Below are 230,686 nucleotides of genomic sequence, written 5' to 3' on the forward strand. Positions count from 1 at the left end.
AATACCTAAGTGTATTCTTCGTCAGTGGAAGTATCTACACCATCAAAAGATGGCTCGAAAATGACATGAACAAAAGCCCAAGCGAAATGGCCGACCTCCTCCACCTCTACATCAACCGCGGCCTCTCGGACATGCGATAGGGTGTACACGGGGACAGGTACATCGCAAAGGAAAAAGATGTAAATAAATACACAAAAAAACTTCACTTAAAGCTTTCTATTTCGTGGAAGAGGGCCTGTCCCTCCATCCACCCAAAAGATTAAGGAGAAAATCAATATGTCCGTTCCCTTAAATAATAAAACAACAGTAAGAAAAAAACGTGCCGTTTCATTAGATCTAGCAAGAGGTGCCATGCTACTACTCATTGCACTCGCACATGCCCCTCTGTATTTGTACGCCTCTGAACCCGGGATTATGCAAAGGGCAGAAAGCATCAACTTCTTTGATCAAGTCGTGAACCTTTTTGGCATATTCATTATTGATAATCGGGCAAGAGCGATGTTTGCCGTATTATTAGGGTATGGTTTCGTACTTGCTTTTCAAAGTCAAATTTCTAAAGGAAAAAGCGAAACAAATGCTTTAAAAATGATACGACGACGCTCTTGGTATTTGATTCTATTCGGGATCGTGTTAGCAGTCTTCATTGGCGGTCAAGACATTCTAATGGCATACGGTTTTGCCGGGCTTCTCGTTAGTTGGCTATTAAAACGTGAAATCAAAGCACTAATACGAACGTTTACGGTTATCACTTTAATCTATTGTCTTTTCACCCCTATATTATGGGGCTTCAACATGCTAGAACTCGGAAGCTATGGTTTTGCTCCAGACGTTTCAGCCACAGACACATATCTAAGCACAACCTTGTTAAACCTGATTATTTTCCCTATCATTCCGATCATGATTCATTTTATGTTCCCTGTCCTTCCTTCCGTTTTACTAGGAATGTGGATTGCGAGATATCAGCTTTTAACAAAACCAGAACAACATTTAAAAACACTTTATTTCATAACCCTTATAGGATTAACTGTCTCCTTACTTGGAGCTTTACCTTTATCCTTTTTAGGGAGCATATGGAACCCTGGTTTCTTTATAGCAGGTTTAATTGGTGGACTCCACATGTTAACAGGAATCGCTGGAGGATTAGCCTATGCAGCAATTTTTGGAATAATCGGTGCAAAGTTGAAAAAGGTCGGGCGCATTAGCAAATCTATAATGGCTTTAGGGAAACGCTCTTTAACATTCTATGTTTGGAATGAGGCCCTGCTCGTTCTATTCCTATCACCAGTAGCACTTGATTTAGGAGGACGTGTGAGTAACGGTATAGCTGCTATGATTGCAGTGGGGATTTGGACCCTTTCTGTCGTTTTCGCGAGTTTAATGGAAAAAAATAATCTCAATGGTCCATTGGAAATAGTATTGAGGCGATTAGTTTATAATAATAAATAACTAAAAGACACCCGAGGAATTCTTGGAGTACCTCGGGTGTCTTTTGATTTTAAAGCATTTATCAATAACAATTCGCCCTAATCTTCTTCATTAATAAATTAATTCGAGGGGTGACAGGGCACCTTTACTATTCACTACTCCACTCTTTTTGCGTAGCGAAGATCTGGGTTTCGCAGTACGTCAAAGCGAATGCCTTCTATTTTTTCACTTACTAGTGCGTTTTGTGCGGAGAAGAGGATTGGGATGATTGGTAGGTCCTCCATGAGCACAGCTTCTGCTTGATGTAGTAATTCGATTCTTTTTGCCGGGTCTTGCTCTAAGTTGGAAACTTCAATCAATTGATCATAGTCCGCGTTACTCCAGTTCGTAAAGTTACTAGAGTTAGTTGTTGTATAATGACTTAACACTCCTAGTGGATCAAGGAATTCGCCTCCCCAGCCCATTCGAGCCGCTTGGAAGTTCTTTTGTTTAAATGTATCGATATACGTTTTCCACTCTTGGTTTTCTAAAGCAACGCTAATACCTAAGTTTTGCTTTAACATCTCTTGAACTGCTTCTGCAATCTTCTTATGATTATCAGCAGTATTGTATTTAAACGTAACCGCTGGCAACTCGCTCCAGCCTTCTTCCTTCAAGCCTTCTTCAAGTAATTGCTTCGCTTCCTCTGGATCAAACCCATAATACTTCTCACTTTGATCACGGAAATCCTTGTCGTCTGGTGTGATTACACCATATGGTACATAGCCAAATGCAGCTGCTTCTCCTGCTTTTGTGATATTATTGACAATTGCTTCACGGTCAATCGCATAAGAAAGTGCTTGTCTAATTTTTTTATTCGTAAATGGTGCTTCCTCTACATTGAAAGAGAAGGTATAAACACTAAACGATGGTTCAGAAACATATTCTTGATTATTTTTTTCTTGCTCAACAGAATCCAATGGTAATGCACGGATTAAATCTAATTCTTTTGTTTTAAACATTTGATAGTAAGTTGTTGCATCTGCTACCATCTCAAAGTTGATTTTCTCCATTGAAACAGCTGCGTTATTCCAGTATTGATCATTTTTCACTAATACAATCTCTTGATCATGCTTCCAGCTATCTAATGTGTAAGCTCCGTTTGTCACGATTGAGTCCGCTTCACCAGACCAATTTTCATTAGCTTCTACTACTGACTGATTAACTGGTAAAAACTCAGCACGAACTAATAGCTGTTTGAAAAAGGCAGTAGGAGACTCTAATTCTACGATTAATGTATGCTCGTCCGGAGCAGTAATCCCAACTTCCTCCACTGGTCCATTACCAGTGTTGTAGTTTTCTGCACCTTTAATATAGTAAAAAGAAGTAGGGCTGTAAGCTGCAGTTTCAGGGTTTAATACTCGTTTCCAAGCATATTCAAAGTCCTTCGCTGTAAGCGCGTCACCGTTTGACCATTTTAATCCTTCTTTAATTGTAATGGTATAGGTTTTTCCATCCTCGGATAGATCGACTTCACTTGCTGCACCTTCTACAAGCTGTCCATCTTTATCGTAATCTAGTATTCCTTCAAATAAATGCTGAATAACCCAGAAAGAAGTAGTATCAGATGCAAAGGCAGGGTCTAACGTATATGGTTCTCCACCTAGATTAGTAGTGATTTCTTGTGGTACAGCTTCCCCATTTTCAGATGAAGATTTGGCATTATCAGATGCGCAGCCAGTCAAGGCAGTCAATACGATTAGTAAAATTACAATTAACGTAAGTTGAAGTTTTTTCATGATTATTCCTCCGTCTCTTTTTTTAAATTGCGTATAAATGACAAGCTACCCAGTGATCCTTCGTAACTTCTTTCCATTTTGGTGGTGTTTCCTCACACTCCGTTGTAGCCATTGGACATCTTGTGCTAAAAGGACATCCTTTCGGTGGATGCAAAGGACTTGGTGGGTCCCCCTTTAACATCGTTTTTTCACGTTTCCCTTTTTGATTTGGATGGGTGACAGGAACAGATGAGAGTAAAGCTTGTGTGTAAGGATGTAATGGTTTGGAGAAAATCGTTTCACTTTCTGCCAACTCCATCAACTTACCTAAATACATCACTCCAATTCGATCGCTTATGTGCTTCACCATTGCAAGGTCATGGGCGATAAATAAATAGGTTAACTCCTCTTCCTTTTGTAAATCCTCCAGAAGATTTACCACCTGCGCTTGAATAGAAACATCCAATGCGGAAATAGGTTCATCCGCTACAATAAAAGAAGGCTTTACTGCCAATGCTCTAGCAATTCCAATTCTTTGTCGTTGTCCTCCACTAAATTCATGAGGAAATCTTCTTGCATGATCACGATGCAAGCCTACCTTTTCTAACAACTCTGCTACTTTTTCGCTTCTTTCTTTTCGAGAAGCTAACCCGTATGCATCCATGCCTTCTGCAATGATATCCTCCACCCGCATTCTTGGATTTAATGAAGCATGAGGATCCTGAAAAATCACCTGCATTTTCCGATTAACTTCTCGCTTTTCTTTGTTTGATAACGTTGACACATTCCTCCCTTCAAAGAAAATTTCTCCCTCGGTTTGCTCGTATAAGCCAACTATCGTACGACCAAGCGTCGATTTACCGCTCCCACTTTCTCCTACTAGTCCAAGCGTTTCTCCTTTTTTTATCGAAAAACTGATCCCATCCACAGATTTCACACTGGCACCTGAACTATGGGAAAAATATTTCCTAACATCCTTTATTATTAAAATCTCATCAGACAACCTGCTCCCTCCCTTCCCCGATCATTGCCTTTGCTCGCTCATCTAAAAGCCAACAGCTAACTTGATGATTCTCCGAAATTTCCGTCCTAGCTGGAAGATGCTGTGCACACACTTCCATCGCGTATTTACACCGTTCTGCAAAAGGGCAGCCACTAATCGGATTAAATAAATCAGGCGGTGAACCCTCAATTGGTGTTAATCGCTCTTGCCTATTTAGCCCGAGGCGAGGAACTGAGTTTAATAGTCCCCATGTATATGGGTGCTTAGGGTTATCAAATATTTCATCTACGGTACCGGTTTCCACAATCATCCCTGCGTACATAACAGCAACTCGTTGCGCGGTTTCAGCTACTACACCTAAATCATGCGTAATTAATAGAATGGCAGTATTTCTTTCCGTCTGTATTTCCCTTAATAAATCTAAAATTTGCGCTTGGATCGTGACATCTAACGCAGTTGTTGGCTCATCAGCAATAATGAGTTCTGGTCTACATGCTAAAGCAATAGCGATGATAACACGCTGCCTCATTCCTCCACTAAACTCATGAGGATATTGATTATATCGCTGCTCAGCATCTGGAATCCCAACCAAACGAATCAGCTCTATTGCCCGTTCCTTTACTTCTTTTTTAGATAAATTCTGATGGAACGCAATTCCCTCTTCTATTTGCTTTCCAATAACCATCGTAGGATTAAGAGAGGTCATAGGATCTTGAAATACAAAGCCAATCTCTGAGCCTCTTATTTTATAAAGCTCTCTTTTTTCCATTTCAAGCACATTTTTCCCTTTAAAATGAATCGCTCCATTAAGCTTCGTTCCGTCTTTTCGCGATACCATGCCAATAATCGATTGAGCGGTCACACTTTTCCCACTGCCACTCTCACCAACTAAAGCTAAGGTTTCTCCTTTATTCACATGAAAAGTAGCCCCTCTTACCGCTTGAACACTACCGCCATAAACGGGAAAATTCACTTCGAGCTCCTTCACTTCCAACAATGTCTCCATATTCAGCCTTCACTCCTTTCTTTATTTTTTCGATCGTGGATCTAACGCATCTTGTAAACCATCTCCTAAAGCATTAAACGCAAACATTGTAAGTGAAATCATAAGTGCAGGAAAAAACAACCTCCACCATTGGCCACTTAATATGACACCTAAAGCATCATTCGCCATCGTGCCCCAGCTCGCAATAGGTGATTGAACTCCTAAACCAAGGAAGCTTAGAAAGGATTCTGCAAAAATTGCCTGTGGGATCGTAAATGTTAACGTCACAATGATGATCCCCATCGCGTTCGGCAAAAGATGTTTCGTAATAATTTTCACATGAGAGGTCCCCAGCTTTTGCGCAGCTAAGACAAATTCCTGTTGTTTAATTTGTAAAAGCTGCCCTCTAACAATCCGGGCCATTCCTACCCAACCAGTGATGGACAAGGCAATAATCATGGTTAATATCCCTGGCTTCATGACGATAAGTAGGAGAATAACCACTAATAGATAAGGAATTCCATATAAAACCTCTACTAATCTCATAAGCCATCTATCTATCAAGTCACCAAATTTCCCTCTTCCGGCCATGTATCCGGAAACTCCACCAACTACTACCCCAATTACTAAATCAATCGCAGCTGCTGCAAATCCAATCAATAAGGAAATTCTTGCACCTGACCAGGTTCTTGCCCAAACATCTCGCCCAAGATCATCCGTTCCAAACCAGTGTGTACTTGATGGAGCAAGGTTCGCATTTGTTAGGGTTTGTTCATTCGGAGTGAACGGGACAAGTTGCGGTCCAACGAGTGCCAATCCCATAATAATCATGAGCAGCAATAAACCAACTAACGCTAATTTATTTTTAGTAATTTTAATAATCGATTCTTTCCAAAGCGGCAAACTCGGCTTCGGCTTTTTGATAAATCTAGTTTGATCTATTGGGCGAAATAGCTCATCAGCAGGAGCAATATTCTTGTCCATCCTTAATCCTCCCTACTTGCTATTTTTATTCGCGGATCGATGAAACGGTAGGACAGATCTATTAAGAACAATGTGATGATGAGAATAATGCTATAAAAAATAGTCGTCCCTAGTATCACTGTATAATCGCGGTTAAAGATACTATCCACAAAATATCGACCAATCCCCGGAATCGCAAAGATTTTCTCTATGACAAATGTTCCTGTAATGAGGGAGGCAAAAAGCGGACCGATGAATGTCATCACTGGAATAAGTCCATTACGTAATCCATGTCTCCAAATCACTTTAAAATCAGGCAATCCTTTTGCCTCCGCAGTACGAATATAATTCTGATTCAACACTTCAATCATGCTCACTCGAACAAAGCGAGCAATAATAGCTACTGGTCCAACTGCTAAAGCAACTGTAGGGAGAATGGTATGTTGCCAAGTTCCCCATGATGCTACCGGTAAAAGCCCCCACTCCACCGCAATATATTTAATAAAAAGTGGCGCAAGTATAAAACTCGGTACAGAAATTCCTATTATCGCAATACACATTGAAAAGAAATCCAAAAATCGATTATGGTGTAAAGCCGCGATAATTCCTAAAGCAATGCCAACTACGATAGCAAGAATCAAGGATTGCAACCCAAGGATCGCTGATGGAACAAAACCATTCGAGATAATCGTATTCACATCGCGGTTAGACTGTATGGATGGTCCAAAATCGAGTAACAATAGATTTTTCATATAGAGTATGTATTGAACTGGTAACGGCTTGTCGAGATTATATTTCTCCCGCATGTTCTGCAATACATCTTCTGGCAGTGCTTTAGCATCCGTTGAAAATGGATCCCCTGGAATAGAATGCATGATAAGAAACGTTAATGTAACTATAATCCAGAGGGTAACGAGCATGGAAAATACCCTTTTGGTAAAAAACATATATTACTCACCTCACTCATTTTATCGAGTAAACTTATTGGTTTACTCGGTTTTATACGTAGTTCATCCCACCAACATCACCATAGACCTCATTTTAGACAATAAAAAAACTTCTCAACAAAGATAAGTTGAGAAGTTAGGAACTCGTCACTCATCTTATCTTTCCAAGCATTAGCTTGGTGGAATTGGCACAGTGCTATTAAAAGCCTGCTGCCGAGGTATCATAGGGCCAGGTCCCTCCACCTCTCTGGATAAGAAAAATCTATCGTAATATTATAAATGTAGTAGTTATAAAAACTATTTCGTAAGCTGAACTATCAAACTACAGTAATGGTAAATCATAACTATAATTCTGTCAAACAAATATTAAAAGAAGTAAAATTTAGAATATTGTATACTATTCCGCCGTATTCGACAAACTTCAAAGGATGACAAGGCACCACAAAAGGTACCTCACCTATACCGATCTTCTAATTTCTTTATTTTCTTCAGCCCTGTTAGTACCCATGTTTGGCGTGGAAGATATTTATATAATAAAATTGTGTAGATGGTTGCTACTGTCGCACCAGTCAGCACATCAAGTGGATAGTGAACTCCTACCCATATTCTTGATATTCCCATCGCACCTGCAATTAAAAGCCAAATGACATTTCTCGGGTTTGCTAACCAAAAAGCTATACAGAAAGAAAAGAACAAAATTGTATGATCACTCGGAAATGAATTGTTCATCTCTTTCTCTATGAGAGCTTGAACGTTAGGAAGCTCCACAAATGGTTGGAAATTCTGATGGAATTGACCTAGAAGCCGAGCAGTAAGATAAGCCAAAATAAAGGATAAGCTACCAGCTAACACAACTAAACGAGTATGCTCCGTTTGTTTTACCCAGGCATAAAGAAGATAGATTGCTAGGAACACAACCGCATACTTCGTAAAGAAAACTACAACCGGATTTATTGCTGAAAAGGTATGACCCCAAGCATAAATATCATAAAATAACGTCTCATTCCAATGTTGCATGAAAAGTTCCACTCTTTCTTATTAATTTACCTATCAGTTCATATACAAAAATCCCAAGATCCCCATTTACAAACAACTTCGCAGAGTCTGCGAACCTACATTCTACCATACATCCATCTCATGAAATAAGAAAAACAGGGAGTGTAACACACTCCCTGTCTGTTAGGGGCAGAGGATTGAAATCACGCCCCTTCTCCCTTTTTCTTATTGAAAGTGCTTGTGAGAGCCGTCACAGTTAGGCGGCTTTTGAGAATGTCCACAAGTGCAATCATTTAATCCCTTTCCATCGAGAATTTTCGGTATACATTTTTCAATCCTCGACACTCGAGTTTTGGATTGCTTGGGTTGAGAAAAATGAAGAATATATGCTCGTTGGCGGCCCGGGGTCAATGCTTCAAAAGCAGTTTTCAACTCCGGGACTTCAGCGAATATAATGTCAAGCTCTTCCGGAATGCTAAATTCTTTATGCTCTTTAGGTTTCACTTGCAATCCGGCTTTCTCCACTTCAATAGCTTCATGAATATAAGCCTTCAAGACAGGTTCCATTTCAATGATTTCTTGAACATTGGTGAAGCGAATCTGGCGCGCCGCCTGTACATTCTCCGTCTGTTGGACTAGAATCCCATTAGCATCCTTTAACAAGGCACCTTTATGAAACAGAAGCGCACAATATTCTTTAAATCCATGTATTAAAACGATATTCTTTTTCTCAAATGTGTAGCAAGGATGCATCCACTTAAAATCTTCCGTCAGCTCACAGTCAAGAACGATACTTCTCAACTGCTCAAATTCTTCCTTCCAATTCTGAGCTTTACTTAAAAATTCCTCAACCTTAGGATTCAATCTACTATTTGTCATTAAGGAACACTCCTTTTCAAAAGAACCTTTGGACATTTAAACAACGTCACTTAAAAGGATTACTTTTACCTTCTATTCGTGAACGAGGTACTGCCCCTTCGTTCACTTCATTATCATTTTCAACTAAATGTTTAAGAATCGCCAACTTATTATTCCAAAATTGCTCGTAATAAGAAAGCCACTGGCTTACTTCTGTTAACGGTTCTGGGTTCAATTGATAGATTTTTTCTCTGCCTACTTTTTTTCCACTGACTAAACTCGCTTCGGAGAGTACAGTGAGATGCTTGGCTATGGCTGTACGACTAATTGGAAATTGAGCTGTTATTTCTGAGATAGCTAACTCATCGTTGGAAAGCAATCGAAGGATCTCTCTTCTGGTTGGGTCGGCAATGGCTTGAAATACATCATGCTTTAATGCTGACACTTATCCTTCAATAACCTTTCGAAGTCCTTCATTAACAATTTTAACCCAACCATGATCCATTCTTTCACGAATAACAGAACTTTTCTCGTTTGCTTTTGGAAGAACCGCATCTGGAGCTTTCCATCCGCCATGTATAAGGGTAAACTCTGTTTTTTCACCTAAGTCTTTTAATAAAAAAGAAACGACCCAACCATCTGTATCCCATGAAAACGAAATTTTATTCGGTTCATCCACTTCTAATACTTTGCATGGAGATGGACCAAATGGAGATTGCACATGAAATTCATGCCCTACTATCGGTTCAAAATCATTTGGCATGAACCATGCTGCAATACCTTCAGAAGTTGATACTGTATCCCAAACTTTTTGTATAGATGCTTCAAATACGACCGTTTGCTTTATATCTTGTAAAGTTTCCATCTTAATTTCTCCTTTATATGTAGATTAAGTAACACCTTTTGGTTTCGTTTTTTGATTATACAACACCATTTGGTTTTACGTCAAATGTCGACCAACTAATTTTAATGGACGGAGTAACATGACCTGTCCCTCCGTCCACCTATGGTTATATTAAACATTTTCTAATTACCGACATTCCCACGAATCAGTTTCCATATTAATTTGATTTGGAGCATTTTTATCACTAGTAATTTCTTACATCCTTTCGAACACATGACTATAAACTGATCCCTATAACAAAATAATGTAAAGCACCCTTGACATTAATCGGAATGTAAAGTAAGCTTTACTTACAACCGATTGTAAAGCTAGCTTTACAAAAGTGATCGGAGGTGTGGAAACGATGAGAAATCGAATCAAAGATCTGCGCAAAGCTAGGAAGATGACGCAAGAGGACCTAGCAATACAAGTAGGCGTCTCGAGACAATCAATCATTGCCATCGAATCTGGAAAATATAATCCATCACTCGAACTGGCATATAACATTTCGAAGGCATTCGATTGCATAATCGAAGAGGTCTTTTTATTGGAAGAAAGGGGAGAGGAATAATGGGAGGACAACAATTACTTGGATTGTTAGCATTATATGGAGGAGCTGTATTAGGTATTTTAGGCTGGTGGTTTGGACGACGGATAGTCAAAAAGCAGCGTGGTTTAGATGAACTACATGAACATATTTGGCAAAAGTCTCGATCAATTTCTTGGTTTTTCACCCTTGCTTCTAGCTATGTATTATTTTCTTTGGTCATATTCGGAATTGAAATAAGTGCCGCAATGGTTCTGAGCGTCATTTTGACTGTTCATTTGGCGAGCTGGGGTATTACTGGTGTGATATTGTCTATCAACATGAATATGACCGAACCTTTAAAACCCTCTAGAGTTAAATTCGGAATTTCCATTGTGGCAGTGTCACTTATTATCTTTACAATCTTATCAATTACTACCGGCAACTGGTGGTTTCTGATTGCTAGCATTCCACCAAACACCATTGGGCTAATAAGTGCATTAACTCCTGAAAGAAACGGTGAGGATTAAACTTGGTACTTGATAAAAAAATAGTGTTGATTTTTACTAATGTTGATTGTGGCGGAAGATGTGAAACACCTGTGGGATGTTATTGCTCCCCTTTGGAAACCCTCCTTCATAGGGTTTCCAAAGGAGGTAGCTAGGAAATCGGTTCCATTTGAAAGGCGGTGATAACCATGGCACACGAAGGGAAAAAGCTTATACCAGGATTAGGCACTTTAGTTAAGATACAACCCGATGAGGTTAGTTTTCAGATAGAGTACCAAGCTGACTCTACTGCAGCTACACTACCTGAGTTAGTAGCAGACTTTAACGAGCTATTAGCTAAACTTCAAGCAGCAGGTATTATGAAAAAGCAATAGTCCATAACCAGGTCAGGGACATAGCCCCTGGCTTATTATTCTTGAATATAACGAACATGCAATAAAATGTTATGAAAAGTATGGTTTTAAGCGGACGCAGGTGCATCTTCCATAGAAAGATTGTAAAACAATACACAAAAGAACTTATTAAACACTTAAACAACATCACTTAAAAGGATTACTATCGCTACACCAAATGGCATTCCGTAATGTTAACTTTTCACTCAGTCAGACCATTGTTCCAAGGCAGTTACATAAACTCTATTCAAACCCATTTCACTCATAAATAAGCTAATGGCATGAATGTAATTTTGACTTCACCTTTTCCTGTATTCACCCCATATTGACAATCTAGTTTCCCACATGCCCCTTCTGCTTATCACTTAAGGTAAATACCCTTGCTTTTCAAATAATCTCCCTAGATTCTCTGCCATATATTGAGGGGAATGAGGCATTTTATTCACAATCCACCACTCCACAGTACCAACGAAAGCGGAAGCCAAAAACTGTGTAAGAAGTTCCGTATCCATCTCGTGTTTGGTTTTCTGTGCATTTATTTTTTCATTGATGTTGGATACAATAAACTGCAGCATACGCTCTCGAAATTCAATGGTTGTTTTACTGGAAAGCATAGAAGAGAAAAACATATAATTTTTTTGAAAATAAGTAAATATTATCTCAAGCATATGGAACATGTTCGAGTTCTCTGGATTCATTCCATTATCTTTACAATAAATGAACATTTTGTTTAAATGCTCATTTATGCATTGATTAAGCAAGTCATATTTATCCGTGTAATGAAGATATACTGTTCCCCGATTTACATTTGCACGTTCAGCTATTTCATTTATGGTGATTTGTTCAATTTCTTTATCGGAAAAGAGTTCTAGAAAAGCCTCGGTAATAGCTTTTTTTGTCTTCAGAATTCTCCTGTCTGTCTTGGTTTCAATATCCATCCTTAATTTCCCTCCTATAGTTAATAAACAAAGTGATTATAAATGTTGAATATGAGACAAATGGACATTTATTAGCCATTGAATTCAAATCTCCTACCTTTATAATAATTAACAAGCGGCGCTTATTCAACACATGTTGATTAAAATAGTTTGAAATATTGAAGGAGGACTAACTGATGGAAGACTTAAAATCGAAGGTAGTTATTGTTACAGGAGCATCTAGTGGAATAGGTGAGGCCACGGCTAAGCTATTAGCTCAAAACGGCGCAAAGGTAGTATTGGCTGCAAGGAGAGAAGATCGTCTGAGAACAATTGCAAATGAAATCGAAGAGAGTGGAGGAGTTTCCGTCTATTTACAGACGGATGTTGCTTCCTCTGAAGACATGCAGAAGCTAGCGCAGTTTGCCAAAAATCAGTTTGGTCGTATCGATGTTCTGGTGAATAATGCTGGTATCATGCCAGCATCACACCTAAATGAACTAAAAATACATGAATGGGATCAAATGATAGATGTTAACATCAAGGGAGTTTTGTACGGCATCGCCGCGGTTTTGCCGACCATGCGGGAACAGCAATCTGGCCATATCATCAATATCGCCTCAGTTGCTGGCTATCAAGTCCATCCAACCTCTGCTGTATATAGCGCAACAAAATTTGCAGTCAGAGCAATTTCAGAAGGACTCCGACAAGAAGAATCACCAGCAAACCGTATCCGTTCCACCATTATCTCTCCGGGAATGACCGATACGGAACTGACAAATACAATTAGTAGTCCGGAAGTCAAAGCAATGGCAAGTCAAGTAAACAGTATGGCCATTTCTCCATACAGCATCGCCAGAGCGATTTCTTATGCAATAAATGAACCCAATGATGTAGCGGTCAATGAGATTGTGATTAGACCGACAATACTGCCATAATATTAACCAAAATATATCGTTCTTCTCATTTCATAATGGGAAGGGCGTTTTTTTACATTTTTGTTAACTGGTTAGTTGATGTTAGAAGCACTTGAACTATCCCTGTTGCTTCCGTTGCTTCTATGATTTCTTATGCTACCAATCACCCATAAAATCAAAGGAATGACTATGTAGACGAGTGGATAAAGGAAGCCAATAAAAAGGATATTTTTAAACTCATATCCAATCCGAATATCGTATGTGGTATAGATCACGAATGCCAGTAAAAAGAAAGTCGTTATGCATGCGATAAGCTTCCAATTCTTGAAACCGGTCCACTCCGCTATCCCATAGCTAAGGATGAACAAGCATACTGATAGTTTAATAAAGGCACCAAGTACCCAAAAGGTAATGTAAAAAGCATCGATGTTCTGAATGAATTCTAGAATAGAAACAAACTTCGTGAGAGAATACACGGGAACTACCATCTCAGCGGTGATGTTTGGTCCGGTCATAAACAAAAGTACCAAGGTGGTTAAGACTCCCCATAGCATAGCAATCGTCGTTCCCCAAAGAATTCCTTTCGAAGCCGTACGTTTGTTTTCGGCAAAAAAGAAGAGCATGAGAATAATCGAAGGATCTATCATATAGTTGAAGGAATATAAAGTGCCCTTCAGAATCTGCAGCCACCCCGAGTCCGCATAGATGGGTAATATCCGTAATCCCCCCTTTAAACACCACATAAACAACGAGAAATAACATACACAGGAAGATGACAATCACCGGCATCTCATGCAGCAACACTAAATTTTGGAACTCCCCAAGGCCTCTTGTGATTGTAGACATTTGTATAAACCAAAGGATGAAGTAAAACGTGACAAATATTTTCCCTAGCACGGTGCCTAGAAGGTCTTTAATGAAAGCAACTAACGTTTTATCCTTATTTTGCATACAAACCTGGAGCATGAGCCAAGTGATGGCCAACATGATTATGCCCCCAAGTAGAATAGAAATCCAACTATCCTGGAGCGATTGCTCAGCAGCAAGCTTTATGGGAACATAGGAAAATATGATGATAGAAGAGATACTAATCAGCCAAAACAATTGATAACCGGTTACCTTCATCCGTCACTTCCCCCTACTCCTTACTATTTGAACCTTTTTCCGCTCGTTCCGAGTGACCTTAGTCGAATATTCGCCTTAACGTTAACGTCGGTTTCCATGAATGTTTCATCCCAATTTTCTTTTTGTGATTTCCACCAATAAGGAAATTCGCGATGAAGATGCTCGCCGATGCCGAATACGTCTGGCCCAAACTCCTGGACTTTATCCACCGATTGCTGTAATTCCTTTTGTATTTGCTCGTTAAGGTATTTCTGGACTTCGACTATGTTATCTACTTCATACATATCTAGTGTGGTCGTGTTTTCAAGAAGATACGCTTGTGCTTTGACGGATAATACAATGCGATTGGGATTATCGCCGCTAACGGAGCGAATCTGACGTTTAAGCCGAGTAAACCTAAATGATAAAGTACCATTGCCATCCTTCCATGGAATCGTTACACCTTGAAACGTTTCTTTCCCCGCCATCCAAGCTACTTCAGATCCTTCTTCTTCATCCAGAATCCCTTTGACTTTAAGGTCTTTATCCAAGATGGCGAAACCTGAAAATAATGCAATCTGCATCGTTTCTTTACTGTTTATTTTTTCTTCTTCTATTTTAAAAACTGGAACCAGAGGTCTATTCCCTTCAGAAAGAATGTCAATGACAAGCTGTTTCGACGAGAAGTTTCTCATCCCGTTAATACGCATCTCCTTACCGGCTGCAATGCTAGATAGATGCTCCATAGGGTGTTCTTGCATGAGGAAATCCTTGGCACGGCCTCCTTTTATCATGATCGAAATATCCCTTAAATTGTTTGCAGGATCCCTGTTCAGTTTATCGAATAACTTGCTTACATCGTTTTTTTCGAAATACTCTTCACTGATCGCAATTAGGATTCGATGATTCTCCATCAATTTGCGGGACATTTTCCTCCGGATTTTTTGATTTGCTTCAAAAATATCTTTACCTTCGGCTGATATGACAACGAAACTTTCCGAATCGCTGGGGCTTGCTCCCATTACACTTCCACTTATCTGAGAGGGAATTACGATTTGATGGCTAACTTCGATACCGCCATTATCAACATGATCGATTGCAGAACCGATGATGAAAGCCAATTGGTTTGGTTCAACAAAATTCTCGCAGCCAGAAACTGGCATTAAAATGATTAAAGTGATACAGACAAGAATGGCGCGTCGGTTCATTTTATACTCTCTTTCTTATTCTGGCCGTTCTTGATCCAGAAAGGATATCGGATTATTCGGTCTTTTATCCGTTTACCGTCAAACGGGGCTACAGGGCTAAAATATGGGGTACCGAAAGATTCCAGTGTCACAAGATGGATTAACAATATAATAATGCCGAATGCAAAACCGTAGAAGCCAAGAGCACCGGTGATAAAGAGCATGAGGTAGCGAATGATACGAAAAGGAAGGCTAGCACTATATCTCGCAATGGTGTAACCGGCAACTCCTGTTAATGAAATAACGATAATAATTGGCGTGGATATGATGCCGGCTTCTACAGCTGCTTGTCCGATGATCAGTGCTCCAATAATGCTCATGACCGGTCCTAGTCGATTAGGAAGATGAATGCCCGCCTCTTGCAATCCGTCGAATATAATCATCATCAGCAATACCTCGATAAAGGTCGGGAATGGTGAGTTTTCTCTCGCGGCAGCGATGCTGAACATCAGATAGCGTGGGACCATCTCCGGATGGAAAGTGGTTATCGCGACGTAGATTGCTGGTAAGGCGAAAGATACGAAGGTCATAATATATCTAATCATCCGAGTCAAAATAATAAATACAAATCTCTCAAAATAGTCGTCCGCCGATTGTAGCCCCTCCCAAAAGGTAAAGGGTAGAATGAGGGCAAATGGTGTTCCGTTTGTAATGAGTGCGACCTTTCCTTCTAATAAACATGCGGTCACGATATCCGGACGTTCAGTGTTCTGGATTTGTGAAAACATAGAAAAGGAATTATTCTCTATCCATTCTTCAATATATGCAGAATCGATTACTCCGTCAGTATCAATTTTTCCAAGCTTGCTTCTTACTTCCGATAATACATTCTCATCCGCCTTCCCTTCCATGTATGTAAGGACAACTTCGGTTTGCGTATATTTCCCTATCGTAAAAGATTCCATTTTCAAATCCTGGTGAATAATTCTTCGTCTGATCATCGAAGTATTCGTGCGGAGATTCTCGACGAAGCCCTCCTTGGAGCCTCGCAAGGTCGATTCCTTCTGCGACTCTTGAATACCTCGCTTCTCGTAGTCTTGGACCTGAGCGATGATAGCGGAGTCTTCACCATCCGCTAAAATAACCAAGCTGCCTTTTAGGATATCTTGAACTAAATCCTCCAATGATTTATCAGTCTTAATATTCGTTAGTGGAACCCATTCGCGTCTGAACATCTCAGAGAGTGATTCTATTAAATCGATTCCCTTTGGCAAACCGCTGAAAATTAGGGGTTTAAGGATATTATCCTCTACACCTTGCAATTTAGTCATACCTTCAATATATATAAGTAAAAGAATGGTTTCATCCTTTAATTTCAATGAGCGTAGTACAACGTCTGAGGAATGATGAAATTGTTCTCTCAGGTATGCTTCATTCACTTCGATAGATTTGCTTATAGCACTCATGACTGACCACTCCGGATGATTAAATTCCTATCACTTGGGTATTATGAGCCATTCCGCTTGCATCTATGCATTATCGGAATGGAAGCATACGAAAGACCATCCGAGCATCGTCAGAGTTGCATAACCCACATAAAAATGATCAAAACAAAATGAGTTCGTGTTTAGGCTTATGAATCTTATAAACTCTTTGTAAGGTAATATACATATTTGGACCTAAACAGGAAATGTTATGTACTAATTTTAGAAGAAGCACTGATTAGTCACAAAAATACTTGTTACCTCGTTTTATTTTTGTAGCCCTTGTTATGAGAATAAGCAATTTATAGAAAGAGAATGGAAGTGAAAATATGCAGGAAATGTACCAGCAATATAAAGGGTTACTATTTAAGCTCGCCTATCAACTGACAGGATCGGTTTCGGACGCGGAGGATGTTGTGCATGACGTTTTTCTAAAATTGTATGACGTACCACTGGAGAAGCTAACTGAACCTAAAGCTTATCTTTGTAAAATGGTAACGAATCGTTGTCGGGATTTACAAAAATCAGCGCGTAATAAACGCGAACAATATTATGGAGAATGGCTTCCAGAACCCCTCTCGAATGATGATTCCATGGAATCGGTCGTGCGTGATGATCTATTGTCATACGCGATGATGGTACTGCTTGAACGGCTGACACCAACGGAGCGAGTCGTTTTTGTCCTTCGTGAGGCTCTCGGCTTTGACTATCATGAAATTGCAGAACTTGTTGAAAAAAGCGAGGTAAATTGCCGCAAACTGTTCAGTCGTGCGAGTGCAAAAATGGGGATTACCTCTGAAGAACTTATTCAACCGGAAACTGCTTCTAAAGAGTTTGTTCAGGATTTTCTGGTAGCACTCAAACAGGGGAACATGAATCAAGTCGTATCTATGCTTGATCAAAATGTTGTAATGGTCTCAGATGGTGGTGGAAAAGTAACCGCCGCTTTCGATCCAATTGAAACACGAGATCTCGTTGCACAGTTCCTGCTTGGTCCGGTACGACAAGCATCAATGATTGACGGAATTTCACATATAGAAATCAGTCAAATTAACGAACAACCCGCTTTTATTCTTCGTTCAAGTGAAGGAATTCATACGGTGGGGATGGTTCATATGGAGAAAAATTTGATCCGCAACATATATATTGTCCGGAACCCCGACAAGCTGAAGCATGTAGGAGTATGATACCTATATTGCTTTCCTATTGAGACCCGAAAGATGGATACTTTAAAAAAGTTACCATCTTTCGGGTCTTTTTTTGAATCAAACTATTAGATCGAGTTGACGATTATTAATGAGCAAAACAATAATCTTCCTCAAGAGCACGTGGCAAGGTGCGCTTATTGTGCTGATAGTCCGGCTTTCGTCAATCCAAACGCTGTGTCTGCAGAACCCGGTACAGTTTTGAAAGCTACGTTAATACGGTTCCAAGCATTGATTGCCATAATGGAAAAAGTAAGGTCTGATATTTCTTTTTCTGACAACTGCTCACGAACACGGTCATAAATGTCGTCAGGTACACCTTGCTCAGGCATCTTAGTCAATATCTCGGTCCATGCCAATGAAGCTCGTTCGCGCGGACTAAATAGCGTTGATTCGCGCCAAATCGAGATATGGTAAAGGCGAAGCTCACTCTCACCATGGATCTTGGCTTGTTTGATATGCATGTCTAGGCAAAACCCACACCCATTCATTTGTGAAGCTCTGATGTGAACGAGATGGAGGATTTTCTCCTCAATTGCACTTTCCTTCTCGGCATTGCTAAGTTCAATCATCTTGTTGAAAAATTCTGGTGATTGTTGCATATAATTAATACGTTGTGTCATGACCGTTGTCCCTCTTTTCTTATTTTATGATTAATAGTTTTCAAGCACTATCTATCCTAATGAATATGCATTCTATTAGGACTACTGGATTCGTCATTGCTGCACTCTTTCTACCTTTAACCTCAACTCCCTCCAATTTAGTACACTCAACTATATAACGACGCTAGTGTTATTTTTGTGACAAGGAGGTGCCTGTCGCTCCCCAAAATAGTCGAAAACTAGACATATAGATTATGCTAAAAAGCCTTGTAGAGAGTAAAAATTCTCTACAAGGCTTTTTTTTTTTGTATTTTCAGAAAGAATAAAATTGCGGCTGCATATTTCTTTCGGAAAAACGTTCTAGAGTTATTCTTGCTTTAAAGGTTTGTTTAAATGGACGCGGGGACAGGTTCATCTTCCCATAGGAAGCACTGAGAACCTTCCCCACTGCTTCATTAACCAATTTTACAATAATTAAACAGTTCTTCTTCTCTTATTAAGGTAGAATAAAACCCCACCAGTCAGAACTAAAATGAATCCGGTTAATAAAATCGTGTAAGTATTTGTTGCTGTATTTGGAAGTTTATTACCTGGTTTGTCACCCGGCTTATTACCTGGTTTGTCACCCGGTTTATTACCTGGTTTCTCGCCCGGTTTATTACCTGGATTCTCGCCCGGTTTATTACCTGGATTCTCGCCTGGTTTATTACCTGGATTCTTGCCTGGTTCTTCGCCTGGCTCTTCACCTGGTTCTTCGCCTGGCTCTTCACCTGGTTCTTCGCCTGGTTCTTCACCTGGCTCTTCGCCTGGTTCTTCACCTGGCTCTAAACTTACATCTACAATTCTGCCTTCCACTGCAGTCGGTATACCTTCGCTTCCAATGCTTACTAAATGATCGCGGAAGTTTTCCCAATCAGATAGACCTAAGTCCGACACACGGCCTTCTGCATATGCATTTGCAAAGACGTCATATCCATCTCCGCCTTTAGCCGTGAATGCATTCGTTGCGATCGTGTAAGTTTCTCCATCTAGAATTTCAACATATTGACCATTTTCATCAAGATATTTTATTGATACTACACGTTCGTTTACTGGTTTCGTAGAATCGAACTCTACTTTAGCTCCGGCTACATGTAAGAAACCCCCATTTTCTCCAGGGTATTGACTGAAACTTTTTTCAAATGCTTCTTTTAGTTCTGCACCAGTCAAATCCATCGTTGCCAAAGTATTGGCAAATGGAAGAACTTCGATAACTTCACCAACAGTGATCGGACCTGCGTTGATTGCTGCACGGATTCCGCCACCGTTTTGCAATGCCATGATGATATTCTTACCTGTGAAATCTTTTGCCTTCGCAAGCATTCCGTCTGTAATTATATTACCTAAGATCGTTTCGTTCTTACGTACACTTGGCTTACTATTGTCGCCATCTGTACGTGGATTTTCTAATGCAATTGGAGTCGATACGCCGATTTCTTCATTAGCAACCGCATCAACATGTGCTTTAAATGGTGCCAATACTTCTACTGCTTCTTGATCAGCTACTTGTTCGCTGATTACAACTAAGTGTCCATCATGTTGGATTACAACACCATTTTCATCGAATTTAACGTCGAGCACACCAAGATAGTTATTGGAATTTCCAGCTTGCACAATTACAGTTGGAGTTGCATCTTTCGCGACAACTATCGGTTTAGACAATGCTGTATGGCTATGTCCACCTACGATAATGTCAATGCCTTCTACCTGTTCTGCAAGGACCAAGTCATTATCGATTGCTGCATTGTCGTCATATCCAATATGAGTTAATGCAATAATCTTATTTACACCTTGTGCTTCTAAGGACGCAACTGCTTTTTCAGCTGCTTCTATATAATTTTTAAAAGTAATGGAGCCTGGACTTGAGATATCAGTTGTTTCCTCTGTTGTTAAACCGAAGATACCAACTTTCTCCCCGTTCACTTCTTTGATGATACCATTATAGATTTCACCATTTTCAAAAGCTGCTTCAATGGAGTCATGGAATAGTCCATCAAACTTCGCATCTTTTGAAAAATCAACGTTTGCACTCACAAATGGGAAGTTCGCTCCCTTAACAAAGTTCACCAATGCTTGATGGCCATCTGGTGAAGCGCCTAAGTCGAATTCATGGTTACCGAACGTCATTGCGTCAATGCCCATTAAGTTCATCATAGCCAGTTCAGCTTCACCTTTGAATTCATTGAAGTATAAGGTTCCAGTAAATGCATCACCTGCGTCTAGAAGTAGTGCATCAGGTTTTACACCTCTAATTTCTTTTATAGCAGTAACTGTCTTCGGCATGCTTTCTAGGGCCGAATGAGTATCATTCATATGCATAACAGTCAAATTAAATTGACCTTTTACATCAGTAATTCGACCTTCCAATTCAGTTGGAATTCCCTCACTGCCAATACTCACTAAGTGATTGCTGAAGTTTTCCCAATCAGACAGACCTAAATCCGTTACACGGCCCTCTGCATATGCTTTCGCAAAGACGTCATATCCATCTCCGCCTTTTGCTGTGAATGCATTCGTTGCAATCGTGTATGTTTTTCCATCTTGAATTTCAACATATTTCCCATTTTCATCTAGATATTTTATTGATACTACACGTTCGTTTACTGGTTTCGTAGAATCGAACTCTATTTTACCCCCGGCTACATGTAAGAATCCGCCATTTTCTCCAGGGTATTGACTGAAACTTTTTTCAAATGCTTCTTTTAGTTCTGCACCAGTCAAATCCATCGTTGCCAAAGTATTGGCAAATGGAAGAACTTCGATAACTTCACCAACAGTGATCGGACCTTCATTGATTGCTGCACGGATTCCACCACCGTTTTGCAATGCCATGATAACGTCCTTACCAGTGAAATCTTTAGCCTTTGCAAGCATTCCGTCGGTAATCAGGTTACCAAGGATTGTTTCGTTCCTACGTACACTTGGCTTTGTATTATCTCCATCTGTACGCGGGTTTTCTAAAGCCTTAGGTGTAGACACGCCGATTTCTGTTTGTGATACTGCATCAACATGTGCTTTGAATGGCGCAAGCACTTCTACTGCATCTGGATCTGCCGCAATACTATTGTTGATTGCTAATAAGCGACCATCATATGTTGTAATCACACCGTCATTGTCAAAATTAACATTCAACACACCAAGATTGTTGTTTGCATTTCCAGTTTGTACGATTAGTGTTGGTGCTCCACCATTATCGATCAATACCGGTTTGGACAATGCTGTATGGCTATGTCCACCTACGATAACGTCAATGCCCTCTACCTCTTCAGCAAGAATCAAGTCATTATCGATTGCTGCATTGTCGTCATACCCTATGTGAGTCAAAGCCACAATTCTATTGACACCTTGAGCTTCTAAATACTCAACAGCTTTCTTAGCCTCGTCAAGATAGTTCTGGAACTCTATGGAACCTGGACTGGAGATGTCAGCTGTTTCCTCCGTTGTTAAACCGAAGATACCAACTTTTTCACCATTTACTTCTTTAATGATCCCATTATAAATCTGACCATTGTCATATGCTGATTCAATGGAGTCATTGAATAGGCCATCGAATTTGTCATCCTTCGAAAAATCAACGTTTGCACTAACAAATGGGAAGTTCGCTCCCTTAACAAAGTCCACCAATGCTTGATGGCCATCTGGTGAAGCACCTAAGTCAAATTCATGGTTACCAAATGTCATTGCGTCAAAGCCCATCAAGTTCATCATGGCAAGGTCAGCTTTACCTTGGAATTCATTGAAATACAATGTTCCAGTGAATGCATCACCTGCATGAAGAAGAAGTGCTTCTGGTGAATTTTCTCTTAAATCTTTTAAAGCTGTGATTGTTCTTGGCATCAAATCCAATGCTGAATGAGTGTCATTCGTATGGAAAAGTGTCAAGTCTGGACCTGCTGGTTCTGCTGCTAAATCGATTTGCACCAACACAGGATCATGGTCAGATGCCCGACCTTGCAATTCCGTAAAATTAGCATTGATATGGATCATATCGACTGATGTGTTTGATACCAGATTGTTTGAAACAAGGATATGATCTAATACTTGGTTGTTTCCTTGGAAAAAATAAGAGAAACGATCTTCTCCAGGAACGTGATCAACCATATTTGTTAAAACATCGCCTTTAAGCGTTTCTAGTGCTGGGGTGAATTCAAAATCATTCATGTCTCCAGCAACAACGATATTCAAATCAGGATTTATTTCAAGACCTGCACTAACGAAATTATTAATTTCTTGTGCTAATTGAATTCGCTGACTTTCCGATCCCAATATCGGTGGTTGATTTGCTCCCCAAAGAGATTGGTCTCCACCTTTAGAATTCAGATGAGTACCGATAACGACGACACGCTCACCTTGGAATTCGAATTCAGCAGCAATCGGTTTACGTGTGTTAGTGAATGCAGCAGGGTTGACTACACCCGGATTAAGCGTTAAGGTACCTTGTTCTGTCCAATCATTTGCTTGAGTTGCTGTACCTTTAGTAGCATCAACTAAATCAACACGTTCAGGGTTGTACAGATAACCAACACGGATATTTGCGCCTGGCGCACCACCGTTCGTGTTATTTACAGGTGCAACGTCCGTCCATTCATAGGTTGGACCGCCGGCAACTTTAATTGCATCAATCAAGCGCTCATAGCTCTCGGATGCATCTGTATTACCAGAATCAGTCTGTCCGTCATTATCCTGAACCTCTACAAGCGTAATGATATCAGGAGATTTCATATTCTCCACAAATGACTTTGCGATTCTTGCCACTTTTGCATCTGGTGTATTTGCTGGGTTGTTTGAGAAGTTTTCAATATTGTAATTTGCTACAGTCAATTTATCCTCTGCAGGTTCAATATGCGTAACTTCAGGTTTGATGGTTGATTTGATAACTTCCGGCAATGTGCTTCTATCTGTCACTAGTCGGTATCCTGAACTTGAATACGAAAGAATACCAACTACATCTCCATCAAATCGATCTCCGGCATTATAAGTAGTGCCGACACCAGATAGCATGATTTTTTCAGGATTATAATCGTCTGCTGCGATATTTAGTCCACCATTTAAATTCAATTCGTTATTTGTTGTGCTTTCCACGATGATTGGAACCTCACCGGAATATGGTGGTCCCAATACAAGAGCATCCGGGAATGATAGACGCATATATTCAACAGCTTCCCAGAAATCAATGCCATCTTCTTCAGGATCAAAAGACTCCATTTTGTCGTTATCAATGATCTTGTTTGGAGGGAAGATATCTTTCCCAACTACAAGAGGTGCAGGAAGAGCAGCTGTTCCTGTCTTTGTTACTGCAGATCCGGTAATTTGAGTTCTGGAAAGGTTAGCGCCTCCACCAGTTTCTGTCACTCTTCCGTCTACAGAAACTGTATCCCCAACAGAAACCCCATGATCGTTAAGGTTTACTTCAATTGCTTCGGATGTTGCATCGTCATCATCTGCATTCTCATGATCTTGCATGACAAAGCCGTTTCGATTAAAGACATGCGTTACCACACCCGTGACATCTTTCACAGAAGAACCATTATATTCTGAGACATGTCCTTTTCCTTGAATCTCATGGATAAAGATACCCTCTGTATTCAGGATTTTGAAAGTGAAGCTGTATACTTCGCTCTCCGTTCCATCGGCAACTGCAATCGCCTTGATGGTAGTTTCTCCGGTTTCTAAAGCAATTGCTTCACTATATTTTGTACTTTCTGTACTTGGGGCTGAACCATCATTAGTGTAATAGATTTCAGCACCTTCAAGATCGGATTTCAATTCAATTTTCGTACCTGCTGCTACAACCCCCTGTGCCTGAGTTGTATAAACGGCTGGCTTGTTAACTAAATCATAGCTTTCTAGACCAATAGTCTTTAAGTGATAGCCAGTTCTATTGACAGAACCAACTCCTGTAAGATGAACTTGATCTCCTTCTTTGTAGTACTTGATCAGGTCATCATAGGTGGAGCCTGTACGATTATCGTGAACGACAGTAACGCTTTCTCCACTTTCAAAGACTGCTTCAAATGTAGCAGTTCCAAAATTGTCTTTTGTCATGTCAGAAATCGTGACATTTTCAAGCTTTAACCATTCACCTTGTGTACTCTCATCTACTTTTGTGACAGCTTGTGCTGCTGGAAGTTCATTTCCAGATGAAAGAATTTCTTGTTTGGTTGGTTTGATCTCCAACTCATTATTATAAGTAATCAATTCACCGGTAATTTTTACTTTGTCTCCCGGTTTAACGTTATGAAGACTATTAAAGACGAGCATTCCTGCTGTTTCGTCTTGCATGTAGAAGGTATCATAACCCCATAGTCCTGTATTTGTTGTTGCAATTCCTTCAAACGTTACCGTGTTGTTCTCACCTAGTTCGCGCGCTTGTGCAATGGAAACGGTTGGAACAACTGGTTCAGGATCGGTAGGTTCTTCTGGATCTTCTGGGTCGGTAGGCTCTTCAGGGATAGTGACTCCAAAGGTATGCTTTCCAAGATCAGAAAAAACATTGTTCCCTAAATTAGTCCATTCCGTGTCTATATTAAACGCATCATTGATGATCGTATCCCCTGTGGTAATATTGCTGTTCCTTACAAGGGTAACATCCATAAGAACATTTTCAACTGAGCCGACTTGGCCAATTGAATCTACGACTTGTCCATCTTTTTTCAGGACAATTTGATCATTCCCATTAAAATTGATGACTTGATTGTTGGTTTTATCAGCTACAGCAAGAATGGCAGAATTTGCACTTGAATGGGAAATAACGTATGTATCACCCTCTGCAAGCTTCCCCTCTAATGTTAACGAACTACTAGGTGTAGTGGTTCCTGTAGTGACACTTGCATTATTATTGTAATGTTCAAGAGTATAGCCACTCAGATCAATTTCTTCGCCTGTTCCATTAAATAGTTCAATAGCTTTATTGAAGCTCGATCCCTCAATATATTCTGAGATAATGAGATCAGTAGCAACAACAGTTTCAGCTTTTACATTAGTATTAGCCACTGGTGAAAATAAACTTGTGATCAAGAAAATCAACGTGACAATACTTATACTTCTCTTATGTCGTCTTTTCATGTTTCTCCTCCACCTATTTATTTAATAATTCGTTTGTTGAATCGTGTTTGTTTAGGGTTTCTTTTTTCAGGGGAATTTGCCTGTAGTAGCATTTTGCGACACGTAACTTCTCGCAAGTAGCAATATTCAGATTTATACATCTAGGAAAATATATATTACCAATTAATCTCCTTCTATTTTTTGTCTGAAAAACTATAATTTTCAACACGGTATGTAAGCGTTAACATAAGGTGTAATCTCAAATAAGTTTAAAAACCCTTCTATTAACGGTTATACCAGTACCATTTTCTTACTTTGTAAATTCAAACAAACTCTTCCCGAATTAAATTGTATTGTCTTAATATGAATCTAGTATTAATCTAATGTAAAAATTGTCGAAATACCGAAAAGTCTGAAAACATTTCAGAAAAAATATATCCAAAAAGTATAAAGACCTTTTGAGCACTTACTTTCAGCGACATTTTGAATCCGCTAAATGACTATGAGCAGCTTGAACACAGTGCAACCCTAAAATCCCCCTAAACCTATTATAATTTAGGGAGAAATTTACGTAAATACAAATATTGGTGAAAATCGACACAGATTCAGTTTCATTGCAAATATTGTAAAAAAAAGCGCAAGCGCCTCGACCAGCCCCGACCCTTTGCTTTGCCTGGCTAAATCGTCATTTTCCAATTTGACAGCGCTAACCAATTTTCCTGCTCTTTATAATCGGGCGATATTTTTCCGACAAGTCGCCAGAACGAACGGTCGTGATTGAGATGAATCATATGACACATTTCGTGTACTACTACGTAATCGATTACTTTAATTGGCGCCATCGCCAGTCTCCAATTAAATGTTAACTGTAATTGGGAATCACAGGTTCCCCATGTAGTTTTACTATTAGATATACGGATCGAACGTGGTTTTACTTTGAAGTTACTCTGATAGGATTTTACACTCTTCTCCACGATAGCTTTGCATTGTTGATAATAAAATCGCTTTAAAGCTTGTTTTATGTTTTTGTCCTCAACCTGTTTCACATAGACATTTATATGTTTTTCATCAAACACGACATAATCTTGCTCAATAGTAGTATCTGGATAAACCTTTACAGGATATGTTTTTCCTAAATAAAGTACCCTCTCATCATGACTATAGTTTTTCTCCTGCTGCCCAAGAAGTCTATCCTTCATCTCCTTTGATTTTTCCTGAATCAGTTCCCACTTGTCCTCTAACAATTGAATCACTTTTTCATTCGGTGTACCTTTAGGAGCCTGGACTTCGATATTTCCATAGGCGTCCATTTGAATGGCCATGGATGTACGATTTTTGTACTTTATCTCAAAATAGATCGTTTCTCCTGAATATGTATGTATCATTTTATCACCTTACATCATGTACTTTAAAAGCACGGGGATGGTTCTCTTGCTTCCGAAGCAGTTAAGAACCATCCCCCGTCTCATCATCATTCTTTTTCAAAGTTATCAAGTAATGCACGCACTTCATCTGTTGATTTCGTGTTCATCAGTTGATTTCTTAATTCACCAGCCCCACGGAACCCTTTAACATAAATTTTGAAAAAGCGATGAAGCTTTGTGATGGAACGTGGCACTAGTTCTGCATAATGATCCTGAAGATCCAACTGCAGTCTTAAGAGATCAAGGTATTCTTTACTGCTATGCTCTTTTGGCTCTTTTTCAAAAGCAAAAGGATTTTTAAAAATACCTCGTCCAATCATAACGCCATCAATCCCATATTGTTCAGCAAGTTGCAGCCCAGTTTGACGGTCAGGAATATCACCATTAATGGTTAGTAGCGTATTTGGTGCGATACGGTCACGTAATTTTTTGATTTCCGGAATGAGCTCCCAATGCGCATCTACTGCGCTCATTTCCTTTCTTGTACGTAAATGAATAGAAAGGTTCGCAATATCCTGTTTTAAAATATGCGTTAACCACTCCTCCCACTCGTTTACTTCCGTAAAGCCAAGTCGTGTTTTCACGCTGACAGGCAGTCCGCCCGCTTTTGCTGCTTGAATAAGTTCTGCCGCAACATCCGGGTGAAGAATAAGGCCGCTACCTTTCCCTCTCGATGCCACATTTGGTACAGGGCAACCCATGTTAATATCAATACCTTTAAATCCCATCTCAGCCATGCCGATACTCATTTGACGAAAATACTCGGGAGTATCTCCCCAAATGTGTGCCACCATTGGCTGTTCATCTTCTGTAAAAAGCAAACGGCCACGCACACTTTCCTTGCCCTCTGGATGACAATAGCTATCTGAGTTTGTAAACTCTGTAAAAAATACATCCGGTCGACCTGCTTTACTTACTACGTGACGAAAAACTACATCTGTTACATCTTCCATCGGTGCTAATACAAAAAATGGCCTTGGTAAATCACGCCAAAAATTATCTATCATTTCAAACTCAAATCCTCTCGCAATAAATACAACTTCTAACACCCGGTCAAAAAATATAAAGCCGAATGTTCCAATTCTTATACACTTATATCTTGCTCCATAACTTATTATCAAACACTAGTAGATTTGGACAGTTCAAGTTGTGAATAACTATATTATCTAGTTATGTCCCAGCCTCTTTCGCTTATTGTGCAGTCGTTTTAAACATTTTCATGTTCCACTCAATTTCCCTCTATTCTCTGTTAAAATAAAGTCTTTCCTTTTCTCCCGCTTTCCCCTCATTTCCGCAAGAAAAAAACCCGATTTTCCGGGCTTTTCTCACGCTTTTTCCACGAATGTTGATAAGTCGGGGATAACAGGCTTTTCTCACACTTTTTGGACAAACTTTATTCCAACTGTGGATGAATTGTGGAAAAAGTTTATTTTATCTGGAAAATCTCTATTTTTTAGTTACGTTTTCTTCACCAACAACGCAACATTCTCCACATGCGCTGTATGAGGAAACATATCCACAGGCTGAATCCACTCTACCTTATACTTCTTACTCACAAACTCAATATCCTTCGCCAAAGTAGACGGATTACAGGAAACATAAACAAAACGCTGTGGCTGTACTTCTAAAACAGTCTTCAAAAGCTTCTCATCACAGCCAGTTCGCGGCGGATCTACTACTATCGTGTCTGGTTTCCAGCCTTCTTTTACCCATTTTGGCAGCCATTTTTCAGCTTGGCCTGTAACGTATTTCATGTTCGAGTAGCCGTGCTTCTCCGCGTTTATTTGTGCATCTTCAATCGATTCTGGAATTGTATCCATTCCACGAACCTCGCCTGCTTTATCCGCAAGCCAAAGTCCAATTGTTCCAACTCCACAGTACGCATCTACAACCTTCTCTTTTCCAGTTAATGCAGCAGCCTTTTTCACTTCGTCATACAGCTTGACGGTTTGGACCGGGTTGAGCTGGAAGAAGGCGCGTGCGCTTAGTTCGAAGGAAAGGTCGCCTAGGGTTTCTTGGATGACTTGTTCTCCGGATAGGTGGATCGTTTGTTCTCCAAAGATGAGCGACGTTTTTTTGCCGTTGATGTTTTGGAGGATGCTTTTGACTTGTGGGAGACGCTTATGGATTTCTTCCACGATTTGTTGTTTTTTCGGCAGCTTTTCTTGGGTCGTGATAAGCACCACTTGGATTTCGCCACTTGCGAATCCAACTCTTGTCATGATCGTTCGGACGATTCCTTGGCCGCCTTTTTCATTGTAGACGGAGACGTTGAAGTCTTGAAGGATTCTTTTAACGATGTTCGTGACTTCGGTTGTCGACCTGTGCTGAACAAGACAGTCGGATATGTTGATCAGCTTGTGTGAGTTTTCTCCATATAGACCTGCGATGACTTTTTCTTTTTGTTTGCCGACTTGGAATTGGCTTTTGTTGCGGTAATGCCATGGATCTTCCATACCGATCGTTGGCTTGATGTTGAGTTTTTCAACATTGAGCTTCGTGTGGCGCTCTAACGCTTGGATGACGATGTCGCGTTTATGTTGGAGCTGTTGCTCGTATTGTAAATGTTGAAGCTGGCAGCCGCCGCATTGCTCGTAAATTGGGCATGGTGGGGCGATGCGATGTGGTGATTTGATTCTGATTTTCTTAATTTTTGCTTCGGCGAATTTGTGTTTGATGTTCGTTACTTCGGCAACAACTTCTTCGCCAGGTAGTGCACCTTGCACAAAGACGACTTGTTTTTTGAAATAGCCGACTCCTTCTCCATTTATGCCTAGACGTTTAATCGTAAGGGGGAAGGTTTGGCCGACTGTCATGGTGACGCCGTTTGTTGGTACTGGTTTTTTCGTTTTCATTTTACTAACTCCTCATGTTGCGGTTCGATGCTTCTCCATAGGTAGAGGGAGGCGTAGCTTAAGTATGGCTCCCAGTCCTTGCTCCATTGTTGCATTTGGAGGATTGTTGGTTTTTCGTCGAGTCCTTTTAGTTTTTTCAAGGCATTTTGGATGCCGATATCTGCGAGTGGAAAAAGGTTCGGTCGTCCAAGCCCGAATAATAATAGGTTCTGGATGGTCCATGGTCCAATTCCACGAATTTTGATTAGTTGCTTTAAAATTTCTTCATCCATTTTTTCCGGTAATTCATATAAAGGGAGCTCTCCCGCGGCAATTAATTTCGATGTATCAATAATGTACTCCGCTTTTCGGCGACTCATTTTTAAGGCAGTGATGTCTTCGTAATCAAGCTTTGCAACGTCCGCTGGCTTTGGATAGAACCATACCCCATCATGCTGAAAGCCAAAAGCGTGCACGAAGCGTTCCGTTAACGTGTGGGCAAATTTCATATTCACCTGCTGATGAATTATGCATTTCATTAGGCAATGATAGAGGTCAAATTCTAGCACAAGTGGTGTTCCACTATGTTCTTGGAAAATTGCTGCAAGCTCGGTGTTGGCAAAATGCTCGTTAATTGGTGACAGTGACTTGTCCCACTGAAAGATACCTTTTATTTTCGCTATTTCTTTTTCGGTAAAAATAGACTCGCTTGTTAACTCAAATTCTGGCTGGTCCGTTGTTCCAATCGCTTTTACCTTGATGACGATTGGTGTTTCTTCAATATATAAAGGAACCTTTACGAAGCGTTCACTTAAATCAAGCGCTATAATTGGATCAATTGATAACCGTTGCAGTACTCTGTCAAAATTATATGGACCTTCTATCTTTATTTTACCCATTATCTCCGCCCGCCTTTCCTTTCAATCCTTCAATTATAACGGCTTTCTAGTTGCTTGCCAAACGAGTAAGACTTGGGAGATTTGGGAAAGAATAAACGGGTGAAAAGGAAAGAGCTCCTCGACAACTGTCAAAGAGCTAATTTGCTTGGATAAGCATTAACGGATCTGGAATATTCTTTTGGGCGGCAACATGATCTAAGCTTTTGAATGTATAGCCATCCTTATGGAGGTCATCAATCACTTTTGCTAGTGCTTCAGCGTTATCCTTTGACACGGAGTGCAGTAGGATAATGGCGCCTGGATGAATTTGTCTCATAATATTATCGTACGAATATCTCCAGCCTTTTTGCTGATCGGTTTTCCAATCGATAAAGGCTAGGGACCAGAATACATGCTGGTAGCCAAGCTGATTTGCAAGCACCAAGGTTCGCTCACTGAACGTTCCTCTTGGTGGGCGTAGGTAAGTCATGTTGTCTAAACCGGTGATTCGTTTATATTCCTCGCGAATCATTTCTAATTCCTTTTTGAAGCGAACGTCGTTTACTTGTGTTAAATCTGGATGGTGCCAGGAGTGATTGCCAACTATATGGCCTTCATCCACCATTCGTTTTATCAGATCTGGTTGATCCTTTAAATAGTAGCCTGTCACGAAGAACGCTGCAGGTACCTTTTTCTCTTTTAGCACATCAAGAACCTGTGGGGTAAACCCGTTTTCATAACCATTATCAAAGGTAAGATAGATCTCTTTTTTATTCGTATCACCCAAATAAAAGGCATTATGCTTGTCAAGAAGCTCATTGTAATTTCTACCTGCATCAGGTGGCAAGTGATCGCGACTCTTTTTAAAGCCCCAATGATGGGTTGTATGGGAATAACCAGAAGCCAAACTCACCTCCGGAAGGTTAAATAGTGCAACAACGATGAGGAAAGTGGTCAAAATAACTACTGCTTTTTTCAACATGTAAATTCCCTCCTTTCAAGTGGTTCCATTACTAGTTATAGGTTTCGTTGGGAGAGGAGGAAAGATACTCTGTATTGTTTTCCAGTTAAGCTGCAGGAATTAGTTGGGTGTGTAGGGAATTGTTAAGAAAAAGAAAGGTGGTTCCTATCATGAGCTTAAATACAAAGGTTAGCTTAATCGTTTCCTTAACTGTTCTAATCGGTTTACCGGTCATTTTTTTGGTGGTTTCCTTGGTGACAAATGAGTGGAGGTTTCTCACCTTTAGCATAATCCCATCCTTTTTTGCTGGATTTACGGGATTAATATTCGCTTTGCAGCAGAGAAAGAAGGATAGAATCACGAATTAATTGGCTCCGATAACGATGAGGATTAAGGTTATTATAGAAGCAACGACAATTCCTAGTCCGAGCGAAGTACCAATTACAGTGAAGAAATACTTTAACTTGTTACTTGTTTTATTTTTATCAATAAAGAGCTTCAATACGATCGCCAATATCGTAAAAATTAAAACGTTGGACAACCACAGTTCCATTGCGATCCCTCCTTATTAAGTAGTGTGTTATCTATTATATGATTTGTCCGGTATTTATTTTACGAATATTCAAATAATTTTTGGCGTGATTTTGAATAATTGAGGCTTTACCTATCTAATAAACAAAAAAAGCAACCCAACAATCAAGCCAGGCTGCTTTCCCATCATAATTTTTAATTAAACACTCTATCTTTAAACTCCGACAACTTCTCCAACGATGACTTCTCGACATCAGCATGTAAGCTGTTGCCGTGGGAGTCCATCGTTACGACAGCTGTAAAGCCTTCCACTTTCAAATGCCACATTGCTTCTGGGATACCGAATTCCATCAAGTCTACACCGTCTACGCCTTTGATACAGTCAGCATAGTATTGCGCCGCTCCACCGATTGCATTTAAGTAAACGCCGCCGTGCTCTTCTAGTGCTTTCAATGTTTTCGCACCCATTCCGCCTTTGCCCATTACCGCACGGATACCGAAGCGTTTCATGATGTCACCTTGGTAAGGCTCCTCACGAATGGAAGTAGTTGGTCCTGCTGCTTTAACTTCCCAGTTTCCTGCTTCGTCTTTTAGCATTACTGGTCCACAGTGGTAGATAACTTGACCATCTAAGTCGACAGGAGAGTCATTTTCAGAAAGGTATTTATGGATTGCATCGCGGCCTGTGAACATACGACCGTTAATACGAACAACATCTCCAACCTTCAATGAGCGAATTTTTTCTTCTGTAATCGGTGCTTCTAACACGATTTCAGTCGAATCAGAAGTAGCTGCTATCTCTGCTTGTTCCGACAGTTCTTTTGAAAAATCGATCATTTCGCCTTCTTGGTACATCCATTCCATTAGGTTACCGGACTCTGCATCGATTTTCACACCGAGGCGGCGGTATGCCCAACAGTTATAGGCAACGGAAACGAAGAAGCTAGCCGGAATACGGTTTGCCACTCCCACTTTACAGCCAAGCAACGTTGTTTCTCCACCAAAGCCCATCGTCCCAATTCCAAGCTTATTGGCATTTTCCATTACGTATTCTTCTAATTCTTTTAGCTCTGGAACCGTGTTTTCATCATCTAAGCTACGGAATAATTGCTCCTTGGCAAGCTCATATCCAGAAGTTCTGTCCCCACCAATTCCTACCCCAATTACTCCGGCACTACAGCCTTGTCCTTGTGCTTGATACACAGAGTGCATCACACATTTACGGATACCGTCTAAATCACGTCCTGCACGGCCAAGCCCTTCTAATTCACATGGTAAGCTATACTGAATGTTTTTGTTCTCACAGCCACCACCCTTTAAAATAAGGCGGGCATCAATATAATCCTTTTCCCACTGCTCGAATTTAATAACCGGCGTCCCCATCCCGAGATTATCGCCGCTGTTTGCTCCCGTTAACGAGTCAACAGAGTTTGGACGAAGCTTGCCGTCCTTTGTTGCCTGCGCTATGGCAGCATAAATTGCATCTTTTATTTTAAGCTGGTTAACCCCAACTGGTGTTTTAATTTTAAACGTCGGAAGTCCTGTATCCTGGCAAATCGGTGACACATTTTCATCCGCCATTGTAATGTTTTCTGTGATCGTAGCAAGTGACATAGCTGATCTCGTACCCGCACTCTCACTTAACTTCGCCTTCGCAATAGCACGACGCACATCTTTTGGAAGCTTTGTAGAAGTTTCTACAATCAGCTGATACATGCTTTCAAATAATTTCTCCATATCTTAATCCCTCTCCTATCCCCAAGTTGAAAAGCTATAATCAAAATACAACATTATCTATTCTTTTTCACAATAATTATTATACTGCTTCTAATGAAGTTGTTAAAGGGATTTGTAATCGATTGCAAGAGATGGTTTGAAAATAAAGGGATTTACAATAACTTTTTAAAAAATGGGAGGAGATTGCTGGTATGAGTAGGAAATGAAGTTTATGTAATAAGCAAATACATGAAAAAGATTATATTATTTTTTTTGCTTATTAATGCGAGAATGCCTTTTATCTGACGCACTTAGAACAAAGATTATTGCAATACCCCAAATCATTGCTTGTACAATCATCATAGTCAAATTACTAAATTCAAATAAAAGTGACATTAAAAAGAGGAATAGTCCACTTGTTAATACAAGAGTTAAGCCTATTGCAAATGCCACTTTTTCAGGTATTTTATTTATTTTATCTATCATTATTCACATCACCATCCCTTAAAAAGTACTCCCAAAAATATAATGAATTAAATCAAACTTTATAACTGCTCCACCAACAATTATTACTAATAGTAAATTCCAAATGTATAAGATGAAATTTTTTGATGGATATTCATATTTCCACTCATAGTAAATTTTAATTGAAAGACCAATGATACAAATTAATACAATTCCTGCTACATACAGGTTTGGTGAAATTAAATTTTTATTTGTTAAATAGGGGAGAAGGAGTATAGCGATAATCACAAAGATTTTAAAAATAAGGTTAATGTTATGATGCGTATCACTATAGTGAATATCTTCATCATCTCCAAAATCCTCGTTCTGAATCTTGAATACTTTTCTTAGGCAAAATTTCACTATAAAATTCAAAACATACAATGCAACAAAAAATATAGCGAGTTTCACTAACCAGCTCAATTGACCCCTCCTCTATTATAGCCGAATCTCTTTTAACTAATTTTACCATAATAATCAGAATTTTTTTCTTTTAATTGGAACTTTTTTTCTTTTATATGTTAAAAATATTTTACATGATGTTATAAATATATTACACTCAATAGATAAGGTGGTGATTCAATCATGCATAAAAATGGGGAGTTACATAATAATTTGATGGTTTTACGAGCGGAGAAGAAGTGGACGCAACAAGATTTAGCTAAACGTGTTGGGGTTACGAGGCAAACAATCGCATCGATTGAATCGAATCGGTATAATCCTTCGTTAATTTTAGCTTTTGAAATTGCGGTAGCTTTTGAGAAGGAGATTTTTGAAGTTTTTCAATATAAGATTCGAGAATAGGAGGCGTAGTGATGTTTTATGTGTTGGGAACTATTTTATCGCTTTCGGCGCTTATTGGATTTGTGTTTGTTTGGCGGTTTATTAAGCGTGAAGGACAGGATGAACGGGGCGATCAAATATTAGGGAAAGCTGGAATGAATGGTTTTTTTGCCTTTTTACTTGGGTATTCCATCATTTTTTTATTAAATACCATCCTTCAGCTTGATGGCCAGCAATATACCTTTGCATTGACATGTTTATTTGCGTTAGTGGTGCTATCATACTCTGGATCTATTTTGGTGTTACGCAGACAGTATTAAAGCTAGAGGGTCTCCCAATTAGTGGAAGACCCTCACTTTTTATTTTTTCACAATAGGAATCCATATTTCTTGCTTCGAATCATCGTTATCGGCCTCACGAACAAGTTCAGGTGCGTCAGCAAGTTCATAGCCTGAGTTCGGAAACCATTCTGTGTAGATACGCTCCCACGTTGTTAACATCGTTTCTGGCATTGGACCGACAGCTTCGAACACTGCCCATGTCTGCTTCTGGATTTCAAGCTTCGTAAATTCTTTTGGGCATTCCACGTTCGTTACTACAGCAATATAATAATCTATCGTATCTTGGGATTTGCTTACTGTCGCATGTAATATTCCAGGAACTTCAGTGTTAGCTAATTTCTCAAGCTGCTTATATCTTGGACCATCGATCTCATCCCAAAGCTTTGGTTGAAAATGATTGCCCGCTGAATGAACGGTTTCTTTCATTCCGACAATCGTAAATGCCTCTTTTTCTACAAATCGATAATTCATCTCGACATCTCCTTTTATTGCAATTTGGAAGGCCATTCGTGGAAATGCTTTTAGCGGAACCTCGTTTTCTTTTGCCAAAGTTGGCGTTACTCCATGAAGTGCTTGGAAAGCTCGGGAAAAAGAATCCGCTGAGTTATAGCCATATTTGACTGCTATATCTAGGACTCTTACATTTCCCCTCTTTATTTCTAAGGCAGCAAGTGTCAACCGACGCCGACGAATATATTCCGACACGGAGATTCCAGCGATAAAAGAAAACACTCTTTTAAAATGATGCTCAGAACAGCAAGCAATTCTAGCTAGCTCCTGATAATCGATTTCCTCCATTAAGTTTTCTTCGATATAGCTAATTGAGTTATTCAACAGATCCAGCATATTCATTGGAATGACCTCCCTTCTCTACTAAGGTTATCAAGAATATAATTTACACCTCCGACAATTGGTGTTCTGTATTGTCGGGTTTTCTATCTTTTGTTATTTTACATTAAAATTAGAATAAACTAATAATTCTTTAAAGGAGATGTAGGAGGATGGAAGTGATTATCAGGATAGCTTAGGGGAGTAATGGGGTTGGTTTATTGTGGCCTAATTTCGTGGGTTTTCTGATTTTGGGGCACGATCCGCTCTCCATCGTTTCCTCTATTCTCGTTTTTCACGTTTTCAGGGCACGATCAGCGCTTCATTGTTTCCTCTATTTTCGTTTTTCACGTTTTCAGGGCACGATCAGCGCTTCATTGTTTCCTCTATTTTCATTTTACGTTTTTTCAGGGCACGATTAGCCCTCCATCGTTTCCTCTATTTTCATTTTACGTTTTTTCAGGGCACGATCCGCTCTCCATCGTTTCCTCTATTTTCATTTTACGTTTTTTCAGGGCACGATCAGCGCTTCATCGTTTCCTCTATTCTCGTTTTTCAAGTTTTCAGGGCACGATTAGCCCTCCATCGTTTCCTCTATTTTCATTTTACGTGTTTTCAGGGCACGATCCGCTCTCCATCGTTTCCTCTATTCTCGTTTTTCAAGTTTTCAGGGCACGATCAACTCTCCATCGTTACCTCTATTCTCGTTTTTCAAGTTTTCAGGGCACGATCAGCCCTCCATCGTTTCCTCTATTTTCGTTTTTCAAATTTTCAGGGCACGATCCGCTCTCCATCGTTACCTCTATTTTCGTTTTTCAAATTTTCAGGGCACGATCCGCTCTCCATCGTTACCTCTATTCTCGTTTTTCGCATTTTCAGGGCACGATCAACACTCATCGTTATCTAAATTTACCTCCCAATAAATCAAACAGAAACCAAGCATCATTTATGACACTTGGTTTCTTTTCGAGCCAATATGCTCCTACCAATCCTTCTTAAATTGATTATATTTTCCCTCTAAATCATCCAGCATTTCAATAAGGCGATCGATATCTTCTAAGTCTGTTGATTCCGGATCTAATGAGTCGACTACCTCGATAAACATATTAAAACGGTTTTTCAGGTAGCTTACTTGGGAATCTTTGTCTTCGGTTGCTTTACCCATTATTTTCTCACCTTTCTATTATTTCTCAAAGTTTTGCTTCTATCGTACCGTACTAGCTGCATAGTATCAACCAATTATAATTTTACACGCCTATCCTACTCTGAACCATGTTACAATGAAGGGTAAGGTTCTAACAGAAAGAGGAGTAAACATGAAAACAACGACACTGTTACCAATTACGCCTTCCTATGATCCTTGGGAAGCTTATTTAGATGTGAAAGAATATGGCCAAATGGACTTAACCAATGTGGAGTTTACTACCACTACAATATGCAATATGCGCTGTGAACACTGTGCAGTTGGCTACACGCTTCAGCCGAAAGATCCGCAAGCACTTCCGCTCGACTTGTTACTGCGTCGATTAGAAGAGATTCCGCGTCTTCGTTCGATTAGTATTACCGGTGGGGAACCAATGCTTTCGTTAAAATCGGTCAATGAATATGTGGTGCCTTTACTTAAGTATGCCCATGAGCGCGGCGTTCGAACGCAAATCAACTCTAATTTAACCTTAGATTTAGCAAGATATGAAAAAATCATTCCTTATTTAGATGTGCTTCATATCTCGCATAACTGGGGAACGATGGATGATTTTGTAGAAGGCGGCTTTGCGATGATGGATCGGAAACCAACTTATGCGCAGCGTGCGAAGTATTTTGAAAAAATGATCGAAAACTCTAAGGCTATTACAAAGGCTGGTGTCATCGTCTCAGCTGAAACGATGTTAAACAAACGTACCCTTCCTCACATTGAGCATATACATAAGCAAATCGTTGAGGAAATGAACTGTCAAAGGCACGAGGTGCACCCGATGTACCCGAGCGATTTTGCTAGTACAATGGAAGTGCTCACACTAGAAGAAATGCGTTCTGCGATCCACCGCTTGCTTGATATGCGTCATGAAGATGTGTGGATGCTGTTTGGTACATTGCCATTTTATCCATGCAGTGACAACCCGGAAGACTTGGAGCTTTTACAACGCGTATACGCCGCGAAAAATGTAACGGTTCGTAATGATCCAGATGGTCGCTCCCGTCTAAATGTAAATATTTTTAATGGAGATATTATTGTAACGGACTTTGGTGATACACCGCCACTTGGCAATATTCAAACGACTGATTTACCAACCGCGTATGCTAGATGGAAAGAGACATCCATTGCAAAAGAATTAGACTGTCATTGTCCAGCGGTTGCGTGCTTAGGACCGAATATCTTAGTGAAAAATGCGTATTATCCGAAGATGGACTTTACAATGAGAGCTACTAAAATCACAAAATAGTTGCTGACTGAGCTTAGAGAAAGTTGCTTTCTCTAAGCTTTTTTGTCAAAATGGTACAAAAAAATGCTCCTCCACTATAAATTGTGGGGAGCATTTTCTCTGTTAAAAAGTATGAGCTAAATCCTTCGCACGCGCAATCGCATTTTCTTTGATTTCTTGTGCTTTGTCTGGCATTGCTGCATGCCCTTCTATAAATAGGCCTTCAAAGGAAGGAACGCCGAAGAATTGCATGATAGCTGTTAAATAGCGATGTCCCATTTCCATTGACGCCGCAGGACCTTCAGAATAGATGCCACCACGTGCTTGGATGTGTAATGCTTTCTTATCTGTTAAAAGACCCACTGGACCTTCTGCAGTATATTTAAATGCTTTACCAGCAACCGCTACAGAATCAATGTAAGCCTTCATTACAGGTGGGAAGGAGAAGTTCCAAAGCGGTGTCACAAAAACATATTTATCTGCTGCAACGAATTGCTCAGAAAGCTCAGAAAGTCTTCCTACTTTCCCTTTTTCCTCAGCTGACAACTCTTCAAAGCCTTTGCCAGTTTGAAGTTTCCCCCAACCACTGAATACATCTACATCAAGCTGTGGAATATCTTCGCGGTAAAGATCAAGGTGAATAACCTCATCATTTGGATTTGCTTCCTTATAAGTATCAATAAATGCCTTTCCAGTAGCCATGCTGAATGATACCTTGTCATCATGTGGATGTGCGGTAATGTATAAAACTTTTGCCATTCTTTTATCTTTCCCTTCACTCTAATCTGTTTTTTGTTAGTATGCATTTATTTACAAATAAATACCAACTATCTCGAATGAATATATTATCAATTCGAGATAATAGTATAATATAGTTTTACTCTTAGCAACTTATCTGCTTACACTTTTTTTATGTTGCTATATGTTGCTTTTCATAATATGCCACCAAAAAATCACTTTATTCCTATAACAAAAGACCCATCACAAAGTGACAGGTCTTCCTGATTACTGTTGGTTTTCCAACACAAACGGATTCCCACTTATATTCTTCCGCATTTCATCTGTTAGGACAAAATCCTCTACCTCTAGGTGTTTTTCTTCGTCTTTCCATTGAATACTCCCGTCATAGTGGTTCGGTTTCCCTTCCATACCACTAACACCCCCAATGTATTATTTACGAATCTTATGCATCTATTTTACTATTTTCTGACTATTATTTATAGTATTTTTTGGAAAAATTTCTTTTTAGTGGAACATGCTGATTTTATAAGATAGGCATATTTACTTAAATAGCTTAAAGTGCCTGATAACTTATTTTAAAGTACCAGGCACTCTTTTAACTCCTCATCCTATCGTGGTCTTTCCGATGCTGCGAAAATAAAGGAAACATGGTCTTGAACTGGAATCCAAGCTCCAATCCCTTGGGACGTAACATTTTTCACGACGATTTTCTTCTCTTTCCCTTTTAATACGAGATACACTTCGCCGTATGTGATTTTTCCTTTTTCATTTACAGCTGGAGAATAGGCATAAAGATAACCTAATCTTTTTATCGGGATATTATAAATTTGATCCTTTTTCGTTCCTGCTCCAACGATGGTTTGGAAGGAAAGTGGCAATTTTGTTTTTTGCATTGCCTTGAGCATCATCATCTGTTTCACTTCTTCAGAGCTCTCTACCTTAGACGTTAAACCGCCCTTTACATGTCTTTGCGCCTCTTGTCTGTAAAAAATTTGATGAGGTGCCTTTCCTCCGCGATTATCTGCGTAATTCGTATTGATCTTTTGATACTCCCAATTTACATTCGTTTCAGCAGACTCGTAATAAAGTGGCCATTCTCCTAAATAAATCGTTGCTCGATACCCAATCGCAACTGGAGATGGAGAGATGTTGGATTCATTTAAAATTTTTATCAAGTTAGGATTTTCCACATTCACATTAGAAGAATCAATTAGTTCTTGCGTCAATTCACTTGGTTGTAGATATGGTACATCTTGAGTAGGGTTTGGATAAGTATTATCTTTGGAAATATCTAACACATAATTTGGTACCTCAATATTCTTTTCTTTCGCCTTACCTTTCGCTTGTTCAGCTTGAACACCAGTACTCAGCCCAAAAGAAAGTACAAGTATAAAAAGTATTCGAAGGATGCGCATGTTGTACTACTCCTTTCACTCACTTTAATAATCTTTGTACTGTTATCTTTTTCGAACTAAATTGAGATTATCCATCTGAGGTAATTATTTTTTCTATATTTTGATTCCAAGCGGAAAAATTGTCACCTTCTCCCCATAATTTAATTATTTAAATAAAATTACGTCTTATCTAATAGGAACTTGCTAATTTTCACTGTTTTAGAGTGGAGATTTTTTGGGGGTTCTCACGTAACTAGTGGGGGTTCTCATGCTTCTCTTCAACGTTCTCATGTAACTCACGGAGGTTCTCACGTTTCTCTTCAACGTTCTCACCTAACTCATGAAGGTTCTCACGCTTCTCTAAGATCACTTTCTCATCAAAAAAACGAGAGCCAACTTAGCTCTCGTTTCGCAAACGTTTATACAATTTTTCCATCCCGGGGAAGAACACTTGAATGAGTGGTCCTATTCCAAAGGTAATAATGATGGTTCCGACACCAATTGGTCCTTTGAAGATTAGGGCAAAAATTAATGCTAGTATTTCGCCAATTGTTTTCGCTGTCATTAATTTGATGTTGAAACGTTCTTGAAGCGATACCATTAGATTATCAATTGGTACAAGTGGAAATTTTGCTTGGAGATAAGTAGCAACCCCAAACGAAAGCCCGGCGATACCACCTACTAACGTTACAAATCTGAAAACCATATTGACTGGCAACCAATGTTTTAAAACAATCATCAACCAAAAATCGATGAACGTTCCTACTAGGAAAATGGTGATCACTGCTAGATAATCCGGTCTTTTTTTTCCGATTAATGAATTAATGGCAATAAGGAGGACCCCAATAATAAATACCCAGCTTCCAACCGTTAAGCCTAACGTTTGCGATAATCCAACGTTTAACGCATCCCATGCCCCCGCACCTAAATTTGATTTAATCGTTAAACTTACACCGAGGGATAATATGAATAACCCTATTAAATAAAATAATGCCCGTATAATCAATTCAGAGAACTCCCTCACAATATACTTGTCCTTACCATTGTAAGCAACAAATCGTGAAATATGAAAAAGAAAAAAAGATGTAACAAATCAGAATATTTATAAGATTTAGATTATATAGTATAGTAAGCCTATAATGAAGGAGGGAGTAAAGGCCAACAACTTAGATTAAAGGAGGGATTCCCCCCCTACTTACAAAGCTTTTTATTCCTTAGTTTGTTATTAGTTTTACCTCCTAACGGGTACTTAATTAGTTTCTGTTTCGTCCTACATGTTTGGGACTCTGTGCGGTATATTCGCACGGAGTCTTTTTTTGTTGGCTACGGTGAAAATATAAATGCTAATTTACACAATAGAATAAGAAGGGCCTGTTAAACACCCTGTTAATTTCCGTTCCAGGTGTTCGCTTTCCGCGGGCGGTCCGGGAGCCTCCTCGGCTGGCGCCTGTGGGGTCTCCCCTGTCCCTCTCCTCCCGCAGGAGTCTCACACCTTGCACTCCAATTAACAGGGGGAGCAACTTTTAATCACAGGTTCCGTTTTTTCATCTCTCACTAGAGTTAGTCACCAAAAGGAGTAGCTCTGTTAATATTGGTTATTGATTGCCTCTTACACATCTCACTTGCCTTGGGCTTCCTAATTTTATAAGAGAAAAAATCCAATTCCCATGATAAAGTAAGCGGCGAGTATTGTGGCGCCTTCGAACCAGTTTGTTTCTCCGTCGTTTGTGATGACAATTGCTAATAATACGGCGGTTACCATCGAGATTAGTTCTGGGATGGTGAAAACTAATGGCATTTTTTCTTGGAAAAACATCGAAGTTAAGACGAGAATTGGTGCGACGAACATAGCAATCTGTAAGGTCGAGCCTACTGCTATTTCTACGGCTATGTCCATTTTATTTTTATAAGCCATAATGATGGCGGACGCATGCTCTGCTGCATTCCCCACGATTGCGACGACAATGACTCCAATGAATAATTCCGACCAGCCGAATGCTTCTCCAACTTCTTCAAACGTATGAACCAAACTTTCCGATACATAGGCTACAGCTAAAGTGGCAAGCAACAGGATAAAAACTGCCTTCCTTCTGCTCCATTCAGCGGTTTCTGTGCCGTGTTCACCTTCATCACCGGTTTGGTACACGCCGCGATGGGTTACCAATTTAAAGAATAATGCCGCTAAGTATAAGAGAATGAGAATAATTGAAATTCCGATGCTAAAAGTAAACGTTTTTACGTCTCCCATTTCCATAGCGAAAATTTCTGGTATGACAAAGGCAACAAGCACTGCGAATACAAGTAAGCCTGAATTATGCCTTGCATCATACACATTAAACTTTTGGCGTTTAAATTTTAACCCCCCTACAAAAAATGATAGTCCCATAACGAGCAAGAGATTGCCTAAAACAGAACCCGTTAAAGAAGCCAGAACTACCGTAATTAAACCAGATTTCAGAGCAAAGAAAGCAATGATTAATTCTACTGCATTTCCAAAGGTAGCATTAATCAAGCCACCAATTCTAGGACCTGTATGGATTGCGATACTTTCTGTGGCGCGGCCCATATAACCTGCTAATGCCACAATAGTTAAGCTATAAACAATGAACATCATCACAACCGGCCAATGTAACAAAGAGCCAAGCACGGACAAAGGTAATCCAATAGCAATCATTATTAAAAAGATTTTATACATATGTTCGCCTTCCTTTATTGTTAGATGATGTTAATATACCCATCTCCTCACTTTTATTGTAAAAATCCTAAGACATTCCTGTTTAAAAAATAAAAAAAGATGACACATTAACCTAGAGTAAATGAAAGTGAAAGGTGCGATTACTATGAGTGAATCATTAAAAAAGAAAATTAACGATATGTTCAATCATCATAAGATCGGAACACTTGCTACAATAAAAGGCAACCGTCCATACTCTCGTTTTATGATATTTTTCAATGAGAATCTAACCCTATACACGGCTACAAATCAGCACACACATAAAACAGAAGACATTAAAGAAAACCCTCATGTCCATATCTTGTTAGGCATGGAGAATGTGAGCTGGAATGAACCTTATGCAGAAATTGAAGCAGAAGCTTCCATCGAGGAAAGCCAGGAGCTGAAAAACAAATTCTGGGATGACAAGCTTTCAGAGTGGATCAAAAGCCCTGACGATCCGGAATACCTGTTACTTAAACTAAGCCCCACTGCGATTCGATACTACGAAAAAGCAGGTAGCGAGGCGGAAGTTTGGTCGGAATAGCTCTAAAAAAAGACTTACAATTCCCAGATGATCTAAGGGAATGTAAGTCTTTATATTTTATAAATCATCAACAACAATATAAGTCGCTTTAATCGGACCATGTACTCCAACTACTAGATTCATCTCGATATCGGCCGAATTGCTCGGACCACTAATAAAGTTGATACAGCTTGGAATCTTCTCTCCGTTGCTTACCTTATTGTGAATTTCGTGCGCCGCTTGTGTAATCCTTGGGACGATTGTACTTTTTTGAATGATGGCGATGTAGGTTGCCGGTAAGAGACTTACTGATCTACCTTTTCCATTTCCGCTGAAAAGAACGACGGTTCCTGATTCAGCCAATGTCTGATCACTGAAAGTTATCCCGACATTAGAACGTTCTGCAATGACGATATTTTCCTCGCCAATGCTTGGATCCCAAATATGAACGTCCATCCCATCTTCCAACCATTCCTCTTGCATCTTTTGTTTCAATCCGTACTGTTCAAAACGTGGGTCATCCCATGTAATTACCTGTCCGGCGCCATATCCAATAACAACAGACTTAACCGTTTCTTCCAAGCATGAAACCGTTGTTTCTACTATATCAGTGTGTATATGGACACATTGCTTTTTCAGCACCCCTACCAGGTCGTCCTGTGTTGCACCCTTTAATACCTCCCATTGAGGTTGATGTTTCCAGACCGGTCTTGATACTCCCTCTTTTCGTACTGGTCTTCCCAGACTTGTAGAAATGGTCGTTAAAAACGCATCTCTGTTATGAATCGTTACGCTCATTTGTCTTCCCTCCCTTGTCTCGCTCATCGAACCAATCTCGGAATCTCTTTTTGTCAGGAGCAGGAAATTCTCGGATAGCCGTCCAGCTTTTCAAAGGGCCAGGTCCTTTAGATATCGACTGATCGACCGTAAAAGGATTCAAGGCAGAGGGAGCAAGTTTGGAGCCTAGTTTATACATTAACGGAGACGCTGCACCTAATCCGAAAGCTTTCATTGCCAGTTTTTCTGAGATTGGAGCTTTCCCTTCCTTCTCGACTATTTTCTGCCGGTGCTTATGCAAGAGATCGTGGAGTGGAATTTTTACCGGGCAGGCTTCGGTACAGGCCGCACATAAGGTAGACGCATAAGGCAACTCTTTATGGTCATCATAACCGTCTAATAAAGGTGTCAAAACAGCTCCTATTGGTCCAGGATAAATGGAACCATATGAATGTCCTCCGATATGACGATATACAGGACATACATTAATACAGGCCGCACAGCGAATGCACTGTAAGACTGACTGAAATTCTGTACCAAGAATTTTCGATCTGCCATTATCAATAATGACTAAGTGAAACTCTTCGGGACCATCGACGTCGCCTTCTTCTTTTGGACCAGTTAAAGTGGTTACATAGCTCGTCAGCTTCTGCCCGACCGCACTTCTAGTCAAAAGACTGACCAACACTTCTAACTCCTCGTAAGTAGGTACGAGTCTTTCCATTCCCATGACAGTAATTTGTGTTTTCGGTAGGGATGTCACTAGTCTTGCGTTACCTTCATTGGTTACAAGACTGATAGAACCAGACTCTGCTACGGCAAAATTACAGCCGGTGATTCCAATGTCTGCAGTTAAAAATTCCTTTCGCAGCATTTCACGGGCATGGAGGGCAAGCTCTTCCGGCTTCTCCGTTTTCTTATAGGCTAGCTTTTCACGAAAAACATCTCTGATTTGATGTTTGTTTTTATGCAAAGCAGGCGCCACAATATGGGAGGGCGGATCATGGTCATCCACTTGAAGGATGTATTCCCCTAGGTCCGTTTCAATTACTTCGCAACCAACCGCTTCCAATGCTTCGTTCATCGATATTTCTTCTGTCACCATCGATTTTGATTTTACGATCTTTTTGGCATTCTTCCGCTTCGCTACGTCCTGAATATAATGGTTTGCCTCTTCTGCAGTCTTTGCAAAAAAAACATGCCCACCGCGTTTCGCGACATTTTCACTTAATTCATGTAAGTAATAGTCTAAATTATCCAGTACATGCTGGCGAATCTCTTCGCCGTGAGATCGCCACTCTTCCCAATCTCCAAGTTCAACGGTCGACTCTATTTTTCTCGTCCGAAGGCGTTCTTGTGCACTTGCAACAGCACCCCTCATAAACTGGTCGTCAATGCCCTTTTTCGTTCTATTGTTAAACGATTCATTTCCTATTTTCAATGCCATTTATCTGCACCCCCTATCGTCTAGCGACTATTTAAAACTTCCGCAATATGCATCACTTTTACCGGCTTTTCTAAGCGCTTAGAACGTCCACCAATATTCATCAGGCAACCACAGTCTGCTCCGATGAGGTAGTCTGCTTGCACTTCCTCAATATGATGAACCTTTTCATCCACCATTTGTTCGGAGATATTACCCATTTTCACGGAAAACGTCCCACCGAATCCACAGCAATTGTGCGCATTTGGAAGTGGCGTAAACTCCAAGCCCTCGACTTTTTCAAGTAGTTTCATCGGTTCGTCTTTAACGCCTAATAATCTCGTCATATGACAGCTTGTATGATAGGTTGCACGTCCTGTTAGCTTGGCACCAACATCCTCCACCTTCAACACCTGGACAATGAATTGCGTTAATTCGTATGTTTTTGCTGCTAATTTATTTGCTTTATCTTTCCAAACAGGATCATCTTTGAACACATGAGGATATTCCTTGAACATCGTGGCACAAGAACCAGAAGGTGTTACGACATATTCAGACCTCTCAAAGGTTTTAATCATCTGTTTCATTGCTTCTTTCGACTCTTTCACATACCCACTATTATATGCAGGCTGTCCACAGCAAATCTGCCCTTCCGGAAAATCCACTTCACAGCCAACTCTCTCTAACACTTCTACCGTCGCTTTTCCAACATTCGTCTGGAACATATCTACTAAACATGTTGCAAATAGGCTTACCTTCATGTTGAATACTCCTCTCTATTATAGAAAGCGGTTACTTATACTATTAATATTATATTCCTACAAACTGGTAAAATAGTCAACTGGTCATCTGATGACTAAGAGAGGATACTGGATTCTACTGGTCGCACTCGGGTAAAAAGAGGGATGTTGGATTCTGGGAAATAAAAAATGTCAAAAGCTCCACGAAGCAAGAAGCGTAGTCCCCAGAATGCCCCCCGAAATCCCACTAAAATGAGCTCTATATTAACAAAAAAGCAACTATTTTATCGAATCCTTTATACTTGGATCCTTTTTTAAAAATACACCTTGAAAGCTCGTGCTTTGAAAGATTTTATTTGTCAAAAACGCTTTTTAGCAAAACATAGGGTTAGAGAATGGCACTAGATCGAGGAAAGAACGATGAAAAGAGTGAGAGAAACTAATTTAATAAGGAAATTCATCAAGCATCCCTAATTCAGCTCACAAAAAACAACCTTTTCTAGAAGCATCTTCCTTCCTAGTAAGGTTGTTTTCTATATTTCCTGTTATTCAGTTGGATGAATAAATTTACTCAATACCTGTTCTACTGCTTCTAGGTGTTCTAGTATCCTTTTCTGAGCTAAGGTTACATCTTGCTTTTCAATTGCTTGATAGATGCCTTCATGATCATGATACAGTCTTTCCACCGTGACTTGCTTGCCATATAGCCATAGACGTCTTGTTTCACGCATCGTTTCAACCATAATTCCAGAGACACTGTTCATTAAGCTTACTAATAAAGGATTTTGGGAAGCTTCTGCGATTGCTAGATGGAAGTCAAAGTCTGCCTGCTCCCCGAGTGCTTCGTTACCAAACGCCTCTTTCATCTCCTCCAAGGCTTTTTTCATGGCGAGTAGGTCTGCCTCTGTTCGACGTTCTGCAGCCGCCGCGGCAGCTCCGACCTCCAAAATTCTTCTGATTTCTAGCAAATGAGCTAAATCGTCCTTTCTCATGAGCACGGCTGTCGAAACAGGAAGGGAAAGCATATCCGCATGAAACTCTTTAATGAACGTACCCTCTCCTTGACGTATATCCAAAATCCCCATCGCTCTTAAGGCAGATAACGCTTCCCGTACGGCAGAGCGGCTAACTTGGAAATTTTCGGATAGCTGTTCCACAGAGCTTAGCTTATCTCCAGGGTGGAACTCTCCTTGCTTTATCATTTCAAGTAGACTGTCCGCTACTTCTTCATATATCTTCTTGGGCTTAATTTTTCGGTATTTCATCCTGCACCTCTTGTCTATCTTCCATTAATGCTATTGTATCAATGATTCCGCATAAAATAAAAGATTCTGTACCATTCACACAAATTAAAATTCGCAAAAATAAAAAAATAGATTGAATATTGTGTGCGCTTACACTAACATATACATATAATCATCAGATGACCGAATGATTAGAATTATTATATTTTTTACATTAAAATGAAAACGCTTTTTTAAAAACATTAATTAGGAGGTACCTGAATGGGTTTAGGATTATTATCCCTTATTGCAATCTTACCAGTGATCACTATTATGATTTTTCTTGTCTTCCTGAACTGGCCTGCCAGTCGAGCTATGCCTATTGCACTTATCATCACTACTTTTTCCGCCATTTTTCTATGGGGTACAAAAGCAAATGTTGTTGCTGGAGCTGCAGTTAATGGAGTTTTTACTGCACTTGAAGTGTTATTTATTGTTTTTGGAGCCGTACTCTTGTTGAATACGGTAAAAGAAAGCGGTGCCATTCATACTATTAGGCAAGGCTTTATCAGTATTTCACCAGACCGCCGTATTCAGGCTATTATTATCGCTTGGTTGTTTGGTGCATTTATCGAAGGAGCAGCTGGTTTCGGAACACCTGCAGCAATTGCCGCACCTCTACTCGTTGCAATTGGGTTTCCTGCCTTAGCGGCTGTTATGGTTACGTTAATTATTCAGAGTACGCCGGTTTCTTTTGGAGCTATTGGAACACCCATCCAAGTTGGTGTAAATACTGGACTTCGAGACCAAGTAACCGTCACTAATGCTTTAGAGGGAGCAGGATTAACTTTTGACCAATACTTATTACAAATAGCATCAAACGTCGGATTCTTCCATATGACCATTGGCGTGCTCATACCGTTATTTATGGTGGCGATGCTAACACGCTATTTTGGAAAAAAACGTTCTTTCCTAGAAGGATTAAAGGTATGGAAGTTTGCACTTTTTGCAGGAGCGGCCTTTACGATTCCTTATTACTTAATCGCCGTATTCTTAGGTCCTGAATTCCCTTCCCTTCTCGGTGCCTTAATTGGTTTACTCATTGTAGTACCAGCTGCTAAAGCAGGCTTCTTAACTCCGAAGGAAGAAGAATGTTTTGATTTTGAAGCAAAAAATCGCTGGGAGCCTGAATGGTTAGGGTCCCTAAATCAACAACCACCTGACGTACTACAGGTAAAAAAGAACATCAGCCTTCCAATGTCTTGGCTTCCTTATGTATTAGTTGCAGGTCTTTTAGTATTAACGAGAACAGTAGATTGGTTAGGCAGTCTATTGAAGAATCCAACAGTGACCGTTAGATTAGAAAATGTTTTCGGGTCTGGAATAAATTCTATATCTACTCCACTTTTCTTACCTGGATTTATTTTTATTGTCGTATCGGTTCTAACCTTCTTCCTTCACTCTATGAAAAAAACAAACTATCTCAATGCCTGGAAGGATTCCTTTAAAACTGTCGTTGCTGCAGGGATGGCACTGATTTTTGCGATACCGATGATTAAAATTTTCTTATTAACCGCCCTGAGTGCAGATAAAGTGTCAGCAGGTTCTGAAGCGTTAATTGGAATGAATATGCCTTTAGTACTTGCCTCGGGAATTGCTAATATCGTAGGTGATTTTTGGCCGCTATTTGCACCAACTGTTGGAGCATTGGGTGCTTTTATTGCCGGTAGTAATACTTTTAGTAATATGATGTTCTCCCTGTTTCAATTTGGTACGGCGGAAAGTGTCGGTCTTAACGTCAATCAAGCGGGAATGGTCGTTGCCCTTCAAGCAATTGGAGGTGCAGCTGGTAATATGATTTGCGTGCATAACATCGTCGCTGCCTCCGCTACTGTTGGACTTGTGGGAAAAGAAGGAACTCTCATTCGTAAAGTATTTATCCCACTCAGCTACTATTTACTCGCTGGTGGAATTCTCGGGATGGCGATCATATCAGGAGGTATCAATTTCTGGTTCCTCATTTATGGTGTGATGGTTATGAGTTTTATCTACTATATGGTAACTTATAAAGGAAAAGGCTCCATCTCTGTAGAACGTAAAATAGGAGCATAAAGTTCAGGAAAACAACTCTGGGTAATAAACATCTAGGTTGTTTTCTTTCTTTGTATATGGAGGAATCACTATGCTACGAACATCTCTTGCTAAAAAAATTATTAGAGAAGTGAAAAATTTTATCGAAGAAAATCTTATTATGGTAGATACAGCGGGGACTATTATTGCAAGCACCGACTCTACAAGAATCGGTAGCTTTCATGAGGGTGCTTTTATTGCAGCAAAAGAACAAAGGATGAAAGTAATTAGCAAAGAAGATGAAGTAACCCTTGCTGGAGTCAAGGCGGGGATTACCTTACCCTTGTTCCATCAGCAAAAGGTCGTTGGAGTGATTGGGATTACTGGTATTCCCGAAAAAGTCTTGCCTTACGGGGAATTAATAAAAAAAATGACCGAGCTTTTGATTCAAGAAAGCTATTATCAAGATCAATTCGAATGGGAAGCAAGATCGCTTGAAACCTTTGTCTTTGATTGGCTTTTAAAGGACGGTCCGTCAACCGCTATCCAAAATCGAGCAACGCTCCTTGGCATCGATATCGAAATAGAGCGTCAGGTGGTACTCCTCGAGTTTCAAGGAGACAGCTCGTTTCTGAAAACAAAAAAGTGGAGCTTTACCGAGCAAGATATCGACCTGAACAAAGACGACATCTTGCTGCAATGGGGGCATAATCGGATGCTTCTTTTACAAGTTAGCAGAGAAAAACGTTCTAAAAGCTCTCATTTATCCTTCTTGCAAAGACTTCGTCAAAACTTAGAAGGCTTGGCTGGAACACCTGTTTATATGGGGATTGGCAATGGTGGCACTAGCTCCACTGTAAAAGAATCTTATTTCGAAGCAGAAAGAGCGCTAGATGTTTGTACCGCGGAATCTCCGATAATGTTTGAAGAGGATCTACGTTTGGATATGATCCTCCACACGGTCCCAGCTTCGATTAAAAAGGACTTTTCTCTTAGATTACTTGCTCATGTATTAGAGGAAAGGGAACTAATGGATACGCTGAAAATCTATTTAGAAAAAAATCTTTCCTTAAAAGAAACCGCAGCAGAATTACATATTCACATAAACACCTTGCACTATCGCTTGAAAAAAATCGAGAACTTGACGAAATTAAATCTCAAGGAAGTCCGAGATCTGACCTCTCTCTATCTTTCCGTTTTGTTTTTAGATGATTATCCAAAAAATAACCGATAATACCCCTATTCCTTTAGATGATTATCCATAGAGCTCCATCCTTTTTTTCATTATGATTAGGGAAAGTAGTAATTATGGAGGAGGTCTTTTCAAATGATAGCAACCAACTTAAAAGATCAATTAATAAAGATTGTAGGTGCGGAAAATTATCGAGACAGTGCGGTGGAGAAGCTCTCTTATTCCTACGATGCAACTCCTAACTTTCAATCGATGCCTGATGCGGTAATCGTACCACGAAACACCGAAGAAGTTGCTCAAATTGTGAAGCTCTGTAATGAGTATAAAGTTCCATTAGTCCCCCGTGGCTCTGGCACAAACCTCTGTGGAGGGACCTGTCCGACAGAGGGTGGAATCGTACTTCTTTTCACTCATATGAATGAGATTCTGGAGATCGATGAAGAAAACTTAACTGTAACGGTGCAACCTGGAGTTGTTACCTTGGATATGATTCATGCTGTGGAAGCAAAGGGACTTTTTTATCCGCCGGATCCGAGCTCAATGAAAATATCCACAATCGGCGGCAACATTAACGAAAATTCTGGTGGCCTTCGTGGATTGAAGTACGGGGTGACGCGTGATTATGTGTTAGCTTTAGAAACAGTGCTCCCAAATGGAGACGTTATTCGAACTGGTGGAAAATTAGCGAAGGATGTAGCCGGGTATGACCTTACTCGTCTCTTTGTCGGGTCAGAGGGCACTCTTTGTATCATCACAGAGGCGACTCTAAAGCTCATTCCTATGCCAGAAACGAAGAAAACGATGCTTGCACTCTACCAAGATATGGAGGCAGCGGCTAACACAGTATCTAAGATTATTTCGAATCAAATTATTCCTACAACTTTAGAATTCCTAGATCAGCCTACGTTAGAAGTGGTTGAGGATTTCGCGAAAATTGGATTACCTACTGATGTGAAGGCAGTCCTTCTCATTGAACAAGACGGTCCAATAGAGCTAGTTGAGCGAGATATGGAGAAAATGACTCAGATTTGTTTGCAGGAACGGGCAGTCTCTGTTCAGTTAGCTAAAACAGAAATAGAAGCAGAAGCACTTCGTACGGCTCGTCGCTCGGCTCTTTCTGCACTTGCCCGCTTAAAACCGACGACCATTTTAGAAGATGCAACTGTCCCTCGCTCTGAAATTGCGAAAATGGTGAATGCTATCAATGAAATAGCTGTGCGCCACAACGTAAAAATCTGTACATTTGGCCATGCAGGTGATGGTAACCTCCACCCAACTGTTCCTACAGATGCGCGAGATCATGAGGAAATGGAACGGGTCGAAGCTGCATTTGAGGAGATTTTTGCTGCTGCCATCGAACTTGGCGGAACGATTACCGGGGAACATGGGGTTGGTGTCATGAAGGCTCCTTATTTAGAGTGGAAGCTTGGTGCTGAAGGGATCGCCGCGATGAAACTCGTAAAGCAAGCTTTTGATCCGAACAACATTATGAATCCTGGAAAAGTGTTTGCCAAAGAGTCCCGGAAACGGGTGGTGATCTCACGATGACCACCACAAAAGAAAAACAAGTAATTCAGTCTGAATTCAAAAAAAGAATGGATGAAGATGAACTATTAAACTGTATGCGTTGTGGTTTTTGCTTACCCTCTTGTCCAACTTATGTGGAGTCTGGCTTTAAAGAATCCCATTCCCCACGTGGAAGGATTGCTCTAATGAAAGCAGTGGTTGACGGAGTAATTGAGCCTGATGAAGATGTCGAGCGTACCTTGGACCTTTGCCTTGGCTGTCGTGCCTGTGAGCCTGTTTGTCCTTCTGGGGTAAAATACGGACATCTGCTGGAAGAAGCACGCGACATCATTAACCAGCATAAAAAGCATTCCCTACCTGTCAGAGTGCTTCGTAAAACGGTATTTGAGGGGCTATTTCCTCATCAGAACCGGATGCGTATGATGACGAATATGCTGGGGATCTATCAAAGATCTGGCGTTCAAAAAATTGTACAGACAACTGGCTTAATGAGGCTTTTCCCAGAAAACCTGGCCACAATGGAGCGTGTCCTGCCGCAAGTTCCCAACATGAAGAAAATGAAGGATCGTCCCTCCTTTTTGCCTTCCGTTGTTGAGAAGCGGAAAAAAGTGGCGTTCTTCTCTGGCTGTCTGATGGATACGATGTTCCTAGAAACCAACAATGCTACAATGAAGCTCCTACAGCATGCGGGCTGTGACATCGTTATTCCCGAAAAGCAAGCCTGTTGTGGTGCTCTTCACGGACATAGTGGTGAGAAGGATGGCGCAAAGGAATTGGCAAAACGGAATATTGCCTCTTTTGAAGATCTCGGTGTCGATTATATAATTACAAATGCCGGGGGCTGTGGTGCGTTTCTCGTAGACTATGATCATCTGCTGAAGGACGATGAGGAGTGGTATGCGCGGGCACTTGCATTTAAAGCGAAAATTAAAGATATGTCTGCCATTTTAGTAGAGTTAGAGTTTCATAATAAGCTTAAATTACAGGTTATTCCTCAAAAAGTGACGTATCAGGATTCCTGTCACTTGCGCAATGTTCAGGGAACTTTTTTACAACCGAGGATACTCCTGCAGGCTGTTCAAGGTGCTGCCTTCCAAGAGATGAAGGATGCCGATCGCTGCTGTGGATCTGCTGGAATCTACAATATCGTCGAGTCGGAAATGTCGATGCAAATTTTAGATTACAAAATGGAAAAAGCAATGGAAAGCCAAGCAACAACCATCGTTACCGCAAACCCAGGATGTCTACTACAAATGAAGCTCGGAATTGAAAGAGAAGGGCTTTCAACATTTGTACGCGCTGTACATTTGGCTGACTTTTTGTTGGAGGCGTTGGAAGGGCAAGAATAGTTTATGATTGAAGGACTTCCCAGTAGTAATTTCTAGATAATCCGTTGGCCTTTATAGTAAATTATTCAGTCATAATAAAACCTTGCATAGCATAAAAGCTATGCAAGGTTTTTTACTATCTTAATCCATGTCTTCTAATTATTACCCTTTATTCACTTCTAAAGTTTCGATTGCCATCTGCTCGTATTCTAACACACCCGAAACGATTGCAAACTCAGCTATCGCAACCGGATATGCCGCATTGAGTTCGATGACGTGCTCCTTCATTCCTGGCCAGTAGATTCCACCTGCTTCTTTGTAATAAGAAATCAGTTTCTCCAAGGCTTCTTCTCCGAACGCACGATATTGGAAGACAAAGTCATTTGCTACATCTGTTACTTTTGCTTCCGTCCAGTCGATTAAACCAGTTACGTTAGTATCTTTATCAATCATCGTGTGACCAGCATGAACATCTCCATGAACCAAGCCTGTTTCTTGTGGCCATAGAGCGTCATTACTAATCCATTCTTGCCAACGGCTCCAAAGATTTTCACCGACACCGAATTTCGCTTTCACCTTTTCCATTCGCTCGACCATCGATTGACGAACCTCTTTTGCTGACTGAACAGACAAACCTGCTTTTAATGCAGCCTCTTGTGGAACAGTATGCAGTGATGCAAGGGTCTTAGCTAATGACTGAGTAAATTGCTCAGGTACATTCTCTACATCCATCTCCCACACATAGTTTTGAATCGCATGATCAATCGTACCAGCCGGCACACCCGTTAGTTTTTTATAGGCAATCAGATCTGCCTCATAAATTGACCAAACGGGAGTCTGAAAGCTGACATACTGATGAACAAGATCTAATGCCTTTTTCTCATCTGCTGTCCTTGGCATTACATCCTCTCGTCTCGGAAGCCTTAACACCCATTCCTCCCCTTTCTCGTCTTCTGCATATGCAACCAAAAAGTCTAAACCAGATTCATTAAATACCAAAGAATCCTCCTTAACCTCCAACCCATACTTCCTTGCTGTTTCTACTACTAACTCTTTATTCAAAATAATCACTTCTCCTTATTGATAAAATTGCCTCCACTGGCACGGAAATCTACATGGCGTTCAAAGCTGTCATCCTATTTTCATGAAAGTAAACAATTTTTTAGTAAAATACAGACTACTACCTATGTCAAAATATTGGAAAGTCCCCATCTAAAAAACAGCCTTTACTGAATCAAATAAAACGATTCCCTAGTATAAAAATGGTGTACAAACTAGCCTTAACTCTTTTTTTGTACAAAAAAGAGGATAGACTAATCCCATCCCCTTTTGCGTACATTCTATAAATAAGGTTACTGAAAAATAGATAGACCAATCCTGTAACTCTGACATATGCAGAGCCATTGAACGTATGAAATTAACGATTCAAAGATTGGTTATCGATCATCAGGAACCCTCCGTTCATTATAAGTGCTTTCACTATAACATAGTCGTTTGTGCCACTCAATATTTATAGTAGATTTTTGTAAATTTACTTAGTCACCGTTTATAAGACCCATTGTCTGAGGGCTTCGTTTTACTTATCACCCATTTTTAGGGAACCAGCCAATCTCTCTCTAAACCGTCAACTTCCCCAGCACTACAGGTTTCCTCGCCCCCGTAGCAGACGGCAGATTGTTAGGTACGCCAAACAGGCTCTCGTTCGCTAACAGTGCAAAGGCCACCGCTTCCTTCGAATCGCTGGACAGACCATAATCCTCTTGGGTCTTCACGTCAAAGTTGCCTTCTTCACGTAAATAGCTAAGCAAAGTAGGATTATAGGCCCCACCACCACTGACAATCAAGGTATCGACCGGACCAGTTAAGAAGCGTTCATATTGATCGATGATTGTTAAAGCAGTAAATTTGGTCACCGTCGCCATAATATCCACGGCTGAAAGCCCCTGCTCGATGAGTCCTGCAACGAGCTTCCTCGTATACATGGTCCCAAACAACTCTCGTCCAGTACTCTTTGGAATAGGTAGATGAAAATAAGGATTCTGTAGCAGCTCGCTCAGCACTCCCTCATTCGCCTTACCCTTCGCCGCCATTTCCCCACCATCGTCATAGTGCGCTCTTCCATTAGTCAAAATCACTATTGCTTCATCCATAATCATATTCCCTGGACCTGTATCAAACGCAATGACTTCACTTGGCGCTCCACCTTTTGGAAGATAGGTGACATTTCCGATTCCGCCAATATTTTGCAAAGCGATACTTTCTGAGTCTGAGCGAAACAGTAGATAGTCCACATATGGGACTAGTGGAGCACCTCCTCCACCTGCGGCCATGTCACGTACGCGGAAATCAGACATAACCGGACAGTTGAAGGCTTCCGCAATGATAGAAGCTTCTCCCAGTTGCAGAGTGGAACGCACCAGACCATCTATCTCAACCGGAATATGATAAAGCGTCTGACCATGTGAACCGATAAAGTCGATATCTTCCTTTTGGAAGCCATGCTTCTTGATTACAGTTTCCGCGGCGTTACTGAACATTTCCCCTAGCTCAAAATTCAGGCTGCACAAGGTATCGACCGAGCTTTTCGCAGGCTCGAACTGTTCAAAAATCCGCTCGCGCAACTCGGCTGAAATAGGGACATTTTCAAATGCCAGCTCCTGATATGCCATGCTTTCTCCAGCACCTTTTACTGATACAATCGCTACATCCACCCCATCAACAGAGGTCCCTGACATAAGTCCGATTCCGATTCTTTCCTCTTTGTTTGCGAGTTGTTGTAAGAGTTCGATCATAGTTTTTTCACCTTCGAATCAAGTAATGTAATTGGTAGTTTTCCTGATGCCTCCAGCTCTCCTAAAAGCACCTTACTTGCTGACTCTAACGCCAGTGCTCTACTTTCATAGGTTACCAGATACGTAGAAACCTCTGGGAACTTGCCAATATCATAGGGACTACGCATTGCAACCACCGCTACCTTATCTTTTATATTTTCGACAAGATTTTGAACAAGTTTCACCTGTAACTGATTAGCTACTGCCTGATAGGTTGCCACTATCACCTTGTCAAAGCTTGCAGCATCAGCAACAATCTTCGTAATCTCTTCCTCAGAAGGAGAAACTGTTATAACCACTTCTTCTACATGCGGCAGGCGTTTCTTTAAATAAGTTCCGAGTGTTATCTTCGTCGCCAAGGTTTCATCTACATCCGTCGCCACTTGCGGATCTACGGTAACGAGCAATACTCTTTCATCAACTGTTAGAGGGAAACATTTTCCACTATTCTTAACAAGCGTCATGCTCTTTTCACTAACGACTCGTGCATACTCCAGATTCTCTTCCTTACTGACAAGCACCGCTGCCTCTGCCCAGGAAACAGTTTCTTCTCCAAGTTTTCTTTTTTCTTTCAGCTTCAGAATACGTTCAACAGAGCGATCCACTTGTTCCGTCGAAATGCGTCCGCTCTCCACCGCTTTCCTCACTGCCTCCATCGCTCTATACTGACGTTCAAATGTGTGGCTGATCAATACAATATCTATGCCAGCCTCCACTGCCATAATTGAAGCTTCCTCTATTCCGTAATAGTCAATAATCGCCTTCATTTCCATGCAGTCTGTCATCGCTACTCCATCATAGCCTAGCTTTTCACGCAATAAGCCGTTTACAATGCGCTTTGAAAGAGTCGAAGGGACATTCTCCGGTTCAATCGCTGGAAAATTAATATGTGCAACCATTACACCGTCCACATCTTGATCAAATGTCTCCTTAAATGGGATGAGCTCCAAACTTTCCAATCTTTCAAGACCGTGTGCAATAACTGGTAAATCAAGATGAGAGTCGACATTGGTATCTCCGTGACCAGGGAAATGCTTGCTGACTGCGGAGACGTTTTCCTCCTGCAACCCCTTTACTGCTTCTACCCCAAACTCTGCAACAATGCGAGGATCCTCTCCGTAAGACCGAACGCCGATCACCGGATTCAATGGGTTATTATTCACATCCACACAAGGTGCAAAATTCATATTCACACCAAGGGTTCGAAGCTCTTTCCCAACTATTTTCCCTAAGCGATACACTGCTTCCTTATCGCCTGTGGCACCGAGCGCCATATTTCCGGGACTCAATGTCACTCCCTCTGTGATGCGCGCAACCATGCCACCCTCCTGATCAATGGAGATGAAAAGTGGTAATTCACCAGCATTCTTTGCTATCTTTTGTAGGCTACGGGAAAGCTCATATACTTGCTTTACCTCTTTTACATTACGGGTAAAATAAATCACGCCACCGATATGGTAGTCTTGGATCAGCTTTGTGATTTCCTCAGATGGCTCTGTTCCATGGAATCCTGCCATAAACAATTGTCCTACTTTTTCTTCAAGCGTCATTTCATGAACCTTTTTCATACACCCTTCTCTCCCTTTTCAAAAAGTCTATTGATCTATGAATAAAGCAAAATCGACTTTGTTCGTGCCTTCCACTCTTCTAACCCTACCTGCCATTCTTTTGATACCTCTGAATAGGAAAGACCTTGGTCGATTCCTTTGCGGACTGAGTCAGTGCCCCATAATAAATCAATAAATGAGTGCATCCCTTTCTTAAATGGCTCAAGCCACTTAGCTTCTTCATGAACGGCAAAAATACTATGTAAGAGCTCAAACCCAGCCCTTGCAACGTTCAAGCCTTCTCTGGCTGTCATCAAAAGCTGAATCCCCTTACAGTTAACACCAGCATGCTTGCTCATATTCGGAGTAAAAAATGCTGGAATAAGCTTTATACCTGGCAGTTCTTTTGCTGAAAAATGTGCGATCATTTCATCCTGTTTGAACCAAGGCGCTCCAATCCATTCAAATGGTTTAGTTGTTCCGCGACCTTCTGACAAATTCGTGCCTTCAATAAAACAACTGATTGGATAATATAAAGTAGTGGAAACATGGGGAATGTTTGGTGAAGGTGGAATCCATGGCTGCTGCCAGTCCTCTCCCCACATTGAACGCTTCCATTTCTTCACTTCATAGACATGAAGTTCGATAGATGGATAGCTCTCTTTTTGTAGCAACCTCGCATATTCTCCAATCGTTAACCCTGAGGTGATTGGCATGTTATATGGACCAACAAAGGAGCTAAAATGTAAGTCTAGTATATTGCCAGAAACGAGTGATGCGATTGGATTTGGCCGGTCTAATACTACAAAAGCTGTCCCTGACACCACACATGCCTCCATCACATTTTTCACGGTTGCGAGATATGTATAAAACCGAACTCCGACATCTTGAATATCAAAAAAAATGGCATCTACATCTTCTAGCAATTCTGTAGATACCTTCTTCGTTGGACCATATAAACTAAAAATGGGAAGAGATGAGTTGGGATCAATAGCATGCTCAACATGCACACCAGCCTGTACATCTCCTCTAATTCCGTGTTCACAGGCGAAAAGTTTTTTTAATTGGATAGAATCTATTTTATTTAATGCATCGATCGTAGATTGAAAATGAGAAGTCCTTCCAGTTTGGTTCGTTACTAAAGCAATACTTTTACCAGACCAGGCATCCACACCAGATTGTAAGAAGTGGTCGATGCCGTATGCTATCTTTATCATGTTCCTCCTCCTCGTTAAAATACTTTGTTACGCGCTTAGCGGATCCCATCCCTCCTGCTCCTCTGTGACAATCACATTACTTGTAACTATATTGCAAAAAAGGGTAGACAAGCTTGGGAATAAGAAAAATAATCCGACAACCGATAGTAGTAATAAGCAAAAGATAGATGCAATTTGCAAGAATGAAAGAATTGTATAGAGTGGGTTCTTGACTAATAATTTAACACTTGTAAAAATACTATCTTTTAATGAATATTGGAATTTCACTAGAAGGGGAATCGTATAGATCTGACTTAAAAAGACCATGCCGCAAAAGTATGTTTGAAAGCACGCCAAGGCAAATCCAAAGGTCCCTCCCACTTGAACATAATGCCACCATGATGCTGCTACGATAATGACAAAGAAGGATAAGAATAGGCTATATCCGATACTAGCAAGGAAATACTTCCTCACTCCAGTAAAAAATTGTAGGAATACAGACTGGCTTTTGTCTAGAAGTAATTGTTGAACTGCCCAAGCAGCTCCAACTAGCAAAGGACCGCTCACTAACATGACATAAATAAGTGCATATGGTAATTGGATGAGAAAGAAGGAAGGACTAAGCACCGTTACGACTAGTAAGCTTATGAACACCATCGCTACTATATGCCTATAATATTCTTTTCCAGTTACGCGTAAAATCTGTGTTAATCCATCCATTCTGTATTCTCTCCTTTATGTTAGAAAATTCGTTTCTCAGTTGTTGGGTCAAACAGGTGCATTTTATCTAAATTGAAGACAAAGTTTTTTTCTTCTAATGGACGAATAAAGCTTTCACCGCTTACTTTTGCTGTGATCATTCGCTCGCCCATTGTAAAGTAAACGAGATTTTCTCCACCTAAGTGTTCAATCGCTTTTACTTTAATCTTTGCTTTATTTTCGGTAGGAACGGTAAAGGCAAACTCTTCATCATATATATCTTCTGGTCTTAGCCCTAACACGACTTTTTTTCCAACGTAATCCTTATATAATCTTACAAGCGCTTCTGGAATGGTAAAGAGTTGATCTCCTAAGCGTAACGTGTTTGCTGATTCTAGTATCGCATCAAAGAAATTCATTGGAGGCGACCCGATAAATCCTGCTACAAACATATTCGCAGGGTTTCGATAAAGGTCTCTCGGAGAAGCAATTTGTTGAATCTCTCCTTTATTCATCACTACGATTCTTTCCCCTAATGTCATCGCTTCTACCTGATCATGCGTTACATATACAATGGTCGCGCCTAAACGTTGGTGAAGCTCTGCCAATTCAATCCGCATCTGTACTCGTAGCTTTGCATCTAAATTGGAAAGTGGTTCATCAAATAGGAACACTTTAGGATTACGGACAATTGCACGACCTACAGCTACCCTTTGACGCTGTCCACCGCTTAATTCTTTTGGTTTACGGTCTAGCATTTCATCTAGCCCTAGAATTTTGGAGGCATAGTCAATTTTCTCTTTTATTTCTTCTTTAGATACCTTCATATTCTTCAAACCGAATGCTAGATTCTGCTCGATCGTCATATGTGGATACAAGGCATAATCCTGGAAAACCATTGCTATATCGCGATCCTTAGGGTGCATATTGTTAACTACTTTATCCCCAATATAGATATTTCCAGATGTTTGCCGCTCGAGTCCTGCAATCATACGAAGCGATGTTGTTTTTCCACACCCTGAAGGCCCAACGAATACAAGAAACTCTTTATCTTTTATTTCAAAACTAGCATCTTTAACAGCGGTGAATGTTCCGCCACGTTTATCGTCTACAAACGTTTTCGTCACATTTTCGATTAGTATACTTGCCATTCCTTCACACCTATCCTTTCACTGCACCGATTGTAATACCTTGCAAGAAGTAACGCTGTAATGCAAAGAATAAAATAAACATTGGTAATGCAGCCAGTACTGACCCCGCCATCATTGCTCCATAATCTGTTGCATCCTGGAACTTAAAGCTCGCGAGTCCTACTTGGATTGTTCTCATCGAACTAGATTGCGTCACAAGGAACGGCCAGAAGAATTCATTCCAAGTTGCGACAAATGTAAAAATGGCTAATACCGCTATACCTGGCTTCGAAATCGGTAGAATCACTTTCCTAAATATCCCAAATTCGCTACACCCATCAATTCTAGCTGCGTGAATAAGGGTCGTTGGTAAGGTGGACATGTATTGCTTCATTAAGAAGATATTCCCCACTACCGTAAACATCGGTAGCATAATAGCTAAATATGTATCTACAAGTCCAAAGACATTCACAACCATGATATAAACTGGAATCAATGTTACTTGGGCCGGTATCATCATCGTACCAAGCAACAACCAGAAGATCGTATTTCTTCCTGGAAAGCGTAATTTTGCAAATGCATAACCCGCTAATGAGGAGAAGATAACATTAGATAAGGTTAGAACACTTGAAACAAATAAACTATTAAACAACCAGCGAACTGCATCTGTTTCTGTTAAAAAACGAATATACGTTGCTAATGTTAATTTGGAAGGAAACCATTCTGGACGAAAAGACACCGATACCGTCGTATCTCGAAAGGAGGAAATAAACATCCAATATAGCGGGATAATCGTAATAACGACCCACAAAAACAAAATACTGTAACTAACAACGCTATACAATTTTTTACGACGATTTCTTGCTTTTTCTTTTTTGATAGCTATTTCTGCATATTGAGCATTATTTGTATTTGTTACTGGTTCCATTTGATGCTCCTCCTTTCTTAAAACTCCACGTCTGAAGACATGACTTTAAATTGTATGACAGATGCTAGAATGATTACTGCACCAAGCACAAAGGATTCCGCTGCCGCTAATCCAAATTGGTAGTACTCAAAAGCATGCGTATAAATCAAATAGGCAATGGTCGTCGTGGAAAAGTTTGGACCACCCCTGGTCATTAAGTAAATACTCATAAATACTTGGAAACTCATAATAATACCGGTAACTAATAAATAAAGAGTAGTAGGTTTTAATAAGGGCCATGTAATATTACGAAATTTCGACCATTCAGAAGCATGGTCAATATCAGCTGCTTCATAGAGAGACTTTGGAATGCCACCCATCGCTGCTAAATATAAAATAACTCCTGCTCCATGTCCTGTTAAATAAGACATTAGCATAATAGAAAATAAGGCTGTTTTACTTTGTCCGAGCCACATCACATTGTCAAAACCTAATAGTTCTAAAAACATATTAAATAGACCAGCTGTAGTCGGATCATAAATCCAGAACCATACTAAGGCAATTGTTACTCCTGATGCTACTGTTGGTAAGTAAAGAGAGGCTTTGAAGAAGGTTTGTGCCTTTTTCGCTCTCGGAAAAATCAAGACTGCTAAGAATAAGGTTATTGCGATATTTACTGGCACTGTACCTACCGTGAAAACGAACGTATTCCACATCGCCTTCCAGAAAATATCATCATTAAACATTGTTTTATAGTTATCTAACCCTACCCAAGTTGAACCTAATACATGATATTTTTGAAAGCTCATGATAAGCGCATAACCAACCGGGAAAAGCGTAAACATTAAAAATAAAATAATAGGAACAGCAATAAACGCATAGCACCAACCATAATCCTTTATAAATTGGGAGAAATTGAACTTATTTGGTTCGGAGACCGTTGATTGGTTTGGCATTGTTTACTCTAACACCTCCACTTTGAAATAAAAGAGGAAGAGCTGTTGCGCCCCCTCCTCTTTCTTATAGCTTACTGCGAGAAAATTGCTTCTCCCTTTTTCTTAAATTCCTCTAAAGCCGCTTCAGGTGTTAACTCCCCACTTAATAAGCCTTGGAAAGTCGGAATAACAACCTCCGTACGGAAACGATCGTCTTTTGCAGCTAGGGCTGCTGCTGCATTAGCTGGTGGCAACACTTTGGATGCTAACACGTCAGCCGCTACTTCATTGTAAGGAGCTAAAGGCATCTCAAACTTACCTTCTGCATCTTTATGAACCTGTGGTAGCGCTAGAGCTGCTGCTGCTTTTCCAGCTTCTGCACTTGTTAAATGCTCTAATACTTTTATACTGTTATTTAAATGGTCTTCTTTAGCATTCTTTTGAGTGAATAGCATGTAACCCTCAGAACCTCCGAAAGAAACTTGCTCTTGACCTTCATTGTGTGGGATTGGTAAAAGGACAAAGTTTACTTCTTCTCCTTCTACTGTTCCAGCTTTAATTTCTTCGTTATGCGCTTCTACAACTGGGTCAAAATAAGGAATTGCACGCCCAAAGAATAACGCTTGGTGGTTGTAGAATAATTCCATACGTTTTGCTGGATCTATAGCCGCCGTTTCACGAGGCATAATCCCAGAATCAATTAAACTACGGATATATTTCATCGTTTCTAGGATGCGGTCATCATTCCAAGTAATTCCGTCTTCTGTGTAACGGTTCGGTAACCCGTTATTCATTGCTAAGTGAACCAATAGCTCCTCATTGTTTCCCTGGAAAACAAAGCCGTATTGATCTTCACCAGAATCTTTCTTTTTCACACCTTTAGCAGCTAAGTCTTGGAATTCTTTCCATGTCCAGCCCTCTTTTTGAATCTTTTCATAGTCGATACCCGCTTCTTCTAAAAGCTGCTTATTTCCACCCCATACATGTAAAAACATATAGATTGGTAGACCGTAAAGGCCCTCTTCAATTTTCATGTAATCTAGCGCTACTTCATTATAATCACTTTCTGAAACATTTAATTTTCCTTTTAAATCTACCGCTAAGCCAGTATCCACATATTTACCTTGAGGTTTACCAAAATAAACATCTGGGGGACTGCCTGAGTTTAAGGCAATATCAAACTTTTGTGGGCCCTCTGCCCAGCTTAGTACTTCATATTCTACTTTAATGTTTTCATTTTCTTTTTCAAAAGAAGCAATTAAATCTTTTAGTTCAGCTTCATACTCACCGTGAACTGGATACGTCCATACTTTTACTACATCCTTTGAACCGGATGAAGAATTGTTCGAGCAACCTAGAATAATAGATGCTACGAGCAATAACACCATGCTTAAGCTTAAACCCCTTTTCATCACCAATTCCCCCTTGATAATTTTTATTTATTATAAGCATTTATAGCCTTATAAACGAACCCCTTTGCGTCTTTCAGAAGCTCCGTAGCTTTTACGGAATCTACTTGACACGTATACATAATAATCGCTACTTTTGGGTTTCCTTCTGCTGCGTCGAATAAGGTACTTGCTTCTTCTGAGGAACATCCTGTTACTTGTTGAATAATACGCTTTGCGCGATCTACAAGTTTTTTGTTTAAGGGTTATACATCGACCATTAAGTTATGAAACACTTTTCCTATCTTCACCATTGAGGTGGTAGTAATCATATTCAACACCAGTTTTTGTGTGGTGCCGGCTTTCATTCTAGTAGACCCTGTGATGACTTCAGGTCCGACCTCTATATTAATCTTGTAATCTGCTACCATGTGTCTTTATTCTGGTCGATACACTTTTTTTACAGCTTCACGTGAACGCTTCAAATATGCTACAGATTGATCAAAATTTCTAGCTGCTACTGCTGTGAAAAGGATATCTATCACATTTAACTGCGAGATCCTTGATGAAGTAGCTGCACTTCTAATGGAAGATTCCATTGAAGAAATGCATAGTGTGACATCAGCAAGCTCTTTCAAAGAATTAGAACCATATTTGGTAATGGCTATTGTTTTTGCTCCTTCTTCCTTCGCTTGCGTGATTGCAGCAATCGTCTGAGTTGTTTCTCCAGAATAAGATATTCCAACTGCTACATCTCTATTAGTAAGGGTTGCGGCAGAGGTTAACTGAATATGTGCGTCCGCATAAGCTGTACAAATCTTATTAATTCTCATAAATTTGAGCTGGGCATCTTGGGCAATTAATTGAGAAGCCGCTACTCCATAGAAGTCAATCCGATTGGAGTTATGTAAATATTGAACTGCTTTTTCCACTTGCGATTTATCTAACAAATGTAAGGTATCCCTTAATGACAACACATTATTCTCCGTGATTGTTTTCATAAAAGTAGGGATATCATCATTGTCTTTAAACTCGTGGTATTCCTCTTGTGCCTTTTCAAAAGAAGTCATGTCACCAGCAATTCGCAACTTTAATTCTTTGTATCCATCTAATCCTATCTTCTTACACAAGCGAATAATCGCCGCCTGACTAGAATCACTTTTATCCGCTAATTCCTTCACCGACAACCTTACTACTTCTTTCGGATTCTCTAAGATAAATGTCGCAGCATTTCGTTCAGCTGGGTTTATCGATGATAGCGCTTGACGTAGTCTTAACAATCCACCATTCATGTATAACCATCCTCTTTACTTATCCTAGTTTGTATCCGCAATTCCTCTTCCAACACTTTCGAAAAGGTTGGTGTTACCTTAAGACCATTCTTACTATTCTTTATTGCTGCATAGATTGTTCCTGCAATTGGAGGCATAGATGGGAGGATAAATTGAAATGGCAATCCACGCTGCTTCGCCTTTTGCTCTAAATAGGCTAGCATCACTGTTGCGTGCTGAATAATTCCCCCAGTAAGTACAATAGGGACGGAATCGTTTTTTCTTTTTCCTTGATTGAGCTTTTCATATAAAGTTGCTATTTCTTTCAACATGCCATTCGCAGCCTCTTCAAGTATGCTCGTGCACAACTTATCCCCTTTATTAGAAAAGGAAACAGCCACACTTCCTAAAGAAGCAATGCGATCTCTTGTTGTTCCAAGTTCATACACATGTGGAACAATATTAGGTATTTCCTTTACCATGAAATGTTTCATCACCGCACTAGATAGCTCACAAGGTTCTTTTCCTTTATCATGCTGCTCGAATACATGATCAAGCACACGTTTTCCAATCGAAAAGCCACTGCTTTCATCTTGAATAAGGTATCCCCAGCCACCCACTCTTGCTCTTTCGTTATCTTCATTTATTCCAAAGCTGATGGAGCCTGTTCCTGAAATACTGACAATACCAGGCTTTCCCTTTGTTTCCGAGTAGAGCGCAGTAATAGCATCATTATCAATAATCACTTCGGGTTCATCACCAATTATTTCTCTTAATAAAGCGGAGAACCACTCTTTCTTACCACCACTTTCTACTCCTGATATACCAGCAAAGACAACATCATCGAATGTAAGCGCTTTCTTTAGGTGAAATGAAGAAAAAAGCGTCTCCAGTTCATTCTTAACTAACTCATAGTTAGAACTATTAGGGTTAGTAGGGCCAACCATTTCTTTTGCTAAAATATTTCCTTGCTCATTTACTACAATTCCTGTTGTTTTCGTGCCTCCGCCATCAATTCCAATAATCAACTGCTTGCGCTCCTTAATTATTCAAATATTCTTAATAATACAAGTATAAAATCACTGATTTTAAATGTCAATATATTTATTATTTTCTGAAATTAAATTTCAAATTAGTCATAAAACTATTATATAGACAGATGAGTGTAGTGCTTCCACTGCTCAAACCCGGATTTCTCTAGTAAAAGGGACACTCAACTATTGAGTGCCCCCTCCTTCTATTCTAGTTACTCGCTAACCTCAAACGTCTCTGTAACTTCAATACTATCCTTCACAGATTGCACCATCGGACAATTTTTGCGCGCAAGCTCGATGGATTGCTCGATTTTCGTTTCAGCTAGATCTTTTCCTTTGATGACGTAATGAATATGTATTTTTTCTATACGATTGGCTTCTTTCTCGTTTCGTGTGACATCTGTTTGGATCGTAATATCTTCCACATCCATACGTCTTTTCTTTAAAATAGTACGGAGCACACCACCACTGCAAACAGCAATAGAAGAAACGAGCAGTTGGTATGGACGGAATCCGTATTGCTCATCCCCTGCAACCTGTAATTCTCCAAACTCTAAATTTGTAGAAAACCCTACTTCTTTCATTTTGAACTCCATTTAAATAGTCATCTCCTTTATAGGTAACCTTAGCAAAATAACGCTGGGTAGCGCTACTAAAAAAGAGTTAATTTGTTGTTTTTAATAACTGAGTATTGACTTTCCTCATTTTTACCGATTCCCTTCCCCACTTAAATTATGTATCATAGGGGATGGCAAAATAATATAAATTGAGGTTTTCGATATGAATCGTTTTCGTTTTTGGATTTTAGTTTCTATAGTTGCTATCTCTGGATTTAGCCAAGGGATGCTCCTACCACTTATTGCAGTTATTTTTGAAAATAGTGGTCTTTCCTCTTCCTTAAATGGATTGAACGCTACCGCCTTATACATTGGGATTTTGCTTGCTTCACCTTTTATGGAGCAGCCCTTACGAAAATATGGGTATAAGCCAGTTATTCTTGTCGGTGGATTTTTGGTTGTTATGTCCCTAGCACTATTTCCGTTATGGCAATCTTTTTGGTTTTGGTTTATTCTTCGTTTATTAATTGGAATCGGAGATCATGCGCTACATTTTGCGACACAAACCTGGATTACTTCTTTTTCACCTGAAAATAAACGTGGAAGAAATATTTCCTTATATGGGGTATTCTTTGGGATTGGCTTTGCAACAGGACCATTGATGACACCACTTGTAAATATCAATCAATCCCTCCCATTTATCGTATCCTCGTTACTATGTTTAGTGGGTTGGTTATTCCTATTTTTCTTAAAAAATGAACATCCTGAACAGGAAATCGGGGTAAATTCCTTTGTGGAGACAATAAAACGTTTTAGAAAAGCATGGAAGTATGGCTGGATCGCTTTCCTACCACCACTTGGCTATGGCTTTTTAGAATCCTCACTAAATGGAAGCTTCCCTATTTACGCATTACGAACAGGATTTGATTTAGGTAGTGTTTCCATCCTACTCGCCTCCTTCGCAATTGGTGGGATCGTGTTTCAAATACCGCTTGGAATTCTAAGTGATAAATGGGGACGGCGGAACGTTTTGCTTGTGATTCTTTTATTCGGTTGCTTGAGTTTTATAACAGCTAGTTTCTTAGAGGGACATATCATTGGCCTTGCAATATGTATTTTCATCGCAGGTATGCTTGTCGGTTCCACTTTCTCCCTTGGGATTAGCTATATGACTGACTTAATGCCGAAAAATTTATTGCCGACTGGAAATTTAATGTGCGGTATCGCCTTTAGCATAGGTAGCTTAGGTGGACCATTCATCGGCGGTTTATTCATTCAATTCTTTCAAGAAATAAGCTTTTTTCATATTATTAGCTTCTTACTGTTTGTGATTTTCATGTTAACGTATTCGTATGGGGACAAGAAGGCTGTAGCGGTGAAGCATTAAGTAATGATTGTTGTAGAACAGGTAGGACTCGTATGATGAGTTCGCCTGTTTTTTATTTTTCTATCAAAAACTTTTCAAAAAGTTGTTCCAATTTTAAATATTCTGTTATATAATAAGACAAACACAATATAAACTGTACTAATACAAAAGGAGGAAGTTAAATATGAGCAGACAAGAGCGGAAGAATATGATTAAGTTTATTGAGGTAATGAAAAAGGTAGATCGTGACTCCCTACTATATATGACAGATGCGGACATTGAGCACCTCTACAACAACGTTTACGAACAAATGATGATACATGAGAGTCTTTAATTAGAAAAGTGGAATCGGCTCGTTCAGCTCCGACAAGCATAAGACAGATTCCATTAGAGGTCATGCACTTGGACCTCTAATGGAAAATGGCTTATGACTCGAGGAGCTAGCCGGTGCAACTAGACAATAGAAAAGTGAAACCGGCTCGTTCAGTTCCGACAAGCAACCTTGTAAAACAAAAAAACTGCAGCCATTACCATTATCCGGTAGGCTGCAGTTTTTCTTCTTTTTTATTTACCTTTTGCCTATTCACAATAATAATCCCGACCGTTACTAGCGCTAAGCCAATCAAAATGGTGTAGTGCATCACTTCATCAAGAAAAGCGGCCGATAACACAACGCCAAACACTGGAACTAAAAACAAATACATTGATACTTTCCCTACTTTATTGTACTTCATCACATTGTTCCACAGTACAAACCCTGCCGCTGATAAAAACGCCAAGTACATAATTAAGCCGACCGTATACCAATCAAACGTAAACGGAAAAAATCCAGCACTCCACCCTCCTGCTATGATTAAACCGATCGATCCAAATAACATCTGATACGCCGTTAAGTAGGAAATATCCATTTTGCTAGAGCGTTCGCGGGCCATGATATTTCCATAGGCGGAGGCCATCATTGCAATAAGTAATAACAATTCTCCAATTCCAAACTGAAAATCCGCTCCAACCTTAGGCAAATTCACCACCAGCACACCGCCAAATCCGAGGGCTATCCCTATCCACTTCCTCAGTGATAATCCGTCATCTGCGTACAAAAAGTGTGCAAAGATAATTTGAAAGAACGACGCAGTACCAGCAATGACTGCTCCTTGCATACCAGTAGAATAGCTCAATCCAATATAAAAAAGTAAATACTGTATAAAAGTTTGCACAAAGCCTAATTGTATAAGAGGAACCAGTGTTGCTCTTCGAAGTTTTAATGATTGGTTAAATAGGGTAAAAAAGATAAAGATGAAAACCCCAGCTAGTAAAAAACGATAACCCGCAAAAAGAAGCTGTTTATCGTATTCATTCGCACCAATACTTAATTCTATATAGCTTAGCTTTATCGCTGGAAAAGCACTCCCCCATAAGAATGTGGCAAATAAAGCTGCTGAGATGACACCCATTTTACTTGTAAAGAATTTCTCTGCTGTCAAGGAGTCATTCACCTTCTTTCCAAGCTACATTATACACAGAAATCTCCTGAGTTACATACTTTGTACTCCACAAAGTAAATAATAGTAGCCAAATGAGAAAAAGTATTCTATAATAAAAACTAGATAATAATTATTATAAATAATAAACATTTATAAATATCCGCTTTAAACAGGGTAAAACCTTGCTGCTATCACACCGATGGCAGCTTTCGTATTTTTATCGCGGTATTGATTCTGATTATTTTTCTCAATTAGGGGGTAAAGTGGAATGACTGAACTAGTACAAAAGCAACCAAAAAACGTAGCTGATCAACATGAGAGTGGCATAGTAGAAAAACTGAAGACCCATATTGAATTGGTATTCGCTATTATATCTGGAATATTTATCTTTGCAGGATGGTTATTATTGAAGCTTGATTTAACCACCATCGCGGTTCCCGTTTTTGTCCTCTCCTACTTAATAGGCGGTTATTTTAAAGCCAAAGAGGGTCTAGAGGATACGATAAAAGAAAAAGAACTTAATGTCGAAATGCTTATGATTCTTGCGGCAATTGGAGCCGCTATTATCGGCTATTGGATGGAAGGAGCAATCTTAATCTTCATCTTTGCTCTTAGTGGTGCACTCGAAACATACACGATGAATCGCAGCCAAAAGGAAATTTCTGCGTTAATGGGCATTCAGCCGGAAGAAGCGGTTCGAATTAAAGGTGATTCGGAAGAGCGTATTCACATTTCCATGGTAGAAATTGGCGATCATTTACTAGTAAAGCCAGGGGAACGAGTTCCTTCCGATGGAAAAATCGTTAGTGGAGAATCTAACATTGACGAGGCAGCTATCACTGGAGAATCTATTCCTTTGGAGAAGCATAAGGGAGATACGGTATATGCTGGAACGATGAATGTCAACGGCTCAATCGTTCTCGAAGTAACAAAACCAGCTAGTGAAACACTTTTTCAAAAAATCATCAATCTTGTTCAAAATGCACAAAGTGAAAAATCACCTTCCCAGCAATACTTGGAACGTTTTGAAGGACCATATGTAAAAATTGTTCTCGTTGTAGTAGCGTTAATGATGTTTCTTCCATATTTCTTACTAGGCTGGGGCTGGAACGAAACTTTCTACCGCGCTATGATTTTATTAGTGGTTGCATCACCATGTGCACTCGTTGCTTCCGTTATGCCAGCAACATTATCTGCCATTTCTAACGGCGCACGAAAAGGAATTCTCTTCAAGGGTGGGGTTCATTTAGAAAACCTTAGCCATCTGCAAGCAATTGCATTTGATAAAACAGGAACACTGACTAGGGGGAAGCCAGAAGTCACGGATGTTCTAGTCAGAGAAGGTACTGATAAGAGTGACTTTCTATTTGCTGTAGGATCTATTGAAAGTTACTCTAACCATCCATTAGCACATGCGATTACGACATATGCGCGTAAAAATAGTAAAAAGGCACTGCAACGACCAGAACAACTAGATGATAAAGCCGGTTGGGGCATCACAGGTACTATTCAGCAGAAAAAATACTATGTCGGAAAAGCAGATTTTGTTGGAAACGACGCAGCTCATGCATTCTCAGAGGGCGCTGCAAATAAGCTTGCTAGTGAAGGGAAAACCGTCGTCTTTGTAAAGGACGAGGAAGGCATTGTTGGAATGATCGCTCTAAAGGATGTTATACGAAAAGAGACGGTAGAAGCCATTAAACGATTACAAACTTTAAATGTCCAATCTATCATGCTGACAGGAGATAGTCGTAGTACTGCTGAAGCTATTGCTGGTGAAGCCTCTATCCAAAATTTCATTGCAGAATGCCTACCCGAGAAAAAAGTAGATTCTGTTAAAGAGTTAAAGAAAGAATATGGTGTGGTCGCGATGGTTGGAGACGGCATCAATGATGCTCCTGCACTTGCTACTGCCAACGTTGGAATTGCCATGGGAGAAGGAACGGATGTTGCACTTGAAACAGCCGATGTCGTTCTCATGAAAAACGATTTATTAAAAATTTCAGAAGCCATCGAGCTTTCCAAACGAATGAATAAGATTATCAAACAAAATGTTATCTTTTCCATTACTGTCATCATGCTTTTAATTTGCTCTAACTTCTTTCAAGTGATTGATTTACCTTTTGGTGTAATTGGACATGAAGGAAGCACGATTTTGGTTATATTAAACGGCTTGCGATTATTACGATAAGAAAAAAGCAGTGGGTTGAGTTCCCACTGCTTTTTTGTATGGGCTCTTGTTAAAAGACAGTGTTAATTTTCATGTCCCTAGCTGTTGATTGGAGCACAAGGCGAAGACTCCTGCGGGAGGTAGCGTTTTGTGGAGACTCCACAGGCAAAGCCGAGGAGGCTCTACAAGCGCCCCGCGGAAAGCGAAGCCTAGTGCGGAAATTTAACATAGACTTTGCATTAAAGGACCCTATTTATTTTCTAGTTAGTGGTATCCGTTTTGCCCATTTGCACTACTAGATGTTTTGTTTTTTGGTTTATGCTTGGAGTTTTGTTTTGTGCCGCCATCTTTTTTTGAGTGTTTGCTCATTATAGTTACCTCCAGAGTGTTTTGAAATGCCTTACCTTTATAGACTCCCCTGTAATTCGCAAAATTCTACTGGAAAAATCAAGTGAGGTAGCTTTTTCTCCATTGAAGGATAATAGCGTTAATTTCACCACCGATAATAATCATTAAACCTGAAAGGTAAAACCAGATAAGCAGAACAATGATTCCCCCTAAGCTTCCATACATGGCCGAATAGTTTCCGAAATTGCTGACATAGTAAGAAAATAAAGTAGAGACACTTATCCAGCCCACTGTTGCAAATAATGAACCAATGAGAATATCCCTTATCCTTAAGCGAACGTTCGGTGCAGCTAAATATAGACAGCTAAACACAAAGAAGAGAATAATAAAGCTTACACCAAAGCGAAAAGTGTTCCAAACATTTAAAAATTCCTTAGACATGCCGTAAGAAGAGAAAATAAATAAACCTATCTCCCTCCCAAATACCGGTAAAAGCAAGGCAATGATAATAACGAAAACCATCGCGAGGGTAAGTAAGATTGCTACACCTCGCGCCATAAAAAATGATCTATTTTCATTCACATCATAGGCTCTGTTAAATGCTCGCACAATAGCATTAATTCCATTAGAGGCAAACCAAATGGTCGCGATAATACCGAAAGACAATAATCCGCCATGTTGTTCACTAAGAATCGCTAATACATTTGTTTCAATGATCCGCATTGTATCCCCAGGCGCATATTGTCTGATAACACCTAGAACATCCTCTTGTTTGATTGGCACATAGGCAATTAAGGTGAGTAAAAAAATAAGAAATGGAAATAAGGACAGTAAGAAAAAATAGGCTAATTCTGCTGCCCTTCCTAATACCTCATCGCGTTCAAATCGATGATATAGATGTTTTACAAACATGATGATTCCCATCTGTTTTCCTCCAAAACTTATCATTTACTCTTATTACTATTGGCGAAACCACAGCTCTAGGACAAGTTTTTATTTATTTTTGTTTGGTTCTAAGTGTTTTGTTATCACTTCTTTTGTATCTTGGACAATTTCCAACACTTGTGGAGTAGTTTCTCTTAACTCATTAATCTTCACTCTTAAATAGTCCATATCTCGTGAAACATCGTCTACCGTCGTTTTAACATTTTGAATTTGTTGACGAACTGCATCTGTAATTTCTTGTGGATGCTGCACGACATACTTTATTTTTCCACCAACCTGCTTCCCATTATGTATGAAATTCGTTCTAGTTTCTTTGTCTAATAAAGAAATTGCCGCTCCTACTAAGGCACCGATTAACATTCCTTCAAACATTTTATTTCTTTTCTCCATGCTCTCCCACTCCTGCTCTATTGTAGTTTTTCTTCTTTTATTTTTTGTAGTAAGTTGTCACAGCCTTCTGCTACAAGCTCATAAACCTCATCAAAGTTTCCAGTAAAATAAGGATCTGGTACATCACTAATTTGACTTTTCGGTACAAAATCCAATAATCGTCCAATAAAACCCGTTTTTTGATACCCAGCCATTTTCCGGAGGTTTCCTAAGTTTTCCGCGTCCATTGCAATAATATAGTCATAATCGGCTAAATCCTGCTTAACTACCTGCCTTGCCACCATTCCTTCATAGCTTATCTTTTTATCATCCAGCAGCTTTCTTGTTCCTTCATGTGGCGGATGCCCAATATGCCAGTCTCCAGTGCCAGCGGAGTCCACTTCAATCTTGTCTGACAGATTTTCTTTTCTCACTAATTGTTTAAAAATCGCCTCTGCCATTGGAGAACGGCATATATTTCCTAGACAAACAAACAATACACGTACCAATAGGTTAACCCCTTTCTTTGCTTTCTTAGTTTCATTATATACATTTTTCCCATTTTCCTCGAATAATCTAAAACGGGCATTTTTCAATTTTGCTATATAAGTGTTATACCCTCTTATTGAAGTTTGGTACTGTTTTTTAGGAATTAATGATAAAATAAGAAAAAGCCTGTTCGAAAGGATTGATGACGATGAACTTAAACGAAAAATCAACAGAAAACGTGGAATACATGATTGAAGAAATAAAAGGAAAGTTAAAAGTATTAAATCTAGGTGCGATCAAACCCTCCCATTTTGACGAAGAAATGTATGAGGAATTAAAAGATATTTATGACCTTGTAATGAGAAAACCATCTTTTAGTCCAAATGAAATGCAAGCCTTAGCTGAAGAGCTTGGGAACTTACGTAAAAATAAAGCCTAGGCATTCAGTAACCTCTGAAACAAAGCACTTAAGAGCGCTTCTTAAATGCTTTGTTTTTATTTTGTTCTGTTTCTGCTATTTTTTTCAACTCATTTGCGCGAGTAATAATAAAATTTTCCATGTAGGCTTCTAAAAATAAGCTATCTGCTATCTTCCCAAAAAGTCCTAGTGGAGACTGATATTCAAATCTGTCTAACATGATTGTTCCACCCTCTACCTCTTGAAAATTGTGAGTATGTGTAAACGAGTGAAATACTCCTTCTACCATGATATCGATGAATTGATACGGTTTAGTCATCTCGGTTATCTGGGCGGTTAATTTTTGTTTAATCCCAAAATGGACCGCCTCCCAAGTTACTACGTCCCCTTTTTCTAGTAATCCCTCCATCACACCAGCAATTGCTCGTTCCTTCGTCTTTGCAGTGGTTTTCGTATGGATCTCGACATTTCTTGCAAGGTCAAAGCACAACTCAATCGGTGCCTTAATATATGTTTGATGTTCAATTACCGGCATCTGATTAACTCCCTCCCAAAACCTTATTATAACAACTCGGACATCTATTTCCTTACTTTAAGTAATGAACATTTCTCTGGGCGCATATATGTGTACAGAGGAGGGATTTTTATGATTGGTTTATATGGTGCTACCATTGGTCTTGCTATACTACTCTTTTTAGTAATGGGCTTGTTTATTTATTTCGTTTCAACTGGCTTGAACAAGAAAGATACAATCAATATTGACCCTATACCTCTAGAAACAACGGACGAAGATGAAACTAAAGATTGAATAGGACAACCTTTTTGTTACTCCCCCCTATTTAAGGTAAAATGGAATGGAATGTTTTAGTCTTACTAGGGGGATTTTTATGGATACAATTACACACACACTGTTTGGAATGACGATTTATGGGGCTGTGGATAAAAGAAAAGATGATAAGAAAACGAAGATAGCTTTATTTGCATCCGCCATTACGGCTAGCCAAATTCCTGATAGCGATATAATTTCACAACTTTGGGATACTGAAGGTATGTACCAAATGTGGCATCGAGGTATCACCCACTCCCTATTCATGGTACCTGTTTGGGCCCTCTTACTCTTTTTGATCAGTATTGTTATTCTAAAAAAGAAGGATTGGCGCTTTTTGTGGGTCCCACTCATCGCGACGTTTATACATAATACAAGTGACTTATTTAATGCATGGGGCACCGGTTATCTTGAACCTTTTTCGTCAATGCGAATAACATTTGGGACCATTCCAATTGTTGATTTCATGATTTGGTTCATTATTGGGGTTGGATTTTTGGCAAGGCGCTTTTGGAAAAAAGAACGTCATCAGCTATATCGAGTTGTGTGGCTTTTGATTATTTTTCATGTGACAATACAAACATATCAAGGCTATCTATTATATAAAAGCTATGAAGATAAATATGATCAAGTGGCATTATCAGCAAGCTTTATCCCATGGCATTATTCCGTTATTGGTAAAATCGATGACACGGTTATGATCTTTGATGATTCCTTATTTACTACTCCTACTCTACAATATTCCCTTGTCTCAGCAGATGAGGCTGACTTAGAGGAGTTATTTGGCGAAATTCCAGAGGCGAAAACGCTTTATGAATGGGCTCCATTTGTGGTAATTGTTGATGATGATGAAAGACTCGGGATTTATGATCCACGATTTTATCGGGATGGTCAATCGTTTTTGTTTGAGTTTTTAGAGAAGCAATAGGTTAGCTAGCGGAATAGTCCAAACTCACATTAAGCTTTGTAATCTGTCGAGAGTTGTACAGATTACATGGCTTTTTTGTTTTCGTCCAAAATCAAACAAAATAATGGTATTTTCGCAAAAATTATGCGATGCTTGGGATATAATACCTATTAAATATCCCGCTTTCGTCCTAATCTCAATGCTCCAGCAGCAGATCCCTAATACTTAATCTAGTAAAAAATAATTTTATTAGAAAAATAGTTTTTTTAGGTATATAAATCTATGAAACTGGGAATTACTATAGAAAATACAAAAAAAAACGAGGTGCTAAATCATGTTAGTAGCAAAAAGGTATTTCTTATCGGATTTAGAACGTGAGAATGTAGAGCAAATGCTGATGGATAATGGTCACCAATGTCAGGATATACTCCATTTAGATGACGAAGAAATTATTCACATATATCAAAAAATCATGGTAGATCAATTAATTACAAAATAAAAAAGCGACGAACCTATCTTCATTGGTGAGAAGAAGGTTCGTCGCTTTTTATTTATATAAAGGGGGGAGAAGCTAAATTATTGTGGACTTAATCCTTTTATTAGATCCAGTCTTGGCTTACATACATCTACTTTAATACCTTTTTTCTTATATTTTTCCACGATTTTACGGACATCGATACCTTTTTTCTCTTTACTACTATTCTTTTGCATGATATGGATCGCCTCTATTCGTCTTATTTTAAGGCTGTTTTCGCATACTGTGTTGCTTATAGTAAATTATAATCTGATCGTCATAATCGTTGCTGTCGTGCTTTTTTCCCGAAGTGAGGGGCTGCATGGTATTTTCAAAGCAACATGACGGTAAAAAGTCCAAATGCCGACTTTTTACCAACTTAAAGCCACAATCTTTACGAAAAGAGCCTATTTAAAACATTTGCTTGACTAAAGTCATTTCAGCTTCCTGTAATTGTCCATTTCGATAGAATGACACTTTCATTTTGTCTCCAATTTGTTTTTCATTGTATAAGAACTTTCGTAATCCTAATGCATTATTAATTTCTTGGCCATCTAGTTTCACGATTACATCATAGTCCTTTAATCCTGCTTTATCCGCTGGTGAAGTTTTTTCAACTCCTGTCACTACGATGCCTCTTTTCACTTCTTCTGGAAGCTTTAATGTTGCTCTTTGTTGTTCTAATGGCACATCCGATAAAGAGGCGAGCGAAACACCCATGAACGGTCGCTGAACTTCTGCATGTTGTTCTAAGTCTTCAATAATTGGAATAACTGCTGTAATCGGAATGGCAAAACCTATTCCTTCCACTCTTGATTGCGCGATTTTCATGGAGTTAATGCCGATGACCTCTCCTCGAAGATTAATTAGTGCTCCACCGCTATTGCCTGGGTTAATGGCAGCATCCGTTTGAATAACATCTGCTTCCCAATCAGGCTGTCCGTCTTGATTTATGTCAACTGGGATAATTCGTTCTTTCCCACTAATGATTCCCTGTGTAACGGAGCCGAAGAATTCTAGCCCAAGTGGATTCCCAATCGCAATTACCGGTTCTCCCAGTGTGATAGTGTCAGAATCTCCAAAAATTGCAATTTGATTAACACTTGACCCATCAACTGTTAGCACTGCTAAATCTGTTAAAACATCACTACCTACCACCGTTGCCTCGACTCTTGAGCCATCCGCTAAGCTCACTTCTACTTTTGAAGCGCCATCGATAACATGTGCGTTTGTCACAATGTAGGCTTTACCGTTTTCTTTTTTATACACAACACCGGAACCAGTCCCAGCTTCGGTGGCCTCTTGAGCCGTCCGAGGTTCAAATAAGGAGCCTCTTCCTTCTTGTATATTAACTACCCCAACTACCGCTTCAGAAACTTTTTCCACTGAATTAGTAACATCGGTATGAATTTGTTTAAAATCTACTTGTTCTGGTTGAATCGTAGAGGTTGTTTCTAGACTCGCAGGAGGCTCATCACTTTGTGAGTTATCTATGTAAAAGCCCCAATCCAAAAGAACCGGTAACATCGAGACCACACCTAGTGCACCAACGATTCCTCCAGAAACAGAAGCAACGATAAGTTTCCCAAATGATTTTTCTTTTTTAGACCGCGTCTGGGTCACATGTTCATCGTAATATCCCATAATTCTTCCACCTCATGATTTATTTTCCGAAAGGATTACCGCAAAAAAGTAAAATAATACTCTATATTTATATTTAACCTTATTGTGATGAAAACTATCTTAAAGATAAATGAGAATTTGATGAGAAATTAAGCGTTAGATGATGTCCCTTCGTCAAAAATCACTTGAATACTTGTCCATTCCCCTTCCACACTTTCAGCCACAATGGAACCGTTATAGTTATGAACTATTCTTTGCGCAATAGATAACCCTAATCCTTGTCCACCTTTTTCACGACTACGTGCTTTGTCTACACGATAAAAACGGTCAAATATTTTTTCTAAATCCTCTTTCGGTATGCCAATTCCATAATCCTTAATTAGAAAAAAGAACTTCCCTTCTTCTTGTCCTGCCGAAACCTCAACATTAGTGGAATCCTTTGAGTATTTCACTGCATTATCTAATAAAATAATCAGTAACTGCTCTAAATGACGATCCGCCATTTGGATGGTCATTTCTTTCTTCAATTTATTATGAAAGGAAAAAGTGAAATTCGGGTGTAATAAGGTAAACTTCTTGATCAACTCTTCGATAACTGGCACAGGATTGATCTGTTCATCTGCAACTTCAAAGCGATCAGACTCAAGTCTTGTAAGCTCTAAAAGTTCTAATACCAGCATTTTAAGACGCTCTACTTCTTGTTGAGATGCTTTTAGTGACTCCTCCAATACTTCAGGATCGTTTTTTCCCCACCTGTTCAGCAAGGAGATATGACCTTCCAAAATAGAAATAGGGGTCCGCAGCTCGTGTGAAGCATCCTCCACAAATTGCTTTTGCTTTTGAAAAGAGGTTTCTACATCATTCATCATTTCATTAAACACATTGGAAATATCCGCAATCTCATCTTTTTGATTACTATCTTGAGGTACCCGTTCCTTAAAGCCGCGCTTTTTAATGCGCTTCATTGTATCGGTTAAGGCAGAGATTGGGGCCAATAACTTTCTCGCAATGAGCATCCCACCAACACCACTCAGTAAAATAGCACCAGCACCTGCTGACCAAGTAACGAGAAAAATCAGTCCTCTAAGCCGTTCATAATTTTTCAGATCCCTAATAACTTCTATGTATCCTACAAAACCATTTGTTATAACCGGTCTTCGGTGAATTAAGTAATGCTTCCCGTTCACCTTTACATGTTCTAAATTCTCACTTTCTACTGGAGTAACAAGCAACTCATGGGGTAAATTAGTCGCTACTGCCAATACCAAATTGCCCTCGCGATCCATGATGCGAATAAGCTCATTAGCTTCATTTACTTTTTCTAAAAAGCCACTACTATATATAATTTCTGTTCGATCCACTATAAATGGCTTATCTGCTAAATAAGCTTGAATTTCTCTCATTTTTTCCTGGATATTTCGTTCCTCTTGATCGATCATCCAAGTTCTCATAACATAGTACTGGATCGAATTATAGGTAACAAATAAAATAAACAGAACCAATGACGACCAAATAGTAATCTTCCATCGTATCGGTAGCTGCGAAAAAAAATTCGTGATTTTCATCATTTTCTCATCACATAACCAGTCCCACGAACCGTCTGAATATAGCTTTCTCCATCTGGTTTATCAATTTTATTTCTTAAATATCGAACATACACATCCACTACATTCGTTTCCGCGTATGTCCCTAGTTCCCACACCTTTTCCAAAAGGAGCTCCCTTGTCAAAACGCGATTTATATTCGTCATAAACACCACTAATAAATCGAACTCTCGTTTCGTTAATTCAATGGGTTCTTCTTCCCGATGAACCGTTCGTGCATCAAGGTCTACCTTTAGTTCTTGGAAGGTGAGAATATTACTAGAGGTGCTAGACTTTTTCCCCTCCAGCCTACGCAAAAGAGCACGTATTCTTGCAAGAAGCTCTTCAATAGCAAACGGCTTTGACATATAATCGTCCGCCCCACTGTCTAAGCCAGACACCTTGTCCATCACACTATCCCTGGCAGTTAACATAATAATAGGCGTATCCTTTGCCGCACGAATCCTTCTGCACACTTCCATCCCACTCAATCCAGGAAGCATTAAATCTAATAAAATAACGTCCCACTCTTCATTTATTGCTAAATCAAGGCCAGCTCTACCATCATAAGCAGTGGCGATCGTGAAGCCTTCATATTGTAATTCCAACTCAATAAAACGAGCTAAATTTTTTTCATCTTCTATAATTAACACCTTACACATATCTCCACCTCCTAGTATAAGTGGCACACTATTAATAGCTTTGACTCTCTCCACCATTCTCAATCCTAAAACCTTACATATTAATAGTACCTAATAATTAGGAGTTATGGCATGAGAATTTGATGAGAATTGAAAAAGTAACATGTTTGTAATGGTGGTGAAAAAAATGTGATTCGTGTTTCTATTATTTATGAGGCGGTTCCTCTTGTTTATGAGCCACTCCCTTCTATTTATGAGCCGATTATCGCGGTTTATGAGCCAGTTCCTCTTGTTTATGAGCCGACCACCTTTTTATGAGCCGATTATCACGGTTTATGAGCCGATCACCACGATTTATGAGCCAGTTCCTCTTGTTTATGAGCCGACCACCTTTTTATGAGCCGATTATCACGGTTTATGAGCCGATCACCACGATTTATGAGCCAGTTCCTCTTGTTTATGAGCCGACCACCTTTTTATGAGCCACGACCTTCTATTTATGAGCCGACCACCTTTTTATGAGCCACGACCTTCTATTTATGAGCCGATCATCACGGTTTATGAGCCAGTTCCTCTTGTTTATGAGCCGACCACCTTTTTATGAGCCACGACCTTCTATTTATGAGCCGATCACCACGGTTTATGAGCCAGTTCCTCTTGTTTATGAGCCGCCCCGCGCTTTTTATAAGCCATGTCCTGTTCCTTAACCAAACCACAACAAAAAAAGCTCAGTATAGCTCTGAGCTTTTCTATATTATAGGGCTTATTTCAATTAAAGCCCCTGGCCCCTACTCTTCACTTCCATTTATCCTCTATTTTATTTTGGTAGTTCTTAAACACTGCTGAGTTGTTTTCCTTCTTTTTCTTTTCCATGATCTGATTGAACCGCAGGAGCTTTTCGTTCAACCGCCTAGTTAAGCGTTCCTCCTCCAACTCATCATGAGCACCCTTGATCAAGTCCTCAAGATACTCAATTTCACTACGAACTTGTTGCTCTTCCATCATTCCTGAGTTTTTCATCATTTTGTAAGCCATTCGCATTTCAGGTGGGACACTTGATAAGTCTTCTAGATCTAGCCGTTTCCCATAGCCTGGTAAGTTCTCAAATTCCCCGTCCTCATAAGCTTTGCGTATTTTCTCATCCGTTAATCGAAAAAAGTCCATCGCTATTCACCCACTTCTTCTACGTTACTATTAGTATACCCGATAGTTTCTATATTGTTTATGAACATTTTCTGAACATTCTGAACAAAAATCACATGCTTTATTTCTTCTCCAGACGATATTTTCCTATTGTTGTTTTTCACATTGAGGATTATAATACTAGTTTGTGGGTCCGTCGAGGCCGGGTGGGAGAGGGAAACTGAATAAGGTGTTTTATATGCTTCAATGGATAAAGTCTACTTTTGATTTACCAGGTCATGAAACGACGTTAAAGCGTGAGTTTATGGCTGGTATGATATCTTTCTTTACCATTGTGTACATTATTGCTGTCAACGGAACGATTCTTGCAGAAGCAGGCATTCCGATAGAAGCTGGGATTATTGCCACAATTCTTACTTGTGTTGTAGGATGCTGGTTAATGGGATTTTGGGCTAATGCCCCGATTATCCTTGTTCCTGGTATGGGAATTAACGCGATGTTTACCTATACGTTAGTTCATTCTATGGGGTTAACCTGGCAAGAAGCGTTGGGCGTCGTGGTAGTATCGGGTGTAATCGTAACGATTATTTCGTTTACGAAGCTATCCCAATTACTACTAGAAGCAATTCCAAACTCGTTAAAGCATGCGATAACTGTTGGATTAGGTCTATTTTTAACCTTAATTGGGTTAGAGAAAGGTGGCCTTGTGACGAAGGGTGAAAACTCACTTTTAGCACTGGGTGACGTATCTAGTCCTTATGTAATAGCAACGATTTTGTCTATTATTCTTACAGTTATTTTATTTATGCGAAATGTGCCAGCAAACTTTTTAATAAGTATTATTGTTGGTACAGGTATCGCTGCAGCTTTAGGAGTGGTGAGTTTTTCCAATATTGGTGGAAATGCTTTGCCATTGGATAGTTATGCTTCCTTATTTGGTGCCGTTTCATTTGCTAAGATTGGAGAGTTTACGTTTTTAGTAGCTGTCTTCTCTTTAACGATGGTCTTGTTGTTTGAGAACATCGGGCTGATAAATGGGCATCTAAGTATGATCAAGCGTCCAGAAAAGTTCAAGCGATCCTTCCAAGCAAACGGGATTTCCAATCTCACGAGTGGACTTTTCGGCACTAGTCCCACTGTTGCTACAGTGGAAACTGCTGCTGGTATTGCTGCTGGAGGACGAACTGGTGTGACAGCCATTGTAACAGGAAGCTTATTTTTGCTTTCCATCTTTGCGATTCCTTTCATTAAGATTATTCCTGGAAGTGCGATTGCACCAATCCTCATTATCATCGGGGTATTGATGCTACAAAGTGTTAAACAAATCGACTTTCAAGACCTATCAGAAGGATTTCCTGCATTCCTTGTAATTGTAATGATCCCATTCTCTTACAGCATAGCAGACGGAATCGCATTCGGATTCATCGCCTACCCGCTAGTCAAACTAGCACTAGGCAAAGCAAAAGAAGTCTCAGCACCGCTCTACATTATAGCGGCACTATTCTTCCTAACCTTCCTAACCAATGTACATTAATGATATTTATTTGAATTAGGGGCCAGTTTGGGGCCAGACCCCAACATAGATTTCCCTCTTCATGACGAATATATACTAGTTTACGAGTTTTCAACTCAAAGCCTCCTTTGCGAATGCAAAGGAGGCTTTCTCTTTCTATCCTTATCGCACAAATGCTTCCCTTTGGTCTGAGAAAGCATCGACTAGCCATCTTGGGTGCATAGGAAGTAAGTCGTGTGGTAATCTATTTGGTGCAAAGTATTCTAGTTCTACCATAGCTTTGTTCTTCGTAGCTGTGGAGCCCCCGATAATTTCCGCCTCAAAGTAAGAGGTCACAAACTGAACTAATCGGCCATCTGGATATTCAAAGGTTTGTGATTCTGGATCAGAGTAAATACCAATAAGTCTTCGAGTTTCCACACGCAGACCCGTATCTTGATAAACCTCGCGGACAGCTGCTTGCTCTACTGTTTCACCTGGTCGAACATGACCTGCAGGAATCGTCCAAAGTCCAACATCTGCTCTTTTTTGTAAGAGAATTCTTTTTTGTTTATCAAAAATGATAACTGCTACCGCAGGATACATATTAACTGTTTTTTGCTGATTCATAGGAATACTCCTAACACTACGTTTTTTCAATAGTCTATCGTGCTCCCTAGAGACTTTCAATGGAAACCCCTAAAAACTAGTCAAAACAGGACTTTCCTCCAACCAAATATCCCAAAACATCCCATTTAGTAGTTAGATACTACTAAACAGCACGGAATATATTATCTTCTCAGCATTCCTGCTTTCGAACAAATAAAAACCAGCGTCACTTAAACACGCTGGTTTAATCCATTCATTTTTCTTATATCTTCCTTTGTCGTTTCTGTTCCTAGTTCATAGATAGAGGTATAAATTTCATTTAAAAGAGGTCGTTGGTCATTGCGTACCTCTCTTCCAAATTTATCTTGAAAAGGGACGTGAGGTTCAGGAGAATACTCCGTATCATCTAGTTCATCAAACAGCCCTTCTAACTCTGTAATTTCTTCTTCGGTAGCTTCTACCTCGAAATATCTTACTTGTTCATCAAATGGTTCACGGTGAATTTTCCCTGTTTCCAATGTGACGTAATACAAGCGTTTTTCCATCTATAGCGCCCCCTTCTACTCTGTCTTAGGTACTTTTTTTCTTTCTTTAAAATGTTTATATCCTTCTCTTATTAAAATTGGCAATACTGCTATAAATACTCTCCTAAATAACTTACTCACGCTATCGCCTCCTCATATTCTTACTATCTATGTACCCTCACTACACAGAAATAAAACAAAGGCTCCCCTAAATATTGGGCTACAACATTGAACACCCTGTAGATTTCCGTTGCAGGTGTTCGCTTTCCACTTCAATCTACACAGTATCATTTTTAGTAAGGAGCTTTAGCATGGTCTAATGGTCTAGTTATAAAAAAACGCACATAACCAATGACGGGTTGTGTGCGCATTTTAATAGGATTTATAAAAGAAACGGATGTTTCCGTCTTCTAATACTTCATAGTTTAAGCCTGCTTCATCAAGAGCAGCTAGTAAACTGGTATTTTCTTTCTCAAGCAATTTTTCTATTTCTGCAAACTTCGTTTCTGCTATTTTTCTAGAACGTTCTCCTAGAAAATAGGTGTAGACAACAGCGTATCTTTCCACAATTATGGCTTTTACTATTTCGTGATGTGCACTAAATTCTTTTGGTGCATTCAATGCTTCTCCATCAGAAATTAATTGACGTAATGTTACGAGCTCTTCTTCGATTGCGATAGTGTTATTTTCCCCACTTGCATACATGGATAATGGTTCTGTAAGTTGTTCTGCTTCTTTTAAAAGCTCGTCAGCACTAGCGATATATGTACTGATTTTTTCCTCTTGTCTTACTGAAAATCCATCTGAAAAGACAAAAAAAGTTAAGACCGCAATGATAAGAGCGCAAGCAATTAAAAAATAAGTAATCATTTTATCTATGGAAAACGATTCTTCTTGCTCGATTAATAGCTCTTCCTCTTTTTTTGTTTTGGAAGACATAGGCACGTTTCCCCTTAGTATTATTAATAGTTTCTAGTAGCAAATTTTTACGAAATGGCTTTCCTAAAATATATCATGAAATTACTTAATTTCCCACCTTCATCTTTTAAAATTAAAGAATTTTTGTAGATTACCATTTTATTCTAGTGATTTCACCCCCACAAAACGACATATTTCTTAGAACGTATATAAGAGACCTAAACTAAAGGTCGTTTTCGCGTAGATTGTTGCTTTCCGTATATTATCTAAAAATCCGTATTTTTGCTAAATAAATAAATGGTTGAAGTAGACAAGAAAAAATCCGAAAACTGATTTTTTCTAGCGTAAAAGCAACAAGGTTTTAAGAAAAGATCCAAACTAAAAGAATGATTGGGTGAGTTAACTATGTTTTCAACAACTGAAATTGGAATTGACTTAGGTACAGCGAATACGCTGGTATACAGTAAAACAAAAGGGATTGTGTTTAATGAACCGTCCGTTGTAGCGATTGATTTAGAAACAAAAGCTGTACTTGCTGTAGGAACAGAAGCAAAAAATATGATTGGTAAAACTCCAGGTAGAATCGTTGCTGTTCGACCTTTAAAAGATGGCGTTATTGCAGATTTCGACATTACAACTAGCATGTTAAAACAGATTATGAAGCAAGCAGGAAAGGCAATGGGCTTTTCAATCCGCAAACCAAGTGTAGTCGTTTGTACTCCTTCTGGTTCAACATCGGTTGAACGTAGAGCGATTCAAGATGCTGTGAAAAATTGTGGAGCAAAACAGGTGCATTTAATCGAAGAACCAGTAGCAGCTGCAATTGGAGCAGATCTTCCTGTAGGAGAGCCTGTAGCGAATGTGGTCGTGGATATTGGTGGAGGAACAACAGAGGTTGCTATTATTTCTTATGGTGGCGTTGTTTCCTGTAATTCAATCCGAGTTGGTGGAGACCAATTGGACGAAGATATTATCCACTATGTACGTAAAAATTATAACCTCCTTATCGGGGAACGTACCGCGGAACAAATCAAAATAGAGATTGGTTATGCATTAGTAGATCATACGGATTTAACAATGGAAATTCGTGGTAGAGACCTTGTATCTGGCCTACCAAAAACAATTGAATTGCACTCTTCAGAAATTCAAAAATCCATTAAAGAATCTCTCTTACACATACTAGAAGCAATCCGAGCAACACTAGAAGATTGCCCACCAGAGTTAAGTGGGGACATTGTAGATAGAGGGGTTGTTCTTACAGGCGGTGGAGCCTTATTGAACGGAATGCAGGAATGGTTAAGCAACGAAATCGTTGTACCAGTTTATCTTGCTCCAAACCCACTAGAATCCGTAGCAATCGGTACTGGAAAATCCTTATCAGTAATTCACAAATTGCAAAAAGCTGCTTTGTAAAAAGTGGAAAGTGCTCCTTTATTTTAGAAAATGAAGGAGCGTTAATGAACAAGAGGTTTGTCTTCCACACCTCTTGTTCATTATTATATTTTAAAGGTCGCTTGGCTTACTCGCTTCTTTTTCTATATTTACCTTCCAAGAAATCATAGTAGTGCTATCTCTTACGTTGTTTTCTTGTATTTTTTCCAATAATGACATCATCGCTTTATCATCTTGGGAATTTGAAAATATTTTAGCAATATCTTGTGGATTAGAAAACGGTTCGTTAGGACATTCAATTAACCCATCAGTTGTAAGAAGAAGATGATTAATACCTTTTCTTAACTCCTTCCTTCCACTACTATAACAAGGGACTGATTGGTCGAACGTATTGACTTGGCCTATCCATTCGAAAAAATGTCTTTGATTTAGTTGGTACTGCCCAAGTGCAGCAAGTTCTTCATGAAATAAATATAAAATACAATCTCCTACTGAAAACCACCATACATACTTATCTTTTCTAGCAACTATTAAACAAGCTGTTTCTCCCTTAATTTTACGACAAGCAGTAAGGAACTCTTCATCCTGAAATATATCCAATACCATTTCTTCCAATTCTCCAAAAACTTGAGTTATTGGTTGAGCAAAAAGATAAATGACTTCAGTTTTTTTCTTAATAAATTCTTCTAATACTATTTCAGCACTCTCTGCAGTATTATGTGCATCCAAAATAATAGCAAACTCCCAGTCTTCTTTCTCATCAAACCATATTAAACAGCCATCTTCGTTTTTGTACTGCCCTGCACTGGAATTGCCTCCGTAACGACCGACTACCATATGATTGAATCGATTGATAATAGGTCTATCAACGAAACTTTCTTGGCTACCAACCCAACTAAACTCTCTATTAGATTTATCCATATTAATTATTCTCTAGATAAGATTTTATTCGCATACAAAGATTCACTACGTCATTATCATCACCAAAAGGAGCATCTTCCCAATCATATACAGCCATTGGTCCCCAATAATTTTTTGGTGTGTTAGGGTATCGAGGCACTATATGCATATGAAGGTGAGGAACAGCATTTCCAGCAACGAGTGAATAAATGTGTTCCGCATTTTCCGTTTCTAATAACGCTTTACTAACCCTCGCCATCATCATACCAAACACTTTTGCTTCCTCCATCGACATGTCTCCCAGTGTGGGGGCATGTCTCTTCAAATCAATCATAATATGACCTAAATAGTTGGGTTCACCATTTTTATCAATATGGCCAATATAGACATATTCATCTTCATAGATCGTTACTCCTGACGTTTGGATCGTGCCAGCATGTTTATTACATATAAAGCAATCTTCCATTGTAATCTATCCCCCTTTTTAAATATTTCTAAAATTATAATATAATACCACACCCATTGGTATATATTTCTATTATTTAAAGGAAACAACCCCATAAAAAATATGCCTCCTCATTTGTAAAAATAAATTTACTAATGAAAAGACATATTATGATAATTAGCGCGCAGTCGCTATGAAATTACTACTACCGCAACGCTGAATTTTACTCCCCTAAATCAACATTGTGGTAGACTCGTTGAACATCCTCTAAATCTTCCAAAGCATCAATTAGCTTTTCGAATTGGGTTTGAGCATCCTCTGGTAGCTCTACTTCGTTCTGCGCAAGCATCGTTAACTCTGCTACAGAAAACTCTGTAATGCCAGCATCCTTTAAAGCAGCTTGTACAGCATGGAATTGGTCGGGCTCGGCATAAATAATGACAACCTCGTCCTCTTCAAAAATATCACGAGCATCAAGGTCCGCTTCCATTAATATTTCTAGTACTTCGTCTTCTGTTTTACCTTCTAAACCAAAAACAGCTGTTGCATCAAACATGTAAGCAACAGAACCACTTACTCCCATGTTTCCGCCATTTTTCCCGAATGCCGCACGTACTTCTGATGCAGTACGATTAACGTTATTCGTTAATGCATCGACAATAATCATCGAGCCATTTGGTCCAAAGCCTTCGTAACGAAGTTCGTCATAACTTTCTTCTCCGCCGCCTTTAGCTTTATCAATCGCACGATCAATAATATTCTTCGGCACATTATATGTTTTCGCACGCTCCAGTACAAATTTCAAGGCCATGTTTGATTCTGGATCTGGTTCCCCAGACTTTGCTGCTACATAAATTTCTAGCGCAAACTTGGAGTATACACGACTTGTATTAGTATCTTTTGCTGCTTTCTTTTCTTTAATGTTGTTCCACTTACGACCCATATATTCCACTCTCTTTCCGACTTTAAATCTACACAAGATAGGATCTTGTAAACGAATAATAAATGCGAGTATTACATATTTAACTGTTACCATTATACATCAATTCTATAGCTTGATACGAGTAGGAATCACATGAATATCATTAAATTCTGTTGTGCACTTCTAATACAACCTATCCTGGTAAAAATAATTAGGAGTGTTTATTTTATCTTCATAGGAATGATGAAAGATATGCGTTGCTGCTGGGGATATTGGTGGAATAAGCCATGCCCATTCACCAGTCACATGTCTGCAGCTCTCTCCTTCTCTTTCTTCAAAGTGCTTAAATTGCATTGCTGCAGTATGGTGGTCGACAATACTAACACCTAATTCTTTAAAAGAGTGCAAAACGGCAATATTTAATTCAATAAGGGCCTTGTCCTTCCAAAGTGTTGCATTCGTACTTGTATCAAGCCCCATGATAGAAGCCACTTTGGGAAGCATGTTATATCTTTCTTGATCTGCAAAATTACGGGCACCTATTTCCGTTTCCATATACCAGCCATTAAAAGGAGCTGCAGTGTACTGAATACCGCCAATTTCTAATCGCATATCAGATATTAATGGTGTCGAATACCATTTTAACTGTAAGTCATTGAACAGACTTAATTCCGGGTGCTTTAATGGGACTTCCAGTACAATTTCTTGCGGAATGGAATACCACTTTGGATTTGCTCCATCGACCTGAACAACTAAGGGAAGGATGTCAAAATGGGTCTGCTCTCCCTCCCAGCCAAGTTCTTTACATACTTTTGTAAAAGCAACGGATGCTGGGTCACCAATTATTCCATGCTCCGTCTCATAGCCAGCATACCGAATCAACTGGTGGTTCCAAATACGTATTTGTTTATTCGCTTCTTTCTCAGAGCGAAAAATCGTAATCGTAGGTTTGATTTTCCCACGATTAGTCGCAAATTCTATATGATGCAGAAGTGCTTTGGCAATATCATCCTCTCGCATTAAATGCCTTTTATCTATCACCTGTAGCGCATTCCAAAATAATCTGCCAATACAGCGGTTGCTATTCCGCCAGGCCATCTTTGCTCCATGTTCTAATTCTTCATATGTATGCTCGTATGTGCCAACTTGCACAATAGCTTCTTTAATTTCTTGCAACCTAATCGATAATTCTTCCTCTGATTTATTCAATTCCATATAGCAAAGACGAATAAATTCCTCTGCTTTCAACAAGAGATTTTCCTGATTCTCTAACAAATTGCCCACCTCAACTAATATTCCTTACTTCTATTGTATACTGTTTTGTTTTGTAAAAGAAACTTTTGAGGTGTGGAAAGATTTTCTCATTCACAATTATATTTTCGCACGATACTTTTTTAAAAAGTTAATTTCCAACAAAGCTCTATAATCCTTGTTATTATTAGATTTCGTTTTCCTCTTAAACAAACGTTTGTTTAAAAAAACCTTTTCTACAATAGGTTTACCGTTGTTTTTGGCTAATTTCCATTATCTTTTCCAGTTATCCAACATTTTTCTACCATACCTTTTAAAAAAGTTAATTTTCCACCACCCCCTTCTATCCCTGATTTAATAGGATTTCGATTCTCCCTTAATCAAACGTTTGTTTAAAAAAACCTTTCCTACAAAAACTTTAGATATTTTGTGCTCTGATTCGCCTCAACCACAATGTAACCTTAATTTTTTGGCAAACAGTTAAATAGTGCATCATTGTTAAGAGCACAACTCCAGCATTCATTCCCAATATAACCCCTGACATTTGAAAAGTTTCCAATGATCCAAGTAAAAAAATCAAGGTAAAAGTAACAATTGTAGCCCAAATAGAATGTAAAAAGGCATCTTTTATTAGTCCTAGTCCAATCATATATGCTTGTAGTGGAATTACGAATAAATGAAATAAAAAGTAGGGCCACAATAGCTGTAAATACGATGATGCCTTGGAGTATTCATAGAAAATATTCGTTAATGGTACAGCATAATGATAAAAAATCATTACCACCGGTATGCCGTACAAAAAGGTTAACGCAATTACTTGCTTTAATAGCTGTTGTAGTTTCGCAAAATCCCCGTTCTCATAAGCCGCTGAAACAGTAGGAATTAATACAATTAACAGGGAGTGTGCAATAAAGCCTGGGAAGAAACCTATCGTCAAGGCTACACCTGCTAATAGGCCAAACTCTTCCAACGCAACTGTTTCACTCACTCCTGCCTTCAGCAACGCTATTTTAATCAAAAACGGTTGAATTGCATGAGTAACTGCATGGAAAATCCTCATACCTGTCGTAGGGATGGAAACCTCTAATAAGCTTTTTCTTACTGTTCTTGCTTTTAAACTTGAGCTTGGCTGATTTTTCAGCTCTCTATATTGATGCCTGTACATATATAAGAGATAGAAACAGACAATTAACTCCGTAAGAACTAACGTACAAATTGCTATAAGTATCGCCAGTTCCATGGAAAAATGAAAAAAATGATACACTGCTACAAGTAAAATTAACTGAACCACTTTTCTCAAAAAGTTAGAAATTGCGATTTTCCCCATATGCTGGAGTCCCATAAAATACCCTCTTGCAATAGAAGAAAAAGAGACAATCGGAATCATCAATATAATCAACCATCTTACTAAAGGGTGATAATGTTCAAAAACCGGTATGAACGGCAATATGATTGCTGCTAAACAGATGACGGTTATCGTAAATACAACGGTTAACCTGGTCGCGTGTGAGAGCATACTTTTATGGTATTTCTCTTCTTTTGCTGCTACAAATTTAGAAATAGAGATAGGTAACTCTAAGCTAGCAATGACCACCACGAGAAAAATCACAGGTAAAACCGACATATAAAGTCCCATCCCGGCTTCCCCAAGCTGCTTTGCCAGTATCATATTTACTATAAATTCTAAGCTTTCTCCTAAGAAAGCAGCGATTGCCAGTAATAGCGTACCTTTAAAAAACTTATTCATGAACGTTCTCCTTTCTAAATGGAAAAGGTCAAACCGTAATAACCCATTTTCCATCATATGAGACAAGTTCATAAAATATTGCAACCCTTTACCAAAACAAGTGTAGGAAAATCTCCTTCACTTGAAAGAATATCTTTACTGTAAACGCATCCATCTTACCTGTTAAAATTTTTTCAGCCTCCTACCCTTTAAGAATATTAAGAGGGTTATCTCTTCTGTTAAAAAGGAATATTAATTAAGAAAGAGTAGAAAGGAGTGGAATATCGATGAGATTATGGCTTCAAGTATTCGCTTTTCTTTTAGTAATCACTGTCAATATTCTAGCGAACGCCCTACCTTTAAACGGTCAAACTACAGGCGAAATTTCTAATAAACTGAATGTCCTATTTACTCCTGCCGGGTATGTATTTTCCATTTGGAGCGTGATTTATCTGCTAATTGGAATTTGGATTGTCCGCCAATTCCCTAAAGAACGTAGAAATCTTCCTATCTACAAATCTACGAATGTTTTATTTATCCTTAGTTGTGTTTTAAATAGTGCGTGGATTGTTCTTTGGCATTATGAGTTTTTCGTTACGACTGTTGTCATAATGGTAAGTTTATTACTCACACTTATAACACTTTATAGAAGAATTAAAACTTCGGATCCTGGATTTTTTGACCGCTTACCTTTTTCCATTTACCTTGGTTGGATTAGTGTCGCCACTATCGCAAATGTAAGTTATGTACTTGTTCATCTGCAATGGATTGGCTTTGGTTTAACTGATGTGACCTGGACTATTATCATGCTAATCATTGCAACCATATTAGCAATTCGGTTTAACATAGTTAACCGTGACCGTGTTTATCCTTTCGTTTTTGTATGGGCATTCATCGGAATAGGCGTTCAAAATATGGGAGCGTACAGTACAATTTCTTATGTGGCCTATAGTTTGGCTGCCGTAATTTTTTTGATAACCATATTTGTTCGCGGGAAAAAATAGACAATGTTCTTCTATACGTAAAAGAGCTAAGGGATGTTTAAACCCTCAGCTCTTTATTTTCCTCTTATCATATATTTCCTTAGCCTGTTTATAGATAGCATAATCCATGCCGAATTTCTGCTCAACCCAGTAACGTATTCCTTCTGCTGATAATTCTTCCTCCAGGTAGTTCTTGTTAGTAAATCTTATAATCTTGTTATCTTTTAGTTGGTAAGGTTTATTATCTATGTAACCAAATATTTTCAAAGCCTTAAAGGCAAAGCCATCCTGCCAGTTATGAGAATGTAGAATGTGTGGATTCATTTTATTCATTGTGACGGTTTTCTTTCCTAGAATTTTCGTTGGGCCAGGTTCTCTAGAAACTAGGATATCATCCTCACGTACTTCGTAAGTGAAGGTTTCCACATCATTTTCCGCCTTAAATGACTCGTGCAACGGATACACCTTATATAGCGGCGCGCAGTAGCCAATGTCTACGTAATATGGTTGGTCTAAAAGAACTTGCAAACATAAATGCCCCGGATCCATATACAAATAATCTACTTGAAACCCTAGGGAATGAAGTAAATAATGAAAACCACGGGCTAAGGTCCAACAAGTCCCTCCTGTCCCTTGATTTACTACTCTATCAATATAGGTATCAATCGAAGGAAGGTAGAGTTTCTCCCTCTCATTGTCTTCAAAATCAATGAACTTCGTAAGTGTCTCCCACCTTACTCTTTTCTGATGTGCTACCACTAATTCATTTAAATACTCCAACGATGGTTGTTTCTGTTCGATCTGTAAATAGTTCAGAAATTTTTCAACGCTAGTCATACCTTTCGCCTCCTATTACTAGAATACTCCGCTAGTTAGTTGATTACCTCTTTTTTTAAATAGATGTTTTTGTCCAAGCAATTCCCTTGTTTTTTCATGTAATAGATAGTAGTAAAGGAACAGAAAGGAGGGACTATATGTCTGCAGAACAAATTATTAAGACTGGAAAAAAACACATTGGTACTCCGTATGTATTTGGCGCACCTTCTGATCGTACAGATATTTTTGACTGTAGCTCCTTCGTTCAATATGTATATGGGCAAAGTGGCATCCTACTTCCCCGGAACTCTCGTCAGCAATATCAAATAGGACGACGAGTTTCTAAATCCTCCATTAGAAAAGGAGATTTACTTTTTTTCACAACGCCGAAGCGGAAAAAGCGAAAAGGGATTGAACGAATCGGGCATGTAGCAATCTATATTGGAAATCATACTATTTTGCACACGTCTCGTAATGATAAGAGGGTAACCATCACGAACCTTAGACCCTATTGGGAAAAAGTAATAATTGGTATTCGACGTGTGATCTCATAAATAAAGATAAAAAAGACGAAAGCTAAGTCGATGGCTTTCGTCTTTTTTGTTCTTACTCCATTGCTTTCCTTTTTTCAGAAAGAATTTTCATTTGATCATTTTCAAGTCCTAATTCAAACGTCACCTTATACTTTTTATAGGAAACGCCTCTATCGGAGCGCTGCTGAACAGTAATGACTGTAACTACCTCCACATTCCTACCAGCTTGTTTCGTTAGGAGATCCTCTGTCTCAATCGTAAGAAAATCTAAATAACCTGCTCTAAAATCTTCATAGGATGTCTCAGATTGCCAGGTGCTCCCAAGGAGAGAATAGGCCGTAACATAATCACGGTAATTTAAGCTTTCATAGAAATAGTTCACTAGATACGTTGCGATATCTTCATTCGTAGTTGCTGTTCCCTCACTGTTCCCTGGCGCGTTTGCTCCAATACGCGGGAGGGACTGCATTGGGGATTCGGACCATCCTTCCAATAAGGCAATGACATTATTTAAAGGAATACTGAATCCAATAACCCCTTTATCCATTGTTGCGGAGTTAATTCCTACTACTTCTCCTGTTTTTGAATCAATTAGTGGCCCTCCACTATTTCCAGGTGCAATCGGAGCAGAAATTTGAAAAACATCTTCATATTTAAAAGAATCAATATCAAAGTTTCTTCCGACACCACTAATGATTCCCGTCGTGACTGTATTTTGAAGCCCAAGCGGACTTCCAAGGGCAATCACGTCATCGCCTAGTTCCGCTTTCCTTGTTTTCGCCAGCCGAAACGGTTCCGTTCCTTCCAAATCTGGTACACGGACAACCGCAACATCCGTATCCATACTAATGCCAATTACTTCTCCAGTTAGTTCCTTCGAATCGGCTGTAATTACCTTTACTTCCTTCACATTGGATACCACATGTGCGTTAGTAACCACATCGCCCTTATTGTTATAAAGGAAACCGGAACCGAATGAACCATCCTGTAACTCGATCTTCACTACTAACTTTTGAGATTCAAAGATTATTTCCTTTAAAACTTGTGGCACTTGTTCCTTTTCTTCCGTTTCCATTTCGATATATAAACTAGACAATACGGTTAATTGTTTTGGAATTGCTTGTTTTATAAAAAAGTATCCATAAATCCCTGCTCCTATTAAAGCAATGGTCACTACGATACTTAGGATCCACCTTCTGTTCATTCACACACCTACTTTATCCTTCTACAAGCCATGTCATATTCTCTATTTCAACAGTTACATCTTCAAAAACTCCATAATAATAGTCTTCAAATTTCCCCTTATCTCCAGGGGCCAATTTATAAGGGTACACGGTTGTGAAACCTGTATCTAATACTGTTTTGTCTTTGCTTAAAATATTATAATAAACCGTGATTGAGGAAACCGTAGTGGAAACAACATTTTTCACTTCTCCTGTTAACGTCATTCCTCCTACCTCATCCTCTTCTACCTTAAATTTCACTACTTCAAGCGCTGCATTTCGATTTTTTAAATCTTCTTTAGCCGCAGCCTCCATGGCCCTTTCAATTCTTTCATACTCCGCTTGTTCAAATTCATCCCTGGTTTGTTCAATCTTCTCTTTTAATGATAACAACCTCTTGTCATTAACAGCATATTGAAGTCCTCTATCTGTTATAGAAACGGCCTTTGTGAATTGTTTTTGTTCAAGCTCTGCTTCTGCATTTTCAGTTGTGATTTGAACAATTCGATTAAGAATTTGCTCTTTTACCGCTTTTCCTTCTTCAGACGGGATAGCAGATAAAACCGAGAGTTTTCTTGCTAACTCTTCTACAGTAGTAAGCTGGTCTAGTTCATTATTTATTTTTCCAACCTTAATCATAGTATCTTTTTCAGAAAGCTCTTTTTTAATGGGCTGAAACAATGGCCCATCTAATCTAGCAACCTTTTCTCTTAGTCTAACAAGCTCGCTTTCTGCTTCATCAAACTTTTTGCTTTTAATAAGAGTATTAGTATTTTCCAGTTCTACTTCTACTTCTTCGGCAATGTTTACTACATCTAGATTATTTCGAAGGACATGATAACGAGGTCTTAATTCTATCGCTAACGCTAATTCCTCTTTTGCTTTACCATAATCCCCTTCAAGTGCAGATTCCTCTGCGGTCGTTTTTAATGCTAATACATGTGCATTCACAGTTCGTTCATGACTATAGTACCAGCCTATACTTCCAAAAAGGAGCAGTAAACTAACAACCGGAGGAATTAAAGGAAAATAACGTTTCTTAGTTTTTTGTCGATTTCGCTCCGATCCTCTGCCTTCTTCTATTGGAGTTTCATTAATTAGATTGTCTTCATTTTTTAAGTTCACTCCACAATGAGAGCAATACTTAGCATCAGACGTCACTTTTAATCCACAATTGTGACAAAACATTCAGCACTAGCCTCCATAACTTCTATTCTTTCACCATTTTACAATAGTTTTAAGAATAAGTGTGAAATCTCTACTTCTTTCTTATTGCCATTAAGGAAGAAACATTTTCCTTGAATGTGTTTCTTTCCCTCATCATACGTCATTTCGCGAAAAATGTTAAATAAAGGGATGGACATTTTTCTACATTTTAAGTTTCGACAAGGAATTCCAAGTAATTTCACGAATTTGTATGATAGATACATATTAAGGAGGAAATATTTTGAGTGTAACTACCGATTTTGCTAAGCAATTTATCGAAAACCCTTATCCTTTTTTCAAACTTGCACGGGAAAAGGCCCCTGTTCAATGGTATCAATTCTTCAATGTAGAAGGATGGCTTATCACGGGATACAAGGAGGTAGAGGCTGTTTTAAAGGATTCTAGATTTATTAAGGAAGCTCGTGAAGTTGCTTCTTCTGAACAGTTAAATTCTATCTCGGAAAACCTTATGCCTGCAGTGAACCTCACAAGAAATATGATGCTATTTCGGGATGCTCCAAATCATACTAGATTAAGAGGGTTAGTTACAAAGGCATTTACTCCTAGAATGGTGGACCGTTTACGTCCTACCATTTATGAGATGGCTAACTACTTAATTGAGGCGCGAAAAGGACAAGAGGAACACGAGCTTATTCGTGACTTTGCGTATTCACTTCCTGTGATGGTGATCACAGAATTGATTGGCGTGCCTAACGAAGATAGAGACCTTTTTCGAAAATGGTCAGATTCCTTCCTTAAGTTTATTGATATTAATACAACGGAAAAGGATTGGGAGGAAGCTGCCCCTGATCTAAAAGATGCAGGTAACTATATGCGAGAACTAATTGCGATTAAGCGTGCAGAACCCGGCAATGATTTATTAAGTGGCTTAATCTCTGTTTCAGATTCTGGGGATACGCTTAGTGAAGATGAGATCGTAGCAACATGTTTGTTGCTCTTAATTGCTGGCCATGAAACGACTGTGAATCTTATTACAAATGGCTATTATTTGCTTCTACAACATCCAGATGCCATGGAAAAGGTAAAAAATGACGCCAACCTTTTATCCAATGTGGTAGAAGAAGTGCTACGCTATGATCCGCCGGTATTAATGACTACGAGATGGATAGCTTGTGACATGGAGCTCAATGGTCAAAGCTTAAAAGAGGGTCAGGTTGCTCTAATTGCATTGGGAGCTGCTAACCGCGATGAGACGATAATGGAACAACCCGAAGTGTTTGATATAGAGCGAAAACAAGTGAAGCACCTCTCCTTCGCTTCTGGCCCGCACTTTTGTTTAGGTGCTCCGTTAGCAAGATTAGAAGCACAAATTGCATTCGAAGTGCTGTTAAAACATTTCCATCATCCAGAATTAATCGAGGAACCTACAAGAAGATCCAATATCATATTCCGAGGATTTGAAGCACTGAAATTCAAAGCCACTGTAGAATAACAGGAATATATTTCGAACTAGACACGATACTTACTCTTAAATAAACCAAGCTCCTTTCAAAGTAGCATATACTTTGGAAGGAGCTTGGTTTTTGTGAATCTCGATGAATTAAATGTAATACCCCCCCTACTGATGTCAGGCCCCTATTGGACTTTTTTGTCATAATTTCTCGGGAAATTGTCAGATGTACTCAGATTATTTGCAGTGAATTAGCGTGAATTTCCCAAGTTCCCGCTTATATGACAAAAAAACCACCTCAGGTGAGGTAGTTTATTTTCTTCCAGATTTAGTTTTAGGTGATTTCTTCTTGAAACTACCTTTTTTCACTGGTTTTATTTCATGTTCTTGCACAAGTTTACCACCGAACATAACTCTTTTGTGAAGAGGAATATTGAGTTCTTTCGCGAATTGCTTTAGCTTGCGCTCTTCTCTTTCTGACAAGATGGAAATAACAGTGCCTTCTGCTCCTTGTCTTCCTGTACGCCCAGAGCGATGTATATAGCTTTCCACTTCTTCTGGCAAGTCATAATGAATAACATGACTAAGCTCTTTTATATCTAGTCCTCTTGCTGCTACATCCGTTGCAAGCAAGACTGGATACTCATCCTTGCGGAAATTCTTTAATGCAGTTTCTCGATCTTGTTTCGTTGATTCAGAGTGCAAAGAACCAACATTGAGCTTTTTAAATAATAATTTCTCCGTTAACACGGCTAGGTTACCGATATCACGGACAAATCCAAGTGCCTTGATATTTTTTTCGCGTAAAATATTTGCTAATACATTAGCCTTTTCACGTTGATCTACCACTACATATAGATGATCTACTTTAGAAGGTGCCAACTCATCTCTCGAAACCTTCATTACAAGTGGGTTTCTCATAAATTGCAAAGCCTGCTTCTCTGTTTCTTCCTTCAAAGTAGCGGAAAATAACAGTAATTGTCTTTCTTGCAGTGTCGATTTAATAATGTTCTGAATGGTTTTACTATGTTCTGGAATAAATAGCTGATCGGCTTCATCCATGACAATTGTTGTCACTTCATGCATCTTAATTTTCTTCATTTGAATGAGTTCCTGTAATCTTCCAGGAGTCCCAACAAGAATTTGCGGACGCTTTTTCAGTTTCTCTAATTGCCTTTTAACATTGGCACCACCGATAAATGACGCACCAGAAATGTCACTGCCAGTTGTCCATTTTTGAATTTCTTGAAGGATCTGCATCGCTAATTCCTTAGACGGTGCTACAATAACGGCTTGTGGGTGCTGTTTTGTGAGATCTATTTTCTCAATGATAGGTAGTAAGTATGCTAGCGTTTTCCCTGTTCCAGTAGGTGACTCTACAAGCACGTCCGCTCCCTCTAAAATCGCAGGAATTGCTTTTTCTTGTACCGGTGTTGGATTGGTGAATTCACTCTTTGTCCAGTTTTCCTGGAGGAATGGTTGTAATGCAGTGATAACAGTTGTTGACATATTTTTCTCCTTTATCACCCTCTGATGGGGTTTTAAACGTTTCTTCACTCATTCTACCTTACTTGACATAAAAAAAGGAATACATACATGAATTTCTTCGTTTTGGAAAAATTATGAACATGTTTCTTTTCAAGGAGGATTTTTATGTTGGAATCAAATTCGTTTAATCAATTACCTAAATCTCCAGAACCCTATTGGAGAGAATCTACTTCGCTGCCTTCCTTCTCCCCTTTACAGGAGGATACAAATGCAGATGTCTGTATTGTGGGGGCCGGCATTACAGGAATCACAGCTGCCTATCAACTAGCACAGGATGGTCATCGTGTTGTATTGGTTGATGCAGATCAAATCCTAAATGGCACAACCGGTCATACTACTGCCAAAATAACTGCCCAGCATGGGTTAATTTATGATGAATTAATAAATCATATTGGCGAGGAAAAAGCGAAGCTCTATTATGAGGCAAACAATGACGCGTTACATTACATAAAAGATATCGTGAATCTCAAAAGAATAGAATGTGATTTTAGCAAACAAGATGCCTATATCTATGCAACAACAGATGAAGAGGAACAAAAGATTTATCAAGAATTAGATGCTTATCAAAAGCTCGGTATTAAGAAAGATCTTATCAATGAAATCCCCTTCTCCATTCCAACAAAAAGTGCGTTGGTTATGAAGGATCAAGCCCAGTTCCATCCTCTTCACTATTTAAAGGTTTTAGTGGAAGGGATTTTAGAAAAAGGTGGAAGAATTTATGAGCAAACAGTTGCTATCGATGTCGAAGAATCACCTGAGCTTCAAGTCATTACAAGATCCGGCGCCAAAATAAAATGTAACTCTATTTTAGCTTGCTCCCATTTTCCATTTTACGATGGAAAAGGCTTCTTTTTTACGAGAATGTATGCAGAACGCTCCTATGTAGTGGCAGCCAAGACAGATAAGGAATTTCCTGGTGGAATGTATCTCAGTGCCGGACAACCAACAAGATCCTTACGTTCCGTCACAGTGAATGGAGAAAAGCTCGTACTTATTGGTGGAGAAGGTCATAAAACTGGGCAAGGAACAGATACATTAAAACACTATGAAGCATTAAAAACTTTTGGAGAGGAATCACTCGGACTAAAGGAAGTTTCCTATCGTTGGTCAGCCCAAGATCTCTATACATTGGATAAAGTCCCATATATCGGGCGTATTACCTCTAATAATCCAAATATTTTCATTGCAACTGGTTTTCGAAAATGGGGCATGACAAATGGAACAGCAGCGGCACTCCTGTTACAAGATCTTGTTAATGGAAAACAGAATAAGTATATGGATTTATTCGCTCCTTCTCGCTTTGTTGCAGATCCTAGCTTAAAGAAATTTATCAGTGCCAATATGGATGTTGCTGGTCATTTAATCGAGGGGAAGTTAGACCGTCCTACTAAAAAACCAGAAGACCTAGGGTTAGATGAAGGTGGTGTCGTTTCGATTGATGGTCGACGTGCCGGCGCCTATAAAGATGATAAAGGGGAAATATATTGTGTAGATACGACCTGTACTCACTTAGGATGTGAAGTAGAATGGAATCATGGGGACAGAAGCTGGGATTGCCCATGTCATGGTTCAAGATTTTCCATCCATGGGGATGTTTTAGAAGGACCCGCAGATAAACCGCTCGAGAAATTATAGGAAAGACGAAGAAATGCACCCACGGTTGTATACGTAGGTGCATCCTTTTACTCTGCTAAATTCTTGTCACATCTTGAAATGTAAGCTTTACCTCCGTACCTTTTCCAAGCTTACTGGCATACTCTACCTTGCCGTTCATTGTCTCAATAATTCTTATTGAAACGGTCGTCCCGAGACCCGTTCCTTTGTCTTTTGTACTATAAAATAACGTCCCTATTCGAGAGAGCTGTTCCTTTGTCATACCGTGTCCATTATCTTTAACAATTATCGTTGTTTGATTATCGTTAAATAATAATTTTGTAAAAACTCGCCCCTCTTGAGGAGTTGCCTCTATCGCATTTTTTATAATATTGACGAGAGCTTGTTTGAATTGGTTTTTATCTGTTTCCATATAAACGTTATTTTCTAGATAACTATCCAATGCTACCCCATTTTTCAATGCTAAGGGGTTTAACAGCATTATCACGTCACTGAGCAGTTCTCCGAGGTTGACCTTTTCAATTTTTTTAAATTCTGGTTTTGCAAAATTTAAATAGTCGTTGATTATGGACTCTGCTCGTCCTAATTCACTTAGGACAAGTGGGATGTATGGAAAGTTCTTTTCTTTTTCTTCTTTTTGCATGAGCTGTAAGAATCCTTTTACAACCGTTAAGGGGTTTCTTACTTCATGTGCGATAGAAGCTGCTAATTCTCCTAGTGTATTTAATTTCTCCGCTCTGGCTATTTCCTGTCTCATTATTTCCCGTTCCAGAGCTGCCTCATGAAGCATGGAAGCAATGCCCACCCCAATTACTTGGATTAATCCAAAAGAAAGAATATACAACATGAGACTAGTCCCTCCAGAGTAGTCTGGTTGTAATAATAAAAAGGTTAAAAGAATACTTAGCATCACTATGTTCGGCCAGAGTCCGACTAATACAGAGAGACCAATCCGTTTCTTCTTTTCCTGTAGCTTATTGAATTTTTTTATCATTAAAAATGGGAACAAGGCAGATAGTAACGCACTAAAGTATCCAAAGAGAAGAGCATCCCCTCCGAGATATGTTCTTGTACCTAATATTGCCGCTAGTACCATAACCCCTGCTTTTGGTCCGCCATATAATATAGCTAAAACAAGTGGGATGTAACGCAGATCCCAATATAGTCCATAATCGTAAAAGGCAAATAACAAACATAAACTTGCCGCAACACCTTGTAATAAACCTATAAAGTACGGAGAACTTCGAAACCTCTTATTCTCTGATACCATATAGTAAATTAAGACCGGAGCAAGGATAATTAATACATGTAAAAGTAATTTTTCAGCTAGCATGTTGAATCCCCAATCTTATCAATAAAGATATCTACTAGCTTTTATTTTCGACAGGATAAACAAAATTCCTTTTGAATTCGATAGATATTTCAACATTTCTTTTTTACTTCGATACACATCCACTTGTTATTGGAAGAATTATCCAATGAAAAAGCGCTACCCTTAAAATAGGAGTACCACATTAAATTCCCTGTAGAACTCAGTGCCAGGCGTTCAGTTTCCGCGGGCAGTCCACTTTTTCATTAGCTATGTTGCGATTTTTTTGCATAGGTGTTTACTCGAAATCTAGAACTGTATCTTTTCATGAGGCTGGGACAAAAGAATATTTGTTAAAGAAAAATCCGAACTATTATGCGAAATTCTAAGTAGAATTTTGCATTAGTTCGGATTTTTTAGTTTGGCTCTGTTAAACACCGCTGTTGATTTCCGCACTAGGCTTCGCTTATCCAGAGGACGTTGGTGGAGCCTCCTTGGCTTTGCCTGCGGGGGTCTCCACCAAACACTATCTCCCGCAGGAGTCTTCGCCTTGTGCTCCAATCAACAGCTAGGTACTCTAAAAATCAAAAGTGTACTTTAAAAGGGCATTTAGATTAAATCGTTCGTAAATAGAGATGGGGATTTAATTAATGTCCCAGCCTCATCTACTTTGTCAAGATGCTTTTTCATCATCTTTTTTCTTATATTCTTCCGTCCAAAATTCTGCGTTTTTAATTCCTAGCTTGTCAGGATTAAATACTGGATCCAACCCTTGTTTCTTTTGTTCGTCATAATCTTTTAATACTTTAAGAGCTGGTTTAGCTAAGATCAAAATAGCGATAAGGTTTATCCACACCATCAGACCTAAACCGATATCCCCAAGATCCCAAGCAATTTGAGAGGTTCTAACTACACCTAAATAAGTTGCAACTAGAAGTACTACCTTTAATATAAACATCGGTATTTTATTACTTCTTCCACGCATAAGGTAGGCTACGTTTGTTTCCGCAATATAATAGTATGCCATAATAGTTGTGAAAGCGAAGAAAAGTAAGGCAATCCCAACAAATCCTGCTCCAAATCCAGGGAAAATTGATTCTACCGCAGCTTGTGTATACTTAGCTCCTGCTTCTACGTTAGCACCTAAGTTATTCACAATAAAGCCACCTTCAGTTGCAGGATCAGCGACATTGTACATTCCCGTAAAAAGAATCATAAATGCAGTTGCAGAACAAACAAGCAATGTATCGATATAGATGGAGAAAGCTTGGACTAAGCCTTGTTTCGCAGGATGTGATACTTCAGCAGCTGCTGCTGCGTGTGGGCCAGTACCTTGTCCAGCTTCATTGGAATAAATTCCACGCTTAACTCCCCATGCAATGGCCATTCCAATAATACCGCCAAATGCAGAATCTACAGCAAATGCACTACGGAAAATTAATCCAAACACGGCAGGTAGCTCTCCGATATTGAGTCCAATAATGATAAAAGCCATTATAATATATGCTATAGCCATAAAAGGTACCACGTATTGGGCAACCGTGGCAATACGTTTTACACCACCAAAAATAATAAGAGCAATAACTACTACAAGACTGATGGCAACAATTTGTTTATTAGCACCGAATGCATTATATAAACCATCACCAATCGCAAATGCTTGAACACCTGGCATCAATATACTCATAGCTAAAATTGCAGAAACAGCAAACAAAATCCCATACCATTTCCAACCGATTCCTTTTTCTATGTAATAAGCTGGTCCTCCTCGATATTCGCCATCTTGCTTTACTTTATAAACTTGTGCGAGTGTAGACTCAATGAACGCGCTAGAAGCACCGATAAACGCAATTGCCCACATCCAAAATACTGCTCCTGGTCCCCCCATTGCAATTGCCGTTGCCGTTCCAACGATATTACCTGTACCAACACGACCCGACAATGAAATTGCCAGCGCTTGGAAAGAGGAAACTCCAGCACTTGATTTTTTTCCTTCGAACATGTGCTTAATCATATCTTTAACAAGTCGTACCTGTACAAATCGAGTTAAAATGGTAAATAGTAACCCTACGCCTAAACATAATACAATCATAGGTGTGCTCCATAAATAACTCACGAGTAATCCAAATGAAGCCTCTAACCATTCTTGAAAATTTTCCAAATAAAAATCCCCCTTTAATCGTAATTTTTAGAATTTTCCTACTATAAGTCAGGATTATATAGTATGTTCACAAATTAGACAATATTTTTATTTTCGAAATGATTATTTAGTTTGTTAGGTTTTTTTACAAAAGGATATCTGAAAAAGAGTGTCACCTTTAAACTCCCAGATGATTTCCGTGCTAGGATTTGATAGAGACGAAATCCAGGTCCTCAGCTTGACTGTCTGAGGTCACCGATTTGGATAGAAACACAATCCAGGCCCTCAAAGTGATTGTTGGAGCCTTCGATATCATAAATAAGGAAAAGGAATGGCTTATAAACTTAATCACTTGCCAAAGTTCCATTTGGAATTCCTTGCAATAAAAAGATGCATCCTCTCGTATGAAGACGAAGATGCATCCTTCTTTTTACCCAACTTCTTTTTTTAATTGACTGGTAAACAACTCATAATAAAAACCTTTTTCTTCGAGAAGCTCGTCATGTGAGCCTTTTTCAATAATCTCGCCTTCTTTCAAGACTAAGATTTGATCAGCTTTTTGAATGGTATTTAATCGATGAGCAATAACAAAGCTTGTTCTACCTTCCATCAAACGGTGTAATGCCTCTTGAATTTTCATTTCCGTAATCGTATCAATACTACTTGTTGCTTCATCTAAAATAAGGATGGTCGGATTAGCTAGAACTGCTCGTGCAATGGAGAGCAGTTGCTTTTGTCCCTGACTTATCCCACTCCCGTCCTGCTTCAATGTGAAATCATATTGGCCAGGTAGCTTTTGGATAAAAGAATGTGCATTAGCAAGTTTAGCTGCTTCCTCCACTTCCTGATCTGTTGCATTCAGTCTTCCGTAGCGTATATTCTCGCGAATGGTTCCTTCAAATAAAAAGGAATCCTGCAGCACAAAAGCCATATGTTTTCGTAGATTAGAGCGCTTTATTTGATTGATAGGATGTCCATCTAACAAGATGCTGCCACTATTCAAGTCGTAAAAACGTGAGATTAAGTTAATGATCGTTGTTTTCCCAGCTCCTGTTGGTCCAACAAAAGCGACTGTTTCCCCAACTGATGCATGGAAGCTTATATTCTTAATCGTGTTATCATCCTCATCATAAGAAAACGTCGCGTCTCGAAATTCAATTTCCCCTTTTACTGTTCCCAACTCGATTGCGTCTTTTTCATCAATTGCCTCTTCTTCTTCATCTAGTACATCAAACACACGCTCTGCACCAGCGACCGCTGAAAGTAACGTGTTAAATTGGTTTGCGAGATCATTTAACGGTCGTGTAAATTGGCGAGAATACTCGGCAAAGATTACAATTACTCCAATGGTAATTCCCATTCCATTTAGGGCCATTATGCCCCCGATTCCTGCGATAATAGCAAAACTTAAATTGTTTAACATATTCATCAACTTAGGAATAAACCCAGAGTAGGTCTGAGCCCAATAAGCACTTTTCTTTAAGCGCTCACTCTTTTCCATAAATTCATTCATTACTTTATCTTCTTGCGAAAAGGTTTTAACGATTCGTTGGCCAGAGATTGTTTCCTCGATATAACCATTCAGTTCCCCTAGATTGCGCTGTGTTTGCTTAAAAAGTGGACCAGTACGATTGGTAATCCACCTTAACCCAAAGAACATGATTGGTACAATGATTAAAGTGATACCCGTTAAAATAGGACTTAAATAAAGCATCACTGAAACAGTTCCAACAAGAGTCAAGATACTCGAGAAAATTTGAATCACAGAGCTATTTAAGGTAGAACTGACATTTTCCATATCATTCGTTACTCTACTCATTAATTCTCCGTGCTGTCTTTTATCAAAATAAGGGATTGGCAGCTTATGCAAATGCTGAAATAGTTGCGTTCGCATTTTAAATACGGTATCTTGAGCAATCCCAACCATCCAATAGTTTTGGAGCCAAGTCGATAACGAATAAAAGATGTAGATGAAAATTAAACCAATTAATACATTTATCAATCCTGCACTATCACGTTCTACAATATAATTATCAATCGCCATTCCTACGATAAACGGACCTAATAAACCGAGTGCGGAGCTCGCTAACACCATTAATAAAACTAATGATAAGAGTCCTTTTCTTTCACCAAGATACATCCATACCCGCCTAATAGTTCCCTTCCAATCCTTAGCTTTTGCCTTTGGATTAGCTTTTTTTTCAATGGCAGCACTACTACTTATACGCTTCGACATGCTCTGCCACCTCCGCTCCAAACTGTGATTGATAGATATGTTGATACAGAGTGGAATGCTTTAATAGCTGAGAATGACTACCCTCTTCAAGCAGCTTTCCATCTTCTAATAGTAGAATCTTATCGGCTTCCATTGCCGTACTTACTTTTTGTGTAATAATAAATGTCGTGCATTCATATTTCTTAAGCGCTGTTAACAGCTTAGCTTCCGTTTTTAAATCTAATGCACTTGTACTATCGTCAAGCATGAGAATCTTCGGCCTTCTCACCAAAGCGCGAGCAATCGACAATCGTTGCTTTTGCCCTCCAGATAAATTTACTCCTTTTTGCCCTAAAATCGTTTCATATTTTTTGGGTAGCCGGTCTATGGTCTCATGAATTTGTGCGTCTTTTGCCGCTTGGATGATTTCTTCAATTGTGGCATTTTCTTTCCCCCAGGCAATGTTATCCTTGACTGTTCCTGAAAAAAGAAGCACTTCTTGTGGCACATAGCCAATTTGGCCACGCAAATTCTTTAATGATAGATCCGTAATGTCTGTGTGATCAATATAAATGGTGCCTTCGTTTACGTCATATAACCGTGGTATTAGCTGAAATAAAGATGATTTCCCTGCTCCTGTTGCACCCATAATTGCCACTGTTGCACCTGCATTAGCATGAAAAGTAATCCCCTCTAAAACAGGTGTCTGCGTGTTAGGATAGTGGAAGGAAACAGAGGAAAACTTCACTTCACCAGTAAACATAGTCGCCTTTTCTGCTATCCCTTCTTTATCTACTAAATCAATTTCTTCTTCCAATACATCCGATATCCGATGAGCAGAAGCTTTCGCTCGTGCAAAGGCCATAATAATGAAAGAAAAGATTGATAATGCCCCTGTAATTCTGGTTGCATAATTAACAATCGCTACTACTTCACCTACTTGCGCATTCCCTGTATTCACACCGGCACTCCCGAACCAAAGAACCGCTAAGATACTTACATTCATAATGAGTAGAAGAATCGGCATTGTTACTTCCATTAATCTTAGAGCGAAGACTGTTTGATCCTTTAACTCATCACTTGCATGTTCGAAGCGTTTGATTTCATGATTTTTGCGAAGAAAGGCTTTTATTAACCGAATACCGCCTAGATTTTCTCGCATTACATTATTTACTCCATCTAACTTTTCTTGAACCGTCTTAAACAACGCACCTCCTCTTTTCATCACCCATACGAGGAAAATAAAAAGAATAGGAACACCTATTACTAAAAATAAAGCAAGCTGGAAGTTCACAATTAAGGCCATCACCACTCCACCAATAATCAAAAGTGGCGCCCGTAGCATAATACGCAAGCTCATAAATACAGTATTTTGAACTTGGGTCACATCGTTCGTCATCCTCGTAATAAGGGAGGAAGTTGGAAATAAATTAAAGTTTGCGAAGGAGAAGGATTGTATTTTTCCAAATAACCCTTTCCGAAGGTCATACCCAAACCCCTGAGATACATGAGCCGCAAAAAAAGAATTAATTACTCCAGCTAAAAATGCGACAAAGGACAGAGCAACCATAATTCCGCCCCATTTCATGACCACTCCCAGATCTTCTTGCAAAATTCCATCATCAATTATTTTTGCCATTAGCAGTGGCTGTAACAGCTCGACCACTAATTCCGTAAGCATTAGCGTTAGTGCAATTCCTACTGCAATTTTATATGGCTTTAAATATGAAAACACTTTCCCCATCTGTCTTAATCCCCCAAACTATTTGCTCTGTTTAGTCTATGTTGATTTATGTAAATCTATTTTTTGTGGAATAAATACTTCGTTTAGCTAAACGAATATCTTGAATTATTTATTTTATATGTAATATCATACCTTTTTTGCTATGTTTTTTAAATAGTTTGAATTATCATTAAGTACAAAAGTTAGTATTTTGAACCTAACTTTACAAAACGAAAGTGAAAAGAGCAAGAAATATCAAGGAGGTCCAAGCATGAACACTTTTCAAACCTATTTACAAAATCAACGTGAGAAACATTTAGGTGAACTACTTGATTTACTTTCCATACCGAGTATTAGTTCCCTAAGTGACCACAAAAAGGATACCCAACGTGCTGCCGAGTGGTTTGCAGACGCATTACGCAATTTGGGAATGGATAATGTCGAACTCTATCCTACTAAAGGCCATCCAGTTGTTTATGGAGAATGGTTAAAAGCAGCAGGAAAGCCAACCATCTTAATTTATGGACATTATGATGTGCAACCTGTTGATCCTCTTCATTTATGGGACACGCCACCGTTTGAACCAGCGCTTAGGGACGATGCCATTTACGCTCGCGGCGCAAGTGACGACAAGGGACAAACCTTTATGCACCTAAAGGCACTTGAAGCCCTTTTACAAACAACAGGCACACTGCCATTCAACTTTAAGTTTTGTATTGAAGGCGAAGAAGAAGTAGGTAGCCCTAATTTACCTGCTTTTATTGGGGAAAATAAAGAACTTCTTGCTGCCGATGTGGTTGTCATATCCGATACTGCCATGTTGGAAGAAGATAAACCAACAATCTGCTACGGACTTCGGGGAATGTGCGGCTTTCAATTAGACGTTAAAGGTCCACGCCGCGATCTTCATTCTGGATTATATGGTGGAGCTGTTCAGAATCCAATACACGCCGTAGTAGAATTACTTCAATCCTTTCACAATAAGGATGGCTTCATAACAGTGGACGGATTCTATGATAAAGTAGTTCCTTTAACCGATGCTGAAAAAGCTGCCTTTAACGCGCTACATGTCACAGAAGAAAGTGTAAAACAGGAAGTCGGCGTGACAGAGCTATACGGAGAAAAAGGCTATAGCTTTTTAGAAAGAACATGGGTCCGTCCTACTCTTGAGGTAAATGGAATTTATGGCGGCTTCCAAGGTGAAGGGATTAAAACCGTTTTACCTGCCGAAGCACATGCTAAAATCACATGCCGTCTTGTTCCAGATCAAGATCCAGATGAAATACTAGAGCTTTTACAAAAGCATGTCAACGACCACACCCCACCAGGTGTAGAAGTAACCGTTACCTTATTTGATAAAGGTGCACCATTTGTGACACCATTTGATCACCCTGCCATCCAAACAGCTAGCCGTGCATTCGAAAAGGTATATGAGGTACCAACTTCCTTTACAAGAGGTGGAGGATCCTTGCCAATCGTATCCACTCTTGATGAAGTGTTGAAGGCTCCGATTGTGTTGATGGGCTTCGGTTTACCAACAGATAATGTCCATGCACCAAATGAGAATTTCAAGCTAAAGAACTTCGATAAAGGTTTGTTGACATTGTGCCATTATTGGGTGGAGCTTGAGGAGACACTTTAATAAATTCTACTTGATGTAAGGTACTTCCAATGCGGTAAGGTTTAACTGCTCAACTCAGTGTGTGAATGCTGAGCTGAGCAGTTTTTTTATGAGTGGACCTTTTTAAAAGATAAAAATAAACAAATTAGTTACCTAAAAGAACTATTTTATGGAAAAACAGCTTCTTTTTAGATAAAAACTGAAGTTTTCTTTCCGTTTTAGCATGATTCATAATCGATTATTAGTTAGTCCTTTACTCTTTCCAAAACAGGAAATTTAATGTTAATAATTATTGACTAAATGTTAAGTATACATTACTATTTGTGTATATTAGTTAACATAAAGGAGGGTACTATGCTTCGGAATCGGGTAAAGGAACTTCGAGCTAGACATGGATTTTCACAGTCGGAACTTGGGAAACGAGTTGGTGTGACAAGGCAGACGATTGGTTTTATTGAAAAAGGGGAGTTTTCGCCATCGATTGCTTTGTCTTTACGTTTAGCAAAGTATCTGCAAACAACGGTAGATGAGTTATTTTGGTTAGAGGGGGAGGATTTAGATGACTAATAAGGATTTTCGAGTACAATTTCCATTATGGAATATTGCCTTATGTATCATTTTATTGATTGTGACATATAGCGTAGTCCGTTTTACAGATATGCTATTCAATGGTTTTGAAGGTGTTTTTAGTAATGTAGGGAATAACGTTATTATCAATTGGAGCATGCTGCCGCTTCTCTCCCTTTTTGCGGGAATCGGATTGTTAATTGCTTTTTTCATTGCCTATTTTATGAAGCTTAAACAGCATAATAAAGAGAATCCAAGAAATAGACTAAATGCGTTCACTTCCTTTCGCCCAAATGAAATTTTAGAAGATGATGAAATGCTTAGCCAGGTCACGCGTAACGCTACGAAAAAAGTGTATGTTTTATACTCCAGCTATCTGCCAATGTTGGTACTCCTTATGTTTTTTCCTTTTGATCGTTATGTATTTGTATGCGGGATATTTCTGTTATTAATCCTTCAAAATGCTTTATTTTATAGAGAAATCCGTCAATATCTTAGCGGAGATTATCGGTTTAATAAGAAAACTTCTGATCATGAACAGGAGAAGTCCGCGTTACATTCTAATAAAATTCTCAAGCGGGTTTTCATCTCAGCCACTATCACCATTTTAGTCATTGGTGTTGGAAGAATTGTTCAAATGGAGAACCATCATGAGGCAAATATGCTGAAACTAGAAGCATGTATGAACTCCGGGGCGACCGCTGTTGTAGAAAAAAATAACCTTTTAAGTCTTTCCACTCTCACCTGCGAAAAGAATTAACTTGTTATTTTACGTTAAATCAAACAAGGAAACTTAGAGTTCAAACAGTTTTCACTCTAAGTTTCCTGTTTATTTTATTTCAATTTTCCTCTCGCATCTACCTTCCAGCTATCCACTACTCGTTCTTGCTCACAAACAGTATATTTTTCAAATTGATTCGCTACTGTACACGCATGATTTGGGATAATCCGGACCTTATCATTTAGTTTTAAGTTTGGTTTTTCTTTAAATACTACAACCCCATGCTCCTCCGAGAGTCGCTCTATTGTTAACTCCGGATGGCCTACGATATAACCATAACCTTTTACTGAATCTAATCCATGTGCCCCTTTATCTAGACAAAGCGTTTTACTTCCGGAATCTAATACGATTCTATCCTCGTAAACTCCTGCTACTGAGGCTAAAATAGTAAGTGCACACGTTTCATGGTCGGTGACTCCTAGTCCTACTTGAATGGCATCATAAAAGACTGCGTTGCCAGGACGAACTTCGGTTATTCCTTCTATTTTTCCAGCGATTTCGAACGTTGGTGTGGATCCGACACTTCTAACTTTTATCGGTATTCCAGCTTTTTCACATTCATCCGCACTGTCAATTACCGCTTTCGCCTCAGCTATACTAATCTCCTTAATCACTTCTTTGGAGGAAGCACCGTATGCATGACCTGCATGTGTGAAAATTCCTCCGACTCTAAGTTTTGATAAAAATAGAATAGCTTGAGCTAGCTTCAACGCGGCTTTTCCCGGCTCCACTCCACATCTGTTCAGCCCACAATTCACTTTGATCCATACCTCCAAAGAGTGGGGCGTATGTTCTAAACCTTTTTGTAAAAGCTTCAATTGTTCGAGACTATCCACGGCGACTTTAAGGTCGACTCCTCTGTTCAACAACCCAACGATCCGTTCGATTTTTTGCGGACTGGATATCGGATAAGCAATGAGGATATCTTGAATACCTGCACTTGCCATTACTTCTGCCTCTTCTATTTTCGCAGTGGTAATCCCTATTGCACCGCTTTCTAGCTGTAACTTGGCAATTTTTATGGATTTATGTGTTTTAATATGCGGACGCAATTGTAAGTGGTTTTCCTTGGCAAACGAACTCACTCTTTTGATATTAGCATTTAATTTGTCTAAATCTAAAAGCAGGGATGGTGTGTCTAATTGTTTAATAGATGAATGAATTTCGCTCATCGAATTCCCCTTTCTATATGTAATAAGCTTTACCCTATTATATTGTTCTTGCCTTCACTATAACATGCTGGACGTTTTGTTGAATTTTATTTTAATCCTGTGGCTTCGAAAACACTGTTACAGAGCCCCTTTTCCACTCTAATTGGAAATTGGACAAAGTAGTACGCATACATTGTATATAGGTAAAATGGGGCAAGGAGTGACTAGAATGGCTGCTAGTACTGGGCAAGAATATATCAATCGTATCAATAGACTACAAGCGAATGTATGGCATAATGGCGAACAGGTAAAAGGTAAGATTTCAGAGCACCCTGCATTTGCTGGTGTGATGAAAAGTCAGGCGGCTTTATATGACCTGCAGCATGAGGAAAACCTTAAGGACATTATGACGTATGTGTCCGATACAACAGGTATGCGGGTCGGAACTTCTTTTTTACGACCTACTACAAAAGAGGATTTAGAAAAACGCAGAAAAATGATTCAAGTCTGGGCAAAGTATTCACATGGTATGATGGGGCGCTCCCCTGACTATAAAAATACTAATATCATGGCATTAGCCGCGTCAGCTGATATTTTGGCAGAACAAGGCACACAATTTCCAGAGAATCTTCGAAGGTTTTATGAGTTTGCAAGAGAAAAGGATCTTTCTTTTACCCATACCTTTATCTCTCCTCAAGTTAACCGCTCTTCTACGCACTATGAATCTGATGATAATATTGTTGCTGCAAGGATTGTTGATAAGACGCCTGATGGAATCGTGATTAAAGGCGCGCGGCTTCTAGCAACTCAAGGTGGAATAACAGATGAAATCATTGTGTCGTCTTCAGGCTTGAAAATGTTTGAGGAGCCTTTTGCTTATGCATTTAGTATTCCTAGTAATACAGAAGGGTTAAAGTTTATCTGCAGGGAGTCTTTTGCCTATGATTCTTCTACATTTAACCATCCTCTTGGTTCACGCTTTGAAGAAATGGATTCCGTGATGGTGTTTGATGATGTATTAGTTCCTTGGGACCGAGTATTTGTTGTGGAGAATGTAGAGGTAGCCAATAATCTGTATTCACAAAGTAGTTTCAAGCCTCTAGTTCTACATCAAGTTGTATCGAGGCAAATTGTGAAAGCGGAATTTATTCTCGGAGTTGCTCAGCTGTTAGTGAATTCCATTGCAATCGGAGAATACCCACATGTGAAAGAGAAAATATGTGAAATCATTATTGCGTTAGAAAATCATAAAGCACTATTGCTCGCTTCTGAAATGGGCGCAAAACTTGATAAATGGGGAACAATGGTACCAGATCTTGCTCCACTTTCTGTTGCTGTTGTACAATTTCCCAAAGTGTATCCGAGATTTACAGAGATTCTTCAACTTCTGGGGGCTAGTGGCTTGGTCACGATCCCAACCGAAGCAGATCTACAATCGCCACTCAAAGGCGATTTAGATCAGTATCTTCAAGCGGCGAACGCGGATGCGGAATCTCGTATCAAACTATTCAGGCTTGCCTGGGACATCAGCATGAGCGCCTTTGGTTCTAGGCAAACACTCTACGAACGCTTCTTCTTCGGCTGCCCAAACCGTCTCAACCAAGCACTCTACTTCGAATACAATCGCCACCATCTAGTAGAAGACGTGAAAAAACAGTTTGGGATATAGTGGAAAACAGTGCCAGACACCGTTTTCCAACTATATACTTTCTATTCAGATTATTCTATAATATATGGTAGAATAATCTGATTTTCTATAGAGAGGACTAAGTAGGATGGCTGAGATTAAGGTTCCTTTAAAGAAGAAGAGTCGTTGGGGTGGGAAGGTTTTGCTGGTTTTTGGAGGCTTGGTATCTATTTTGATTTCCCTCTGTTTGGTATTTACGTTTTCTCCTATTAGCAGATTGGATAAAAAACCATTTTATGAAAACGATCGGCCTTTAGTTATTGCCCATCAAGGTGGAGAGCTACTAGCACCTTCCAATACAATGGTCGCCTTCAAACAAGCTGCTGAAATGGGCGTCGATGTCATTGAAACAGATATACATATTACAAAGGATGGGCATTTAGTCGCAATTCATGATGCAACGGTGGATCGTACCACTGATGGAACAGGCGCAGTTGCTGATCTTACGTTAGAAGAAATTCAAGCTTTAGACGCAGGGTTTCACTTTCAAGACTTAGAAAGGAATTTTAGCTATCGAGGACAAGGGGTCTACATTCCAACCGTGGAGGAAATATTTCAAGAGTTTGGAAACATGCGTATTGAAATCGAGATTAAAGACAGTAATCCTCCAGAACAATATGAAGAAATGGCTCAAAAGCTTTGGGAGTTAACGAAGCAGTATAAGATGGAGGATAAACTATTAGTTGCTGCCTTTGATCAGGAAATCATTAGAACCTTTGATCGTTACGCAAACGACCGCGTCGCCATAGCAGGTGGTAGACAGGAGATTAAGAAATATATGATACTCCATAAGCTTTTTGTTAGAAATCTCTACTACCCTGAAGTTGATTCATTTCAAATTCCTTTAAAAGAAAGCATTTTTGATTTAACGAATAAACGATTTATCCAAGACGCTCAGCGGCGTGGAATACAAATTCACTACTGGACTATCGATGACAAAGAAACAATGCGCACTCTTATCGAAAAAGGTGCTGACGGCATTATCACCAATCGTCCTGATTTAATGATGGAATTACTAGAAGAAATGGGCTATTAATAAGAAAATAAATTAAGCGCCAAAACTCAGATATAACAAAAAACAGTTTTTTCCAAACGGGACCAGACCTCATCTTCCTCGATATGTTATAATAGACAAACTTAAGGAACGATATCCCAAACGAAATGGACTGAATGATTAAATGAGTGGACAGAATAGAACAGATATTACCGTAGGGCAACATGTACAGATTGTGTTAAAGCAGGATCAGCGAAGCGGGAAGTTAACTGCAGGTGTTGTAAAGGATATCTTAACGAAATCGAGTTTTCATCCTCACGGGATTAAGGTCCGCTTGCAAGACGGACAAGTTGGACGTGTGAAGGAAATAGAAAAGGCTTGAGCACTTATGACGTTACCAAGTAACGTCCATAGGGCTCAAGCCTCTTTAAATTCTCTTATGAAGTTAATCGCTGTTTTTCTTCTATTAATAGACGTTTTTTACGACCTTCTGCAAAAGCAAATATCATCGCAAGTAAAAGAAAGAAACTAGAAATCTGGAAAAGTGTTGCTGTTTCTACAAACTGAGCAAGCACTCCAAATATTAAACCACTTAATCCAATTCCTAAGTCAATAGATGAAAAGAACATTCCATTTGCCACACCTCGTCTATTATCAGGTGTAGTAGAAAGTGTCCATGATTGTAACGTCGGAATTAAGGAACCAAACCCAACCCCAAACAGCGCTCCCGCAATGGCTAGCATTAAATTGGAATGAGCAAATGAAAGCACCCACATTCCAATAAAGGAGAGGAACATACATCCTAATACAAGCCCTTTTGGTCCTCGCTGATCAAACCACTTTCCAGCCAATGGTCGTGAAATAGAGGCCATTATTGCATTAAACAGATAGAAAAGAAAAATTTGATCGAGTCCTCTTTCTTCTCCAAAAATAACAATGAACGTTACAATTGCACCATAACCAAATGTAGCTACTAACGTAATAAAAGAAGGATACCAACTCGTTTTTTCTACCAAAGAACCTATATAAGAAAACTTTAATTGCTCTCTTTTCGTATCGCGAACCACGTCTGGTGTACGATAGCTCACAATAGCAAGAAGTCCCAAAGCAATAATACCTAATACACTAGATACATAAATTAAATTGGAAAAGCTAGTAACCTGGTATAGAAAGATTCCTAAACTAGGGGCTATAATCATCCCTAGAGTAATAGAAAGCCCATAGTAGCCCATCCCTTCCCCAAGCCGAGATTTCGGAATAACATCCACAGCAGCAGTTCCATTAACCGTAGTAGACCAGCCCCATGCTAAACCATGGACAAAACGGAACAACAGGAAAATCACAACGATTTGAGAAAGCGGATAAATGATGGTAATCATTAGTAAAGCTACTGCTCCAATTAATACTAATGGCTTCCGTGCTTTATACTCCAATAAAAATCCGATAAAAGGTCTGCTCAAAACAGCTCCTATTGAAAACAAAGCTGTTACTAAACCGATCTCCAAACCAGAGGCTCCTAGTGACTTTATATAAGGTGGCAAAGTCGGGATCAACATTTGAAACGACATGAAAACAAATAGATTTCCTACCATAAGCATAACAAAGGATTTCGTCCATAGTGGTTCCTTAACTTTTTTCTGTTTCATTTTATACACCTTCCTAGACTAGTAAAAACGAAAAATGAATCTCCACAGAAGAAGATCCATTTCAAAGAATAATACCAACTACATCATTATATTTCGTATTACTAAATATTAACACACTAGCCTAAAAAAAGGAATGTAAAAGGAACCGAATTAGCATGGTATATTTCCCCTTACTTCATAATTTTCCTTAATAGATTTACACTTTTATCAGAATATGGGGGATAAATAAAACTTAAGTTAAACTTAGTACTCTTTTTCAAGACACTTTTCTTATGAGAAAAAGTTTCAAAACTATCCTTTCCGTGATAGGAGCCAATTCCAGAAGATCCTACGCCACCAAAGGGCAGATAAGGATTAGTAAGATGGGTAACTGTGTCATTGATACACCCTCCACCATAAGAAACGTTCTGGATCACCTTACCCTCTACATCACTATTTTCCGTAAATAAATACAAAGCTAAAGGTTTGGGATTGCTGTTTATCCTTGCGATCGCTTCGTGTAACTCGTTATATTCCAGTATTGGTAAAATGGGGCCGAAAATCTCTTCTTGCATCACCTTATCTTCCCATCTAACCTCCTTCATCAACGTTGGAGCCATATAGAGCCCTTCCCGGTCAAAATCTCCACCAACCACTACCTTTTCCTCATCTAATAATGAAACTAAACGGTCCAATTGGCGCTTATTTACCACTCTTCCGTAATCTTTACTTTTTTGCGGCTCAGCTCCATAAAATTCGAAAAGGGTGGTTGTTAAGTTCTGGATGAATTTCTCCTTTACTTCACTGTGTACAAGAATATAATCAGGGGCGACACATGTTTGGCCGACATTCATAAATTTGCCCCAAACAATCCTCTTAGCCGCCACTTCCAAATTGGCGTCCTTATCTACGATACAAGGACTTTTCCCACCCAATTCCAAGGTTACTGGCACAAGATTCTCGGCCGCCGCCTTCATGACAATCTTTCCTACTTCGACACTTCCTGTAAAAAATATATAATCAAACGGAGCGTGGATAAGCGCTGATGTTTCCTCTTTTCCACCCTCCACTACACTAATATAGCGCTCCTTGAAATTCTCACTGATTATTTTTACAATCACACGTGACACATTGGGGGTAAACTCTGAAGGCTTGAGAACCACGCAATTCCCCGCTGCTAATGCTCCGATTAACGGCTCTATTACTAATTGAAAGGGGTAGTTGAACGGCCCAACAATCAACACTGTTCCATACGGTTCTGGATAAACAAAACTCTTGGAACCAACATGAACAAGTGGTGTTTTCACCTTTCTTATCTTTGCCCAGCTTTTCACATTTTTTATAAAAAAGCTTATGCTATCAAGCACATAGCCAATTTCGGATGCATAGGCCTCAAATGCTGATTTACCAAGGTCTGCTGCTAACGCCTCATTTAGTTCTTTTTCATTTTCAATAATCGCTTTCTTCAATAACTCAAGTTGTTTAATCCGAAAGGCAACATCCTTTGTTTCACCAGTCTCAAAATATTCCTTATGCACTTTTAATCTATGTACAACTGCCTCATCTAAACTAATCATATTATCCATTTCTCCTTTTCCAATAATTTTGTTTATAAAAAGGAAATTCTATCTTACTCTCCATTATATCTTCTTTTAAAGTAAAAGGCGTGGCATTACCTATTCTATGAGTAGATAGATCAATTCAGACAAGTTACTAGATGAACAAAAAAAAGCTGTCTTCACAATACGAGAATTCTCAGCTTTTTTAAGTCTTCTATTTATTTTTTCAGTTCGATGGTAGCCAAAATAGGATAATGATCGGAAGGATAGCCGCCATCAAAACTGTCTCTAATTATCGTGGTCGAGACAAATTGGACCCTATCATCGCTAAAAATATAATCAATCGGACTTCCAGTTACTCCACCTTCAAAATTATGAAAAGTAAGGGTGTTTTTCTTCTCTTCTACCGAAAACAAGTCATAACAGCTTCTCATGGAGCTCAGCACATCTAAAGGCTCGCTTTCTGGATAATCATTAAAATCCCCTGTTAACATAACTGGTAATGGCTTTTCCTCATTTTTGCTATGTATTGTATCTACTACTAGCTTCAATCCCTCTTTGCGCGCCACTTGACCCATGTGATCTAGGTGCGTATTAAAAAATCTTAGACCAGGTTCTGTTGCATCCTTTGACGTTAGCTCCACCCACGAACAGATTCGTGGACAATGAGCATCCCAGCCCATACTACCTATCAAGTCTGGAGTTTTTGATAGCATAAACGAACCCTTTTCTCCAATGGTGAAAGTCGATTTTTTTACAAAAATGGCACTAAATTCCCCTACCTCTGTAGAAGTGGTACGATTTACCGCATATATGTCATAGGTTGCTTGAAATCTATCCTCAAGCCAACGTAGCATCGGGATACTAGCTTCTTGAGTTCCAATTACATCGGGCTCATATTGGTCAATAGTTTGAGCAATCCAATGTTTCCTATCCTCCCATACAAACGGGTCAGATGGTACAATTACGCGTATATTAAAAGTCATTACTTTATAAATTGGCTTCATTTTCCCTTCCTCCTCTAACAAAGTTTCGTTAATCCTCGTCCTTTATATCAATATCTTCTGGTACTGGCTCATTTCGAATTTCTTCGACAAGCTCTTTGTATTTTTCCATTTGCTTCAAATGAGTCGTAAATTGATCCTTATTAATCAAATAATTTTCACCATCAAACAGGGCGCGAATTTTCTTTTGCTGAATAAGTGTTTCTACATACGCAGTCGTACATGATAAATATTCCGCTGTTTCTTTTATCGATAAATACACATTATCATTCCTCTCTCTAATTGTTTTTGGGTAAAGGAAGCGTAATGACAAACGTCGTACCTGCATCAGTACTCTCAAAAACCTCTATTTTCCCATCATGATTTTCAATAATCCGCTGGACAATGGTTAACCCTAAACCAGTCCCTGTCTCCTTAGACGTAGAAAAAGGATTAAAAATGGTACTCTTTATTTCCGGATGGATTCCAGAACCAGTATCTTTAATAAAAATCTGGTAGTTGTTCTTATACTGCTTGGAAAAAATAGAGATTGTCCCTTTGCCATTCATTGCTTCACTACTATTCCGAATTAAGTTATATAAGACCTGTTTCATTTGCTTTGGATCGAGCATCAACGGAACTCTTTCCAATTCTACCTTCAAGATTATCCCCTTATGAACCGAAGCGTGTTCGTTATTAAATGGAATTTCAGCAATGATATCCTCCAAAAATACCTTTTGTATGATAGGTGCACCTGGCTTAACCATTAATAGCATCTCTTCAATAATAGAGTTGATCCGATCAAACTCCTTGAGCAATAAAGGAATTTGATATTTATTTTTATCCGATTCAGTAAAGGATTGCTTCATCAATGATAAAAATCCATGAATAACGGTTAATGGATTACGAATTTCATGTGCCGCTCCTGCTGCAAGCTCGCCTAAAACAGCAAGCTTTTCTGAATGATGCATTCGCTTTTCTAATTCGTAGGTGTCAGTTATATCAATAAAATAAAAAATCCGACCGATTAATGCTTTCTCTTGATCTAACAATTCTGATTGAGAAACCAGCAAATGATGACAGGTTTCCTCTTTTTGATACCGAATCTTAACGTTTTGACAAATTTCCTTGGACTTGAGAATATCCCAGAACTGCTGGTTAGAGCGCTCTCCAAACACATGAATCCGTTCTTTAATATCATTACTTTCCATGTTTAATAGTGACATAGCAGCCGTGTTTAACGAATAATTACTAGCTTCATTATCTACTGTTATGATCCCTACTGGGAGTGAGTCGAGTATTTGTTGACGATATATTCTATCTTGAGACATTTCTTCGTATAGATTAAAGTGTTTTTTAAATGCGACAGATAATAACACGATGACAAATGTATATATAATGACTCCGAAGACTGGGTGTTCACCTAAGAGAATGGCTAATATGAAAGCCAAAACTAAAGAGATTAAGTAGTTAAGTATAGATTCTCTTCCTATTTCCTTTATTATTGGAAGTAGCTTTTCTGATAAATTCAAAGAGAAAAAACAACCAATTAATAATAAATTTATAGTGTAATAACTTACTAATGCCATAATGTATGGGACTAAACTCTCAAGATTAAAAACTCCGATGTTCCCTCCAGAGAGTAGAAACACATAATGAGCTCCACTTATCATGATCCCATACATCGAAAAATTAAAAATATGCTTCCAAAGGGCAATTTTCCGATCAAATATAGCATAAATAAAACTACTGAAAAATAATAAAATCAATGTTGTTTCAATTCCGAAAACAAAAATAGTAGCAAGATATATGGAAGAATCCAAACATAAAGAATTTCCTTTGAGTGGGAGTAGAATTGTATAATGTATCAAAAGTACTAGTGCACAAATGAGTAATAGAAATAGAGGGAAATTAACGGTTACTTGTTTCATTGTGTAATCTATCTGTAAAGCAAATACACTATAACCCAACAGTATAGTGAGCAATACAAATAAATTAAACCTATTTGTTAAAAGGGAAAATATCTTCAAAGTAAATCACTCACAAACAATTCTCTTAAGAAGTTTATTACCCTTCTTAGCTATTTCATTTTAAATTAAAACCCACTTTTAGGCAACAAGCGTTCTATAGGTAGCTTAATAATAATCAGAAAATTACACTTTATTTCCCATTTTGAATATCCCTCCATTTTACAACAAAACCCAACACTCCCTCCTATAAACCACCATTACTTTACAAGAAATTTTATATTTTTCAGAAAAATCTGTTGTTTTTGCGCTTAAACGTGTTAAAATGTTTCATAATTCTAAATTTACCCAACAGGAGGAGAGCATCATGATAACTTTTTTAGGAGCTATTGTTTTTCTTATTTTAGGCTATGTCGTATATTCTAAGGTTGTCGAACGTATTTTTGGTATTGACGATCAAAATATAACTCCTGCTTATTCAAAAAGAGATAACTTCGATTTCATCCCGATGAATTGGTGGAAAGGAAATCTAATCCAGTTATTGAATATTGCTGGTTTGGGCCCAATTTATGGGGCTATTCTCGGAGCATTATATGGACCTGTTGCGTTCTTTTGGATTGTCATTGGGACTATTTTTGCTGGAGGGGTTCATGACTATTTTTCTGGTATGTTGTCAATGCGACATAAAGGAGCTCAATTTCCATCTATCGTTGGCCATTATTTAGGCAATATCGTGAAAGCATTTATTACAGTGGTTTCCTTAATTTTAATGATTCTCGTTGCAGCTGCCTTTACAGCTGGACCAGCCCAATTAATCGCTCAGTTAACACCTATTACCTTTACGACTGCCCTAATCATTATCTTTGGATATTTTTTATTAGTTACACTGTTACCAGTCAATCGTATTATCGGAAGACTATATCCTGTATTAGGAGCAATTCTTCTTTTTATGGCTGTAGCAATTGCCATTTCCTTAATTTTCACGGATAAGCAATTACCTAATCTGACACTATCCAATTTTCATCCGCAAGAGCTGCCTATTTGGCCTTTATTGATGGTTACGATTTCATGCGGAGCTATCTCTGGATTCCACTGCACGCAAAGTCCGATTGTTGCCTGCACGATGAAAAAAGAATCCCACGGTAGGAAAATTTTCTATGGAGCAATGATTACAGAAGGTGTGATTGCACTCATTTGGGCAGCCGCTGGAATGACGTTCTATAATGGCACAAACGGTTTACAAGAAGCACTTGCTCTTGGGGGACCATCTGGAGTGGTTCATGAGATCTCAATTTCCCTACTCGGTACATTAGGTGGGATACTTGCCATTATCACGGTAATCATGCTACCAATAACAACTGGAGATACTGCACTTCGTTCTTCAAGAATGATTTTAGCGGATATTTTCTCGAAGTTCTTTACTATGAAAGGAAAGATGAAGGTCTTGCTGATGACTTTTATCGTAACAGCTCCAGCATTATACTTAGCAACGATTGATTATACCTTCTTATGGAGATATGTCGGTTGGACAAACCAACTAGTTGCTACTGTCATGCTTTGGACCGGGACAGTATATTTATTAAGGAATCAAAAATTCCATTGGATATGCGGAGTGCCCGCAATGTTTATGACTTGTGTGGTATGTACATACGTTTTCTACGCACCTGAAGGACTTAACTTAAATTATCAGCTTGCGATGATATTAGGATTCTCCTTAGCAGCCACCGTTCTTTGCTGGTATGTTTATCAAATCATTCATGCTCGTAAAGAAAGAAAGAACCTCACATCAACTCGTGCGGCATAAATAAAGACTCTAGCTTAAATAAAAAACAAGCAGAGGCTGGGACATTAATTAAATCCCCATCTCTATTTACGAACGATTTAATCTAAATGCCCTTTTAAAGTACACTTTTGATTTTTAGAGTACCTAGCTGTTGATTGGAGCACAAGGCGAAGACTCCTGCGGGAGATAGTGTTTGGTGGAGACCCCGCAGGCAAAGCCGAGGAGGCTCCACCAACGCCCTCTGGATAAGCGAAGCCTAGTGCGGAAATCAACAGCGGTTTTTAACAGAGCCAAACTAAAAAAATCCGAACTAATGCAAAACTCTACTTAGAATTTCGCATAATAGTTCGGATTTTTTCTTTAACAAATATTCTTTTGTCCCAGCCTTTTTGCTTGTTTTTCAAATTATGAAGTTACCTCTGTCTTCTCCCATCTTACAATTAAATCAAAGTACGTAAGCGTTTTGTTGTCTCGATCAATCCAGGTGAAGTCATTCCAAGTTTTTTCGATATAGATTTCTGCTTTTGCCTTTTCACGTTCATCACCGTTCACTGTTCCCTCTAATGCTACGATACTCTCAAATATCTTCACCATAAGGTTCGCTATCTTTTTTGAATGAAAGGTTTGGATTTCATTACTACTGCTTTCCACATACTCACACAACTCTAGTAGAGTAGTGATACCTCTTTCAACTGGCTCTTTCAGGGTTTGTTCATCGCTTGAAATGTTAGCTAACCTTGCATTCATTTCCTCTATAAATATTCGGTGCACCTTATACTTCTTCATTAGTCTTAGCACTTCTAACCCCAATATATTGGCAGTCCCCTCCCATACGGTAAGTACCTGTGCATCCCGTAGTAACCGTGGTGTGACAAAATCCTCAATATATCCGTTACCACCATGCATCTCAATTGCTTCATGGGTGAAATGAACGGCTTGTTCGGCTGTTTCTTTTTTCAAAAGGGCAATCAATAGTCGATTCAACACAGCATCTTTCTCAGAAATAGGTCCTACTTTTCTCATTACACGGTCAAATAACGCAATTAGTTCAAACATAGCACTTGTTTCTACTTCTTGTTTTACTGCTAATTCGACGAGCGTTGCACGAATCATTGGGAAGTTTATCAGTTGATCTCCGAATGTCTCGCGGTTAGTAGCATAGTCCCTCGCCTCGTAGTAGGCCCTTCTCATTATTCCAATCGAAGCAACGGCATTACAGACTCTCGAAAGATTCAAGGCTTCCATCATATAGTAGATACCTTTTGATGGTTCCCCAACAAGATAAGCTTTTGCTCCTTCGAAAACTACCTCTCCAGAAGGAACTGCTCTTACCCCGAGTTTATCCTTTAACCTTCTTATTTGAATTCCATTTAGGCTCCCATCTTCATGTCTCCAAGGAACGGCGAATAAGCTAAGTCCTTTTGTTCCACTTGGAGCGCCTTCCATTCTAGCCAGCACCATCGCTACGCCACACTGTCCTGCATTTGAAGCAAAATATTTCTCTCCATACAATAGGTAAGTAGCGTCATCCTGTTTGATTGCCTTTGTCTCATTTGCACCTACATCAGAGCCGCCTTGACGTTCGGTTAAGAAGGTCGCTCCTTCATATAACTCAATCTCTCCAGTAGATACGACATGTGGGAGAAATTTCGCTTTCACATCCTCATCCGCATAATGTTCCAACAGATAGGCTGTTGCCATAGTTAAGGTAACCGGACAGTAAAATCCAGGCTCTGTTTGGGATAATAAATACCCTTGAGCATAGGAGTACACGTAATTTCCTGGAGTACCTAATTCCGGAATCTCCTTATGAACATACCCCACAATTCCTCTGTTATATGTTTCTTCTACCGTCTTTTTATACCCCTCATTAACCCAAATCTCCGAAATATCTTCTCCAAGACGGTTGTATTTGATTAATTTGGGTTGTCCTTCTCGGTCGGTATGGCTGGCACGTTCGTCTATCTCTCCGGCACAACTTGCACCAAAGTCTGTCAGCTCCAGATCTGCCCACTGATAAAAGGAAGGCGTTAAATACTTTTGTAAAACATTTTGCAAATGCCTATCATCTGTAAAAAAATTTACTGTTTTACTCATCTGTTTCATCACTCCTTATCGCTTTTATTCGATTTGTGAAGTCGTCTAGTAATTCTTCCATTTCTACTTTCAGCTCCGTTAGCTCCTTAATTCTGCTATTGAGCTCTTCTACTTTTTGGGTTCCATATTGAATGGTTCGTTCTAATTGTTTTTGACCACTTCGGTCTTTATCAAATAGCACAACCATCTCTTTTATTTCTTCTAGCTCAAAACCATAACGCTTTCCTCTAACTATTAATTTCAACCTAGCATGTTCCCGCTTTGAATAAATCCGGTGATTTCCTTCCGTACGGTCTGGTTTCAGCAATCCAAGCTCCTCATAATACCGAATCGTCCTTGTAGAAACATTAAACTCCTTAGCTAACTGTGAAATAGTAAGCATCCCATTTTACCCTTCTTATTTTTGAATATTTAGATATTTAATTTTATTTTACCATTAACGTTAACGTAAAGTTCAAGCAATAAAAATAGGTGCCAGGCACCAAATGGGCAAAATCCCCAGATGGTGCTGGCACCTAAAAAATCAATCTAACTCTTTCCTGTTTTTCCCTTTTACAAAACGGTACGCTAGGTAAGCAATGTATAGTGGAATTGCGATATAGATTAGGTAAGGATATTTAACATAGGTGCCTTGATAAATGACAAATAACAAGCATCCTAGAAAAATCGTTACGATGGTTCCGTATTTTGGTAGTGGCACTTCTTTAAAACTTGGAATTCTAAGTCGACTAACCATTAAGAAACAGAGTGCAGTAAAGATCACTGTTGTCACTATTTGTGGGAGGTAGTTTCCAAATAAAGTGAGCAAGGCTAAAATCCCACCAGCTGCTGTTATAGGAACTCCCGTAAAATAATTTCCTGATGATTTCGTTGTACTAATATTAAAACGTGCTAAACGATATGCACCAAACAATGGGAATAACCCTGCAATCGCAAGCCCTAACAATCCAAATTGATAAAAATACGTGTAATAAACTAAGAAGGAAGGTGCAACACCAAATGTAACAACATCTGCAAGTGAATCGAGCTCTTTCCCTAAATTGCTATCTGCTTTAAGCATTCTAGCTAATCTTCCATCCATACTATCTAACATCATTCCGATTAATATTAAGATTGCCGCATTGCTATATTGACCATTCGCTGCGAAACCAACTGATAAAAATCCACAAAATAAATTCCCTAATGTAAACATATTAGGAATACTTTTAATCAAGCGCGTACGCATAAGCATTTGTTTTCATCACTCCGTCATCTATTTATTTCTTATGTAAGGGACAATTTCCTGATTTTTTATTACGAAAAACCTAAACCAGTTCACTCCGTTTAGGTTCACCTATAGATAATTATACCATTCAGGATTAAATAGTGAATTTTTTCTTTAAATAGTTTAAAGCTTTTAAATAGTGTTTTTAAGCCAAAATACTCCCTCTAAATTTCTTAATTTAAACTATCACAAACAGATAATGTCTAGAAATATGGTCCGTTTCATTAAAATGGTAAAACATAACCAGTTGCTTTCTTTCTTATAAAATGGCACGCTTAATAAGTTGAGAATTTTAATTTAGAGAATGGCGAAGGTGATTATAATGATCGAAGTGAAAAAATCCCAAATTAGTGATGGAGAATTTGATAGAGGGGTTTTTGCTACCCAAGATATTACAAAAGGAGTAATGTTTCATGCAGCACCCGTAATCTCCTACTTAAATGAAGAACATCAACATATTGAAAAAACAATCCTTGCCGATTATACGTTCGAATATGGAATTAATCATTCTGCCATTCTTTTAGGATACGGCATGCTTTTTAACCATTCCTATGAGCCGAATGCAAGATACGAAATCAACTTTGAGGAACACACCTTTGACTTCTATGCATACAAAGACATCAAAGCTGGTGAAGAAATCCTCATCAACTACAACGGTGACGTCGACCAAATGGACCCACTATGGTTTAACAAAGACGAAGACACAGATGAAACAGCAAGTGAAGAGGAAAAATAAGTAAAAGGGTGCCTGTCACCCTTTTACAAAAAAGACCAATTGGGGCCAGGCCCTAATTGGTCTTTTTTAACATCTAGCCCTTCACTTCACTAGTTCTTTTGTTTCTACGCGACGATTTTGATCGTGGGAGAGGCGTGCCGCTTGGTTGATTAAGGTTAGATTGTGGCCATCCTGGTGTGTGATGCTAGGTGGTTGGCCTGTGAGAATCTGATTTACCCATTGTTCCATTGGCATGGGAAGTGAGGCTGACAGTTCAGAAAGGTCTGATTGATGCCAATCATTCTCTAAAAGATTACTCTTTAAACGAATTTTATTGTCTTCTATCATGAGTGTCCCTTCTGTCCCGTACAGCTCTAACTGAAATGGACTTCCATTGGAAACAAAGCTCGTTTCCAATATTCCGAGAGCTCCTGAGGCATACTCAACAACTGCCACTGCATTGTCATCTACTTCATAATCAAACGTTTGTTTAAGTCTTGCAGTGACTGCCGTAACCTCTCCACCTAGTCTATTTGTTAAATAAATCGGATGCGCACCAAGGTCTATAAACGCTCCTCCACCACATTCCTCGAAATTAAAAAAGTGTGTCGGTAGCCAACCATGAGGCCTCTCCTCCGTTGCAACCGCACCATTATGTGCCACCCTACAACGAATTGTCGTTAGCTTACCAAGTAGTCCCTTATCTAACACTTCTTGTGCATACAAATAGTAATTAGCTGCTAAGCGGGGCAAAGAGACCATAAGCATGACTTCATTTTCTGCAACTGCCTCTAAAATGGCTTGAGAATCTGCAACCGTTAGAGCAAGTACTTTTTCAGTAAAAATATGCTTCTTACTCTTCGCTGCATTAATAATGACATCTCGATGCATAAACGTAGGTGTGTCGACAATTACTGCATCAATTTCAGGATTAGCAAAGACTTCGTCTAACTCCTTTTCAAATTTTACCCCTAACTCATTTGCCCATTCTTGTCCCCTTGTTTCATCTTCATCCCAAACATGAGTGATTTCGATATGATCATTTTCTTTTGCCTGTGCTGCATAATCTACCGCATGTACATGCCATTTACTTAATAGAGCTACTCGAATCATCTAATCTTCCTCCCCTATGTATCTAGACTTCTTAAACTACTCCTTGCAAAGTTTCCTATTTTACTACTAAAAACCTATCTCAACATCCAGTTTATCTAGATAAACTAAAAAGGCAAGCTTTAATGCTTCACCCTTTTAGTTCAACTTTAATATCTAGATCTTCTCCAACTTTCTCGTCATTCTTGTCACGAGGAGCTTCCATTATAATGCGAACCCACTCAACTTCCTCAGCTTTAGAGCTTTCAAGCACATAAAAAATCGATGCTTGTTTTTTCTCTTCTCCCTCAAAGTTACCTTCAGGTGGAGGACCAAGTTTAGGATTTGGCATTGTAATTTCTTCGCCCGTATTTGTGATGACAGTAGCTTGATACGCATCAAAAGTAATCGATTCTTGCGAATTATTTACAACTTGAATATCAAGTTGAATATATTCTAGTTCATCTACTCCGACATACTCCGCAAATTCAGGTGATAATGCACCACTAATTGTAGCAACTTGATCAAAATCAACGGTTAGGGAACCTGTTTCTACCGCTTCTACTTTGTCGTTTCTTGCATGGAATGTGAAATCTCCACCCTCTGTTGAAATAGTCTCGCCTACTGGTGTAATCCAGTCAGGATCCGTTTGATTAGTTGACCCACTTGGTCCATCTTCCTTTTTCTCATTCTGCTCTACTGGATCCTTATTTTCCGTTGCATTGTTAGTTTCGTCTGAACATGCTGACATCATTGCTGCTAATAAAGCAGTCATGGATAATGCTACTAGCTTCTTCATTTCCAGTTCCCCCTTGATTGTATCTATATCTATAAAAATGATTATACTCTATATTTTCTCCAAATTGGTAGTATTCCGACAATTTTCTACCCATTCCTTTTTTTGCATAAAAAAATACCACAGCTTCACCACTGTGGCATCTCTTTTTTATCCTTCTAGTAATAAATCTTCTGGATCCTCTAATAATTGTTTTACCTTAACCAAGAATTGAACTGCGTCTTTCCCGTCAATAATTCTGTGATCATAGGAAAGTGCTAGGTACATCATTGGTCTTACTTCTACAGTATCGTTTTTATCTACAACAACTGGACGTCTTTGGATCGTATGCATTCCAAGGATACCAACCTGTGGAGAATTTAGAATTGGTGTGGAATATAGGGAACCGAAAATCCCACCATTAGTAATGGTAAATGTTCCACCTTGTAAGTCATTTAAGGAAAGCTTATTCGTTCTAGCTTTCTCAGAAAGAGCCCCAATCTCTTTTTCTATTCCAGCAAAGCTTAAACCGTCAGCATTACGCACTACCGGTACTACTAAGCCGTCATCTGTAGAGACTGCAACTCCGATATCATAATACTTCTTAAGAAGGATTTCATCCCCTTGAATTTCAGCATTTACAAATGGGAATGATTTTAATGCTCCGATGACAGCTTTTGTGAAGAAGGACATAAATCCAAGCTTCACTCCATTCTTTTTGAAAAAGGCATCCTTACGGCGGTTACGCACGTCCATAACAGCTGTCATGTCTACTTCATTAAAAGTTGTTAACATTGCAGCGTTGTGTTGTGCTTCAACTAGTCGTTTCGCAATAGTTTGACGACGTCTAGACATTTTAATTCTTTCCACTCGGTCATCCTGTTGTACGGGAGCTTTTGCCACTGCAGCTGGTTTCGATTCTACCGACTGAGCCTTCTTCGCTTCTAGTGATTGTTTATGTGCTTCCACACCTTCTACTCTCACCCTCCCCATTGGATCACGGTAAGAAACTTCATTAAGGTCAATTCCTAATTCACGTGCTTTTTTACGAGCAGCTGGAGAAGCTACCGCTTTGCGAGAAGTAGAATTTTTGTCCACTACTGTCACTTCAGCTTTTGCTGGTTCTGCTACTTTCTCTTGTACTGGCGCTGTTGTTTCTTGCACCGGCTCTTTTGCTACTGGTGCACTTGCTGCACCAGCCTCGCCTAGCATTGCAATAACTTGGCCAACTTCGACATTGTCACCAGGTTGAAAAAGAAACTCTTGAATAACGCCACTGTGCTCACTTTTAATTTCTACGTTAACTTTATCAGTCTCTAACTCCGCAATCGTTTCGCCTTTTTCAATAGACTCGCCTTCTTTTTTCGTCCATTCTGCAATGGTTCCCTCTGTAATGGATTCCGCTAATTCAGGTACTTTAATCTCGATCATCGGTTATCTCCTCCATGCCCTATGCTAACTCCTACTTCTAATGCACTTTGTACAATTCCAGCCTGCTCTTGCTTATGAATATGTGGTTCCCCTGTTGATGGACTTGAACGTTTAGGTCGTCCGATATATTTGACAGCTAGACCCTCAGAAGCGATTTCATGTAGAGGTGCCTTTACAACCGGCCAAGCTCCCATGTTTTTCGGCTCTTCTTGCACCCAAACTATTTCCTCTAGATTTGGATATTGTGCCGCTAGCTCTTCTATTTCCTTTTTAGGGAATGGATACAACTGCTCTACTCTGGCAATGTGTAGGTTCTCCACTGCATCATTTGGTAATTCAGCTAATTTAGTTGCTAAATCAATAGATACTTTTCCAGTACATAAAATAAGTCGTGTTACTTTTGACTTTTCTTGTCCAGTGCCTTCTTGTTCTACTAATAGATTAAACTTCCCTTCGCTTAACTCCGAACTTGGAGAAACCGTTAAGGAGTGACGAAGCAAACTCTTCGGTGTCATGACAATAAGTGGTCTTGCATCCACTGTTGTTGTCAGAAGTGCCTGTCTTCTTAAAAGATGGAAATACTGAGCTGCACTCGTAACATTCGCTACAATCCAGTTATTTTCTGCAGCAGAATTTAAGAAGCGTTCCACTCTACCACTGGAGTGCTCAGGTCCTTGTCCTTCATACCCATGTGGTAATAACATAACAAGGCTTGATTTTTGACCCCATTTAGCACGTCCAGCTGCAATGAACTGATCGATAATAACTTGGGCTACGTTTACGAAATCACCGAACTGCGCTTCCCATATCACAAGTGATTCTGGTGATTGAACGCTATAACCATAGTCAAACCCAAGTACAGCAGTCTCTGATAAAGGACTGTTGTAAAGCGAGAATGATGCTCGAGCTTCAGGAAGATTATGAAGGGCTACGAATCGTTCACTCGTTTTATTATCATGCAAAACAAGATGACGATGTGCAAATGTTCCACGTTCACTGTCTTGCCCAGTGAGTCGAATCGGCGTTCCATCAGCTAAAATGGAAGCAAAAGCAAGCGTTTCTGCTAAGGACCAATCGACCTTATTCTCTTTCGCTAACAAGCTTTCTCTTTTCTTTAAAATTCGTCCTAATTTCGGATAAACATTAAAGGTTTCTGGCCATTTTACCAGATTGCTATTTATCGCTTGTAACAGATCTTTGGAAACAGCAGTATCCATCTCTGGAACCTGCTCAATAATTTCATTTGGAACATATTTCACGATTTCTTCTTTATTTTCATTTTCTCGTAATTTATCAAAGATTGCTTGGAATTTATTCATCATTTCTGTCTTGTTGTTAACTACATCATTCTCTGAGATCAAACCTCGAGATACCAATTCTTTTGCATATTTCTCTGCAATTGTTGGATGGTTATTAATCTTCTCATATAAGAAAGGTTGCGTAACATTCGGATCATCCATTTCATTATGTCCAAAACGTCGATATCCCACTAAATCAATCACAATATCCTTTTTGAATCTATTACGATACTGATAAGCAAAATACATCACAGCAATACAACTCTCTGGATCATCTGCATTGACATGAATAATCGGAATTTCATACCCTTTTGCAAGATCACTTGCATATTTGGTTGAACGAGAATCTCCATAGTTTGTTGTGAAGCCAAGTAAGTTATTCGCAATAATATGAATCGTACCACCGGTCGCATAGCCCTTAAGCTTCGTTAAGTTCAACGTCTCTGCTACGACACCTTCTCCAGGAAAAGCAGCATCTCCATGAATTAGAACACTAAAGGAAGACTTTTTATCTTGCTTTGGATACCCTTTTTCAGAGCGGTCCTCTTGTGACGCGCGTGCAATCCCTTGAACTACTGGGTTAACGAACTCTAAATGACTCGGATTATGAGCAAGATTAATTCGAATGAATTGCTCCTTTTCTCCTTCAATTCTACGATCTGCACCCATATGATACTTTACATCACCGGACCAACCAAAGTTGATTCCGCGTGAACCTTCTGATGGAACAAGTTCCTTATTTGGTGAATGATGAAACTCAGAAAAAATTAACTCGTAAGGTTTTCCAAGTACGTGTGCAAGCACATTTAAGCGACCTCGATGTGCCATTCCGATACTAATATTTTCTGTCCCATCCTCAAAACCAGATTGAACAAGTTTGTCGAGCATTGGTACTAACATATCCAAACCTTCAATAGAAAAACGTTTCTGTCCTACAAAGGTTTTGTGCAAAAACTTCTCAAAACCATCTACATGTAGCAAGCGTTCGTATAACTCGATACGCTGTTCCTTAGAGATTGGTCCTTGTATCCTATTTTTCTCAATGTAATCATTTAACCAAGTTTGTTCCTCTTCATCATGAATGTGACCAAATTCATAAGCAATCGTGTGCGTATAAATACGTTTTAGATGCTCGTAAGCTTCCCAACCATTCGAAATCGCTTCTGGTGCACTTTCCCAAATTAGGTCAACCGGAATTTGTAACAGATCCTCTTTACTAAGTCCATATGTCTCAATATCGAGAAATCCGACATTATCTTGTTCTTCATATTGAATCGGGCTTATATTTGCAGCCAAATGGCCTAGTGTACGAATGTTTCTTAAAAGTTTAGTTGCTGAAATAACCTTTTTAATTGCTGTTGGTGGAACAGTAGATGTTTGCTCTTCTTTTGCTTGAATTTGAAGCGTCTGCTTTTGCTCCATTTCTGGTGGAGGACCCATCTCTTCAAACAATATTCGAATCGTATCATCCACAGACTCTGGATCTTGCTTATATTTATCGTATACTTCGTAGATATAACCCATATTAGGACCATAAAAGCGCTCCCAAATATGTTCTCGTTCTTGGTTACTCATCAGTCATGCCTCCATTACTATTGCCTACTACAGCTATCTAATATATCAGAATAATAACTATATATACTATATTACATCATAAATGAAAGTTATTAAACCGTTTACATTCCATTACCCTAAAAAAAGATTTTTAACAGGGAAAAATCTTTAAAATTCCGCTCTCGAATATCGAATTTTGTCGAACTTCGTCACAGGTTTTCTATCTAATTAAGTGAATTTTATAACAATAAACTATAGGCTCTGTTAAATACCTCCATCGGGAGTATTTCAACTATCCGCCTTTTTTCCATTCTCATCTATCGGTAACCAGGCTACGAATACCGTTTTTCTATGTAGAAGGAATCCCCTATAATCAGGGGATTCCTTCCTTTCTCTAATCTTCTTTTTTCTCGATAACTTCCCCTTCAACATGTCCCTTCTTCATTTGATTTCTTAGTTTGCGGTTTTCTTTTGATTCAAAAATAATATCCATATCATAGTCATCGGTGTAGAGTTCCTCTGCCTTAATATATAGACTCAATCTCTTATGGTTGAATAGTTGCTTTTCCCCTTTAACAAAGACCTCCACATTTCCTCGATCATCGGCTGGTTTGTAAACGATCCCGAATTCATTAATCGAAGGAATCTTCACATTATCTCCAATTTTGAATACTATTTCATGGTTGAATTTCTCTTGAACAGCATGCTTTTGCTTATGAATATACTTTTTGTTCATGGCTAGTTGCTTATTTAATTCCTGCAGCGATTTACTTGTAGCTGTCGTATAATCTTTGTTCTCTTTATAGGTAATTTCATGAGCTCGTTCAATAAGCTTTGGGTGCATTCCCAACCTGAGCGCAATTGCGAATGCTTGGCTATCTCCACCTTTTCCGACAATCAATCGATAGGTCGGCTGAAGTGTTTTCACATCGAATTCCATTGATCCATTGGTAAAACCCTCGCGAACATTAGCAAATTCTTTAATTTCACTATAATGCGTCGTCGCAAGCATCGTTGTACCTTTATTGTATAATTCTTCTAAAATGGAAGTAGCTAATCCCATCCCTTCTGCAGGATCAGTACCAGATCCCAACTCATCCAACAATACCAAGGTTTGTGGTGTTGACTCTGCCAAGATTTCTATAATGTTTTTAATTCTTGAAGAAAAAGTACTTAATGACTGCTCAAGGCTTTGGCCATCTCCTATGTCGACAAGAATTTTTTTGAAGATCGCAATCTCACTTCCCACATCTACAGGTATGTGCATGCCACACTGAGCCATCATGGTGAGAAGGCCGACCGTTTTGATCGTAACGGTTTTTCCTCCGGTGTTTGGACCTGTGATAACTAGTGCATCAAAATCCTCTCCTATTACAACGTCTAGTGGCACTGCCTTTTTCCCTAAAAGTGGATGGCGTGCTCCTTTTAAACGAATGAGATGATGCTCATTTATTTGCGGTGCAATCCCGCCTGTCGCCATGCTGTACTTCGCCTTAGCAAAAATTAAATCATAGCTTACCATCATATCTACTGCTATTTTTATTTCCTGCTCATGCTCTTCAACTAACCCTGTTAGAGCAAATAAAATCTTTTCTTCCTCTACATCTTCCTGAACTTTGAGCATGTTAATCGAATCCTGGATAAGACTTATTTCCTCTGGCTCCATATATACGGTTGATCCAGAAGCTGAAATATCCAATACTGCACCTTTTATGTTGTTTTTATATTCCTTTTTTACCGGAATCACAAATCTTCCGTTTCTAATACTTACGATACTCTCTTGAAGATATTTACTATTTTTATTCGACTTGACGAATTGTTCTATGCGACTTTTTATACGTTCTTCTAAGGTAGATAACTGCTTTCGAATTTTCAATAACTCTTTACTTGCGTAGTCATCCACTCTACCGTTACGAATGCAGCGTACTATTTCATCTGCGACATGCTCTAACCCGAAAATTGAGTGAACATACGAAGTTATCGTAGGAGCTACAAATTCTTTATCCCTCATAAATCGTTTCAACTTCTCGATACATACAAGAAACTCATATAGACTTATTAGTTGGTCAGGTCGACATGCCACACCCTTATGAAGGCTTTTTAGCGTGTATGAAATCCCATGAAGCCCATGAATAGGTACACTCGAACTTATTTCTAAAATCTTTTTTCCCTCTGTGACCTCACGCAGCCATGCATCAATTTGCTTTTTGTTAGTCGATGGCATAAGTGAAATTATCTCTTCTTTTCCTAACTCTGAAAGAGCATAGGATGCTATTTCTTTTTTCAAATCTGTAAATTGTAAAGCTTGAATGGTGCCATTGTTCATTTTGATTTCCTCCTAGTATTTAAGAATATACAATCCGCCAATTGGAAAGTGATTCAATACGTGCGAGAAAATGCAAGAGCAAGGTCTTCACCCTATTTTCAGATAAGAAGAAAAGCTTTATTTCCCTAGAGATTTATAGGTAGATGCTGAAGCTAGAAAATATGCTAACCTCAAAAATCATGCTTTTCTTTCCATATAAAAAAACGCAGAGAACAACACTCGTTCTTTGCGTTTGAATGGTAGTTTTTAATTGATGTGGTGATAGATAAAACAATATCTATTCACTAACTAACATTATGGAGTAGGCGCAAACCCGTGTTCTTAACATTTCGCGTGAAAAAACATAACCAAATAAACCTCGACATTTAGCCGAATGTTCGTTTTTTCGACACGCACGTATTAAATTACGTTAGTTAAGAACGATACCTTCCATAAAACATACTCCTTTGTATAGCAGATGCTTCCATTATATACAAAAAGTCAATGACTGTCACTACTCAAAGTAGTACTTTTAAAGATTTTCCAAAACCACCATCTGAAGTAAGCATTTGAATAATCTTCTCTGTTGCTTATACTCTCTTCTCTAAATCCTTTGCCGTTTTACTTGTCTCCACTTCTTTTTCATCCTTCAGCGTTCCAAATAATACATCAACAAATGGAGTGGAGACTCCATACCAGTAATTTTCATTTTTAAAATGATGTAGAATATGCATCTTCTTGACCCATTTCCCAAATTTCGATTTCGGTTTAATTGGCCGATGCGCGACATAATGTTTCCATTCATAGAGTAATAGCATCGTCTTTAAGCCAGCAGCAAACGTTAATGTCAGCCAAAGGTTTCCGGCAATAAAATAAAATACTAATACTAAGACAGATAAATTTGGAATGCTATACCATAAGGGTAAAAATAAGAGATGCAGATTATTCGGGTCTGTATGATGATCGTAATGTAAGCGTTTTAGCATCTTTAAAAAGAAAGGGTGCTTCGGTGGTTTTAAATGAAACAAAAAACGATGTGTCAGATACTCACTGAACATAAACACAAGTAACCCAACAACAAATAAAATCACACTCCACCAAGTCAAACCACGCCATACTTGGACAGATACATTCAATGCGATTAATCCTATTAAAATCGTAATATCAGGAAACAAAAAGAACTCCTTATAAAATCTCCTCATCAGCCTACTCTCCTTTTCCTATTTTATTTTAGTTTGTTCTATCCACATCTGAATGCTTTTTTCCATCATCGTAGTTACTAAATATTCCGCCTGACTACCATCCCCTGTTAAACTTGCTAACATAAGCTCTCGATAGTATTCACGTGATGCTTGACGATACGAATCTTGATAGAAGTAGTGGGTCGCCATTTTTATATACAACTGCTGAAAACTGTTTAAGATTAATAGATAAATAGGGTTAGGTGACGCCGCTGCGAGCCCCCTTTGAAGACGCCAATCATATAGAGCAAACGCCTTTGCCTCATCTGGAACATTTTCGCTTTCTTTTAACAACGCAATTACAGCAAGTGGTTTGTGTGTCACAGCATCCTTCACATAAGCAGGTGACAAGCTTTTTCTTAATTCTAATAAGTGAATGATAAAGTCATTAGGAATACTTTCTTCCTCCCCTAACAAATGGACGATGGTCATTAAATTTCCATCCTTCCAGTAATCATTGACCACAGCTCTTTGCCCACTTCGGATTGTTAACCAACCATCCCTTTCTAATCGCTGTAATACCTCCCGAATCACCGGTCTACCCACACTAAATTCTGTTGCTAATTCCCGTTCAGAAGGCATTTTGGTACCTGGTACATACTCTTCATTTAAAACTTTACGAATAAACTCTTTTTCAATTTTATCTGTTACTCTCACTATTACACCCCTAAACTGGTAATACCAAATTTATAATTGGTATTACCAGTTTATACATCCAAAAAAGTAAAATGCAACAATTTTCTGAAATTATAGATAAAAGTTTAATCGCATACAAAAAAACCTGTTTCCAATCTACGAAACAGGTTTCTAGTAGGAATTTATTTGAATCTGAGAACTTAACAAGAAAAACTATGAAGATATAGAGCTTTATATCCCAAATGTATTTCCACCATTAACAGATAGCGACTGACCCGAAATAAAGCTAGATTCACTTGAAGATAAAAATAAAACGGCTGAAGCGATATCTTGCGGAACTCCTACTCTGCGCAAAGGAACCGTTTCAGCATAACCACTCGGGTCTATACCAGCATGCCTCTCGACTGGAACAAAACCTGGGTTAATTAGATTTACTGTAATTCCATAAGGACCTAATTCACTCGCCCAAGAGCGAGTCATTCCTAGTTGAGAAGATTTTGCCGTGACATAACTAGAAAAATTGGAATTTCCTAATTGAATCACTTCACTACCGATATTGATAATTCTCCCTTCTTGCTTTTGCTTCATTCCAGACAAGACTGCTTTTGTAAGGAGCAAAGGGGCCTTAACGAAAAAATCGAGTTGATCGAGGTAGTCTTTCCATGTACTATCTTCTATCGACAATTCAGGTTGAGGGCCTGTCGCATTATTCACTAAAATATCAATGGTACCCCCGCATTGCTCTTCCGAATCTTGAATAAGCTCTTTTACCATCACTTCGTTTGTGATATCCGCTTGAATAGCGAACGCTTTTCCCCCAGCCTCTTGAATAGCTGCGACTGTTTCGTTAGCGTGATTAGAATTATTTGCGTAATTCACAATAACTGTTGCTCCTGCTTCTGCAAGTGTTTTACTTATAGTTTTACCAATTCCTCTTGAACCGCCCGTAACCAAAGCAATTTTACCTGATAATATTTTCACTAAATCACCCTACCTCTCTACTAAATAATACTTATAGAAAAAGACAGAAGTTCTGTTATTCTCCTGCCTTTTATATCCTGCTATTAGACTTCAAACCAGTTATTTTCGATCGTTTGTTTATACCAATAGAAACTGTCTTTTTTGGTTCTTTCCAATGTGCGATAGTTCACATGGACAATCCCAAAGCGCATGCTATATCCCTCTGCCCACTCAAAGTTATCAAGTAGCGACCACGTCAAATATCCTTTAATGTTAACACCGTTCTCCATACTTCTATTTAATGCAACTAGATGTTGTTTTAAATACTCTAATCTACCATGATCACTTACTCTTCCGTTCACTGGCTCATCGTTGTAACAAGATCCATTTTCCGTTATATAAATCGGTATCTGGCCATAATTTTCTGTAATATAGGTTAATACTTTATAGAAGCCTTCCGGATAGACATTCCAACCAATATCAGTTTTCTGATAGCCTTGATCTACTCTTTCATGATCAAATAGACCTTCATTTTCTTTATAACGACTAACACTGCCTGTATAATAATTAATTCCTAAAAAATCGATTGGTTGATGAATGGTTTCTAAATCTCCTTCTTCAATCGGAATACTTATCCCTTTTTTCTCAAACCAACTAAGCATAAATTCTGGATAAGAACCTTTAAAAACTGGGTCAAAGAACCATTCTATAAACCAAGCATTCGCCCTAGTGCATGCCTCAATATCCGCTTGCCTTTGTGAGAAGGGTTCATTCCACTCCACATTTGGTGCATAACCTATTTGTCCCTCTATACCTAAAGTTCTAAAGCATTTCACTGCTACCCCATGAGCAACATGTAAATGATGCGCTACATTTACAGCAAGTTGTAGGTCTTGGTTGCCTGGTGCATGCGCTCCAATATAGTTGGAAAGAAAGGAAACGCACCAAGGTTCATTAAAGGTAATCCAATGCTTTATTTTCCCTTTAAATTCATTAAACATTGTTTTGGCATAGACTTCAAAAGCATCGATGGTAGCACGTTCATTCCATCCACCTTGATCTTGTAAAGCCTGTGGCAAATCCCAATGGTAAAGTGTACACAACGGTTCTATCCCATTAGCTAGAAGCTCATCTACAAAACGATGATAAAAATCAAGTCCTTCTTGATTTACTTCACCTGTTCCGTTAGGAAAAATTCTTGGCCAAGCAATTGAAAAACGATACATACTTATGCCGAGATCTTTCATAATTTGGATATCCTCTTTATAGCGATGATAGCTATCACAAGCTACATCCCCATTATCCCCATTAACAACTTTACCAGGAGTCTTCGAGAAGGTATCCCAAATAGACGCGCCTCTACCTCCTTCTTTATAGGCACCTTCTATTTGATAAGAAGCAGTCGCTGTACCCCATTTCATATCACGTGGAAATTGTATAATTGCCATAAAGATTACCTCCGATTTACATTTGTTGACGCTCCTTTTTATTGCTAGTTCGTTATAAAAAGTATATTCCTTTACAAAGTTTCGGTTGTCCTTACAAAGGAAAAGCTACAAATTGAATAAATTGCAAAAGCAGTAAGACTACCGCACACAAGCAAAAGTAACGGGAAGAAGTACATACCAATGAAAATGAGTGCTATCGTTAGCACACAAAGAAGGGTTGTTCCAATTTTCCCGAGAGAATAGAACAAAGCATTCTTCAAAACTGATTTTATTGGTAATTCATAGTTTACTAATGTAGGAAATAAATAGATCGTAGTAAACAAATAGATCATGCCACAGAATAAAAGTAAGGAGATCAGCCATATTTTCCCCACGAACTCCAGTTCATTTATTAGATAAAAGTCTATCGCTATAACAAGACCAAGTAAGCTCCATATTGCACCAATCTTAAAGCTTTTCTGCCAGTTGTCTTTAAACAGTTTAAAAAAGGGTTTGATAATGCCATAATCAACCCCTTCTGATTTCCATTTCCGAACCACGCCAAACAATGCTGTAGTTGCAGGGAAGATAGGAATAATCAATAGACAAAGTAACACCCAGACCAGATTTAAAAGGAGAAATGCCGTAAATATTTCTAACATTCGATACACATGGTTTCGTGTTATTTCTATCATCGTCCATCCCTCCTATTTTTGTTAAATGCCTAGTTAAGACTTTCGAACAACTAAATCTGGCTCTACTAAGACCGATTTTATTTCTGTAAGTCCATTTATTAGATCATTAAGCATATATGCAGCGAGCTTTCCGATTTTTTCCTTATCCTGTCTGACCGTCGATAATTGAGGATCACTATAACGGCAAGCTTCAATATCATCACAACCAATGAGTCTTATATCATTAGGTACCGATAATCCCGCTTCTCTAATTGCGCGTAAGGCCCCTAAAGCCATCATATCCGATGCTGCGAACACTGCTTTTGGAATCGAATCTACTTGTAAGATATTTCGCATCGCCTCGTATCCACTTGCTTCATAAAAGTTTCCGTATTCCATCCACTCTTCCTTAATCGGCAATCCAAACTGCTGCATGGTATGAACAAAGCCTTCCCGACGTAATTCCGCAATGATCGACTCTTTCTTTCCACCAATATAGGCAATTTCCCGAATCGATTGTAAGTAGAGATATTCCACCACTTTTGCAGAAACCTTCGAATTATCCGTCATAACATAGCTAGAATTAGGTCCAACTGTTTTAATGTCTACTCCAACACATGGGATGTCACTTTGCACTAATTCGTGGACAGCAGACTCAATCTCCTCACCAGCGATAATTAAGCAGCCATCTACATGAAAATGCCTGCATCTAGCTAAGTAGCTACCATTATCTTGTTGAAATTTTTCATTAGAAAATATAAGAATATCGTATCCCAGTAACCCTACTGCTTTTTTAAAGGCAGTAACTACCTCGTTGAAAAATGGATGATTAAAATCTACATTTATTTTCCCAGCATAAATTAAGCCAATTAGATTGGACTTTTTAGTCGCTAGAGCCTTTGCAGAAAAAGTAGGTTGATAGCCAGTATCTTGAATAATATCTAATACCTTTTTCCTCGTAAGCTCATTTACGCCGTTATAGTTATTTATTATTTTTGAAACAGTAGCAGGAGATACTCCCGCCATTTTTGCTATATCACGTATCGTTAAACTCATTAAAATCCCTCTTATCTGATTCCCTATTAATTAGCTTTTCACAGCTCCCTGAGTCAAGCTTGAAATGAACATTTTATTGAACAATAAAAATACAATAACAAGAGGCACTGTTGCCCAAAATGTTCCTGAAATAATCATACCATTGTCGCGAACATAGTTGTCAATTAGCGTTCTAATAGCGATTTGAATAGTATGAGAGGACTCTTCACGCAAGACTACAAGTGGCCATAGGAAGTCATTCCACATGTACATGAATTTAATAATAGCTAAGGTGGCAAATGCCGGAAGAATTACCGGTACTACAATGTTCCAATATATTCTAAAGTTAGAACAACCATCGATCTTAGCCGCCTCTAACAGGTCATCAGGAACGGCACTTTTAATATATTGTCTCATCCAGAAAATACCGAAAGCATCGATTAAACCCGGAACTATTAATGCCTTTAAATCGTTTAACCAGCCAAGCTTTGTAATAATATAATAGGTTGGTATTAATCCGAGCTGTGGTGGTATCATCATTGTTACTAAAATCGCTATAAAAAGAACATTTTTCCCTTTAAATTCGAACTTTGCAAAAGCAAATCCTGCAAGTGAACAAAGAAAGAGAACTCCGATTGTTGTCACAGTGGCCACAATTAATGTGTTGAGCATCGCACCAAAGAAATCGATATTTGCTAACACATTGGAGAAATTTGTGACTAGTTCACTTCCGGGAAAAATTGCTGGTGGTACTTTATTAATCGCACTATTATGATTGGTAGCCATGACAAACATCCAATAAAAAGGAAAGATTGATAGAAGCGATCCAGAAAATAGTAAAAAATAAAGAAAGAGTTTAGATATCGAAATCTTTTTCCTACGACTTGTAGTTTCCATTGCTTCCACCCCCTATTTACCGATTTTGTTTGTAATGTACATATTAATAGACGAAAAGATAATGATTAAGATAAACAAGACAATCGCGGTCGCAGAAGCTGGACCAAATGCCATGTTAACAAAGGCTTCCCTCCAGAGATAAAGAACAACTGTCATTCCCTCTTCTCTAAATGTTCTTCCTAAAAACACAAGTGGTTCAGCAAAGATCTGTAAGGAACCAATGGTTGACAAGAATACAGTAAATATAATCATTGGTTTTAACATAGGTACTGTAATAAATCTAATTTGCTGAAAAAGCGTTGCTCCATCTATTTTTGCTGCCTCATATAGATCGTTAGGAATACTTTGTAGTCCCGCTAAATAAATGATGGTATTATATCCTACCCAACGCCAGAATATCATGGTCGCAATGGCGATTTTCACACCCCATCCTGTCGTTCCCCATGAGATTGGATCTATTCCAAACCATCCGATAATAACGTTCATTAATCCAAAGTCTTGATTGTTAAACATAATTCCAAAAACGATTGCAACAGCAACGGTAGACGTTACATATGGCAAGAAAATAGATACTCGGAAAAAGTTTTTAAATCGGACGATTGCTGAATTCAAAGCAAAAGCTAACAATATCGCAACGATCAGTTGGGGCACCGTTCCAAGCACTCCAATAATGATAGTATTGGATAATGATTTCCAAAACAATGGATCTGATAATACTAGTTGAAAATTCCGGAAACCAACAAACTCCATCTCTCCAAAACCATTCCAGCGTTGAAAGCCTAGATAAAAACTAAAAAGGATCGGAAATAGGCCAAATATCGCAAAGAGAATAAAGAAAGGGGAAATATATAAATAAGCAGATATGGCGTTCTTTGTTTTCTCTTTCAGCCTTCTTTTGGGAGTTGGGAGTTTTTCCTGAGCTGGCTCAGTTTGAAGCATTGCCATCTTCATCCTCTCCTAACGTTTAAAATAGACTACCTAGACAAATCTGCCTAGGTAGGTTCTTTAATAATGATTACTGTCGTTCTAATTGAGTTTTGATTCGCTTGAGTGCTTCTTCCCACTCCTTCTCTGGATCTGCTTTATTAACCGTTACATTTGTTAATGCTGTCACAAGCTCGGCGTTTACAATTGGATAATGTTTACCCATGTAAACTGGTTTTACAGCCTCAGCTGCTTCTGCAAAGATTTTAGCTGTCGGAAGATTATTGAAATATTCATCTGTAAAGCTTGTAAATTCTTCTTCAGTATAAACAGATGGTGCAGAGGGGAATAAACCATTGTTAGAGAAGGATTTCAACTGCTGTTCTGGTGAAGTCAACCATTGGATGAAATCATACGCTTCCTCTGGATACTTTGATTCCTTTGGTATTGCAATAAAGGATCCACCCCAGTTTCCTGCACCCTCTGGCATCGTAGTTACAGCCCAATTACCTCCTGATTCAGGAGCATTACCCTTTATATTTGCTACCATCCAAGAAGGCGCAAGTAAGGTTCCATAGCTTCCATCTGCCATTGCAGCACCCCATTCAGGTGACCAAAGACCATTTTGACCAACTAGTCCTTCTTGAATTAGTTTGGTCGTAAAGTCATACGCTTCTTTCACATATGGAGAACTTTCAAGAATTAGTTCATCTTTTTCATTAAAGTATTGCTCTGGCGCCTGATCACGCACCGCATTGAATAATAACTCTGGACCATCTACAATATTTTTTCCTGTTTTCTCTTTTATTGTTTTTGCTAGTGTATGAAACTCTTCCCACGAATCTGCTAAGGCTGCTACTTCCGTTGGATCGGTTGGCAATCCAGCCTCTTCAAAAACATCCGTACGATAGAACATAGTAGTTGGACCAATATCCGTTGGAAGCCCTAATAGAAATTCTCCATCTGGTGTTTGAGCATTATTCCAAACCCAATCTAAGTAATTTGCTTCTAATTCATTAGCACCATAATCATTTAAGTTATTAAAACTATCTTTCGCATCTAAAAATTTAGCTACTTGACTAATTTCGATCATGGTTAAATCTGGTGCTCCACTACCAGCAGCAATAGACGTAAATAAGTTATTATGAAGGTCGTTCATTTCGGTAAAATTCACTTTAATCTGTACATCAGGATTATCTTTCATATATTCTTCCGCTAAAATATCATAGCCTGCACTTCCAAATACCCAAAAATTCAGATTCACTTTTCCATTACTAGATTCAGTGGATGAATCATCTCCACTACAAGCAGCCAAGATAAATGTGAGCATTGTTGCCGTAATTCCAATACTAAGCCATTTTTTAATCTTCTTCATATCCTAATCCCCCTAGAAATTTTTTAGAATTAAAGAAATCTTCAATAACTATCAACAACAATCTAACTTTTTAATGCCCCCCTAAGAAATTAATATTGAAAAAGCCTTTTAAAAACCATTCATGCATCCACTACGAGGTCTTTTAGGTGTAGGAATTTAAAGTTCATCGAAACCGGTTTACATAAAAACCAAAAAAATATAGAACAAAATCCATCACCCTTTAATAGAAACCGCTTTCATGTAATTAATAATATGACTCATTTGAGAAAATATCAATCTTTTTTTCATAATTTTGATTTAATAAATAAATTATATAGAAATCGGTTTCGTACAATAATATCAACCTAATTAGCTTTAATTAACAAAGCATTTACTCCTATGTATCCTTAGTACTTCCACGCTGTATAAAAAACGAATTACATGAATACAATAATGGGTAAATATTTTTTAAAAAGAGGTGTTCCAATGACAAAAGCATTAGAAACGATTTCAGCCATTCTAAAAAACTTTATCGACGAAGAACCAAAGATTCCTCTTCATGTTGGGGAAGTTATGGATCTATGGACTGCATTTGTTGCTTTTCATGAGGCACACACTCTTTATCAAATTGCGCAAAACACAACAGTTGACCCGGATTTAAAACATGTAATAGATAATGCATTAGAAGGTAGTAAATCTGATACAAAACTAATAGAAGATTTTTTACTTAAAGAAGGTGTTCCACTTCCTTTAGTAAATCCCGATAAGCCAGATTCTAGAGCCATGTCAGTACCTGAGGGGGTTAGACTGAATGATGATGAAATCGCTAATTTAATCTCTGTAAAAGTGGCTGCATCCATAACATTTTGTGCACAGGCTATGTCCAAAACAGTAAGAAGTGACGTTGGGATAATGTTTTTCCAAGTTCAAGTTGAATTAATGAAATTTGCAGCTCCATTAAAAAATTTAATGAAAGAAAGAGGTTGGTTACGAATCCCTCCAGAATATAAAACTCCTGGACAACCTTATAAATAGGCCTTTTTATTGGGATTCAAATTCATTTATTTGATGACGGAGATGGTACTACATAACGTGAATATTTCTAAAAAAGCAATCCATTTAAATTAAACAAATGATTGATTAAAAAAAGCTTACCCTCAACATTAGGATAAGCATTTATCATTAGCTTTAATTACGAATACCATTTATGCCATAAATGACCATTATTCCCTCTTACAAAAGTATCGATTCTTTCTCTACCCCAGGAAACAGCTCCTGGCGAAGATCGCACCCCACCTCGTGGTGAACCAAGATTCACCCACTCGCTCCACCTTGATCCATTCCAATATTTTTGCCACAATCTATTATCTTCACCAGTAACAAAGCAATCGAGTCTATTTTGTTCCCAAGATGCTACCGATGGCGTTCCTTCGAATCCACCACGTGGTGAACCAAGATTCTCCCATTGACTCCAATGTGAGCCATCCCACCACTTATGCCAGAGGTGGTCATTTTCTCCCCGAACAAATGTATCGATACGGTTTGCGCCCCACGATACAGCTCCCGGAGAACCTTTTAAGCCACCGCGAGGAGATCCAAGGTTTTCCCACTGACTCCAGCTTCTACCATCCCACCATTTATGCCAGAGATTATTGTCTTCCCCTTGAGCAAAGCAATCGAGACGGTTTGCTTGCCAAGAAGCAACAGCCGGTGATCCTTTAAAGCCTCCACGCGGGGCACCTAGGTCTTCCCATTGGCTCCAACGTGAACCATCCCACCATTTATGCCATAAGCGATTATTTTGTCCTCTAACAAATATATCGATACGATTTGCACCCCACGATACAGCAGCTGGTGAATCTTTTAAATTCCCGCGCGGGGCACCGAGATCTTCCCAACGACTCCATTTCCTGCCATCCCACCACTTGTGCCACAAACGATTATTTTCTCCGCGAACAAAACAGTCCAGACGATTAGTCCCCCACGAAGAAACTGCTGGCGACCCCTTAAAGCCTCCAAACAGCGGAGCACCTAAGTCCTCCCACTCTCTCCAGCTAGCACGCATGTCGGCATCAGTCTGATTTCTATAATATCCTGGTCTTGGATAGTATTGAGGGGATGGATAAGGATATGGGTATGGCGTTGGATAGTACGGGTAATAAGGATAGTAAATAAATGGACGTCTAGGACGCGGCGGATAATAAATAATTCTTTCATTCGAATAGTTATTTCGATAAGCTATTTGCTGTTGCTGATATCCTTGTGGAAAGAACATAGAACAACCTCCCCATGATGATTCTGCCTATTAGTCTATGCAGGATTATCATAAATGGAGTTAGTACTAAAGAGAGGAACACACTTACTTTCGAGGTAGAACGCCCCATAAGTAATGGGAGTTTTTTTGAAGGTTATTTTGCTATCTGTTAGGTAAATCCCTAAATCCGTCAGATAAACCTTTATTTCCCTTAGCTAAATCCGGATTTCTATTAAAATCAAACCTAAATTCCTTCTCTTGCAGGGCCTAATGCGAGAATTTTTCAGTTTCTATGTAATTTAAGTCTTTTTTCAAAAAATGGGGCTCTTTCAGGTAATATTTTTGCTTTTTTCATCGCCTAGCCTACACTAGGAGTTCGGTTACCCCAAAAAAAGCAATCAACCTTGACCAGACGTCACGGATGATTGCTTCTTTTTTTACATAACCCTATACTAGGTAGCCTATCAAAAACTTTAACTTGCCTCTGTTGTCCAGTTACTACCGTATTCTTCTACGACAATCCGAATCAAATCCGAATCCTCACCAAGTCCAGTAAGCTCTTGAATTGCCTCGTTTAAGCCTTTTTCTTGAATTAGTTGTTGGATCTCGATAGCTTCTTCGTCTTGTTTGGCATCATACTTTAAAGCCGCTACAATCCCTTTTGCTAAATAGGTTGGCGTTTCTCCCATTAAATCTAGGTATTGTCTTGCTGGTGCTATTAATCTGTCATTTGCACCAAGTTTACGCATTGGCGCTCTTCCCACTCTTGTTACTTCATCTGTAATATATGGATTTAAGAAGCGTTTCAGTATTTTTTGGATGTATTCCTGATGATCTTCTAAATTAAATCCGTATTTTTTCACCAAAAGAGCTCCTGATTCATTTAATGCTTGTTCGACCAATCTTCTTACTTCTGCATCTTCTAACGCTTCATTAATCGTCGGAAACCCTAATTGATAGCCAATATAAGCAGTAATCGCATGTCCAGTATTGACGGTGAATAGTTTACGTTCGATATATGGGGTTAAATCCTCGACAAAAGTAATTCCTTTTATCGAAGGAGTGATTCCTACCACTTTTGACTCATCTACCACCCACTCATAGTAAGGTTCCACTATTACCATAAGTTTATCTTCGTTCGACTGATTCGGCACAATGCGATCCACTGCAGCATCAGGAAAAGCAAAGTATTCGTCAAAGGAAGCTATTTCTTGTTCAGAAATCAGCTCATATACACTCTTTTTCAAAAGAGTGCTTCCACCAATCAAATTCTCACATGCAATAATATTTAATGGCTGTGGGTTGACCGCTAATCTTTTACGCAACCCTTGAACTAAAGCTTTTGCAATAATTGGCAAGATTGCAGGACCAACAGCTGTTGTCACTAAGTCAGCATTTACAATTGCCTCTACTAGTCTTTCAGGTTCCGTCGCGCTATTAATTGCTGCTACATTTCCAACAGTTAGTTCGTCTTTCGTTCGATCAGCTAAAACAACCCGATACTCTTTCTTCTCATTTAAAAGATCAACGACTTCCTTATTCACATCTACAAAGGTCGTGTGATAGCCTGATTGGTATAGTAAGGCACCAATAAATCCTCTTCCTATATTCCCAGCACCAAAATGGACGGCTAACATATTAGTTGACTCCTTCAAAAAATTCTAAAATCTCTTCTTGAGAAGTAGCAGCAACAATTTTCTGGACATTTTCTTCTTCGGAGCAAACAATCGCAATTTGAGAAAGAATATCTAAATGTTCATTATCCTTTCCAGCGATTCCGATTAGTAACTTCACTACATTCCCTTCACCAAATTCAACACCATTTGGCACTTGAATAATGGCAATCCCGGATTCTTTCACTGCCTTTTTCCCTTCTTCGGTACCGTGTGGAATAGCTACAAGATTCCCCATATAAGTTGAAGTTAACGCTTCACGCTCTAGCATTTTTTCAATATAAGAAGGTTCTACATAACCGCGCTTTACTAATAGATCACCCGTCATTCTTATAGCCTCTTCCTGTGTTTTTGCAGTAGCATTTAATTGGATATTTTCTAATGATAAAATTGATAATGACATGTTATACACTCCTTAGTTCGTATAGTTTTTCATAGAAGAAATGGTTTAATTTTGCTGCTAGATAAGAGGAAATTTCCCTCTCGTCTTGCGATTCAAACAATCGTATACTTTGTTCATTTTCTATAATGGTTGCACTAATTTGACTTAACACCTCTAAACCAGCTACATCGATGGATTCAGGAGCCACTAAGATTAAAATCGTTTTTGCCTTCATCTCTGATGCATCCATCGCCTTAATAGTTAGTGGCTGAACAAGGGTGTAGACTATTAAGGCTGGTTCTTTCACCGCTTTGCTCTTCGCATGAAATAACGCTAGCTCGGTTCCTGGAATTCCAAGTCCTCCAAGCTTTTCCCGCTTCAATAAATCTTGTAGCACCGTTTGCTTATCCATGATAATTTGCTGTTCCCATAGAAAATCACATGATAGTTCCAGCAACTGTGGTATTTCACGAGGTTTATCACCTTTTAGCACAGTAAATCCTTTTAATATTGTAGTAATGGTATTTGAGTATTGAGACAGCTTTTGCATCAATTCAATCGTTTGTTCTTTCGGTGCAAAAGACTCCACTTCAATTTCTGAAGGTTGTCTTATAGGAGACTCCATTAATTGCATTTTCGTATGTTGATGAATATACGTTTTCACTTTTTCCACTTCATCTGTTGTTAAGATAGGGTTTACTACTATATAATCCTTATCAATTTCAGGTAAACGCATGGTGGATAAAATGAGGTCATACCTTTGATAGTCCATCTGTTGGAGTTCGAATAACGAAACATTCCTGCACTCCTTGATCTCTGGTATTTCTTTTTGTAATCTTGTCGCTAACATTTTAGAAGTTCCAATTCCACTTGAACATACTACTAAAGCTGTTAATGACTTCCGCTCCTGTCTCCCAATTAATACAGAGCCAAAATGCATAACTAAGTAACCAATCTCTTCATCAGGAACATCTAAATCGGAGAAAATAATTCCGACACCATCTTTTACTATGGAGAATAACTCGCTATAATCACTCTTTATTCTTGCTAATAGTGGGTTACTAATCCCCATATTTTGTTTAATTCGAAATAGAGCAGGACTTAAATGTGCTACCAATCCTTGCAATAGAGAGCGATTATCCGATAGGTCCTGATGCACTCTATTACTAACATAAGTAATTAAGCTCTTTGCTTGAAGCGCGATTTGTAAGCTAGTGTCTTCAATAAGATATTCTTTGTCGAGCCTTAATTTCGCACCAAGCAAATGCATCGTAATATAGCCAATTTCTGCTTCTGGAATGCTAGTCTGGAATACTTTTTCTAGCTTATCAATGATTTTCCTTGCAACTTTAAACTCTGGAGTTCCATGCAATCTATCTAAATAACCTTGATCAATCGAAATATTTTCTCCGCGTAAAATCCGCTCCATCGCTAAGGCAAGGTGGACAACAAGACCCATGTAAGCACTATCCGCAATTGAATAAGGTAACTCTTTGTTAATTTCATCTACTGCACGTTCGACAATAAGCAAGTTATTTTTATTCACTAGGCCTAACAGCCGCTCTGAAATAGAATTATGCTGTTGGAAGGTTTTCTTTTGAATGTTTTCTCTGATAAGTGATAATAAATCAAATTCATCGACATTTTCTGAAATAATTTTGCTCATTGCTTTTCTTTTGGCAGATTCACTTCCAACAATTTCAACTCCATAGCCTCGCTTGCGGATAAGCTCAAGATTACTTAATTTTTTCAATTGTTCCTCGACCTTATTCAGGTCATTGCTAATCGTAGCTATCGTAACGTTTAAATCATTGGCAATGGCAATCAGTTTCACCGGCTCTGTCGATTCTAGAAGGGTGCAAAGGATAATTAATTGCCTTTCATCTGCCGTGTACTGATTATGGCTAACATTAAATAAAAATAATTTAAGTTCCTCTATATGCTCCGGGTCTCCAATAATCTGAATCCCAACACCTGATTTCTTGATTAAAGATAGTTCATAGTGCTGTAAAGTTTCTTCTACATCTTTCAGATCACGGTGAACGGTACGCGGACTAACATCAATCTCATTTGCAAGATCCTTTACCGTGATTTCCTGTTCAGATGATAATAGAAGTTCCAATATTTGTCTTTCCCTAGCCGTAATGTACATCCTGTTCACTCCAATACTTATTCCAATGAATGGATGATGACAAAATTAAAGTACCCTGACTATAGTTTTATCATAATCTACTATTTTTATTGATTCAACAAAAGGAAAATGAAGATTCGTCTCAATCATTGTTGCCAAAATCGAAAAGCGAAGCTAAACAAATCGAAAAAAGGGATAGAGTGCACATTACATCACCCCATCCCCTTCTCTCTATTTTAATTTTTCAATTAGCTCATCGTATTTTGCACTGTTCAAAAAGTTTTCTACTGAAATATGAGTAGCAGTAGGCAACTTCTCCATGGCTCTATCAGTTAAATCTTTATGTGTAATGACAATATCTGCGTCATTAGGAATATTACTAATAGATGAATTTGTTACATCAATTTCTAACCCTGCTTTTTTCACTTTATTCTTTAGGACCGAAGCCCCCATCGCACTAGAGCCCATTCCCGCATCACAAGCGAAGATTATTTTATTAACTTTCTTAAAGGAAGGTTCTTGCACTTGATTTCCTTCGATTTCTTCTACTGTTTCTTTAGTAACCAATACAGATGCTCTACTTTCTTTACCTTTTAACTCAGATGTCTTATCAGTAGCTTTTACCAAATCGTCTTCTTCAATTGCTTTTGTTCCTTTCAAGATTACAGATGCAATGAGGAAAGATACAACAGAAGCAACTAATACTCCTGCAATTACTGGCAAGAATCCACCTCTAGGGGTCAGAGCCATTATCGCAAAGATACTTCCTGGCGAAGGAGCTGCCACTAATCCACCATTAAATAGAATTAACGTGAACACTCCTGCTGCTCCACCACCAATTGCCGCTAATATAAGAGCAGGTTTCATTAAGATATATGGGAAATAGATTTCATGAATCCCTCCAAAGAAATGGATAATGGTTGCACCTGATGCAGACTGCTTTGCCATTCCTTTACCAAAAAGCATGAATGCTAGTAAGATCCCTAAACCAGGACCAGGGTTTGCTTCTAAAAGGAAAAGAATCGACATTCCTTCTCTTGCTGCTTGCTCAATTCCAATTGGACCTAGGATTCCATGGTTAATGGCGTTATTTAAGAACAATACTTTTGCCGGTTCAATGATAATACTTGCAAGAGGAAGTAAATTCGCTTGAACTAACCCTTCCACACCAGCTGCCAATGTCTTATTTAACGTTAATACAATCGGACCTATTCCGATATATCCGATAATTGTAAGGATACCTGCGATAATACCCGCAGAGAAGTTATTGATAAGCATTTCAAATCCAGACTTCACTCTTCCGCCTAGGACTTGGTCAAACTTCTTAATTGCCCAACCTCCTAGAGGCCCCATCAGCATCGCGCCTAAGAACATCGGAATATCAGCCCCGACGATAACCCCCATCGTTGCAGTGGCACCAACGACTCCTCCACGCAAATCGTATACCATTCTACCACCAGTAAAACCAATTAATATCGGTAATAAGTAAGTAATCATTGGACCTACTAGTGTAGCTAGTTCCTCATTGGGCCACCAGCCTGTTTCAATAAATAAAGCAGTAATTAATCCCCAAGCGATAAACGCTCCGATATTCGGCATTATCATCCCACTTAAGTGACTGCCAAAACGCTGTATTTTAACTTTGATATTTGAATTTTTATCTTTAGAGCTCATCTAAAATTGCCCCCTTTTCCCATTAAATATATTGCTTTTCTCTCATTAATAATAAAGCGGTTTCATAAAAGAATCCACGTATAGAAAAGCCTTATTTGGCAAACTAATTGTTGACATCATTAAATAACGTTGATTTCACTTCTTGATGTGCCTTGTTCACTACAATAAATGAGAGGATGCCCTTAACGAATGTACATATTACTTTACCCGATTGTACAAGCAACAGGTCTCTTGAATGATATGTCATTTGCGTGAATTTTTGAGCATATCTTTTTAATGTTACATATTTTATGGTATACTAGTAATTAAGTAACCTTATATTATGGAGAGAATAACATGGAGTATGTTGATCCGATAAGAGAAATTGAAAAAATCAATGCAATTAAAGTCAAATTAAAGAAGCAGTCATTACGAGATTTATTGCTTTTTGTTTTTGGCATTAATACAGGGATACGAATTAGTGATTTGCTTAATCTTAAAGTTGAGGATGTTCGGGATGGATTTGGCTTAAAGGAGTTCCTCTGTCTACACGACTCTAAAAGCGAAGATGCGAAGTCATTTTATTTAAATAATAAAGTGAAAATCGTATTGCAAGAATATTTGATTAGCCACGAATTCAATAATTGCGATTACCTTTTCAAATCAAAAAAAAACAACCTTCCGATTACACGACAACAAGCTTACCGAATCATTAATACAGCAGCTAAAGAAGTGGGGATTACTGGCAAGATAGGGACCCATACGCTTAGAAAAACATTTGGCTATCATGCTTATAGGAAGGGTATTGCTATATCGATACTAAAATCCATTTTCAATCATCAAACTCCAGCTGAAACTTTACGATATATAGGAATAGAAAAAGATGATCACTATCAAATTAAATTAGATGTAAATTTATAGAATAGCTATTCTAATAAAACACAAAAACTTCTAGAATTGGTTGGGCACCACATCTAGAAGCCGTATTACTTACATTTAATGAAAGAAAATGATATCTTAAAAAAATCCTCCCATGCAAAAGCAATCGGAGGATTGGATAAAACAAGATTTTATTTCACCATATCAAAAGATGTTTTCGCAAAGATTGTTGTTTTTCGTACCTCACACCGTCCACGTAACGAAAATCAACAAATTTTACGAAAAGAGCCTAGTTAAAAAATAAAAATTACTGATCACAGTCATCGATTTTTGATAAGGCATCACTTAATTTTTGAGGTTCCGTAACAAGGTCATCTGTAACATGAACTTGAAGGGTTTGTTTATTTTTCATAAATTTGAATACACCGTTATTAAAATCCGTTCCGATTTCTTTAAAGAAAATACCTTCAAAATCAACATCTCTTGTATGATTGAAGCTAAGTCGATATTTGTCTTCTACTTTGACAAGATAAGCCCTGACGCCCTTTTCGAATTGTCCTTCATGATCTTTAAGTGCGCGTGCAACCGAAATAACATGAAGATCTATAAATGGTATTTCACGTAATAGGGTATTAACGATGGAGCCTTTAGCAATTTGCTCCCAACGGCTTTGGGCTGTTTGTCCAAGAATAATCTGAGTTATATGTTTTTCTCTCGCAACTTCAGCAATCACTTTAGTAACAGGTCTTTTTTCATTGTCTTTAAGAATAAATTCTTCTGCGTTATGATCTTCGGCTAGTTGCTTCCATCTAGCAATATAATCGGATTTCTCCGCATCTAGTTCGTCAAAACCTTTTGGATCAATCGTTAATATATATAGTGGGCAATCAAGCATACTCGCAATTTTACACCCACGTTGAATGAGGCGCTCACCATTTGGACCATAATATACACAGACTAGGATGCTTTCATCCATACGTCCTTTAATTTTTTTCAATTTAGTATCACCTCGTATTGATTGGGAACTTTAGAAACTATATGTTCCTTTAAACTATTTATGACTATAGCTCACTGACCTTTATAATGTCAATCTTAAATTGCCATTTATTATCACCATATATACCCATTTAAAAAATGATTATATCATCAAGTATTATATTAAGTATATAGAGGATAATTAATAATTAAAATAGGAAATGTTTTTTTTGAAATAAAGGAACACAATTAAGTTGTTCCCTGTTCTTATTTAAGAGTATTTTATTAGTTTCTTCTTATTATACTGACCCACTATATAAAAAGAATTTATTGTAAGGGGGATACATAGTTGTCTTGGTTACACATGATTATTTTACTTCCATTTATTTATGCTATTTTAGTTCCGGTTTTTTATAAGCTATACTCCCCTCGGATACATACCGGGTGGTTTGTATTACCTATCCCTGCATTCATCTTTATATATCTACTTCGATATATATCACCTGTCTCCCAGGGAGATGTAATATTTAATACTGTTCCTTGGATTCCATCTTTAGGGATAAATTATACAACAGCCATGGATGGCTTAGGATTAATATTCGGATTGTTAATTACTGGAATCGGCGCGCTTGTTATTTTGTATTCCATTTATTACATGTCGAAAATACGCGAAGCACTCCATAATTTCTATGTGTATTTACTACTATTTATGGGTGCGATGTTAGGACTTGTTTTCTCTGATAACATCTTTGTTCTATATGTCTTCTGGGAGCTAACAAGTATTTCCTCCTTTTTATTAATCGCTTATTGGTATCAACGTCAGAAATCTCGTTATGGCGCTCAAAAGTCATTACTTATTACTGTTTTTGGTGGATTAGCGATGCTAGCTGGATTCATTTTGCTTTCAATGATTACGGGCACTAACAGTGTGAGGGAAATGATAGCACAAGTTGATGACATCTCAGCAAGTGGATTGTTTGTCCCTGCCATGATCTTAATTCTACTTGGAGCATTTACAAAATCTGCACAATTCCCTTTCAGCATCTGGTTACCAGATGCAATGGAAGCTCCTACTCCAATCAGTGCGTACTTACACTCTGCGACAATGGTTAAAGCAGGGATTTATCTTGTTGCTCGGTTTACTCCTATTTTCGGAGGAACCTTGGAATGGTTCTGGATCGTATCCGTAATAGGAATCATTACCTTATTATGGGGATCAGTTTCTGCGGTAAAGCAAACAGATTTAAAAGCTTTATTAGCGTACTCCACGATTAGTCAACTAGGCTTGATAATGAGTCTTCTTGGTTTAGGTTCTGCTTCCATGTACTTTGGGTATAGTCAGGAATCAACCATGTATACAGTTGCTATGGGAGCTGCAATGTTCCATTTAATTAATCATGCCACTTTTAAAGGCTGTTTGTTTATGGTTGTCGGGATCATTGATTATGAGACTGGTACCCGTGACATCCGTCGCTTAGGCGGTCTAATGACCCTCATGCCAATTTCTTTTACGCTTACCGTAATCGGAAGTTTCGCCATGGCTGGTCTACCTCCGTTCAATGGATTTTTAAGTAAAGAAATGTTTTTCACAGGCTTACTAAACGCCAATCAATTGCCTATTTTCGGCATGGGTACCTATGGGATAATTTTTCCTGTGATTGCATGGGTAGCAAGTGTGTTTACATTTATCTATTGTATGATAATTGTGTTTAAAACGTTTACTGGGAAGTATCAACCAGAAAAACTGGAAAAGAAAGCACATGAAGCTCCAATTGGAATGTTAATTCCTCCCGTTGTGCTAGCTTCTTTAGTGGTCATTATTTTCTTTTTCCCTGCTCTTATATCAGAAAGCTTACTTAAACCTTCTCTGGAAGCGATTTTGCCAGGATTCACTCAAGATGGTGCCTTTACCTTTATCACTAACATTCATCCTTGGCATGGCTGGACTCCTGAATTGTTTATGACCATCGGCGTTGTATTATTCGGGGTGTTACTGTACATCTCACATAAAAAATGGTCTTGGATCTATCGAATTGCTCCTGACGCATTTTCACTCAATTACCTATATAATTGGAGCCTTGAAAAAGCGGAATCTAGCTCTCGAGGTATAACAAGACAGTATATGACTGGTTTTATCCGTGACTATTTAGTGTATATCTTTGCTTTTTTCAGTGTGATTCTTTTAAGCTCTATTTGGGTATTAAAAGGCTTTTCGTTTGATGCTACTAATAATGCATCGGTTAGCATTTATGAAGCTATTTTGGTTATTGGAATGGTCATTGCAGCACTAGCTGTCCTTTTTTCAAAATCACGCTTAACCGCTATTATCTCGGTAGGAGCACTAGGGTACATTGTATCTCTATTGTTTGTCGTTTTTCAGGCACCAGATTTAGCTCTAACACAATTGGTTGTAGAAACAGTAACAGTTGCTCTATTTCTACTATGTTTTTATCATTTACCTGAGTTTCGCAAAGAAAGAACTCGCGTACGCTTTCGATTAACGAATCTTTTTATTTCACTAGGTGTGGGGATAACCGTAACATTGATTGCGTTGTCTGCCCAAGGGAATCGCCTGTTGGAACCAATTTCAAGCTACTTTGAAGGGTCTTATGAACTTGCAGGGGCAAAAAATATGGTAAATGCCATTCTTGTTGATTTCCGTGGGTTTGACACTTTGTTAGAAATTCTTGTATTAAGCATCGCTGGTCTTGGAGTATACACATTAATTAAACTTCGTTTAGCAGAGGGGGATAATAAATGAAACCGAATGATTTGATTTTACATTCCGTTACAAAAGTAGCTACATTTATTATCCTAACATTTTCGATTTATCTCTTTTTTGCAGGTCACCACAATCCTGGCGGAGGATTTATAGGAGGACTTGTAACAGCATCTGCTTTGGTACTACTATTCCTTGCATTTGATATTGATACAGTTAAAGAATATATACCCGTGGACTTTAAGATGGTCACAGCAATCGGAGTATTATTGGCTGTACTTACAGGGGCCGGTTCATTTTTATTTGGTGCCCCCTTCTTAAGCCAAACTTTCGACTATTTTGATCTTCCTGTTTTCGGAAATGTGGAATTAGCTACTGCAGTTATTTTTGACGTGGGTGTTGCCCTAGCCGTTATTGGAACGGCCGTTACGATTATATTAAGCATAAGTGAGGCGGAATAAGCTATGGAAACATTAATGTCTTTCCTAATTGGTGTGCTTTTCACAATAGGAACTTACTTAATCCTCACCAAAAGCCTGTTACGCATCATATTAGGTACATCCATTATTGGTCATGGAGTTCACCTGCTCATACTTACAATGGGTGGATTAAAGCAAGGAAGCGCACCATTACTTGGTGGGGATTCTATTTCATTCACAGATTCTTTACCGCAAGCACTAATATTAACTGCTATTGTAATTAACTTTGCAGTCACTTCTTTTTTCTTAGTGTTAGCGTTTCGTACTTATCAAGTATTGGGTACTGATGATATGGATAAATTGAGGGGTATTGAAGATGAATAACTTAGTCATACTACCAATTATTATACCGTTTATTGCCGGAATGACGATGGTCATCTTTCGAAAGAACATCATATTTCAAAGATGGTTAAGCATTCTGTCAATACTAGCTATTGGCCTAGTTTCTGTTGTTTTAATAAATCAAGTTAGAACTGAAGGAATTCAGACCCTTCAGGTAGGCGGATGGCAAGCTCCATTTGGGATTGTCTTGGTCGCTGATATGTTCGCTGTTTTGCTAATAGTGACATCCTTTGTCGTGTCAATTGCTTGTTTAGTTTATGCATTCTATTCTATCGGCAAAGAGCGAGAATCCTATTATTTCTATCCTTTTTATCTTTTTCTTATTACAGGTGTAAATGGATCTTTTCTAACAGGTGATTTATTTAACCTTTTTGTTTTCTTTGAAGTAATGTTAATTTCCTCTTACGTACTAATTACTTTGGGAGGAACAAAGGTACAGCTAAGGGAGTCCATTAAATATGTTCTCATTAATGTTATCTCTTCCTTTCTATTCCTTGTAGCTGTTGCTTATCTTTATGCAATAACTGGTACCTTGAATTTAGCTCACCTCTCCCTAAGAATTGCAGAGGTAGGACAGGATGGACTCATAACAACTGTTGCGATTTTGTTTTTAATTGTGTTTAGCTTAAAAGCGGCTCTCTTTCTATTCTTCTGGCTACCTGGGTCCTATAGTGCACCGCCTACTGCTGTAGCTGCAATTTTTAGTGCCTTATTAACAAAGGTTGGGATATATGCGATTTTCCGCATGTTTACACTCGTGTTTTATCATGAGCCCCAAATAACTCATGTGTTAATTGGAATCATGGGGGCTTTAACCATGATCCTAGGTGCTATTGGTGCGATTGCGTATTGGGATGTCAGAAAAATATTGGCCTATAATGTCATTGTATCTGTAGGTTTTATCATTGCTGGATTGGCTTCCTTTACCTACTCAGGTATGTTGGGTTCTATCTACTATTTGATACACGACATCATCATTAAGGCATTGATATTCCTTATTGGTGGAACAATGATTTGCCTCGCTGGTACTTCCAAATTGAAAGATATTAGTGGTCTTATTCGTAATCATCCATACTTAGGATGGATGTTCTTTATCACTGCCCTTTCACTGTCAGGTATACCTCCATTAAGCGGATTTGTCGGGAAGATCTTCATTACCCGTGGAACCTTTGAAGCTGAATTATTTTGGCTAGGAGCGATTGGCTTCATAACCAGTTTAATGGTGTTATATTCTGTTATGAAAATATTTATGAACGGCTTTTGGGGAGAAACGAATCTAAGTGTAGAGATGGAAAAAGGCTCAACAAGAGGCGTCATCATTCCAATTGTCTTTCTAACGATGGTAACGATTGGTCTTGGTCTTGGAGCAGAAGGAATTCATGCTTATGTTAGTATTGCTACAGAAGGTTTATTGAACCCTAGTATATATATTGAGGCCGTATTTGGTGATAAACTGATACCTTAGAAATACGGTTAAGGGATAGTGCTTATCCTCCATCTCAAAGCAAACAATTGGATGAAGATAAGCACTATCAAATACAGTTTTACATTAATTGAAAGTGGTGGTCCAATTGCCCGTACAACTGTTAATTAATCTTACCATTGCATTTTTATGGATGTTTCTTAATGATGCATGGAATGTTCTTACTTTTTTTAGCGGATATTTAGTTGGCTTAGCTATTATATTTGGGATGAGACGTTTTTTTCCTACTTCCTTTTATCTGAAAACTATCTTTGCCATTATTAAATTGTTTCTAGTCTTTCTTAGAGAGTTAATTTCTTCGAGTGTTCTCGTAATTAGTCAAATAATGCAACCTAAATTAAAAATTAGACCAGGTGTGTTTACTATTAAGACAGAGTTGGAGGGTGAATGGGAAATTACCCTGTTAGCTTTACTACTAACTTTAACACCTGGTTCCGTGGTTCTAGAAGTATCTCAAAGTGGTAAGGAATTTACCATCCACGCAATGGACATACCAGCATCTAGTGATAGTGTTCGTAGGGCGAAGGATACCTTCGAGAGGGCAATTAAGGAGGTGACCCGTTAATGTTTGATTTTATCTTGTTACTTGCACTAATATTTCTAGCTCTTTCTATTCTAGCTGGGATTTATCGAGTAGTTCGGGGACCATCTATGCCTGATCGGGTAATAGCGTTAGATACGATCGGTATTAATTTGATTGCAGCGGTGGCCATTCTATCCATACTTTTGAAAACCTATGCATTTCTAGAAGTCATCCTATTAATTGGTATCCTCTCTTTTGTAGGAACCATCGCCTTTGCTAGATTTATTGAAAGAGGTGTTGTCATTGAACGCAACCGTAATCAGTGAGGTAATTGTTGCTGTGTTAATTCTTATTGGAACATCCTTTAGTTTGCTTAGTTCCTTTGGATTAATTCGTTTACCAGATGTATATACTCGTTCACATGCGGCTACGAAAAGTGCAACACTAGGTGTTCTTTGTACCTTATTTGGGGCGTTTCTTTACTTCTGGATATCAGATGGATATATCAGCGTTCGTTTACTTCTTGGAATATTTTTCGTATTCCTAACAGCCCCTGTTGCTGGTCATATGATCTGCCGGGCAGCATTCTTAACAAACACACAAACAGAAAACCTCATAATGGAGACAGAAGAAACCGAAGAAAAAGTCTCCAAGAAGCTTGAAAGAGCACAAAACTAACTAAAGCGATACTAACAGAAAAGCCTGCTCTCCCGTTGTAACGATGGGAGAGCAGGCTTTTTTACGGACTTTATCAGATTAACGTAGTGAGGGACAGGCACCAAATATAGCACCAAACAGATTAATTCATCACCCACTTATCCTTCATAAACATTATCCTACCAATGACCAATGCTACGATAATGCAAAGTAAGTTACTAGCAAGCATTATGCCGAAGTGCTGATAGTCAATAATACCGAAACTCAATTCCTTCATAATCGCAAACACATTTATAAATGGGATAGCAAAGTGCTGAAGGGTTAATTCGTTTACTCCAATTCCACTAATAATCATTAGCGGAAATATTGCCACTAGTAAAGTCGGAGTGCTATAGCTTTGGGATTCTTTTACTGTCTTTCCAACGATACTTGTTAACGTAAGCAACGTCGCAATAAACATTGCATAGACAATAGACACGAGAAGCGCAAAACCAATCACTTCATAGACATTATCACCAAAGGAAATAGCCGCTTTGAGATTTTCAGTTAAAAGCATTATTTCAAGGACAACAACAAACAATGTCACAATACCCGTTAGAGCACCTATCGAAAAGATGGTTAACCACTTGGCCATAAGAAGTGTCATTCTGTTTACAGGTGTCATTAATAAAGCTTCCATCGTTTTCTTTTCTTTCTCCCCAGCAAAAAGGTCTGATGCTGAAGGTGAAGCTCCTATTCCGATAGCTAATGATAAAATTAACGGAATTAACAATGCCAAAAGATTAATACTCGAGTCTTCTGAAAGTTCTTTTTGATCGATTGTAAAAGGCTGTATTTGTTCTAGAGTGGTACCCCGTTCTTCCAAACGATCGGCAATGACAGACTTTTCATAGACAGATAATGCGGTTGTGACTAAATTCATTAGGTTAGAAGAATTTTTGCTAAAAGAATCTCCAATCACAGTTGCCGTGGCACTCCCACCATTTGCTATATTGTCTAAAAAATTCGGATTAAGTAGTAGGGCTGCTTGTGCCTCACCTTCTAATAAGGCTTCTTCAGGATTCTCCGACTTCACGAAATTAATATTTTCATATCCAATAAAAATACTCTCTTCAGCAGCAAGGAAGGATGACTCTACTGCAAGTGTATACGTTTCTCCTTCCCCATCCGAAGCTAAATTTTCATAAAAAAGAACAAGGGCTGTCATCATGATGATTGGTAGTAATACAGATAAAAACAATGTACGGCGGTCTCGGAAAGAATCCTTCATTTCTTTAACATAAATTTTACGAAGCATAGTGATTGTTCCCCCTTACCAATTTACTCATAAAAATATAATTCAAATCTCGGTTTCCTTCAGATTGATAAAGCTGTTCTAAATTTCCATGATGCACAAGTTCTCCTTTATGCATCATTGCTACAGTGTCACAAAGTAGTGACACTTCCTCCATAATGTGACTGGAAAAAATGATGGTCTTCCCTTCACGCTTCAACTGATGCACAAGCTGACGAAATACATTAGAAGAAGTGATATCTAATCCTGTTGTAGGTTCATCAAATAAAATAATTTCTGGATTATGAATAAGCGTTCGAGCAATCGCCACCTTTTGACGCATCCCTTTCGAAAATTCCCCTACTTTACGGTTCAAGTAATCCTTCATCCCAAACATCTTGGACAAATCATCTATTCGAACTTTTGTCTCATGTTTGCTTAATCCGTAAAGCGTTGCAAAATATTCGAGATTTTCACGAGCAGTTAAGCGATCATATAAACCGGTCTCCCCACCAAACAAAACCCCAATTCTCTTTTTAATTTCATCTGGATTCTTCTGCGTATCAAAACCATGAACACGAACGCTACCTTCAGTAGGACTTAAAAGAGTCGCAACAGTTCTTAGTAATGTTGTTTTTCCTGCACCATTCTCCCCAAGCAGCCCTACAACTTGCCCTTTTTCCACTGTAAACGATACATGCTTTAATGCAGTTACATATACTTTTTTATCTTGGAATTGCTTCGTTACCTTCTGAATCTCAATCATGTTTCTCCCCCTCATTTGTGAATTTCTTGTCTTTATCATACAAACAATTCCATCATGAATCTCTAGTTATGTCGCGAATATTCCATTTGATGTCGCCAAAAGTGACCATTCTCCGTTTAGAGATGGTAAAATAAAGATATTGTGAAGAGTATTTGGTGAGGTGTGTAAGATGAGAATTGGGCTTGTAGACGACAGATTTATAGATTTAGACAAACTAAACGGCATTGTAAGTGGAATTCCTAATATCGAGGTTATCTTTTCCACTCAGTCAGCTGAAGAAGCTTATGAGCATATAAAAAAAGAAGGCATCGACCTTTTAATTGCCGATATTGAAATGCCTAATCTCTCTGGGTATGAACTCGCAGACATCATCCATTCTCACGCGCTCAATATTTCGGTTATTTTTGTAACTGGCAGTAGCGGCTATGCCGTCCATGCTTTTGAACTCAACGTCCATGACTACATTATGAAACCATATACAAAAGACCGGCTGATTAAATCTGTAGAGCGACTCCTCGAGAAGTCCAAGTCAGCAGAAATTAATGGTAGACTTTTTATTAAACAAAAAAATGACATCCATATTATCCAAAAGAAAGATATTGTATTTATTGAGCGTTCTGGTCGATCGACAACTATCTTTACAAAATCCGGTCACATAAAGACTTATCAAACCTTAAATGAATTAGAGGGGGAACTAAGAGAGCGCGATTTCCTCCGCTCACATCGATCCTTCATTATCAACATTCATCATATTAAAAACTTCTCACTCTATGCGAAGAACTCCTATATCGTTACGTTCGAAGGAATGGAAGAACAAGCAATGATTACAAAAGAAAAAGTAGAGTTTCTACAGCAGAATTACTTTTAGAGGGGATGTTAGTTTGAAAACAACATTCATATATTGGGCATTCCTAACATTGCTGGGAATTACTCATCTGCATGCACTATTTAGCGTGTTCACTCTCGATATACCGATATTTGTACCAATCCTACTATCCTTAATCGTTATCTTCATCTTGTTTAAAAGAATGATTTTGGAGATTGTTGAGCTGGGAATTTTATGGAATATACTACTATGCTTGATGCAGCTATCCTTACTTTTTATCTACATATATACAGCACCGTCTTGGATCTATCTTGTACCATTTCTCATCTTCATCGGCTTAGAATATATGAGAAAGAGTAGCGCAAATAAAGTCGCTTCTCTTGCTCGTAGTCTCCAACAGTTTGAAGAACAACAAAATCAAATAAATGAAACATTCCGCATCGTTCGTAGCGAGCGGCATGACTTTTTGAAGCATGTCTCGGCTGTCCATTTCATGCTTGAAAACAAACAGTACCATGAAGCGAAAACTTATCTGGATCAATTAGTAGATGGTTATGAGGAAACAAATCTTTCTATAAGAGGAGAACGAGGTATTGTAGCAGGAGTTCTTCATCAAATGTATCGCCAAGCACAAAACAAGGGCATCGCTGTTGTTTATGATTTAGACTTGCCCCTCTCGACCTTACCACTATCTGATCAACATATCGTAGCTCTTCTAGGCAACCTCCTGTCAAACAGTATGGACGCCTGTGAAGAATGGCAGAGCAAACATCATGAACAAGCCTTGCTGACACTACAATTTTACAAAAGAAGTGGATTGTATCTATTAACATGTAAAAACAATAGCCTTCCCATCCCATCCTCCATATTGGATCAACTGTTTCATTCATACGGGAACACAACGAAAGGAAATGGCCATGAAGGGCTTGGCACAAAGATGATGAAGGATATTGTAGAAGAGCATAAAGGCTTTTTAGATTTCACTTATAAAAAGGAAGAGTTTTTAGTAAAAATAAAAATTCCTGAGATTAGGTAGAGTCCATACCTTGCACCCTTCATAATTGTATTAACCAAAATTAAATTTAGTATCATCGCATTACTTTCAATACGTCAGTTGATAAACAACAATGCGCTCATTCATATTTTGTTCATAACTAGGCAACGGGACTTCAACCTTTAATTCGAAGGAAGGATGGTTTTCTAAAAAGAAGAGATAGTCCGCTGATGGATAATATAGAATGAGCTCTATATGACGATATGATTGTTCAACTGAAAGTAAAATATTATCGATGACATTCCGGAAGATTTGAACAGTAAAAGGATTAAAAAAGTAAAAACGGTTATCGAGTGGGTGAATATCGTATTCTTCAGCCAAACAACTGATAAATGAAAGATTTTTTGGAAACGCTTTATACTTTTCAAAGTAATGCTCACGATTATCTAAAGCTTTTTGATAAAACGTTTCATCCATTTCAATTCCTACTACTGTTGCCTTTACTTCATAATGAAGAAAAAAGTTCAATCTCCCCTTTCCACATCCAAAGTCCACTACCCTATCACTGCTTTTCAGCTCATAACTTTCTAATAATTTTTGTAGTGCGAGATAAGGAGTTGGTTCATAGCGATGATAATGAAAAGATGGATGGAATCCCTTTTGTTTTTCTGTCGTGTTTATATTCAATAACTCCTCATAATTACGTTCATTCATGTTTTTGCTCCATTCTCTAACATTCTTTTTACTATAATGATATAGAGTTTCCCCCATTCAGAAAAGCACTATTTTTCAAGTCTCGATTCCAATGAGAAAACCCTCTAACAATACTGACATATCGAAAAATTATCTACAGCCTATTTTAATTTTGTTATACACATAACAGAACAGTTTTGTTATAATATATATATAACAGTTAGGGGGGTGAACACTTGTTTATCCAGATTGAACCTCAATTAGATATACCAATTTATGCTCAATTAAGAAATCAAATCATGGAAGGAATAGTACGAGGAGAACTAAAGCAGGGAGACGTTCTTCCATCCGTACGGTCTCTTGCAGCTGATTTAGGTGTAAATATGCATACGGTCAATAAAAGTTATCATGAGTTGGAGAACAAAGGGATCATTCGAATTGTTCCAAAGTCTGGTGCGGTTATCTGTTGGCAAGCGGAAGATAATGTTCCTGAAGATCAGATTGAACAGCTCTCACAGGTATTGAGGCCCGTAATTGTAGAAGCCTTAGTACTCGGAATGAACGACCGTCATATTGATGAATTAGTGAAGTCTATTATTTCAAATGTAAAGGGGGAATAACCAATGGAGTGGATTCTTTTATTGGTTACAAGTATTTTTCTGATTATTGTTCAAACCGCAATTCCTTTTCTAATGAAGCGGACGGTTGTGTTTGGCGTCACCGTTCCAATAGAAAAAACAAAAAGCAAAGAGCTAATGCGCTACAAAAAATTATATACACTGATTACGTTCATTTTCTCTATTATTATTTTGTTTTTGTTTTTTATGTGGGCAACTTTAACCTCACCTACCGAAAATAACCTTGTCCTATTAGGTACAATGATTCCATTCGCTATCATTATGGGGAGCCTTTCTCTCTACTTCTACTTCCACGCAAAAGTAACACGGCTAAAAATAAAAGATCGATGGTTTCAAAATAGAAAACAAGTAAAAGTCTCAGATTTAGCTATTCGCACTCAGGATGAAATGCTCTCTTGGATATTGTTTACGATTCCTATGTTTATTACATTCGGACTTATCATCTTCACGGCAATTAACTACCATCAATTTCCTAATCAAATTCCGATACACTGGGGTCCAGATGGGCCTGATGCCTTTACAGCTAAAAGCATCGTTTCCGTATTTTTATTACCTTTGACTATTTTAATCATGCAAGGGATGTTCTTAGGAATAAATGAAATGACAAAGAAATCCGGAATCAAACTTCGGGCTACAAGTATCCATACTTCTCGCATGAGACAATTAAGATTACGAAAATATTCTAGTTGGTTATTATTTACCTCATCTGTCCTCATAACGATGATGTTTACTTTTTTACAGATCACTATTCTCCATGAAAATTTAGCTCATGATTTTATCAACATTCTTTTACCAGTCATCATCTTGATTGTCACTTTGGGTGCTACTGCCTTTTTCGCAATCAAAGTTGGAAAAACGGATTCAGATCTTGATATGGAAGTGGTAGATGATACGAAGCATGAAAAAATTATCGAAGTGGATGAGGACCAGTTTTGGAAAGGCGGCCTCATTTATTTTAATAAAAATGACCCTTCGATTTTCGTTGAAAAACGCTTTGGAATTGGCTGGACTTTAAATTTTGCACGACCGCTTGGGTATGTAATTATATTTGGTCCTATTGTTTTACTTTTACTTCTAACATTTGCCTAATTTCCTTAAAGTGAAAACTTAAGGCTGACCCATTAAAATACTTGGGTCAGCCTTTTTCATTCCCTTAATTCTCGACTAATTTTTTTTCGACTACAGGTGTAGCGGGTTTTTCATCCAGTGTTTCTTCCGCCTTTGTTACTCGTTTAATAAAGAAAGCAAGAATAAAGGCGACAGCTGCGATAAAGACAGATATAAAGAAGGCAAAGTTAATTCCTTCTAATGTTGCCTGCATCATAACTTGCTGCTGCATTGTTGCAATTGCTTCCTCAGTTGGGTTGGCACCTAGATTACCCATTCCAGTTGCGGCAAGCTCCTTTGCATAACTTTCTGTACGGTTAGACATAAGCGTTACTAACAATGCTGTACCAATAGCACCAGATACTTGCTGTAAGGTATTGTTCATTGCTGTTCCATGTGGATAGAATCGTGCAGGTAACTGATTTAAGCCATTAGTAGATACAGGCATAAATACCATTGACATACCAAACATTCGAATGGAGTACAACAAGGTTAATTGGGTATAGGTAGTTTCAAAAGTTAACTGACTGAAGTAGTAGCTTGTTACAAGCGTAATAAATAGTCCAGTTACGGCTAAAGCTCTTCCCCCATATTTATCAAATAACTTCCCAGTAATTGGCGACATAAGAGCCATAATAATTGCACCTGGTAACATCATAAGCCCAGCATCCATTGGAGATATTCCACGTAATGTTTGCACATAGATTGGTAATAATATCATCCCTGAAAACATAGCCATCGTGATGACCATTGAAATGGCCGAAGATAAAGCAAACATCGGATATTTAAAAATTGTAAAGTTGAGCATTGGTTTTTCTTGGCTTTGTTGACGTAAAATAAACCAAACTAACGACGTAACTCCCACTATTATCGTTCCATAAACTAAGGGACTATCCCAGCCTTTTGAACCTGCGGAACTAAATCCATATAATAATCCGCCAAAACCTAAGCTTGATAGTAAAACGGAGAAAAGATCTAATCGAATCGTTGAACTATCCTTTTTATCTTTCAGTAAGAATATCCCCATTAATAAAATAATAATAGCAATCGGTGTTACAAAATGGAAAAGCATTCTCCAATCATAATGCTCAATTAACCAGCCAGATAAGGTAGGTCCGATGGCAGGTGCTCCCATCATGATCAAACCAAACATCCCCATTGCTGTTCCCCTTTTCTCGATTGGGAAGCTTACGAGCATAACATTCATTAAGAGTGGCATTAAGATTGCTGATCCTGATGCTTGAAGCATACGACCCGCCAATAACACTGGAAATACATGAGCGAAGCCAGCAAGGATTGTTCCTATTGTAAATAGACCCATCGCTACTATAAATAAATGACGTACCGAATATTTTTGAATTAAAAACGCTGTCGTCGGAATTAAAATCCCATTCACTAACATGAAGCCAGTAGTCAACCATTGAACGGTTGGTGCCTCTACCTGTAACTCCTGCATAATTGAAGGGAGCGCGATATTTAGTAACGTATTATTTAAAAAAGCTATAAACGCTCCAACCATTAGAATAGCAAGAATTCCATATGGTGGACGGTTAGTGTTGTTTGTAGTTTGCTGCATTGTTTTTCCCCCACATTATACTTATAGTACATTATTTTATACCTTTATTTCATAGTGTATATATCTTATACCATGCGTTCATTTTTATCAATCAGAAAATCTTGTATATTTACTGGTTTGTGTAACCATTCAAAATCATGTACTATTATTTTGTACCAGTAGTCTAACGATAAGGTGATGTAATGAATGATAGAAAGCAGCATGTTATAACATGCGCCCACAAACTTTTTATAGATAAGGGGTTCCAGGCAACCTCTATCCAAGACATTTTGGAATTTAGCGGGATTTCTAAGGGAACCTTCTATAATTATTTTGCGTCAAAGAACGAGTTATTAATTGAACTTTTTAGAAGCCTATATAAAAAAATGGAACAAGAACGCAATGAATTGTTAATTGGTCAAGATTCTGCCAATATCACTATTTTCATTCAACAAATAGAACTTCAAATGGAAACAAATCACTCCAACAAGTTAATCTCTCTTTTTGAAGAAGTTTATTTTCTAAATGATAAGGAACTTAAGGAGTTTATCAAACGCGGCCAAATTAGAATGATTCGTTGGATTTACCAGCGATTCTTAGAAATATTTGGTGAGCAGAAGCGCCCCTATTTATTAGACTGTTCCATTATGTTCTTGGGAATTCTAAATAATAATATAAGATTTTTCGGGATGGCCTATGAAGCAAAAATCGATATTCATCGAGTTGTCCGTTACAGTGTGGAAAGAATTGTGAAAATCGTTCATGAAGTAGCAGAATCAAAGGACTACTTACTACAACCAAGTATATTAGAGCGCTGGGCACCAGATACGCAGAATAAAAATCAGGCAACTCAACATGAAGTAATGCAAGTAATAATAACGTTAAAACAGGCGGTTCAAAATAAAAAAGATCAACTCAAATATACAGAGCTATTAGATTTCATCCATGATGAGCTTCTCCATTCAAAAAAACCGAGGAAGTTTCTCATTGATAGTGCTGTCGTAACCTTGAAAGATACACCTACACCATTCCCAACAAAAGAACTCCAAACGCTTGATCAACTAATGAAGGAATATTTTAAAGAGTAGTTTACCTATTTAGTTTGGATATTAGTAATTCACCACTTCAATTGACTGAGACAAGACAAAAAAAAATCACCTGCAGAATTAACTACAAGGTGATTTTTTGCGTTATTCACTTAACAACTTGCAAAGCGCTCATTCCGTATCTAATAGGTCAGTTAAAAATCCATCACGTCCTGTTTGATTAAATAGAAAGTCAATTCCGTAGTGTGAAGCGATTCCCATACCCACAGTCCAGACAATAACACTGAAGGTCATCCAAATTGTAATTTGCTTACGAGTGCCTCCAAAGCTCATCGCCAAAATTACTCCTAGATGACTTCCGATTAGTATTGGAGAAACAAAAGCTAACCCAGGAAGACCATACTTCTTCCATATAGTTGCTGCTCGCTTCTCTCTTTTCTCCGACACTTCTTTGCCCTTTTTCTCCTTACGTCTTTGAAGCCATAATTTCACTCGATCTATCAGCAATATTAGCAACCAAATTGTAAGAATATTACCCAAAAACGCTAGGATAGTTACTGGTAGAGCTGGCAGTCCTGCTGCAACTCCTATCGGTATAACGCCAACTACCTCTAAAAATGGGGTAGCTCCTAATAAAAATACAATTATATATGCAATATAAATACTCATTCTATCTCCTCCGAATCATCTTTAATATATTTTCTTTCTTCCCACCAATAAATAGCGTATTGAGACATTCCCATCACAAAAAGCATAACGAGCAACATACCAGGGCTTGGATTGAATATCGTTAATATAATAATGGCAAATGGAACCGCAAAGGAATAAAACATATACACTTTTCGACAAGCCTGAAAAGTAACCCATTGCTTCCCTTCATCCTCTTCTTTGAATTCATATGGAATCCATAAAGCGAAACTGATTTTGCGGCTAGGATTTTTTTTATTATGAACATAGACTAAAAGGTAAAATAGAACAACTACACTTAAAGTCCCTATGGAAACGATTGCTGCATATGGTCTAAATTCTTCTGGGGAATAATTGTGTGACCAAATCAATCCACCTAATATAAAATAACTGAACATCATACTTAAAGGAGAGCGTATTATTCTTTCGAGCATTATTCTTTAACCTCCTTCTTAACTACTCTTAATCCAAAATACTTCTTCCACTGTTGTTTCAAATACTTGAGCAATTTTTAAGGCAAGTATAACGGATGGAGCATAGTCCCCTTTTTCGATTAATCCCACTGTCTGTCTAGAGATACCCACTTTTGTAGCTAGATCACTTTGAGTCATTTTAAATCGTGCTCTGAGTTCTCGAACTTTATTTTCCAACATATACAAAACCCTTTCGCGATTACTCTGAAATCAGTGTAACATATGCGTTACAAAATGTAAATGATTGTTGTCATTTTGTATATTATCATTAGCATATATGGAAATAGGAAAATAGGAAATCTCACTTATTTATAGTAAATGGATAAGAAGTAATATAATATTAAGTATATTTAGGTGGTTTTCAAGGAGTGTTTATGGGTGTATGGGATTATAAATTTAGAGGTGTTTTTATTAACAGCAGTTTTGCTGAATTTAACGCCAGGTACTGATACTATGTATATTGTGAGTCGGAGTATTTCGCAAGGTAGGGTAGCTGGGATTTACTCAGCGCTAGGAATTTCTGCTGGGGTTATTGTTCATACGTTGCTCGCAGCCTTTGGATTATCGGTTATTATGATGCAGTCTGTTTTTTTATTTACTTTCATCAAAATTATCGGTGCGCTATATTTAGCGTATTTAGGAATTAGAATGCTACTGGCAAAAAAGAATGTAAAACAGCAACAAACCTTACCGAAACATACTAATAAAAAAATCTTCCTACAAGGTTTAATAACCAATGTTACTAATCCTAAAGTAGCGCTGTTTTTCTTAGCCTTTCTCCCCCAATTCATTAGGACCGATGTGGGTATTTCAAGCCCTATTCCGTTTATTATCTTAGGGCTAATTTTCACTTTGACTGGGGGCATCTGGTGCTTAATCACAGCTTTCTTTTCCTCCATGGCTACAAGCAAATTAAGAGGAAATTCAAAAGTAGAGACGGTTTTAAATAGATTAACCGGAATCGTCTTTATTGCGATGGGTATTAAGCTACTTAACACGAAGGTTCCATCATAAATGAACTTAAAGAGCATTTTCCATGCTCTTTTTATTTTGTTTTATAAATTAAACAAAAATAATTTCTTCTGTCGCTCTGTAATCTCTTGGAGAAAGGCCAACATACTTTTTAAAAGTGCCACTGAAGTAATTCGGCGTATTAAAGCCCAGTTCCTCTGCAATCCACTCAATCGTATGATTAGTATGACGTAAAAGCCATACTGCACGTTGCATTCGGACAAAAGTGACATATTCTACAAAATTTCGTCCTGTTTCTTGTTTAAAAATCTTACTGAAGTAGGGCACGCTTAGGTTTATTTGACCGGCTACCCGCTTTATGGAAAGGTCTTCGTTACAATAGCGAGCAATATAGTCTGTACACTTTTGAAGCTGTAAATCCTTCGAGATCTCTTCAAAATAACGTAATGAAAGTCGTTCATAAGGGGAGGTCCTTCTAGCTTTAGATGCTTCCTGATAGGAACGATGAAGCATCAGTGGCTCACGATAGAGAGAGCCTACACCTATATAAAGATAGATTCCATAGTCTTTTTCCAAAACTTGAATAGCATCAAGAATCCTATTCTCTCCTTCTTTCCAGTTTTTTAAGGAAATGTACTCGGATGGCACTTGGATAAGCATGAGCAAATGTTTTCGATAGGAAAGAAATGATAGCTGATAACCTTGAAAGCGGTTTCTAAAAACCTCTTGAATCATCTTAGGAGGATGCCAGCCATCTTGTTCTCTTTTGACAGGGCCACGTACAAATCCCTGAAGGAAACAAACTACATTTGGTATTGCCTCACCTGGTAGAAAAAAGCGAGACTGAATTAGTTCCTCTTCCGTCTGGACATCACCAGACATTAACCGACGCAGAAATGCCTCTTGAAAAGGTAACGTATTACGATCTACTATATGTTCAGAATGAACCTGATTATAAAATTCTTCTTTTTCAAGGAATCTAGTACTCACATTTTCTAACTCCCTGATAGCCCTTTTCAATGTACGAAGAAAGAGATGTTTTTTCACAGATTTCACCAGAAGGTATCTTAGTTTAAACTCAAGGGCAAGTGGTGAAGTATACAATAAGGTTGGGTCTAGTAGTGGGACAATTATGCATTCTTTATTCCGTTTACGAAATCGATGTATTTTCACCCAATCGTGCCATTTTCTTACTTCGATAACTGCAATATGTATCTCAAGGTGATTAGATCCCTCATTAACTAATGTACAATGATTCTTAAATTCTTCTGTAATCCAGTCAGCTAGCTTTTCATACTCTAGCTGATCTTCTATTGCTAGACTAATTGAATACATACTTTTCCCTCCTGCCTTACTATGCTGCGGCTCTGTAAAGTAATACTCTTATCCAAATTATAGTACAAATATTAGATTATATTAAATATTTGTATATTTCTGATAATTTATTGTAAGGTATATCTCCTCCATATAAAGTAAAATCATTTTTATACAATCTTCACTAAAATAAAGGAGGGTAAATTTGGAAAGGTAAAAGTCTAAATCATATGAAGGAGGAGTATCCGATGGCTGGGGATTATACGGAGTACGATTATGTAGCGGCAGATACAATAGATGTTAGTGAGCTAAAGCCGCTCGATCCAGAAACCAAAAAGATCATGAAGGGTGAATTCAGTACTGGTCTTAAACTTACGCTCTTTTATTATATTTTTATCTTTGCAATTCCTATTTTAAATTGGTATGCAGGTGATTTCATGTTCTCCCGTATGTGGGGTGGCATGACATATAGTTGGTTTTTTACTAGTATTGTAGCAATGGCGATGGCTTTCATTATTGCTTACATCCATACGGCTCTTTATGAAAAACGTTTAAAGAACAACCAAAAGTTCTCTGACAGTACCACAACACCTACTGATAAAGGGAGAACACTATGATGGCCATGTTATTTGAACCTAAATTACTATTAACCATACTCCTAATGGGATCGATTGTTTATATCACCTATCTATCAAAGAGGAATGATACTGCATCTGATTATTTCGTTGGTGGACGAAGCTTCGGCTGGTTTACAAACGGTTCAGCAATTGGTGGAGACTATTTAAGTGCTGCGACTTTCCTTGGTATTGCTGGTCTAACATATCAGCTTGGCTATGATGGCGCCTATTACGCCTTTTGCTTCTCCATTGGACTGACTCTCCTTGCCATATTTGTTGCAGGTCCACTTCGTCGATTTGGTGCCTTTACAGTAGCAGACTTTTTAGCTTATCGTTTTCACAGCAAACGCGCTCGCCTCGCTGCTGTTGTTGTAGTTCTTGCAATTTCCGGTTTCTATGCAGCTCCTCAGTTACTTGGTGCTGCCCAAATCTTAAGCATGTTCTTCGGGACAAGCTATGAGTTCGGAATAATCTTTACATGTACGGTTATGATTTTCTATGTTGGGATCGGTGGAATGAAGGGTACTACTCTCAACCAGGCTCTCGAATTATGGATTCGTCTTGGTGCGTTTCTCCTTATGGTAGGGGCGGCAATTTATGGGGGACTTCATTATCAGGAAATATTAGCATCTATTAATGAATTTAAAGGTGTCATCACTGGTACTGCGGGAATGACTACAGATGGAAAGGATATACCATTTGATGGTGCTGTTTGGACGGGTACAGGTAACTACTTCCCATCATTCTGGCAAACTATATCCATGACAATCGGACTTTCACTCGGTACGATTGGACTTCCACACATCCTATTGCGATTCTATACAAATCCAAGTGCAAAAGCAGCACGAAAATCAGCTCTTATGGCGATTGGAATTGCAAGCGTTTTCTTTTTCTTCGCTGTGTATCTTGGAGTAGTTGGACGCTCTATCTTTCTAAGTGGCAATGCAGATCCAGAAGTAATGAATGACCTTATCACTGGCGGAAATAATATGGTCGTGCCATCTACTGCTCAAGCACTTGGTGGAGAATGGTTACTTGGTCTTGTTATCGCCGGCGCTTTTGCAGCGGTATTCTCGAACCTTTCCGGTTTGTTCATCGCAAGTTCTGGTGCCTTAGCGCATGACTTGTATGCAACTTTCTTACGCAAGAATATTACAGAGAAAGAACGTGTAGTAGCTGGTAAAGTTGCTATTATAATCCTTGGTGTTTTATACGGTGTTCTAGGCCTTATGGTAAAAGAAGCTTCCATCGGCCATCTGGTCGCACTGGCCTTCACCGTTGCAGCCAGTACATTTACCCCAATCTTTATCTTGGGAATTTGGTGGAGAGGAATGACAGAAAAAGGAGCAATTGCCGGACTCGTATTAGGCCTCCTTGCTTCCATGTACATGATTTTCTTTAAGTCTACCCTTCCTGAGTTCCTACAGTTTAATGTACCTGGCTTAATTACCGTTCCAATTGGCTTCCTATCCGTCTACATCGTCTCAAAAATTGACCGCAAAGTGCCTTCTGATGTAAACGAGTTTATGAAAAAAGTTCACTCGAAAGAATCAGAAGCGGCATAGAAGTAAAGATGGAAAAGGTTGTTTAAAAATAATAGACGAGCATATTGAAGTGAAAACCAAAAGACTGCTGGATTTTTCAGCAGTCTTTTGGTCATGCTTTAGGCAGTTGTTAATTTCTACGAACTGGGCTAGGGCTAGCATTGTGGGTATCATAGAACTAGCAGGAGGCACGATACTATCTTTTGTGTTACAGCTTCCGATTCAGCTCTCTTCACTTATTCAATTCTATTGCTTTCTGAATAAGTGAAATATACAAATCCGGCCTAATATTCTCTACTTTTTTCACCTGTATATGACGCATTTGTTTGCCTGTACCTTGCAAAACACCCTCAGTGTCATTAAGTTCTGACCCTTGGTAAAAACCGAGATTGACGTGATTTTTTGCAGGCGCTAAATAACATACTAGTCCACTTTGTGCGTAGCTTGGCTTAGACCATTTAATTTCTTCGACTAATTCAGGCGATGCCTCAAAGATGATGTTCCTTAAATTCAACGTGATTTCCTGAATATGCTCAGGAAGTTTTTCTATTAAATCTGTTACCTCTAACTTTTTTCTTGAATTCATTATCATCCTCCTCATCCCATCATCTAATTTTACAATAAAAAAATTTACTTCTTTAAATAAAAAACATCATGACAGTTCCAATTAGTGTAAGAGCAATAACATGATACCCAACCGCTATGTAATAGAGAGACTGTGCATACTTATTGCTAGAACTAAGCCAAAAAACTTCTACTTCTTTCTCCTTCCCATTTAAAATTATCATTCGACATTTTTTCAAATTACACCTTTATATTTTCGGTTTATTCTAAAATAACTCAAGAACAGCTTGAACAGATTCACACTACTATCATTTAACTAAAAATGTTTGTCTAGTAAGTTTGATAGTATCTTTCATCTATCTCCCCAAAAAGGAAACTTAGTAAAAGCAACGATCATCAAAAACGGCTATTCTTTTAAAATAGTAAAAATTAAACAAACGTTTGATTAATAAGTTTGTCGAATCGCTTTATATCAGCGATGAACAGACTAGTTAAAAAAGGAACTTTTTAAAAAGATTTTGCAAGATAATGATTAGAAGACTTCGAAACAGTCTCTTCGCTTTTTTTATTTTGTAAAGTGAAAGAAAGAAGCTAGACGGGGGATTTAACATATGGATACTGCTTGGGAATAATGGACCCTAACTGACATCAGTCTATACGGAACCATCCACCGTACATTTTTACACTTCCATAAAAAAGCCTCCTACAAGAAGTAGAAGGCTTTTCATGCCAAAATACGTTTAATTCAATTAGACTCCTCGTTTCAGGAATTCCTAAAGTTAGCCAAGTATAAGCAACGATCACCAAAACGGCTATTCTTTTAAAATAGTAAAAATTAAACAAACGTTTGATTAACAACTTTGTCGAATCGCTTTATATCAACGATGAACAGACTAGTTAAAAAAGGAACTTTTAAAAAAGGTTTTGCAAGATACTGATAAGCAAACATCGGAACATTCTCTTTGCTTTTTTGGTTTAGCAAAACGAAAGAAGCTAGAAGCTAGAGAAACATCCACCTTTATTATTTAGAAACTGCCAAATCTCTTAGTAACGAATCGCCAGATATACCTGGGTTTGTCATTTCATACGGGTCCAGAATCACATTCAGTTCTTCTTCTGACAGCACATCGTATTTCAAGCAAAGTTCTCGGACTGGTACACCGTTTAAAATAGCCTCTCTAGCGATTCGAGATGCTACTTCATATCCGATATGTGGGTTAACTGCTGTAATGACTCCAACACTCTTTTCCACATACTCTTTTAATCGCTCTTCATTGGCTGTTATTCCTTTTAAGCAATGCTCTGTAAAAGTGCGGAATGCATTATTCATAATACTGATCGATTGAAGCAGGTTGAAAACTAACACTGGCTCCATGACATTCAATTCCAGCTGACCAGCTTCTGATGCCATACAAATGGTGTGATCATTTCCAACTACTTGGAACGCTACTTGATTAATCAGCTCTGGCAAAACAGGATTTACTTTTCCAGGCATGATGGAAGATCCTGGCTGCCTAGCAGGTAACATAATTTCCGCTAATCCAGCTCTTGGCCCCGATGCCATCAATCGTAAGTCATTCGCGATTTTTGACATGTTCAACATACAGATTTTCAACGCTCCAGAAACCTCGGTGTAAGCATCTGTATTTTGTGTTGCATCGACAAGGTGATCCGCACCCGTTAACGGAAGTCCACTGATGTCCTGAAGGTGTTCTACAACTAATTCAATATAACGGGGGTCCGCATTTAATCCGGTTCCAACCGCTGTTGCTCCCATATTCACTTCATATAAATGTTGTCTCGATTGTTTAATTCTTTTTATATCACGTTCTATCGCACGGCTATATGCTTCAAATTCCTGTCCAAGACGAATTGGAATTGCATCCTGTAGGTGAGTGCGTCCCATTTTGATAACGTGATTGAATTCTCTCGCCTTTTGTTGAAACGCTGCGTGCATTTCTTCCATCGATTCCAACAATTTTTCTAATAGATTCAACGTGGCAATATGAATCGCCGTTGGGAAAGCATCATTCGTAGATTGCGACATATTGACATGCGTATTAGGACTACAATTAGAATAGTCGCCTTTTTCTTTGCCCATTAGTTCGATCGCCCGATTGGCGATCACTTCATTTATATTCATGTTAATAGACGTTCCTGCTCCACCTTGGATCGGATCGACAATAACTTGATCATGCATGTTTCCAGCCATCAACTCTTCTGCTGCCTTGACAATGTTTTCCCCTATTCCGGAATAAAGACGTTTAATATCCATATTAGCAAGTGCAGCTGCTTTTTTCACAATCGCCATTGCATGTATTAACTCTTCATGAATTCGATATCCTGTAATAGGAAAGTTTTCAACTGCGCGCAGTGTTTGAATTCCATAATACGCATCAAGAGGCACTTCCTTCGTTCCTAAGAAATCTTTTTCTGTTCGCATCTGGCTAGTTATAATTGACATTTACTTCTTCTCCTCTAATAAGCTACAACACTTCTAGCTCTATTAATCTTTCTAGCTGTTCTATTGCTATTAAAACAAATAGTGCCGGAAAGCTCAAGGTTTGTGTACGATATTGTGGAAAAAGAATTCCATCAAGACACAGGAATAAAAGACTGCCTTTATAAAAAGCAGCCTTTTAACCGTTATATTATTTATTCAACTCAATAATAATATCATCCAATACTAAACGATCTGAGCCAACACCAACTTTTTCAGGGATTGGTTTTTCTTCTCCATTTTTCGTGATTTCAACTCCACCAGATTGAACATTTCTGAATATTACATGGGGCTTAACGATTAGTTTTGTTGCATTCGGGTCTAATTTTTCGTATGTGGCACTCCAACTTATATCATAAGAGTCCCTCTTCCCCGAACCTCCATTCACTTCACCTGAATATCTATTTCCTAAGTCGTCCCTAATCTCTAATTCAACAGAAACATCGTCCCATTGATTACTGACTACTTCAGAAACTTCTTGATTGAAATGAACAATTAAAGATATTGGTGATACGGAAATTTTCTCAATGTTTACTTTCACCCCATTGCGTTCAGAGCTCTCATAAATTAATTGACCTTGGTTACCAAGTGACTTAACAGCAAGCGCAAAATCCCATTTTCCTTTTATTTCTTCACCAGTATCAAGGTTAATGATAGTATCAATATTCCACTTGATTTTTGCAATGTCACCTTCATGACCATTAAGAGTTCTTGTGATTAAGCCTACATAATGGTTTTCATCCACCCTTTTAATTTGAGATCCTCCACTTGCACCGAGTACTCCCCGAACACTTAAAGGTAGAGATAAGTAGGGTTCTTCTCCTAAATCATGCTCACTTACCATCGAATAAGTTAATACGACAGTGTGCCCATCAAAAACAACATCATTAATGGTCACATTGACCCCATTACTTACCTCTGATACGTTCATTTCTGTGGAAAATTCCTTATAGTTTGAAAAATATCCATCTCTGGCATCATCAATAAATCTAAATATATCTCCAATTAGTGGAATACTACTGGCGTAAGCAGGAAACGTCAAACCTAAAGTTGTAGTTGAGATGCCGACTACAATAGAAGCAACTAATGCATTCCTTTTCCAATTCCATTTTTTTCTCTTTTTATTTATAGATTTTCTCAAAGCTTTTTTTACTTTCGCTTTTTCTTTTTCTGTTACTTCCATTTCTATAAATTCCGTTTCGTCTATGTCCGTATCATTTAATAGTTCGTAAATATCCTTCATATGATATTCTCCCCTAACTTAAAGGTCGTTCTTATTTCATATAGCTTCTTTTTCCCTCGATGAATTCGATTCGCAATAGAGGCTTTTGTCAAACCAAGCTTTAGCGATATCTCTTCGGTATTCAAACCTAATAAGAACTTCATGAGAAAAATTTCTCTATCGACAGGGTCTAATTTATTTAATAACTTAATCAGCTCATCTCTATTTTCCATTAAAATCAGTTCATCTTCTGCTGACTTCTCTTCATTCAGCTCCATATTTTCTGAGGAAAACTCTGTTGACTTACTTGCTTTTCTGTAATAATCAATTGCTTTAAACTTCGCAATCGCACAAATCCACTTTTTAAAATCATTAGCATCCTCACCTTTAAACTTGGTTGAGTTGTTCCAAATAGAAAGAAAAATATCATTGATACATTCCTCCATGAGCCCTTTGTTATGAACAGATGAGAGAACTTTATAAGTCACACCCTTTATCAACGGCATATATTGATCAACGATATACTCTAGTGCCTCTTCCTGTTGACGCTGCAATTGTAAAATAAAATTCTTATCATCCAATTTCATCTATCCAGTCTCCTTAATTTTTGTAAAAGCTTTTACACTATATATAACGAAGCGATAAAATCTTTTTCTCACCTTTATATTAAAAATTTTCAGATTCATTTAGTCTACCATAGTATCAAAGTGGTTTGTCATATATTAGGGGGCTGAAAAAGTAGTCCTAGCTTCACCTATCGTTACAAAATCAGTTTTTTGAGTGAGTATTCATTCATTTTTTGTTATGATTTGAGTAAAGGGATGAGGAGGTTCCTACTATGCTTTTTAAAAAGAGCTTCACCGAGCAGACGATAAATGCTGTTCAAATTGGGAACGGTACCGTTGCATTTCAAGGTGTAACATTAAACGTTCATTGCTTCGTCTTAGATGGGGTTTTAATTGATACAGGTTCAAAATCTTTAGGAAAGGAATTTACACCATTTTTTAAGCAACAAGAGATAGATCAAGTGGTGATCACTCATTATCACGAAGATCATACTGGGTGTGCTGCTTTTTTACAAATAGAACAAAATCTATCTGTTTATATGAGCGATGTAATGCTTGATTATTGTACTACGAAGCCAAATTATCCTTTGTATCGAAAATTATTTTGGGGAAAGCGTAGCCCTTTTCAAGCCAAGGCAATTGGCAAAACCTTTTCATCCCGTAACGCTACATGGGACGTGATTGAAACACCTGGTCATTCCATTGATCATTTGGCTTTTTTAAATCGGGCAACTGGCCAACTTTTTTCGGGAGATTTGTATATTCAGAAAAAGACAAAGGTCGCCCTACGTGAAGAAAGCATTCCAACCATTATGGAATCCTTAAGGAAAGTATTAACCTACGATTTTGAAGATGTGTTTTGTTCCCATGCTGGTTACTTAAAGCAAGGACGTCTAGCTTTACAAAATAAACTAGATTATTTAGTTGATCTTCAAGAGAACGTTATTAAGCTATACGAAGATGGGTTGTCAGCAAGACAGATTTCTACCACACTTTTTACAAGAAAATATCCCATCATCTTGTTTTCAGCAGGAGAATGGGATTCTTTGCATATCATTACCTCGATTATTCAAGAGCATATAAAAAATACATTGTCGGTGAAATAATTTAATAAGTTTTGGTATTAACTTTGATTTTTAATTAAAGCAACCTTATATGGAAATAATTCTGCTGTCATTATTCCTTCTGATACAGCAGGATCATTCTCCATGATTTTTAGTGCAGCCGCTTCCTCTTCAACTTCCAAGATCACAATACCAAACGTATTTTCATCGAGACCCAAAGTTTTACCTGCCATTATAAGCTTTCCTTCTTTAAGTAATGCTTGTAATTTTGCAAAATGCCTACCTACTATTTCTTCTTCTTTTTTTGTCCAGTTATCTTGATTCAGTAGCGATGGTATTAATTTCAAAACATAGATAAATTGTTTGGTTTCATTTTGCATTTGATTCACTCCATATTCTTAGATTAGATATTAAAAACGAATGTACAACTTGTAAAGAATGTACATTTATTAATTCTGCATTACTTAATCCATAACTCTTTTAACTCACTTAGTTTGAAATGAGCGGATTGGGATGTTTCTTTTTTATATAGATAAGCTCTCATTTGAAAATATGTATAAGCTCTCATCTCTTTATCTCCTATGATGGTAATGACTCAATTATAAAAGGGGACATATTAAATTTAATTATACTCTTTTTATTCTCTTTTTTCTGAACCATAATTAAGTAACAGGAGGAATAAAATAATAGAAAATGAAAATATTGGAGGCGACATAATGAGTAAATCTTTATGGAATGATGTAGATACTTATTTTAGTAGTAAGCTTCAAGAATCCGATCCGATGATGGATTCAATACTGAAGGCAAATACAGAAGCTGGCTTACCTGCCATTGATGTATCACCTAATCAAGGGAAATTACTTTACTTGCTTGCTAAGATGAAAGCGGCAAAGAATATTCTAGAGATTGGAACTCTTGGCGGTTATAGCACTGTTTGGCTCGCTCGTGCATTACCCGAAGACGGGCATGTCGTGACCCTTGAATTTAGTGAAAAGCATGCTAATGTGGCTAATGAGAATATAAAAAAAGCAGGGTTTGAGAATAAAATTGACATCATTGTAGGACCAGCACTAGAGACCCTTCCAACCTTAGAAAAAAAGGGATTCTCAAGCTTTGATTTTATCTTTATTGATGCGGATAAACCAAACAACCCCAATTATTTAAAATGGGCACTAGAGCTTTCAAGACCTGGAACAGTCATCATTGCGGATAACGTGGTACGTAATGGGAGTGTGATTGATGCAGACACACAAGATCAAAGTGTAAATGGAATTCGCCAATTTATCGATTTATTAGCAGAAGAATCACGTATTGATTCCACAGCAATTCAAACTGTTGGTTCAAAAGGATATGATGGTTTTGTTCTAGGGATTGTAAAGGAGTAAGAGAATAATAGTTCATTTAATAGGGTAGGAAGGAACATAGCTGTTTCTACCTACCCCTATTAAGTTTTGCCAATCAACTGTTTAATTGCACGAACAACCACTTCTGGTTCATCGTTTTGTATATAATGGGCACTGTTTTCAGCAATTATAAATTGGCTATTTGATGATATTTCAAGCATCTCTTCTTGCATTTCATTCCACAATACTTGTGATTCCTCTGAATAATGGGCTTTTTTCCCTGCTGATAGGACAATTAACGGTACGTTTAATTTCCTTCTTGTTTCTTTTAGCTGTTTTAAACTCTCCATAAATTCATCGTAATTACCTTCAAGCACAAACTGTTTGTTGTAGGCTTGTTGAAACTCTTCAGACATTGTTGGTAGAAATCTTTCTCGGTAATCTTCAGGTGTAGAATCAACCAAGATAAGTCCACAAACTTCACTAGTATATTTCGTTACATACAATCTTGTATTCACTCCTCCAAAAGAATGACCGACTAATATGTATGGAGGCATTATCTTCGCTTCCTGAAGCAGTTCATTTAATTCTTTTACCATCTCATGGCTGGTTCTGGGCGTATAACTAGGCTCACTTTTTCCAAGTCCCGCTCTATCATAAATTAGAACGTTAGACAACTTGGATAATTCAGCTATTACGGAATCCCAAGCCTTCGAATAATCTCCATATCCAGCATCCATTACGATTGTTGGTTTCCTCTTTTCATCTCCAACCAATTTAGCAAATAGTTTACAATTATTGATTTGTACAAACATCTCTTTTGTCATGTAGCATGTTCCTCCCTACCAGCATCCGTAGTTAACTTCAAATACTTTGCAAACTAAATAATATTACAGCGAGTATTTAGCTTTCATACTTCCGATGAAAATCTTTGTTTTCTTCAAAGTCCAAGCATCAAAGTTACTAATAGAGCTGAAATACTTAACTTTGTAAAAGTAGCCATTTCCATTTCTATATTCGACATAGTATATGGACTACCTTCATACATCCATGTCAACATGTAACTTTGTACAATTTCTGATACCCCTAAGCAAATAGTACCGCAATAAAAATTTCAATCATTTTTTTCATCTTATCGCCATCCACATTCAATTTACGTATGTTCCATATTTAAAGTTTCACATTATTGTATATCTCTACCTAGATAATAGGACCTCCTATGAAGAAGAACAAGTATTCCCGGCTTTTTTTGTTTTAATAAGGGGTCATAGAAAATGTCCCTACACCCCATTTTCTTTTTCAAACGCATCAAGCAAGGCCCGCACTTCATCTGTTGATCATCGTGCTTCTTCCCTTATTTTCAAACTCGTACATTCAGTAAAGTAAACCAGGTGTAAATTGCCTATGTTTATTTTAACGAAATCCAGCCTGAATGATACTTTAATAAACCAAAAAAGCAGGTGGGGTTCTTAACTTACCACCTGCCCTACTACTTACCCTTTATCAACTAGATTCATCTCAAACACTTATTTCTCAACAAGCCGCGCCACTTCATGTCCGCATTTTTTACACTTTCCTTTTAAGACGATTCCAAATTTATCCTCTTCAATCGTAAAACTATTAATGGTAGCAACATCTAAACAGCGCGCACAAAAAACATTATCTCTAATTTGACTTCTGATATCTTTAGGAATGGAGAGCCATTTTTTATTTGCATCCATATGAGCACACCCCTTCTCTATTTTACGGAAGTTCTATTCTTGCAACTTCCTCACAATGTACGGTGTGTGAGTGTCCACAGGGACAGGTTCCTCGTACATTTTTTTATAATACTAGAAAAATAACACAACGACAGCATGTTCCTCCGCTCTTATTTTTTTGAATAATTCAAAAAAAATTCTGATAGTAAGAGTAATACTATAATTTATTGATTTAGAGCCTCCAGAGGTAAAATTAGGTTCAAAAGAGACACACCAAGGTATTTCGAGTAGGATGCAAACCAATTATACCTCTCACACCATTTAAGACGTGCTCACACTTGAAAATCAGTGGTTTACGATTTCGGAGGAGGGGGAGGGGACACTGGACCTGTGGTCGCCCAAGCTTTCCGCCCACCCACTACATAAAGGCGCTTTCCATATCAGGAAAGCGCCTTATCTAATCTATTTGTGATTAAGGAGTTGCTATGATATGGTCCTCGTAATCTAGGCCATTGACGATATAAAATGTTATACACTTATTCTCCCTTAATCACTGGTTCGGGTGAGGCAGAATCATTCCTACTGACATGTACTTCAACCGTATAGGTCATAGCTATAAATTGATTGAATGCACTCATATCTACAACTGTACCTTTTATTTCTGGGGAGTCGACATATTTTACAATGTAATTAACATTGGCTCCCTTTGATTGGTAGTCTTCATAAAATAACCTTGGTAAATCTCCATCTAATTGACCGCGATAATCTCTTAAATACGGGCGTCCTAGTGAATACACCACAGTGACGGCTGTATCCTCTTGGTCCGTTAGTTTCGTACCTGCTTCAATGGATTGTGAAATGAGCTTCCCATATGGGGCATCGGCGTGGAATCTTTGTTTTACCGATAACATCAATCCTGTTTGTTCACTCGCTTCGTCTAGTGTGAGCTCTCCGAAATTCGGGACGATTGTTGCCTTTCCTAAGGAGACTTTCACCTTCATTTGATCCTTCTTAGCAATTTTTTCGTCTGCTTTTACACTCTGACTGATAATCAAATTAGCTTCAATGGTGTTGGAATCTTCTTCTTCATATTCCATCTCAATCATGTTTGTTTTGGCCCATTGTTCCACTTCTTCTTTTGGTTTGTTAGAAAAATCCGGAACAGTGATATCCTTTACAAACACTTCTTCGCCTTTAGACAGGTACACAGCAGCGCTATCTTTTCGTTGATATTCCTCAGCCGCAATATTGCTATCTCTTATTTCCAGTCGGATGAATTCCCCTTGCTTAATTGATTCACTGAATTCGTACACAACTTTGAGATTTTTTGCATGATTTTCCTCAATCCAATTTTCAATCTCGGCTTGACCTAGCAGTGAAAAATCAGGAAGGGGAATAACATCCTCAGGGTCTGCCCCTTTGCTACTTACAAATTGAACCGTTTTTCCTTTGCGGATTTTATCTTTAACTGAAACACTTTGTGAAATAATTTGATTTTCTCCGTACTCATTACTATATTCTTGAGTTAGTTCCATTTCTAAGCCGTTTTCCGCTACCCAAGTACGTCCTTCGGAAACAGGCTTACCCACAAAGTCTTCCATCTTTACATGGACCATTTGATAGTATATGAAAAAGAGTAGGATACCGGCAAGGACGGATCCAGCAATTATGATCCCTTGCTTACGAAGTTTATTTCTCTTATAGTCGGGGTCCACTTCTACTTCTTCATCTGGCCTATCGTTGTCAACATCCCGTTGCGCCATATTAGAATAATATCTACTTTGTGTAGTTTTGTTTTCAAAATTACTACTAGATGACGGTGCCGTCTCTACTTTTGGCTCTTCTTGTATTTCTTCACTTTTTGGTTCATTCTTTTCCCTAGAATTTTTTTGCTCGCTCTCCAATTTATCATAATTATCTTTACCAAACTTGGATAAAAAGTCACTCATAAGGGGCCAAGACACCTTTTTTCAGTTGGAAGATATGATCAGATTGTTGAGCAACTTCTTGGGAATGGGTTACCACGATAACGCACTTTTGATGTTCGTGTGCTAATTTCTTAAAAATAGCGATGATTTCTTGTTCCATTTCTTCGTCCAGGTTTCCTGTTGGTTCATCCGCAAGAATCAACTCCACATTTGTTGCTAAGGATCTTGCAATAGCGACACGTTGCTGTTCTCCACCAGAAAGTTGGTTTACCCTGCGATCCGCCTTACTTTTACCAATGCCGATATAATCTAGCAGATTGTATGCGACAGTCATTTTATCATCCGGCAACGGGTTTTCTGTGATAGACATCGGAATTAATACATTTTCTACTGCTGTAAAGGTAGGGATCAGATTATAGTTTTGAAAAATAATCCCCACATTATTGCGGCGATAATGATCGTAACCAATACCTTTAATATCTTGTCCATTAAACAAGATAGATCCATTTTGTGGCGTATCCAAGGCACTTATAAGGGATAGAAAAGTACTCTTTCCAGATCCGGATTGTCCTAAGATAGTATAAAACTTTCCTTTTTCAAAGGAAATGTTTGTATCTTTTAATATAAAACGGCGATTTTCACCATCTTGGTAGTAATAATTCAAGTCTTTTACTTCTAATATCATGTTTCATCACCTTTCAGGTTGTAGGTTTACAAAATATAAAATTTTTTTCATATGATGTTTACTTTCTAATACAAAGGGGTATCTATTAATAACGCTCTGCCTATTTACAACATTATCTTTCTAGGATTCAATCGAATGATGTAAATAAGCGGTAGAATCGTTGATAATAGAATCGTTGCAATCCCTACTCCATAGAATAAAAAGATGAATGAAGCATCTAGTGACACTTGATAGGATGCAATGACATCATCTGTGGTCAAATTAGAGTGAATTTCAGAAATTGGATACATCCAGTTATCGTCGTTGTTCTGACCTTTCTCCGCGTTAATCATCGTATCTGAAACGCCTTGGGCTAAATAGTTCCCAGTGAATAAGGATAACGTGATACCAATAAGAGAGATGATCATGACTTCTAGTATGATTTGTCCAACTAGTCGCCCACGACGTTCCCCTAATGATAAGTAAATGCCTAATTCACGTTTACGATCTCGTAAGAACAGAAGTACGACAAGACCGATAATCAAAACGGTTGTGATGATTGCTGCAATCAACACATAATTGGATAGTTTTGACATGGATTGGATTGGTGCAGAAATCGTTTCGTATTGATCACTAGCTTTCCGCACTGTATATAGTTCCGGTAGCAATGGCTTCACTTCTTCTTCAAAGGATGCACTATCTTCTGGCTTGTTCAATACAAAAATAGGCGTATAGTACTCGGATATTTCTTCATTTTCCATCAGCTTTGCAAGTTCCGGATCAGACTTTATATACTCTTCCATATGTGCTCTATTTTCAGCTAATACCACTTCATTTGGTACATAAATGGTATTTTGAAAATCCATATCCATGAAGTCATACATGCCTTGATCTTTGTTCGATCCTTCTTCCTTCTTCACCGACTGCGGCTCGAAAAATCCTATTATTTCCAACACAACATCACGAGTAGAAGCAGGTTTGTCACTACTTGGACCATAGATTTCACTATTTAATACGAACGTATCACCAATTTGAAGACTATTTTTATCAGCCAATTTTTTAGACACAATGGCTACCGAAGAACCATTCTCTATTTCTTCCGTATTAAAAACACGCCCATCACTCAATTTTGCTTTCTGTTCTTCAAAATCAAGAACAGGTGCATAATTAATCCCTTTTAATTTATAATCCATACTTAGGAAAGAATCATCCGTTTCAAAATCTTCTTGATGCTCTCCTCTGTAACTTTTAAGCGTTTTTGAACCTAATTGGATATTTGTATTATAGTCATAGTATTTTACATAGGATAATCCGCCAATCTTCTTAATCAGGTCGAGATCTAAGTTTTTAATCTCATACTCTCTCAATTCTTCATCCGACATTTCATACAAAGCATCGTAATCAAGCTCGACCGTTGTTGCCGCACCTAATTTTTCTTTAATACTTGTCTCTACATTCCCCGTTGCTTGTTGAATGGAAATTGCTCCTGAAATCAAGTTGCCTAACACAAAAATAACCAACAACAAAATAATGGACTTTCCTTTATTTCTTGTAATGCTCAACAATCCCCGTTTGATAAAATTCATGTACAAACCCCCCTCTAATAGTTAGGGTACAGCAGCTCACCTTGGTTACGGTAAATCTCCTTTGGACTTTTTTATATGTACAGGACAAAGAACTACCACTCCTCTTACGGAAATGATATTTCTAGAAACAAGTAGTTTAAAAGCAACTTCGAGTTTTTTCTTTTACTTTCCCCTAGTAACGACAATGCACCCCATATATAGACGTAGTAAAGTAGCAAAAAGTTCCATAAAATATCAAAAAAACCCAAAATAATTTATATTAATCTTAAAAATTCAATGAGATTCAAAAACAATTCACTACTATCATCAAAGAGATAGAAAACATAATGAAAAACAAAAAGGCTGCACTTCGCATGAAAATAAGGGGGGAGAATCATATAGATGTGGTAGTGTTTACCTTAGCTTTGTTTTTTTCGTACCTTCCACGCCCATAAGGCAGCTCTATTACCTATACTCCTTCGTTATATGTTAGAACTCAACCAATTCTTTTATTTTTTGTATAGTTATTCCCATATGGAAATAACTCATTTCTTCCCTCCAGGTTCAGTTGTATAATAGACTTTGGTCCAATTTTCATACTCCCAATTAAATGTGATTCATTAATCTCATTTAATTAAATAGAGGCAGACTTCAATTTAGCCAAAAATCGAATGACATTTTTCACAGAAATAACTTCAATATAGAAATAGCAGCTAAAATTTAGTAAGATATCCACATGTGATATTAGATAAGGGGTTAAAATATGAGCGTATTAAACGTAAAAGATTTAAGTCACGGTTTTGGTGATCGTGCGATTTTTAATAATGTGTCTTTTCGACTTTTAAAAGGTGAACATGTTGGACTAGTAGGGGCAAATGGTGAGGGTAAGTCTACTTTCATGAATATTGTTACTAGGAAGCTGCAACCTGACGAGGGTAAAGTGGAGTGGTCACGAAAGGTGAGGGTTGGTTATTTAGATCAGCATGCTGTACTTCAAAAAGGCACTACGATGCGTGAAGCTTTGAGTACTGCTTTTCAATATCTTTTTGATGCGGAAGCAGAGATCAATGAACTTTATTCAAAAATGGGTGAGGAAGGTGCTGATATCGACGCACTGCTTGCTGAAGTTGGAGAGCTACAAGAAACTTTAGATAGTAATGATTTCTATCAGATTAATTCTAAGGTTGAGGAAGTTGCACGTGGTCTAGGATTAGATGATGTTGGGCTCGACCGAGATGTACATGATCTAAGCGGTGGGCAACGTACGAAAGTGTTGCTTGCTAAGCTTTTGTTAGAAAAGCCTGAAATTCTATTACTAGACGAGCCTACGAACTATTTGGATGAACAGCATATCGAATGGTTGAAGCGCTATTTACAGGAATATGAGAATGCATTTATCTTGATTTCACATGATATTCCATTCTTAAACAATGTGGTTAACTTGATCTATCACATGGAAAACCAAGAGTTGAATCGCTATGTAGGCGACTATGATAACTTCTTAAATATTCACGAAATGAAGAAGCAACAGCTAGAGTCTGCTTACAAGCGTCAACAACAAGAAATTGCGAATTTGAAAGATTTCGTTGCCCGTAACAAGGCAAGTGTTGCGACTCGTAATATGGCGATGTCTCGTCAGAAGAAGCTCGACAAAATGGAAGTTATTGAATTAGGGAGAGAGAAGCCAAAACCAGAGTTTAATTTCAAAGAAGCACGTGCAGCTAGTCGTTGGATTTTCACGACTGAGGATCTTGTTATTGGTTACACGGAACCACTTTCTCGCCCTCTGAGTTTGAAAATGGAACGTGGACAAAAAATTGCATTCGTCGGTGCAAACGGTATTGGTAAGTCTACTCTTTTAAAAAGTATTCTTGGGTTGATTAATCCGATTTCGGGTAATGTGGAACGTGGTGAGTATCAACACGTCGGTTACTTCGAGCAGGAAGTAAAACAGTCCAACTACAACACTTGTATTGAAGAAATTTGGAATGAGTTCCCAAGTATGAATCAGGCTGAAGTTCGTGCTGCTCTAGCAAAATGTGGATTAACGACGAAACATATTGAAAGTAAAATCGAAGTCCTTTCTGGTGGCGAAAAAGCCAAAGTTCGATTGTGTAAAATTTTAAACACAGAAACGAATTTATTAATTTTAGACGAACCTACCAATCACTTGGATGTGGATGCAAAAGAAGAATTAAAGCGTGCTTTAAAGGCATATCGCGGAAGTATCTTGATGGTATCCCATGAACCTGAATTCTATCGTGAAATTGCGACTGATATTTGGAATTGTGAGGATTGGACAACGAAAGTGTTTTAAATAAAGATTAAGGGGTACCCAATGAGTAATATTTTACTTGGGTACCCCTTTTTTATTAACCATCTGTATTTGATCACTCAGTTAAAGAGACTTGGCGTGGTGCATATCATTCAGTTTCTCAATATTATATCCTGTTGAAAGAGCAAGACAGTGATTCTAAATTATAATGTAAAAGAAGACGGCACACCGGTTATTCATTACCGATTTGCCGCCCCAATATTTGAATAGAAGCAGGTTTTCCCCTTAACGGGAGCCTGCTTCTTCTTTTAAAATCATCTGCGATACTACCTCAACGTGATTCGTATGCGGAAACATATCAACCGGCTGCACTTCTACTGTCTGATAGCCCCCATCTTCCAACACTCGCAAGTCACGAGCAAGTGTCCCAGGATTACAGGATACATAAACGACTTTTTTCGGCTTCATTTCAATGATTGTCTGTAATAGTGCTTCGTCGCAGCCTTTACGTGGCGGGTCAACTACTAATACATCTGCTGTGATGCCATCTTTGTACCAGTTAGGGATAACCACTTCGGCTTCTCCTACTCCGAACTCTACGTTTTGAATGCCATTTAGTTTTGCATTGCGGTTCGCATCTTCTATTGCTTCTGGGACGATTTCTACTCCATATACTTTTTGTGCTTTTTGAGCTAGAAATAAGGAAATTGTCCCGATGCCACAGTATGCATCGATAACCGTTTCTTCTCCCGTTAACCCTGCATACTCTAATGCTTTGTCATACAAAACTTTTGTTTGATCTGGGTTCACTTGGTAAAAGGAGCGGGCAGAAATAGCAAATTTAATGTCACCTATGAAATCATAGATATACTCTTCGCCCCATAGAACCTTTGTCTCCTCGCCAAAAATCACGTTTGTCTTTTGCGGATTAACATTTTGTACGATGGATTTCACTTCTGGTAATGCTGTTGTAATGTCTTCGATGATTTGTTTTTTATTCGGAAGATCCGCTGTTCTCGTAATGAGAACAACCATCGTCTCTCCTGTAACAAGCCCGTATCTTGCCATAATGTGGCGGAGGGTTCCTCTATGGGATTTCTCGTTATAAGAACGTACACCATGGGTTTCGCAAATTCCCTTGACCTTTTGCACAACACGATCATTCGTTTCCTGCTGAATGAGACAATCCTTCATCTCAATAATTTCATGGCTACGTTGTTGGTAAAAGCCAGCGATTAACCCGCCTTCTCTTTCGCCAACGGGTACCTGCGCTTTGTTGCGATAACGCCAAGGCTCTTCCATTCCAAGCACTGGATGAACCGGAATATCTTTTAAATGTCCGATGCGTTCAAGCACGTCTTGTACTTGCTTTTGCTTAGCAAGTAACTGGCCCTCGTAGCTAAGGTGCTGCAATTGACAGCCGCCACATTGTTTATAGATCGGACATGGAGCATCAACACGATAGGGACTTGGCTGATAAATTTCCTCTAAGCGCCCGAATGCATAGCCTTTTTTGACTTTCGTTATTTTTATCTTAATGGCTTCCTGTGGTAGTGCATTGGACACAAAGATGGGATAGCCACTAATTTTCGCTACCCCTGCGCCGTCATGTGTGAGATCTTCCACAGTCACATCGTAATAGTTATTTTTTTGAACTGGTGGTTGTAATACCGTCATGAGTTTTCTTTCCTCCACGTTAAAATCGCTGTTCCGATTGTATCACATGAAGGTCACCCTCTTCCAGTTCGTTCTTACCTTCTAGCTATAAGATTAATTTCTGAGAGTTATTACTATTAGATTTAGGTAAGTCCTCTTTACTCAACATTTTGGAACTAATTAAACGAACGGAAGGATTTAGAGCCAATATAAAACCAAGACAACCGAAAGAGAGGTGCAGTTGCAATTTTACTAGTCCGCGTTTCGGACAATTAAGTACGCAATAAATCCAAGTGGTCCTAAAATAAATACGATTAATGCCCATAAACAACCAATGTTCGTGCCTCTTTTATCGGCTGAATCGTTATAAACCCATATTAGTGCGATTAATCCAATAACCCACCATAATATAGCGAATAACTCCACAAAACCATCTCCCCTAATTATTATTCCGAACAATCAAGTACGCAATAAGACCAATTGGTCCTGTGGCAAACACAACTAACGCCCATAAACAACCGATATTGGTGCCTTGCTTATCTCTTGCATCACCATACACCCAAAAAAGTGCGACGATGCTCACTATCCAAAATAAAGGAATAATTAAACCGAATATCGTAAAAAGCTCCATCCCACTATCCTCCATTTCCCCCTGTTTCTACTATATTTTACGAGTATATGAGGCAAAAAGTTTCATTTTTCCAATTTGTTTAAAATAAAGGAATTAGGGGAAAGTAAAACCAATTTTAAATCTACATAATAGGAGGTTCCTATCTGTGAAACGATTATTTGGTGTACTTCAAAAAGTCGGAAAAGCGTTGATGCTACCTGTTGCCCTTCTCCCTGCTGCTGGGATTTTGCTTGCTTTGGGAAGTGCTTTAAAAGAAGAAAATTTATTAGAACTTGCCCCGTTCCTTGGGGCTGACTGGATTCAACTAGTGGCTTCTGTCATGGATGCTGCAGGAGGGATTGTTTTTGGTAATCTTCCTGTACTATTTGCCGTTGGGGTCGCAGTTGGTCTAGCTGGAGGAGAAGGTGTCGCTGCTCTTGCTGCCATTATTGGATATCTTATTATGAATGCCACGATGGGAGTAGTAATCGGAGTAGAAGAAACAATGTTGGCGGACCCTGCTTATGCGAATGTGCTTGGGATTCCTACCCTTCAAACTGGAGTATTTGGAGGCGTTATCGTCGGAATACTCGGTGCCTTTATGTACAACAAATATTTTAACATTGAGCTTCCATCATATTTAGGCTTTTTTGCTGGAAAACGTTTTGTTCCAATCGCTACCGCTGCATCAGCTGTTGTGCTTGGGATTGCCATGACTTTTATTTGGCCACCCATTCAAGGAGGGCTTAATGCTCTTTCGGAAAACATGATTAATACGAATTTGACCTTGTCCGCGTTTATTTTTGGTGTAATTGAACGGGCGCTTATTCCATTTGGTCTGCACCATATCTTTTACTCGCCGTTTTGGTTTGAGTTTGGATCGTACACGAATAATGCTGGTGATTTGGTTCGAGGAGATCAAGCCATTTTCTTTGCACAGCTTCGTGATGGTATAGAACCAACAGCTGGAACGTTTATGACAGGGAAGTTCCCATTCATGATGTTTGGTCTTCCAGCAGCTGCACTTGCAATCTACCATACTGCTCGCCCTGAAAAGAAGAAGATTGTTGGTGGTATTATGGCTTCTGCTGCCCTTACTTCTTTTTTAACAGGTATAACCGAGCCAATTGAATTCTCGTTCCTGTTTGTTGCACCATTACTATTTGCCATCCATACGGTTTTTGCAGGGCTGTCCTTTATGATTATGCATATATTACATGTGAAAATTGGGATGACTTTTTCAGGAGGAGTTATTGATTACCTCCTTTTCGGAGTCGTTCCAAATCGGACAGACTGGTGGCTCGTCATACCTGTGGGACTCGTGTTTTCTGTGATTTACTACTTCGGCTTCCGCTTTGCCATAAAGAAGTTTAACCTACAAACACCAGGTCGCGAAGATGTAGACGAGGATGAGGATGGAAGAGCCCCAACTACTGCTGGCGATTTACCATTTGACGTCTTAGAAGCAATGGGAGGAAAAGAAAATATTGCCCACTTAGATGCTTGTATTACAAGACTACGTGTGTCAGTAAATGAAATTAGTTATGTTGATAAAACCCGTTTGAAGAAGCTTGGAGCTGCCGGGGTTCTCGAGGTAGGGAATAATATCCAAGCAATATTTGGCCCGAAATCGGATATTCTTAAATCACAAATGAAGGATATCATAGATGGCAAAACCCCACGTCCAGCTAAAGCAGACTCGAAAAAAGAAGTTGAGCAACAAATTGAAGAGATTAATCCGGATGCTTTGCAAACGCAATCTGAAGAGGAAGGCTTCCTCTCGCCAATTAAAGGGGAAATTAAGCCACTTGATGACGTACCAGATCAAGTCTTCTCCAGCAAAATGATGGGCGACGGTTTTGCTATCTTACCATCTGAAGGAATTGTTGTTTCACCTGTAGATGGAGAAATAGTCAACCTTTTCCCAACAAAGCATGCCATTGGAATTCAATCGAACAGTGGTCGAGAAATACTCATCCATGTAGGAATTGATACCGTTAACTTAAAAGGTGAAGGCTTTGAATCATTAGTATCACAAGGCGATAAGGTGACAAAAGGCCAAGAGCTCCTTCGTTTTGATATTAAGTTTATTGAAGAAAACGCTCCATCCATTATCACACCAATTATTTTTACAAACCTGAATGATAACGAAAAAGTGAAATTGAATAAGCAAGGAAATGTAGGATTGAAAGAAGCTGGGATTATGGAAATATCAAAAGGATAAGAGGGCAAAGCGCTTGGATGCAGGAGAATCCAAGCGTTTTTTTGTGCAATTTCCAACCTCAAATCGGTAAATGATTCCAAATGACGTAATAATAAGGATTAGAATAAACGCTCCCTGTACTCCTGCATAAAATAAAGAAATTACTTTGAGGAGTTGGAACGATGACCACTACAACTGATTCGTTTGAGTATCTCATCCGTACTCAATTTGCATTTTCCACAGATGCTTCTGCGCTTAGCTGTATTTTGGACGGAATTGCCGAGCGTAAGATCAATGTGAATGCATTTCAACAAACGAAAGCAAACAATCTTTATCATGTAAGGTTAGTTATTGGTAGCAGTGAATCTGAAAACACTCGCGATTTATATGGTGTTCGAAAAGTGCTTAGTAGCTTAAAACAAAAATTCACAGAAAAACAAGTCATTCAAATTATCCAATTACGTGCTGGAAGACCTGGACAAATTAATGAATTATTCGCTGCCCTTTGGTGCCATGTTACAGTTAACTCCATTTATATTGGAGAAAAAACAAATGTATATGTTGATACATCTGATATAGAGCAAACCATCAGCATTCTTTCACAGGAAGAATTGGAATTATGTGAAAAGGATTGCTAGTTTTCCAAAGCGCAATAACCTTGATAAGGATAAGAGGATATTTACAATCAGCTTCTAGTCTCCGACACATAAATCCTCTTATGACATCAAGGTACTAATCTAACCAAACACGTTTGTATCAAGAGAACCTTCATTTAGTCCAAGCACTCACCCCCTTCCTACATAAAATATAGTAAAAAGGAAAGGAGTGAACCTAAATGAAACAGTGCTTAGATTTTAACATCCGAACACAGTTCACTTTTCATGTCAACGATCTTACGTTTAGCTGTTTGCTGAGTGGACTTGCTGAGCAAGGAGTAAACATTAATGGCTTTCTCCAAACTATCGAAAAGAAACGCCTTAATTTTGTGAGAATGGTTGTTGGCTATACAAATCAAGAAACGGAAAATGACCTTCGAATAATGAGAAAAATTCTTCGAAGACTCGACGTGAAATTTCAAGAAAAACCAATAATTCAGCTTTTAGACCTGCCATCTGACGTTCCTGGACAAGTCAATACAATATTCGGTGCGCTATGGTGCAACCTGCAGGTAAACGCCATGTATATTGGAGAGGCAACTAATTTGTACTTAGATGTTTCACACATTGGCAATGCGATACGAATCCTCTCGCAAACAGATCCGGAGCAGTGTCTGAAAGTTTGTAAGAGGCACTGACCACCTCCAACTTATTATCCTTTTTTGATTAATTCTTCATAACAAAAAAAGCACACACCATTTCACGAACATGCTGTGTGCTTTCGACTACTTAATGACCATACAAAGCTTCCCATTCTTCTCTTAAAACACCCATTTTCACGGAATCATAGAGCTCACCATTGTAGGTTCTGGCTTTTCTTATCCTAGCTTCCTCTTGCATCCCAAGCTTTTTACCTACTTGGATCATTCTTCTATTTCCAGACCAAGTGGTATAACCGATTCTCGGGATATTTGGATAGTTTTCAAACAAGTAATCTACCCAAAGCTTGATCGCTTCTGTTCCATAGCCGCCACTCCAATATTCTGGTAAATAAATGATAATTCCTACTTCCATCCAGTTAGAGGGCTGATGCTCCCAATAGTACGTCACCGTTCCGATGATTTTCCCTTCCACTACAATAAGTCGTTGTGAATCAAACCCATTTTCTATCAGCTTACTCATTGACGTTTCATATTCGGAGAACGCTATTCTTTCCAAAGGAAAATAAGGTGCATCCCATTTCTTGTACTCTGGCTCTTCTTCCCCGTAGATAAGCTCCCAGAGGATAGATAAATCTTCTTTTTCTAGTGCCTTAAGTTGTAGCTTGTTTCCTTGAATAACAAACATAATATTGAACTCCACCTTCTAGATCTATGTTTTCTCTATTAAATTTAGTTTTGAAATAATATATACTATGTAACCATGATAAATTTCTTGCTTTCAGCTTTACAACATGAGTGTAAATCAGATGTTATGAAACTGCTCTACTTCAAAGTCAGCTTCATAAGCTTCTTTCATTAACTTATGAATAACTTCGCTCAGTTTGTCTTTTAATTCTCCATGAGTTTCGGCACAATATTGGTATTCGGCATTACTCCATTTTTCACTAGGATATTGCCAAACAGGGTAGGGAATTCGGTCTTTTGGCTCCCAATGATAACGCGGAAACACATGAGCGTGTAAATAAGCATCCGTATTCCCATAGATAGAATAATTCACTCTTCTAGGACTACATACTTTTAAAATGGCTTCACCAATCAAACTCATATCAAATAAAAATTCACTTCGTTGCTTAAATTCTAGTTCTTCGAGTGAGCCAAATGGTTTTGACGGTAAAAGCACACAATATCCAGGTAAAAACTGTGTGTCACCGATAGCAGCAAATCCACTTTTCATTTTTACGATTACCATTGGGTTTTCTCCTTGATGCGCAGATAAAATCCGATCCTTTTTCCACTCTTCTTTTAAACTTCGGTTCATTTCCAATCTCCTTCACGTTTTCCTAATTGATTTGTTCCATCTATTTTATAAACTCCAATGTAATTACAGTATGCTTCAGAGAACAACCATTTGCATTCATTATTCTTCTCATCGGAGTATTTTCGATTCCGGTTGCTCCTAAATAAGATTTAGCATCAAAATCATTTACTAATCTGGATAATCCTATTAAATGTAACTTCTTCCCATAACCTTTTCTAGTAAACTTCGGATGTATTCCAATCCAAAAGATGCGCCCTTCGCTTTCTGTATCTGGCTCAATATGTGGAAACACTACACCAACTGGTTCACCTTTCACTTTGTAAACGGTATACATCTTATTTACTTGTGCTGGCAATTCCGTTTCCATATTCATTAGGAACCTTTCTGCTTCCCTAACGTCTCTATCCATAACATCAGCCAAAAATGAAATGGACACAGATTCAGTCGGGGACCAGGTTTCATAGTCCATTGCGCTTAATTCTCTAGAGAGATGAAATTCCTTTGAGTATATTACTCTTTCACCAATTGTTATCATCGTTTCATTAGTCCGTGTTAATTTATTTAATAGTAATCTAGGGCATTCAAATCTTACTTTTTGAAAACAGCTCTTTTTCATTTCAGACAATAGCTTTATTATGTATTCATCTATTTCCTTAATTTGACGAAGATCCTCTTCATGCGTTTCTAACATAATTCCATATTCATTTTTAATAGAACGGACTCCCAATTTTCTAAGGCTTTCTAAAACGGAATTCATTATTCTCTCCCCTTCTAACTATGTTATGTTCGACTTAAGCTATCATTTCCCTCCTTTTTCCGATATAAGCAATAGTTAGATTTCCACGCAAAAAAATTGTCTATTCGATTACATAGACACTTTTGCTAGTTATTTTGCTTTTACATTTGTTATGAGAAATTTACTCTTTGGCAGGGTTGGCATTCGTACTAAGCTATACCTTAAATCTTGTTTGGCAGGTACCGTATACTCAATTTTTCCAGTTAAAAATTTAATGCTTTCCTTTATTACCTCAATGGTCACGTTCTCTCCCGGACAACGATGTCCTTTTACTTCATCTCCACCACCCTGTGGGATAAGATCAAACAAATTACCATCCCAATCATAAAAGCGCTCTGGACGGAATTCATTGGGATTTCCCCATATCCTTTCATCATGATTGGTTCCGTACATATCAAGCAGCACCAAATCTCCTTCTGTAAATTCATGCTGTGCCCAAGTAAAATCTCTCCGAACCCGCGCTCCTAAAAAAGGACCAAATGGATAGAATCGGCGAATTTCTTGCACAAACATCTCTAGGTAATCTTTGTCGCCTAATTGCAGCTTTTCCTTACATTCTGGATACTCATATATAGCTAAGGCTCCAAAAGTAATGTAGGTGGCAATCGCCACAATGGGTCGCAGTACATTGATGAGTTCAATGGCAGCCATGTTCGCATCCAATTGCTCTCCACTTTGCTCTTGATGAAATGCCATGGAATAAGCAGCTGTATCTTTTGGTGCTTCTAGCTTTCCAGCTCGTATATCCTCAATTACTTCTCTTATCCAGTTCTCGCCTCTTCTACGCGCCTTCATTCCTTGCCAATGTCTTGGTCCAACAGCTCCAAAAGCATCAACCATTAGACCAAAATCCTCCGCCCGATTCCTTACTTCTTTTTCATCTAAGGGAACGCCTGCCCACTGACAGGCAACTCGACAAAGTAATTCCTGAGCTTCATCGAAAAGTACTACCTCTTCCTTCTCTTCTAATTCTTTCCCTTTCTTGATCCACTCGCTTCGTAACAGTTTCTTTAATAACTCAACACGCTCAGGCGTCATTAGAGACAAAAAAAGCAGCTTACGATGTGTATGCGCTGAGCCATCCATTGTTTGAATAGCATTTTCTCCAAACAATGTCTTTTGAATCCTTTTCGGAGCAGCACCTTTGCGACGAAAACGTTCATTATCATAAAAAACCTTTGCTGCTTCTTCTCCACTCATACAAACTACCTTTTCCCCCATAAGTCGGGTTTGAAAAATATCTGAATCATATTTACGACAGCGATTTTGAATAAATTCATAGCCTTCCATTATCAGAGCAAGACTATTATCTAATGTTTTATCCTGTGGGATTTCTTGTTTGTGCATTATATGGTAGAGGCCTCCTTGAGTAGATGATACGTCCTTGTAAAACTCTACCCAAAGATGGGAGGGAATAATCTTATTGCTCTTCCAGAATATAAGACCTTAACTTATTAGTTGTTTTAGCTGAAGTGCTATACACCTCTTCTCCCATCATGTACATTAAATAACTCGGTTTATCCTTATCTCCTAGCCATATGTGGAGCCCATGAGTTGGCAATCGCCCACCATCAGCCGTTTCTTCGTACTGGATCATTACGTCGTAGTCAGGGTTTGATAGTGTGCTCTCACCTCTTTGCTTACGAGCTGTTGTTATAACCTCTTCAAAAAATGCAATTGATTCTTTATTAGTAAAAGAAATCAGGATATCTTCATTTATATCTCCTACTCCGTTAGATTCCGAAAGATTTACCTCTTCAATTACAGCATCTAAAAGAACCATCGTTTCAGACGGGAAGGTTTGACAGCCCCCGATTAAAACACATACAACTATTAACCCTAAATTCATTATCATTCTCACTATACTTCACCTCTAGAAATTCCACTCAAGGTCGCTTCTCCCACGGCTCTAACACACCTACAACACTAACCGCTCTGCCACTTTCTATCGCAGCAATAACACCACTTGATATTTCCTCATTGGTTAGCCACCTCGATGATTCTCCTTGTAAAATAAAGCCCAATTGTACTTGATGATAGCTACAATTTTCTGGAACCTGAACATTTTTCTTGATGTCACTTATATTCGCACTACTCCCAAGTACATGATACAATTCCCACTTCTCTTGATCAGAGGCTAAGGTAGACGTCACAATACCCAGTGCATCTGGAGCATCAGAATGAATCCAAGCAACCACCAAATCTATTTTTCCTTGAAGCTTCATCAATTGCTCTTTTAATTCTTCACTATTTTTATAGTCTAGTAAAATAGGAGTGATAAAATTGGGGGTATTACATTCCATCATTAACCTTTTCATTTTGTTAGAATTTCTTGCAATGACTGAAACATGATAGCCCTGTTCTGTTAACCAGAGAGTCGTGTTTTTTAACATCCCTGTTCCACCAATGACCAACGCATGCTTCACGAATTCGCCCCCTCTTTACTTAGTTTTTGCATAGATGCATGTATCCCGTAATTCATTGTCGACATTGACGGCATCATTTTTCAAGATTCCTTCAAGCGCGAAACCTAATCGATCTGGAACCGCTCGACTTTTCACATTAGTAGAATCACATCTTATTTCTATTCTTCGTGCATGTAATTGTTCAAAGGCAAAACGACAGATTCCTTCCACAGCTTCGGTTACATAGCCTTTTCCACTAAAACGGGAATCCACCCAATATCCGATTTCAAACTTCGGAACCGACCAATCGATTCGATGCAGTCCAGAAGAAGCAACGAGTTCCCCAGTTTCTTTTAAAAAGACGAGTAATCGTAAATCTTCCCTTTTAAGAAAACGAATATGACTTTCTCTAATATTCCCTTCCACATCTTCTTCTGTTTGTGTTTGGTTAGCAAATGGCATCCACGGCTTTAAATCTTGTAGGGAATGCATAATAGCTTGATAGACTGCGGCACCATCACCCGGTATAGGCATTCTAATTAGTAGTCTTTCCGTTGTGAACTCTGCTGGAAAATCTTTTAATATCGGTTTCTTCATTTCACTTCACTCCTTTACTTAGATGTTCGTGTAATAGCTTCCATTCCCCATCAGCATCTTTAGTAAAAATATTCGTTGCTCTCCCACTCCCTGTGACAAAATCTCCGTTATAGTAGCCTTCATAGTGATAGGAATAGATGCATGTGGCCGAATGCTGATCAACTGTTAGCCACGTTACTTCCTGTGCAGAGTATACCTCTTCCTTAATAACATTCCAGGCGTTTTCGAAATATGCTTGAACTTCCTCTATAGATGTGCAAGTTTGATTGGTGAACCAATATGTTGGATTATCATTTAGCAGTACTTTCACATTGTTAAAATCATGAGTATTAGTTGCTTCAATATACTTCGCTAACGCTACTTTATAATCCATCTCCACACTCCCTGTTTACATTCATTTATAAAAAATACAGCCAAATGAAGAAGGCTGTATTTTTTCAAGTCGATTATTTGTTCAGCTCTTCCTGATCCACATTAAACTCAATCAGATTACGATCTGGATCCATACAGAAAATCTGGGCAAATCCACTTTTCCCGAATCGCTTTTCAAGCACTTCAATTCCCTTATCCTTTAAATACTGTAATGTTTCTTCAAAATCCTTTACCCGAATCGCCATATGACCATCTCTACTATCAATTTTGCCACTAGAACGCAACGTTTCGGCATGTTTATTTTCAATCAAATGAAGCTGGGCACTTCCCATTTGGTACCAAGCACCGGGGAAATCGAAGTCTGGTCGCTTTAATTCTGGAAACCCTAAAAGCGTTCCATAAAAATGCTTCGCTTTTTCTATATTGGTAACGGATAAACTTATATGGTGAAAATCGTCTAGAACAATCACCCGATCACTTCCCTATAAAGAATTTAACTTAGTATAACATTTCTCCTTCACTTCCAACTCCTTTGAAGCTTACGGATATAAATGATTTGTCCGATGTGATAGGCATTATGCGTTGCAGCATTCCCAAGGATCTCCCACCACTTCGCAGGTTCAGGAAACCCACTGACATCCGCTTCCACTTTCTCTTCAGTCAAAAGATCTTGCCAATGTAGAAGCACTTCTACTAATTCCTCTTTCAAACTATCAAAAGTTTGATTCTCAGACATAATGAAGCTTTTATTATTGTCCCCAATAGAAGGCACAGCATTGACGTGGGCTTCTTGATAACGCGTCTGCCAAGTCTTATTCCAATATAATAAATGTTGGACAATCTCTGCTATACTATTACTCTCTTCGCTTGGCTTAAAAAAGGCATCCTCTTCCGATAAACCTTCTACAGATTCCAAAAACGACACATACCAGCTTGGATCATTGGCATTCGCTAACAATTGATTGGCTAACAACTCTTTAACATGAACGATTGGTATCCACTCCTAGTAAAGTATTTTAGGTACTGACAACACCTATAATTATTTTAAACGCATTACGCTTCTTCTTCCCTTTTTTCAACCCTTCCTTTAAATCGATAATCCAAACATTTTTTCCAATCCATATTCTCATGTACAGAGAGTGAAATTTCACTGGACCAACTATGCCCTTCTCTTCATATTCACTACCATCCTCTAATTCTGTTTCTGTTCTCATTAACCAGATGTTACCTATCCCAAACTCAATATATTTCAGAGATAACGCTCCCTTATCTTGATTTAAAATAATCCTCTTTCAACAACCCATAATAAGCCAAATCGACATACCTTCCAAACCTTTTAGCATGTTGCTTCCATGTTCCTTCGTACTTCATTCCAACCTTCTCCATGATACGCCATGAACCCGGATTATCAGTAAAAGCACCGGCGTAGATCTTATTTAAGTTCAGCTCTTCAAAACCATAGTCAATAATTGATTTAGCCGCCTCTGTTCCAAACCCTTGTCCCCAATAAGGTCGTCCTACCCAATATCCTAGTTCTCCGCGCTCATAAACACTCGTTAATTTAATATTTATCAAGCCTATTAAACTATTACTCTCTTTTACTACTATTGCATAAAGTAACAAGTCTTTTGCTTTACTTGTACTTTCAATGAACTCAACTGCCCCGCCTTGTGGATAAGGGTGGGGCACCGTTAAGGTTGTCTTTGCTAATTCATAGTCACTAGCTAACTCTTCAATACGGTGTGCATCTTCTTTTTGAAGCGGACGTAATAATAGTCTCTTTGTTTCTTGTAATCTATCCATAGCTATTCTCCCTGTTGGTTTATTTCTTAATTTTAGCATTTATCAGATATTTAATCACACAGATAGATATATTTTTCAACCTAACTGCCATGAGCTACAGCATTCATTGAGATAGTACTCAATTGAGTCATAGAACTTGAAATGTATTTTGTACAATTTGTCATTTTTCTTCTCTATTTTCTTTAAGGTCTAAAATGCCTTTTTAAAGTAATCCATTAAGAACTCTTGTATCATAATCAAAAGAAACCAGCCACCTATCCCTAGTCCAATAGCTAGATACAAAGAAACTGAATGCTTTAAAGCTACATAAACAATGATTAATAGAAGGGCCGTTGCAGGAAATCCCCAAAGCACACCTAATGCAAATTTACTCAAAGTAGCACTATTTTCACCTTGTACGGATAACCAAAAAATACTTAGCAAACTAACTAACGGAAGCGCAGCTACTATTCCTCCGTATGTCGGAAATCTCCTTGCTAATTCTGTTACAAAGCCAATTACGATTGCAGACACAAGGATTTTCGCGATTACATACATTGTTTTGCGTTCTCACTTAACAGTTTAAATGCTTTTTCTATTAAATACTTCTCTTCTTCATCAAAATTCTCAAATAGCTTTTCTAACTTTGCTTCATCTAAACTAGTATTACGCTGTAAAATCTCTACCCCAAATTCTGTCAGTCCAAGCACTACTTTCCGTTCGTCCTTTTGATCTCTCTTCTTATATAAATAGCCTTTTTCTATGCTTCGTTTTACATGCTCCGAAGCTGTGTTTGGCGATACATTTAGATAGGTAGCGATTTCTGCTATACCTACATTCTCACGTTTTTCCACAAGTTGTAGGATTCGAACTACTTGATGCGTTACTTTTTCCTTATGGGTGTAATGTAGGTGAAAATAAATATCTGTCCAATATTGGTTTAGGTTTTCGGGTGTAATCATTTATGGGTTCTCCTTTATGTCTTTTCTTACGATTATATCTTATAATACGATATAATTACAAATAATCTAGCCTACTACTTCATCGATTGGCTAAAATAGTGGAGCAATATTACCTTTGCTCACCTAGTTTAAGGGGAGGATTCCAATCTAAATCGAAGTTGAAAATCAACTCCCCTCCTTATAAAAAAAAAGTTGATTCGAAAAGGAAAATCATCATTCCCTTCAAATCAACTTCATAAAACTACTATTCTCCATTACCTGTTTCATTAACTACCAAGCCCAATGCCCTCGCAAATCCAATCGCCTGTTCAGATGACACGATGCAGCCTTCTAATTTATCAAAAGAAATGACAAGCTTTTCAAAGGCACAACTACTTAGGTCCATTCCCTGTAGCTCCACACCTGTAAGATTAACTTCATTTATGTCACATTCCTGAAGCTCCACTTTTTTTAACGTTGATTCATATAAATCTGCATGAAGCATGGAGCATTTTTGGAAGCGCACTTCTTTACAATTGGATAGTCCTAGTGCAAGATAATTCGCCATACAAGAATCGAACAAAATGTTTCTAAGCGTCGCTCCTGAGAAGTTCCCCCCTATTATTTTGCAGTTTTTCATTTCCACTCGATGAAAGACAGCCTCGCTAAAATCCACATTCGATAAATTACAATTTTCAAAGACAACATCTGTTAGTTCCACCTGATTGAAAGAAATGCCTTCCATTGATACATTTTCAAAATGAACCTGCTCGATATATACCTTACCTTCCCATTCGCCATCGATTGTACATTCGGAAACCAAGCCATTAGATATGTACTGTTCTTCCTCTAGCTCGTTGATGATTTCGAGTGATGGTAAGTATCGCGGCAGTTTCGGTTTTAGAATCTTTACTTTTGATTTCATTGTTAGTTCCCCTTTTTATCCCTATTCTAATTATTCTCTAGTTTTCTTCAAAGTAGGTAAATTTAATTCTTAACCAATTCTAGCTATTTTTACTGATAGATAGTAATAGTTTATATACCATGATAACATAAATTAAATTCTTAATTCTCTAACAAAGGAGCCTCTTTATATGTCACTAAACGATGAAGTAAAAACCTTGATTACATCCCTCCAAACCAATGGAATTATCCCAATAAACGATTATGACATCACCAAAATGAAAGGAACGACCGACGGGGTTGTGTATATCATCCAAGATAGAAACCAACCAAAATATGTCCTAAAACTTGACCATCCACAACAGAACTCTTTTGCCTTTCAATTCCTAGATACTTATTCAAATATACGAGTTTTACCTAAACTTTTAGAAGTCGCACCAGACTATCAATATATTTTGTATACATATTTAAATGGAACTACTCATTTCAATCGCGGTTCCAAGAAGGAGTGGCTTACTTTATTAGTGAAGGAGCTTTTTAACCACTATCAGAGAAGTGATTCTAATTCTAATTGGGGACGTTTCGATATTCCACGAACGTCGTGGCATGAGTTTAATTTACATAGTATAGAATGGGCACGGGAAAGTGTGGCGAGCATTTTGCCTAATGAGGATTACGCTACAGTGCGAACATTAGTAGACGAGCTGTCTGCTTTTGAAACAAAAGAAGACAAATTTCTCTTACATGGTGATACCGGCGTGCATAATTTTACTTTTCTTGATCAAAAGCTTACCGGAGTGATTGATCCATCTCCTATGATTGGACCAGTGATTTATGATTTCACGTATGCTTTTTGTTCCTCTCCAGATGATTTGAATAGAGAAACGTTGTTAGATACGTTTTCTCACTTGAATCTAGTTAGCATGGATCAAACTAGACTGATAAAAGAAGTAATCGTTCAGTTATATACTCGGATTGGCATTTGTGCACGTGTGCATCCTCAAGATTTAGCAGATTATGTAGTGGCTTGGGATTATTGGAAAAAGCAGCTTTAAATCTCATCGTTCTCTATTGACTCTCGGGTTACCCGAGACACTATGATGAAATTAGACGGCAGCGGTGCACATCTGTAAAGTCTGTTTGTAGAGGTGAAAGCAATGTTAAAGATTGGTGAATTTTCAAAAGTGAGCGGGCTCTCGATTCATACGCTATATCATTACGAAAGCCTTGGTATTTTGGAGCCATGTCATGTCGATCCGAGGACGAATTATCGCTATTATGAAGCTGCTCAGCTAGTGACGATGAATAAAGTGTTAGCTTTAAAAGATGCTGGATTTTCTCTTACTGAGATAGCAAATTTTTTAGAGGATGCTCCTGTGAACCAACAACTCCTTAATATGCTAGAGTCAAAAGCTGATTCCCTTGAAAAGCTTCTAGAAGCTGAGGCAAACAGGCTAGAACGTCTCCGTACCAATATTTTTTTAATAAAAAATGGAGGGTTACCGATGACGAATGACATTTCGATTAAAAAAGTGGAACCTATTTTAGTGGCAACTGTAAGAGACGTGTGTGAGAAAAACAGTAAGGATCAATTCGATCAGCTCTGTGAAAATCTTTGGGGCAGGGTAAATGAGTACATTGACCAATCTGCCGTTAAACGAACCATTCCATGTATGACGCTTTACCATAGTGGATTATACATTCATACAGACGCTGCAATAGATATAGAGGTAGCGGAGCCAATTACAAAGGTTATTCCAGAAAGTGCAGACGTCCTAGTTTACGAACTACCTGCTATAGAAAAAATGGCCTGCGTCGTTCACCAAGGTCCGTTCTCGACTATTGGGAATACTTCTAGACGAATGTTCCAATGGATTGCAGAAAACGGCTATACGGTTTGCGGTCCTGTGCGAGAGATTTATCATAAAGGGGATTGGATGACAGATGACGTTAATGAATATGTGACAGAGTTGCAGGTGCCTGTGAGCTAGTTTGTAAAAAGAAAAATCCTCTGTTATAGATTTTTCTATCTATAACAGAGGTGACATTAAATATAATTTACTATTTAATATTTCCTGGTAGCCACTTAGGATTTAATTCTACAGCATCTAAAGAGATTCCACCATCTTCTATTAAGACCACTCTATCTGCAAAAATAACCGCTTCGCTGACATCATGCGTTACTAATATAGATGTGAAGCCTTGTTGTTCCCAAAGCTTTTCAATTAACTCTTGCATTTCTATTCGCGTTAAAGCATCCAATGCCCCAAGTGGTCCATCAAATAGTATTAATTCCGGGTCTCCCGCTAATGCTCTCGCTAAAGATACTCGTTGCTTTTGCCCACCTGATAATACAGCTGGCCAATCATTCTTTTTCTCTAAAAGTCCTACATTATTCAAAGCTTCTTCTGCTTTAATGTGGTTGGAATTTCCGACTTAGTGTGCTAACAGGGAAGATTGTTGAAGACGAAGTTAAAAATAAATAAATTGTTAAGCAAGACAAAATGTTAGGGGATGTTACTGCTATCCTGGTATTTGATTTTCCATTCTCCTACCTGTCCTTAAGGCCGAAGAGCTTCGACTTAAACGATTATAAGACTAAAACTGGACGCGGGGGAATATATAATCAGTCGCTGCATCTCTAAATTAGGCTACGGCCGTTTTCCGTATGACCTTATTTGACATCGTTTAAGCGCTCTTCCAGATGGTCACGTGTTTTGGCGATGTCATGCAACATGCCCATGTCCATGACGACTTGAAAATGCTCTTATAAACCGCATTATCCCAAGAGGCCAAACCGTAAAATTGGCCCTGGTTCTGATCGACGCACTTCATGCTGAACATGAGATCGCACGACGCGTCGAATACACGCTCTAGCACCAGTAAATCTACTCAAATTTATCACTTTTTGTCATCTGTGATGGCATGATTGCTGCTAACAGGGTCAGGTGTACGGCTGATCGGGCTCCGATTAAAGAGAAGGGAAAAATTTATTTCAAGGATGTCCCATAATTGTTGGGCCATTACTTTTGGAGAATAAGGCATATTATTTTTGATCCACCATTCCACCACACCGACGAAAGCAGACGCCATATATTGAATGGCAACCTCTTTTCCACTCTCATGCTCAATTTCCCCGTTCTTCAAGCGCTTGGTCATTCCATTCATAACCATCAAATCCAATTGTTCCTTAAAACAGCTTATCCCTTTATTGCTAAGTATGGAGGAATAAAATAAAAAATGTTCCTCAAGATATTGAAACATAGGCAGCGGGGAATGAACGACATCTAACCGAACTTCGCCAGTATTCGACAAAGTGCAAAAGTTTAACATTTCATTCAAATGCTCTTTTATACATTGATCGAGCAAATCATATTTGTCCGAGTAGTGAAGATAAAGTGTTCCCCTGTTAAGATTAGCTTTTTCAGAAATATCGTTAATCGTAATATGTTCAAAGTCTTTCTCAAACATCAACTCAATTAGAGCTTTTTGGAGGGCTTCCCTTGTTTTAATGATCCTTCTGTCTACTTTAGACATGCTGAACAACCTCCTATCTCGAAAAATAATGAACAAAATCTATTCATATGTTGATTAGTTAACAAAAGTCGGGTTTTTACCGATTGAGATTTCGTTATTGTCTTTCTATAATGTTAATCAATACATGTTAATTAATCAAATATAGTCGACTAGTTATGAAGCAATTAATATGTAGAGATACACAGTTATGCAATTCACAGGAAAGAGGCGAAGGAACGATGAAAATAGAGGTTTGGTCTGATGTGATGTGTCCGTTGTGCTATATTGGCAAAACTAATCTGGAAACAGCCCTTGAGCAGTTCGAACATAAGGCTGAAGTGGAAATAGTCTACAGACCGTTCCAGCTGTTCCCATATGCTCCGAGCAACACCGGCAAAAATTATTATGAGTGGACTGCCGAAATTCATGGAGGGGGAATCACCGCTGACTATGTGAAAGAAGGGAATAAATCGGTGATCAGGATGGGCCATGATATCGGACTCACTTATAATCTCGACACATTGATTCCGTCAAATACGACCGATGCTCTTCGTGTGGCCATTTATGCACAAGAACAGGACAGAGCAGGGGAGTGGATGGCTCAGGTGTATAAAGCCTATTTTACAGAATCATTGGATATCGGCGATTACGACACACTTGCCAGGCTTGCGGGCGAGAGCGGTCTTGATTCCAAGGAAGTTCTTAATATGCTGAACGGCGATAAATACAAGGATACGGTAAGGAAAGAGCGGCAGAACGGGTCCAAGATCGGAATTTCAGGCACACCGTTCTATATCCTTAATGATAAGTATGCCTTATCAGGGGTCAGGTCAAGCAACGCGTTCCTTGAGGTCCTTGAACAAGTGTGGAGAGAAGAGCATCCTCTACAGATGCTTGACTCGGTTTCCCAAGATGATTCCGAAAGCGGTCTGTGCGGGGATGGGACTTGTAAGGTATAAGAGGAAAATTGATGGTTGACGAGCGCGGCATGTGCTTTATAGGCTCTGATTTTAATAAAGTAATAGCTAAAAAAAATTACTGAAGGTCAGATGATAATGATTCAAAAGAAAAAGCAATAAGTTTATCTATAGAAAATTGGGAAAAGGGAAACAACTGAATTACAAATCTCGTAATTAAATGATTTAATCAAACTAGTTTCAATATTTGAAATTTAGTAGCGTTTATTGTAAAGTATAATCGCTCCTTTTAAGTAAGCCCCCCTCGAGATATTATATAATAAGTCGAGGGGGGCTTTTCTGTATTTATCCTCCTCTTATCTGTCCAGAGCATGCTCTGATGGAATTAGCACCATTCAGTCTATCGACTGCGGTTGCTGAGGTTTCGTAGGGCCAGACCCTCCACCTCTCTTGATAAGAAGTACTCACTATATAGTTTAATTAATTCATAGTTAGTAGGTAAGTTTAATTGCTTATTAGCATAACAGGGAAATTCTCATTTCACAAGTTATTTTTTGAAAATTTAAACTTTAACCTTATTGTCGAATAGAATTTGAAACCCAAAAAACTTAATAACGTAATACTATTAGGGATTACGTTCCCCACTTATGAATACACGGAGGGAAATTCAATGAAAAAACAAGGTTGCATTAAATGCGGAGCTAACGATGCTGCTACTAAAGAGATTGCCACTACAGGGACTGGATTGTCCAAAATGTTTGATATTCAGCACAATCGTTTTCTAGTTGTTTATTGCAAAAACTGTGGTTATTCAGAATTTTATAATAAAGAAACCTCCACCGCTTCGAATGTGATTGATTTCTTTTTCGGGGGTTAATCGATGAAATTAGATCCATACATTGGGCAGATTGTATTAGTAAAAACGATGAACGGTGATATCCTATTAAGCAATATCAAAAGCAAACATTCGCCTTACGCGTATTCGATAAAGATCATCGAAAAGAACGAAAAAAATTGTGATCTAGATATAATTTTAACCGACGAAAGTATAGAAAGAATCTGTTTGTTACCAATTGAAGTGCAAAAAGGCATAGAATTAACCAGACAATACTTCCCCTTGGATAAATTTATAAATGCAGATCTTCCTTCTGAAATAGAATTTGGAAGAACGAAAAAGGACTTAGATTAATCTTAAGTAGTTCCGATTATGTGGAGAAACTTAAATTCGCATCCCAAATAACGTACATTTACGTAGTATAAATAATTAGTGAATTAACAATAAAATTAGCACACAAAAAAGCTTGGATTATCCCAAGCTTTCTGTTTTGAATGTGTCGTTCTTATTCAATTAAAGCTCACCGTTAGCGAAAGAAATCCTTTATTCATCTTTATTATCCCGTTTTAATTTTTTACTAAAAAAATAATAACCAAGGAGTATTATAACTATTACCATAACCGTCCATATAATGAAGTGACCCCATCGTTCATCCCATACAAAGTAATAGGTAAATATTAGAATACCGATAATACTTATAATTTGAAATGTGAGATAGAAAATCCTTTTATCCAAAGTTATCATCTCCCTTTTATTCACATGTTATTTACACTGTTTCTCCACAAAAACTGAACTACTTAGATTAATCTCTTAGCCCTTTATCTTTACTAACTCACATACTTCGTCGCCTCTACAGGCGAAACCTTCATCGCCTGTCTTGCTGCAACGGAAGAGACAACAGCACTTAATAAGCATGCCCCAACAAAATAGATGATTAATTTCAAGTATGGAAATTGAATGGCAAGAAGTTCTTGTTCCACCCCATCGCTTCCCATAAATGCTTCGATCATTAAGATCCCACTATAGGATCCTGCAAATAAACCAATTAACGTTCCGGTTACTCCTAAAAATAGCCCTTCTGTCCAAATCGATGCGTAAATATTTTCAGAAGAAACGCCGATGGAACGGAGAACTCCAATCGTTTGTCGGCGTTCCTTGACTACTCGGAGCATCACAATCATTAATCCAGCTAACCCAATCACAATGGCCATAGCATTAAAGCCTTCAAAAATAGTGAAAAAAGAGCGAAGAAAAGTGGTCCCAGCCTCAAATCTTTCCTTCGGGTTTTCTAAGCCTGCTAGATTATGAGTCGCTAATGTCTCCTCTAAAGCAACCTTGGCATTATTCACGTTTATTCCATTTGGCACCTTGATGAGCAACGTCGTATCAAGCTTTACTTGATTTTCACTCATGTCCACTAGACTATCCATCGATGTCCAGACACCACGTACCGCTGCATAGCTATGGGATTCGTCCTCTACATTTGCGATGCCAATAATGGTTTTCTCTACTAACACTGGTTCGCTATCCAAATGATGTGGATCCGTCACCATAATTGGATAACGATCGCCTAGCTCATAGTCTTCTATACTATATTTCAATGCTAAGTCAGAAATAATAATAGATTCACTATTGGAGATTACTGCTTCCCAAACCGCTTGTTCATTAGGAAACGTGGAATCAAAGTCCACTAGAGGGATCGCCGTTTCTTTAACAAAGTCCTGCTCCACTCCATGTACCCGCATATTATAAAATTCAGGCATATCAAAGCCTGGAACGGCCACAATCGTGTCTACATACTCACTATTTTCCCCTGCTATCTCCAGTAAAGACCTTAACTCCTCTGTTGTGTAGCGGTCGGGGTAATTCGCTATTAAATCATACCCCCCAGTTGCAATACGGGCATCAAACTTTCCAAAAAAACCGTTCATCGTTTCACTAAAAATGGCGGAAAAGCTCGTTAAAAACATGACGAACGCAAACATCGTAATGATTAATCCCGTTCGTACGCGTTGGATTAGTGGATAGCGAAAGGCCATTTGTAGTGCTGAATACACCTTTGGGAAAGCCCTACATAGTAGTAGCAGCCCTTGAACAAAAGGTCCTAGTAAAAAGACCACCGAACAAATCAAGAGAACCACTAACACAAAAGCAACGCCAAACACGACAAGTGGCAGGATAGCATTACTATCATTTAAAAACTGCTTAAAGCCCGATAAGCGAGTAAAGACAAATAACCAAATGGTTAGCATGAATAAGAATAGACCAATCATAGGTAGAACCTTAGTCTTCTTTTTATGACTATGCTTTTGTCCATGTGGTTTTAACGCTTCTACTATGGAGATAGAACCAATAGGCATAGAGAGAAAGAAAACGGATAGTCCGATTATTAAAACACCTAGCGAAAAGCTTCCAAATAGGATTCCTACATCTGGTAAAAACCGATAACCTACCGCAATGCCCTCCTCCAGCATCATAAGATTCTCTAGGACTTCATTAAGTTTATACAATAATAAGTACGCCAAGCCAGTACCGAGTGAGGTACCTATGATACTCGCCATACAGGCATAGAAAAAACCTTCCATACGAATCAGAAATTTCACATCGTTACGTGTCATTCCGATTGCCCGTAAAATGCCAAATTCCTGCTTTCGTTCCACTGCAATCATTTTAAATACGTTAAAAATCAGGGCAAATGCCGTGGCAAGTGCCGTTAAACTCGCAATCGTAAAAACAGGCAAAAGCTTCGTGCTGCCAGAAAGGGTATTTTCTAAAAGCGCATGGACGTATACCATCTCCCAAGCTCCAGCATCTATATAAAGGGAGCTCCTATCTTCCTTTTTTGGTTGTGAGGTTCCAATTAAAAGGTTAGTGTAAGCATCCTTTGCTGTAACACTCCACGCTCTAGCTGAATCGATATGTACTATGGCAGTTGCTTGCGCATTTCGGTAGCCGCGATATCCTGTCAAACCCGCTTCCGGTACGACCGCAGCGACTTTCAGTTTGATATTTTTTACGCCATCAAAGTAATAGAGGTTTGCCCCAGGTTCAACTTCAAGTTGATCGGCAGCTGTTTTTGATAAAACGATTTCATTATCTGCTATTTTCTCAGGGAGTAAATCGACACTTATGCGATCTAATTTTTGCGCTTCACTTTTTGAGAAGCCGAAGATAAAGGTCGATGACAGGCTGTTTACGACTTCCCCTTCTTCTTCATCCATACTAAATAAGGTTCCTTCAAGCCCTACTATCGGAAGCCAAGTATCCGCCATCGTCCAGGACGTTTTGGATGTGATATCCTGCACATCATGATGAGAAAAACCGCCTCCTTGTAAGCTAGGCTGAAGGTCTGCTGGAAAATCTCCAATAATCGGGCCAAGTCGCTCCTCTACCACTTTATCTACACTAGTGGAAACGGAGTGGAGTAGCAGCATGGACGATGCAATCATGGCAATCGCGATTGATGCACCAGATATCGTCCAAAAGGAAGCGGTTTTATTTTGCCAAAGCCTTCGAATCGCCATACGACGAATATGTGGATGCTTTACAAGTAGAACGATAAAATACGTGATGGCAAGGAAAGCTAAAACGGATATGAACATCATAAGCCTGTACCATTTGTGCCTGTTGATTTATTTTGCTTTATGTGAATGATTTTACCGGAATCCATGTAAAGTACGCGATTCGCTCGTTCTGCGACATTCGGATCATGTGTCACAATAATAAACGTAACCTCTTCTGTACGATTTAGTTCTTCCATTAAATCCAAGATCATATCTGTTGTTTTTCGATCGAGCGCTCCAGTTGGTTCATCTGCCCAAATAATCTGTGGTCGATTGACAATCGCTCTTGCTAATGCGACCCGTTGCTGCTGACCACCGGATAATTCTGCAGGCGAATATTTCGCTCGATCAGCTAAGCCAAATCTGGCCAATGCCGCTTCTGCTCTTGTTCGTGCTTCATATGTATCAACACCTTGTGAAAGTAATGGAAGCTCGACATTTTCCACCGCAGATAGAACAGGAATTAAGTTGTAAGATTGAAACACGAACCCCATGTTTCTTGCACGAAATCGATCGCGTTCTGCCTCCTTCATATTTTGTAGACATCTTCCATTAAGAAAAATGCTTCCTTTCGAGCTTGTATCGATACCGGACAATACGTTAAGTAACGTCGTCTTGCCACAGCCTGATGGTCCCATGACGGAAATCATTTCACCCTTTTGAATCGTTAAAGTAATTTCTTGAAGAGCATGAACTTGTTGTTCGCCTTTATCATAAATCTTCCATAAGTTTTCTACTTCTAATAATTCCATCGTCATAAATAGTCTCTCCTACTCTTTCAGTCTCCTAACCTATTTTCATCATAAAGAAAGCTTTTCAGAAACTTATGAAGAAGCTATCAAGATTTTGTCAAGATTCCGGAAAGAGCGGAAGGATAATGGTAAAACGGCTTCCCTCCTCCCTTTCGATTTCTGCCGTTAATGTACCACCATGTGCCTGGACGAATTCCTTGGCAATCGCTAACCCTAATCCCATTCCGCCCTGCTGTCGATCTCGTGATTTTTCGATCCGATAAAATCGGTGAAAAATATAGGGAAGCTCCTCCAGAGGAATGCCAGGACCTTGATCTAAAATTACAATCGTTAGGTTAGTCGAAGTCGTTGATAATTTGATTTGCACTTCCGTGTGAGCTGGACTATATCGAATCGCATTGCCAATGATATTGATCAACACTTGTTTCATTCGATTGGTATCTAAGTATATTCGAACCGGCTCCCTTTTCCTTATGTGAAGCCCTACCTCTTTATCGTCGGCAACTGGTTTTAATTGTGTCGTTACTTCTTGTAAAAATTCATTCGCTTCGACCCATGTCCGATGAAGCTGGAGCTTACCGGATTCCGCTAGACTTAGCTGTCCTAAATCCTGAATAAGACGCGACATTCTACTAATATCATCCATGATAGGTAAAAGTTGCACCGCTATTTCATCATCTGCTTTTTGTAAAACTGTTTCTAGCCTTCCACTTATCACCGTTAAAGGCGTTCGGAGTTCATGAGCAACATCTGACATCATTCGGTTCTTCAGTTCTTCTCCTTTTAAACGCTCGGTATCTAACGACAGAAGTAACTCATCCAGTAGCTCGAATTCATCCTTGGTCTTGGTCGTTTGGAGCTGTCGATTCGATAAAAGGTTGGTTAGTTTCTTCGTTAGACTGCTCGCGAGTAAAAACAAACCCGCTAACAAGAGAACTAATAGCAGCACGAAAAGCCAAATGTAAGTATCCGTACTTGTCTCTTCCTTCCCTATTTGAATGCCAATATAGAGAGATAGAAAGATTCCAACAACCAACAGACTTCCATAGCCCCATTGCAGCTTCCATTTTAACGTCATCTCATCTCTCCCCATTTATATCCGATACCAAATACCGTCAGGACATAGGCAGGATGTGAAGGGTCCTGCTCTATTTTTTTGCGGAGATTTAAAACATGTGTATCGATGGAGCGTTCATACCCAGCATATTCTTCCCCTAGTGCCTTTTCGAGTAGTTGTAAGCGGCTGTATACTCGACCAGGAGATGTCGCAAGCGTCTCTAATAGCCTGAATTCCGTTCTCGTTAATGGAATGTCTTTACCCTCTAACGTTACACGAAACTCTTCTGGAAAAATGTGAAGGGAGCCACGGGTCATCACGGCAGGCTCTTCTTTTACTCCTCCAGCTTGTTGAACTCGTCGTAAAATAACTCGGATCCGCATCGAAAGCTCTCGTAGAGAAAATGGCTTCGTTATATAATCGTCCGCCCCAACCTCCAAACCGAATAGCTTGTCTATTTCTTCTGTTTTTGCTGTTAGGAAAAGAATAGGTACTGTAGAACTTTGTCTAATAGCTCGACACACGTCTAACCCATTCTTTTTAGGAATCATCCAATCGAGAATAACGGTATCAAACGGGGAATGTTGTTGAAATAACTCGAGCGCTTGGAAGCCATCTGTCGCTTGATAAATCTCCCAACCTTCTTCTGAAAAATAGTTTACTATAAGGGCCATGATTTCTGGCTCATCTTCGACTACTAGCATTTTCATCTTAATCTAAACACCTCACATAAGAACGAGGCATCTCCCCATACCTCAGAGATACCTCTTCATCCTACTAATTTTATTCCTTTTCTATCATTAACATTTTCTCTATCTCACTTGTGACTTTATGTGGTCCACCTTCTTTATTTGATGGAATAACCATAGTCACACCTGATTCTGGATAAAAAGAAGAAGCAAAACTAACTCCTGGGTCGTATCCCATTACATGGTATTTGAAAATACGATTGTTTCTTTTCCTAATCCATATGCCATATCCATAGTGGGAATCCTCGTCCACCTCAATTACAGGAGTTAATAATCTTTGAGTCATTTCTTCATTTAATAATCGATGATGTAGCAACCCTGTCCAAAGCTTCGACATATCAAGTGCTGTGGTAAACGCCCCGCCATCTGCTCCTCCTTTGATTGGAATGGAATAGATGTTGGTTCTCCAGCTGCCGTCTTCGCTGTCGATATAGCCAGTCGCTGTATTTGCTGGCAATTGGTCTAAGGAAAAATAACCCGAATCTTGCATTTCACTTGGACCAAAAATATTCTTCTCTATATAACTAGTAAAGCTTTCACCTGAAATCTGCTCGATTACTAGCCCTAATAGAATAAATCCTGCATTGTTGTAATGAAATTTCGCGCCAGGTGGAAACATCATTTTTTGATGCTGAAACAAGGGTAAAAAATCTCGTAACTCCTTGATTTGATACATCGGATTTTGTTTCCATAGATCCTCGAAATTCTCCATTACCGCTTCATCAAAATAATCTGGAATCCCAGAGCTATGCGTTAACAGATGATGGATGGTAACGCTTTTATCAAAGTATGGTAAATCTATGGCAAGGCACTCATTTATTTTCGTTTCAACTGTTAATTTACCTGCTTGGATTAGCTGACAAATACCGATGGCTGTGAAAAGCTTGCAGCCTGAGGCAATTCCAAATCTAGTATTAATTTTATTTTTTATTTGTTCAGCTCGATTGGAGTAGCCATGTGCAGATTCATGAATCATTTCCTTACCGTTCTGAATATAAATAACACCAGAAAATTCCATTTCACTAGTAACTGTCGATACTATTTTTCCTACCTCTTTGTAATTGGTAGTTTTCATTTAAACGCACCCCTTATTAAGTTTTCCATTGGGCTAATGTGACATATAATTGTTCCATGCGGTTAGGGACTCAGTAACAATATTACCATATTATTCTTATTTTTTTATTAATGACTAATTGAAAATAAAAAGCCGATTGACGTTTAATAAACGAAAATCGGCTTTTTTCTATTTGACTATTAAAGTTAGGGACTAACGTTAAACATTATTAATTGTCTTGCTATGACTTTCTCCGTTGCACTGCTTTATGAGTATTAATGATGCGTTCATAAACCCCTTGCCCTCTTTCTGAGCAAATAGAAATGAATAAGGCATCAATAATTGCTAGCTGCGCAATACGAGCTGTCATCGTCCCAATCCGCAAGTTTTGTTCTTCTTCTGATGTTGTTAACACAATATCAGCTAATCGACGGGCGGGTGAAGGGGCGTGCTGTGTTAATAATATGGTAGGTACTCCTCTTTCTTTTGCAACAGCCAAGACATCCAATATTTCTTTGGTTTTCCCTGACGTGGAAATAAGAAGAATGGCGTCTTTTTTTGTTGCATTCGCCACCATCATCATTTGAAGGTGATTATCTTCCGACTGAAAAGCTGAAATATTTATTCGCAAGAGTTTCTGTTTAAAATCTTGTGCGACAACAGCAGAACCGCCTACTCCGAATAGATACACACGGTCTGCCTTACTTAATGTCTCTACCGCCTCTGTAAAAGAAGAGACATTTACTATTTTTTCTGTATTTTGAAGTGCTTGAATTGTATTAAACATAACCTTTTGAATGACTGTACTTGTATCATCCTGAAATTGGAGAGGGGAATCAAATACAATCTCATTATTTACAGATACCTCTTTAGCAAGCTCTATTTTTAGAATTTTAAAGCTTTGAGTACCAAGTCGTTTGCAAAATCGTATAATGGAAGCTTCACTTCCACCACAAGCATTTGCTAACTCTTTCGTACTCATATGTGTAACGCGCTCTGCGTTCTTAATCACATATGTTGCAACCACTTTTTCAGCATCTGTAAAGCGATCTAATTGACGTTCAATTTGTTTGGATATGGAAAATGTCGACATAGAAGCTCCTTTCAATCTTTTGGATCATAATTGGAAAACAAAAAGGATTGACCTGGACGTATCATGGAGAGTAATGGATGATCTTGTTCATACACACGGCCAATTACATTAACTTTTTCATCAGGCTGCAAATCCTTTAACGCCACCTGCAATTCTCCTACATAACGACCATAATTACTATTATCTATCGTAATGGTACCCTTTGTTCGTGGGATTTGGTTATTGGGCTCGATATTTATTCTTCCCTTTTGCGCATAAAAACGAGAGGACTCTGATCGGATGACATCCCGTGCAGGATCCATTCTGTTGCGATGCTTCATCTGCAAAATACTTCGTTCCTCTTCGGATAAAGAGAGAGATTCACAATAAATTAGAATAATATCTTCTTGATATTTCATAAATTGCTTCCATGTCGCATCTTTTATACTCCGGTCACCAATACATACTTTATCAACATAGAAGTCGTTTGTCATCTCTAAATAAGCAGCAAACACTGATTGTCCACGATGTTTTTCCACCGTTGGTAACCCTAGTTCAAGTGGTCCTCTCAGCTGCTGATCCCCAGGAATAAACGCCATTACGGTGAGACCTTGCTCCTTTAGCCATTGATTACGTATTTTAAACCACTGATCATCTAGTCCTGTCTCCGGTCTTGGATAAAAGTTATGCCAAGCTTCTACTTGATCTGTTTGTAATCCGGCATTCATTAATAGTTGCAAAAATGCTTCGTCAATTGTGCTTGCATTTAATGCCACCTTCATTTCTTTAGAAAGCATAGCAATTTGCTCTGGAGAAAAACCATAGTCTACACGGATTCCAGTGACTCCCCACTCTTTTAATACAATCGCTTCTTCAATAGATAGATCAAGATATTTCCATGAGGAAGGAGATAAATCTGCCATAAGTTCCATATCGAGTGACTGTGCCAACGCTCCAAGTTGTTTTAACGCTGCAACATACATAGTGGGATCATCCTCAGGAATGTGTAACGAAGTAAAAATTGTGCGAAAACCTGCTTCATGCATTTTCTTCATATAGCTTTCCATTTGTTCAATGGATTGTTGTCCTAAGTAAATTGAAAGTCCTAACATCTGTTTTCCCTCCATTTTAATCAAAAAGCTGCTCATTCTATTAGTGAGCAGCTTTTTTGTGATTGTATATTATGATAAGTTATCAGCCATTTCTTCTTTAAAGCCAAAGGCATAGGTGAAAATAAATCCAAACGTGTAGGCAATAACAAGTCCACCTATATAGTATAAAAAGCGATTATCGGCAATAAGTGGAGTTAAAGACAGCCCAGATACACCAATTCCTGTTGCCGCCGTTTTTGCTAAAGCTTGAAATGCTCCTCCTACCGCTGCTCCCATACAAGCCGTAACAAACGGACGGCCAAGCGGTAACGTTACCCCGTATAAAAGCGGTTCTCCAATACCTAGGAATCCTACTGGTAGAGCACCTTTGATTGTATTACGTAATTTTTTATTACGTGTCTTCACAAAGATAGCTAGTGCAGCTCCTACTTGTCCGGCTCCTGCCATCGCTAGGATAGTTAAAATAGGAGTCACACCAATACTGTTAATAAATTCTAAGTGGATCGGCGTTAATCCATGATGAAGTCCAACCATAACTAATGGTAAGAAGAAGCCTGCCAGCACAGCACCTGCTACTACTCCACCAACATCTAAAACCATCTTGATACCTGAAGTAATTCCTTCTGCTAAAAGTCCACCCACAGGTTGAACAAATATAAGGGTAGCAAACCCAACGACTAAAACAGTAATAAGTGGTGTGACAATAATATCGACAGAACTTGGTACACCTTTACGAACCGTACGTTCCACAACAGCCATTAACCATGCGGCAAACATGACGGCAAACAATCCGCCACGCCCAGGAACAAGTGCTTCCCCAAATAACGTTATATCAGCAAGACCCGGATTAATAATTAAGATACCTGCTATAGCACCTAATGCCGGGGTTCCATTAAATTCCTTCGCAGTATTCCACCCTACCAGAATACCTAAGTAAGCAAATACCCCTCCACCAATTAAAAGAAGGATGCTTAACCACGTTGCTGTTGGATCTGCCCCAGCATTTTTTGCGAAATTGGCAATTCCATTTATAATCCCAGATGCAACAAGAGCAGGAATCAATGGAATGAATATACTACCGATTTTACGAAGTAAGTTTTTAAATGGAGTATTATTTTTCTTCTTAATTGCTCCCCTCACATCATTGGCAGTCGATGAAGAATCACTTGCTACTTCCCCAATTTTCAACCCTGTGATACGGCTCATTTCTTCTGTTACACGGTTTACCGTTCCTGGTCCTACGACGATTTGAAGTGTATCATCTTCAATAACTCCCATTACACCATCTACTTGACGTAGTTCCTTCATCTGTACGAGGCTATCATTTTTCAATGCGATACGCACACGTGTCATACAATGGTTCAATTGCGCAATATTATCTTTTCCACCAACATTTTCAATGATGGATTGAGCTAGCTTTATCTCCTTTTTCATTGCCCCCTCATCCCCTTTTTCCTTATTTTTGTATTGCCTTACGTACAAAGCCTTCTGATTTTTCCAATTGCTGTAACGCTTCTTCATAGCTCATATTGGTTAAAATCATCACTATTGCTACCTTCACATTTCCATGAGCCTTGTCAAAATAGGCAGTTGCTGTCTCAAGATCCACACCAGTTGCTTGAATAATGATACCTTTCGCACGATGATGTAGCTTTTCATTAGTGGTTTGCACGTCTACCATTAAGTTTTGATAAGCCTTTCCAAGACCAATCATCACAGTGGTGGAAATCATATTTAGGACAAGCTTTTGTGCTGTCCCTGCTTTTAAACGTGTAGATCCAGTTAACACCTCAGGACCTGTAACAACTTCCATCGGGAACTGTGCATATTCACTGATAGCAGCCCCTTTATTACATGCAATACTTGCGGTAGTAGAACCAACTTCTTGTGCATACTGAAGCGCTCGAATCACATATGGAGTACGTCCACTTGCTGCAAGTCCTACCACTACATCATTTTCTGTCAGGTTCAGATTCTCTAAATCTTGCTTACCTGCTTCCTCGGAATCTTCTGCGCCTTCTACTGCTTCGGTGAAAGCTTTTTGTCCTCCGGCAATTAAACCAACTACAAGACTAGCATCCACACCGAACGTTGGTGGGCACTCAGCTGCATCAAGCACTCCTAGCCTTCCACTTGTTCCCGCTCCTACATATATAAGTCGACCACCTTTTTTCATGGAAGCGATCGTTTGAATAACGAACTTTTCCATCACTGGCAGTGTCTCGCTAATTGCCTCTGGCACAGTTCGATCTTCCTTATTCATTGTCTGAAGAACATCAAGCACACTCATTTCATCTAGATCCATGGTGCTCTGGTTACGTTGCTCTGTTGATAATTTTTCTAGATTCATTTTTATCCCCTACTTTATATAAGATTAAGAGATTCCTCTTTATGAAAACCTTTACATTTCTGAACACCTTCATTATACATTTACAGAAATTTAATATCAATATATTTTAATAAATACTTGAAATTTAATTTCGACACATAGACTTGATTACTCATTTAATCGGGATGAAGCCAAATTTCAAACTATTTGTACTTTAACCTGTTAAAATAAAATGTACGAAACTAAAGGAGGATATTCATGAAAATCTTAATTGTTGGTGCGGGAGCCGTTGGCGGATACTTCGGTGGAAGATTACTAGAAAAAGGAGGCAATGTTACTTTTTTAGTTCGAGAAAAGAGAAAGAAACAACTGGAGAGAACAGGACTTGTCCTTAAAAGTATTCATGGAGACGTATCGATGAGACCATCCCTTATTCAAGCTGGTGAACAAATTGAGCATTACGACGTCGTGTTAGTATCGATGAAGGCTTACCAGTTGGACGGCGCAATCGAAGACTTTCGTCCATACGTCGGACCAAACACTTTAATCCTTCCATTACTGAACGGTATTTCTCATTTAAATGATCTAGACGAGGCCTTTCATGAACAAAATATCCTTGGTGGCCTTTGCTTTGTCGAATCTACCTTAGATTATGAAGGTGCCATTGTACAAACGAGTGGAATTCACAATTTAGTATTTGGAGAACGTTCTGGAAAACAAACAGAACGAATAATGAAGCTAATGGAGACTTTTAGCGGAACAAAAAGTAACTTTATTTTATCGGAGAATATTAACCAAGACATGTGGCATAAATATTTGTTTATTGCTACTCTTGCTGGTGTGACCACCTTATTCCGTTCTCCTATCGGCCCGATTAGGGTGGATAAGTATGGTGCTATAACGGTTAAAGATACATTGCGTGAAGTAGCTTCCCTGATGAATAGCGTCAGTGCACCACTCGCCGAAAATATAGTAGAGTTAAATCAGGATAAGCTACAGTCAATGGAGCCTAAAATGAAATCTTCGATGCTACGGGATATGGAAAAGGGATTATCAGTAGAAGCTGAGCATTTCTTCGGATACCTCCTAGCGATTGCAGAGGAAAAAGGGATTGCAGTTCCAACACTTGAGAAGATTTATGGGAATTTGAGAATTTATGAAGAGCAATGAAGTATTAGAGTTATGCCCTAGGTGACTTGCACATCTGGGGGTATTTTTTGGAAATTAATTTATTCTGGCCTGAATGTGAAACAGGTCATTTATTACGAAATAAATAAACGAAAAGCTTGAGAATACTCAAGCTTTTCGTTCTTCCTATATTAATACGCCTTCGCCCAATACACCATGTGCTTCGCTTCTTTTCCACAGCATACACATTTGTCTCCAAGCTTCTCCTGTTCAAATGGCATACATCTAGAAGTAGCACTTGTTTCTTCCTTTATCTTATCTTCACACCTTTGGTCGCCACACCACATTGCTTTAATAAAGCCTGCTTTGTTTTCCAACTGCTCTTTGAATTCTGCAAAAGTCAAGGCCACACTCGTTTTTTCTTCGCGATGCTTCCTTGCCTTCTCATAGAGATTCTCTTGGATTTCTTCTAGAACACTCGAGATGGTCTCGTCCAGCCCTTCCATAGAAACACTAAGCTTCTCTCCCGTATCACGTCTTACTAAAACAACCTGATTCTGTTCGATATCTCGTGGACCTGCTTCCAAGCGGAGTGGAATCCCCTTCATTTCATATTCATTGAATTTCCAGCCCGGCTTTTTATCGCTTGCATCAATCCCGACACGGAACTTATCAGACAGACGTTCCTTCATTTCATAGACAAAATCAAGAACTCCTTCTTTATGCTGTGCAATTGGGACAATCATTATCTGAGTTGGTGCTACTCTTGGCGGCACCACTAAACCGCGGTCATCTCCATGCACCATAATCATGGCACCGATGATTCGGGTCGTAAAACCCCATGAAGTTTGCTGGACATGCTGTTGCTTTCCATCACGATCTAAGAATTGAATGCCGAATGCTTTCGCGAATCCATCCCCTAAATGGTGCGAGGTGGCAGATTGTAACGCCTTGCCATCATGCATCAAGCTCTCAATCGTATACGTGTGCTTTGCTCCAGCAAACTTTTCCTTTTCCGTTTTTTGCCCTTTTACCACTGGTATAGCTAGAAACTTTTCGCAAATCTCTGCATACTCATCCAGCATTTTCACAGTTTCTTCCTGTGCCTGTTCATCTGTTTCATGACATGTATGACCTTCCTGCCACAAAAACTCTAGCGTACGTAAGAAAGGTCTCGTCGTCTTTTCCCATCTCACCACATTGGACCACTGGTTATAAAGCTTTGGCAGGTCCCGATAGGAATGGATAATATTTTTATAGTGTTCCGCAAAAAGCACTTCTGAGGTCGGGCGAACTACTAATCTTTCTGCCAACTTCTCAGCTCCACCGTGTGTTACCCATGCCACTTCCGGCGCAAACCCTGCAATATGGTCCTTCTCCTTTTGTAACAAGCTCTCTGGAATAAACAATGGCATATACACATTCTCATGACCCGTTTCCTTAATACGTCGATCCAGTTCATTTTTGATATTTTCCCAGAGCGCATATCCATATGGTCGGATAATCATTGAACCACGAACACTCGAATAATCAACGAGTTCCGCCTTCGTTACAACATCTGTATACCATTGAGCAAAATCCTCTTCCATGCCTGTTATTCTTTCTACAAACTTCTTACTCATCTCTTACACCCCTTTTTTTTATAAATAAAAAAAGCCATACTTTCATAAGGGACCATTTCTGGCGGTACCACCCTTATTCAAAGCATCGCTTTACACTCTTCCATGGTAACGGTTTTGAACCGCTGCATCTTCAATCAATCCGATACAGAACTCCGAGGCAGGTTCGAATGAACATCTATAGGCACCTCTCACCAATCAGCACCCTCTCTTCATAGACGCAACCATTTTACTAATCCTCTTCTACGTTTTCATATTTGAAAAGATTATATCCAGTTTGGTATGTATTGTCAATAATTCTTCTTAGCCACCAATCTCAATTAACTCCGTACTTTCCCCTACTTTTACAGCTTGAAAACTGACTCCGTCCATCGTCTTAAACAATACGCCTTGAACGCTCTCATCTAGTTCTGCCAGCTTTACGATATCTGCTTTTGAAAGTTCCTCTGCATTAAAGGTGACTTTCCCAACAATTTTCAGTCCATTGTCCTCTAATTCGACGATTTCCATAATCTGATGCTCTATTAATCGTTCCTCTATCCAACCCGCAAATAATGGCTCTATACTATTTTTATTAATTACTAAACCGTCACTACAGACCATCGAAATTTCATACGTTAAATATTGTTCACCAAAATCCTCATTTCCTTCAAACGAAAAAATCATGTTATGAATATTGACTTCTTTAGGCTCGTTAGTTTGTGCATCTATGCTACAGCCAATAAGCATGGAAGCTATCATTATCGTAAAAATAAAGCCCTTACAATTTTCTTTATTCATGTGATCTCCTCCCCTTTTTGTAAGGCTAGTTCCGCATAAATAATGTAAAATCGGGCGTGATTTCCCAGAAGAAGAATCACTATTCAAAATATTATCATATTTATTCTGAAAAAGGTGAAGAATGATGTAGTTTCAATATAAAAGTACTTTTGACCTGCTCCATTTTGGCAAGATAAAAGCAGTATTATGAAACGTATCCCATTTTATCTCGTCAAATTTCTTAAAGGGGGGCATATAAGTGTACGCGAAAAAAATCAAATGTATGTTAGTTCTATTTTCACTACTTTTCGCAACAGCTTGTTTGAGAGATAGCGGGGTTAATATAGAAGAAGACTTTCCACCAAATCCACATGGAGTTGTCATTATCAACGAAATAGAGTACAGCATGGGAAAAGGTGGGTATAGATGGGAGAAAAAAGAAGGGCTTACTATGCAGGTGGTGACAACGGACGCGGCTTCTCCTAATCAAATTGCGGCGAATTTTGAGGCAATACAAGTCACCACTCCGTCTGAAGTGACCATTGCATTCGACAGCAACCCGCAAATATCTGTATTTCTCTGGAATAAAGATGAACGCGATAAGGAAGTAGCCCAAAGTAACGGAAAATTTGAGGCTCCATTAGAAGAGGGACGCTATATTTATGAAGTATTTGCAGAATGGAAAAATGGCGCGGCGTCGTATACATTTGTGATCGAGGTAGATTAAGAAGAAGGAGACCTCCTGTTTTTTTATAAAAGGCTCTGTTAAAGGACAGTGTTGATTTTTTAGGACTCTAGCTGTTGATTGGAGCACAAGGCGAAGACTCCTGCGGGAGATAGCGTTTGGTGGAGACCCCACAGGCGGAGCCGAGGAGGCTCCATCAGCGCCCCGCGGAAAGCGAAGCCTTGTGCGGAAATCAACAGCGGTGTTTAACAGAGCCTTATAAAAAAAGCAACGGGTTTCCCCGCTGCTTATCGAATTTTATTCATTTCTGTTTCTTTGCGCTTTTCCGTAACAATAACATCGATATGGCGATATAGGTTTTCGAATTCTCCTGGTAGTAATCCGCCGTATTCCCCGTCTAGATTTAATTGCATTTTTTCTTGCGTGCATACTTTTACACGGTTTGCTTTTGTATAGATGACTAATGGATCTTTAATATGTTCGCCTCTTAAAGCTAATGTAGCAATTCTGATGAAATCCGCAATATTCGCTTTCTTCAAAATGATTAAGTCAAACATCCCATCATTCATGCAGGAATCCGGAGCTAGCTTCTCAAATCCACCTACGGAATTAGATAAGGAAACTAGAAATAGCATAATTTCACCTTCGAAGATCTTTCCATCATACTCAATTTCTACATTTGTAGGTCGGATGGAGGGCAGCATTTCTATTCCTTTTAAATAGTAAGCAAGCTGGCCAATCACTGTTTTCATTTTGCTTGGAACTTCGTAGGAAAGCTCTGTCATTTTCCCGCCGCCTGCGATGTTTACAAAATATTGATTATTGGCTTTACCGATATCCACTGGCAATGGTACTCCGCTTGCGATGACATCCACACATGCTAAAATATCATCTCGAGGAAGATCGAGGGCCCTAGCGAAATCATTGGTTGTACCAACAGGAATAATACCTAACTGTGGACGATAATCTTGCTCAGCTAGACCGTTTACCACTTCATTGATGGTTCCGTCTCCGCCAGCTGCAACAACCAAATCATACTTACGCTCTACTGCGATTTTTGCCGCTTCTGTTGCATCTCCATGACATGTTGTTGCATGACAAGATGTCTCGTAGCCAGCCTTCTCTAACCTTACTAATACTTCTGGTAAGTGCTTTTTAAAAGCCTCACGTCCAGATGTTGGATTATAAATAACTCTTGCACGTTTCATTTCCCATCATCCTATACTTATATTTACAAACTTTATAATTCAAAGCACTCTATAATTGATCGTATAAATTAACTATAATTTCCATTCTTTAATCAGTCAACTTTCAAACTAACCACAGATAACATATTAGCCTATTCCATAGCAAACATGCAATAAAAACGAAAATTGTGAGAAATACAGAAAACGGAAAATGGTGCCTGGCACCATTTTCCGTTTTCTGCCTTTTATACTTCTCGCTCTTTTTTGGGCTTACTTCCTTTTATTAGTTTGATTCCACCGATGATCATGAGTAGGCAGACGATAGTAATTTGGAAGGTTCTCTGGTACCAGTATAGGAAGTCAAGATTGTATGCTGTATATAGGTACTCGTTAAGGTTGGGTATTACTGCACTATCAATTAAGTAGAAAATCCCTAGTGAAAGCAGTCCGATCCCGATCCAGCGTTGATGGTGAATGAAATAGGCAATGACGGGCTCGTCTTTTCTTTCTTCCGGAAACTTCGCCGCTTGCTGCATGGCATCAAAGAAACTAAAGAACCATATTACCGGCACGAGAAAGAGAAACAGGGATAAACGCAATAGATCTAAGACATAAATCGAAAGAACGAAGAACAGCATGAGCTGTAATCCTCTTTTTTGCAAGCCTAGATAAAGGTGACCCGCACCTGGAAACATAGAAAGAACCATTGTAATGGATTTACTTTTTCGTCCGTCATCCTTAACTTGTTCAAAATCTTCTAGGATGGTCCGGTCTTGAAGCTCCTCACCTTGTTGCTTTTTACTTAAGTTTTGCAGTGAATCAAACATATTGTATATCCAAATAACAGGTAGTAGTCCTAAGAAGACGAGAAATCCATCTTGAGTTGTAATTATGGAAATAAAGATTACCATAATTCCTAGTCCGAAGAAGAAGAGAAGAAAGTTTAGCCCTCTCGTCATTAAGCCTAACTGGAAGTGTCCAAGTCCTGGTATAAAGGAAAGAAGAATCGTGTAGTATCTTTCTCTTTCGTATGCTGTTGGCTGTTCTTCTAATCCATCAGGTGTAGGGGAGATTGATGCTGGTTTATGATACGTTATAAGTGTAAAAATCAAATCAATTACACTGATTACTCCTATTGGAAATGCGATAAAGATAAGGCCGGCCACAAATAAATCATCTCGAGACATGACTAGCATAAATAGTGAGGCGAAAATCGTAAGAAAAAAACTAATTAAA

The 230,686-nt window shown here is 38.6% G+C and carries 220 protein-coding genes, 2 pseudogenes, 2 riboswitches and 1 other annotated feature (2 of these 225 cut by a window edge); of the genes and pseudogenes, 68 read left to right on the top strand and 154 right to left on the bottom strand.

The window, feature by feature from the left end; translation table 11 throughout:
- Both BK580_RS20175 and BK580_RS20180 read left to right on the top strand, forming a co-directional pair.
- Window positions 1-140: the end of a TetR/AcrR family transcriptional regulator gene (locus tag BK580_RS20175; protein ID WP_078382073.1), read on the top strand. The gene continues 427 nt to the left of window position 1, outside the view; 140 of the gene's 567 nt are visible here — the last part of the coding sequence; its start codon lies beyond the left edge, outside the window; it ends in the stop codon at window positions 138-140.
- 136 nt (window positions 141-276) lie between these two features.
- Window positions 277-1,446 (top strand): DUF418 domain-containing protein, encoded by a 1,170-nt coding sequence (locus tag BK580_RS20180; protein WP_078382074.1) that lies wholly within the window; start codon window positions 277-279, stop codon window positions 1,444-1,446.
- 134 nt (window positions 1,447-1,580) lie between these two features.
- Here the strand turns inward: BK580_RS20180 and BK580_RS20185 are convergent, their stop codons facing one another.
- The 9 genes from BK580_RS20185 to BK580_RS20225 form a co-directional block, all read right to left on the bottom strand.
- Window positions 1,581-3,203 (bottom strand): peptide ABC transporter substrate-binding protein, encoded by a 1,623-nt coding sequence (locus tag BK580_RS20185; protein ID WP_078382075.1) that lies wholly within the window; start codon window positions 3,201-3,203, stop codon window positions 1,581-1,583.
- 22 nt (window positions 3,204-3,225) lie between these two features.
- Entirely contained in the window at window positions 3,226-4,185 is a 960-nt protein-coding gene (locus BK580_RS20190; protein WP_078382076.1) for an ABC transporter ATP-binding protein, read from the bottom strand.
- Window positions 4,178-5,191 (bottom strand): ABC transporter ATP-binding protein, encoded by a 1,014-nt coding sequence (locus BK580_RS20195; RefSeq protein ID WP_078382077.1) that lies wholly within the window; start codon window positions 5,189-5,191, stop codon window positions 4,178-4,180. Before BK580_RS20195 ends, BK580_RS20190 begins: the two co-directional genes overlap by 8 nt.
- A 21-nt stretch (window positions 5,192-5,212) precedes the next feature.
- Entirely contained in the window at window positions 5,213-6,154 is a 942-nt protein-coding gene (locus BK580_RS20200) for an ABC transporter permease (protein ID WP_078382078.1), read from the bottom strand.
- Between the two features lie 2 nt (window positions 6,155-6,156).
- A complete protein-coding gene (locus BK580_RS20205; RefSeq protein ID WP_078382079.1) occupies window positions 6,157-7,080 on the bottom strand; it encodes an ABC transporter permease in 924 nt (307 codons plus the stop codon).
- A gap of 153 nt (window positions 7,081-7,233) precedes the next feature.
- Window positions 7,234-7,338: riboswitch (SAM riboswitch) on the bottom strand.
- Between the two features lie 195 nt (window positions 7,339-7,533).
- On the bottom strand, window positions 7,534-8,097 hold the full coding sequence (locus BK580_RS20210) for an undecaprenyl-diphosphatase (RefSeq protein ID WP_078382080.1): 564 nt from the start codon (window positions 8,095-8,097) through the stop codon (window positions 7,534-7,536).
- Window positions 8,098-8,301: 204 nt separating this feature from the next.
- The gene (locus BK580_RS20215) at window positions 8,302-8,955 is read right to left on the bottom strand and encodes a DUF1801 domain-containing protein (RefSeq protein WP_078382081.1); all 654 of its coding nucleotides are present in this window, start codon (window positions 8,953-8,955) and stop codon (window positions 8,302-8,304) included.
- Between the two features lie 46 nt (window positions 8,956-9,001).
- Window positions 9,002-9,379 carry an ArsR/SmtB family transcription factor gene (locus tag BK580_RS20220; RefSeq protein ID WP_078382082.1) on the bottom strand — a complete coding sequence of 126 codons (378 nt, stop codon included), beginning with the start codon at window positions 9,377-9,379 and terminating at the stop codon, window positions 9,002-9,004.
- Complete coding sequence (locus BK580_RS20225; RefSeq protein ID WP_078382083.1) at window positions 9,380-9,799, bottom strand: SRPBCC family protein; 420 nt, start codon at window positions 9,797-9,799, stop codon at window positions 9,380-9,382. It abuts the gene before it with no gap.
- A 382-nt stretch (window positions 9,800-10,181) separates the two neighbouring features.
- Between BK580_RS20225 and BK580_RS20230 the strand changes: the two genes are divergently transcribed.
- The 3 genes from BK580_RS20230 (at window position 10,182) to BK580_RS20240 (ending at window position 11,226) form a co-directional block, all read left to right on the top strand.
- Window positions 10,182-10,388: a helix-turn-helix transcriptional regulator gene (locus BK580_RS20230; RefSeq protein WP_078382084.1), complete on the top strand. Its 207-nt coding sequence runs from the start codon at window positions 10,182-10,184 to the stop codon at window positions 10,386-10,388.
- On the top strand, window positions 10,388-10,873 hold the full coding sequence (locus BK580_RS20235; RefSeq protein ID WP_078382085.1) for a hypothetical protein: 486 nt from the start codon (window positions 10,388-10,390) through the stop codon (window positions 10,871-10,873). Before BK580_RS20230 ends, BK580_RS20235 begins: the two co-directional genes overlap by 1 nt.
- A gap of 167 nt (window positions 10,874-11,040) precedes the next feature.
- Window positions 11,041-11,226 (top strand): hypothetical protein, encoded by a 186-nt coding sequence (locus BK580_RS20240; RefSeq protein ID WP_078382086.1) that lies wholly within the window; start codon window positions 11,041-11,043, stop codon window positions 11,224-11,226.
- A 383-nt stretch (window positions 11,227-11,609) separates the two neighbouring features.
- Here BK580_RS20240 and BK580_RS20245 read toward each other — a convergent pair whose 3' ends face one another.
- Window positions 11,610-12,182, bottom strand: a complete 573-nt coding sequence (locus BK580_RS20245) for a TetR/AcrR family transcriptional regulator (protein ID WP_169865166.1) — start codon at window positions 12,180-12,182, stop codon at window positions 11,610-11,612.
- Window positions 12,183-12,358: 176 nt separating this feature from the next.
- Between BK580_RS20245 and BK580_RS20250 the strand changes: the two genes are divergently transcribed.
- On the top strand, window positions 12,359-13,099 hold the full coding sequence (locus BK580_RS20250) for an SDR family oxidoreductase (RefSeq protein ID WP_078382087.1): 741 nt from the start codon (window positions 12,359-12,361) through the stop codon (window positions 13,097-13,099).
- A 71-nt stretch (window positions 13,100-13,170) separates the two neighbouring features.
- Here BK580_RS20250 and BK580_RS24175 read toward each other — a convergent pair.
- From BK580_RS24175 to BK580_RS20270, 3 genes and pseudogenes are all read right to left on the bottom strand, one after another.
- Window positions 13,171-14,203 (bottom strand): annotated as a pseudogene (locus BK580_RS24175) (GerAB/ArcD/ProY family transporter).
- A 23-nt stretch (window positions 14,204-14,226) separates the two neighbouring features.
- Entirely contained in the window at window positions 14,227-15,390 is a 1,164-nt protein-coding gene (locus BK580_RS20265; RefSeq protein WP_078382089.1) for a Ger(x)C family spore germination protein, read from the bottom strand.
- Window positions 15,387-16,835, bottom strand: coding sequence for a spore germination protein (locus BK580_RS20270; protein WP_078382090.1), 1,449 nt, complete (start codon window positions 16,833-16,835; stop codon window positions 15,387-15,389). The genes BK580_RS20265 and BK580_RS20270 overlap by 4 nt, the downstream gene beginning before the upstream one ends.
- A 347-nt stretch (window positions 16,836-17,182) precedes the next feature.
- Here BK580_RS20270 and sigJ point away from each other — a divergent pair, with 347 nt between their 5' ends.
- On the top strand, window positions 17,183-18,040 hold the full coding sequence (gene sigJ / locus BK580_RS20275) for an RNA polymerase sigma factor SigJ (RefSeq protein ID WP_078382091.1): 858 nt from the start codon (window positions 17,183-17,185) through the stop codon (window positions 18,038-18,040).
- A gap of 155 nt (window positions 18,041-18,195) precedes the next feature.
- On the opposite strand, the gene BK580_RS20280 is transcribed toward sigJ, so the two are convergent.
- The 7 genes from BK580_RS20280 to pdaA all read right to left on the bottom strand — a co-directional run bounded on the left by BK580_RS20280 (window position 18,196) and on the right by pdaA (window position 31,861).
- Window positions 18,196-18,681, bottom strand: a complete 486-nt coding sequence (locus tag BK580_RS20280) for a carboxymuconolactone decarboxylase family protein (protein WP_078382092.1) — start codon at window positions 18,679-18,681, stop codon at window positions 18,196-18,198.
- A gap of 453 nt (window positions 18,682-19,134) precedes the next feature.
- Window positions 19,135-25,764, bottom strand: coding sequence for a 5'-nucleotidase C-terminal domain-containing protein (locus BK580_RS23975; protein WP_235864082.1), 6,630 nt, complete (start codon window positions 25,762-25,764; stop codon window positions 19,135-19,137).
- A 656-nt stretch (window positions 25,765-26,420) separates the two neighbouring features.
- On the bottom strand, window positions 26,421-27,128 hold the full coding sequence (locus BK580_RS20300; protein WP_078382093.1) for a M48 family metallopeptidase: 708 nt from the start codon (window positions 27,126-27,128) through the stop codon (window positions 26,421-26,423).
- Between the two features lie 86 nt (window positions 27,129-27,214).
- On the bottom strand, window positions 27,215-28,174 hold the full coding sequence (locus BK580_RS20305; protein WP_078382094.1) for a tRNA dihydrouridine synthase: 960 nt from the start codon (window positions 28,172-28,174) through the stop codon (window positions 27,215-27,217).
- A 450-nt stretch (window positions 28,175-28,624) separates the two neighbouring features.
- On the bottom strand, window positions 28,625-30,022 hold the full coding sequence (gene rlmD, locus BK580_RS20310) for a 23S rRNA (uracil(1939)-C(5))-methyltransferase RlmD (protein WP_078382095.1): 1,398 nt from the start codon (window positions 30,020-30,022) through the stop codon (window positions 28,625-28,627).
- Window positions 30,019-30,900, bottom strand: a complete 882-nt coding sequence (locus tag BK580_RS20315; RefSeq protein WP_078382096.1) for a DNA-3-methyladenine glycosylase family protein — start codon at window positions 30,898-30,900, stop codon at window positions 30,019-30,021. The genes rlmD (BK580_RS20310) and BK580_RS20315 overlap by 4 nt, the downstream gene beginning before the upstream one ends.
- A 136-nt stretch (window positions 30,901-31,036) precedes the next feature.
- Window positions 31,037-31,861 carry a delta-lactam-biosynthetic de-N-acetylase gene (gene pdaA / locus BK580_RS20320; protein ID WP_139364941.1) on the bottom strand — a complete coding sequence of 275 codons (825 nt, stop codon included), beginning with the start codon at window positions 31,859-31,861 and terminating at the stop codon, window positions 31,037-31,039.
- Between the two features lie 149 nt (window positions 31,862-32,010).
- On the opposite strand from pdaA, the gene BK580_RS20325 reads away from it, so the two are divergent.
- A complete protein-coding gene (locus tag BK580_RS20325) occupies window positions 32,011-32,208 on the top strand; it encodes a hypothetical protein (RefSeq protein ID WP_078382097.1) in 198 nt (65 codons plus the stop codon).
- On the opposite strand, the gene BK580_RS20330 is transcribed toward BK580_RS20325, so the two are convergent.
- The 4 genes from BK580_RS20330 to BK580_RS20345 form a co-directional block, all read right to left on the bottom strand.
- A complete protein-coding gene (locus BK580_RS20330) occupies window positions 32,205-32,393 on the bottom strand; it encodes a hypothetical protein (RefSeq protein WP_078382098.1) in 189 nt (62 codons plus the stop codon). The two genes, BK580_RS20325 and BK580_RS20330, sit on opposite strands and share 4 nt — an antisense overlap.
- Before the next feature lie 173 nt (window positions 32,394-32,566).
- On the bottom strand, window positions 32,567-34,108 hold the full coding sequence (locus BK580_RS20335; RefSeq protein WP_078382099.1) for a fumarate hydratase: 1,542 nt from the start codon (window positions 34,106-34,108) through the stop codon (window positions 32,567-32,569).
- A 243-nt stretch (window positions 34,109-34,351) separates the two neighbouring features.
- Complete coding sequence (locus tag BK580_RS20340) at window positions 34,352-34,573, bottom strand: hypothetical protein (protein WP_078382100.1); 222 nt, start codon at window positions 34,571-34,573, stop codon at window positions 34,352-34,354.
- 18 nt (window positions 34,574-34,591) lie between these two features.
- Window positions 34,592-35,014: a DUF4181 domain-containing protein gene (locus BK580_RS20345; protein WP_078382101.1), complete on the bottom strand. Its 423-nt coding sequence runs from the start codon at window positions 35,012-35,014 to the stop codon at window positions 34,592-34,594.
- Between the two features lie 162 nt (window positions 35,015-35,176).
- Here BK580_RS20345 and BK580_RS20350 point away from each other — a divergent pair, with 162 nt between their 5' ends.
- Together BK580_RS20350 and BK580_RS20355 are read left to right on the top strand one after the other, a co-directional pair.
- Window positions 35,177-35,395 (top strand): helix-turn-helix transcriptional regulator, encoded by a 219-nt coding sequence (locus tag BK580_RS20350; protein WP_078382102.1) that lies wholly within the window; start codon window positions 35,177-35,179, stop codon window positions 35,393-35,395.
- A gap of 11 nt (window positions 35,396-35,406) precedes the next feature.
- The gene (locus BK580_RS20355) at window positions 35,407-35,694 is read left to right on the top strand and encodes a DUF2178 domain-containing protein (RefSeq protein WP_078382103.1); all 288 of its coding nucleotides are present in this window, start codon (window positions 35,407-35,409) and stop codon (window positions 35,692-35,694) included.
- A 39-nt stretch (window positions 35,695-35,733) separates the two neighbouring features.
- Here the strand turns inward: BK580_RS20355 and BK580_RS20360 are convergent, their stop codons facing one another.
- Together BK580_RS20360 and BK580_RS20365 are read right to left on the bottom strand one after the other, a co-directional pair.
- Entirely contained in the window at window positions 35,734-36,567 is an 834-nt protein-coding gene (locus BK580_RS20360) for an AraC family transcriptional regulator (RefSeq protein WP_078382104.1), read from the bottom strand.
- Window positions 36,568-37,525: 958 nt separating this feature from the next.
- Window positions 37,526-37,708 (bottom strand): SE1561 family protein, encoded by a 183-nt coding sequence (locus BK580_RS20365; RefSeq protein ID WP_078382105.1) that lies wholly within the window; start codon window positions 37,706-37,708, stop codon window positions 37,526-37,528.
- A 151-nt stretch (window positions 37,709-37,859) separates the two neighbouring features.
- Between BK580_RS20365 and yfkAB the strand changes: the two genes are divergently transcribed.
- Window positions 37,860-38,984: a radical SAM/CxCxxxxC motif protein YfkAB gene (gene yfkAB / locus BK580_RS20370; protein WP_078382106.1), complete on the top strand. Its 1,125-nt coding sequence runs from the start codon at window positions 37,860-37,862 to the stop codon at window positions 38,982-38,984.
- A 102-nt stretch (window positions 38,985-39,086) separates the two neighbouring features.
- On the opposite strand, the gene BK580_RS20375 is transcribed toward yfkAB, so the two are convergent.
- The 5 genes from BK580_RS20375 to cax form a co-directional block, all read right to left on the bottom strand.
- The gene (locus BK580_RS20375) at window positions 39,087-39,722 is read right to left on the bottom strand and encodes an FMN-dependent NADH-azoreductase (RefSeq protein ID WP_078382107.1); all 636 of its coding nucleotides are present in this window, start codon (window positions 39,720-39,722) and stop codon (window positions 39,087-39,089) included.
- A gap of 246 nt (window positions 39,723-39,968) precedes the next feature.
- Window positions 39,969-40,112: a hypothetical protein gene (locus tag BK580_RS23755; RefSeq protein ID WP_169865169.1), complete on the bottom strand. Its 144-nt coding sequence runs from the start codon at window positions 40,110-40,112 to the stop codon at window positions 39,969-39,971.
- A gap of 200 nt (window positions 40,113-40,312) precedes the next feature.
- Window positions 40,313-41,119, bottom strand: coding sequence for a YfkD famly protein (locus BK580_RS20380; RefSeq protein ID WP_078382108.1), 807 nt, complete (start codon window positions 41,117-41,119; stop codon window positions 40,313-40,315).
- Between the two features lie 376 nt (window positions 41,120-41,495).
- Entirely contained in the window at window positions 41,496-42,104 is a 609-nt protein-coding gene (locus tag BK580_RS20385) for a YczE/YyaS/YitT family protein (RefSeq protein ID WP_078382109.1), read from the bottom strand.
- Between the two features lie 636 nt (window positions 42,105-42,740).
- A complete protein-coding gene (gene cax, locus BK580_RS20390; RefSeq protein WP_078382110.1) occupies window positions 42,741-43,793 on the bottom strand; it encodes a calcium/proton exchanger in 1,053 nt (350 codons plus the stop codon).
- A 145-nt stretch (window positions 43,794-43,938) separates the two neighbouring features.
- Between cax and BK580_RS20395 the strand changes: the two genes are divergently transcribed.
- Complete coding sequence (locus BK580_RS20395; protein ID WP_078382111.1) at window positions 43,939-44,358, top strand: pyridoxamine 5'-phosphate oxidase family protein; 420 nt, start codon at window positions 43,939-43,941, stop codon at window positions 44,356-44,358.
- A 57-nt stretch (window positions 44,359-44,415) separates the two neighbouring features.
- Here BK580_RS20395 and BK580_RS20400 read toward each other — a convergent pair whose 3' ends face one another.
- The 4 genes from BK580_RS20400 to BK580_RS20415 form a co-directional block, all read right to left on the bottom strand.
- Window positions 44,416-45,135, bottom strand: a complete 720-nt coding sequence (locus tag BK580_RS20400) for a LutC/YkgG family protein (RefSeq protein ID WP_078382112.1) — start codon at window positions 45,133-45,135, stop codon at window positions 44,416-44,418.
- Window positions 45,116-46,561 (bottom strand): LutB/LldF family L-lactate oxidation iron-sulfur protein, encoded by a 1,446-nt coding sequence (locus BK580_RS20405; protein ID WP_078382113.1) that lies wholly within the window; start codon window positions 46,559-46,561, stop codon window positions 45,116-45,118. Before BK580_RS20405 ends, BK580_RS20400 begins: the two co-directional genes overlap by 20 nt.
- 20 nt (window positions 46,562-46,581) lie before the next feature.
- On the bottom strand, window positions 46,582-47,298 hold the full coding sequence (locus tag BK580_RS20410; RefSeq protein WP_078382114.1) for a (Fe-S)-binding protein: 717 nt from the start codon (window positions 47,296-47,298) through the stop codon (window positions 46,582-46,584).
- Window positions 47,299-47,822: 524 nt separating this feature from the next.
- On the bottom strand, window positions 47,823-48,542 hold the full coding sequence (locus BK580_RS20415; protein ID WP_078382115.1) for a FadR/GntR family transcriptional regulator: 720 nt from the start codon (window positions 48,540-48,542) through the stop codon (window positions 47,823-47,825).
- A gap of 240 nt (window positions 48,543-48,782) precedes the next feature.
- Here BK580_RS20415 and BK580_RS20420 point away from each other — a divergent pair, with 240 nt between their 5' ends.
- The 4 genes from BK580_RS20420 to BK580_RS20435 all read left to right on the top strand — a co-directional run bounded on the left by BK580_RS20420 (window position 48,783) and on the right by BK580_RS20435 (window position 54,638).
- Window positions 48,783-50,612 carry an L-lactate permease gene (locus BK580_RS20420; protein ID WP_078382116.1) on the top strand — a complete coding sequence of 610 codons (1,830 nt, stop codon included), beginning with the start codon at window positions 48,783-48,785 and terminating at the stop codon, window positions 50,610-50,612.
- A 70-nt stretch (window positions 50,613-50,682) separates the two neighbouring features.
- Window positions 50,683-51,804 carry a CdaR family transcriptional regulator gene (locus BK580_RS20425; protein WP_078382117.1) on the top strand — a complete coding sequence of 374 codons (1,122 nt, stop codon included), beginning with the start codon at window positions 50,683-50,685 and terminating at the stop codon, window positions 51,802-51,804.
- A 93-nt stretch (window positions 51,805-51,897) separates the two neighbouring features.
- Window positions 51,898-53,310 (top strand): glycolate oxidase subunit GlcD, encoded by a 1,413-nt coding sequence (gene glcD / locus BK580_RS20430; RefSeq protein ID WP_078382118.1) that lies wholly within the window; start codon window positions 51,898-51,900, stop codon window positions 53,308-53,310.
- Window positions 53,307-54,638, top strand: coding sequence for a (Fe-S)-binding protein (locus BK580_RS20435; protein WP_078382119.1), 1,332 nt, complete (start codon window positions 53,307-53,309; stop codon window positions 54,636-54,638). The genes glcD and BK580_RS20435 overlap by 4 nt, the downstream gene beginning before the upstream one ends.
- A 141-nt stretch (window positions 54,639-54,779) precedes the next feature.
- Here BK580_RS20435 and BK580_RS20440 read toward each other — a convergent pair whose 3' ends face one another.
- From BK580_RS20440 to BK580_RS20495, 13 genes are all read right to left on the bottom strand, one after another.
- A complete protein-coding gene (locus BK580_RS20440; RefSeq protein WP_078382120.1) occupies window positions 54,780-55,679 on the bottom strand; it encodes a macrolide 2'-phosphotransferase in 900 nt (299 codons plus the stop codon).
- A 554-nt stretch (window positions 55,680-56,233) separates the two neighbouring features.
- Window positions 56,234-57,409 carry an anhydro-N-acetylmuramic acid kinase gene (locus BK580_RS20445; protein WP_078382121.1) on the bottom strand — a complete coding sequence of 392 codons (1,176 nt, stop codon included), beginning with the start codon at window positions 57,407-57,409 and terminating at the stop codon, window positions 56,234-56,236.
- A complete protein-coding gene (gene nagZ / locus BK580_RS20450) occupies window positions 57,406-59,016 on the bottom strand; it encodes a beta-N-acetylhexosaminidase (RefSeq protein WP_078382122.1) in 1,611 nt (536 codons plus the stop codon). Before nagZ ends, BK580_RS20445 begins: the two co-directional genes overlap by 4 nt.
- Before the next feature lie 35 nt (window positions 59,017-59,051).
- A complete protein-coding gene (locus BK580_RS20455; protein ID WP_078382123.1) occupies window positions 59,052-60,212 on the bottom strand; it encodes an exo-beta-N-acetylmuramidase NamZ family protein in 1,161 nt (386 codons plus the stop codon).
- 27 nt (window positions 60,213-60,239) lie between these two features.
- Entirely contained in the window at window positions 60,240-60,911 is a 672-nt protein-coding gene (locus BK580_RS20460) for a YesL family protein (protein ID WP_078382124.1), read from the bottom strand.
- 20 nt (window positions 60,912-60,931) lie between these two features.
- The gene (locus tag BK580_RS20465) at window positions 60,932-62,041 is read right to left on the bottom strand and encodes an ABC transporter ATP-binding protein (RefSeq protein ID WP_078382125.1); all 1,110 of its coding nucleotides are present in this window, start codon (window positions 62,039-62,041) and stop codon (window positions 60,932-60,934) included.
- 10 nt (window positions 62,042-62,051) lie between these two features.
- Window positions 62,052-62,948: a carbohydrate ABC transporter permease gene (locus BK580_RS20470; RefSeq protein ID WP_235864083.1), complete on the bottom strand. Its 897-nt coding sequence runs from the start codon at window positions 62,946-62,948 to the stop codon at window positions 62,052-62,054.
- 17 nt (window positions 62,949-62,965) lie between these two features.
- Complete coding sequence (locus BK580_RS20475; protein WP_078382126.1) at window positions 62,966-63,883, bottom strand: carbohydrate ABC transporter permease; 918 nt, start codon at window positions 63,881-63,883, stop codon at window positions 62,966-62,968.
- Between the two features lie 71 nt (window positions 63,884-63,954).
- Window positions 63,955-65,274: an ABC transporter substrate-binding protein gene (locus BK580_RS20480; protein ID WP_235864084.1), complete on the bottom strand. Its 1,320-nt coding sequence runs from the start codon at window positions 65,272-65,274 to the stop codon at window positions 63,955-63,957.
- Between the two features lie 242 nt (window positions 65,275-65,516).
- Window positions 65,517-65,681, bottom strand: coding sequence for a hypothetical protein (locus BK580_RS23760; RefSeq protein WP_169865171.1), 165 nt, complete (start codon window positions 65,679-65,681; stop codon window positions 65,517-65,519).
- A 6-nt stretch (window positions 65,682-65,687) separates the two neighbouring features.
- Window positions 65,688-66,542: a MurR/RpiR family transcriptional regulator gene (locus BK580_RS20485; RefSeq protein WP_078382127.1), complete on the bottom strand. Its 855-nt coding sequence runs from the start codon at window positions 66,540-66,542 to the stop codon at window positions 65,688-65,690.
- Window positions 66,539-67,549 carry an N-acetylglucosamine kinase gene (locus BK580_RS20490; protein WP_169865173.1) on the bottom strand — a complete coding sequence of 337 codons (1,011 nt, stop codon included), beginning with the start codon at window positions 67,547-67,549 and terminating at the stop codon, window positions 66,539-66,541. The genes BK580_RS20485 and BK580_RS20490 overlap by 4 nt, the downstream gene beginning before the upstream one ends.
- A 218-nt stretch (window positions 67,550-67,767) precedes the next feature.
- Window positions 67,768-68,151, bottom strand: a complete 384-nt coding sequence (locus BK580_RS20495) for an OsmC family protein (RefSeq protein ID WP_078382129.1) — start codon at window positions 68,149-68,151, stop codon at window positions 67,768-67,770.
- A 184-nt stretch (window positions 68,152-68,335) separates the two neighbouring features.
- On the opposite strand from BK580_RS20495, the gene BK580_RS20500 reads away from it, so the two are divergent.
- Both BK580_RS20500 and BK580_RS20505 read left to right on the top strand, forming a co-directional pair.
- A complete protein-coding gene (locus BK580_RS20500) occupies window positions 68,336-69,499 on the top strand; it encodes an MFS transporter (RefSeq protein WP_078382130.1) in 1,164 nt (387 codons plus the stop codon).
- 163 nt (window positions 69,500-69,662) lie between these two features.
- A complete protein-coding gene (locus BK580_RS20505; RefSeq protein ID WP_078382131.1) occupies window positions 69,663-69,812 on the top strand; it encodes a BH0509 family protein in 150 nt (49 codons plus the stop codon).
- Window positions 69,813-70,011: 199 nt separating this feature from the next.
- On the opposite strand, the gene BK580_RS20510 is transcribed toward BK580_RS20505, so the two are convergent.
- Window positions 70,012-70,959, bottom strand: coding sequence for a DMT family transporter (locus tag BK580_RS20510; RefSeq protein WP_139364942.1), 948 nt, complete (start codon window positions 70,957-70,959; stop codon window positions 70,012-70,014).
- A gap of 268 nt (window positions 70,960-71,227) precedes the next feature.
- Here BK580_RS20510 and BK580_RS20515 point away from each other — a divergent pair, with 268 nt between their 5' ends.
- On the top strand, window positions 71,228-73,150 hold the full coding sequence (locus BK580_RS20515; RefSeq protein WP_078382132.1) for a heavy metal translocating P-type ATPase: 1,923 nt from the start codon (window positions 71,228-71,230) through the stop codon (window positions 73,148-73,150).
- 426 nt (window positions 73,151-73,576) lie between these two features.
- Here BK580_RS20515 and BK580_RS20520 read toward each other — a convergent pair whose 3' ends face one another.
- The 3 genes from BK580_RS20520 to BK580_RS20530 all read right to left on the bottom strand — a co-directional run bounded on the left by BK580_RS20520 (window position 73,577) and on the right by BK580_RS20530 (window position 75,300).
- Window positions 73,577-74,401: a YihY/virulence factor BrkB family protein gene (locus tag BK580_RS20520; RefSeq protein ID WP_078382133.1), complete on the bottom strand. Its 825-nt coding sequence runs from the start codon at window positions 74,399-74,401 to the stop codon at window positions 73,577-73,579.
- A gap of 69 nt (window positions 74,402-74,470) precedes the next feature.
- On the bottom strand, window positions 74,471-74,812 hold the full coding sequence (locus tag BK580_RS20525) for a YtxH domain-containing protein (RefSeq protein WP_078382134.1): 342 nt from the start codon (window positions 74,810-74,812) through the stop codon (window positions 74,471-74,473).
- 17 nt (window positions 74,813-74,829) lie between these two features.
- Window positions 74,830-75,300 carry a low molecular weight protein-tyrosine-phosphatase gene (locus BK580_RS20530; RefSeq protein ID WP_078382852.1) on the bottom strand — a complete coding sequence of 157 codons (471 nt, stop codon included), beginning with the start codon at window positions 75,298-75,300 and terminating at the stop codon, window positions 74,830-74,832.
- A 188-nt stretch (window positions 75,301-75,488) separates the two neighbouring features.
- Here BK580_RS20530 and BK580_RS20535 point away from each other — a divergent pair, with 188 nt between their 5' ends.
- Window positions 75,489-75,719 carry a DUF1128 domain-containing protein gene (locus tag BK580_RS20535; RefSeq protein WP_078382135.1) on the top strand — a complete coding sequence of 77 codons (231 nt, stop codon included), beginning with the start codon at window positions 75,489-75,491 and terminating at the stop codon, window positions 75,717-75,719.
- A gap of 28 nt (window positions 75,720-75,747) precedes the next feature.
- Here the strand turns inward: BK580_RS20535 and BK580_RS20540 are convergent, their stop codons facing one another.
- The gene (locus BK580_RS20540; protein WP_078382136.1) at window positions 75,748-76,233 is read right to left on the bottom strand and encodes an SRPBCC family protein; all 486 of its coding nucleotides are present in this window, start codon (window positions 76,231-76,233) and stop codon (window positions 75,748-75,750) included.
- Between the two features lie 111 nt (window positions 76,234-76,344).
- On the opposite strand from BK580_RS20540, the gene BK580_RS23765 reads away from it, so the two are divergent.
- From BK580_RS23765 to BK580_RS23770, 3 genes are all read left to right on the top strand, one after another.
- Window positions 76,345-76,506, top strand: a complete 162-nt coding sequence (locus BK580_RS23765) for a hypothetical protein (RefSeq protein ID WP_169865176.1) — start codon at window positions 76,345-76,347, stop codon at window positions 76,504-76,506.
- Window positions 76,507-76,585: 79 nt separating this feature from the next.
- A complete protein-coding gene (locus tag BK580_RS20545; RefSeq protein WP_078382137.1) occupies window positions 76,586-77,452 on the top strand; it encodes a metal-dependent hydrolase in 867 nt (288 codons plus the stop codon).
- A 313-nt stretch (window positions 77,453-77,765) separates the two neighbouring features.
- A complete protein-coding gene (locus tag BK580_RS23770; RefSeq protein WP_169865179.1) occupies window positions 77,766-77,930 on the top strand; it encodes a hypothetical protein in 165 nt (54 codons plus the stop codon).
- Between the two features lie 77 nt (window positions 77,931-78,007).
- On the opposite strand, the gene BK580_RS24070 is transcribed toward BK580_RS23770, so the two are convergent.
- From BK580_RS24070 to BK580_RS20560, 4 genes are all read right to left on the bottom strand, one after another.
- Window positions 78,008-78,142: a hypothetical protein gene (locus BK580_RS24070; RefSeq protein ID WP_268877430.1), complete on the bottom strand. Its 135-nt coding sequence runs from the start codon at window positions 78,140-78,142 to the stop codon at window positions 78,008-78,010.
- A 214-nt stretch (window positions 78,143-78,356) separates the two neighbouring features.
- Entirely contained in the window at window positions 78,357-79,589 is a 1,233-nt protein-coding gene (locus BK580_RS20550; protein WP_078382138.1) for a S1C family serine protease, read from the bottom strand.
- A gap of 128 nt (window positions 79,590-79,717) precedes the next feature.
- Window positions 79,718-81,007, bottom strand: a complete 1,290-nt coding sequence (locus tag BK580_RS20555) for a sensor histidine kinase (RefSeq protein WP_169865180.1) — start codon at window positions 81,005-81,007, stop codon at window positions 79,718-79,720.
- Window positions 81,008-81,132: 125 nt separating this feature from the next.
- Window positions 81,133-81,813, bottom strand: coding sequence for a response regulator transcription factor (locus tag BK580_RS20560; RefSeq protein ID WP_078382140.1), 681 nt, complete (start codon window positions 81,811-81,813; stop codon window positions 81,133-81,135).
- Window positions 81,814-81,981: 168 nt separating this feature from the next.
- Between BK580_RS20560 and BK580_RS24075 the strand changes: the two genes are divergently transcribed.
- The gene (locus BK580_RS24075; protein ID WP_268877431.1) at window positions 81,982-82,110 is read left to right on the top strand and encodes a hypothetical protein; all 129 of its coding nucleotides are present in this window, start codon (window positions 81,982-81,984) and stop codon (window positions 82,108-82,110) included.
- Window positions 82,111-82,587: 477 nt separating this feature from the next.
- On the opposite strand, the gene BK580_RS20565 is transcribed toward BK580_RS24075, so the two are convergent.
- Window positions 82,588-82,956 (bottom strand): DnaJ family domain-containing protein, encoded by a 369-nt coding sequence (locus BK580_RS20565; protein WP_078382141.1) that lies wholly within the window; start codon window positions 82,954-82,956, stop codon window positions 82,588-82,590.
- Between the two features lie 217 nt (window positions 82,957-83,173).
- On the opposite strand from BK580_RS20565, the gene BK580_RS20570 reads away from it, so the two are divergent.
- On the top strand, window positions 83,174-84,469 hold the full coding sequence (locus BK580_RS20570) for an NCS2 family permease (protein WP_078382142.1): 1,296 nt from the start codon (window positions 83,174-83,176) through the stop codon (window positions 84,467-84,469).
- A 141-nt stretch (window positions 84,470-84,610) separates the two neighbouring features.
- Here the strand turns inward: BK580_RS20570 and BK580_RS20575 are convergent, their stop codons facing one another.
- The 3 genes from BK580_RS20575 to BK580_RS20585 all read right to left on the bottom strand — a co-directional run bounded on the left by BK580_RS20575 (window position 84,611) and on the right by BK580_RS20585 (window position 86,499).
- Window positions 84,611-85,057 carry an NUDIX domain-containing protein gene (locus BK580_RS20575; protein WP_078382143.1) on the bottom strand — a complete coding sequence of 149 codons (447 nt, stop codon included), beginning with the start codon at window positions 85,055-85,057 and terminating at the stop codon, window positions 84,611-84,613.
- Between the two features lie 209 nt (window positions 85,058-85,266).
- Window positions 85,267-85,581 (bottom strand): hypothetical protein, encoded by a 315-nt coding sequence (locus tag BK580_RS20580; protein WP_078382144.1) that lies wholly within the window; start codon window positions 85,579-85,581, stop codon window positions 85,267-85,269.
- A 351-nt stretch (window positions 85,582-85,932) separates the two neighbouring features.
- Window positions 85,933-86,499, bottom strand: coding sequence for a hypothetical protein (locus tag BK580_RS20585; protein WP_078382145.1), 567 nt, complete (start codon window positions 86,497-86,499; stop codon window positions 85,933-85,935).
- Between the two features lie 384 nt (window positions 86,500-86,883).
- On the opposite strand from BK580_RS20585, the gene mreBH reads away from it, so the two are divergent.
- The gene (gene mreBH / locus BK580_RS20590; protein WP_078382146.1) at window positions 86,884-87,891 is read left to right on the top strand and encodes a rod-share determining protein MreBH; all 1,008 of its coding nucleotides are present in this window, start codon (window positions 86,884-86,886) and stop codon (window positions 87,889-87,891) included.
- Window positions 87,892-87,981: 90 nt separating this feature from the next.
- Here the strand turns inward: mreBH and BK580_RS20595 are convergent, their stop codons facing one another.
- The 5 genes from BK580_RS20595 to BK580_RS20615 all read right to left on the bottom strand — a co-directional run bounded on the left by BK580_RS20595 (window position 87,982) and on the right by BK580_RS20615 (window position 93,135).
- On the bottom strand, window positions 87,982-88,791 hold the full coding sequence (locus BK580_RS20595) for a PP2C family serine/threonine-protein phosphatase (protein ID WP_078382147.1): 810 nt from the start codon (window positions 88,789-88,791) through the stop codon (window positions 87,982-87,984).
- Window position 88,792: 1 nt separating this feature from the next.
- Window positions 88,793-89,236 (bottom strand): HIT family protein, encoded by a 444-nt coding sequence (locus BK580_RS20600; protein ID WP_078382148.1) that lies wholly within the window; start codon window positions 89,234-89,236, stop codon window positions 88,793-88,795.
- Between the two features lie 202 nt (window positions 89,237-89,438).
- Window positions 89,439-90,158 carry a YebC/PmpR family DNA-binding transcriptional regulator gene (locus BK580_RS20605; RefSeq protein ID WP_078382149.1) on the bottom strand — a complete coding sequence of 240 codons (720 nt, stop codon included), beginning with the start codon at window positions 90,156-90,158 and terminating at the stop codon, window positions 89,439-89,441.
- A gap of 162 nt (window positions 90,159-90,320) precedes the next feature.
- Window positions 90,321-91,412, bottom strand: a complete 1,092-nt coding sequence (locus tag BK580_RS20610; protein ID WP_078382150.1) for a nitric oxide synthase oxygenase — start codon at window positions 91,410-91,412, stop codon at window positions 90,321-90,323.
- A gap of 394 nt (window positions 91,413-91,806) precedes the next feature.
- Window positions 91,807-93,135: a polysaccharide biosynthesis protein gene (locus BK580_RS20615; protein WP_078382151.1), complete on the bottom strand. Its 1,329-nt coding sequence runs from the start codon at window positions 93,133-93,135 to the stop codon at window positions 91,807-91,809.
- Between the two features lie 266 nt (window positions 93,136-93,401).
- Between BK580_RS20615 and BK580_RS20620 the strand changes: the two genes are divergently transcribed.
- Entirely contained in the window at window positions 93,402-94,118 is a 717-nt protein-coding gene (locus BK580_RS20620) for a TspO/MBR family protein (protein WP_078382152.1), read from the top strand.
- 45 nt (window positions 94,119-94,163) lie between these two features.
- Here the strand turns inward: BK580_RS20620 and BK580_RS20625 are convergent, their stop codons facing one another.
- Entirely contained in the window at window positions 94,164-94,934 is a 771-nt protein-coding gene (locus BK580_RS20625) for an arylamine N-acetyltransferase (protein ID WP_078382153.1), read from the bottom strand.
- A gap of 137 nt (window positions 94,935-95,071) precedes the next feature.
- Here BK580_RS20625 and BK580_RS20630 point away from each other — a divergent pair, with 137 nt between their 5' ends.
- A complete protein-coding gene (locus BK580_RS20630) occupies window positions 95,072-95,467 on the top strand; it encodes a C40 family peptidase (protein WP_078382154.1) in 396 nt (131 codons plus the stop codon).
- A 52-nt stretch (window positions 95,468-95,519) separates the two neighbouring features.
- Here the strand turns inward: BK580_RS20630 and BK580_RS20635 are convergent, their stop codons facing one another.
- Together BK580_RS20635 and BK580_RS20640 are read right to left on the bottom strand one after the other, a co-directional pair.
- Window positions 95,520-96,650: a S1C family serine protease gene (locus BK580_RS20635; protein ID WP_078382155.1), complete on the bottom strand. Its 1,131-nt coding sequence runs from the start codon at window positions 96,648-96,650 to the stop codon at window positions 95,520-95,522.
- A 13-nt stretch (window positions 96,651-96,663) separates the two neighbouring features.
- Window positions 96,664-97,857: an FxLYD domain-containing protein gene (locus BK580_RS20640; RefSeq protein ID WP_078382156.1), complete on the bottom strand. Its 1,194-nt coding sequence runs from the start codon at window positions 97,855-97,857 to the stop codon at window positions 96,664-96,666.
- 259 nt (window positions 97,858-98,116) lie between these two features.
- Between BK580_RS20640 and BK580_RS20645 the strand changes: the two genes are divergently transcribed.
- Window positions 98,117-99,328 (top strand): cytochrome P450, encoded by a 1,212-nt coding sequence (locus tag BK580_RS20645; RefSeq protein ID WP_169865183.1) that lies wholly within the window; start codon window positions 98,117-98,119, stop codon window positions 99,326-99,328.
- 270 nt (window positions 99,329-99,598) lie between these two features.
- Here the strand turns inward: BK580_RS20645 and BK580_RS20650 are convergent, their stop codons facing one another.
- Complete coding sequence (locus BK580_RS20650; protein WP_078382158.1) at window positions 99,599-100,795, bottom strand: DEAD/DEAH box helicase; 1,197 nt, start codon at window positions 100,793-100,795, stop codon at window positions 99,599-99,601.
- A gap of 144 nt (window positions 100,796-100,939) precedes the next feature.
- On the opposite strand from BK580_RS20650, the gene BK580_RS20655 reads away from it, so the two are divergent.
- Window positions 100,940-102,469, top strand: coding sequence for an FAD-dependent oxidoreductase (locus BK580_RS20655; protein WP_408055250.1), 1,530 nt, complete (start codon window positions 100,940-100,942; stop codon window positions 102,467-102,469).
- Window positions 102,470-102,524: 55 nt separating this feature from the next.
- Here the strand turns inward: BK580_RS20655 and BK580_RS20660 are convergent, their stop codons facing one another.
- From BK580_RS20660 to BK580_RS20675, 4 genes are all read right to left on the bottom strand, one after another.
- Window positions 102,525-103,781, bottom strand: a complete 1,257-nt coding sequence (locus tag BK580_RS20660) for an ATP-binding protein (RefSeq protein ID WP_078382159.1) — start codon at window positions 103,779-103,781, stop codon at window positions 102,525-102,527.
- Between the two features lie 649 nt (window positions 103,782-104,430).
- The gene (locus BK580_RS20665; protein WP_078382854.1) at window positions 104,431-105,849 is read right to left on the bottom strand and encodes an alanine/glycine:cation symporter family protein; all 1,419 of its coding nucleotides are present in this window, start codon (window positions 105,847-105,849) and stop codon (window positions 104,431-104,433) included.
- 478 nt (window positions 105,850-106,327) lie between these two features.
- Window positions 106,328-108,133, bottom strand: a complete 1,806-nt coding sequence (locus BK580_RS20670) for an ABC transporter ATP-binding protein (RefSeq protein WP_078382160.1) — start codon at window positions 108,131-108,133, stop codon at window positions 106,328-106,330.
- Entirely contained in the window at window positions 108,114-109,856 is a 1,743-nt protein-coding gene (locus BK580_RS20675; protein ID WP_078382161.1) for an ABC transporter ATP-binding protein, read from the bottom strand. The genes BK580_RS20670 and BK580_RS20675 overlap by 20 nt, the downstream gene beginning before the upstream one ends.
- A gap of 250 nt (window positions 109,857-110,106) precedes the next feature.
- Between BK580_RS20675 and BK580_RS20680 the strand changes: the two genes are divergently transcribed.
- From BK580_RS20680 to BK580_RS20690, 3 genes are all read left to right on the top strand, one after another.
- Entirely contained in the window at window positions 110,107-111,477 is a 1,371-nt protein-coding gene (locus BK580_RS20680) for a dipeptidase (RefSeq protein WP_078382162.1), read from the top strand.
- Between the two features lie 333 nt (window positions 111,478-111,810).
- Window positions 111,811-112,023: a helix-turn-helix transcriptional regulator gene (locus tag BK580_RS20685; RefSeq protein ID WP_078382163.1), complete on the top strand. Its 213-nt coding sequence runs from the start codon at window positions 111,811-111,813 to the stop codon at window positions 112,021-112,023.
- Complete coding sequence (locus tag BK580_RS20690; RefSeq protein ID WP_078382164.1) at window positions 112,016-112,783, top strand: hypothetical protein; 768 nt, start codon at window positions 112,016-112,018, stop codon at window positions 112,781-112,783. The genes BK580_RS20685 and BK580_RS20690 overlap by 8 nt, the downstream gene beginning before the upstream one ends.
- A gap of 74 nt (window positions 112,784-112,857) precedes the next feature.
- On the opposite strand, the gene BK580_RS20695 is transcribed toward BK580_RS20690, so the two are convergent.
- A complete protein-coding gene (locus tag BK580_RS20695; protein WP_078382165.1) occupies window positions 112,858-113,976 on the bottom strand; it encodes a D-TA family PLP-dependent enzyme in 1,119 nt (372 codons plus the stop codon).
- A 208-nt stretch (window positions 113,977-114,184) separates the two neighbouring features.
- Here BK580_RS20695 and hpaB point away from each other — a divergent pair, with 208 nt between their 5' ends.
- The 3 genes from hpaB (at window position 114,185) to BK580_RS20710 (ending at window position 117,018) form a co-directional block, all read left to right on the top strand.
- Window positions 114,185-115,624: a 4-hydroxyphenylacetate 3-monooxygenase, oxygenase component gene (gene hpaB, locus BK580_RS20700; RefSeq protein ID WP_078382166.1), complete on the top strand. Its 1,440-nt coding sequence runs from the start codon at window positions 114,185-114,187 to the stop codon at window positions 115,622-115,624.
- 106 nt (window positions 115,625-115,730) lie between these two features.
- Window positions 115,731-116,678, top strand: coding sequence for a glycerophosphodiester phosphodiesterase family protein (locus BK580_RS20705; RefSeq protein ID WP_078382167.1), 948 nt, complete (start codon window positions 115,731-115,733; stop codon window positions 116,676-116,678).
- Window positions 116,679-116,820: 142 nt separating this feature from the next.
- Window positions 116,821-117,018 (top strand): YwbE family protein, encoded by a 198-nt coding sequence (locus tag BK580_RS20710; RefSeq protein WP_078382168.1) that lies wholly within the window; start codon window positions 116,821-116,823, stop codon window positions 117,016-117,018.
- A 55-nt stretch (window positions 117,019-117,073) separates the two neighbouring features.
- Here BK580_RS20710 and BK580_RS20715 read toward each other — a convergent pair whose 3' ends face one another.
- The 5 genes from BK580_RS20715 to BK580_RS20735 form a co-directional block, all read right to left on the bottom strand.
- Window positions 117,074-118,282 (bottom strand): MFS transporter, encoded by a 1,209-nt coding sequence (locus BK580_RS20715; RefSeq protein ID WP_078382169.1) that lies wholly within the window; start codon window positions 118,280-118,282, stop codon window positions 117,074-117,076.
- A gap of 170 nt (window positions 118,283-118,452) precedes the next feature.
- Window positions 118,453-119,838: an aldehyde dehydrogenase gene (locus BK580_RS20720; protein WP_235864085.1), complete on the bottom strand. Its 1,386-nt coding sequence runs from the start codon at window positions 119,836-119,838 to the stop codon at window positions 118,453-118,455.
- 200 nt (window positions 119,839-120,038) lie between these two features.
- Window positions 120,039-120,827: an endonuclease/exonuclease/phosphatase family protein gene (locus BK580_RS20725; RefSeq protein ID WP_078382171.1), complete on the bottom strand. Its 789-nt coding sequence runs from the start codon at window positions 120,825-120,827 to the stop codon at window positions 120,039-120,041.
- A gap of 28 nt (window positions 120,828-120,855) precedes the next feature.
- Window positions 120,856-121,086, bottom strand: a complete 231-nt coding sequence (locus BK580_RS20730) for an excisionase family DNA-binding protein (protein WP_078382172.1) — start codon at window positions 121,084-121,086, stop codon at window positions 120,856-120,858.
- Between the two features lie 16 nt (window positions 121,087-121,102).
- Entirely contained in the window at window positions 121,103-122,626 is a 1,524-nt protein-coding gene (locus BK580_RS20735; RefSeq protein ID WP_169865186.1) for a two-component system sensor histidine kinase NtrB, read from the bottom strand.
- Between the two features lie 511 nt (window positions 122,627-123,137).
- Here BK580_RS20735 and BK580_RS20740 point away from each other — a divergent pair.
- A complete protein-coding gene (locus tag BK580_RS20740; RefSeq protein WP_078382174.1) occupies window positions 123,138-124,574 on the top strand; it encodes a carbon starvation CstA family protein in 1,437 nt (478 codons plus the stop codon).
- Between the two features lie 384 nt (window positions 124,575-124,958).
- Here the strand turns inward: BK580_RS20740 and BK580_RS20745 are convergent, their stop codons facing one another.
- The 3 genes from BK580_RS20745 to pssA all read right to left on the bottom strand — a co-directional run bounded on the left by BK580_RS20745 (window position 124,959) and on the right by pssA (window position 127,881).
- Entirely contained in the window at window positions 124,959-126,650 is a 1,692-nt protein-coding gene (locus BK580_RS20745) for an acyl-CoA dehydrogenase family protein (RefSeq protein ID WP_139364943.1), read from the bottom strand.
- The gene (locus BK580_RS20750) at window positions 126,643-127,032 is read right to left on the bottom strand and encodes a MerR family transcriptional regulator (protein WP_078382176.1); all 390 of its coding nucleotides are present in this window, start codon (window positions 127,030-127,032) and stop codon (window positions 126,643-126,645) included. Before BK580_RS20750 ends, BK580_RS20745 begins: the two co-directional genes overlap by 8 nt.
- A 141-nt stretch (window positions 127,033-127,173) precedes the next feature.
- Window positions 127,174-127,881 (bottom strand): CDP-diacylglycerol--serine O-phosphatidyltransferase, encoded by a 708-nt coding sequence (gene pssA, locus BK580_RS20755; protein WP_211279054.1) that lies wholly within the window; start codon window positions 127,879-127,881, stop codon window positions 127,174-127,176.
- Window positions 127,882-128,236: 355 nt separating this feature from the next.
- Between pssA and BK580_RS20760 the strand changes: the two genes are divergently transcribed.
- Window positions 128,237-128,650: an SET domain-containing protein gene (locus BK580_RS20760; protein WP_078382177.1), complete on the top strand. Its 414-nt coding sequence runs from the start codon at window positions 128,237-128,239 to the stop codon at window positions 128,648-128,650.
- 81 nt (window positions 128,651-128,731) lie between these two features.
- On the opposite strand, the gene BK580_RS20765 is transcribed toward BK580_RS20760, so the two are convergent.
- The 14 genes from BK580_RS20765 to BK580_RS20830 form a co-directional block, all read right to left on the bottom strand.
- Complete coding sequence (locus BK580_RS20765; protein WP_078382178.1) at window positions 128,732-129,742, bottom strand: Gfo/Idh/MocA family protein; 1,011 nt, start codon at window positions 129,740-129,742, stop codon at window positions 128,732-128,734.
- A 127-nt stretch (window positions 129,743-129,869) separates the two neighbouring features.
- Window positions 129,870-130,517 (bottom strand): hypothetical protein, encoded by a 648-nt coding sequence (locus BK580_RS20770; protein WP_078382179.1) that lies wholly within the window; start codon window positions 130,515-130,517, stop codon window positions 129,870-129,872.
- A gap of 147 nt (window positions 130,518-130,664) precedes the next feature.
- Window positions 130,665-131,924 carry a 2-oxoglutarate dehydrogenase complex dihydrolipoyllysine-residue succinyltransferase gene (gene odhB / locus BK580_RS20775; protein ID WP_078382180.1) on the bottom strand — a complete coding sequence of 420 codons (1,260 nt, stop codon included), beginning with the start codon at window positions 131,922-131,924 and terminating at the stop codon, window positions 130,665-130,667.
- Window positions 131,921-134,797 carry a 2-oxoglutarate dehydrogenase E1 component gene (locus tag BK580_RS20780; protein WP_078382181.1) on the bottom strand — a complete coding sequence of 959 codons (2,877 nt, stop codon included), beginning with the start codon at window positions 134,795-134,797 and terminating at the stop codon, window positions 131,921-131,923. Before BK580_RS20780 ends, odhB begins: the two co-directional genes overlap by 4 nt.
- A 373-nt stretch (window positions 134,798-135,170) precedes the next feature.
- Entirely contained in the window at window positions 135,171-137,102 is a 1,932-nt protein-coding gene (locus BK580_RS20785) for an endonuclease MutS2 (RefSeq protein WP_078382182.1), read from the bottom strand.
- A 569-nt stretch (window positions 137,103-137,671) separates the two neighbouring features.
- Window positions 137,672-138,283, bottom strand: coding sequence for a sterol desaturase family protein (locus tag BK580_RS20790; RefSeq protein ID WP_078382183.1), 612 nt, complete (start codon window positions 138,281-138,283; stop codon window positions 137,672-137,674).
- Window positions 138,284-138,301: 18 nt separating this feature from the next.
- Entirely contained in the window at window positions 138,302-138,979 is a 678-nt protein-coding gene (locus tag BK580_RS20795; protein WP_078382184.1) for a GntR family transcriptional regulator, read from the bottom strand.
- A 210-nt stretch (window positions 138,980-139,189) separates the two neighbouring features.
- On the bottom strand, window positions 139,190-139,939 hold the full coding sequence (locus tag BK580_RS20800; protein WP_211279055.1) for an SDR family oxidoreductase: 750 nt from the start codon (window positions 139,937-139,939) through the stop codon (window positions 139,190-139,192).
- An 83-nt stretch (window positions 139,940-140,022) separates the two neighbouring features.
- Window positions 140,023-141,366, bottom strand: coding sequence for a GH1 family beta-glucosidase (locus BK580_RS20805; RefSeq protein ID WP_078382185.1), 1,344 nt, complete (start codon window positions 141,364-141,366; stop codon window positions 140,023-140,025).
- Between the two features lie 71 nt (window positions 141,367-141,437).
- A complete protein-coding gene (locus tag BK580_RS20810) occupies window positions 141,438-142,040 on the bottom strand; it encodes a YesL family protein (RefSeq protein WP_078382186.1) in 603 nt (200 codons plus the stop codon).
- Window positions 142,041-142,073: 33 nt separating this feature from the next.
- The gene (locus tag BK580_RS20815) at window positions 142,074-143,075 is read right to left on the bottom strand and encodes a LacI family DNA-binding transcriptional regulator (protein WP_078382187.1); all 1,002 of its coding nucleotides are present in this window, start codon (window positions 143,073-143,075) and stop codon (window positions 142,074-142,076) included.
- 30 nt (window positions 143,076-143,105) lie between these two features.
- Window positions 143,106-143,951 carry a carbohydrate ABC transporter permease gene (locus BK580_RS20820; RefSeq protein WP_078382188.1) on the bottom strand — a complete coding sequence of 282 codons (846 nt, stop codon included), beginning with the start codon at window positions 143,949-143,951 and terminating at the stop codon, window positions 143,106-143,108.
- Between the two features lie 12 nt (window positions 143,952-143,963).
- Window positions 143,964-144,890, bottom strand: a complete 927-nt coding sequence (locus BK580_RS20825; protein WP_078382857.1) for a carbohydrate ABC transporter permease — start codon at window positions 144,888-144,890, stop codon at window positions 143,964-143,966.
- A 76-nt stretch (window positions 144,891-144,966) separates the two neighbouring features.
- Entirely contained in the window at window positions 144,967-146,250 is a 1,284-nt protein-coding gene (locus BK580_RS20830; protein ID WP_078382189.1) for an ABC transporter substrate-binding protein, read from the bottom strand.
- A 465-nt stretch (window positions 146,251-146,715) separates the two neighbouring features.
- Between BK580_RS20830 and BK580_RS20835 the strand changes: the two genes are divergently transcribed.
- Entirely contained in the window at window positions 146,716-147,264 is a 549-nt protein-coding gene (locus tag BK580_RS20835) for a DUF3231 family protein (RefSeq protein ID WP_078382190.1), read from the top strand.
- A gap of 157 nt (window positions 147,265-147,421) precedes the next feature.
- Here BK580_RS20835 and BK580_RS20840 read toward each other — a convergent pair whose 3' ends face one another.
- The 5 genes from BK580_RS20840 to BK580_RS20860 form a co-directional block, all read right to left on the bottom strand.
- On the bottom strand, window positions 147,422-148,504 hold the full coding sequence (locus BK580_RS20840) for a PLL family lectin (protein WP_235864086.1): 1,083 nt from the start codon (window positions 148,502-148,504) through the stop codon (window positions 147,422-147,424).
- Window positions 148,505-148,956: 452 nt separating this feature from the next.
- A complete protein-coding gene (locus BK580_RS20845) occupies window positions 148,957-150,120 on the bottom strand; it encodes a mannitol-1-phosphate 5-dehydrogenase (protein WP_078382191.1) in 1,164 nt (387 codons plus the stop codon).
- Between the two features lies 1 nt (window position 150,121).
- On the bottom strand, window positions 150,122-150,559 hold the full coding sequence (locus BK580_RS20850) for a PTS mannitol transporter subunit IIA (protein ID WP_078382192.1): 438 nt from the start codon (window positions 150,557-150,559) through the stop codon (window positions 150,122-150,124).
- Between the two features lies 1 nt (window position 150,560).
- Entirely contained in the window at window positions 150,561-152,690 is a 2,130-nt protein-coding gene (locus BK580_RS20855) for a BglG family transcription antiterminator (protein ID WP_078382193.1), read from the bottom strand.
- A gap of 210 nt (window positions 152,691-152,900) precedes the next feature.
- On the bottom strand, window positions 152,901-154,343 hold the full coding sequence (locus BK580_RS20860; RefSeq protein WP_078382194.1) for a PTS mannitol transporter subunit IIBC: 1,443 nt from the start codon (window positions 154,341-154,343) through the stop codon (window positions 152,901-152,903).
- Window positions 154,344-154,679: 336 nt separating this feature from the next.
- Here BK580_RS20860 and BK580_RS20865 point away from each other — a divergent pair, with 336 nt between their 5' ends.
- The gene (locus BK580_RS20865) at window positions 154,680-155,243 is read left to right on the top strand and encodes a tyrosine-type recombinase/integrase (RefSeq protein ID WP_078382195.1); all 564 of its coding nucleotides are present in this window, start codon (window positions 154,680-154,682) and stop codon (window positions 155,241-155,243) included.
- A 265-nt stretch (window positions 155,244-155,508) separates the two neighbouring features.
- Here the strand turns inward: BK580_RS20865 and BK580_RS20870 are convergent, their stop codons facing one another.
- Window positions 155,509-156,198 (bottom strand): universal stress protein, encoded by a 690-nt coding sequence (locus tag BK580_RS20870; protein ID WP_078382196.1) that lies wholly within the window; start codon window positions 156,196-156,198, stop codon window positions 155,509-155,511.
- 327 nt (window positions 156,199-156,525) lie between these two features.
- On the opposite strand from BK580_RS20870, the gene BK580_RS20875 reads away from it, so the two are divergent.
- The 7 genes from BK580_RS20875 to mnhG all read left to right on the top strand — a co-directional run bounded on the left by BK580_RS20875 (window position 156,526) and on the right by mnhG (window position 162,400).
- Complete coding sequence (locus BK580_RS20875) at window positions 156,526-158,937, top strand: Na+/H+ antiporter subunit A (RefSeq protein WP_078382197.1); 2,412 nt, start codon at window positions 156,526-156,528, stop codon at window positions 158,935-158,937.
- Entirely contained in the window at window positions 158,934-159,356 is a 423-nt protein-coding gene (locus tag BK580_RS20880) for a Na(+)/H(+) antiporter subunit B (RefSeq protein ID WP_078382198.1), read from the top strand. Before BK580_RS20875 ends, BK580_RS20880 begins: the two co-directional genes overlap by 4 nt.
- Before the next feature lie 3 nt (window positions 159,357-159,359).
- Window positions 159,360-159,698, top strand: a complete 339-nt coding sequence (locus BK580_RS20885) for a Na(+)/H(+) antiporter subunit C (protein ID WP_078382199.1) — start codon at window positions 159,360-159,362, stop codon at window positions 159,696-159,698.
- On the top strand, window positions 159,691-161,181 hold the full coding sequence (locus BK580_RS20890) for a Na+/H+ antiporter subunit D (protein ID WP_078382200.1): 1,491 nt from the start codon (window positions 159,691-159,693) through the stop codon (window positions 161,179-161,181). Before BK580_RS20885 ends, BK580_RS20890 begins: the two co-directional genes overlap by 8 nt.
- Window positions 161,182-161,287: 106 nt before the next feature.
- Window positions 161,288-161,764, top strand: coding sequence for a Na+/H+ antiporter subunit E (locus BK580_RS20895; protein ID WP_078382201.1), 477 nt, complete (start codon window positions 161,288-161,290; stop codon window positions 161,762-161,764).
- On the top strand, window positions 161,764-162,048 hold the full coding sequence (locus BK580_RS20900) for a Na(+)/H(+) antiporter subunit F1 (RefSeq protein ID WP_078382202.1): 285 nt from the start codon (window positions 161,764-161,766) through the stop codon (window positions 162,046-162,048). The genes BK580_RS20895 and BK580_RS20900 overlap by 1 nt, the downstream gene beginning before the upstream one ends.
- On the top strand, window positions 162,026-162,400 hold the full coding sequence (mnhG, locus tag BK580_RS20905; RefSeq protein ID WP_078382203.1) for a monovalent cation/H(+) antiporter subunit G: 375 nt from the start codon (window positions 162,026-162,028) through the stop codon (window positions 162,398-162,400). The genes BK580_RS20900 and mnhG overlap by 23 nt, the downstream gene beginning before the upstream one ends.
- Window positions 162,401-162,521: 121 nt before the next feature.
- On the opposite strand, the gene BK580_RS20910 is transcribed toward mnhG, so the two are convergent.
- Both BK580_RS20910 and BK580_RS20915 read right to left on the bottom strand, forming a co-directional pair.
- On the bottom strand, window positions 162,522-163,676 hold the full coding sequence (locus tag BK580_RS20910; RefSeq protein WP_078382204.1) for an ABC transporter permease: 1,155 nt from the start codon (window positions 163,674-163,676) through the stop codon (window positions 162,522-162,524).
- Entirely contained in the window at window positions 163,666-164,418 is a 753-nt protein-coding gene (locus BK580_RS20915; protein WP_078382205.1) for an ABC transporter ATP-binding protein, read from the bottom strand. Before BK580_RS20915 ends, BK580_RS20910 begins: the two co-directional genes overlap by 11 nt.
- Window positions 164,419-164,587: 169 nt before the next feature.
- Here BK580_RS20915 and BK580_RS20920 point away from each other — a divergent pair, with 169 nt between their 5' ends.
- Window positions 164,588-165,286 carry a LytR/AlgR family response regulator transcription factor gene (locus BK580_RS20920; RefSeq protein ID WP_078382206.1) on the top strand — a complete coding sequence of 233 codons (699 nt, stop codon included), beginning with the start codon at window positions 164,588-164,590 and terminating at the stop codon, window positions 165,284-165,286.
- Window positions 165,287-165,299: 13 nt separating this feature from the next.
- The gene (locus tag BK580_RS20925) at window positions 165,300-166,280 is read left to right on the top strand and encodes a sensor histidine kinase (protein WP_235864087.1); all 981 of its coding nucleotides are present in this window, start codon (window positions 165,300-165,302) and stop codon (window positions 166,278-166,280) included.
- Between the two features lie 66 nt (window positions 166,281-166,346).
- Here BK580_RS20925 and BK580_RS20930 read toward each other — a convergent pair whose 3' ends face one another.
- Entirely contained in the window at window positions 166,347-166,952 is a 606-nt protein-coding gene (locus tag BK580_RS20930; protein ID WP_078382207.1) for a methyltransferase, read from the bottom strand.
- Between the two features lie 215 nt (window positions 166,953-167,167).
- Between BK580_RS20930 and BK580_RS20935 the strand changes: the two genes are divergently transcribed.
- Together BK580_RS20935 and BK580_RS20940 are read left to right on the top strand one after the other, a co-directional pair.
- Entirely contained in the window at window positions 167,168-167,551 is a 384-nt protein-coding gene (locus BK580_RS20935; RefSeq protein ID WP_078382208.1) for a GntR family transcriptional regulator, read from the top strand.
- Window positions 167,552-167,554: 3 nt separating this feature from the next.
- Window positions 167,555-168,658 (top strand): DUF1648 domain-containing protein, encoded by a 1,104-nt coding sequence (locus BK580_RS20940; RefSeq protein WP_078382209.1) that lies wholly within the window; start codon window positions 167,555-167,557, stop codon window positions 168,656-168,658.
- Between the two features lie 64 nt (window positions 168,659-168,722).
- On the opposite strand, the gene BK580_RS20945 is transcribed toward BK580_RS20940, so the two are convergent.
- Window positions 168,723-170,252 (bottom strand): DHA2 family efflux MFS transporter permease subunit, encoded by a 1,530-nt coding sequence (locus BK580_RS20945; protein WP_078382210.1) that lies wholly within the window; start codon window positions 170,250-170,252, stop codon window positions 168,723-168,725.
- 182 nt (window positions 170,253-170,434) lie between these two features.
- Between BK580_RS20945 and BK580_RS20950 the strand changes: the two genes are divergently transcribed.
- Window positions 170,435-171,319: a TetR/AcrR family transcriptional regulator gene (locus BK580_RS20950; protein WP_078382211.1), complete on the top strand. Its 885-nt coding sequence runs from the start codon at window positions 170,435-170,437 to the stop codon at window positions 171,317-171,319.
- Window positions 171,320-171,448: 129 nt separating this feature from the next.
- On the opposite strand, the gene BK580_RS20955 is transcribed toward BK580_RS20950, so the two are convergent.
- From BK580_RS20955 to BK580_RS20965, 3 genes are read right to left on the bottom strand one after another with little or no spacing between them, the layout of a single operon-like run.
- Complete coding sequence (locus BK580_RS20955) at window positions 171,449-171,946, bottom strand: small multi-drug export protein (protein WP_078382212.1); 498 nt, start codon at window positions 171,944-171,946, stop codon at window positions 171,449-171,451.
- The gene (locus tag BK580_RS20960) at window positions 171,943-172,398 is read right to left on the bottom strand and encodes a hypothetical protein (protein ID WP_078382213.1); all 456 of its coding nucleotides are present in this window, start codon (window positions 172,396-172,398) and stop codon (window positions 171,943-171,945) included. The genes BK580_RS20955 and BK580_RS20960 overlap by 4 nt, the downstream gene beginning before the upstream one ends.
- 18 nt (window positions 172,399-172,416) lie before the next feature.
- Window positions 172,417-172,617, bottom strand: a complete 201-nt coding sequence (locus BK580_RS20965) for a helix-turn-helix transcriptional regulator (RefSeq protein WP_078382214.1) — start codon at window positions 172,615-172,617, stop codon at window positions 172,417-172,419.
- A 198-nt stretch (window positions 172,618-172,815) separates the two neighbouring features.
- On the opposite strand from BK580_RS20965, the gene BK580_RS20970 reads away from it, so the two are divergent.
- Entirely contained in the window at window positions 172,816-173,451 is a 636-nt protein-coding gene (locus tag BK580_RS20970; RefSeq protein WP_078382215.1) for a LysE family translocator, read from the top strand.
- A 48-nt stretch (window positions 173,452-173,499) separates the two neighbouring features.
- Here BK580_RS20970 and BK580_RS20975 read toward each other — a convergent pair whose 3' ends face one another.
- The gene (locus BK580_RS20975; RefSeq protein WP_078382216.1) at window positions 173,500-174,744 is read right to left on the bottom strand and encodes a helix-turn-helix transcriptional regulator; all 1,245 of its coding nucleotides are present in this window, start codon (window positions 174,742-174,744) and stop codon (window positions 173,500-173,502) included.
- 227 nt (window positions 174,745-174,971) lie between these two features.
- Here BK580_RS20975 and BK580_RS20980 point away from each other — a divergent pair, with 227 nt between their 5' ends.
- On the top strand, window positions 174,972-175,340 hold the full coding sequence (locus BK580_RS20980; RefSeq protein WP_078382217.1) for a hypothetical protein: 369 nt from the start codon (window positions 174,972-174,974) through the stop codon (window positions 175,338-175,340).
- A complete protein-coding gene (locus tag BK580_RS20985) occupies window positions 175,337-176,905 on the top strand; it encodes a sodium/solute symporter (RefSeq protein WP_078382218.1) in 1,569 nt (522 codons plus the stop codon). Before BK580_RS20980 ends, BK580_RS20985 begins: the two co-directional genes overlap by 4 nt.
- A gap of 211 nt (window positions 176,906-177,116) precedes the next feature.
- On the opposite strand, the gene BK580_RS20990 is transcribed toward BK580_RS20985, so the two are convergent.
- From BK580_RS20990 to BK580_RS21005, 4 genes are all read right to left on the bottom strand, one after another.
- A complete protein-coding gene (locus BK580_RS20990) occupies window positions 177,117-177,470 on the bottom strand; it encodes a DUF1801 domain-containing protein (protein WP_078382219.1) in 354 nt (117 codons plus the stop codon).
- A gap of 999 nt (window positions 177,471-178,469) precedes the next feature.
- Window positions 178,470-179,912, bottom strand: a complete 1,443-nt coding sequence (aspA, locus tag BK580_RS20995; protein WP_078382220.1) for an aspartate ammonia-lyase — start codon at window positions 179,910-179,912, stop codon at window positions 178,470-178,472.
- Window positions 179,913-180,099: 187 nt separating this feature from the next.
- Complete coding sequence (locus tag BK580_RS21000; protein WP_078382221.1) at window positions 180,100-181,191, bottom strand: DUF4179 domain-containing protein; 1,092 nt, start codon at window positions 181,189-181,191, stop codon at window positions 180,100-180,102.
- Entirely contained in the window at window positions 181,188-181,757 is a 570-nt protein-coding gene (locus BK580_RS21005; protein WP_078382222.1) for a sigma-70 family RNA polymerase sigma factor, read from the bottom strand. The genes BK580_RS21000 and BK580_RS21005 overlap by 4 nt, the downstream gene beginning before the upstream one ends.
- 251 nt (window positions 181,758-182,008) lie before the next feature.
- On the opposite strand from BK580_RS21005, the gene BK580_RS21010 reads away from it, so the two are divergent.
- On the top strand, window positions 182,009-182,842 hold the full coding sequence (locus tag BK580_RS21010) for an MBL fold metallo-hydrolase (protein WP_078382223.1): 834 nt from the start codon (window positions 182,009-182,011) through the stop codon (window positions 182,840-182,842).
- A 17-nt stretch (window positions 182,843-182,859) separates the two neighbouring features.
- Here the strand turns inward: BK580_RS21010 and BK580_RS21015 are convergent, their stop codons facing one another.
- A complete protein-coding gene (locus tag BK580_RS21015) occupies window positions 182,860-183,180 on the bottom strand; it encodes a YciI family protein (protein ID WP_078382224.1) in 321 nt (106 codons plus the stop codon).
- 336 nt (window positions 183,181-183,516) lie between these two features.
- On the opposite strand from BK580_RS21015, the gene BK580_RS21020 reads away from it, so the two are divergent.
- Complete coding sequence (locus BK580_RS21020) at window positions 183,517-184,185, top strand: O-methyltransferase (RefSeq protein WP_078382225.1); 669 nt, start codon at window positions 183,517-183,519, stop codon at window positions 184,183-184,185.
- A gap of 59 nt (window positions 184,186-184,244) precedes the next feature.
- Here the strand turns inward: BK580_RS21020 and BK580_RS21025 are convergent, their stop codons facing one another.
- From BK580_RS21025 to BK580_RS21045, 5 genes are all read right to left on the bottom strand, one after another.
- Entirely contained in the window at window positions 184,245-184,970 is a 726-nt protein-coding gene (locus BK580_RS21025; protein ID WP_078382226.1) for an alpha/beta fold hydrolase, read from the bottom strand.
- 699 nt (window positions 184,971-185,669) lie between these two features.
- Entirely contained in the window at window positions 185,670-185,864 is a 195-nt protein-coding gene (locus BK580_RS21030) for a hypothetical protein (protein ID WP_078382227.1), read from the bottom strand.
- A 515-nt stretch (window positions 185,865-186,379) separates the two neighbouring features.
- Complete coding sequence (locus tag BK580_RS21035; RefSeq protein WP_078382228.1) at window positions 186,380-187,792, bottom strand: PASTA domain-containing protein; 1,413 nt, start codon at window positions 187,790-187,792, stop codon at window positions 186,380-186,382.
- Window positions 187,785-188,456 (bottom strand): ABC transporter ATP-binding protein, encoded by a 672-nt coding sequence (locus BK580_RS21040; RefSeq protein WP_078382229.1) that lies wholly within the window; start codon window positions 188,454-188,456, stop codon window positions 187,785-187,787. Before BK580_RS21040 ends, BK580_RS21035 begins: the two co-directional genes overlap by 8 nt.
- Window positions 188,457-188,560: 104 nt before the next feature.
- Window positions 188,561-190,021, bottom strand: a complete 1,461-nt coding sequence (locus BK580_RS21045; protein ID WP_078382230.1) for an ABC transporter permease — start codon at window positions 190,019-190,021, stop codon at window positions 188,561-188,563.
- Window positions 190,022-190,763: 742 nt separating this feature from the next.
- On the opposite strand from BK580_RS21045, the gene BK580_RS21050 reads away from it, so the two are divergent.
- Entirely contained in the window at window positions 190,764-192,317 is a 1,554-nt protein-coding gene (locus tag BK580_RS21050; RefSeq protein ID WP_078382231.1) for an ABC-F family ATP-binding cassette domain-containing protein, read from the top strand.
- Window positions 192,318-192,560: 243 nt separating this feature from the next.
- On the opposite strand, the gene rlmD (BK580_RS21055) is transcribed toward BK580_RS21050, so the two are convergent.
- From rlmD (BK580_RS21055) to BK580_RS21060, 3 genes are all read right to left on the bottom strand, one after another.
- The gene (gene rlmD, locus BK580_RS21055; RefSeq protein ID WP_078382232.1) at window positions 192,561-193,952 is read right to left on the bottom strand and encodes a 23S rRNA (uracil(1939)-C(5))-methyltransferase RlmD; all 1,392 of its coding nucleotides are present in this window, start codon (window positions 193,950-193,952) and stop codon (window positions 192,561-192,563) included.
- 231 nt (window positions 193,953-194,183) lie between these two features.
- Entirely contained in the window at window positions 194,184-194,357 is a 174-nt protein-coding gene (locus tag BK580_RS23775; protein ID WP_169865189.1) for a hypothetical protein, read from the bottom strand.
- A 13-nt stretch (window positions 194,358-194,370) separates the two neighbouring features.
- Window positions 194,371-194,562, bottom strand: a complete 192-nt coding sequence (locus BK580_RS21060; RefSeq protein ID WP_078382233.1) for a PLDc N-terminal domain-containing protein — start codon at window positions 194,560-194,562, stop codon at window positions 194,371-194,373.
- Window positions 194,563-194,752: 190 nt separating this feature from the next.
- Here BK580_RS21060 and ptsG point away from each other — a divergent pair, with 190 nt between their 5' ends.
- The 3 genes from ptsG (at window position 194,753) to BK580_RS21075 (ending at window position 198,038) form a co-directional block, all read left to right on the top strand.
- Window positions 194,753-196,765 carry a glucose-specific PTS transporter subunit IIBC gene (ptsG, locus tag BK580_RS21065; RefSeq protein ID WP_235864146.1) on the top strand — a complete coding sequence of 671 codons (2,013 nt, stop codon included), beginning with the start codon at window positions 194,753-194,755 and terminating at the stop codon, window positions 196,763-196,765.
- Window positions 196,766-196,926: 161 nt separating this feature from the next.
- The gene (locus tag BK580_RS21070; RefSeq protein ID WP_078382235.1) at window positions 196,927-197,382 is read left to right on the top strand and encodes a hypothetical protein; all 456 of its coding nucleotides are present in this window, start codon (window positions 196,927-196,929) and stop codon (window positions 197,380-197,382) included.
- 197 nt (window positions 197,383-197,579) lie between these two features.
- Entirely contained in the window at window positions 197,580-198,038 is a 459-nt protein-coding gene (locus BK580_RS21075; RefSeq protein WP_078382236.1) for a hypothetical protein, read from the top strand.
- 91 nt (window positions 198,039-198,129) lie between these two features.
- Here BK580_RS21075 and BK580_RS21080 read toward each other — a convergent pair whose 3' ends face one another.
- The 15 genes from BK580_RS21080 to BK580_RS21150 form a co-directional block, all read right to left on the bottom strand.
- Window positions 198,130-198,687, bottom strand: coding sequence for a GNAT family N-acetyltransferase (locus BK580_RS21080; RefSeq protein WP_078382237.1), 558 nt, complete (start codon window positions 198,685-198,687; stop codon window positions 198,130-198,132).
- Window positions 198,688-198,804: 117 nt separating this feature from the next.
- Window positions 198,805-199,320 carry an HIT family protein gene (locus tag BK580_RS21085; protein ID WP_078382238.1) on the bottom strand — a complete coding sequence of 172 codons (516 nt, stop codon included), beginning with the start codon at window positions 199,318-199,320 and terminating at the stop codon, window positions 198,805-198,807.
- A gap of 40 nt (window positions 199,321-199,360) precedes the next feature.
- The gene (locus BK580_RS21090; protein WP_078382239.1) at window positions 199,361-200,077 is read right to left on the bottom strand and encodes a GNAT family N-acetyltransferase; all 717 of its coding nucleotides are present in this window, start codon (window positions 200,075-200,077) and stop codon (window positions 199,361-199,363) included.
- Between the two features lie 129 nt (window positions 200,078-200,206).
- Window positions 200,207-201,463, bottom strand: a complete 1,257-nt coding sequence (locus tag BK580_RS21095; RefSeq protein WP_078382240.1) for a CYP152 family fatty-acid peroxygenase CypC — start codon at window positions 201,461-201,463, stop codon at window positions 200,207-200,209.
- A 73-nt stretch (window positions 201,464-201,536) separates the two neighbouring features.
- A complete protein-coding gene (locus BK580_RS21100) occupies window positions 201,537-201,971 on the bottom strand; it encodes a YhfM domain-containing protein (protein ID WP_078382241.1) in 435 nt (144 codons plus the stop codon).
- A 31-nt stretch (window positions 201,972-202,002) separates the two neighbouring features.
- Window positions 202,003-202,542 carry a short-chain dehydrogenase gene (locus BK580_RS21105; protein ID WP_078382242.1) on the bottom strand — a complete coding sequence of 180 codons (540 nt, stop codon included), beginning with the start codon at window positions 202,540-202,542 and terminating at the stop codon, window positions 202,003-202,005.
- 15 nt (window positions 202,543-202,557) lie between these two features.
- Entirely contained in the window at window positions 202,558-203,118 is a 561-nt protein-coding gene (locus tag BK580_RS21110) for a GNAT family N-acetyltransferase (protein WP_078382243.1), read from the bottom strand.
- A gap of 1 nt (window position 203,119) precedes the next feature.
- A complete protein-coding gene (locus tag BK580_RS21115) occupies window positions 203,120-203,491 on the bottom strand; it encodes a YybH family protein (RefSeq protein WP_078382244.1) in 372 nt (123 codons plus the stop codon).
- A gap of 73 nt (window positions 203,492-203,564) precedes the next feature.
- Window positions 203,565-203,960 carry a VOC family protein gene (locus BK580_RS21120; RefSeq protein ID WP_328589079.1) on the bottom strand — a complete coding sequence of 132 codons (396 nt, stop codon included), beginning with the start codon at window positions 203,958-203,960 and terminating at the stop codon, window positions 203,565-203,567.
- 47 nt (window positions 203,961-204,007) lie between these two features.
- A complete protein-coding gene (locus BK580_RS21125; RefSeq protein ID WP_078382245.1) occupies window positions 204,008-204,481 on the bottom strand; it encodes a DinB family protein in 474 nt (157 codons plus the stop codon).
- 25 nt (window positions 204,482-204,506) lie between these two features.
- Window positions 204,507-204,743: a DUF3977 family protein gene (locus BK580_RS21130; RefSeq protein WP_078382246.1), complete on the bottom strand. Its 237-nt coding sequence runs from the start codon at window positions 204,741-204,743 to the stop codon at window positions 204,507-204,509.
- A gap of 13 nt (window positions 204,744-204,756) precedes the next feature.
- Window positions 204,757-205,293, bottom strand: a complete 537-nt coding sequence (locus BK580_RS21135; RefSeq protein WP_078382247.1) for a GNAT family N-acetyltransferase — start codon at window positions 205,291-205,293, stop codon at window positions 204,757-204,759.
- Window positions 205,294-205,482: 189 nt separating this feature from the next.
- Window positions 205,483-205,830: a DUF3147 family protein gene (locus BK580_RS21140; protein ID WP_078382248.1), complete on the bottom strand. Its 348-nt coding sequence runs from the start codon at window positions 205,828-205,830 to the stop codon at window positions 205,483-205,485.
- Window positions 205,821-206,234 carry a MarR family winged helix-turn-helix transcriptional regulator gene (locus tag BK580_RS21145; RefSeq protein ID WP_078382249.1) on the bottom strand — a complete coding sequence of 138 codons (414 nt, stop codon included), beginning with the start codon at window positions 206,232-206,234 and terminating at the stop codon, window positions 205,821-205,823. Before BK580_RS21145 ends, BK580_RS21140 begins: the two co-directional genes overlap by 10 nt.
- Before the next feature lie 244 nt (window positions 206,235-206,478).
- Window positions 206,479-207,138: a pentapeptide repeat-containing protein gene (locus BK580_RS21150; protein ID WP_078382250.1), complete on the bottom strand. Its 660-nt coding sequence runs from the start codon at window positions 207,136-207,138 to the stop codon at window positions 206,479-206,481.
- Window positions 207,139-207,307: 169 nt separating this feature from the next.
- Between BK580_RS21150 and BK580_RS21155 the strand changes: the two genes are divergently transcribed.
- Window positions 207,308-208,171 (top strand): phosphotransferase, encoded by an 864-nt coding sequence (locus BK580_RS21155; RefSeq protein WP_078382251.1) that lies wholly within the window; start codon window positions 207,308-207,310, stop codon window positions 208,169-208,171.
- Window positions 208,172-208,273: 102 nt separating this feature from the next.
- Window positions 208,274-209,107 (top strand): MerR family transcriptional regulator, encoded by an 834-nt coding sequence (locus BK580_RS21160; RefSeq protein WP_078382252.1) that lies wholly within the window; start codon window positions 208,274-208,276, stop codon window positions 209,105-209,107.
- Between the two features lie 115 nt (window positions 209,108-209,222).
- Here BK580_RS21160 and BK580_RS21165 read toward each other — a convergent pair.
- Window positions 209,223-209,531, bottom strand: a pseudogene (locus BK580_RS21165) (ATP-binding cassette domain-containing protein); the annotation flags it as partial.
- A 486-nt stretch (window positions 209,532-210,017) separates the two neighbouring features.
- Window positions 210,018-210,653: a TetR/AcrR family transcriptional regulator gene (locus BK580_RS21170; protein ID WP_078382254.1), complete on the bottom strand. Its 636-nt coding sequence runs from the start codon at window positions 210,651-210,653 to the stop codon at window positions 210,018-210,020.
- A 218-nt stretch (window positions 210,654-210,871) separates the two neighbouring features.
- Between BK580_RS21170 and BK580_RS21175 the strand changes: the two genes are divergently transcribed.
- The 3 genes from BK580_RS21175 to BK580_RS21185 all read left to right on the top strand — a co-directional run bounded on the left by BK580_RS21175 (window position 210,872) and on the right by BK580_RS21185 (window position 212,738).
- Complete coding sequence (locus tag BK580_RS21175) at window positions 210,872-211,591, top strand: DsbA family oxidoreductase (RefSeq protein WP_169865192.1); 720 nt, start codon at window positions 210,872-210,874, stop codon at window positions 211,589-211,591.
- 311 nt (window positions 211,592-211,902) lie between these two features.
- Window positions 211,903-212,009, bottom strand: a riboswitch (SAM riboswitch).
- Between the two features lie 210 nt (window positions 212,010-212,219).
- Entirely contained in the window at window positions 212,220-212,426 is a 207-nt protein-coding gene (locus tag BK580_RS21180; protein ID WP_078382256.1) for a zinc ribbon domain-containing protein, read from the top strand.
- A 3-nt stretch (window positions 212,427-212,429) separates the two neighbouring features.
- Window positions 212,430-212,738, top strand: a complete 309-nt coding sequence (locus BK580_RS21185; protein ID WP_078382257.1) for a hypothetical protein — start codon at window positions 212,430-212,432, stop codon at window positions 212,736-212,738.
- 473 nt (window positions 212,739-213,211) lie between these two features.
- On the opposite strand, the gene BK580_RS21195 is transcribed toward BK580_RS21185, so the two are convergent.
- The 9 genes from BK580_RS21195 to murQ all read right to left on the bottom strand — a co-directional run bounded on the left by BK580_RS21195 (window position 213,212) and on the right by murQ (window position 224,093).
- Window positions 213,212-215,989, bottom strand: a complete 2,778-nt coding sequence (locus tag BK580_RS21195) for an ABC transporter permease (RefSeq protein ID WP_078382259.1) — start codon at window positions 215,987-215,989, stop codon at window positions 213,212-213,214.
- The gene (locus tag BK580_RS21200) at window positions 215,986-216,705 is read right to left on the bottom strand and encodes an ABC transporter ATP-binding protein (protein WP_211279057.1); all 720 of its coding nucleotides are present in this window, start codon (window positions 216,703-216,705) and stop codon (window positions 215,986-215,988) included. Before BK580_RS21200 ends, BK580_RS21195 begins: the two co-directional genes overlap by 4 nt.
- 91 nt (window positions 216,706-216,796) lie before the next feature.
- The gene (locus BK580_RS21205) at window positions 216,797-217,777 is read right to left on the bottom strand and encodes a sensor histidine kinase (RefSeq protein WP_169865195.1); all 981 of its coding nucleotides are present in this window, start codon (window positions 217,775-217,777) and stop codon (window positions 216,797-216,799) included.
- Window positions 217,774-218,466, bottom strand: a complete 693-nt coding sequence (locus BK580_RS21210) for a response regulator transcription factor (protein WP_078382261.1) — start codon at window positions 218,464-218,466, stop codon at window positions 217,774-217,776. Before BK580_RS21210 ends, BK580_RS21205 begins: the two co-directional genes overlap by 4 nt.
- Before the next feature lie 73 nt (window positions 218,467-218,539).
- Window positions 218,540-219,580, bottom strand: coding sequence for a serine hydrolase domain-containing protein (locus tag BK580_RS21215; RefSeq protein ID WP_078382262.1), 1,041 nt, complete (start codon window positions 219,578-219,580; stop codon window positions 218,540-218,542).
- Between the two features lie 220 nt (window positions 219,581-219,800).
- On the bottom strand, window positions 219,801-220,652 hold the full coding sequence (locus tag BK580_RS21220; RefSeq protein WP_078382263.1) for a MurR/RpiR family transcriptional regulator: 852 nt from the start codon (window positions 220,650-220,652) through the stop codon (window positions 219,801-219,803).
- Between the two features lie 11 nt (window positions 220,653-220,663).
- A complete protein-coding gene (locus BK580_RS21225) occupies window positions 220,664-221,743 on the bottom strand; it encodes a DUF871 domain-containing protein (RefSeq protein WP_078382264.1) in 1,080 nt (359 codons plus the stop codon).
- 69 nt (window positions 221,744-221,812) lie between these two features.
- Window positions 221,813-223,177 carry a PTS transporter subunit EIIC gene (locus BK580_RS21230; RefSeq protein ID WP_078382265.1) on the bottom strand — a complete coding sequence of 455 codons (1,365 nt, stop codon included), beginning with the start codon at window positions 223,175-223,177 and terminating at the stop codon, window positions 221,813-221,815.
- A 22-nt stretch (window positions 223,178-223,199) separates the two neighbouring features.
- Window positions 223,200-224,093, bottom strand: coding sequence for an N-acetylmuramic acid 6-phosphate etherase (gene murQ / locus BK580_RS21235; RefSeq protein ID WP_078382266.1), 894 nt, complete (start codon window positions 224,091-224,093; stop codon window positions 223,200-223,202).
- Window positions 224,094-224,330: 237 nt separating this feature from the next.
- Between murQ and BK580_RS21240 the strand changes: the two genes are divergently transcribed.
- Window positions 224,331-225,242, top strand: coding sequence for a ketopantoate reductase family protein (locus BK580_RS21240; RefSeq protein WP_078382267.1), 912 nt, complete (start codon window positions 224,331-224,333; stop codon window positions 225,240-225,242).
- 149 nt (window positions 225,243-225,391) lie between these two features.
- Here the strand turns inward: BK580_RS21240 and proS are convergent, their stop codons facing one another.
- The gene (gene proS / locus BK580_RS21245; RefSeq protein WP_078382268.1) at window positions 225,392-226,822 is read right to left on the bottom strand and encodes a proline--tRNA ligase; all 1,431 of its coding nucleotides are present in this window, start codon (window positions 226,820-226,822) and stop codon (window positions 225,392-225,394) included.
- Window positions 226,823-226,866: 44 nt separating this feature from the next.
- Window positions 226,867-227,074 (bottom strand) — a binding site (T-box leader).
- 48 nt (window positions 227,075-227,122) lie between these two features.
- Window positions 227,123-227,599 carry a hypothetical protein gene (locus BK580_RS21250; RefSeq protein WP_078382269.1) on the bottom strand — a complete coding sequence of 159 codons (477 nt, stop codon included), beginning with the start codon at window positions 227,597-227,599 and terminating at the stop codon, window positions 227,123-227,125.
- Window positions 227,600-227,837: 238 nt separating this feature from the next.
- Between BK580_RS21250 and BK580_RS21255 the strand changes: the two genes are divergently transcribed.
- Entirely contained in the window at window positions 227,838-228,305 is a 468-nt protein-coding gene (locus tag BK580_RS21255; protein ID WP_078382270.1) for a hypothetical protein, read from the top strand.
- A gap of 245 nt (window positions 228,306-228,550) precedes the next feature.
- On the opposite strand, the gene BK580_RS21260 is transcribed toward BK580_RS21255, so the two are convergent.
- Together BK580_RS21260 and BK580_RS21265 are read right to left on the bottom strand one after the other, a co-directional pair.
- Window positions 228,551-229,471: a diacylglycerol kinase gene (locus BK580_RS21260; RefSeq protein ID WP_078382271.1), complete on the bottom strand. Its 921-nt coding sequence runs from the start codon at window positions 229,469-229,471 to the stop codon at window positions 228,551-228,553.
- Between the two features lie 224 nt (window positions 229,472-229,695).
- Window positions 229,696-230,686: the 3' portion of a hypothetical protein gene (locus BK580_RS21265; protein WP_078382272.1), read on the bottom strand. 101 nt of this gene lie beyond the right edge of the window; only the last 991 of its 1,092 coding nucleotides appear in the window; its start codon lies beyond the right edge, outside the window; it ends in the stop codon at window positions 229,696-229,698.

The sequence above is a fragment of the Sutcliffiella halmapala genome, from assembly GCF_002019665.1.
In the GTDB taxonomy this organism is placed as follows: domain Bacteria; phylum Bacillota; class Bacilli; order Bacillales; family Bacillaceae_I; genus Sutcliffiella_A; species Sutcliffiella_A halmapala.

Bases quoted from the DNA above. Each gene is read 5' to 3' on its own strand.
- BK580_RS20180 (WP_078382074.1), top strand. From the start codon at position 277: ATGTCCGTTCCCTTAAATAATAAAACAACAGTAAGAAAAAAACGTGCC.
- BK580_RS20185 (WP_078382075.1), bottom strand. From the start codon at position 3,203: ATGAAAAAACTTCAACTTACGTTAATTGTAATTTTACTAATCGTATTG.
- BK580_RS20195 (WP_078382077.1), bottom strand. From the start codon at position 5,191: ATGGAGACATTGTTGGAAGTGAAGGAGCTCGAAGTGAATTTTCCCGTT.
- BK580_RS20200 (WP_078382078.1), bottom strand. From the start codon at position 6,154: ATGGACAAGAATATTGCTCCTGCTGATGAGCTATTTCGCCCAATAGAT.
- BK580_RS20205 (WP_078382079.1), bottom strand. From the start codon at position 7,080: ATGTTTTTTACCAAAAGGGTATTTTCCATGCTCGTTACCCTCTGGATT.
- BK580_RS20210 (WP_078382080.1), bottom strand. From the start codon at position 8,097: ATGCAACATTGGAATGAGACGTTATTTTATGATATTTATGCTTGGGGT.
- BK580_RS20215 (WP_078382081.1), bottom strand. From the start codon at position 8,955: ATGACAAATAGTAGATTGAATCCTAAGGTTGAGGAATTTTTAAGTAAA.
- BK580_RS20225 (WP_078382083.1), bottom strand. From the start codon at position 9,799: ATGGAAACTTTACAAGATATAAAGCAAACGGTCGTATTTGAAGCATCT.
- BK580_RS20230 (WP_078382084.1), top strand. From the start codon at position 10,182: ATGAGAAATCGAATCAAAGATCTGCGCAAAGCTAGGAAGATGACGCAA.
- BK580_RS20235 (WP_078382085.1), top strand. From the start codon at position 10,388: ATGGGAGGACAACAATTACTTGGATTGTTAGCATTATATGGAGGAGCT.
- BK580_RS20240 (WP_078382086.1), top strand. From the start codon at position 11,041: ATGGCACACGAAGGGAAAAAGCTTATACCAGGATTAGGCACTTTAGTT.
- BK580_RS20245 (WP_169865166.1), bottom strand. From the start codon at position 12,182: ATGGATATTGAAACCAAGACAGACAGGAGAATTCTGAAGACAAAAAAA.
- BK580_RS20250 (WP_078382087.1), top strand. From the start codon at position 12,359: ATGGAAGACTTAAAATCGAAGGTAGTTATTGTTACAGGAGCATCTAGT.
- BK580_RS20265 (WP_078382089.1), bottom strand. From the start codon at position 15,390: ATGAACCGACGCGCCATTCTTGTCTGTATCACTTTAATCATTTTAATG.
- BK580_RS20270 (WP_078382090.1), bottom strand. From the start codon at position 16,835: ATGAGTGCTATAAGCAAATCTATCGAAGTGAATGAAGCATACCTGAGA.
- sigJ (WP_078382091.1), top strand. From the start codon at position 17,183: ATGCAGGAAATGTACCAGCAATATAAAGGGTTACTATTTAAGCTCGCC.
- BK580_RS20280 (WP_078382092.1), bottom strand. From the start codon at position 18,681: ATGACACAACGTATTAATTATATGCAACAATCACCAGAATTTTTCAAC.
- BK580_RS23975 (WP_235864082.1), bottom strand. From the start codon at position 25,764: ATGAAAAGACGACATAAGAGAAGTATAAGTATTGTCACGTTGATTTTC.
- BK580_RS20300 (WP_078382093.1), bottom strand. From the start codon at position 27,128: ATGATACATACATATTCAGGAGAAACGATCTATTTTGAGATAAAGTAC.
- BK580_RS20305 (WP_078382094.1), bottom strand. From the start codon at position 28,174: ATGATAGATAATTTTTGGCGTGATTTACCAAGGCCATTTTTTGTATTA.
- rlmD (WP_078382095.1), bottom strand. From the start codon at position 30,022: ATGAAAACGAAAAAACCAGTACCAACAAACGGCGTCACCATGACAGTC.
- BK580_RS20315 (WP_078382096.1), bottom strand. From the start codon at position 30,900: ATGGGTAAAATAAAGATAGAAGGTCCATATAATTTTGACAGAGTACTG.
- pdaA (WP_139364941.1), bottom strand. From the start codon at position 31,861: ATGTTGAAAAAAGCAGTAGTTATTTTGACCACTTTCCTCATCGTTGTT.
- BK580_RS20325 (WP_078382097.1), top strand. From the start codon at position 32,011: ATGAGCTTAAATACAAAGGTTAGCTTAATCGTTTCCTTAACTGTTCTA.
- BK580_RS20330 (WP_078382098.1), bottom strand. From the start codon at position 32,393: ATGGAACTGTGGTTGTCCAACGTTTTAATTTTTACGATATTGGCGATC.
- BK580_RS20335 (WP_078382099.1), bottom strand. From the start codon at position 34,108: ATGGAGAAATTATTTGAAAGCATGTATCAGCTGATTGTAGAAACTTCT.
- BK580_RS20340 (WP_078382100.1), bottom strand. From the start codon at position 34,573: ATGATAGATAAAATAAATAAAATACCTGAAAAAGTGGCATTTGCAATA.
- BK580_RS20350 (WP_078382102.1), top strand. From the start codon at position 35,177: ATGCATAAAAATGGGGAGTTACATAATAATTTGATGGTTTTACGAGCG.
- BK580_RS20355 (WP_078382103.1), top strand. From the start codon at position 35,407: ATGTTTTATGTGTTGGGAACTATTTTATCGCTTTCGGCGCTTATTGGA.
- BK580_RS20360 (WP_078382104.1), bottom strand. From the start codon at position 36,567: ATGAATATGCTGGATCTGTTGAATAACTCAATTAGCTATATCGAAGAA.
- BK580_RS20365 (WP_078382105.1), bottom strand. From the start codon at position 37,708: ATGGGTAAAGCAACCGAAGACAAAGATTCCCAAGTAAGCTACCTGAAA.
- yfkAB (WP_078382106.1), top strand. From the start codon at position 37,860: ATGAAAACAACGACACTGTTACCAATTACGCCTTCCTATGATCCTTGG.
- BK580_RS20375 (WP_078382107.1), bottom strand. From the start codon at position 39,722: ATGGCAAAAGTTTTATACATTACCGCACATCCACATGATGACAAGGTA.
- BK580_RS23755 (WP_169865169.1), bottom strand. From the start codon at position 40,112: ATGGAAGGGAAACCGAACCACTATGACGGGAGTATTCAATGGAAAGAC.
- BK580_RS20380 (WP_078382108.1), bottom strand. From the start codon at position 41,119: ATGCGCATCCTTCGAATACTTTTTATACTTGTACTTTCTTTTGGGCTG.
- cax (WP_078382110.1), bottom strand. From the start codon at position 43,793: ATGTATAAAATCTTTTTAATAATGATTGCTATTGGATTACCTTTGTCC.
- BK580_RS20395 (WP_078382111.1), top strand. From the start codon at position 43,939: ATGAGTGAATCATTAAAAAAGAAAATTAACGATATGTTCAATCATCAT.
- BK580_RS20400 (WP_078382112.1), bottom strand. From the start codon at position 45,135: ATGAGCGTAACGATTCATAACAGAGATGCGTTTTTAACGACCATTTCT.
- BK580_RS20405 (WP_078382113.1), bottom strand. From the start codon at position 46,561: ATGGCATTGAAAATAGGAAATGAATCGTTTAACAATAGAACGAAAAAG.
- BK580_RS20410 (WP_078382114.1), bottom strand. From the start codon at position 47,298: ATGAAGGTAAGCCTATTTGCAACATGTTTAGTAGATATGTTCCAGACG.
- BK580_RS20415 (WP_078382115.1), bottom strand. From the start codon at position 48,542: ATGAAATACCGAAAAATTAAGCCCAAGAAGATATATGAAGAAGTAGCG.
- BK580_RS20420 (WP_078382116.1), top strand. From the start codon at position 48,783: ATGGGTTTAGGATTATTATCCCTTATTGCAATCTTACCAGTGATCACT.
- BK580_RS20425 (WP_078382117.1), top strand. From the start codon at position 50,683: ATGCTACGAACATCTCTTGCTAAAAAAATTATTAGAGAAGTGAAAAAT.
- glcD (WP_078382118.1), top strand. From the start codon at position 51,898: ATGATAGCAACCAACTTAAAAGATCAATTAATAAAGATTGTAGGTGCG.
- BK580_RS20435 (WP_078382119.1), top strand. From the start codon at position 53,307: ATGACCACCACAAAAGAAAAACAAGTAATTCAGTCTGAATTCAAAAAA.
- BK580_RS20445 (WP_078382121.1), bottom strand. From the start codon at position 57,409: ATGATCGAACTCTTACAACAACTCGCAAACAAAGAGGAAAGAATCGGA.
- nagZ (WP_078382122.1), bottom strand. From the start codon at position 59,016: ATGAAAAAGGTTCATGAAATGACGCTTGAAGAAAAAGTAGGACAATTG.
- BK580_RS20455 (WP_078382123.1), bottom strand. From the start codon at position 60,212: ATGATAAAGATAGCATACGGCATCGACCACTTCTTACAATCTGGTGTG.
- BK580_RS20460 (WP_078382124.1), bottom strand. From the start codon at position 60,911: ATGGATGGATTAACACAGATTTTACGCGTAACTGGAAAAGAATATTAT.
- BK580_RS20465 (WP_078382125.1), bottom strand. From the start codon at position 62,041: ATGGCAAGTATACTAATCGAAAATGTGACGAAAACGTTTGTAGACGAT.
- BK580_RS20470 (WP_235864083.1), bottom strand. From the start codon at position 62,948: ATGGAACCAGTAACAAATACAAATAATGCTCAATATGCAGAAATAGCT.
- BK580_RS20475 (WP_078382126.1), bottom strand. From the start codon at position 63,883: ATGCCAAACCAATCAACGGTCTCCGAACCAAATAAGTTCAATTTCTCC.
- BK580_RS20480 (WP_235864084.1), bottom strand. From the start codon at position 65,274: ATGAAAAGGGGTTTAAGCTTAAGCATGGTGTTATTGCTCGTAGCATCT.
- BK580_RS23760 (WP_169865171.1), bottom strand. From the start codon at position 65,681: ATGGTAGCAGATTACAAGATTAATATAGAGGTCGGACCTGAAGTCATC.
- BK580_RS20485 (WP_078382127.1), bottom strand. From the start codon at position 66,542: ATGAATGGTGGATTGTTAAGACTACGTCAAGCGCTATCATCGATAAAC.
- BK580_RS20495 (WP_078382129.1), bottom strand. From the start codon at position 68,151: ATGGAGTTCAAAATGAAAGAAGTAGGGTTTTCTACAAATTTAGAGTTT.
- BK580_RS20500 (WP_078382130.1), top strand. From the start codon at position 68,336: ATGAATCGTTTTCGTTTTTGGATTTTAGTTTCTATAGTTGCTATCTCT.
- BK580_RS20505 (WP_078382131.1), top strand. From the start codon at position 69,663: ATGAGCAGACAAGAGCGGAAGAATATGATTAAGTTTATTGAGGTAATG.
- BK580_RS20515 (WP_078382132.1), top strand. From the start codon at position 71,228: ATGACTGAACTAGTACAAAAGCAACCAAAAAACGTAGCTGATCAACAT.
- BK580_RS20520 (WP_078382133.1), bottom strand. From the start codon at position 74,401: ATGGGAATCATCATGTTTGTAAAACATCTATATCATCGATTTGAACGC.
- BK580_RS20525 (WP_078382134.1), bottom strand. From the start codon at position 74,812: ATGGAGAAAAGAAATAAAATGTTTGAAGGAATGTTAATCGGTGCCTTA.
- BK580_RS20535 (WP_078382135.1), top strand. From the start codon at position 75,489: ATGAACTTAAACGAAAAATCAACAGAAAACGTGGAATACATGATTGAA.
- BK580_RS20540 (WP_078382136.1), bottom strand. From the start codon at position 76,233: ATGCCGGTAATTGAACATCAAACATATATTAAGGCACCGATTGAGTTG.
- BK580_RS23765 (WP_169865176.1), top strand. From the start codon at position 76,345: ATGATTGGTTTATATGGTGCTACCATTGGTCTTGCTATACTACTCTTT.
- BK580_RS20545 (WP_078382137.1), top strand. From the start codon at position 76,586: ATGGATACAATTACACACACACTGTTTGGAATGACGATTTATGGGGCT.
- BK580_RS23770 (WP_169865179.1), top strand. From the start codon at position 77,766: ATGTTAGTAGCAAAAAGGTATTTCTTATCGGATTTAGAACGTGAGAAT.
- BK580_RS24070 (WP_268877430.1), bottom strand. From the start codon at position 78,142: ATGCAAAAGAATAGTAGTAAAGAGAAAAAAGGTATCGATGTCCGTAAA.
- BK580_RS20550 (WP_078382138.1), bottom strand. From the start codon at position 79,589: ATGGGATATTACGATGAACATGTGACCCAGACGCGGTCTAAAAAAGAA.
- BK580_RS20555 (WP_169865180.1), bottom strand. From the start codon at position 81,007: ATGATCGATCAAGAGGAACGAAATATCCAGGAAAAAATGAGAGAAATT.
- BK580_RS20560 (WP_078382140.1), bottom strand. From the start codon at position 81,813: ATGTGTAAGGTGTTAATTATAGAAGATGAAAAAAATTTAGCTCGTTTT.
- BK580_RS20565 (WP_078382141.1), bottom strand. From the start codon at position 82,956: ATGGACTTTTTTCGATTAACGGATGAGAAAATACGCAAAGCTTATGAG.
- BK580_RS20570 (WP_078382142.1), top strand. From the start codon at position 83,174: ATGCTTCAATGGATAAAGTCTACTTTTGATTTACCAGGTCATGAAACG.
- BK580_RS20575 (WP_078382143.1), bottom strand. From the start codon at position 85,057: ATGAATCAGCAAAAAACAGTTAATATGTATCCTGCGGTAGCAGTTATC.
- BK580_RS20580 (WP_078382144.1), bottom strand. From the start codon at position 85,581: ATGGAAAAACGCTTGTATTACGTCACATTGGAAACAGGGAAAATTCAC.
- BK580_RS20585 (WP_078382145.1), bottom strand. From the start codon at position 86,499: ATGTCTTCCAAAACAAAAAAAGAGGAAGAGCTATTAATCGAGCAAGAA.
- mreBH (WP_078382146.1), top strand. From the start codon at position 86,884: ATGTTTTCAACAACTGAAATTGGAATTGACTTAGGTACAGCGAATACG.
- BK580_RS20595 (WP_078382147.1), bottom strand. From the start codon at position 88,791: ATGGATAAATCTAATAGAGAGTTTAGTTGGGTTGGTAGCCAAGAAAGT.
- BK580_RS20600 (WP_078382148.1), bottom strand. From the start codon at position 89,236: ATGGAAGATTGCTTTATATGTAATAAACATGCTGGCACGATCCAAACG.
- BK580_RS20605 (WP_078382149.1), bottom strand. From the start codon at position 90,158: ATGGGTCGTAAGTGGAACAACATTAAAGAAAAGAAAGCAGCAAAAGAT.
- BK580_RS20615 (WP_078382151.1), bottom strand. From the start codon at position 93,135: ATGAATAAGTTTTTTAAAGGTACGCTATTACTGGCAATCGCTGCTTTC.
- BK580_RS20620 (WP_078382152.1), top strand. From the start codon at position 93,402: ATGAGATTATGGCTTCAAGTATTCGCTTTTCTTTTAGTAATCACTGTC.
- BK580_RS20625 (WP_078382153.1), bottom strand. From the start codon at position 94,934: ATGACTAGCGTTGAAAAATTTCTGAACTATTTACAGATCGAACAGAAA.
- BK580_RS20630 (WP_078382154.1), top strand. From the start codon at position 95,072: ATGTCTGCAGAACAAATTATTAAGACTGGAAAAAAACACATTGGTACT.
- BK580_RS20635 (WP_078382155.1), bottom strand. From the start codon at position 96,650: ATGAACAGAAGGTGGATCCTAAGTATCGTAGTGACCATTGCTTTAATA.
- BK580_RS20640 (WP_078382156.1), bottom strand. From the start codon at position 97,857: ATGTTTTGTCACAATTGTGGATTAAAAGTGACGTCTGATGCTAAGTAT.
- BK580_RS20650 (WP_078382158.1), bottom strand. From the start codon at position 100,795: ATGTCAACAACTGTTATCACTGCATTACAACCATTCCTCCAGGAAAAC.
- BK580_RS20655 (WP_408055250.1), top strand. From the start codon at position 100,940: ATGTTGGAATCAAATTCGTTTAATCAATTACCTAAATCTCCAGAACCC.
- BK580_RS20660 (WP_078382159.1), bottom strand. From the start codon at position 103,781: ATGCTAGCTGAAAAATTACTTTTACATGTATTAATTATCCTTGCTCCG.
- BK580_RS20665 (WP_078382854.1), bottom strand. From the start codon at position 105,849: ATGATTGTATTATGTTTAGGCGTAGGGTTACTATTTACCATTTTAACT.
- BK580_RS20670 (WP_078382160.1), bottom strand. From the start codon at position 108,133: ATGTCGAAGCGTATAAGTAGTAGTGCTGCCATTGAAAAAAAAGCTAAT.
- BK580_RS20675 (WP_078382161.1), bottom strand. From the start codon at position 109,856: ATGGGGAAAGTGTTTTCATATTTAAAGCCATATAAAATTGCAGTAGGA.
- BK580_RS20680 (WP_078382162.1), top strand. From the start codon at position 110,107: ATGAACACTTTTCAAACCTATTTACAAAATCAACGTGAGAAACATTTA.
- BK580_RS20685 (WP_078382163.1), top strand. From the start codon at position 111,811: ATGCTTCGGAATCGGGTAAAGGAACTTCGAGCTAGACATGGATTTTCA.
- BK580_RS20690 (WP_078382164.1), top strand. From the start codon at position 112,016: ATGACTAATAAGGATTTTCGAGTACAATTTCCATTATGGAATATTGCC.
- BK580_RS20695 (WP_078382165.1), bottom strand. From the start codon at position 113,976: ATGAGCGAAATTCATTCATCTATTAAACAATTAGACACACCATCCCTG.
- hpaB (WP_078382166.1), top strand. From the start codon at position 114,185: ATGGCTGCTAGTACTGGGCAAGAATATATCAATCGTATCAATAGACTA.
- BK580_RS20705 (WP_078382167.1), top strand. From the start codon at position 115,731: ATGGCTGAGATTAAGGTTCCTTTAAAGAAGAAGAGTCGTTGGGGTGGG.
- BK580_RS20710 (WP_078382168.1), top strand. From the start codon at position 116,821: ATGAGTGGACAGAATAGAACAGATATTACCGTAGGGCAACATGTACAG.
- BK580_RS20715 (WP_078382169.1), bottom strand. From the start codon at position 118,282: ATGAAACAGAAAAAAGTTAAGGAACCACTATGGACGAAATCCTTTGTT.
- BK580_RS20720 (WP_235864085.1), bottom strand. From the start codon at position 119,838: ATGATTAGTTTAGATGAGGCAGTTGTACATAGATTAAAAGTGCATAAG.
- BK580_RS20725 (WP_078382171.1), bottom strand. From the start codon at position 120,827: ATGAAGCCAATTTATAAAGTAATGACTTTTAATATACGCGTAATTGTA.
- BK580_RS20740 (WP_078382174.1), top strand. From the start codon at position 123,138: ATGATAACTTTTTTAGGAGCTATTGTTTTTCTTATTTTAGGCTATGTC.
- BK580_RS20745 (WP_139364943.1), bottom strand. From the start codon at position 126,650: ATGAGTAAAACAGTAAATTTTTTTACAGATGATAGGCATTTGCAAAAT.
- BK580_RS20750 (WP_078382176.1), bottom strand. From the start codon at position 127,032: ATGCTTACTATTTCACAGTTAGCTAAGGAGTTTAATGTTTCTACAAGG.
- pssA (WP_211279054.1), bottom strand. From the start codon at position 127,881: ATGCTTATGCGTACGCGCTTGATTAAAAGTATTCCTAATATGTTTACA.
- BK580_RS20760 (WP_078382177.1), top strand. From the start codon at position 128,237: ATGATCGAAGTGAAAAAATCCCAAATTAGTGATGGAGAATTTGATAGA.
- BK580_RS20765 (WP_078382178.1), bottom strand. From the start codon at position 129,742: ATGATTCGAGTAGCTCTATTAAGTAAATGGCATGTACATGCGGTAGAT.
- BK580_RS20770 (WP_078382179.1), bottom strand. From the start codon at position 130,517: ATGAAGAAGCTAGTAGCATTATCCATGACTGCTTTATTAGCAGCAATG.
- odhB (WP_078382180.1), bottom strand. From the start codon at position 131,924: ATGATCGAGATTAAAGTACCTGAATTAGCGGAATCCATTACAGAGGGA.
- BK580_RS20780 (WP_078382181.1), bottom strand. From the start codon at position 134,797: ATGAGTAACCAAGAACGAGAACATATTTGGGAGCGCTTTTATGGTCCT.
- BK580_RS20785 (WP_078382182.1), bottom strand. From the start codon at position 137,102: ATGAACAATGGCACCATTCAAGCTTTACAATTTACAGATTTGAAAAAA.
- BK580_RS20790 (WP_078382183.1), bottom strand. From the start codon at position 138,283: ATGAGGAGATTTTATAAGGAGTTCTTTTTGTTTCCTGATATTACGATT.
- BK580_RS20805 (WP_078382185.1), bottom strand. From the start codon at position 141,366: ATGGCAATTATACAATTTCCACGTGATATGAAATGGGGTACAGCGACT.
- BK580_RS20810 (WP_078382186.1), bottom strand. From the start codon at position 142,040: ATGATAGAAATAACACGAAACCATGTGTATCGAATGTTAGAAATATTT.
- BK580_RS20815 (WP_078382187.1), bottom strand. From the start codon at position 143,075: ATGAGTTTAACGATACGTGATATAGCAAAAATGGCGGGAGTATCTCCT.
- BK580_RS20820 (WP_078382188.1), bottom strand. From the start codon at position 143,951: ATGGAAACTACAAGTCGTAGGAAAAAGATTTCGATATCTAAACTCTTT.
- BK580_RS20825 (WP_078382857.1), bottom strand. From the start codon at position 144,890: ATGCTTCAAACTGAGCCAGCTCAGGAAAAACTCCCAACTCCCAAAAGA.
- BK580_RS20830 (WP_078382189.1), bottom strand. From the start codon at position 146,250: ATGAAGAAGATTAAAAAATGGCTTAGTATTGGAATTACGGCAACAATG.
- BK580_RS20835 (WP_078382190.1), top strand. From the start codon at position 146,716: ATGACAAAAGCATTAGAAACGATTTCAGCCATTCTAAAAAACTTTATC.
- BK580_RS20840 (WP_235864086.1), bottom strand. From the start codon at position 148,504: ATGTTCTTTCCACAAGGATATCAGCAACAGCAAATAGCTTATCGAAAT.
- BK580_RS20845 (WP_078382191.1), bottom strand. From the start codon at position 150,120: ATGTTAGCCGTCCATTTTGGTGCTGGGAATATAGGAAGAGGATTTATT.
- BK580_RS20850 (WP_078382192.1), bottom strand. From the start codon at position 150,559: ATGTCATTATCAATTTTATCATTAGAAAATATCCAATTAAATGCTACT.
- BK580_RS20855 (WP_078382193.1), bottom strand. From the start codon at position 152,690: ATGTACATTACGGCTAGGGAAAGACAAATATTGGAACTTCTATTATCA.
- BK580_RS20860 (WP_078382194.1), bottom strand. From the start codon at position 154,343: ATGAGCTCTAAAGATAAAAATTCAAATATCAAAGTTAAAATACAGCGT.
- BK580_RS20865 (WP_078382195.1), top strand. From the start codon at position 154,680: ATGGAGTATGTTGATCCGATAAGAGAAATTGAAAAAATCAATGCAATT.
- BK580_RS20880 (WP_078382198.1), top strand. From the start codon at position 158,934: ATGAAACCGAATGATTTGATTTTACATTCCGTTACAAAAGTAGCTACA.
- BK580_RS20885 (WP_078382199.1), top strand. From the start codon at position 159,360: ATGGAAACATTAATGTCTTTCCTAATTGGTGTGCTTTTCACAATAGGA.
- BK580_RS20890 (WP_078382200.1), top strand. From the start codon at position 159,691: ATGAATAACTTAGTCATACTACCAATTATTATACCGTTTATTGCCGGA.
- BK580_RS20900 (WP_078382202.1), top strand. From the start codon at position 161,764: ATGTTTGATTTTATCTTGTTACTTGCACTAATATTTCTAGCTCTTTCT.
- BK580_RS20910 (WP_078382204.1), bottom strand. From the start codon at position 163,676: ATGCTTCGTAAAATTTATGTTAAAGAAATGAAGGATTCTTTCCGAGAC.
- BK580_RS20915 (WP_078382205.1), bottom strand. From the start codon at position 164,418: ATGATTGAGATTCAGAAGGTAACGAAGCAATTCCAAGATAAAAAAGTA.
- BK580_RS20920 (WP_078382206.1), top strand. From the start codon at position 164,588: ATGAGAATTGGGCTTGTAGACGACAGATTTATAGATTTAGACAAACTA.
- BK580_RS20930 (WP_078382207.1), bottom strand. From the start codon at position 166,952: ATGAATGAACGTAATTATGAGGAGTTATTGAATATAAACACGACAGAA.
- BK580_RS20940 (WP_078382209.1), top strand. From the start codon at position 167,555: ATGGAGTGGATTCTTTTATTGGTTACAAGTATTTTTCTGATTATTGTT.
- BK580_RS20945 (WP_078382210.1), bottom strand. From the start codon at position 170,252: ATGCAGCAAACTACAAACAACACTAACCGTCCACCATATGGAATTCTT.
- BK580_RS20950 (WP_078382211.1), top strand. From the start codon at position 170,435: ATGAATGATAGAAAGCAGCATGTTATAACATGCGCCCACAAACTTTTT.
- BK580_RS20955 (WP_078382212.1), bottom strand. From the start codon at position 171,946: ATGAGTATTTATATTGCATATATAATTGTATTTTTATTAGGAGCTACC.
- BK580_RS20960 (WP_078382213.1), bottom strand. From the start codon at position 172,398: ATGCTCGAAAGAATAATACGCTCTCCTTTAAGTATGATGTTCAGTTAT.
- BK580_RS20965 (WP_078382214.1), bottom strand. From the start codon at position 172,617: ATGTTGGAAAATAAAGTTCGAGAACTCAGAGCACGATTTAAAATGACT.
- BK580_RS20975 (WP_078382216.1), bottom strand. From the start codon at position 174,744: ATGTATTCAATTAGTCTAGCAATAGAAGATCAGCTAGAGTATGAAAAG.
- BK580_RS20980 (WP_078382217.1), top strand. From the start codon at position 174,972: ATGGCTGGGGATTATACGGAGTACGATTATGTAGCGGCAGATACAATA.
- BK580_RS20985 (WP_078382218.1), top strand. From the start codon at position 175,337: ATGATGGCCATGTTATTTGAACCTAAATTACTATTAACCATACTCCTA.
- BK580_RS20990 (WP_078382219.1), bottom strand. From the start codon at position 177,470: ATGAATTCAAGAAAAAAGTTAGAGGTAACAGATTTAATAGAAAAACTT.
- aspA (WP_078382220.1), bottom strand. From the start codon at position 179,912: ATGTCAATTATAACTAGCCAGATGCGAACAGAAAAAGATTTCTTAGGA.
- BK580_RS21000 (WP_078382221.1), bottom strand. From the start codon at position 181,191: ATGAAGGATATTTACGAACTATTAAATGATACGGACATAGACGAAACG.
- BK580_RS21005 (WP_078382222.1), bottom strand. From the start codon at position 181,757: ATGAAATTGGATGATAAGAATTTTATTTTACAATTGCAGCGTCAACAG.
- BK580_RS21010 (WP_078382223.1), top strand. From the start codon at position 182,009: ATGCTTTTTAAAAAGAGCTTCACCGAGCAGACGATAAATGCTGTTCAA.
- BK580_RS21015 (WP_078382224.1), bottom strand. From the start codon at position 183,180: ATGCAAAATGAAACCAAACAATTTATCTATGTTTTGAAATTAATACCA.
- BK580_RS21020 (WP_078382225.1), top strand. From the start codon at position 183,517: ATGAGTAAATCTTTATGGAATGATGTAGATACTTATTTTAGTAGTAAG.
- BK580_RS21025 (WP_078382226.1), bottom strand. From the start codon at position 184,970: ATGACAAAAGAGATGTTTGTACAAATCAATAATTGTAAACTATTTGCT.
- BK580_RS21030 (WP_078382227.1), bottom strand. From the start codon at position 185,864: ATGGATGCAAATAAAAAATGGCTCTCCATTCCTAAAGATATCAGAAGT.
- BK580_RS21035 (WP_078382228.1), bottom strand. From the start codon at position 187,792: ATGAGTGACTTTTTATCCAAGTTTGGTAAAGATAATTATGATAAATTG.
- BK580_RS21040 (WP_078382229.1), bottom strand. From the start codon at position 188,456: ATGATATTAGAAGTAAAAGACTTGAATTATTACTACCAAGATGGTGAA.
- BK580_RS21045 (WP_078382230.1), bottom strand. From the start codon at position 190,021: ATGAATTTTATCAAACGGGGATTGTTGAGCATTACAAGAAATAAAGGA.
- BK580_RS21050 (WP_078382231.1), top strand. From the start codon at position 190,764: ATGAGCGTATTAAACGTAAAAGATTTAAGTCACGGTTTTGGTGATCGT.
- rlmD (WP_078382232.1), bottom strand. From the start codon at position 193,952: ATGACGGTATTACAACCACCAGTTCAAAAAAATAACTATTACGATGTG.
- BK580_RS21060 (WP_078382233.1), bottom strand. From the start codon at position 194,562: ATGGAGCTTTTTACGATATTCGGTTTAATTATTCCTTTATTTTGGATA.
- ptsG (WP_235864146.1), top strand. From the start codon at position 194,753: ATGCTACCTGTTGCCCTTCTCCCTGCTGCTGGGATTTTGCTTGCTTTG.
- BK580_RS21070 (WP_078382235.1), top strand. From the start codon at position 196,927: ATGACCACTACAACTGATTCGTTTGAGTATCTCATCCGTACTCAATTT.
- BK580_RS21075 (WP_078382236.1), top strand. From the start codon at position 197,580: ATGAAACAGTGCTTAGATTTTAACATCCGAACACAGTTCACTTTTCAT.
- BK580_RS21080 (WP_078382237.1), bottom strand. From the start codon at position 198,687: ATGTTTGTTATTCAAGGAAACAAGCTACAACTTAAGGCACTAGAAAAA.
- BK580_RS21085 (WP_078382238.1), bottom strand. From the start codon at position 199,320: ATGAACCGAAGTTTAAAAGAAGAGTGGAAAAAGGATCGGATTTTATCT.
- BK580_RS21090 (WP_078382239.1), bottom strand. From the start codon at position 200,077: ATGAATTCCGTTTTAGAAAGCCTTAGAAAATTGGGAGTCCGTTCTATT.
- BK580_RS21095 (WP_078382240.1), bottom strand. From the start codon at position 201,463: ATGCACAAACAAGAAATCCCACAGGATAAAACATTAGATAATAGTCTT.
- BK580_RS21100 (WP_078382241.1), bottom strand. From the start codon at position 201,971: ATGATAATGAATTTAGGGTTAATAGTTGTATGTGTTTTAATCGGGGGC.
- BK580_RS21110 (WP_078382243.1), bottom strand. From the start codon at position 203,118: ATGAAGAAACCGATATTAAAAGATTTTCCAGCAGAGTTCACAACGGAA.
- BK580_RS21115 (WP_078382244.1), bottom strand. From the start codon at position 203,491: ATGGATTATAAAGTAGCGTTAGCGAAGTATATTGAAGCAACTAATACT.
- BK580_RS21135 (WP_078382247.1), bottom strand. From the start codon at position 205,293: ATGGATAGATTACAAGAAACAAAGAGACTATTATTACGTCCGCTTCAA.
- BK580_RS21140 (WP_078382248.1), bottom strand. From the start codon at position 205,830: ATGTATGTAATCGCGAAAATCCTTGTGTCTGCAATCGTAATTGGCTTT.
- BK580_RS21145 (WP_078382249.1), bottom strand. From the start codon at position 206,234: ATGATTACACCCGAAAACCTAAACCAATATTGGACAGATATTTATTTT.
- BK580_RS21150 (WP_078382250.1), bottom strand. From the start codon at position 207,138: ATGAAATCAAAAGTAAAGATTCTAAAACCGAAACTGCCGCGATACTTA.
- BK580_RS21155 (WP_078382251.1), top strand. From the start codon at position 207,308: ATGTCACTAAACGATGAAGTAAAAACCTTGATTACATCCCTCCAAACC.
- BK580_RS21160 (WP_078382252.1), top strand. From the start codon at position 208,274: ATGTTAAAGATTGGTGAATTTTCAAAAGTGAGCGGGCTCTCGATTCAT.
- BK580_RS21170 (WP_078382254.1), bottom strand. From the start codon at position 210,653: ATGTCTAAAGTAGACAGAAGGATCATTAAAACAAGGGAAGCCCTCCAA.
- BK580_RS21175 (WP_169865192.1), top strand. From the start codon at position 210,872: ATGAAAATAGAGGTTTGGTCTGATGTGATGTGTCCGTTGTGCTATATT.
- BK580_RS21180 (WP_078382256.1), top strand. From the start codon at position 212,220: ATGAAAAAACAAGGTTGCATTAAATGCGGAGCTAACGATGCTGCTACT.
- BK580_RS21185 (WP_078382257.1), top strand. From the start codon at position 212,430: ATGAAATTAGATCCATACATTGGGCAGATTGTATTAGTAAAAACGATG.
- BK580_RS21195 (WP_078382259.1), bottom strand. From the start codon at position 215,989: ATGATGTTCATATCCGTTTTAGCTTTCCTTGCCATCACGTATTTTATC.
- BK580_RS21200 (WP_211279057.1), bottom strand. From the start codon at position 216,705: ATGACGATGGAATTATTAGAAGTAGAAAACTTATGGAAGATTTATGAT.
- BK580_RS21205 (WP_169865195.1), bottom strand. From the start codon at position 217,777: ATGACGTTAAAATGGAAGCTGCAATGGGGCTATGGAAGTCTGTTGGTT.
- BK580_RS21210 (WP_078382261.1), bottom strand. From the start codon at position 218,466: ATGAAAATGCTAGTAGTCGAAGATGAGCCAGAAATCATGGCCCTTATA.
- BK580_RS21215 (WP_078382262.1), bottom strand. From the start codon at position 219,580: ATGAAAACTACCAATTACAAAGAGGTAGGAAAAATAGTATCGACAGTT.
- BK580_RS21220 (WP_078382263.1), bottom strand. From the start codon at position 220,652: ATGTCGACATTTTCCATATCCAAACAAATTGAACGTCAATTAGATCGC.
- BK580_RS21225 (WP_078382264.1), bottom strand. From the start codon at position 221,743: ATGTTAGGACTTTCAATTTACTTAGGACAACAATCCATTGAACAAATG.
- BK580_RS21230 (WP_078382265.1), bottom strand. From the start codon at position 223,177: ATGAAAAAGGAGATAAAGCTAGCTCAATCCATCATTGAAAATGTTGGT.
- murQ (WP_078382266.1), bottom strand. From the start codon at position 224,093: ATGAATCTAGAAAAATTATCAACAGAGCAACGTAACCAGAGCACCATG.
- BK580_RS21240 (WP_078382267.1), top strand. From the start codon at position 224,331: ATGAAAATCTTAATTGTTGGTGCGGGAGCCGTTGGCGGATACTTCGGT.
- proS (WP_078382268.1), bottom strand. From the start codon at position 226,822: ATGAGTAAGAAGTTTGTAGAAAGAATAACAGGCATGGAAGAGGATTTT.
- BK580_RS21250 (WP_078382269.1), bottom strand. From the start codon at position 227,599: ATGAATAAAGAAAATTGTAAGGGCTTTATTTTTACGATAATGATAGCT.
- BK580_RS21260 (WP_078382271.1), bottom strand. From the start codon at position 229,471: ATGAAACGTGCAAGAGTTATTTATAATCCAACATCTGGACGTGAGGCT.